Origin of the sequence: Nocardia amikacinitolerans NBRC 108937, from assembly GCF_001612615.1 — a bacterium.
GTDB classification, from domain to species: Bacteria; Actinomycetota; Actinomycetes; order Mycobacteriales; family Mycobacteriaceae; genus Nocardia; species Nocardia amikacinitolerans.
This window is the reverse complement of the sequence record NZ_BDAU01000011.1, coordinates 1-230,686: the sequence shown is the minus strand read 5'-3', so window position 1 is coordinate 230,686 and position 230,686 is coordinate 1. Positions and strand designations below refer to the sequence as shown.

The window sequence follows — 230,686 nt, the reverse complement described above, 5'->3', positions numbered from 1 at the left end:
CCGCGAGACCGGCCTCGCGCAGCGCGTGCATCTTGGCCGGGTTGTTGGTCAGCAGCTGGACGCTGCGCAGGTTCAGCACGTCGAACAGCGCGCGCGCCGCCTGCTCGTAGGAGCGCGCGTCCGGCGGATAGCCCAGTTTCTCGTAGCTGGTGAAGGTGTCCTCGCCGGATCGTTCGCTCTCCAGGTACCCGCGAGCCTTGGCGAGCAGACCGGCTCCGCGGCCTTCCTGTTCGAGATAGACCAATACGCCGGACCCGGCGTCCTGGATCATGTCGAGCGACTTGTCCAGTTCCGGGCCGCAGTCGCAGTCGTCCGACCGCAGCGCCTCACCGTAGAGGCAGCGCGAATGCACCCGGACCAGACAACCATCGGTGATGTCCCCGAAGACGAGAATGTGGCCGCCTCCGTCGCCGAGATCGGGTAACTCGATCACGCGAACGCGAGTGTCACGCCCCTTGCGCGTGAACCGATGACCGGCTTCGGCAAGATCCGACGCAACCGTCGTCAACCGCTCCTCCGACTCAACAGGTGCGGCCGCGGCCGCACATCCGAGATGACCTCGAGAATGTACCCTGCGTTCGACGTAACACGCATGTTTCTACCAGGTCTTTTGGGTAAAGAATCGCCGCATCGCGGCTCTGATCACGAACCGCCGTCCGCCCGACCGGTCACGACTTGCCACCCTGTCGGACGACGTCGTCGATGCGGTCCCTGTCCGGCATCGCGCGCGGCACCGCACCCAGTTGCTGGGTGGGAATCATCGCCGCGGTGGCCCAGACGAAGTCCTTGGCGGTCAGCTCGCCGTCGGTTTCGATCAGACGGCACGCCAACGCGGCCGAGAAGGCGGCGGCGGCGCCCGGTGAATTCTTCAACGCCCCGTGGAACTGGCCGACATCGAGATTCAGGCGCTCGGACAGCAGCGAGCAGCGGAATCCCTCGATCGCGCACACCGCCCGAACCCCGAGCCCGCGCAAGATCTGCGCGCTGTCCGCGGTGGAGGCGGTCGAGACGATCGGCAGCATCGCCTGCAGTTCCGACGGCGAACCCACCAGGAAGTCCACCACGTCCAGATACTGGTAAAGATCTTGTGGCACAGCGGGACTCGGCGAGGGACAGACGATCACCTTCGGCCGGGGCCGCATGCCGCGCACCATCGCGAGCACCTGTTCGGCGATGCCCCTTGGGTGCTCGAGCGTCAGCAGCACCACCTCCGAACTCGCCAGCGCCGCGTGCACGGTCCCGGTGAGCAGGTCGGCGACCTCGAGTGCGACCCTGTTGTCCTTGCACCCGATCAGCCTCGTCTCGCCGCTGGAATCCATGATTACGGCCGTGACCGGAGACCGGCCGCCCGCAACGGTTTTCACCAGATCGCAGCGAACGTTCTCCTTGGTCAGGAAGTCCAGGATCTCCGTGCCGTCCTCGTCGTCGCCGACCGCGGAGACCAGTGCGACGTCCAAGCCGAGGCGCGCGGCGGCCACCGCGCGATTGAGGCCCTTGCCTCCGGGGGGCCGGGTGAAGCTGCCATTGGCCGCTCGGTCGGCGGTCGGAAACCCGTCGACGCGATAGAGATGGTCGATGACGGCGTCGCCGACCACCGTCACCGACTTCGGCCGACGCACCGAATCGGGCAGCGAGACAAGGATTTTGCCGCTCGGTATCGCCTTGGGGATGGTGTGGCCCTGATCGGCGGTGAGCAGCTCGGCCAGGGCGGTGAAGGTATCGCCCTCCGAGGAGGTGCGCAGTCGCTTGACCGTCGGCGCTTCGGGGATGCGGTCGACCCCGAGCGCTCGGTGCAGCCGTGGCCAATGCTCGACGAGATACTCGCGGCGCGGTCCGAGGTTGTCGGCGTATAGGCGGGCGAGATCGATTCCGTCAGGGGGGTTGTCACGAAAAAGGCCGAGCGCCAACGCCGAATCGGCGATCAGGCGCTCGGTCGGCGGCAATCGCCGCGCCGTCTCGCGCACCACCGGCAACAGCGACTCGCCCGCCGGCCGCCCGGCGCGTTGCGCGTGCTGGCGCACGACCGGCAGTTCGAGCAGGCTGCTGACGTCGATCTCGGTGTTGCCCAGACGTTCTGGGCGCAGCCCGTAGTAGGTGCACAAGCGGGTGAGGATGTCGCGAATCGCGATCGTGCGGGGATTCTGCGGAGCCATCGGCGAGTCCGCCCTCCATCGCGTCGTTGCCAATTCGTTGTGCTTGTGCGGAGATTGCCCCGATATGGGTGTTTAGCGGGCAATGAGACCGGCAATCCCCAAGATACTCCGGCAATTGACCGGACAAAAGGCAAATGCCACACTGATTTTGGGCGATTGATCGTCTCACCAGCGGACTCGGGAGGGCCATGGTGATGAAAGGCACTGGCGGGGATGGATCTTGCCGAGATCGTCAGCACCCAGACCTACCGGCACGAGCGGCTCGCCCATCCGCGAGCGGTGCACCACGCCGGACAACTTCACATTTCCCTGGAGCAGATCCTGCTCGGGCTGTAGTACCGGAGGCAGCCATGACCATTCACACCACCGAGTGGACCATGATCAGCGACCTGAGCCCCGAATCGGCCTACCGTGACGGCGCCGACCTATGGCGGCTGAGCTGGTTACCGGGTCGCACTCTCTCGCGCGAGCAAGCGTTGGCGGGCATGGAACTCGACGAATTGCTCAGCGACCCGGACATGGTGCACGACCGCATCGCCCACGCCCACGCCGCCGCGCGCGCCGACCGGCTCGGCATCCTGCTCGACCACGCGATCATCCTGCTGCACAAGCGGATCGTGGCCCGGCTGCGCGACCGGCCGGACGAGTCCGCGCCGGGCCCGGTCGGCGCGTGCGATCCGAGCGGTCCGCCCGCACGATGCGTACCGCAGCGCACGAGCGGACCGCCCCGCGTGTACGGATGACCGCGTCGGCGTGGACGCGGCGAAATTCAGGTTCGCGCGACGTTCTCCGCGCCGACCGCCTCGGCGATCGAGGCGTAGCCGTTCTCGCGCAGGCGCGCGGCGAGGCCGCGGTGGATCTTGCGGGTCCAGAACGGGCCGCCGTAGATGAAACCGGTGTAACCCTGCAGCAGGCTGGCGCCGGCGAGGATGCGCTGGAAGGCCTGGTCGGGGGTTTCGATGCCGCCGACGGAGATCAGCACGAGCCGATCGCCGACCCGCCGATACAGGCGGCGCAGCACTTCGAGCGAGCGTTCGGCTACGGGGGCGCCGGACAGACCGCCCGCTCCCATGGCCGCGACCTCGGCGGCGTCGGTGCGCAGACCGTCGCGGCGGATGGTGGTGTTGGTGGCGACGATGCCTGCGAGACCGAGCTCGAGCGCGAGGTCGGCGACGGCGTCGATGTCGTCGTCGGACAGGTCGGGGGCGATCTTCACCAGGACCGGAACGCGCACGGTGTCCAGCACGGCCCGCAGCAGCGGACGCAGCGATTCGACGGCCTGCAGGTCGCGCAGACCTGGGGTGTTGGGCGAGCTGACGTTGACAACGACGAAGTCGGCCAGCGGGCCGAGCAGTGCCGCGCTCGTGGCGTAGTCGGCGGCGGCGTCGGCCGGTTCGACGATCTTGGTCTTGCCGATGTTGGCGCCGATCGGGACGGTGGCGGCCTTGGCGCGCAGCTGCTCGGCGGCGCGGGCGGCGCCGTGGTTGTTGAAGCCCATCCGGTTGATCAGTGCGCGGTCGGCGGGCAGCCGGAACAGTCGCGGCGCGGGGTTGCCCGGCTGCGCCTGCGCGGTGACGGTGCCGATCTCGGCGAAGCCCCAGCCGAACGGACCCCAGATGTCGGCGCCCTCGGCATTCTTGTCGAAGCCCGCGGCCAAGCCGAGCGGCGCACGGAACTGGACGCCGAACACGGTGTTGCGCAGGATCGGATCGTCGACGACGGCGAGCCGCTTCAGCAGCAGCCTGGTCGGCGCGAACCTGGCGGCGACGCGCATGGCGGCGAAGGCCAGGTGGTGGATGCGTTCCGGCGGAACGAAGAACATCAGGCGAAGCAGCAGCGCGTACATCCGGTTCACATCCCCGGCTCGGGCTGGGGTAGTAGCGAGGTCTTGCGACGACGCAGCAGCACCTTGCGGCTGCCGTCGGTGTAGGCGCGCACGCGCGAGAGCTCCCATCCGCCGAATTCGGCCTGAATCGCCAGGCGCATCGAAGCGGTCACCCTGGTCACGTCTTTCGGTAAACGCAGCGGGACGTATTCGTAGTCGTCGCTGCTGGTCTCCCAGTTCGCCGGTAATGCTGCGCGGGAGCTTTTCGGCGCCATCACTGCCCTCTCTTCAGCTGGTCCGCGCGGATCCGCTGAACACCGTCACCGGTGGCGGATCCGACGAACAGATCACCGGTGCGCTCGTCCACGGTCACCGATTCGGGCTGCCGGACGGTCGGATGGCGTCCCACTTCCTTCGGTATACCCGTCGACAGATCGAATCCGACGACTTCGTTGCTCTGGGTGCACGTCACCCACACGGTGTCGGACCGTCGATCGTAGGCGAGCGCGTAAGGCGACGATCCTACCGGGAAACGCTGGCGCAGGACGAGGGGTCCGGTGGTGTAGACGAGCAGTTCCTCGCCCGTGGTGTCGGTGACGATCACCCTGCCGAAGTGGTCGGAGATCATGGTGGTCGCGCCGTCGCCCGCGCGCAGCGCGAGGCCGAGGTGGTCCTCGGCGGGGTCGATCTCGGTGACGGAGGTCTGGCGCCGGTCGAGCACCGCGATGCGATCGGCGGTGAGGGCGACGACATCGGCCGAGACCAGGCCGGAGACGGTGTCGAGGACTTCGCCGCCGGGGCCGAGGGTGCGCACGGCGCCGTCGGCGGTGCCGACGACGAGCGTGCCGTCTTCGCGCTGCCGCACCGAGCGCAGTTCGCCCTCGACGGGTATCTCGGTGACCGCGCCGGTGGCGACGTCGACGCGGAAGATCCAACCGGTCGCGGTGACCAGGATCTCGCCCGGTTTGCCCGCGGACAGGCTGGTTCCGTGCGCGGGCAGCGTGACGGTGCGTCGGCCCGCGGTGGCCGGATCGATCAGGAAGAGCACGGTGGTCGTGTCGCTGCTCTTGTCCAGTACCGCGAGCTGGCCGGTGGCGGAGTCGGCGAGCATGGCTCGGATCGGGGCGTTCATGCCGATCACATCACCCGCCGGCGCGGCTTGCGGCGCGGGAGCGACCGCCGCGGTGGCGGGTTCGCGGGTCGGGACGTCGGGTTCGCCCTTGTCGGAGGAGCATCCGGCCAGCAGTGCGAGCACCGCCACGCCCACCAGCGCTGAGGGGACCGAGCCGCGAGGGCGCACCACCGAACTCCTCCTACCGACGAATCAACCCGACCTCACCATCTGACCATGATGGCGCAACACCACCGCCGACCGGGGTCGCGGCAGCACCGAATTACCCGTGATGGGGGTTACGGTGTAATCAAACAGTGTCCGACTCAGGGAGATCCGGTTGAAAGCCGACCATGCATCGGGTTTTGCCATCGATGACATAACCGTTGGTCCGTTTGCTCACGGGTTCGGCACCACCGCCGACGGCCGGCCGTACGCGTTCCGCACGGTGCGCTCGATCCTGACGCTCGAGATCTATCGCGCCGATCTCGGCAACGAGGTGCCCGGCCCTGAGGATGTGGTCGCGGTCGCCGAGGTGCGCGTCACCGACGTCGATCTGGACGACGAACGCAGCGTGGTCGCGCTGGTGCGCGACATGATTCCCGACGCCGCCCCGGTCGAGTCGGCCGCCGACCGGGACGTCACGACCGTGCGCGCTCTGCTGGGACGGATCAGTTCCGTCATCGATGGTATGTAGGTAGTGATGCACTCCACACGAATCTCCCGAATCGCGCTGACCCTCGCCGCCGGTGTCGCTTTCGCCGCGGCCGCCGCGTGCGATTCGGGGCCGGACGAGGCCTCGGTCGCGGCGGCCCGCTCCAAGGCCGTCGCCGAACTGTCCTCCTCCGCGGCCGCCACCTCCAGCGCGATCGCCAACCGGCCGATACCGACCGCCGCCGAGCTCGACGCCCAGATCAAGCGGGCGCTCGACCCGACGCTGCCCGACACCGAACGCACCGCGCTGATCGAGGACGGCGAAGCCTTCCGCGACGCGATTCCCGACATGTACCGTGCGCTGCAGGACAACCCGCGCGCCGTCTACGGCGTCACCGATCCCGTCTTCGACAACCGCGACGGCACCCTGACCGCCACCATGCGCCTGGACAAGGACGGCACCGGCACCGCGGTGCGCACCACCGTGGTGCACTTCGTCTATCTCGACGGCCGCTGGAAGATCTCGCGCACCGACCTGTGCGGCATCCTGCGCTCGGCCGACTACCGCACCCCGGCGTGCGGGTAGCGGCTCGGCCCATCGATGCTGCATTCGGGTTTCCTGGGGTGGGGCCGATTCGTCCACCGCTTCCGCTATCTCGTGCTGGCGGGGTTCGCGCTGGCCGTGCTGCTGTCGGGCTGGTACGGCCGCGACCTGATCGACCGGCTCAGCCAGGAGGGCTGGTTCGACGAGAGCAGTGAATCGGTGGCGGCGTCGAAACTGGCCGACGCCACCTTCGGCCGCGACACCGACAGCGACCTGATCCTGCTCTACAGCGTGCCCGAGGGCAGCACCGTCGACTCACCGGAGGTCCGCGCCGCGGTCACCGCCCAGCTGCGCGGCCTGCTCGAACGGTATCCGGACCGGATTCTGAAGATCGACAGCTATTGGGACAGCCCGTTCACGGCCAGCGCCAGCGACCCCGCGAAGAAACACGCCTTCGCCAGCGTCGGGCTGCGCGGCGAGGGCACCGAGACCGTCGAGAACTATCTGGCGATCAAGGATTCCCTCGACGCGGGCAGCGCGGGCGGCGGACCGGGCGGCACCACGGTGCAGCTCGCCGGATTGCAGCCGATCCTCGAAGGCATCAACACCGGGATGCAGAACGACATCCACCGCGCGGAACTGATCGCACTGCCGATCGTGGCGATCCTGCTGTATTTCGTGTTCGGCGGGGTGATCGGCGCGCTGCTGCCGGTGATCATCGGCGGGATGACGATCCTTGGCACCCAGGGCATGCTGCGTGCGCTCACCGACCACATCGAGGTCAACGTCTTCGCCAACGCGGTGATGACGCTGGTCAGCCTCGGCTTGGCCATCGACTACGGCCTGTTCACCGTCACCCGTTTCCGCGAGGAGCTGGCCGCAGGGCGCAGCGTGGAGGAGGCGACCGCACGCACCGTGGCCACGGCGGGGCGCACGGTGCTGTTCTCGGCCGCGATCATCGCGATCAGCCTCGCCGCGCTGTTCATCTTCCCCAACGGCGTGCTGCGCTCGGTGCCCTACGGCGGCATCAGCTCGGTGCTGCTCGCGGCGCTGCTCTCGGTGACGGCGCTGCCCGCCGCGCTGAGCATCGTCGGTCGGCGCATCGACTTCCTCGGGTGGAAACGCTTCTCCCGCACCAAGACCGAGGCCCAGATCGACGCCGGATTCTTCTCCCGGCTCGCGCTGTTCGCCATGCGGCGGCCGTGGGCGGTGGCGGTGCCGATCGTGCTCGTACTGCTGGCGCTGAGCATCCCGTTCCGCAATATCGAGTTCGGCGGGATCAGCGAACAATATCTGGCCGAGGACAATCCGGCCCGCGTCGCCCAGGAACGCTTCGACGAGCTGTTTCCCAGCTTCCGCACCGAACCGTTGAAACTCGTTGTGGTCGGGGCGAATCCGCAGGAGCTCGGCGACATTCGCCACGAAGCCAACCAGGTGCCCGGCTTGACGGGGCGCTTCGAACCGGCCGCGCCGACCAAGGACGGCGTCAACGTCCTCAACGCAGGGCTGACCGACAAACGCGAGGCCGACGCCGTGATCGCCGCGCTGCGCGCCATTCCCGAACCACCGGGGGTGGAGGTGATGGTGGCCGGGGTGCCCGCGTTGGAACGCGACAGCATCAACGGGTTGCTCGAGGGGCTGCCCGCGCTCGTCGCGATTCTGGCATGCACGGCGCTGCTGGTCATGTTCGTAGCGTTTCGTTCGATCGTGCTCGCGCTCAAGGCCGTCGCGATGAGCGCGCTGAGCCTTGTCTCCACGCTGGGCATCCTCACCTGGATCTTCGTGGAGGGGCACGGGTCCGAGATCTTCCAGTTCACGCCGGGGCCGTTGATGTTCGCGGTGCTGGCGTTGATCGTGACGGTGGTGTTCGGGTTGTCCACCGACTACGAGGTCTTCCTGCTGTCCAGGGTCGCCGAGGCACGCGAGACCGGAGCCGACGCACCGGAGGCCATCCGCTACGGCATCGCCCACACCGGCGGCGTGATCACCTCGGCCGCCGCCATTCTCATCGTGGTGACCGGCGCGTTCGGCTTCTCCGATCTGGTGCTGATGAAATACATCGCCTACGGCATGATCGCGGCGTTGATCATCGACGCGACCGTCATCCGGATGCTGCTCACGCCCGCGGTGCTGAAACTGATTTGGAGATGAGGGGTATGCGGCGGGCGCTGATCGGGGCGAATCTGTTTCTGATGTTCCTGTTGGAACTGGGAGTGCTCGTCGGCGCGGCGTTCTGGGGTTTCACGCTGTCCGGCGGGCTGGTGACGCGGTTGGCCGCCGGTGTGCTCGCGCCCGCGTTGTTCGTGCTCATGTGGGCGTTGTTCGGCGCGGCGGCCAACGCCAGGTTTCCCCTCGCCGGGTGGTGGCGGGTGGGGCTCGAGGTGATCTGGTTCGGCGGGGGAGCGGTGGCCTGGGCCGTCGCGGTGACGCCGGTGCTCGGGATCGCGTTCTTCGTGCTGTGGGGTGTGAACGCGACGGTCAGGATCGTCGCGCAGGGTGGGTTGCAGGTGCGGGTCGGGAAGTAGGTTGCCGACCAAGAGCACCGAGGGCAAGCGGTCAGCGACGGACGGGCAGGACCAGCTGGGCTCCGGTGACCGGGTGGTCGAGAACTTCCACCGGATGCTGGTAGACGCGGCTCAGTAGTTCGGTGGTGAGGACCTCGCGCGGCGGGCCGTCGGCGGCGACGCGGCCGGACTCCAGCACGGCGACGCGATCGGCGTAGGCGGCGGCGATGCCGAGATCGTGCAGAACGACCACGACCGCCGCGCCCGCCGTCGCCCGCTCGGCCGCCAAACGCAGAACCGCTTCCTGGTGGCCGAGATCCAACGCGGCGGTGGGTTCGTCGAGCAGCAGGGTGGCGGTGTCCTGGGCCAGCACGCGGGCCAGCGCGACGCGCGCGCGTTCGCCACCGGACAGCGTCGGGAACGACCGCGCGGCCAGATGACCGACATCGGCCGAGGCCATCGCGGCGGCGATGACTTCGTCGTCGCGTTCGCCGCGCGCGGTGCGCACCCACGGTGCGCGACCCATGGCGACGACCTCGCGCGCGGTGAACGGGAATCCGACGGTGTGGCTCTGCGGCAGCACCGCGCGTCTGCGCGCCATGTCCAGCGCGGTCCAGTGGTCGAGGCCGCGGCCGTCCAACTCGACGCTGCCCTCGCTCGGCGTGAGCTCACCGGCCAACGCGGCGAGCAGCGTGGACTTACCTGCCCCGTTCGGTCCCACCAGCGCGACGACTTCACCCGCGACGACGTCGAAATCGACGGCTTCGAGCACGCGGCGCGCGTGCCCGCTCGCTCCGCCGCGCCGGTCGACGCTCAATCCGCGCGCCCGCAAGGTCACCGCTCCCCGCTCGGGCCGCACCGGCTCCTCGTAAGTCCGACCGAGCATCGCGCCCAGCCCTTGCCGTATTCCACTCACGCGATCACCACCCGTGGCTCGATCTGTATCGCGCCCACCACTCGTTGCCTTCCGGCACCGCACAGCCTCGGCTTCCGCGAGTTGCTCGTGCTCGGGCGTGCGGCACCTCGCTGACCGGCGGCCTCCGACATCGGCGGGGTGTGCGGCATGGCATCGACCGCACGGTCGAGGCGCCGGTGCATGGGGACCGCTCTCATCCCCACCCTCCGGCGCGGGCGCGGGTGCGGCGCAGCAGCCAGAAGAAGAACGGCCCGCCGATGAGGGAGGTGAGCATGCCGAGCGGCAGATCGGCATTGTCGACGAGCGAGCGCGCGGCGACGTCGGCGCCCAGCAGCACGACCGCGCCGACGATGGCGCTGAGCGGAATCAGCACACGATGCCCAGGCCCGACGATCATCCGCACCAGATGCGGAACGATCAGGCCGACGAACAGGATGATTCCGGTGAACGCGACGCCCGCGGTGGCGAGCACCGCCACGATGACGATCACATTGCGCCGCAGCCGTTCCACGTCGACACCGAGGTGACGGGCCGCGGACTCACCGAGCGCGAGCAGATCCAGGCGCGGCGCCACGACGATCGCCGCGAACACACCGAGCGCGGCGAGCGGCGCAACGACCGCCACCGAGTCCCAGTTCGCGCCGTTGAGGCTGCCCAGCTGCCAGAACACGATCTGATCGCGGGCCGCGGGCGAGGCGACGAACAGCAGGAACGCGATCAAACCACCGGCGAAGGCGTTGATGGCGACGCCGGTGAGCACCAGGGTCACCACTTCGGTGCGGCCGTTGGATCGCGCGAGCAGATACACCAGCAGCGTGGTGAACAGACCGGCGACGAACGCCGCAGCGGCCACCGACCAGGCGGCGACGAAAGCCCCGCCCACCACGATCACGGTGCCCGCACCGACCGCGGCACCCGCCGAGACACCGATCACGCCCGGCTCGGCCAGCGGATTGGCGAACACGCCCTGCAACAACGCACCCGCTGTCGCCAACGCGGCGCCCACCAGCGTGGCCAGCACGACGCGCGGGAAACGCACTTCCCACAGCGTCACGTCGCCGGACGGATGGGCGGGCATCGGTCCCCAATCCAGACCGATCCGGTGCAGGACGCTGCCCGCGACTTCGGCGGGCGTCGTCGGCACCTGTCCGATGGCCGCCGAGGCCAGGGCAAGCACGATCAGCGCGGCGATCGCCACCGCGAAGGTGACGGTGATTCGGGAGACCGAACGCGTGCTCGCGGGTACCGGCGCGCCGCGATCGGCTTCCACTCGCGCGAGCCGCGCGCCGATGTCGGCTTGCTGTTTCGTGCTCCCCGCGCCGTTGGCCGAAGACGACGCCGGCGAGGTGCGAGCCCGTTCGCTCATGCCGGCGCGGAACCGTAGACGGCCTCGTTGAGCGCGGCGACCACGCGTCCGGTGTTCGGGCCGAAGCTGAGCAGCACCGCGTCGGACATGTCGACGACGCGCTTGTTCTTCCCGGCCGGTGTCTGCGCGATGCCGGGCACCTTCAGCAGGCCTTCCACCCCGCCGACCGAACTCAGTCCGTCGGTCATGACGAGCAGAACGTCGGGCGCGGCGCCGATCATCGCCTCACTGGTGATGGCGGTGAACGGTTCGGTGAGTCCGGCGACGGTGCCCGCGTCCTCGCCGCCGATCGCGGCGATCAGCGAGTCGGCACCGGAACCCGGCCCGGCCATCATGGTGATGGCGGTGCTGCGCAAGTACAGGAACGCGATGCGCAACGGCTTGTCCGTCGCGGGGACAGCGGCCGAGGCGGCGGCGATCTCGTCGCGGGTGCGCTGGGCAAGGGCTCGACCGCGGTCGGGAACGCCGAGCGCGGCGGCGACGGCCTCGATCTGCGGCGCGACACCGTCCATAGTCCGCTGCGGATCGAAGTAGACGACGGTCACCCCGGCCGCGCGCAACTGCTCACGCACCGCGGGCGCGGCGCTGGTGGTGTCGGTGAGGAACACGGTGGGCCGCAGCGCCAGAATGGATTCCACGTTCAGCGAGCCGCTGCCCCCGGTCACGTTCGGCAGGTCCTGCACGGCGGGGAACGCCGCCGACGTGCTGCGCCCGACGAGGTTGGGCCCGAGGCCGAGCGCCCAGACGGTCTGGGCGAGCGTGCCGTAGCGATCGGCGGCGATGATGCGGTCGGCCGAGGTGACTGTCACCTCCGTGCCGTCGAAGGAGCGCACCGTCACCGGCAGCACCGGCGTCGGCGCGGGACCGATCGGCACCGGATCCAGATTCCCCACGGTGGCGGTGCTCGGCCCGCGCTGTCCGGAACCGGTCGCTTCGCTGTCACTGCCGCACGCCGCGGTTCCGGCGATCAGTGTCAGAGCGAGGGCGGCGAGGAGGGAGCGAACCACCCCGGGACGAGCACGGTCGACGAGCCTCATGAAGGCAAGCCTAATGGGCACCGCCGGACGGAGTCCGTCCCGCGTCATTCCGTGCGCGCGCTGACGTCGTCCAGTGCGGCCGCGATCGCGCGCGGCAATTCGAGTGTCTCGGCGGCCATCACGCCGGTGAGCTGTCCGATGTCGCGGGCGCCGACGATCATGCTCGCGATACCCGGCCGGTCCCGGATCCAGGCCAGCGCGACCGCGAGCGGCGAGGTGCCTAGCCCGTCGGCGGCGGTGACCAGCGCGTCGACCACCCGGGTCGCGCGGTCGTCGAGGCGATGGCGGATCTCGGCGGCGGTCGCCTCGTCCGCGCCGCGCGAGTCCGCGGGAACGCCGTCGCGGTACTTGCCGGTCAGAATGCCGCCCGCCAGCGGCGCGGACGCGATCACACCGACGCCGTGATGCTGTGCGGCGGGGACGAATTCGCTTTCGGCATGGCGCGCGAGCAGCGAATAGGGCGTGTGCGCGACGGAGATCGGCGCGATGGCGGCCAGACTGGCCAGCTGCCACGGATTGAACCCGCGCACGCCCGCGTAGCGGACCTTGCCGGACCGCACCGCGTGTTCGAGGGTAGCGGCGATCTCGTCGAGCGGGGTGCCGGGATCCCAGGCCGCGACGTGCCAGATGTCGAGGTAGTCGGTGCCCAGTTCGAGCAGGGTGCGGTCGAGCTGGCGCAGCAGGCCCCGCCGTGACGCGTCGATCTCGGTGCGCGGCGCCGGACCAGGCACGGTGGTCTGGGCCGGTTCGGTGCGCGGCAGCACGCCCGCGCAGCCGCTCAGCACCAGTTCGTCGCGTGAGACCAGGTCGCCGAGCAGATCGGCCAGGATTCGCTGCGCCGCGCCGCCCGCGTACGCGGGGGAGGTGTCGACCAGGGTGCCGCCCGCCTCGGCGAAGGCCACCAGCTGCGACGCCGCGTCGTCGGCGTCCGTCTGCGAGCCCCACGTGTGGGTCGCCAGTCCTATCCGGGACACCCGTAGGCCGCTGCGTCCGACCGTCCGCTGTTCCATCACCGGATCCGCGCTTTCATCACGGCGCCAAGCGTAAATGGTGGGGGCCGCTCGCGGTGCCCGCCGCGCGGCGCGGGGCAGCGGCCGGAATCACCTCCTCACCGGGCGACATGTACTGTCGCTGCGGTATCGCGGCGCCGCTTTTCCGGCGAACGGTGTCGTCGCTGGACCAATTGCCCAGTCGGAACGGCGGTTTCGGGCAACGGAAGAGGAGGTTGCGTGGGCGAGTCGATGACCTGGTTACAGGCGCTGGTACTCGGACTGGTGCAGGGTCTGACGGAATTCCTGCCGGTTTCCTCCTCTGCGCACTTGCGCATCGTGTCCTCGGTGTTCTTCGGCGAAGACGCGGGCGCCTCGTTCACGGCGGTCACCCAGCTGGGCACCGAGGCGGCGGTGCTGGTGTATTTCGCCAAGGACATCTGGCGCATCGTCGTCGCCTGGTTCACCACCCTTGCCGAGAAGGTCAGCGCCAGGTCCAAGGAGACGGTGCCGATCACCGACCAGGTCACCACGAGACTTCCGGTCATCACCGGCGATCGCATCCCCTACGGTCTTGCCGAGGACCGGCAGCGCGAACTCGACTATCGGATCGGCTGGTATGTGATCATCGCCACCATCCCGATCGGCGTCATCGGCTACCTGCTCAAGGACGAGATCCGCACCGGCGCCCGCAACCTCTGGCTTGTCTCGTTCATGCTGATCGCCTTCGCGCTGGTGATCGCCGCCGCCGAGTACTACGGCGCCAAGCGGCGCCCGATCGAGGAGCTCACCACCCGCGACGGACTGGTGATGGGTTTCGCCCAGTGCCTGGCGCTCATTCCGGGGGTGTCGCGCTCGGGTGCCACGTCATCGGCGGGACTGTTCCTCGGATTGGAGCGCGAGGCCGCGGTGCGGTTCTCCTTCCTGCTCGCCATTCCCGCGGTGACCGCGTCCGGCCTGTTCAGCCTGCCCGACGCCTTCGAGCCCGCGGGTGAGGGACTCAACGCCTCGGGCCCGCAGCTGCTGGTCGCCACACTCTTGTCGTTCGTGGTCGGCTACGCCTCGGTGGCGTGGCTGCTGAAGTTCGTGTCGAAGCACTCGCTGAACTGGTTCGTCGGCTACCGCATCGTGCTCGGCCTGGTGATCATGGGTCTGCTCGCGGGCGGGGTGATTTCGGCGACATGATCGGTGGATTCGTCGACGGACTCGGTCCGGCAGCGCCTACTAGGCGTACCTCCGCCTTCGCTCCGGCCATGCGCGGATTTTCGGACGGACTTCGTCCGGCAGCGCCCACTAGGCTGGCCGCATGACGGTGATCCTGCTGCGGCACGGTGTGTCGACCTCGAACACCGCCCGCACTCTCGCCGGCCGCAGCGCCGGAGTCGACCTCACCGAACACGGCGCCGATCAGGCCCGCGCGGTCGCCGAACGACTGGGCGGGCTGCCGATTCAGCACATCGTGCACTCGCCGCTGCTGCGCTGCCAGCGCACGGTCGGCCCGCTCGCCGACAAGCTCGGGCTGGAACCGGAGTACGACGACCAGCTCATCGAGGTCGACTACGGCGAGTGGACCGGCAGACCGATCGCCGAACTGCTCACCGAACCACTGTGGAAGGTGGTGCAGCGCCACGCCTCCGGCGCGGTGTTCCCCGGCGGCGAAGGTCTCGCGCAGGTGCAGCACCGAGCGGTCGCCGCGATCCGCGAGCACGATCGGGTCTTCGCCGAGCGGCACGGCCAGGATGTGCTGTGGGTGGCGTGCACGCACGGTGACGTGATCAAATCCGTGCTCGCCGACGCGCTCGGCATCCACCTGGACGGCTTCCAGCGGATCGTGGTGGAACCGGCGTCGATCAGCGTCATCCGCTACACCCCGCACGCCCCCTACGTGTGGCGGCTCAACGACACCGGTTCGGACTTGAGCACATTGGAGGCGATCAGACCGCGACCGCGAGACAGCGACGCGGACACGGATCGCCCCGATACGTCCGGACCCGTTCCCGGTGGCGAGCTAGGTGGTACTGCTAGTGCGGATAATGGGAATGCGTAGCCTCGAGATTCCTTGTAAACGAGTAGACGGTGTTTCGGGAGTCCGGGCGCCGCGGGTAGTCGATCAGGGTCACGCATCAGGAGGTGCAGATGGCACGAGCAATCCATGTATTTCGCACCCCCGATCGTTTCGTCGCCGGGACCGTCGGTGAGCCGGGCGATCGCGCCTTCTACCTGCAAGCGGTGCAGCAGCCGCGCGTTGTGAGCGTGCTGCTGGAGAAGCAGCAGGTGAAGGTGCTCGCCGACCGCATGGGACTGCTGCTGGACGAGGTGGCGCGTCGCTTCGGCGCCCAGGTGCCGCCGCAGGCCGACGACGTGACCGACACCGATCCGCTCGTGACACCGATCGACGCCGAATTCCGGGTCGGCACCATGGGTCTGGGCTGGGACGCCGACGCGGGCGCCGTCGTCGTCGAGTTGCTCGCCATCACCGAGACCGAGGTGGACGAGTCCGTCGTGCTCGACGACACCGAGGAGGGCCCCGACGCCGTCCGGGTGTTCCTGACCCCGATCCAGGCCCGCGAGTTCGCGCTGCGTTCGGCGCGGGTGATCGCGGCGGGCCGCCCGCCGTGCCCGCTGTGCGGGGAGCCGCTCTCCTCGCGCGGGCACATGTGTGTGCGAACCAACGGCTACAAGCGCGGGGACATCTTCGGCGCGGCCGAGCTAGAGGAGTGATGTGGCGCGGGTCGACGAAAGGTTCGCCACCGGTGAGCTGAGTGTGATCGGGCGGATACGCACCGCGAGCAACGTGACGCTGGTCTGCGATGTGGTCGACTCGGATGTCGATGGTCATCCGCTGCGCGTGGTGTACAAGCCGGTGCGCGGTGAGCGGCCGCTGTGGGATTTCCCGGACGGCACTCTCGCCGGTCGCGAGGTGGCGTCGTATCTGATCTCCGACGCGCTCGGCTGGGGTGTGATCCCGGAGACGATCTTGCGCGAGGGCCCGTACGGTCCCGGCATGGTGCAGCGTTGGGTGGAGGCGGTCGACAATCACACCGAGCGCGGCAATCGCCTCGATCTGGTCGACCTGTGCCCGCCGGGCGCGGTGCCCGACGGTTTCTGCGAGGTGCTGCGCGCGCTGGACGGGGAGGGCAACGAGGTCTCGCTGATCCACGCCGACGACCCGCGTCTGCGGCGCATGGCGGTGCTCGACGTGCTGCTCAACAACGCCGACCGCAAGGGCGGACACGCGTTGGAGGGCGTCGACGGTCAGGTGTACGGCGTCGACCACGGCATCTGCCTGCACAGCGAACACAAACTGCGCACGGTGCTGTGGGGTTGGGCCGGTCGGCCGATCGGTGACGACCTGGTCGCCGACATCACAGCCTTCGCGGCCGCTCTACCCGGCGAGCTCGCCGACGCTCTCGCCGCGCACATCACCGACGCGGAGATCGATGCGCTCGCGGGCCGGACGAAGGAGTTGCTGGATCAGCCGGTGATGCCGATGCCACGGACGTCACGACCGATTCCGTGGCCCGCGTTCTGAGTGGTTCGCGAGGGTGACCCTCTCAGGGCCTCCCTACCGCGCGGCCACCGCGCGAGACTCGTCCCATGCTTCGCTACCGACTGTTCGGCCGGACCGGCCTCCGCGTTTCCGAAATCGTGCTCGGCACAATGCTTTTCGACGACGTGGGCCGAGCGCGTGACATCGTCGACGCCTATGCCGAGGCGGGCGGCAACGTGCTCGACACGGCCTCCGCCTACGGTGCCGGCGAGGACATCCTCGGCGAGATCCTCGGCAAACGGCGCGACCGCTTCGTCCTCGGCACCAAATACACCCTCAGCCACGACCCCGACGACGTGAACGCCGCGGGCAACCACCGCAAGAACCTGATGACCTCGCTGGAGCGCAGCCTGCGCCGCTTGCGCACCGACTACGTCGACATCTTCTGGGTGCACGTCTGGGACCGGCACACCCCGCTGGAGGAGACCATCCGCGCCCTCGACGACGTGGTGACCGCGGGCAAGGTGCGGTATCTGGGGATCTCGGACGCGCCGGCCTGGGTCGTCGCTCGCGCCAACACCCTGGCGCAGTGGCGCGACAGGACCCCGTTCGTGGGGTTGCAGGTGCCCTACAACCTGCTCAGCCGAGACATCGAACGCGAATTGTTGCCGATGGCCGAGGCGTTCGGGATGAGCGTCACCGCGTGGCGGCCGCTGGCCGCCGGGAAGCTGGCGGGCACGACCGGCAGGCGGGCCGATCCCGCCACGTTCACCGATCGGGAACGCGCCGCCGCCGACGCGGTCGCCGAGGTTGCCGCCGAACTCGGCGCGCGGCCCGGGCAGGTCGCGCTGGCGTGGACCCGGCACAAGTCGCCTTCGATACTGCCGCTGGTCGGCGTGAGCAGTGTCGAGCAACTCACCGAGAATCTGGGGGCCACCCAGCTGACCCTGCCCGAGGACGCGGCGCGCCGCTTGGAGGCCGCCGCACCGTTCGAACGCGGATTCCCCGAAGACTTCCTCGCCGAATCCGAACCGCATCCGTTCGTCTTCGGCTCCGCCGCGACGCGAGTGGACGGACGCGGCAGCGCACTGCTCTAGCCCACCCCTGGCCGCCGGTTCGGTCCCACAAACCCACCGCACGGCTCACATAGGCAGTGGCTGTGTGGGGCGTGCGGACGGTGTGTGGGATCGGTCCGGCGATCCGAACGATTCGTCGGATGTTATTTTCCGCGAGAGCGAAACCATTGACATTCGGTAGCCGTCTCGTTTTGGCTGGTCCCGATAGGGTCACGGGGCGCTCGGAGCGCCCGCGCAGCCGGGGCGAGCGGCGATGAACTCGGCCACACCTTTACCCTCGAATCATGCAGTCCTGGTCCGATACCGCCCTACCGACCGTCCCCGGAGCAGGGCCACCGTTGCGGTTGTACGACACCGCCGACGCGCGGGTGCGGCCGGTCACCCCCGGCGCCACCGCCACCATGTACGTCTGCGGGATCACCCCCTACGACGCCACCCACCTCGGACACGCCGCCACCTATCTGACCTTCGACCTGGTCAACCGACTGTGGCGCGACGCGGGCCACGACGTGCACTACGTGCAGAACGTCACCGACGTCGACGACCCGCTGTTCGAGCGCGCCGCCCGCGACGGCGTGGACTGGCGCGATCTCGGCACCCGCGAGATCGACCTGTTCCGCTCGGACATGCGGGCGCTGCGCATCGTGCCGCCGCGCGAGTACGTCGGCGCCATCGAGTCGGTGGACGAGGTCGTCGAGTTCGTCCAGAAACTGCTCGCCTCGGGCGCCGCGTATGTCGTCGACGACGCGGAGTACCCCGACATCTACTTCCGCGCGGACGCCAACGACCAGTTCGGCTACGAGTCCGGCTACGACCGCGCGACCATGGAGCGGCTGTTCGCCGAACGCGGCGGCGACCCGGACCGCCCCGGCAAACGCGACACCATCGACGCGCTGGTGTGGCGTGCCGCCCGTCCCGACGAGCCGTCCTGGCCCGCCCCGTTCGGTGCGGGTCGGCCGGGCTGGCACATCGAGTGTTCGGCGATCGCGCTCAACCGCCTCGGCCCGGAGTTCGACATCCAAGGCGGCGGCAGTGATCTGATCTACCCGCACCACGAGTACTCCGCCGCGCACGCCGAGTCCTTGGTCGCGGGCCGCCGTTTCGCCCGCCACTACGTGCACGCCGGGCTGATAGGCCTGGACGGCGAGAAGATGTCGAAGTCCAAGGGCAATTTGGTGCTTGTCTCCAAGCTGCGCAACTCCGGTGTCGACCCGGCCGCCATCCGCCTCGGCCTGCTCGCGGGCCACTACCGCCAGGACCGCATGTGGACCGACGAGGTCCTCACCGACGCCCAGGCGCGCTTGGCCCGCTGGCGCAGCGCCACCGCCTTGACCTCCGGCCCCGTCGCCGAGGACACGGTCGCCCGCCTGCGCCAGCATCTGGCCGACGACCTCGACACCCCCAAAGCCCTTGCCGCCGTGGACAACTGGGTCACCCACGCGCTCGAATACGGCGGCCCCGACACCGCGGCCCCCGGCTTGGTGAAGACGGCCGTCGACGCATTGCTCGGCGTCGAGCTGTAGGACTGCACGCGGCCGCTGCCCGGCCTGGCCGGATGGATCAGGCCGCGAATTCCACCCGAGCCAGCACCGCCTGCTCGCCTGGCGAGGCGAAACTACCCGAGGCGCCGGTGTCGAAGCGCGCCAGAGTGGCCTCATGCTACGCGGGCTCGGAGGGGTTGCCAGATGCCGGGTTTCCGTGATCTGGTGCACGGATGTGCAATCTGCATCCTGGTTCGCTGATCGCTGGGTTCCGTGGCGCGTGGGGTCGGCCGATGCGATTGGAACCGGTGGGCGAGGCGGGGCACGCGCGGACGGTGACGGCGCGGCAGCGGTTCTTCGGCGCGGCGGCCGATCCCGAGACGGGTGCGGTGCGAAGCGATCGCGTGGTGCTGTCGTGGGTCGGTTGCACGACTTACGCGCTGGCGCTCGGCGGTTCGGTGTTCCTGCTCGACGCGTGGGTACCTCGGGTGACCAGTTCCGGTTACGTGCCCGCGACGCCGCAGGAGTTGGCGGACCTGCGTCCGGCGGCGATCTTCATCGGGCACGGCCATTTCGACCATGCCGGTGACGCGGGCGCGATCGCCGAGGCCAGCGGCGCGACGGTCTACGGCACGGCCGAGCACTGCGCCGCCATCCGCGCCCAAGTGCCCGAGGCTACGTTCCCGACGGAGGCGCTCGGCGACGCGCACACGCCCATCGGACAGCGCCACGAGGTCACCGCGGGCGGGGTCGCGGTCACCGCGGTCCGGCACTTGCATTCGGCGCGGACCCCCGAGGATCCGGCCGACGAGGCGCGGCGCTTCTTTCCGCGTCCGGAACTGGGGCCGATCCTGCGTCACCATCCGACGCTCACCGATCTGCGCCAGACGTTGCCGCGCCTGCTGGATCCGGAGGGCGGTGTGCTGCTCTACCAATTCCGCGTCCCCGGTTTCACGCTCACGTGGCACGATTCCGCGGGCCCGCTCACCGAGAAAGCGCCCGAGGTGTTCGACGTGCTCGCGGGCTTGCCGTCCACGGATGTGCACATCGGCGCGGTGCAGGGCTACAACCAGATCACCAACGGTCTGCGCGATCCCCGCAAATACGTCGAGGCGCTGGGCCCGTCGCTGTTCGTCCCGTCCCATCACGACAATTGGCTGCCGGGCCTGACCGCCAGCGCCGCCACCTACGACGCCCCGCTGCGCACCGAACTCGCCCGCCTGGCCGCCGACCGCCGTCCCGAACTGCGCACGATGCACGACCCCACCGACTACCTCAGCCCGGACCGCCTCACCTTCGCACTCTGATCCGGCAAGAGCCGCTGTCGCCACCGACGGCCAGCCCGATCGGCGCCATCCCGGCCGCGACCGAACGCCGACCCACCGAACAGCCCCGCACAGTTCGCGCCGCCGATCACGCCAACACCAGCAACCCCGTCGCGTACATCGCCGCCACTCCCACCGCCACGCCGAGGACCGCGGTCGTGTCCATCGCCGCCACCGTCCCCGCCTTCGGCTCCGCCCCACCGCGCAACGCAGGCGCGATCTGCACGACGACCTGTCCGATCGCGCCCACCCCGAGTCCCAGCAGGAACAGCGACAATTCGGCGTTGTCGACCCCCGCGCCGAGCACGGCCCCCACGATCGCCGGTGCGCCCGCGATGAGCCCGAGTCCGAGCAGCCGCAACACCCCCGGCCGCGCCGTCGCGGTCAGCGGGCTGACGATCGCCAACCCCTCGGTGGTGTTGTGCACCGCGAACCCGATGACCAGCGCCGCGCCGAGCGCGAGTTCGCCAAGCGCGTAGGCGGATCCGATGGCCAGGCCCTCGCCGAGGTTGTGCAGTCCGATGCCGATGGCGATCATCAGCGCAAGTCGCATGCCGCCGCGTGCGCGGTCGGCGCGGCGGTTGAGCCAGCGGTCGACGAAGGTGAGCGCGAGGAAGGCGAGGATCGCGCCGAGGGCGAGCAGGCTGATCCCGCCGAACGCGCCGCCGGAACGCTCGCCGAGTTCGAACCCCTCGAAGACGGCGTCGACGGCGAGGAACAGCAGCAGCCCGACGGTCACGGCGAGCAGGAAACGGATGCCGCCCTTGCCGATTCGCCGCAGCGCGGGCAGCAGGAGCATGCCGAGGACGACCGGGATGATGCCCACGTAGGCGCCGAGCAGCGCCATCACCGCGAACAGGTCGCGTCCGCCGGTGGGTGTCTCGACGGCCGCGGCGATCTCGTGTTCGACGACGAGTCCGGTGGAGGTCATCATGGAGACCAGATACGGCTGGCCTTCCTGCCACGGATAGTCCAGGGTGAGCCTGGTACTGCGGCGCGGTTCGATCGGCTCCTCGCCGCCGCGGACGTCGACGAACGCGTCGTTGACGAACACCTGCGCCACTCGCACCGGATCGGGTCCGGCGTTGCGCACGGTGAGGTCGATGCGACCGGGCGACATCCGAACCTGTTCGACCGCGATCTCTTCCACGGGCGGGCCGATCCGCTCGGGCAGCGTACGCCCGCCGAGCACGGCCAGCGCCGCCAGCGCCAGCCCGAGCAGCAGAACCACCGCCACGGTGGAAGCCCACCCGCGACGGTCCTCGGATTCTCGGGGTGTTTCGGTGCGCTCGCCCATCAGGTCACCTCGAAGAATCCCATCCATCCCAGTTCGGCGAACTCGGATTTGTGGGCGTGGAACATGAACTTCCCCTGGTACGGGAACCGCAGTTCACAGATGCCGCGCTGACCTTGGCCCTGGACGATGGTGTCGGTGTAGTCGGCGGGTTGCAGGCGGGTGCCGGTGGGGTAGTAGTCGAAGAAGTTGCCGTGGATGTGGAAGCTGTTGATCGGGTCGTATTCGAGCACGTTGACCAGGTAGATCCGCACGAGTTCACCGTGTTTCACGCGCACCGGTTCGTGCATGTAGTGGAACGGGATGCCGTTGACGGCGTAGAGCTGGTTGCCTTCGGCGTCGAAGGTGGTGTTGTAGCCGTGCTGCACCATGACCAGCTCGTCGGCGGGCGGACGCGGCTGGGGCGGGTCGACGATGAACGTTCCGTACATGCCGCGGGCGATGTGCTCGGCAAGCGGCCCGACGTGGCAGTGGTAGAGGTGCACGCCGAAGGGGATGGCGTCGAATTCGTAGACCGCGGTCTGTCCGGGTGCGATGAGTCCGGCGCCGAGACCGGGGGTGCCGTCCATCTCCGCGGGATGGATGCCGTGGAAGTGCATGGTGTGCGGGTGTTGTGAGCCGTTGGTGAAGGCGATGCGCAGCAGGTCGCCTTCGGTGCAGCGCAGGGTCGGTCCCGGGATGCGGCCGTTGAACACCCACGCCGGGAATTTCACACCCGGCGCGACCTCGAGTTCCTTGTCGGTGGAGGCGATTTCCCATTCCCGGACGGTGCGACCGTCGCGGGACTCGGTGACCGTGCCGTAGTCGAAGTCGCGCAGGATGTCGGTCGGGTCGAATCCGTTGGCGTGGTGGTCGACCACCGAGCCGATGCGGAAGGTGGGTCCGCTGGCCCCGCCGCCGTGGGCGACCGCACCCTGCATGTCGTGGCCGGTTTGTTCGGTGCGCGGTCGCGCCTCGGACAGTCCCGCGCGTGCCGCGACCGCCGCGCCACCCAAGCCGAGTAGCGCGCTGCCGCCGGCCAGGAAGCCGCGGCGCGAAGGCTCCCTCATCGGGTCATGCCGCACCAACGCACGCCTTCCCACAGAGTTTTCGTATTACCTAAATTAGATCTGTGGGACTGCTAATACAACAGTGCGGGTGACCGTCCCCAGCGGTCGGTGCTAGCTCACCGCGGTATCCAGGGCCTCGATCGGCTCGTGCACCGAACCATCCAGACGGTCGGCGTAGAGCGCTTCGATCTCGGCCGCGTACTTCTCGGCGATCGGCTTGCGGCGCAGTTTCATCGTCAGGGTGATCTCGTCGCCGCCGGGCTCCCAGAAGACCGGCAGGATCGTGAACCGCTTGACCTGCTCGACCCGCGACAGCGCCGCGTTGCCCGCCGCCACACCGCGCGCGATCGCCGCGATCACACCGGGGTCGGCGGCGAGTGCGGCGGCCGAGGAATCCGGCAGACCGTGCTGGGCGGCGTAGGGTGCGGCGGATTCGGCGTCGAGCACGATGAGCGCGGTGGTGAACGGCCGTCGATCCCCGATCACCGCCAGCGAGCCGACCAGCGGCGTAGCCGCCTTGATGGCGTTCTCGATATTGGCAGGCGACATGTTCTTGCCCGCCGAGTTGATGATCAATTCCTTCTTGCGGTCGACCACTCGCAGGTAGCCGTCCTCGTCGACGGTGATGATGTCGCCGGTGTGCAGCCAGCCGTCGTCGTCGAGGGCGGCGGTGGTCTTGTCGGGTTCCTTGCGATAGCCGCGCATCACCAGCGGTCCGCGCACCAGGAACTCACCGTCCTCGGCGACGGACCCCTCCAGTCCGGGCAGCAGCTTGCCGACGGTGCCCAATCGCGCCTGCTCCGGCGGGCTCACGCTGGCCACGCAGGTCAGTTCCGACATTCCCCACACCTCGGAGATCGGGATGCCGAGCCCGAAGAAGAACCCGAGCGTCTCCGGCGGCACCGGCGCGGCGCCCGACATCGCCCACTTGACTTGATCCAGACCGAGTTTCGCGCGCAGCTTCGACAGCACCGCGGCATCGGCGCGCGCCCACTCCTCGGCGAGGGCGGGATCGAGCGGCTCCTCGCGCAGCCGGGCCTCGGCCTTGCGGCGCGCGGTGTCCAGAGCCCACTGCAAGGCGGCCTTGGTGGTGGGATCGGACTCGTTGGCGACGGAGAACTCGATCGCCGCCTTGAATTTCTCCCACACCCGCGGGACCGCGCCCCAGATGGTCGGGCGCACGTCGAGCAGTGCCGCGGGCAGCTGCGCGCGATCGGGGACGGCGGTGATCTGGGTGCCGAACACCTCCTGCAGGTACAGCGCGGTGAACCGGTCGGCCATGTGCGCGGTCGGCAGGTAGGAGGTCTGGCGGTCGCCGAATTCGACGGGCAGCACCGAGGCGAACGCGCGAGCTTCGAACAGCAGACTCTCGTGCGTGATCTCCACACCCTTGGGATTGCCTGTGGTGCCGGAGGTGTAGCAGAGGGTGACGATGTCGTAGGGGCGCACGGCACGCCAGGTCGCCTCGAAGTCGAAATCCTCGGCGGCCGAGGCCATGAGCTCGTCGACGCCGATGGTTCCCTCGGGCGCGCCGTCGACGCACACGATGGTCTCGATCGGCGCGCCGCAGTCGCGGACTCGCTCGACGTACTGTTCCTCGCAGATCACCACCCGGTTGCCCGCGTTGGTGAACACGTACCGCAACTGGTCCGGCGCGAGGGTGTTGTACACCGAGAACGATGTCGCGCCGGTGTGCTGCGCGCCGACTTCGAGCGGATAGAACTCGACGCGATTGCCCATCATCAGGGCGACGGTGTCACCGCGTCCCACGCCGAGCGCGCTCAGCCCGCCCGCGACTGCGCGAACCCGCTCGGCGTACTCGCGCCAGGTCAGACTCTGCTCCCCGCCGATCGAGCGGACGGCGACGGCGTCCGGATCGATCGCGGCGACGCGCTGGAATGCGGCACAGGAGGTGTTCGGTTCGGTCATTTCGGTCTCACTCACGACGCCCGGCACTGTGCTCTGACGGTAGGTCGGACGATGCGCTGCGCGCTGGCATTCTTCGAAACCTGTTCGCGGACAGGCGCATACCCGCTGGCACGGCCAGCCGTTTCCGCCGACCGGTCGCGGTGATCTTGCAGGGCACGACCGCCGCCGACGGCCGGTCCGCGCCTATCACCGCCTCGGTAGGCTGGACGACATGACCGAGCGCAAACCGCCGGATCAGACCTTCGAATCGTGGATCGACAAGCAGGTCCGCGAGGCCACCGAGCGCGGGGAATTCGACAATTTGCGCGGGGCGGGTCAGCCGATTCCCGGGGTCGGCACGCAGGTGGACGAGAACTGGTGGTTGCGCAGTTATCTGCGGCGCGAGGGGGTTCGGGCCGACGGCATGTTGCCGGAATCGCTCGTTCTGCGCCGCGATGTGGAGCGAATTCAGGAGACGGTCGCCGAACTGGACACCGAGCGTGAGGTGCGCGCCGAGGTCGCCGAGCTGAATCAGCGTGTGGTCCGCTATGTGCGGGCGCCGACGCCGCCGCATGTGCCGGTGGGGCCGGTCGATGCCGACACGGTGGTGCGGCGCTGGCGGGACGAGCGTGCGTCCGCGTCGGGTGCGGCAGTGTCGCGGGGCGTAGCGGCGGACTCGGCGCGGCGCGCCTGCTCGGCACATGCGGAGAGACCTTCCGAGCAGGCGCAACAAGCGGCGGAGCCGTCGGCGCGCCATGTCGCGGAATCGTCCGTCGGCCCCAAACGCCATTGGTGGCAGCGTTTTCGCCGCTGACGCCGAACCGCAACCTGCCCGCTATGCCCGATTTGTCCACTTCTCTTGTACTACGTGACGTAGTAAGCAAGAATGGGCTTGTGACACGGAAGGCATTGCCTTCCACCGTCATTCATCGCTGAGGGAGGGCACATGACGGTCAATGGCGACCGCGGCCCGATCATCGCCTCTGCCGCGGTGGGGATCACGGTTCTCGCCGCCGCCGGGATGCACGATCGGCTGCTGTTGGGTGTATTCATCTGCGCCGGAATCGGTTTGGGATTGTTCAATGCGTGGCTCACCCGCCTTGGCGTCGCCGCGATCGCAAGTGGGAACGCCTCCGGCAAAGGGCATTTGGCGGCCATCACCGGGATGCGGCTGTTCGGCGTCACCGCGCTCGCGCTGGTCGCCGGTGTGCTGACCAGACCGGACGGGTTGGGCATCCTCTACGGCTTGGTGACATTCCACCTCGGCGCCGCACTCTGGGCGACCGTACCGGCCCTGCGGAGCGCTCGATGACGAAAGTGGAAGTGGGACACCACGAAACCGCGCACCTGTTCGGTATGGACTTTCATGTCGACACGATCGTCGCGACCCTCATCGCGGCCGCCGTCGTGCTGGGTCTGGCGTTCTCTCTGCGCGTCAGGCTGACATCCGGAGTCCCCGGCGGGGTGCAGTTGTTCTTCGAAACGGTCACCGTACAGATGCGCGCACAGGTGGAAAGCGCTGTGGGACTTCGGATCGCGCCGTTCGTCCTGCCGCTGGCGGTGACGCTGTTCGTGTTCGTGCTGCTGTCGAACTGGTTGTCGGTGCTGCCGGTGCAGTACGGGGCGGGTGAGCTGATCAAACCGCCCGCAGCCGATGTCAATTTCACCTACGCGCTCGCCCTGTTCGTCTTCCTCTGCTATCAGACCGCGGGCATGGCGCGCCGCGGCCCGATCGGACATGTGAAGCAGCTGTTGAAGGGCCATATGGGGTGGGGACCGATGGTTGTCGTCAACGTCATCGAAGAGCTCGCCAAACCGTTGTCGTTGGCGCTGCGGTTGTTCGGCAACATGTTCGCGGGCGGGGTGATGATCTCGGTGATCGCGCTGCTGCCGGCCTGGCTGAGCTGGGGTCCGAACGCGGCATGGAAGCTGTTCGACCTGTTCGTCGGACTCATCCAGGCCTTCATCTTCGCCCTGTTGACCGTCCTCTACTTCGGCCAAGCCACCACCGTCGAACACGAAAAGCACTGAGCGACAAGCCCCCGCATACAACTGTTCGATCCTTCGAGGAAAGGAAACACCCATGGCCGACATAACCCACGAGACGGTCGTCCAGGCGGCGGCATTGGTCGCCGGTGGATTGATGATGGTCGGCGGCGCGATCGGCGCCGGCTACGGCAACGGCATGGCGGGCTCGGCGCTGATCAACGGCATATCCCGGCAGCCGGAGGCCGAGGGCAAACTGCGCGGCAACTACCTGATGGCGGTCAGCCTCGTCGACGCCGTGTACTTCATCAACCTGACGTTCATGGCGCTGTTCGCCTTCGCGGCGCCGGGCAAGTAGCGCTATGAACACCGAAAGCTTCGCGACCGAGAACTTCTTGATTCCCAACGGCACCTTCTTCGTCGAGCTGGCGATCTTCCTCCTCGTGTTCGCGGTCATCCGGTTGTTCGTGGTGCCGCCGATCCGAGAGGTGCTGGATCAACGGGAGGCCCGCGTCACCGAAGCCGCCGCGCACCGGCGACAGGCGCGGGAGGCGTTCGCCGCGGCCGAAGACCGCTACCGGTCCTCGCTCACGCAAGCCCACGCCGACGCGGCGCGGCTGCGCGAACAGGCAAGGAACGAAGGCCGGGTCATCCTGACCGCGGCGCGCGAACGGGCACAGGAGCAGACCGACGAACAGGTGGCGACGGCCACCGCGCGACTGCGAACCCAGGCCGCGACGGCGGTGACACGATTCGACGCGTATCTCGATCCCATGGCGCGCGACCTGGCGGATCGGGTGATCGGAGGTGGACGACGATGAACACCAACGACGGCATCTACGACATCACTTGGGACTGGCCGGTATTCGTCAGCCAGCTGTTCGGTTTCGCCGTCATCCTCGGCGCACTCTCGAAATGGGCCGCGCCACCGCTACGGACGGCGATGCGCAAAGCCCAGCACACGATCCACCAACAGATGGAGGAAAGTACCGACGCCGCAACCGAATTGGCCGCCGCACAGCGAGCCTTCGCCGAGGCCACCGCAGCCGCCCGCGCCGAGGTCTCCCGGATCGACCGGGAGGCACGAGAAGACGCCGATCGGATCGTCTCCACCCTGCGGGAAACCGCGGCTGCCGAGGTCGAACGGGTACGCAGTCAGGGCCTGCGCCACCTCGCGCAGGTGCACCGGCAACTCGAGGACGAACTGGCCAACAATCTCACCGTCGCGGTGATCGACCGCGCCGAGTCCATAGCCCGTGACCTACTCGAATCACCGCTCGCCAGATCGCACAGCATCGATCGTTTCCTGGACGAGCTGACAGCGCGAGCCAGAGCCGCCGAGGAACCCACCGGCCTGACCTGACCTCGGCTCGCTCGCCACCCCGCGCCCGGATCCGTCGATCCGGGCGCACTCGGTCTGTGTCACCGGGGCCTGGCCCGAGGCGAGCCTGGCGGCGTAGGGGACGAAGGCAGCTTGGCCTGCTCGTAGCGCGCGCCGCGCTTCTCGATCTCCGCTTCGGCGTTGTAGGGCACGGGCTTGTCGACTCGGGCCAGGACTTCTTCCCGCCGGGCGAAGCCGGTGAGTTCGCGTCCGGCGACGAGGTTGGTGTCGTCGGAGAGTGTGGTATCGCTGGAGCACTTCAGGGCACCGTGATCTCGGCGGGGCTTTTGTCGATGCGGATACCCCGCCAGCTGGGATGACGCAATCCCTCGGGGGTGGCTTCCCGGTATTCGATATCGGCGACGAGCTCGGGCTCGACCCAGTGCGCCGGTACGGCGATCGCGCGCGGCGGCGGCACGTCGAAAGGGGTGTCGGGGCGGGCGAGTCGGTCCAGGCGAGTGCGTAGGCTGCGCCGTTCCGCGGCTTTCCATCCGGTGCCGACATTGCCGATATGGACCAGGCGTCCCGCCGAATCGTGTGCGCCGAGAATCAAGGATCCGAACGACTCGGCGAACGGGCCGTTTCCTGGCAACCATCCGGCGATGACGGCTTCGGTGGTTTTGCGGAACGGCATCTTGATCCAGTTGCGCGACCGTTCACCCGGTTGATACGTGGAGTCGAGGCGTTTGGCGACCAGTCCCTCGAGCCCGTTCTGCGCCGCGGCGGCCGAGAGCGTCTCGGGCTCGATGTCGGTCCAGTAGGGCGACAACTGGATCGGCGGGCGGGCGATGTCGAGCTGGGCGAGCAACTCGCGCCGCTGCCGGTAGGGCAGGGCGGTGGTGGCGTGGCCGTCGAGGGCGAGCAGGTCGAAGATCATGTACAGCACCGGAACGTCCCTGATCAGTTGCGCGGTCGGCGCGCGGACGTGCATGCGGCGTTGGAGCCGGGAGAACGACGGCGCGCCGCTCGCCCCTTCCGGCGCCACGATCTCCCCGTCGATGGTGGCTCGGTGCTCGCCGACCGCCGCGGCGACGGCGGCGGCGATGTCGGGGAACGAGCCGGTGACGTGTTTGCGGTTGCGGCTGTAGAGCTGACAGTCGCCTTCGGCCACCGCGGCGACGACGCGCATGCCGTCCCATTTCATCTCGAAGGCCCAACCGTCCGGATTTCCGGGCGGTCGTCCGGACAGGGCCAGCATCGGTGACGGCGCGGACACCACCGATACAGCATATCTCCAGCGTCCATCGCGCTTTCTCGCATCTACTCGCCATTTTCCTGGCGTTTTGGAGTGTTTTACGCGACGGATGATCGATATCACCGGCCATTTCGCGATCAACTAGCTATCCGAGAAGTTCACCGCGCGGGCCGTGAAGCGCCACCACCAGGGGAGTGATCCGGATCACGTTCTGTCATGTTCGGCGGCTCCGCGTTGTCTCGAGGGCATGACCGATCAACACACGCCACAAGGTTGCCGTCCTCGGTGGCCGATACGCAGGAACCGGCGCGGCGGATCGACCGCGGAGGCACGCCGATGTCGATGACCGGTGATCATCTCCCCATGACGACCGACGGGCACGCCCAGCGGTTCACGCTGCTGCGGCCACTGCTGTTCACCATCGCCTACGAGATCCTCGGCTCGGCGACCGAGTCCGACGACGTTCTCCAGGACAGCTATCTGCGGTGGGCCGAGGTGGACCTGGCGTCCGTGCGCGACACGAAATCGTATCTGGCGCAACTGGTCACCCGGCAGGCGCTCAATTCGCGGCGGGCGAGCGCGCGCCGGCGCGAGGAGTACGTCGGCCCGTGGCTGCCCGAGCCGCTGCTGCTCGCCGAGGGTGACGCCTCGACCGATGTCGTTCTGGCCGAGGCGGTGTCGATGGGGATGCTCGTGCTGCTGGAAACGCTGCTTCCGGAGGAGCGCGCGGTGTTCGTGCTGCGCGAGGTGTTCGGCTTCGACTACGACGAGATCGCCACGGCGGTCGGCAAGTCCGTGGCCGCGGTGCGTCAGGTGGCACACCGCGCCCGCGAACACGTCCAGGCGCGGCGGCAACGGTTCGGGCCTGCCGATTCCGCGCGTACCGCCGAGCTGACCGAACGGTTCATGACCGCGGCCACCACCGGCGACATGGCGGGCCTGCTGTCGATGCTCACACCGAACGTCACCTGGACCACCGACAGCGGCGGCAAGGTTTCCGCGATCGCGGCGCGGGCGCAGGGCGCGCGGCGGGTGGCCGAGATCTTGGTCGGCCTCTTCCCCGTCATGCGGGCGATCCCCGGCGTCCGGATCGAGACCATGACCTACAACCACGACCCGGCGATCGCCATCTCCTTCGACGACCGGCTCGAAGCGATCCTCGTGCTCGAGATCGCCGACGGCGCGATCACCGACCTCTACGTCCTGCGCAATCCCGACAAACTCGCCGCCCTGACCATTCCACGCAATATCACCCGAGGAGAATCCGATGTCGACTGAGACGAACACGCCAACCATCACACCGCCGCGGGACGCGACCGACGACAAGCCGGATTCGGCCGCACGAAGCACACGCAGCAGGATTCGGCCGATCGCCTTCTGGGTGACCACGCTTGCCGTCGTCTTCGAATTGGTCGCCGGATCGGTGTGGAACCTGCTGACGATCGAGTGGGTGAAAATCCAATTGCGGCACCTGGAATTCCCGCGTTCCTTCGCCTACGTGCTGGGGGCGTGGCAGGTCGGTGCGGCCGTCGCGATCATCGTGCCCGGGTTCCGCTTGATCAAGGAATGGGCGTACGCGGGCGCCTTCTTCCTGTGGTCGGGTGCCGTAGTCCTCCACCTCGAGGCAGGCGACGGTGTCGAATCGTGGTCGTCGCCACTGATGTTCGCGATTCTCGCCGTCGCGTCGTGGATGTTGAGGCCTGCCGACCGTCGGCTCCCGCCGACGCGCCGAGACCACACCGCCGACGCCGGACAGGACGAGGCGCGTCTGGCGGTGGCCGGCCCTCGCCAGTGGGCCGTCGCGCTCGGTGTCCTCGTTGTCCTGTATGCGATTTCGTTCCTCACGCTGCCCGCGGTCGAAGACTTCATGCACCAGAACGCGATCAACCTCGGCTGGATCACCGAGTAGAGTCGAGCGACCCGAGGAGGCCTAGTGCGCCGCATCTACGTCGTCACCCACCCGCAGGCGACCCACCACGTCGACCGCTTGGTCGGCGGATGGTACGACTCGCGACTCACCGCGGCGGGCGAGCGCGCCGCGGTGGCCACCGCCGAGTCGCTGCGCACGCGGATACCCGAAGACGCCGAGGTGGCGGTGCACTCCTCGGATCTGCTGCGCACCGCCCGAACGGCCGAGGCGATCGGCAAGGCGCTCGGCGTGACGCCGATCCTCGACGAAAGACTACGCGAGAAGTCCTACGGCGAAGCGGGCGGCAGACCGCAGGAGTGGCTGGACCGGCGATTCGTCCCGCCACCCGCCGTGGGCGAGCGCCTGCGCCACGACGAGGGAATCGCCGGTGCGGAGACGAAATGGCAACTCGCCCAACGTATCTACGCCGCAATGAGGACGATCGTGGACTACCCCTGCGAGAACCAGGTCATCGTGACACACGGCGGCGCAATGACATTCGTGCTCGCGGCGTGGATCGGCATGCCGATCGACTCGGCGGACTACGTCGCCTTTCGCGCCGCACCCGGCAGCATCACGGTGCTCACCGAGGACGACTTCTTCCACAACCGTGAGGTCACCATCCTCGGTGACACCCGGCACCTCGACGCGGCGCCGACCTGACCCCGGCACCCCGCTGGACTGACGCCGCGACCGGCGGCCGTCCCGTCTGCCCCCACACACTTTTCACACGGTCCACATAGGCACCGCCTGTGTGAGGCGTACGGAAATTGTGTGGCAGCGACCTTGCCGGTTGGGTCTGGGCGGGTTGCCGGGGTAGTGCGGCCGTGTTCGGGCAATGCGTGCGGTCCTGGAGCCGCGCGGCGTAGATTTTCGATCATGGACACCGTCGAGCTGAGTGCGCCGGATGGTCCGCTGCCCGCGCTGCTGGCCCGCCCGGCGGGTGCGGGGCCGTGGCCTGGCGTTGTCGTGGTTCACGATGTGCTCGGCCTCGGCACCGACCTCGAGGGACACGTGGCGATGCTGGCCGACCACGGTTACCTCACGGTCGCGCCCGATCTGTTCTCGCGGGGTCGTGCGCGCTGCATGCGGGCGGTGATGCGGGCTTTGTGGTTCACCGGGGGCAAATCCGATGCCGAGGAGGTTCCGGTTCGTGACATCCTCGCCGCCCGCGACCGCCTGGTGTCCGATCCGGCGTGCACCGGGCGCACGGGCGTGATCGGTTTCTGCATGGGCGGCGGGTTCGCCTTGCTCACCGCGCCGCGCGGTTTCGATGCCGCGGCGCCGTTCTATCCGGGCTTGTACGGCGACTACCGCGGCTTGCTCGCCGGCATCTGCCCGGTGGTGGCCAGCTACGCCCGCCTTGATCCGTCGCTGGTGGGCGCGCCCGCCAAGCTCGAGCGCACGCTCACCGAGTTCGGTGTCGCCCACGACATCAAGACCTATCCGGGTGTCACGCATGGCTTCGCCAATACCTTTCCCGGCGACCGGCTGCTGCGCGTCACAGGCCTCGGCCACAACGCCGACGCGGCCGCCGACGCCTGGCGTCGCATCTTCGCGTTCTTCGAGACGCACTTGGCGGATCGCGAGCACACTCCGCCACGCTGACCGACGAAACCGTTCAGGTCTATAGCGTGGTCAGCGCGGTGACGGCCGGTGCGAACATGGTGTTCTTGATCGCGCCGAGGGTGCCGGAGTCCTTGCCGCCCAAGGGCAGCAGCATCTCCAGCGCCGCGGCGGTGACCTGGCCTTCCGGTGCGGTCGCGTCGACGATGTCGACTTCGGCCGCGGCCTCTCCGCCGTAGCGGCGTCCGGTGGTCATGGACGCGACCGCGGTTTTCGGCGTCAGTTTGGCTTGGATGAGGGCGGCCATGCCGGGGGTGAAGGGGATGCGGATGTCGACTTCGGGGAAGCAGAAGTAGCCGCGGTCGGCGCGCATGACGCGGTAGTCGTGGGCGATGGCGAGCATCGCGCCCGCGCCGAAGGCGTGTCCGGGTAGTGCGGCCGCGGTGGGCACGGGCAGGGTGAGCACGCGCGCGAACAACGCTTGCACGCGTCCGACGTACCACTGGGCGCGATCGGCGTTGGCGCCGAGCCAGTCCAGGTCGAGTCCGTTGGAGTAGAACTTGCCGCTCGCGGTGGTGAGCAGGCCTTGGGCGCCTTCGGCGAGGGCGGTGTCGAGGTGGGCGTTCACTTCGTCGAGGAAGTCGGGGGAGAAGCGGTTCTCGTCGCCGCCGAGGTCGAGGACGGCGATCTTGTCGTGGTATTCCAGGGTGGGCATGGTGGTTCCTTCGTCGAGGGCGGTCGGGACTTGCGGATCAGGGCGGGGGTCCGACCGCGAGCACGGCGCGTACGGCGGCCCGAAGTTGTTCGCGGGCAAAGGGTTCGGCGATGCGTTCGCGGCGGATCAGGATGGCGGTGGGCAGGTCGACGAGGCAGGTGGTGAGGACCTCGACCGCGCGACGGTCGCGGCGGCCCCATCGGCGCTGCGCGAGCCGCACCAGCAGGTCGATCAGCGCGCGCTCGGCGGCGCGGACCTCGGCGGCGACGTCCTCGGGCAGGTCCTCGCCGAGCAGCTGCTCGCGCGAGACGGTGAGCAGCAGGCGCGAGGAGTCGGGAAATCGCTCGGCGAAGACGCTTGGCGCTTCGGCGGCGGCCACGATCGCCTCGTCCCGCACGGCATCCGCCGCCGAATCCGGCTGCCGGGCAGCGCTTTTCGATTCGCCGACGCCCGAGGCGCCTTCCGATCCGGCGGCCGCCTCGACCAACTCGTTCTGCACCGCGAGAAACCGCCGCGCGGCCCGCAGCCACGCGCGGCCCAACACCCCGGATCGCGACCCGAAGGTGTGGTAGAGCGCGCCGTTGGACACCCCCGTAGCGGCGGCGACGGCACGGATGGTGACCGCGGCCGGACCGCCGCGGACGGCCAGCGATTCCGCAGCGTCGAGCACGGCGTCGGGGTCGTGGGTGCGGGGTCGCGGCATGCCGCCGACTATAACAGAGCAAGCGCTCTGTTATGCAACCCCGTTTCGGTTCGCCTCGCGCACTGCATATTTCGCGCGGTAACAGCTACCGCGCGTCACCTAGCGGATTCGGTTGTGCCCGCACGCGCGCGCGAACCGATGCGGTACTGTTCGGGCCCTCCCCCCTTGCCCGCACGAGCAGAACGGCATCCGCATGTCACGAGTGGTCACCAAGGAGCAGTACTTCGACACCGCTCTGGAGGTGCTGGCCGAACTCGGGTTCAAGGGCCTCAACATCGGGCTGCTGTGCCGTCGGCTCGGGGTCACCAGCGGCTCGTTCTATCACCACTTCGGCAGCTGGCAGGGTTTCGTCGACGCGCTGCTCGAGCACTGGGAGAACCGGCAGGTGCTGATCCTGCGCACGCTGAAGTTCAATCAGGGCGATCCCGACGACGACGTGCGCGCGATGTCGGATCTCGCGGCGGGTCTGCATCACGCGGCCGAGGCCGCGATCCGGGCGTGGGCCGCCAACGACGAATCGGTGAATCTGGCGCTCAAGCGGGTCGACGAGTCGCGGCGGCGCACCGTGCACAAGGTGATCAACGGCGTGGTCGGCGACGAGGAGACCGCCGCCGTGGTCACCTCGCTCGGTATGGCGATGCTGATCGGCTACCAGCAGATCGCGGCGGGCGGGGAGAACCTGTCGTTGCAGCGGCTGCTCCACGAATACGCCCGCCTGATCTACTCGCACGCGCGCCGTCCGGTGGCGGTGGGTGCTCAGCCGAGCAACTCGTCGACGTAGCACCAGCGCCAGGCTTCGCCGGGTTCGACGCTGCGCATCACCGGGTGCCCGGTGGCGGTGTGGTGTTTGGTGGCGTGGTTGCCCGGTGAGGAGTCGCAGCACGCGATGTGCCCGCACGACAAGCACATTCGCAGGTGCACCCAGTTCTGCCCCTCGGCGACGCATTCGGCGCACCGGTCGGGTTCGGTGGGTTCGCGCAGCAGCGGCGCGGCCCGCAGGTGGTCGCAGTCGCCTGCCGCGGCGGGCGCGGCGAGGGGTTCGCGGCGTTCTTCCTCGGTTTCGTCGAACCGGTCGATCATCGATTCCTCGAGATCGAGCCGGGCCAGCACGTGCTGGAGGATCTCGTAGTCCGCACCGCCCGAATCCCGCACCCGCAGTACCGTTTCGCGTTCGGCGCGCAGCATCTCGAGGCGAAGCCTGCGGTATTCGGCGGTGGGCGTTCGCTGTTCGGATTCGGCGCGGCCCAACCGTTCCCATGCGGCGTTGGTGCGCCAGGTCAGCCGATCGCGCAACGATTGCACGACCTGCCGCGGGGTGTCGGGTCCTGCGGCGGCATCCAGCGCCGCCATGCCGGCCGCGCCCGCTTGGGTGAGCAGGTTGGCTTTCTGTAGCGCGTCTTCCGAGCGGCTGGGGCCGCGCAGATGCAGGCGCCGCACCAGCCACGGCAGCGAGGTGCCTTGCAGCAGCAGCGTTCCCGCCACCACGACCAGCGCCAGCAGCTTCAGCACCGGCAGCTGCGGGGTGTCCTCGGGTAGCAAGAGCACCGCGGCCAAGGTCACCACCCCGCGCATGCCCGCCCACGACACCACCATCGGATAACTCAGCGGCACGGTCGAGCGCCCGAGCCGCTGGAACAGCAGCGACCATGGGAAGATCCACAGCGGCCGCGCCAGCATCACCGCCAGCAGCACCGCGATCGCCGAGACCACCAGGGTGGTGTGGTCGAGCCCGCTGCTCCACGCGTCCTCCACGATCGCGCGCACCTGCAACCCGATGATGAGGAACACCGAGCTCTCCAGAATGAACTGGATGGTGCGCCAGTTGGTGCGCTCGGCGATACGCGAGGCCGCCGACTGCCACACCGGCGCGCCGTGGCCGAGGATCATCCCGCAGGTCACCACCGCGATCACCCCGGAGGCGTGTATCTCTTCGGCGGGCAGATACGCCACGAACGGCGCGAGAAACGACAGCGTGGTGTCGAGCACCGGGTCGCTGATTCGCCGCCGCAACATCGCGAGCAGGTAGGCGACGGCGACACCGACCAGCGCGCCGCCGCCCGCGGCGAGCAGGAAATCACCGCCGGCCTGCCACACCGACACCGTGCCCGCCGAGGCCGCGATCGCGGTCCGCAACGCCACCAGCGCGGTCGCGTCGTTGAACAACGACTCGTCCTCGAGGATGGTGACGATGCGCCGCGGCATCCCGATCCGGCGCGCGACCGCCGTCGCGGCCACCGCGTCGGGCGGGGCGACCACCGCGCCGAGCGCGACCGCCACCGCGAAGGGCACCGGAAGCAGCCACCACACGACCGCGGCGACCGCGAACGTGCTGAACAGCACCAAACCCACCGACAGCGAGGCGATGGTGCCGATGTTGGCGCTGAAATCCACCAGCGAGGTCCGGATCGCGGCGGTGTAGAGCAGCGGCGGCAGCAAACCGAGCAGCACCACCTCCGGTTCCAGATGCACCGCGGGAACGAACGGCAGATAGGAGGCCGCCACCCCGGCCAGGGTCAGCACCAACGGTTCGGAGACACCGAACCGGCGCGCCAGCGCCGCCAGCGCGGCCGCCGACGCCACCAGAACCACCAGCCCGATCGCCACATGCACCGACGCATTCTCCCAAAACGCCACGATCGCCGTTTCCCCGCCGTAGACGACGCGGTCGATGGGCCGATTCCCCGGAATCGCTGCCGCGCGCCCGCGCACCGGCAATGCTTATCGGGTATGGAGGAGTTTTCGAATTGGCGTGCCAACGGCCACCGGTTCACCCACAACGGGCACCAGATCTTCTGGACCGAAGGCGGCGGCGGACCCGAGGGGGTCCTGCTGTGCATTCACGGCTTCCCGACCGCGTCCTGGGACTGGCATGCCGTGTGGCCCGGTCTGTGCGAACGGTTCGCCCGGGTGCTGGCCGCCGACATGATCGGCTTCGGCTGGTCGGCCAAACCGCGCGAATACGACTACAGCATCGCCGACCAAGCCGACCTGCACGAACAACTGCTGCGCGAACAGGGCGTGCACCGTTTCCACGTGCTGGCCCACGACTACGGCGACACCGTCTCCCAGGAGCTGCTGGCCCGCGACGCCGAACGCCGCGCCACCGGTGACGACTCGCTGACCATCGAATCGGTGTGCCTGCTCAACGGGGGACTGTTCCCCGAAACCCACCGCGCGCGCTGGGTGCAGCGGCTGCTTGCCGGGCCGCTGGGACCGATGGTCGGGGTCCTCGGCGGTGAGACCGCTTTCGAGCGCAGTCTGGCGGCGGTCTTCGGACCCGACACCCGCCCCAGCGCGACCGAACTGCACCAGTTCTGGCTGCTGTGGTCGTCCCGGCACGGTAAACGCAACGGGCACAAGATCATTCGCTACATGGCCGAACGGCGCAAGCATCGCGAACGCTGGGTCGGCGCGTTGCAGCACGCCGTGGTGCCGGTGCGGTTGATCGACGGGCTGCGCGACCCGGTCTCGGGTGCGCACATGGTCGAGCGCTACCGCGAACTGATCGAGGATCCCGACGTGGTGGAGTTGCCCGACATCGGCCACTACCCGCAGATCGAGGCGCCGCAACGGACCTTGGACGCGTTCCTGGAGTTCCACCGCACCCGAGTCCACTGACCCACTATGGGCATCCCCATAGAATGGTGACGTGGCACGCCGATCCAGCACCGACGGTTCTTCTCGCACCCGCCTGCCCAACGCGCGGCAGCGGATGATCGAGGGCGCCATCGACTCGCTGCGCGTGCACGGCGCCAGCGCGACGAGCGTGGACCGGGTGCTGGCCAGCACCGGCGCACCGCGCGGCTCGGTGTATCACCATTTCCCCGGCGGCCGCACCCAGCTCGTCAACGACGCCGTCACCACGGCGGGGGAGATCATGTCCGGCTACATCGAGCGCCTCACCCGCGACAGCGACCCGCTCGACGCGCTCGAGAAATTCGCCGAGATGTGGCGGACCACGCTGCGTGAGAGCCAGTTCCGCGCGGGGTGCCCGATCTTCGCGGTCGCCGTCGAAACCAACGACGAGGCACCGGAATTCGCGCGCGCCGCGGCCGCGGTCTTCGGTCGATGGCACACCGCGCTCACCGACGTGCTCATCCGTCACGATGTTTCCGCCGACCGAGCGCGGCGTCTGGCGGTGCTCACCGTCGCCTCCTTCGAGGGCGCCATCGCGCTGTGCCGGGTCCAGCGCAGCACCGAACCCCTCGACGACGCGGTCTACGAGCTGCGCGCGCTCTACCCGGGCACCGCGCACTGACCGGCAAGCCCTACCACGGTCGGAGCCACAGATCCGACCGCGAACGGATGTGTCCGACCCCTCGGCTCGCTACCGTGCTCCCAGAAGTGGGACGGACCCGCGTTCTGCACGCCACGGCGACAGGGGACGGTACAGCTGATGAAGATCGAGGGTTCGCGAGTTCTGATCACGGGCGCCACCGGCGGCATCGGGCACGCCATCGCCCACGCGTTCGCCGAACGCGGCGCCGAGCTGGTGCTCACCGGCCGCCGCGTCGCCGTGCTCGCCCCGCTGGCCGAGCAGACCGGCGCGCGCGCCGTGCCCGCGGATCTGGCCGACCGCGACGGAGTCGCCGCGCTGCTCGCGGCGGCGGGCCCGCTCGACATCGTCGTCGCGAACGCGGCCGTGCCCGCCAGCGGACTGCTCACCGACTACTCCATCGAGCAGATCGACCGCGCCCTCGATGTGAACCTGCGCGCTCCGATCGTCACCGCACGCCTGCTGGCCGAACCCCTCATCGCCAAGGGACACGGGCATCTGGTGTTCATTTCCTCCATCTCGGGCAAGATCGCCTCACCCCGGGTCTCGCTCTACAACGCCACCAAATTCGGGCTGCGCGGCTTCGCCCAGGCACTGCGCCAAGACCTCGCACCGCACGGCGTCGGCGTCTCGACGGTGTTCCCCGGCTTCGTCCGCGACGCGGGCATGTTCGCCGACGCGGGCGTTCCCGCGGCCCCCGGCACCGGCACCTCCTCACCCGCCCAGGTGGCGGCCGCGGTGCGCCGCGCCGTGGAACGCAATGTCGGCGAGATCGACGTGGCCCCGCCCCAGGTGCGCCTCGGGGCGCTGTTGGCGGGCATCGCACCCGGATTGTCCGCGCGGGTGCAGCGGCTCGCGGGCGCCGACAAGATCGCGGCGACGTTGGCCGAAGCGCAGCGCGCCAAACGCTGAGCGCCGATCGATCTCAGCGCAGCCGCAACACCATGGTGACGCTGGTCGTGCCCGCCCGGTTGACGATGCGTGAACCGTCCACATCGACGAAGCCCATGCGCTGATACAGCCGACGCGCCGGATTCTCCTCGCGCACACTCAAACTCACCGCCGCATAGCGTCGCGCGGCGTCGGCGACGAGCCGTTCGAGCATCGCCGTGCCCAGCCCGGTGCCGCGCGCCCGCGGCGCGACGGCGATGGCGAGTTCGGGAGTCGTGTCGTCGACGTAGCCGTAACCGGCGTCCGCGCCGGTGAGCAGGCGCAACCACGCCGCGCCGGAAGGGGATTCGGCCGGGCCGCCGATGACACCGAGATCGCCGTCGAGACCCCACTTCGCCACGTAGCGCGCCAGCGCCGGGATGGTCGCGAGATCGGCGACGGTCAATCCCTGATCGGCGGCATGCGATGCCTCGTAGAGCATTTCCCAGAGGAACGGTTCGTCGGCGGTCACGGCCGGGCGTAGCGGAGCGGAGATCACGAATCCGAACTTAGGAGAACCGTGCGCGCACGGCCACGCCATTTCCGGAGGTGCCTTCGAGGGCCGACACCGCGTCCGGCACCGACCACCGTCGCGCGCGTTCAGCGGCCGCGGATCCGCCACGCAGCCGACCCAGGTCGGAGCGTGCTGTCGCTGTTCGACGTGGCGTTACCGCCCGGCGACGGCAGCGTTTCTGGCATGCTCGGCGACCCAGACACCGACTCCGATCGCCGTGGCCACCGGCCACGACACCAGTCCGGTGGCGGCCGCCGCGCCGAGCCCGCCGTAGTAGAGCATCGACTCCCGATCCGGCACTCGATGCAGCACCGACGAGACACCGTCGGCCGCCGTGCGCGATCCGGGCGGAAGCGGGACTCGCGCCATCCGCACCCCGACCGTCGGAATCGGGACACGCAGTCCGCCGTTCCCGATATTCGATTCGGTCGCCGACGGTTGTCCCGCCGATTCGGGGACCGAAGGTGCGGTCTCGGTCGGCTCGGTACCCGGTTTGCGGGCCTGTTTGGTCTTGCCGGACATAACTGTTCCTTTCTCGACCTTTGGACCTCCGCGCTGAGTATGCGAACAAGTCAACCCCTGTCCGGCCCGCGCCGCCACACCCGCTCGGTCTTGACACCACGATTATGGTGTGTGCCATAGTAGGTGCCGAAGCCGCTCGACCGCACCGGGTCGATGCCGAGCCTCGTCCACCGTCGCGCGCCGTAAGGAGCCGCCGATGTCCCGCGCAGCCGACCTCCGGTTGGAGACGATCGACCTCACCCAGGACGGGCGGGTCCTCACCGCCCGCGCCGTCGCACCGCCGCTGAACTTCGTGACCACCGAGTTCGTCCGCGACCTCGACCGCCTCACCGCCACCGTCGACACCGACGACACGGTCGGCGCGGTCGTGCTCACCGGCGGACTGCCAGGACGGTTCCTCACCCACGCCGACCCCAGCGCGCTGACCGGCATGATCGAACTGCCGCACCCGTTCGTGCCCGCCCGCGTCGCCGCACCGCTGCTGCGCGCCGCGAGCGCCGCGCTGCGCGTCCCTGGCGCGACGGCGGCGGTCGAGCGGTTCGGCGGCGGCCTCGGTGTGGGACTGGTGTGGGGGCACCGCTGGAAACGAACAACGTTGCGCATGAACCGCTCCCACGCGGTGTATCTGGCCGCCATCAACGGCCCGGCGCTGGGCGGCGGCCACGAGATCGCGCTGGCCTGCGACCTGCGCTATGCCGCCGACGCCGAGCACGTCAAGCTCGGCCAGATCGAGACCATGGCCAACCTCATCCCCGGCGGCGGCGGAACCCAACGCCTGACCAGGCTGCTCGGCGCGGCCGCCGCGCTCGAGGTCACCTTGGAGGGCGCGCCGCTGTCGGTCGCCGAGGCCCACCGGCTCGGACTGCTGCACCGCGTCGTCGCCGAAGACCAGCTGCTTGCCGAAGCCCAGGCCACCGCGGCCCGATTGGCGGCCCGCAATCCGGTCGTCGTCGCCGAACTCAAGCGCGCGGTCTACTTCGGCACCGACACCCGCCTGTCCCGCGGCTTGGACCGCGAACAAGCCGGGTTCGTCTCCGTCGGCACCACGGCCGCCGCGGCGCGCACCACCCGCGCGTTCTTCGACGACCTCGCCCGCCTCGGGGACACACCGTTTCTCGCCGACCCGAAACCGTGGCTCGACGGCACCCGTGTGGATCAGGTGAGCCGATGAACGCCCCCACCCGCGACACCGCTGCCGTTCCTGGCACCGCTGCCGTCCGTGACACCGCTTCGGGCCGTGCTACCGCTTCGGCCGATGAAACAGCGACTTGGCACAAGACCGCCTGCATTCTGTGCGAGAACAATTGCGGCCTGCTCATCCAGCTCGACGGCCGTCGCTTCGCCAAGATCCGCGGCGACAAAGACCACGTCGCCTCCGCCGGCTACACCTGCAACAAGGCGCTGCGCCTCGACCACTACCAGAACGGCGGCGCCCGCCTGACCAGCCCGCTGCGCCGCGAACCCGACGGCACCTTCACCGAAATCGACTGGGGCACAGCCATTTCCGAGGTCGCTGCCCGTTTGAAGCAGGTACGCGACGAGCACGGCGGCGACAAGATCTTCTATTACGGCGGCGGCGGTCAAGGCAACCACCTCGGCGGCGCCTACAGCGGAGCCCTGCGCCGCGCCCTCGGCAGCCGCTACCGCTCCACCGCGCTCGCCCAGGAGAAGACCGGCGAAGGCTGGGTCGACGCCCACCTGACCGGCGGCCACACCACCGGCGACTTCGAACACGCCGAAGTGTCGGTGTTCCTCGGCAAGAACCCCTGGCAGTCCCACGGCGTGCCGCGCGCCCGCACCATCCTGCAGCAGATCGCCAAGGATCCCGCCCGCGGCATGATCGTCATCGATCCGGTGCGCACCGAAACCGCGGACCTCGCCGACATACACCTCCAGGTCCGCCCCGGAACCGACGCGTGGTGCCTCGCGGCGCTGCTGGCCATCCTGGTCCGCGACGATCTGCTCGATCACGACTTCCTCACCGCCCACACCAGCCAAGCCGAGGACGTCCTCGCCGCACTGCGCGATGTCGACATCGCCGACTACGCCGACCGCTGCGGCGTCCCGGTCGAGCTGCTGCGCACCGCCGCCCACCGCATCGGCACCGCCGCGAGCGTCGCCACCTACGAAGACCTCGGCGTGCAGCAAAGCCCCAACAGCACCCTCATCTCGTATCTGAACAAACTGCTGTGGCTGCTCACCGGCAACTTCGCCGCGCCGGGCGCGATGCAACCGCACTCCTGGCTGGTCCCACTGGCCGGCTACAGCCGCGACATCCGCCGCAGTCCCGTCACCGGCGCACCCGTGCTCGGCGGCATGCTGCCGTGCAACTCCATCGCCGAGGAGATACTCACCGACCATCCCGACCGCTTCCGCGCGATGATCGTCGAATCCGCCAATCCCGCGCACTCCCTTGCCGATTCGACCTCCTTCCGGGCCGCGCTCGACGCACTGGATCTGGCGGTCGTCATCGATGTCGCACTCACCGAAACCGCGCGCCACGCCGACTACGTGCTCCCCGCGGCCAGCCAGTTCGAGAAGTGGGAAGCCACCTTCTTCACCCTGGAATTCCCGCACAACACCTTCCATCTGCGCGCGCCGCTGCTCGACCCGCTGCCTGGCACGCTGCCCGAACCCGAGATCTACGCGCGGTTGCTTCGTGAACTCGGCGCGGTCTCCCGTACCAAGCTCGCGCTGCTGCGCGCCGCCGCCCGCCTCGGCCGCCGCCCCTACGCGCTGGCCTTCGCCGCACTGTTGGCCGTCGACAAGAACACCGCGGGCTTGGCGCCGCATCTGCTCTACGAAACCCTCGGCCCCACCCTTCCCGACGGCGCCCGTTCGGCCGCGGTGCTGTGGGCGTTGGCCCAGCGCGTGGCCCGCACCCATCCCGCCGCCATGCGCCGCGCCGGACACCGCGACGCCGACGCCCTCTTCGACGCCATCCTCGCCGGACGCTCCGGTGTCACCTTCACCGTCGACGACTACGCCGACGCCTGGGACTACGTCCCGCACCCCGGCAAACGCATCCCCCTCGCCATCCCTGAACTGCTGCACGCCCTGCGCGCACTCGACACCACGCCCGCCACCCACACCAGCGCCGACTACCCGTTCGTGCTGGCCGCGGGGGAGCGGCGCTCCTTCACCGCCAACACCATCTTCCGCGACGACACCTGGCGTCGCCGCGACCCCGACGGCGCACTGCGCATGAACCCCGACGACGCCACCCGCCTCGGCCTCGGCGCAGGCGACCGCGCTCGCGTCACCACCCGCCGCGGCAGCGCCGTCACCACCGTCGAACTCACCGACCGCATGCAGCCCGGCCACGTCTCCCTGCCCAACGGTTTCGGCCTCGACCTGCCCGACGGCACCCGCACCGGCGTCGCGCTCAACGAACTCACCGACGCCACCTTGCGCGACGCCATCGCGGGCACACCGTGGCACAAACACGTACCCGCCCGCATCGAACCCGCTTGAGCGGCACCGGGTTTCACCGCACTCGCGCTGGCGCTGCGGCACAGGCGCATTCCTCGAGTCGACCGGTCCGGCGAACACCCGCCGCGGCCACGCGGTCGGCCGTGTGAGCCAAAGCGCCGCCGCAGTCGTTCAACGTCTGCATTGCGGCGTTGCGCGCGGCGTGCAGGTACTGGAGTGAACAGCAGTGGCTGGCCGGGGATCCGCCGGTGCGGCTGGTGGCCCGCTCGATGCCGCGCCTTGACCCGTGCCCAGGTCGAAGCGGTGCTCGGCCTCGACAGTGGCTCCGTGGCAGCCTGTCTCGGCGCCTCCGCAAAAACCTGTTGGCCGACCACGGCGACCACTGCTACTTTTCCGGAGGCCGTGCGAGAGGACGAGGAGGTGGTACCCGTGAACGCAGTATCGACATGGGTGCTCCTCTCTGGGGTCACGGTCGGGCGATAGGTCGTCCGGGAGCGCCGTTCGACAGCACTCCCGAAAGGCACGACCGTGCAATTCATTACCGAACAGCGCCTCGGCGACGACATCCTCGAGCGCGAATTCATCCTCGGCGAGATCCCCGGCATCCTGTGGACGCCCGGATCCGCATCCGGGCCGGTACCGCTGATCCTGGTCGGCCCCCCGCCCCTCGGGCTGCGCAACGCGTACCCGCGACTGCTCGCCAGGGCCCGCTACGCCGTGGCGGAGGGCTTCGCCGCGGCCACCATCGAACTGCCCTGGAGCGGTGAGCGGCCCAGTTCGGCCGCCGCCGATCAGGCCCTCACCGACATGCGCCGAGCGCTGGCCGCCGGCGAACGGGTCACCGACGAGATCATCGACCGGCTCATCCTCCCACTGGTCGACAAGGCGGTCCCGGAATGGCGGGCCACCCTGGACGCCCTCCTCGCACTGCCCGAGATCGGCGGCCCGGTCGGGTATTCGGGCGGGGTGATCTCCATCGGTACCCGGCTGGCGGCGGTCGAGCCACGCGTTTCGGCCGCCGTTCTGTACGCGGGAAGTTTCGTGCCCCGCGCCATCATCGAGGAGGCCCGGCAGGTCACCATTCCGCTGCATGTCCTGCTGCAGTGGGACGACGAAGGAAACGACCGGCAGAGAGCCTTGGACCTGTTCGACGCATTCGGCTCCAAGGAGAAGACGCTGCACGCCAACATGGGCGGGCACACCGGCGTCCCGCACTACGCCGGGGAGGAAGCGAACCGGTTCTTCGCCCGGCACCTGAAGTGAGGCCGGGCCGCCGGAGACGATAGAGCCGTCGGCCAGGAGCCGCTATCGAGGACAGGTCCCGGCCTTCCTCGATAGCGGTGGCCGACAGACGTGCAATCGCCCCGGCCATCGGCGGAACCGGCCGGTCGGGGCGGCACTCGGCCCCGTCAACAGGGCTCACGCCGTGGTTCCTCGGCGCCGGCATCAAGGCCACAATGTGTTGCAGTCACCGTCGGAAGACGTTGGCAGCAGGCGGGTTTCGATTCTCAGCCGGTCGGCGCGGGCTTCGCCAGCGTCTCGGATTCCGGGGCATCAGAGGGCTCGACCGGCGCGGGTGTCACGCGGACCCACGTGTTGTTCACCGCCGACGCACCAGAGAACGGGTCGATCGACGAAGGGTCGTGCAGCAGATTGACGTTCGCACCAGGCAGTGACGCCGCGACCGTCCAGCCGACGCCGGGCTCGCGGTGTCCCCATCCGTGCGGGATCGCGATCGCGCCGGGCCGGATGTCGTCGCTCACCTCCAGCGAGACGACGATCGAACCGGTCGCCGAGGTCACCGTCACCGGCGCACCGTCGACGAGCCCGCGTTCGGCCGCGTCGCCGGGGTGCATCAGCGCCGTGCAGCGGTCTTTGCCCTTGACCATCGACGGCACGTTGTGCAGCCAGGAGTTGTTGCTGCGCAGATGCCTTCGGCCGATCAGCTTCAGATCGAAACCGTCCGACGGCGCCGTCAGCGACCGGCCGCGCGCGGCGTCCTCGACCAGCTCACGCGCGGCCGCCACGAAGTCCGGCGGCGCCAACCGCACCTTCTTGTCCCGCGTCCCGATCAATGTCCGCAGCCGCGGCCGCAGCGGGCCCAGATCGATACCGCCCGCCGACTCACGCACCTTCCCGACGGTCAACCCGGTGCGCCCATTCCGCAGCACACCGTAGGGACCCGCCGCCATCGCGGCCGACGCCAACCGCACTGGACTCAGCTGCTCGAACACCGCGTTGACCACGCGCCCACTCAGCCCGCGCGCCGGCAACGGCAGCAGTTCGGTGACCAGCCTGGCCATGATCTGCCAGTCCTCCAACCCGCCTGCGGGCGGCTCGAACACCCGCGCGTCGTAGCGCACGTTGTTGCGGACGCTGAACACCGGGAACAGGATGTTGAGGTCCTCACGCTCCAGCGGGGAGATCGGCGGCAGGATGATGTCGGCGTGGCGGGTGGTCTCGGTGTTCTAGAGACCGGGTTGGAGCGAACTCGCAGCATTTGCGTGTTCATAGCCTTAGAGATTACCGCCATCGGCATCGAAAGCACCTCTGCGACGAGCCCGCGGCCTTGAGTGAGATTCGTTGCGTAGTCATGTATTCCGGGTGCTTGAGTGTCGAATGGTCCGGCAGGCGGCCGTGGATCGTCGATTGTGACTGTGGGGGAATCGGTTTGCGCGGTCGGTGTTGGCTTGACACCTGGAAAGGAATGGATCGTCGAGTCGTCGCCGGGATGTGCTGTCCAGCAGCGCACTTGGCTGGGGGCAGGGTGGCGCGGCATCGCTGGGTATGCGCGCGGATCAGCGGTAACGGCGCGCATCGCGGCGGTGTGGTTGCCGAGCTCTCTGACCCATGAAGCGAATCTAAAGCGAATTCTGATTGGATGTCAACGATTGGGTGGAGTGATCGGTGGGCGTTCATCCACGAGTTGGTGTCGAATCGACGGCGGCGGTGTCCCGTTAGGGTTCGCCACCCATCTTGTCTTAGCCAGGCTGGTTAGTGCATCGAGTTTACCCGGACCGGTCATGCCACGGGGCCAGCGGATGGTGTGAAGTCGGTGCCAGTGGGTGTGGCTGTGCGGTCAACGTCGAAAGTGCTTCGGCCACTTCGACGATGCCTGCTTTGGTGTAGGTAGGTGTTGATCCCTGGTATCCAGCGTTGTCGGTATGTCCGGCGTAGGCGCGTGCGACGGAGATGCCGAACTCGCGTTCGACGTAGGTGAGTGTGGTGTGGCGGATCCAGTGTGAGCTGACCTGGAGTCGTGCTGCCCACGGCAGATGCTGATGGATTCGTGCGGTCAGGTAGGTGTAGCGGCTCGGGCCGACCGGGCGCCCGGTCCGATACCGGAGTACTCGGGTTGTCGTGGATGTGCCGTGGCGTGCGGCAGCATGCTCGATGAGTTTGGTCATCAGGATGGGGGAGATCGGCTGCCAGCGCAGCGTGCCACCCTTGTCCCGCAAGCGGATCAGGCAGTGGTCGGGCTCGAGGTCGGTCAGTTCCAGGCGCAGGACGCTTCCTTGCCGGCACGCCGCTTCGATGTGGAGTCGGATGATGAGTGCGTCGAGTTCGGTGTCGTTGCCAGTGGTGGAAGCGACGTGGCCGATCGCGATGATCTGCTCGCGGGTCAGCGCGTGGCGGGGGCTGGGTAGTTGACGGGGTTTGGTGACTCGGCTGGCCGGATTGCGGGTTGGGGCGATGAGGTTGTCGAGTTCGGCGTGGCGGTAGATGCAGCGGATCGCTGAGATCATCTGTGTGACTGCGCCACGGCCATCGCGGGAGTTGGCTCGAATCTGGGCCTGGCAACGGTGCGTTTCGACCAGTGCCTCGATTTCCAGTGGCGTCGGCTCATCCAGGCACCTGTTGCCCCAGGCGTTTTCGACGATGCGCCAGTAGGGGTCATAGGTGTGCACGGTTGTCGCCGACACCGATGCGCGTAATGCCGCAATGTATTCGGTGAAGGTCGGCATCACGGGGATGGCTCCCCGGGCTCCTGCGAGCGCTAAGTGTGAGGCGATGAGTTGCAGTGCTGCGTCGACGTCGCTGCTCATGCGGGCTTCAGCCAGACCTCGGGTCGGTAGGCCCACAAAACGGCGGCAACGACAGCTGCCGGCATGACTAGGAGTAGGTCGTGTGCCGGTGCGGCCGCGATCATGACCCGATCGCCGGGGTTGATGTTGCAGCGGTGCCGGAACGCAGCAGGGATGAACAGATACCCCGTGCGTCCGATCGACCATCGTGCGTGTCGTGCGGGCTGGGCGACGATGAACTGATGGTCGCCCTGAAACGAAATCCGCTGTCCGGCGAGCCAGCCCAGGTGCTTGAGTGCCGAACGATCCGAGAGCCGACCGTGATCGTCGATTGTTCCGGCTGCGCAGTGCAATTGACCGATCGGTGTGTCGGAGACCATGCCCGGGAAAGCAAACGGAATCCCGGGAAACCGGTGTGGCACGGTACGTTGCGGTGTTGCGGCGAACAATTCGTCGAAGCCCAGCGGTGTGGGATCTATCGGCTGCGCGCGACGCGCGAGTACCGGTCGCGACCGCGGATTCGGTGAGTTGGCATCGCGTCCCTGCTCCCGCGGCGTCGGACTCACCGGGCGGCGGGCCTATCTCCGGCAGTTCGTGTTCGAACCGATGTCGCGCATCTGTGGTCAGGTGCCCCATCTTCTTCCCCTCGCTGATAGTCGTTGCCGGCGTGTCGGCTGATCCTGCACGACGGGTTCGACGATCCGGGTGACCTGTTCGATCGCGCCCTCGGATGCGCGTGTCGCAGAGACCAACCGGCGAATCGCCAGCTGTGAGGCATCCAGTGGGGTGTTCTCAGATGACTCGTTCTCGGCGTGTCCCGGCTGGAGTCAACGGCTTTCGCGCCCATGGTTCATGGACGTACAACTCATGGGGAACGGCCTGGAAGATCGACCGCCGAGAACACGAACGTCGGTGACCACCGGCAGCCGTCGTTCGTCGAGGCGGCACGGTAAACCATCAGCGAAATCCGAAAAGCGGATCGTCACAAGAAGGTCGAAGGTGGCTATCTACGGGCCGCTCCTCATCGGCGTGGGCGTCGACGCCTAGGAGGCAGAGCTTCGGCTTGTACTGGCGGGTTTCAGCCCGCCAGCCATCACAAGCCGGAGAGACCGGCGATGATCATGAAGACGCACACCGAAGGGGAACGGAGTCTCGATGACCAATTCGGTATCAGTACCCGCCTGGACTGCAATCGCATTGCCACTGATCAGTGGGCTGATCGGTTTTCTGGGTAGCTACCTGTCAGCGCGATTGCTGAGGAAGACAGGCGTTGAGACGGTCGCTGCGATGAAGGAGAATGCCCAGGTCACCAGGACCGCCGCAAGCGCATCGGAGCGGTCCGCTGGCGCCGCTGAACGCGCCGCCCAGACGGCTGACAGCGCCGAACGGCAGCTGAACAAGTTCAGGCTGCACGACGACACGATGCGAAGCCTGTATTGGGCGGCCGACCACGCAATCGCTACCGAGAGCAGCAGGGCTCTACTCGGCCTTGAAGTCCTTGGAACACTTGCGAACCAAGCACGAGACGACACAGATCACCGTGCCCGGCGGATCGTCTCGGCCACAGACGAGGCTGTACGGAAAGTGGCAGTCCCTACCTTCCTCGCGGTTCTCACGACGGCAGCAAATGATGGCGGCTCCGGTGGCGGTCAGATCCGAGCCTCTGCTGTCGAAATCAACGCTGCTCGCCTGCTGCTGATGCACGCTCCAGATTTGAGTCCGGGCCTGCGAGCCGAGATCGAGCTCATCGCCGAGGCCGTCCCCGGGCATGCGCTTGCAGTAGTGCACCTGTACACCGGTCGACATCTCGAACAAGAGCAATCGCTCGCCCAGGAACGCGAACAAGAGCACACGTTCGAGATGGAAGGGCCAGGCCTAAGCCTGTAGAGCTCTTCGGCCTTCTGAGGCTCAGGGCCTGACTCACTAACAGCAGTCGCTATATTCAGGTCTACGAAAAGAGTTGTCTACGAGTGACTTCCGTCTCGTGTTAGGTTAAACATCGATAAGGCGCTGTGGCAAAGGGCTGAGGCCGTCGCTAGTTTCCGGCCACTCGCCATTTGGCGTCCACTCCGATCCAGCCGCCGGCGCGGTCGGCGGCGAGGACCTTGGGTGCGGAGGAGGGTATTGTCGATGCCGCGGGCCGCCCCCCTCCAACGGGCGGACAGCCTAGAGTGGTGACCGGCGAGGCGTACGTTGACCTCGGATCACCCCTACGATCGAGCTGGGGCGGGATGGTTTCTGTCATTGACATTCTGTTCGACCCGCACAGCGAGCCGCCCTGGAAGTTCCCAGAACCCGGCATCCAGTACACGGGAACCATCGTGACCACCCCCTACGTGGCCCGGCGGCTGGACAGGAACGGAAACCCGCAGTGCACGCCCGACGGCACCCCGCGGTGGTCCTTGTGGACGAGTGTCGACACCACAGACGGAACACACGGGTTCTGCATCGACAACAATCAGGTCGCGAAAGCATTCAACGGCCGCGCCGGCGAGCGGAACCTACGTCGCTGGGCAGCAGAGTGGCAGATCGGCGGGCAACTACACCTGTCGTGGACGCCGGACGGGCATGGCCGCCGGATCTACCGCGGCCGATACACACCGCCCGAAATCGATAGTGGACCGCTCGCTGGCGCAGGGTAGAGTTGAAGCTCAGCGCGTCGATCGTCTGACGCGGAGCGTGGGTGGAGCACCGGTTCGCCAGGACCGCCCGTAGTCGCTCAGGAGCACCAGGGAAGATTGGCCCGCGGCCGAGACCGCGGCAGTAAGCGGCAGCAGAGTCGATCGGGACAGGCGATCGAGCGACCCAGGCGGCCGAGGATCCTCCCTGGGAGAACTCATGTCCTCACCTCGCCACCCCGCAGCGCCGCGCCGTTCGCAGATCTGCTGGATTCTCGACGATGATGATCGAACTCGTCGCGCCCAGAGGCTGATACTAACGATCGGCCTCGTCGCCGCTGCGGCGCTGGCCTTGATTGTCGCCCTTGTTGGCCTCGCCCTGTCCTGTGTGCCCATCGTCGGTATCGGCCTCGGTGCCCTGGGTGTCGGCGCATGCATGCTCGCGGGGCGCGCCGTCGTTGGGGCCCTATCGCAGCGGTTGGGAATCCGTCTCGGCAGGTCACTGGCCCGATGACGAGGACGGCCTGCGTCGCCCGATCTCGCAGATCCTCGCGTACGGGCAACAGGCCGTCCATTCGGTCGTACAGTGTGGCTGGTCCGGGCAACTACGTTGGGGCGATCAACTCCAACGCGATGTTGTCCGGGGTCGCGAAACTCCAGGATGTAGCTGAAGCTGATGTCTTTGATGTCCTCGCGCACCACACCACAAGCATCGAGATGCGCGGCGGCAGCTTCCAGGTCGGCAAGCGAGAACGCGAGATGGTCGAGACCGGCACGGTTCTCGTCGAAGCGACCGGTCCCCGCGGCCGCAGTCGATTAATCCGTGCTCCATACGGTAGATCACCCCGCGGTCGAGGAAACTGAGCCGCCGCCGTGTTTCGTCATCCGCGTCGGCCGAAACCTATGGTCATCGACCGGATCGAGTCGTTCACCGGGACCGGCCTGCGGCCCGGGTCGAGTACGGACCTCCTGGCCGACATCGTCGTGACCGCAACGGGTTTGGCGCTGCGGGTGTCGGCGGCATCGACCTCACGGTGGACAGTGAACCGCTCCGGGGGCGCCAAGCGCCTCGCCTGCAAGACGGCGATGCTGTCCGGCGTGCCAAACTTCGCTTTCATCATCGGCTGTCTGCGCGCGGACACTGAACGCAGATCTGGTGTGCGAGTATGTGGTTCGACTGCTGCAACTCCACGATCCAGGGATGATGCGGGACAACGCATTTTCCAAGCTCTACCTCGCCACGACCTACGTGCAGTCCGACGAACCTGAGCAAGCGGTCGGCGCCCTCATGGTCGCGGTCAGCTGGGCACAGCAGAACCGGTCCGTGCAACTGGCGGAGCGGATACAGACCGTCCGGGCTTCCATGACCCGGTGGCAGGGGGCTACGGCGATGGTCGAGTTGGATGGGGATCTGCGCGAGCAGCCGTGGACGTGAGGGCCGGAGAGTAGCGCCGATTCGAGTTGATGTCGTCATTGGGTCACGCATACGGATCTCTACAGCCCGACATCTCCCAGCCGTCGTTGACCTACGGCACCAAGATTTATCGAAAACAGTCTCGGCCGTTATATGCTCAAGGCATGCCGCGATATTACATCCAATACAAAGTGAAGACTCTCGTCGAGAATGCAGTGGGGGCTACTAGCGGCGAGCCATCTTTCACTGTCGGAAGCATGACCTTCACGCACTGGGATTTCACGAACGGCCACGGATGGAACGGAGACGCATGGCTCGCCGAGTGCGAGGTCGAGTCCGATACTGTCGATCAAGCCCTCGCTGAGTTTGAAGAGAACTTGAGTAAGGTTGTCTCGCGTGTGTCGCTAATCGGGCAGGCGTTCATCCAGTATCGATTGCAGCCATTCTTGGTTACGCGAGAAGATCGCGACGTTGCCTACTTCTCCTGTCCAGTTGACCTCGGCTCGGTCGGCCTGATGTTCGAGAAGAACGAGAAGAAGGCTCTCGACCTTCTCTTGGGTAGCAGTCGGGTGCGTGAGGAGTTCTTCTTGTATTGGAATGATGCGGTCAACGCGACGGGCTACTCGTCGAAACTGCTGCTCATGTTTGCGGCAGTGGATGCCCTGATAAAGCGTCCCGATGGCACCAGGGATACTGCACTTCGGCCGACCATTCTCGGTCAGAATCTGAAAGGCAAGATTTACGATCGGACTACCGGCCTTCGCAATCGACTTGTCCATGGCGAGTACTTGTCGCCGACTGATGCCGACAACTACGTCGAATTGATCCACAAGAAGATAATCGAGTACTTCAATAACGTGATTTTCCAGGACAAGCTCATTGAGGAAGGTGTGGTGCAACCGCAGCGGCACTTCCTACACAACTACGGGATTGTTGGCCGCTGGATTAGGCGGAGTGATGACGCCTGGCCACTCACGCTGAAGAAGGCGCTCGAAGACTACGAGGCAGCCGGAGCCGATCGCCTCCCGCAGAACTATAAGTCGGTTGATGACGCGGAAGCTCGCAAAGATTTCTGATCCTACCGGTAATGCACGCTGCGAAGTTCACTAGGCGAGATGACGTAAATACTACTTAGAGCTCCTATCTTGTTCGGTTGCTAAGTCGTCGCCAGCAGATCAGTGCTGCGGCGAGGTCGAGGAATCCGTGGTGGATGTCGGTGCGTCGTTCCCATCGGATGGCCAGCCGCCGGTACTGGTGCAGCAGGGCAAAGGTCTGCTCGACGATCCAGCGGCCGGCGGTGACCTTGTCGCGGGTGCCGCGGCGGGCGATGTAGCCGGTGATATGTCGTTGCCGCAGTGCGGAATACACGCTGGGATAGTCGTATCCCTTGTCCGCGATCAGGGTGGTGATCCGGCGGCGGGGTTGCCCCGGCCGCCCGCGCAGGGGTCGGACTCGGTGATATCGGCCGCGGACAGCGCGACCGCGAGCGGGAATCCGTTCGCGCAGGTCAGGATGTGGTGCTTGGACCCGGTCTTGGCGCGGTCGACCGGGCTTGGTCCTGTCGCGGCGCCCCTAATGAGATGTAGCGGGTGCGCCGACGCGGCAGACTCGCTGCCGGTAGCGGCTGGCGGGTGAGCACCTGCTTGGGCCCCCAGGACCTCGAGTCCTGAAAAAGATCGTGCCCCCGCCGGTCGACCGGGAGGATGGATCGCTGATGGGATGTCGTGCCCGCCGAGGTCGGCGTGAGCACTGTTTCATTAGGGTGCCGAGAGTTCTCCCGAACGCTACCTGTGTCACGACATTGGTTGAGGGAAAGGAGAATTGACGTCGATGTTCGTCGGAGACAACTGGGCTCAGGATCACCACGACATCGAGTTGATGAACCCTGCGGGTGAGCGCTTGGCCAGAGCTCGACTGCCAGAAGGCGTGGACGGGATCGCCCGGTTTCATGCCATGGTGGCCGAGCATCTCGGCACCGATTCCGACATCGCCGAGGTGATGATCGGGATCGAAACCGACCGCGGCCCGTGGGTGGTGGCGCTGATCGCCGCCGGCTATTCGGTGATCGCGGTCAATCCGTTGCAGGCGGCCCGCTATCGAGAGCGGCATTCGGTCTCCGGCGCGAAGAGTGACCCGGCCGACGCGCACGTGCTGGCCGATATGGTGCGCATCGACTCCCACCAGCTGCGGCCGGTCGCGCCCGACAAGCGCCCAGGTCGAGGCATTGAAAGTGGTTGCACGAGCACATAAGACACTGATATGGGAACGTACTCGCCATGTCCAGCGGCTGCGGCACGCGCTGCTCGAGTACTTCCCCGCCGCCTTGGAGGCCTTCGACGATCTCACCGCGTCCGACGCCCTGGAACTGCTCGGCAAGGCACCGGATCCCGTGTTTGCGGCGCGGTTGTCGCTCAACCAGATCCGCGCCGCTCTCAAACGTGCTCGCCGTCGCGATGTCGAGGTCAAAGCCGCTCGGATCCAGACCGTACTGCGCAGCGAACATCTGCGTCGTGACTCGGTGATCGACACCGCCTACGCGGCCACCACACGAGCGTCGGTCAGTGTGCTGATCACCCTGCGTGAACAGATCAGCGCACTGAAAGGTCAGGTGGAGGTGCATTTTGATCGGCACCCGGACGCTGAGATTGTCTTATCCCAACCCGGGCTGGGCGTGGTCCTCGGCGCCCGGGGGCTCGCCGAATTCGGAGACGCCCCCAACCGCTATGCCTCGGCAAAGGCCCGCAAGAACTACGCTGGCACCAGCCCGATCACCCGGGCCTCGGGTAAGAAGAAAGTCGTCGCGGCCCGGTTCGTGCACAACGACCGGCTCATAGATGCCCTGCTCCGGCAGGCGTTCAGCGCCTTGACCGTCTCACCCGGCGCCCGCGCCTACTACGACAAACATCGAGCCCGCGGTCTCGAACACCAAGCCGCGCTGCGCCAGCTCGCCAACCGCCTCGTCGGCATCCTCCACGGCTGCCTCCAGACCCGAGCCGTCTACGACGAGGCTGTGGCGTGGTCCCTGCGAGACGAGAACGCCACTGCCGCTTGACCTTCTAGCCCCTGGGATGTCTTTTTTGGCTCGTACCGAGGCTGCGTCGATCACCGCTCGCGACCAGTCGATCAAGCCGCGGCTGCCCAGCTCATCCAGCACAGTCTGGTGTAGTCGGCGCCACAGACCCGCCTCGGTCCACGCAGTGAATCGGCGATGCGCGGTCGGCACGGTGACCCTGAACGATGGCGGCAGCATCCGCCACGCGCAGCCGCTGGTCAGCACGAAAACCACCGCAGTGAACACCGCCCGCTCGTCGGTTGGGGCGGTGCCGCGCCCTGTGGACGCGGAGTGAACCTTGGTAGCAACGGCTCGATTAGCTCCCACAGTTCGTCCGGCACAAGGCGCTTCGACAACTCATCGGTCACGAGTCGAACATCATGCGGCACAACGGATCACGACACGCCGCAAAGAGTCAGAACCACGTAAGACATCGTCTTAGGTTCTTTGAGCCCGGAGCAAATCTATCGAAAATGACGGCGGGCGGACTCCTGAGCTGAGTGCGAAATGCGATGGTACGATCCGGTATTCAAGAATCCGCCGATTATCTTGGCCTACTAAAATCTGCCGTCGATAAACGGAATGCAGTTGCGCACGAGATCGAGTTCATCGAGCGGTGCATCCCCGACCCTGGTGCGGGCGTAAGAGCTGCGCCGTACCAGCTGAGTGCCGAGGGCGACGGCGAGATGTCGTCGTAGACTTTGGACGCCGTCGATCCCGCGGAGGCACACGACATCCACAGCGGGGTCGACGAAGAGTCCCGAGCGGCACTGCCACGGACTACGGGAGCGCGAATCGCGGGTCGTCGCGCCGACGAAACAGGGTTCGGGATTTGGATTTCGTCGATCCGACGTCTGCGTTGTACCCTGGAGCCCTTGCCTTCAGACGGTGAGGTCACGGAAGCAGACCCGCCCATGTCGTTGAACCCCGGTCAGCCTGCCGCGACGGACCCCGGCTTGTTCTCCATTCCGATGGGGCCGGAGCGTCGAAAGGTCGTTCAGAAGTACCGCGCGTTGGCCGAAGCGATCGGCCGCACGTGGGAGGCGACGGTCAGAAGTAACGTCGCTCTGCACCCAGGAAGCCGGTTCGAAATCGATTGCGAGCAGGTCGTGATCGACGCGGCCAGCGCGCTGGTCATCGCCCGCACCATCGACCAGCAATTCGAGAGTCTCCTGGCTCCGAACGATCAAGACGCCTACAAGAAGTTCCGCGACGACGACACGGATGGTCGAATCGTGCGAGGGCTGACGCTGATTCGCAATGCCGACACCCACGCGGATTCGGTGATCGAGATGGATTCGAATCGTGTGGTCGGTGGCAGGGGCGGTTGGCGGGTCTTCCCGGTCTGGAAGGAGCATGCCGATCTGCCCGCCGAGATCCAGAATCTGTCCGGTACTGCGCGCGGCGTGCATAGACGTTACCGAGACTGGGTCGGGGGACGACTGGTGGTGGAGACATTGCTGGACGTCATGCGCTTCTTCGATCGCTGCGATCCGTCATTGACGCGCCGTTCCGAATCGGGAGACCTCCAGGGCTTTCCGCTCGTCGACTTGGGAGCGCGGGGCTATGACTGTCTCCACCCGTACTGGCTGCGGGAAAACGAGCTCAGCGAGCAGTTGTTGGATCGCTTCATGAGCAGGGCGCCGACCGGGCTCGGCCGTCGGATCCACCGGGCGGTACCCCACGCCGATACAACCTTGTTCATGGGCGTTACGGAGCTGGGCCGCCACGGGATGTCGTTCATCGAATCGGCCGAGCAGGTGGCGCGCGATATCGCGGGCGGGTACGTCTACACCGCAACGACGAAGGACGGCGACATTGTTGTGACGCACCGCGACGGCGTGCTGATGCTGGAGGCCAACGCACTTGCCGAGGTCGAGCTGACCGCGAGCGGCGACAAAGAGGCACTCGCACAAGATGGCACCGACGATCACATCCGCGCCTCCTGGGAGGCGCAGATGTCTGACGCTTTCTGGTACCGCGAGCATCGACGCCCGGTTGCCTGAGCAGCATCGGTGCCAGTCGATCGGGCCAGATATCCCTTCGCAGGCACTAGCCGACGGGATTCTTCGTAGCTCTACGATCGGTGGCACGTGGTAATCGGAGAAAGGTGGGTTGCGGCAGCGGATTTGGAAACGCTGATCGCACAGGCCTGGAGTCCGGAAGTGCCCGCTGGCCGAGGAGGCGTGGCGTTGCCACAACGCCGGCGCGATTCGCGCGAGCATCGCGGCGACCTGGTGAGCGGTTGGCGCGAACATCATCGTGAAGCTGATTCGGCTCGCCGATGAGGGCGATAAGAGCGCCGAAGTGTTCCGCCAGGAAGTCACCGCAGCGCAGGACATGGGTCTGACCCCCGACGGGGTACGCGCCATGCAGAAGATCGAAGCCAAGCTGGTCGACAAAGCTGTGGAGTTCGAACTGGTCGACACCATCGGCAAACGGGAACTCGACCGAATTCGAGAGGACCGTCACCTCTGCGCCCACCTCTCGCTGCGCGCCGAAGGCGAGGTCTACGACCCGCGGCCCGAAGTTGCTCGCGGCCACTTGGCGATCGCGTTGTCCTTTCTGCTGATTCATCCGCCGCCCACACAGGGCCGCAATATGTTCGCGTTCTCATAGATCCCTGAGAGGGTTCCATGTCCAGCCGGGTACGCTCTTCAAACGTTCCTGGCGAGTGGGCGATAAATTACCCTTCGAGTGTGCACGGCGTTGCACGCCGACCCATTGACCGAGCCTGAAGCCGTCGGCCGATCTGAATGCGTCCGGTACGCGTGCGTGCCCGTGGTGCTGAGCGAATTCGACGAGGTGCGCGAAGCCTTCCTCCCACTGATCAGCGAGCAGGCTCCAGCTCCAGCCCGGCAGGGCTTGCAAGCGATGTTGCCTCTCCTGAGACAGGGTGCCGTGGACTTGGTTGCGGCGTTGGACCTTGCACCATTGCCCGAGTCGGTAGTCGTGCTGGTCTACGACGTAGGCGACCGGCACTCGAGCGTGGCCATGTTCCTCGACGTACGCGGTCAGCCGTTCGAAGCCTTGCTCCCACTGATCGGCCATCGGATCCCAATTCCAACCGGGCAGAGCTTCCAGCCGGGTCCGCTGTTCATCATTCAGGGTTCCCTTCGTCTTGCGGCCCCGTTGAGTAGTGACCCACACGCCGAGCCGGTGACCGGACTGATCGACATACGACTGCGGAACACGAGCGTGCCCGTGCGCCTGAACGAACGCGGCCAGGTGAGCGAAGCTCTCCTCCCATTGATCTGCAGCTGGATCCCAGGTCCAAGCCGGGAGCGTTTCGAGCTGTTGAACTCGGTTCTGCGGCAGCAGGCTCTTCGCGTATTGGGCGCGCTGCTGCCCGACCCACTGTCCCAGCTTGTGTCCGTCGACAACTTGCGATCTCGGAACTCGGGTGTGGCCATGCTCCTGGGCGAAGGCTTCGAGCAAGCGGAACTTCATATCCCACTGCTCGGCATAGGGGTCCCATGACCAGCCCGGAAGAGCAGCCAGCCGTTCGCTCTGGCTCACGGAGAGATTGCCGGAGGCACATTTGTCACGTTGCTTGGCGACCCAACTGCCGAGTTCGCGGCCTTTGAACCGGAACCTTGCGGGTACACGAGAGTGGCTGTGATCGGCAACGAACACGGTCAGCAGATCGAACCACTCCTCCCATGGGTCGGCGCTGGCCCAGCCGGGCAGGGCTTGGAGTCGTTCGGCTCGGCTGGCGGCGAGCTTGCCTGTGCGGAGGTAGTGGCGCTGGTTGTTGAGCCAGCTTCCGAGCTTGTGCTTGTCGATGGTGTAGGTCTGCGGGACTCGTGCGTGACCGTGAGTTTCGACGTAAGTCGTGAGCAATGTAAAGAACTTCTCCCACTGGTCGTTGTCGGGATTCCACGACCACTGCGGTAGTTCCTGCAGCCGGGCCGCCCGGTCGGCGGAGAGCAGGCCCGCGGCGTACTTGCTGCGCTGGCCTTGGGCCCAGGTCCCCAAGTTGAGGCCGCCAATGATGTCGTTTCGCGTAACTCGGGCATGCCCGTGCTCTTCGACGAAGGTGACCATGCGGAGAAAGTTCTTCTCCCATTGATCATCGCGGGGGGCCCAACTCCAGCCTGGCAGGTCACGAAGGCGTGACTCTCGATCGGGTGCACCGCTGCCGTCGAGGTAGTTGCGTCGTTGAATCGTGACCCATCTACCAAGCGGGTACCCGTCGTCGGTGACGTAGGACTGTGGTACCAGGGCGTCACCGAAGTTCTCGATGTAAGCGCCCAGTTTGGCGAAGCCTTCTTCCCATTGAGCGGTGAGCGCGTCCCAGATCCAGCCTGGGACCTCGTCGAGACGTTCTCGTCGGGCGGGGGGCAAGACGTCTTTTGGCGTGCTTGTGTCGTTGACCAGCGACCCAGGCGCCGAGAGCGAATCCGTTGATCTTGTGGGCCGCGGGCACGAGCGCGTGGCCCTCCTGCTCGATGAACTGTTCGAGGAGCCCGAGCCAGAACTCCCACGTGGTCGTCGTCTTCTCGACGAGCCGGACGTTGAAGGCATCTGCGAAGTCCTGGGTGACAGCGGCGGGCAGATCGACAACGATCTTGTCGGGAAGCTGCACATGTCCCGCGCCGCCTCGCCGACCGAGCTGATAGCGGATCTGGTCGAGGGATTCAGCCAGGAGGTCGTCGTGAGCGCGTAGTGCTTGAATGACAGCCCACACCGGTTGGAAGCTCGAGTCGGCGAGCGCTGCTTCGGGATCCTGTCCGGTATCGACGAAGACAGGGATCACGATGGTGCCGATGCTCTTGTCATCACTACGTCGGATCGCTCGCCCGACTGCCTGCACAATGTCGACTTCGGACTGGCGGGGGTCGATGAACGCGACTCCGTCGAGCGCGGGCACGTCTACACCCTCGTTGAGGCATCGCGCGTTCGTCAGCAGTCCGCGATCACATCCGTCGAGATTGGCAAGATTCTGGAGCAACACGCGCCGTTTGCCAGCCGACATCTCGCCTGAGGTGTGTTGTGCCCACAGGGTTCCGTCGGGGCGCTGGTCTCGAGGCATCCAGTCGATCACTGCGGGGAGTTCCGTGGCGAACTGCCTGGCGCGATTAACTCTTGAGTGGAAGCTGATGGTCCGGCGCAAGTTGTAGCGGCGCATCGCTCTTGCCAAACCGACCTGGCCGGCGAGGGTGCGCGCATCGGTGATCTTGACGCCATCGGTGGTCACGAGCCTGCCGTGTCGGGCCCACTCGCCGTAGGTTTGATCGTCGACACCGACAACGACCACTCGATAGTCGGTGAGCAGTCCACCCGTGATGGCCTCGTCGAACCGGAGCTCGTGGAATACCGGCCCGAATTTCGTCGGATCGTCCATCGAGGCGGTCTCGAAGTCCGCATGTTGTACGTCTTTGATCAGTTCGCCGGTGAAGTAGCGGGGTGTCGCGGTCATGAACAAGCGACGACGCGCCTCGATGAATTCGGGGTTGAGAACAGCGCTGAACTCGCTGGTGGTTCTTCCGGCGCAGCGGTGCGCCTCATCTGCGATCACCAGGTCGAACGCTGGAACTCTTCCGAGTCTGAACGCGGCTGAGACCTGTGGCGAGGACTGATAGGTGGCGATCACGACCCGATGACCCGGCTTCCGCAGAAATTCCGCGATCTGCGCGGGATCGGTGGTGACCGGAAAACCGAGGTCGCTGGTGGTTGCCGCCACAGAATCCCGGTCCGCGACAGTCTGGTCCGAGCAGACCGGAAGGAATTCGAACCCGGTCGTGGTGTTGGCCGTCCACTCGCGCAGAGTTTGAGACAGCAATGCCAGCGATGGAACCAATACCAGGGTCCGCTCGGCTGCGAGCGCTTCCCGGATGAACAATGCGGTGAGTGTCTTGCCAGTCCCACACGGAATGATCAGCTGGCCACGGTCTGTTCCAGAGGCGAACCTCTCGACCACCTCATCGATTGCGGTCTGCTGGTGCGAGCGCGGCTTCTTCGGCCTCACCGGCCGAGCGACCAGCTGCGAGGGCGACTCGGGCCAATCGACGGGGGAGGCCTCGAGGTCGCCGCGGAGCAGGACCGCCGAGGGCTTGTCCTGAGCCTCGATCGTGCGTTTGGCCGTGGCCCCGATCCGGTCAGTCGTAGCGATGAGGAGGCGGAAAGCGAACTCCGGACGCGCGGACTCCGAGAGGAAGCTGTCGACATCGCGTTTGGTGATCGTCGTGCTCTCCGCGTAAGCCTTGGCCTGGACCGCCCACAGTCTGTCCTGTCTGTCCAGCACCACCAGGTCGATGCCTGCGTCTGCGCCCCACCGGCCTGGCCAGTCGTTCCACAGCCACACCTGGCGGACCTCACTGGCGTAGACCGGGTCGTGAGCAAGGAACCATCGACAGATGAGCTCGAACTGCCGACCACGACGAACAGTGTCCTCCGTGTCCAGGCGGCTCATCAGCTCGGACAATGTTGCCACGCAGCAGATCCTTCTCTCCGAGAGCACGAGTGCCCCTTACGCTCTCGGCAGGTTAGCGTCAAGGTCCGACACACGCCTATCTCACCGCCGTGGCTCCGGCAACGAGTGAAGAAGGCGACGTGGTGGCACAGGGAGCGCGACCCAAGGGGGAGGCCGCCCAGCACGCGATGGAGGGCGCCGGCCGCATAGCACTGGTTGCCGCGCTCAGGCGTCAAGACGACCCGGTCTGGGCGTGCTGTGGCGACAAAGCGCGTATTCCGAAATCCTGGCATGGCGACGATCGTGTCGACTGACGCCGTCGTCTGAGCCTCAGCGGGGCATATCTTGGAATTACGCGACCCGGTCACGCGGATCGGCGCCGGTCCGGCGCCTGCGAGGCGGCGCTTCCCCGGTGACCGGCTCGTAGTGGTCCATCGTCGAAATGAGGACGCCCTCGCCCTCGGTGATGTTCGGCAGTACCTGGAGCAGGCTCGATAGACAACTCGACGGGAGTGGCTACGCTGGTGAATCCTGACGCCGGTTATCGGTGAATTCTGGCGTTGGTCGGCGAGCCCGAGATCCGTTGGTATTGGTGAAATCTGACGCCATCGGCGAGCGTGTCCGGCTGTCTGGATGTGTCTGGTGAACGCACCATAATCAGCGTAAGGCGTTTTGTGTCAAGCACTTCGGTCGGTGCCGCGTGGCCTGTCGTCGTCCCGGCATAGCGGTAGTGGGGTTGGTGCCCGGCAGCGTGTAATCGGGTTGTATGACGACAGGTCGGGGCTGCCCCGTGATTATCGGCGAGATCACCGGGGGTGTCTCGATGCCGCGTGGGGCTCGCCCCGACCGTTGGCTCGATCGGACGCCGTTAGGCGGCGTTCGAGATCATGGCGGATTCCGTTGTGGTGGTGCCGTGGGTGGCGATGTGCGGGTTCCAGGGTTGGCGGGTGGTGACGACGGCGTGGAGTTGGCGCAGGATCGCCGCGGCGATCACGGCCTGAGCTTGGGTGGGAGTGAGCGGGTTGGTTTCTCGGGTGGTCAGATGCTGGTAGCGGGCGGCATAAACGGGGTTGGCGCGTTGGGTGCCCCAGACTCCGCGCCAGGCAGCCAACCGCAGTCCGGGGCGCCCGGCTCCGGTGAGCCGGGCGCGGCCGGTGAAGGCACCGGATTTCTTCTCCCTGGGCGCAAGACCGGCGTGTTTGACTACCGCCCGGGCGGTGAGGAACCGTGCAGGGTCGCCGGTTTCGGCCAGGATCGCTGCGGCCCCCACCGCGGACAGCCCAACGATCGAGGTGACCAGCTCGATGAGCCGGAGCTCGTCGAGCACGCCAACCAGGCGGGATTCGGTGTCGGCTAAGCGTCGCTTGGCCTCGGCCCAGTCTTCGAGCAGCAGGTGCACCCGTTCCAGCGCGCCGCGCCGGTGGGCGAGTACTCCGGACGGATCATCCAGTGCTGCAAAGAGTTTCCTGGTGATCCGAAAGCACGGTCGCTTCGCACCGCAGCGGGTGACCTCGCGGACGAGACGCTCGAGCCGGTCTCGGCCCAACCGGCGAGTGCGGGCGAAGTCGCCGCCGTCGCGGCCGCAGATCACCCGCAACGCTGCCATCCAAGTCCGGGATTTGAACGGCTGCTGGGCGGCCTCGAGCGCGGCCGGCCACACGCACTCGAGCAGGGCTCGGATCTGCTGGACCTGGGCGACCAGCACGACCAGCAGTCGTTCGCGGCGGGCACCCAGATGCCGCAGCCGACCCCAGGTTTCATCGACCGGCTCGGGCGCATAGCAGCGCAATTGCGCGGTCAATCGCGCGATCAGCACCGCGTCTTTCTCGTCGGTTTTGTCCGTGGTGAGGTCCTCGGCACGGCGTGACCAGGCGGTCATCACTGGCTACACGCACACGAACAACATGTTCCGGTCGGCGGCCAACTCCTCCGAGCACCCACCACCGATGCCCGGTCGGCTCGCACGCCACCCTCGCCCCGGTGAATCCCGCTGCCCCAGCACGGGCTGCGGCCCAGTCCAAAGCGATCCCCACATCCCAGGCACGGCAGCGGAATGTCTTGCGGGCAAGCACTTTCGAGTCGTGGTCGCAGACCACGACCATCTGTTTGCGGTCGGCCAGATCGATCCCGACGATCGCATTGCCGGGCGGCACCAACGCCCGCAGCCTGCTCAGACGCATGTTGCGGTTGCGATCACCCCGGGACACACCGCTACCGTTACTCATGGAACGTCCTCCTGCTCTTTGCGATAGGACATCAAGCCCGACAAGCGCATCAGGAGGACGTTCCCCACGTCCAGGAAACCGACGCACTAAACGTCTTTCTATGCCGATTTCAGGTTGTGTCAGCTGCACTCACGCCAAGACGTCAGTCAGGCGGGCGACACGCCGGATACGACGGAAGAAGGAGATCCCAGGTCTGGGGCAGCGCAGATTCGAGGTTGCTCTCTCGCCAAGCGGAACCCGGGTAGAGCAGATACCGTGTCGCGCTTCGGCCAGCCACCACACCGAGGCGAGCACCACACCCGTCGGTGGCGGCAGTAGCCCCGGTGATGCCCGGTCTGCGGGTCGCGCAGAGAATTAAGCGGTGCATTCACACAGACAGACCCGGTCGTCGGGGATCGATGTCGGGCGGGGCGGGCGATGAGCAAGGCAAGCGAGGCAGTAGCAGCCGCTGGCGGCTGGAGGGCATGGTTCGGTGCTGCCCACACGCTTCCGTCGAGCGCGACGAAGGAAGAGAAGGCAAACCGGGGCCGAGAGTTCGAAGCAGCGCTCATCGAGATGTTCACCGAAGCTGATCTAGCTCCGCGATCGAGCTATCGACCGCTAGGAGAGGAGATCGACGGTTCGATTTGGTTAGACGGGCGGACATATCTGTTCGAAGCGAAATGGACCACCGCAGTCCATCCGGCCTCAAGCCTCTACCAGTTCAAAGGCAAGGTCGAAGGCAAACTCACCGGCACGATCGGCCTGTTCTTCAGCATGAGCGGTTACAGCACCGACGCCGTCGAGGCCTTGGTCGCGGGTAAAGAGCTGAACATAGTGCTTTTCGACGGCGCTGACGTGGGACTCGTGGTCGAAGGCCAGATCGATATCGCGAAGGCGATTCGCTGGAAGCTTCGCGCCGCAGCGGAATCCGGCACCCCATACCTGCCACTGAACGATCTCTTGAGGAGTGCGCGCCTCGGGACGACGGTCGGGCTCCCGCCGCGCACAGTCTTCGTCGAAGGGCGATTCGACGAGTTGGTTTTCGAGTATTGGCGCGACGTCCGGAACGCCGTGCAGCCAGTTCAACTTATGGCTACTGCTGGGCCCGGGAACATGGCACGCATGATCGACGCGGTACTCCAGATAGCCGGGGAAGACATGCCGTTTACCGCCATCCTCGAGGAAGACCCGGCCGGACGCCGATCAGGTCGGGAGGTTCAAGAGCTCGTCGATCAGACCAACGCCGCGGGTGGTCGCGCCCAGCTGCTGTGGATCCCAGGATCGTTGGAAGAGTGCATGGGACTCAATGATTCCGGCGGCCGCCCGAGCTGGCGGTTGCGTCGTGATCGACTTGTCCAACGCCTGGAACAGGTCGACCTCGACGAGCGAGTCAGGCTTCATCCCGAACTGGCGCCCGTACTCGACGCCGTGGGGATTCCGGTGCCGAGGCCCTAGTCCTCCAAGTTGAAGCCCTGCTCGGGCGCCGCGGCGCGGTCATCCTGCTGCTGGACTCGGGCAGTCAGTCCTGGCGCGCCAGATCGCGGGCCTGTGTGCCCGCGCGAAGTCGCCGTCACCTCCAGCGAGGTTCGCATCGGCGCCCAACCGCTGCTTCGTCTGCCTGCCAACGGAAACCCGCAAACATGTGCTGTCGCGGTGTTCGAGCGCTGGCAGCTGGTCCTGGCCCACGCTCCCGACCCGTTCAGGCACCTGCGCCTGGAAACCCTGCTCGCCGACCCGACAGCACCGAACTCGATGATGCTGGACCACAGCGCGCACCGGCCGCCCTCTGCTCGACGACCTGCTCGACCGCTTCGACCACATCGCGGCGGACTTGGGAATTCGGTAGCTAGGTCGCGACCGCCCCGTGCCCGCTGGCGTCGCCGTCGATCGATGCGGGTTATGTCGGAGGTGTCTGCCATGCTGGTCACCATGGCGGATGCAGATCTGCTTCGAGACCTCCGTGCGCGAGTCCTCGATGAAAACGAGCCCCTCGCGGGGTTGCTGCGCACATGCCTGGCGCTGGGCGCGATCACGAGGTCCACGGAGCTACGATATTGGGCGACTCAGGAATTGAAGGGCTACGGCCCCGACGAGAAGGTTCCGGACTACCGCGAATTGTCCCTTCCGCTGTTCGTCGATTCGACCAGCGGCAATACATTCTTACAGGGGCAGAACATCGCGAGATTGGCCGCACCGCCGGATGCGCAGGAGTTCATCCCGGAAACCATCGCGTTCCGGCAACCGGTCGAAGACCTCGCGGCCATGAACGGCAGCCATCGAATCGGGTTTGCCGGACTGAGCTTCGCGGCCTCCGTCTGGAACAAGAGGCTGCCGTTCGCACAGGAGATCGTCCAGCTCTACTATATGACCTCCGACTCGACCGTGCCCGGCCTGCTCGGCACAATCCGCACGACCCTGCTGGAGATGGTGCTCGACATGACCCAAGACCTCCCTCTCGATCAGCTGCCGACACGCAACCAGGTCGACGCGGCGGTACAGGTCCACGTCCACGGGGGAACCCATGAGCAGTACAACGTCGAGGTCGGCACCAACCACGGTGTGATCGGGCAAGGCACCGGGTCGACACAAGCTCAGCACAACGGCACCGACTCGACTCCGGAGGCGGCCCTTGCGGCGATCCGGGCGGCGCTGGCAGAAATCGACGATCCCGACGATCGCGCCGTCCTCGCCCAATCGGTCGACGACTTCGAAGAAGCTGTCGCTCACGGTGATCCGGAGACGACGCGTCGCCGGGGCGGGATGCTGAGCCGGTTGGCCGCCGGCATCGGGAACGTGGCGCTCACCGCCACCGTAAGCGAAGGCGTTCAAGCAGCGCTAGGAGCGCTCACCTAGCGATGTCTACCAGTTACGTGATGGAGAATCTCCGGCGGCGTGTGATCGACGAGTCCGAACCCTTGGCCGGGCTCTTGCGCACGTGCCTGCTACTCGGCGCCGAAACCGGCTCGGATGCCCTGCGCGCCTGGGCAAGTGCCGAACTGCACGGTTACGACGCGCAGGACGAGGTGCCGAAATATCGGCGGCTCCAGATGTCGTTGACGGTCGACGGCTGGATCGGCGCCATGCCCAGGCACGGATACTCCGTCGCGGTGTGGCACCTCCACCAGGAAGACCGCGAGAGGCTCCAGGCGATGAAGGTCCTACAGTCCGTCGAGGAACTGGAGAGCTTGGCAACGTCGACCAAGCCTCTCCAGCACCGCCATGATGGCTTGTTGGTGGCGGCCAGAAGAGCTGAAGGCATTCCCTTCACACGAGTCGAGCAAGCGTATTGTCTGACCTCGCCTGCGGCAATGGCGGGGATTGTCGGAAAGATCCGGACGACACTGGTGGAGATGGTGGCTGACATGACGAGAGACGTTCCCTTCGACGGGCTGCCCCCTCGCAACCAGGTCGATTCCGCGGTTCAAGTAAACCTGCACGGCTCCCAGGATCAGTACCACATCAAGGTCGGTACTAACTCCGGCGTCATCGGCCAGGGCCCCGGTTCTTCGCAGACGCAGCACGTGACGAACACCGGCCAGGAGCTGGCCGATCTGCTCGAGCAACTGCGAACCGCGGTCGCCGAGATCGGTGATGACGACGATCGTGCCGACGCCGCACGGACCGTCGACGACTTCGAAGAAGCAGTGCGCCAGGATAATCCGGAGCCCGAAGCGGTCCGCAGCCGCTGGCGAGCCCTCCAACGTATGGGCGCTGTGTTCGGTGGTGCGCTCGGTGGCGCCGTAGCTTCCGAGACGGCCTCCGCGGTGGTCGGCGCGATCGCCTCGGCGATGTGACGCGTCGCCGAAGAGGGTGGGGTGACCTGGGATGGTGGCCGATGCCGAACTGCTCCGCAATCTTCGAGAGCGAGTTCTCGACGAGAGCGAATCCTTAGCGGGACTTCTGCGCACGTGCCTGGCGCTCGGAGCGGTCACCAGGTCCGAGGTGCTACGTTCGTGGGCATCGAGCGAGCTCAAGGGATACGAGGGCCGTGCCGAGGTCCCGGACTACCGGAAACTCCGGCTACCGCTCTACCTCGATTCCATGTCCATCTCCCAGGTCTACGTGCCGGGGCAGTCAGTCTCCCGGTACATGGCCCCGGCCGACGCCCAGGATCTCATCCCCGAATTGGTGTCGTTCAGGGCACCGATCGAGGATCTCGCTGGCATGGCAGACAGCAAGGAAACGCACCAGATTCGGTTGGAGAGCCTCAAGTTCGCTGCGTCGCGGTGGAACGGCGCGCGGAAGGATGGCGACCCCTGGATCGCCGATCTCTACTACAAGGTTTCGTCGGCATCCCTGGCAGGCGTGCTCAGCGTTGTCCGGACCACCCTCGTCGAGATGGTGATGGACATGGCCAAGGACGTGCCGCTCGACCAGCTACCCACTCGGCGACAAGCCGACGCGGCCGTTCACGTGTATGTGAACGGCTCACGCGATGAGTACCACGTGAACGTCGAGAACAATACTGGTGTCATCGGTCAAGGCCCAGCCGGCACGCAGGCCCAACACGCGCTCTCCCACTCAGGCGAACCATGGCAGCAACGATGGCGGAGCTGGTTCAGGCGACCGTGACGCGCACACGTACAACGTCGACGCCTTTAAAAGTGTTGTGCTAGAGCAAGATAGGGTGCCGCACCGCCGATCAGGCTGCCGAAAGCAACCAGAAGTCTCAACCGGTGCGCCGCAGACCCTGATGGCCGGCGACCCGCCTTGACCGAACCACCCTGCCCCCTAGCGCAAGGCCAGCCTACCTCGGTTCCACGCATTGTGGCTTGGTCCGCCGCAAGCTTCGTGATCTGCGAATTCGGTTGTGCTGCATTGTATATCGGCAGTCACACGGAAGGAACGGAGAAGGCGATGATTTGGTCGGAACGCGACAAGACGGTAGGCAAAGCCATGAAGAGCTGGGGAGCGAAGCTGCGCATGACCGTGTGCGCGCCCGTCTTCACCGCTGGCAGCGGTCGCGATCATCTTGGTCGCGCTGATCTATCGGCTTGCTGGGTGCAATCCGCACCATTATCGAGTGTGCGGTCGGTGACGTACATGTCCACGGCCACATAGAAATCCAGCGAGTCCAGCGCCGCGTCCAACCGTCCGCGCTGCGGGGTCGACAGCACCGGGTTGCCCGCGTAGGTGATCATCGCCCGAATGCGCCCGCGGCCCTCGGTCAGGATCTCGTCCGCCAATGCCGCCACCGGCAACTCCGAACGAAACGACTTGTAGGCCCCCGACCGATCCGTCCACGCCCCGTATGCCATCGGCAGGTATTTCGCGTACCGTGCGGCATCGATCGGCGGGGTCGCGAACATCTGCCCGCCGGGCCGGTCCAGATTCCCGGTGACGGCGTTGATCGTGTTGACAAGCCAATGCGTGAGCGTGCCCGTCACCTGCTGACACACCCCGATCCGCGCGTACAACACCGCCGACGGCGCCGCCGCGTGCTCACGCGCCAACCGGCGAATCGTCTCGGCGTCCACCCCGGCGTGCGGCGCCATCGCCTCCGGCGTCACCCCGGCCACCAGGGCATGCAATTCCGGCCACCCCGAGCACTGCGCGCGGACCGAGACCTGATCGCACAAACCCTCGGTGACCAGCACGTGCAGCATGCCGAGCAGCAGATACACATCACCGCCGGGCGCCACGGCCACGTGCTCGTCGGCCAGCCGCGCGGTCTCGGTGCGCCGCGGGTCGATCACCACGACCGTGCCGCCGCGTTTGCGCACCTCCCTGATGCGCAGCTTCGCCCCGGGCATGGTGGTGATCGACCCGTTGGACACCGCCGGGTTCGCGCCGAGGATCACCAGCCGGTCGGTGCGGTCGATGTCGGTGACCGGCATCAGCACGTTCGACCCGAACATCCGCCACGCGGCGAATTCCTGCGGAAACTGATCGATCGAGGACGCGGTGTAGAAGTTGCGGGTCAACAGCACCGCGCGCAGCAGTGCGCCGTAGAGCACGGACGAGCTGTGCGCCGCCGGATTGCCCAGATACATGCCGATCGCGCTGGGCCCGTGTTCGGCGCGCACCGCTCGCAACCGCCGCCCGATCTCGGCGAACGCCTCGTCCCAGCCGATCGGCTCGAACGACTCACCCACCCGGCGCACCGGGGCGCGCAGACGGTCCGGGTCGTGGTGCAATCCGCCCATCGCCGTCGCCTTCGGGCAGATGTAGCCCTTCGACAGCACGTCTTCGGGATTTCCCTCGATCCGCGTGACCCGCTCGTTCTCGACGGTCACCAGGATTCCGCAGTGGGCTTCGCACAACGTGCACTGCCGGGCAATGGTGGTAGCGCTCATGGGTTTTCGACACCTTCCGCCGGTCGCTGGACCCAGGCTACCGCGCAACCCCGCCGCCGTAGATCCACTTACGGTCGGAATTCGGTCTCCCGCTCGAGTCGGATCGATGGTTCGCGGACCGGCACACAAGGCGAGACCTGGCTACCCGCGCAGCCAGGTCTCGGGTTTCCCGTCGCGGCGGGACTCAGATGCAGAAGCTCAGGGACACCGATCCCAAGGGGATGTTCAGGCAGATCACCACCGGACCCAGCGCCGGGGTGGTCTCTGGTCGCGGCGCGGCCGACGCGGTCGGAGCGGCGAGGGCACAGACGGACAGGGGGATCACAATCGCCGCGAGCGCCGCGGCGGCCTTCTTGGCGAGCATTTCGACGGTCCTTTGCTGAGAGACGACAACGAACAACAACCCCGACTCCCTATCGATCGTGCGCCGCGACAGCGGCGGGGGACAAGGCCTACCCGCACATCGCCCGGTCACCGGGGGATTGTTATCCGAGAAAGATACTCACGGTTGCGTGTGTCGGATTTTCGCAAGCCCCGGCCTTGTTGCAGAGCGTGTTTCAGACCGGAAGCCGTGAATTACGCTTCGGCGCGAGCTCCGAACCGAATCGCCCAGCGGGAATCCCCGACTCAGTCCTCCCGCGCCGCGCCCGGCGGGGGACCGATCGGCTCGAGCACGCGCTGCACCAATGCGGTGTTGCAGTACTCGACGACCTCGACGAGCCGCCCCTCGGCCACACGAAAGATCATGCAGTACGTCTGCTCATACGCCGCACCGCGGTTGGTGACACCATGGCCGCGAGCCTGCACCACGACACGATCACCGTCGCCGACAATACTGTCCGCCTCCAGCCGATAGCTGCTGAACTGCGCCATCAACGGCCGCAACATCTCCCGCAACACAACCGATTTCGGCGCCCACCTGCCCGCCCACGACCAGTCACCGGGAAAGATCCACGCGAAATCATCGGCCATCGCCTCACCCAGCGCACGCATATCGCCGCGAGCCATCCGATCGAAGATGCCCCGCACCAGTTCCTTGTTCGCGTTCTCCACCGTCGTCATGATCGTCACCGTACGCCTGGCACAGCGTGAGGAACACCGATCCGCCTACGCCACAAGCATTTCCGAACCACGGATCGCGAGTGAGACCCACAGACGTTCAGCACCGAATCACGATCACCGGCCGACGACGTCGAAAAGGAATCCCTCGATCGTGACGCCCGGCGCGAACGAGAACGCCACACCCGTGGAGATCGACTTGCCCGCCACTGCCGCACCGGCGATCCGTTCGAGCACGAAGATCAACGAGACGCTCGACATGTTTCCGTATTCGGCGAGCACTTCCCAGCTCGTCGACGCGGCTTCCGGCGCAAGGCCGAGCGATCGCGCGGATTCGAGCAAGATCTTCGGCCCGCCAGGATGGATCGCCCACACATCGATGTCCGACTGCCGTAGTCCATTGCGACGCAGCACATCTCCGATGACGGGAGCGACACCGTCGTAGATGTACCGAGGCACGTTCTCGGACAACTCGCAGCTGATCCCGTCGTGGTTGACGCCCACCGCGATGCCGTCCTCGGTCCCCTCGAACAGGTGAGTGAACTGGTCCCGAACAACGATAGTCCCGGCTTCCGCCCGCTCCGCCCCTCGCCGCGCCCCGATGACCACCGCGCCGCACCCGTCACCGAACAGACTGTGGGCCACCGCGTCACCGACGTCTTCGACGGGAACAGCATGCACCGAATTGAGCTCGATGCACACGACCATCGCCTTCCTGCCCGGATTGGCCCGCACGAAGTCCGAGGCGGTGCGAATTCCATTCATCGCTGCCGCGCAGCCCATGAAGTTGACAACCAAACGAGCGATCGACCGAGGCAGTCCGAGGTTTTCGACGACCGCCACATCGACTCCGGGCGCGATGACGCCGGTGCTCGTGGCGAACACGAGAAGTCCGAGATCGGAGGGGTCGACACCGGCGAGCGCGCGCCGCGCCACATCGGTCACCAGTGGAACGGCGTGGCGGTAGAACAGCCGCATGCGATCCTCAATCGTCACCGCGTCGGCGCCGGGCGCGTGCAGTTCAGGATCCAGCGGGTCGACCGCGAACCGGCGGGTGTCGATCATGGTCTTGCCGAAGATGCGCCTGACCCTGGTTTGCTGCTCGAGATCGGTGAATTGCCCAGCCATCCAGTCCGCCGCGACGGATTGGTCGAGGACCAGACTTGGCGCACCAGTCGCTATCGCTTCGATAACGGGCACCGTCGTCGGCGGCGCCGACAGCGTCATGTGCCTGCGCGTGTGCGCAGCCGTGCGGGTGAGCTGGTCGAGAACTATGGACATAGAGGCGGTTCTTCCTTGCTCGAGCGGTGGGGGATACGTACTCCCATCGTCAGTGAGCAAATGTCCGGCAAATAGGCACCCAAGGGGTGTGCGGACCCCCACCCCGGTGTTGCCCAGAGCCCGTCGGCGCGGTCAAGCCTCGCTTGTGCCGCGCGCCGCGGCGATGAAGTCACGGACCTTCCGCGGATCCTTCACGCCCGGGCTCGCCTCCACACCGCTCGACACATCGACGCCCCACGGCCGAACAGCGCGAATCGCCTCGACGACGTTGTCGGGACTCAGCCCACCCGCGAGCATCCACTTGCCCTCGGGTCTACGTGCCTCGAGCTCCGAGAGATCCCACCGCTCACCGGACCCCGGCTTCGGCGCGTCGAGCAGAAGCGCCTCCTCGCCGAATGCGCCGATCGTGAGGTCGGGGTCGGCCTTCAGCGATGTCGCCCGCCACACTCGCGGCACAGTCGCCAACGCGTCGGTGAAGTCGTCGCGCGTGTACGCACCGTGCAACTGCAACACCGCCACACCGAGCTTCGCGGCGGTCTCCGCAGCCTCCACCGCGGACATGTCGTTGACCACGAGAACCGTGTCCACCCGGCCACCGGCCGCCGCGACGATCTCGGCAGCGGCACCGAACTCCAGCCGCCGAGGGCTGGTCCGGTTCATCACCACACCGATCGCGTCGGCGCCGGCCGCGATCGCGGCTGCCGCCGCGGCAACTGAGGTCAGTCCGCAGATCTTCACATACACGGGAACGAACCTACCGCGCGCCGCGAAACGATGCCGCCGCTCGTTGCGGAACACGGCCGAGATCGCCGCTCCCAGACCTGGCAGTGCTGATGTGGGATGACACCGAGTGCGGTGCGGCCGATTCTCGTCGCAGCAGCAGGCCATCAGGGGTAAGGCACCGAGGTAACGCCGAAACCGTCCACATCGCCACTGAAGGAGCGCCATTTTGGGCACCGGTGCCGACAGAAAGGTCCAACTCCACCCTCGTGCTCGTGGTTGCCATCACCAACGTGTAGAGGGTGATGGCGGTCTGGATTCCGGTGATCGGGTGCCGATGTCCTGGGCGACGGTGGCCATCGATACGTTCATGACGGAGCTGTCGAGCGTCATCAAGAACTGGCCCGAGGCCAGCAACCACCGAGCAGGTCGCCAGCAGGCTCGGCTCGAGACCTGTTCGGCGAGTTGGGTCTTCAGCGCGGCCAGGCGACTCCGAGGTCCACACCGTGGCGGCGGCTCGGGGCGGCTGGGTGGGCACCATTCTCGGCCGACGCCGGACTTTCGGGTTCGGCCTCGTGATCTACGGCGCGGGCTCGTTCATCACCGGGCTGGCACCGAACCTCCCGACCCTCCTCCTGGGGTGGTCGCTGCTGGAAGGCATCGGCGCCGCCCTGATCATGCCCGCGATCGTCGCCCTCGTCGCCGGGAATTTCCCTCACTCAGTTGGCGGAAGCTCTCGACAGCGCCGGAGTCGGCGACACCACAGGCGACGCCATCCTCGCGGCCAACTCCGCCGCCCGTCTCGAGGCTCTACAGGTGGCATTCGCCGTGACCGCCCTGCTCGCGATCGCCACACTCTTCGGCACCGGCCTGCTACCTCGCCGACCCGTTGGCCCACCGGACACGAAGGTCCCTGGAACGTCAGGTCGGGGATGAATAAGGTTGTCCAGCAAAGCCTTTCGTCACAGTGACGTTTTGAGGGTTGGCCCGCGTAACCCGGCAACCACAATGCGGGGAAGTGGACCGAGCTCGAATCTTGGCCGAACACTAGCGATTCGGACAGAAACCGCCGATCGCCGGAAAATTTCCGACCATGAAGTGTGCAGCCAAGGGGACAGCGCTTCGACGTTCCGTACACAGCGCCCGAACCATCTGGTTCGAGCGTCGTCGAAGCATTCCTGGCCAGCCGATACGGCGCTACAACATGCAAACAAGCGCTGGCACAGCCAGATTCAACCCCTTCCAGCCACGCGGTTCCTGCGCCGATAATCGACATTATGTCAAGTAGAGGCGAGCTCACCCTCCTCCGCGAGACGGCGCGCGGCACGTCGGGAACCGACCAGCGATAGACCGGCGGCGACCAACAGGACCACCAAGGGCGATGGGCCGCCGACTGCGACGGTAACCAACGTCCATCCGGCCACGATCCACGCGACGAACGCCGGTGGCGTGATGCCCCGGCGGACCAGCCACAGCACCAGCAAGCCGATTACCAAAAATGGCACGCCGAAGCTGAACACGGTGTACCACAGCGCGGCCTCGGCGTAGTTCATCGCGGTGGCGTCCGCCTTCCATCCCTCGCCGTCGGACCACGCCTCGGCGTGATCCGGGGCCGCCTCGACGAGAGCACCCGCCGTGTGCCCGATTCCCGGAAACAACACGATGAGCCAGCCGGCCCACTTGATCATGCGAACTCCCTCTCTCGCGCGCGGTGCCGTGCGGCTCCGCCTCGCCTTCTCCGGCGACTGCGGTCGCGCGACAGGGCTTTCAGTTCGCCGCGCCGACCGCATCCCCTTACTTATATACGGCTGCGTATAGCGATGAGGCTAGCCGCGATATACGGTGCCGTATAGATGGAACGGCATGAGAGGAGTCACACCGGTAGGCGGCCGAACGGTCATGCCAGGACGAGGGTGCCGAACGGTACTTCGAGCCAGAGATCGTCTCCCCCAGGATGATTCGTGAGCCACGCCCCACGGTTGACATAATCCGCCAGGCTGGGATTATGTCGAATGGTCGGCTGTTCAACTAATCTCGAAGTAGTGCTTGGACATTCACATGCGACCAGCGGCGCGTTCGCTTGGTCGGTGGCGGCGGCGACGCTGCCTCTCGCGGCGTTGACCTATCCGGTACTGCAGAGCGGTGAGGCTCGATTGGGGCCGGTGGACGTCGTTCTCGGCGTCTTTCTCACCGCGGGCGCGGCGCTGCTCCCCGATGCCGATCACCCCAAGGGAACGATCGCGCATGTGCTCGGACCGCTCTCCTATTTCCTCTGCAAGGTCATATCGACGATTGCCGGCGGACACCGGCAAGCCACGCATTCCTTCGCGTTCGTGATCGCGGCCGCGTACGGCACATGGGCCGGAATGCATTGGATCGGCCGGGGATTCACGCTCGCGCTGGTGTTCTTCCTGCTGGCGTTGGCGGTGCGCGCCCTGCACCTGTACCCGCCGGGCGACGGAATCCGCTCTTGGGGCACCATCGTCGTTCTCGCCACGGCGGGCACCTTCGCAATGGACCATTGGATCAGCGATCGACCCGCCTGGCTGCCGTTCTGCGTCGGCCTCGGCGCCTTCGCCCATCTCATCGGCGACTGCCTCACCGACCGCGGCTGCCGCCTCTTCTGGCCCTTCAAGCTGCGCACCTGCCTGCCGATCATCGAACGGACCGGCAACAAGGTCGAAACCTGGATCCTCACACCACTTTTCGCCGTCGCCACCCTCGGCGTGCTGTGGCACGTCTTCACCACGACTCCGTAGCGGACAGGGGTGGGCTGCTCAAAACGACCCACCCCTCCCCCGTCTGTGCGTCTTTGATCGTTAGGTCGTGAGCCGTAGCGCGGCACCAAATGGATTGGCAGATAGTTGAATACGCATATCTGAATAGCAGAATTCCCAACTGATCCTCGAGGGTGAAGTACGTCGCTCGAGCCCGCTCGACAACTGGGCCGAAGCGCTCCGGCGACCCGCCCGAAGGCAGCTGCGCGACGCCACCGCTCCCCCCAGCGCCCTCGGCACCGAACTTTCGCCGCGCGCTTCCCCGCGAAAGGTTGTACCACTCCCCGCCCCACCAACTCCAGCAGTGCCGCGGACGAGGCGGAAAACAGCTGAGCCGATTGCGGACTCGCACGGGCGATCGCCCAGCACTCCCCGCCACATCTCGCGCCTGCCCCGTCCTTGCTTCGCCCGGCTTGCCGGGCGTTGGGTTTAGGCCGACGGTGAGAAACATGGTTAGATGCGCATATCTACATAGCGGGATGTTCTATCGCATCGCCTCGGTTTCCGCCGAGAGCGACCCGCCCACGGATACGCTGACCGCATGCTCGCAGGCTGGACCATGCAACCGCACCGCTGGACACCCCCACCCGCCCCGGATCGGGCCCGCGCGAAGCGCAGTTCTCCCCCACTGCCGCCGGTCACCCGCATCGAACTCCCCGGCGAGGCACCCGAGGACGTGGTGCGCACGCCGGACGGGAAGGTGATCGCGGGGCTGGCGAACGGTGCGATCGTGAGCGTCGACCCCGTCGACAGGTCGGTGCGGGAACTGGCGAACACCGGCGGCCGCCCGCTCGGGCTGCACGCCGACGCCGACGGCTCCCTGCTGATCTGCGATTTCGCGCGCGGCCTGCTGCGCTTGGACCCGGACGGCACGTTGGAGGTGCTTGTCGACGAGGTGGACGGCGAGCGACTCGCCTTCGCCAGCAACGTTGTTCGCGATATCGACGGCACCATCTACTTCTCCGCGTCCTCGGCCCGTTACCCGCTGGACCAGTGGATGGGCGACCTGCTCGAGCATTCGGGCACCGGTCGCCTGTTCCGGCGCGACCCTTCCGGCAAGGTCGAAACCCTCGTCGACGGACTGCAATTCGCCAACGGCGTGGTGCTCGCCCCCGATCGTTCCTGCGTGCTGGTGGCCGAGACCGGCGCGTATCGGGTGACCCGCTACTGGCTGACCGGGCCGCGAGCAGGCACGCACGATCGGCTGATCGAGAATCTGCCCGGCTTCCCGGACAATATGGCGCTGGGCAGTGACGGCCTGGTCTGGATCACGCTGCCAGCGCCGCGGGATGCGTTGCTCGACCGTCTACTCCCCCTCCCCGGCGTGCTGCGCCGTGTGGTGTGGTCGCTGCCCGACTGGGCGCGTCCGAAGCCGCCGAGGACGGTGTGGGTGCTCGCGGTCGATTTCGAGGGCACGGTCGTGCACGATTTGCAGACCGAGGGCACGGACTACTCGATGGTCACCGGGATGGTCGAGCACGAAGGCACGCTGTATCTGGGCAGTTTGACCGAGTCGGCGATCGCCATAACGAGCCTGCCCCGCTGACCCTTCCACGGACGAAGTTCAGTGCACGGTTGTACACTGAATTTCATGTCGGAGAGTGTCCCGCAGCGCCAGGCAGAGGTCCGCGCCCTGGCCCGCCTCGCGGGTGACGAGCTGGGCGGTGCGGTGGACGGCATCGCGACGATCCACCGCGCGGTGTCGGATCGCGTGTTCGCCGCGGTGCGCTGGGGCGTCGGTCCGGCCGCCGAGCCGGTGAAGGTGGTGCACGATGCGATCACCGACGGCGTGTACCGGATCGTCGGCACCGCGGCCGTCACCGCGGGAGCGGTGGGCGGACGGGCGGCGGATCTGCCCGGCGCTCCCCCCTCGCGCACGGTGTGGGGTTCGGGCTTCCTCGCGGCGCTGCAAGGTCTGATCGGCGACCGCCTCGAGGACGGCATGCCGATTCTCGCGGGTCCGATGACGCTGCGGGTGGATGGGAATCCCGTTGCGCCGGAGTCGATTACCGAGCACGTGCCGCCGAGTGGGCATCTGGTGGTGTTCCTGCACGGTCTGGTCGAGACGGAGCACGCATGGCGGTTGGGTGGGCGCGCGACGTACGCCGAACGCTTGACGGCGGATCTGGGGTGCGCGTGCGTTCAGGTGCGCTACAACAGCGGGCTGCACATCTCCGAGAACGCGCGGGAGCTGTCCGATCTGATAGAGCGGCTCGTCGCGAAGTGGCCGGTGCCGGTGCGCCGGATCTCGCTGGTGGGGCATTCGATGGGCGGGTTGGTGGCGCGGGCGGCGTGTTTCGGTGCGGCGCAAGAGGATCAGGTGTGGGTGCATTCGGTGCGCCAGGTGGTGTGTCTCGGCTCGCCGCATCTGGGGGCGCCGCTGGAGCAGGTGGTGCATCGGTTGTCGGCGGCGCTGGTGCGGTTACCGGAGACCCGGCCGGTGGGCCGGATGTTGCGGCGGCGCAGTGCGGGGATCCGGGATCTGCGGCACGGTTCGCTGGTCGACGAGGATTGGCGCGGGGTGGACGCGGACGCGTTGGAGCGGCGTGCGGTGCGGGAGGTTCCGCTGTTGGAGGGTGCGGACCACTATTTCGTGACCGCGACGTTCACCAGGAGTGCGCGTCATCCGCTCGGCCGTGTCCTCGGTGACGGTCTGGTGTTGACGCCGAGCGGTTCGGGCCGTGGGCGGGCACGGCGGCTCGGTTTTCTGGAGGAGAACGGTCTGCATTTGCCTGGCGCGAATCATTTCACGCTGCTGAATCACGAGGCGGTGTACGCGGCGTTGCGCGGGTGGTTGGGTGGTGAGCCCGCCGCGGCCCTCGGTGCGGGCCGGGCGGGTTGAGGTTCGTCCTCAGAAGAGTCGTTCGGAGTGGTTGTCGGCGGCGTAGCGGACGTCGGCGGCGAAACGGTCCTCGATGTCGGTGTCGTCGTCGTGGTGCGCGGCGTAGAGCAGCAGGCAGCCGCGGATGCCGTCGAGGAGGTCTTCCAGTAGGTCGAGTGCGGGGCGGGCGGGGTCGAGCCTGCTGACTCGGAATTCGGCGAGCAGCGCGGCGCGGGTGGCTTTGTCGACGTCGTAGCGGTGGGCGTGTTCTTCGAGTTCGGCGACGCGTGCGACGACGGCCCACGGGGCGGGCAGGTGGCCTTCGGAGACGGCGACGGCTTCGGCGATGAGGTCGGTGACGATGTCGGTGGCGGTTTCGCCGCTGTCGAGTCGTTCCAGGACGAGGGTGGGTGTTTCGACCGGGATGGCTTCGATGTCGTCGGCTTCGGCGATGACGTCGGTGATGGGGAGGTCGGCGAGTTCGCCCGCGACCTCGGCGGCGGCGTGCAGCCAGTGGGCGGCGGCGACGGAGGCGGAGGCGGGGTCGAGGTCGGTGAACAGTTCGGGTGCGCCGAGGGGGTCGGTGCGCAGCAGGGTGTCGGCGGCGTGGACCTGGGCGGGTGAGACGTCGGGGCGGGAGAGTTCGACGGCTTGGCGGGCGCGGCCGGAGAGGTCGCCGAGTTCGGCGGCTTCGATGGCGGCTTGTTCGCGGTGGATTTCGGCGACGATGGTCTCGGTGAGTTCGTCGGTGCGGATGCCGTGCAGGCAGCGGCCGACGCGGTGGGCGGATTCGACGACACCGCTGTAGGAGACGAGCAGTCCGGCTTCGGTGGGCAGGTTGGGGTTGCGCAGGCCATTCTCGACTTCGGTGAAGTTGCGGCGTTCTTCGGCGCGGCGCCAGGCTTCGCTGTCGGGGATGTCGGGGTCGCCGGCGGCGGCCGCGGGGTGGGTGTAGGTGCGCCAGTGGAAGCGCGACAGCGTGGTCAGATTCGACGCCAGATCCGTTGCCAGTTCGGGTGTTGTCGATGGCAGCAGCGCCACCGTCTCGGCCAGGTCGCCGCGTCCGGTCGCCCAGATGGCGACGAGTGCGTTGCGGTCGGCGTCGAATGCGTATCGGGTCACCTGGCACATCCTCACGTATCGGGTGGCGGCGCGTGGGCATTGGGTTGCTTTGGTTGGGGCTCCGGCGGCGTTTCGGCGTGGCACGCTGGTGGTCATGACTCTCGATCACGGTGATCCCGGTGACGCGCCGTCGGTGCCGGGGCCGCTCGGTGCGGTGGTGAACGCGGCGCGGCCTTCGGCAGCGGAGGAGGCGAGAACGGTTGCGGCGTCGACGAATATCGCGACGTTGGCGAGCCTGAGCGCGGACGGTTCGCCGTGGGCGTCGTTCGTGACGTACGGGTTGTTGGACGGTGCGCCGGTGTTGTGTGTGTCGCGGTTGGCCGAGCACGGCCGGAATCTGGCGGGCGATGCGCGGGCGAGCCTGTCGATCGTGGCGCCGGAGGGCCCTGCTGATCCGTTGGCGGGTTCGCGGATCACGCTGGCTGGAGTGGTGGAGCGTCCGGTGGGTGCGGAGTTGGCGGCGGCGCGGGAGGCGCATGTCGCGGCGGTGCCCGCGGCGCGGATGTATGTCGAGTACAGCGATTTCTCGCTGTGGGTGTTGCGGGTCGGCCGGGTGCGGTGGGTCGGCGGGTACGGGCGGATGGATTCGGCGTCGGCCGAGGAGTATCTGGCGGCGGAGCCGGATCCGGTGGCGCCGGTGGCGGGGCGGGCGGTCGCGCATCTGAACGACGATCACGCCGATTCGCTGTTGTCGATGGCGCGGGTGCTTGGTGGTTATCCGGATGCGACGGCGGCGCTGTGTGAGCGGGCGGATCGGTACGGGCTGGATTTGCGGGTGGAGACGCCGCGCGGGGTGGCGCGGACGCGGGTGGGTTATGCGGAGCGGCTGGACGGGGTCGATGGATTGCGGGCGGCGACAGTGGAATTGGCGCGGCGTTCGCGGGAGGGGTGAACGACGGGCGGCTGAGTAGTCCTACGCTTCCGGCCGCGTGTGGGAGCGGTGATGCTGGCTGTCATGGAGCGGTATCGGGGGCGGGCGGCATGTCCGCGGGTCGCGATGCGTCCGGCGCCGCTGAATTCGGTGTCCGCACTGTCGCGACCGGGGCGGCGTGAACCGCGCATGACCTGCTGAGCGACGAAGACTACCGCCGGTGATCGTGCGCGCCGACAGCGACATGGAGACGCGGAGCGACTACCACCCGCACCCGTCCTACGCGGGGCACTGGGGCGCGCCGAACTCGCCGACCATGGACGACCGCAGCGGGTCGTGGAGGCGGGTGAGCAGCTGGATCGATCGGCACGGAGCCGGTCGGACGAGGTGCGCGGCGGTCACGCTCGGTGCGTGTTCAGGCCCGGGTCGCGCGCGGGCACGGTGAGCATCGCGACGAGCATGTCGGCGATTTCGGCGGTGTCGGTGTCGAGGTGCTGGGTGCGGCTGCCGTCTTGGAGTGCGCGTTCGTAGTCGGCGACGAGTGCGAACAGGACGGTGGTCATGGTTTCGAGGCGTCGGCGGCGGTGGCGTGGCGACAGCTGTGGGATGGCGGCGTCGAGGCGGGTCGCGATGATGCGGACGGCGGCGCGGTCGGCGCCGGCGAGGCGGCGGGCGTCGGCGATGACGGGGTGGGTGCGGACGACTTCGAGGAAGCGGCCGTAGTGGCTGGTGCGGTCTTGGCCGACGAGTTCGAGCATGGGTCCGACGAGCATGCCGACGAGTGCGTGCGGGTCGGCGCCGGTGCCGTCGGCTTCGTGGGCGGCGAGCAGTTCCATGCGGCGTTGTTCGAGCCGGTTCATGCGGCGCTCGACGATGGCTTCGACGAGTCCGTTGCGTGAGTCGAAGTAGTAGTGCACCGCGGAGTTGTTGCGTTGGCCCGCGGCGGCGGCGATGTCGCGCAGCGGGACGTCGACGCCGCGTTCGGCGATGAGTCGCTCCCCCGCGTCGAGCAGGGCGGCGCGCGAGTCGTCGGCTTGCATAGGCACCCACTGTACTGAACCCGAGTCTTGACCAAGTTAAGCACCAGTGATTAATTGGCTGGGAGATGTTCGCCATGGCGATGCCGTGGGCATACCGTCCACCGACGAGCCGTTGCCCGGCGACGACCGAGCAGGAAGGCTGATTCCATGCGGTTCACGTACGCGGAGACGATGACCGACCCGTCCTACTACGTGCCTTTGGCGCAGGCCGCCGAGGCGGCCGGGTACACGTCGATGGCGGTGGCCGACAGCGTCGCCTATCCGCGCGACTCCGACGCCACCTACCCCTACACCCCCGACGGCAGCCGGGAGTTCCTGGAGGACAAGCCGTTCATCGAGGCGTTCGTGCTCTCGGCGGCGATGGCGGCCGCGACGACGAAGCTGCGGTTCACCCCGTTCGTGCTGAAGCTGCCCATCCGTCCGCCGGTGCTTGTGGCCAAGCAGGCGGCGTCGGTGGCGGCGTTGAGCGGCAATCGGTTCGGTCTCGGTGTCGGGATCAGCCCGTGGCCGGACGATTTCGAGATCATGGACGTGCCGTTCGAGAAGCGCGGCGCGCGCATGGACGAGTGCGTCGACATCGTGCGCGGGCTCACCGCGGGCGGCTATTTCGAGTACCACGGCGAGTTCTACGACCTGCCGCCGATCAAGATCAATCCGGTGCCCACCGAGCCAATCCCGATCCTCATCGGCGGGCACAGCGGTCCGGCGCTGCGGCGCGCCGCCCAGCGCGGCGACGGCTGGATGCACGCGGGCGGCGATCCCGCCGAGCTCGATCGGCTGCTGGCGAAGCTGGACAAGCTGCGGGCCGAGTACGGGACGCGCAAGGACTTCGAGGTGCACGTCATCTCGCTGGACGGCTTCACCGTCGACGGCGTGAAGCGGCTGGAGGACAAGGGCGTCACCGATGTCATCGTCGGCTTCCGCAATCCGTACACCCGCGACCAGGACACCGAGAGCCTGGAGACCAAGATCGCGAACCTGTCCCGGTTCGCCGAGCACGTCATCGCGCGCACCGCGTCTTGAGATCGCGCGAGGCGGCCTACGGTGGTGCGGTGAGCATCGCCGATCGGCTGGGTGAATCGCTGGGTGTCGCCGTCCACGCGGTGACCGATCTCGGGTCCAGTCACGACTGGACGCTGCACCGGGCGGAGCTGGCCGACGGTCGCGTCGTCTTCGTCAAGGCCGCCGCGGACCGGGACGGGGTGTTCGCGGCGGAGGCGGCGGGTCTGCGCTGGCTCGGGGCGGGCAATTCCGCGCTGGTCCCGCCGGTGCTGGCCGCCGAGGACGGGATGCTGGTGCTGCCGTGGTTGCCCGACGCAGCTCCCTCCCCCGCCGCCGCGGACCGCTTCGGCCGGGATCTCGCTGTGCTGCACGCGGATTCGCCGGGGGTCTTCGGTGCGCCGTGGCCGGGCTGGATCGCCGAACTCCCGCTGGACAACACCCCGAGCGAGGGGCCGTGGGCGCGCTGGTACGCCGAGCGCAGGTTGCGGCCGTTCGTGTCGCGCACCGCGGACGTGCTCGGCGCGGACGGGGTGCGCCTGCTGGAGCGGGTGATGGAGTCCGTCGAGGAGCTGGCCGGTCCGCCAGAGCCGCCCGCCCGCATCCACGGTGATCTGTGGTCGGGCAATCTGCGCTGGACCGAGGCGGGCGTGGTGCTCATCGATCCGGCGGCGCACGGCGGGCACCGGGAGACCGATCTGGCGATGCTCGCGTTGTTCGGCGCACCGCACCTGGATCGGGTGATCGCCGCCTACGAGCGGACCCGCCCGCTGGCGGCGGGGTGGCGCTCGCGTGTTGCGCTGCATCAGCTGCATCCGCTGCTGGTGCACGTCGCGCTGTTCGGCGCCGGATACCGCGCGCAGACTCTCGCCGCCGCCCGCGCCGCGCTCGCGGCGTGATTCAGGAACTCAGCGCGTTCAAGTACTTTCGTGTCTCGGCGTCGGCGGGGAAGAACGATTCGATGGCGAGCTCGGCGACGGTGACGTTCATCGGCGTGCCGAACACGGTGGTGACCGAAAGGAACGACAGTTCCTCGCCGTCGTGGCGCAGCCGCAGCGGGACGGTGGCCTGGTCCGGCTCCGGTAGCGCGACCTCGGTTTCGCCGCCCGGGTAGCCGCGCAGTTCCGAACGCAGCGCGATCAGTTCCGGTGCGCCGGTGATCTCGATCTGGCGCGACAGCCGGGCGAACAGGTGCCCGCGCCATTCGGGGAGGTTGGCGATCCGCGGCGCGAGGCCGCCGGGGTGCAGGCTCAGCCGCAGCGCGTTGACCGGTGCGGTGAGCAGCCGCGAGTCGATGCCGGTGAGCATCAGGGCCACTCCGGCGTTGGCTTCCACCATGTTCCAGTTCCGGTCGATGGCCAGCGCCGGGTAGGGCTCGTGGCCGACGAGGATCTGGCGCATGGCCTGCCGCACCGCGTCCATCTCGGGGGTGTCGATGCTCGGTTCGGCGTAGGCGGGTGCGTAGCCCGCCGCCAGCAGCAGGCGGTTGCGTTCGCGCAGCGGGATGTCGAGGTGATCGCACAGGTGCGCGAGCATCGCGCGGCTCGGGGTGGCGCGGCCGGTCTCGATGAAACTGAGGTGGCGGGCGGAGGTTTCGGCGCGGCCTGCCAGCTCGAGCTGACTCAGCCTGCGCTCCAGCCGCCAATGCCGCAGCAGATCGCCCGCTGTTCGCGTAGTCACCCCGCCGATCCTACGAATCCGGCGGGCGCCAGACGATTACCCGCGAGGTAATGACCTCAGAGCGCGGTGCCCCGCACGGTGCGGTCGGCCGCCACGTACGCGCGCGACACCGCGGAGGTCATGACGTCGAGCAGATCCACGACGAGCACGCAGTCGAGTACCGGCCCCGCGTCGTCGCGCAGCTGGGCGAGTCCGGATCGGACGCCGTCGTGGACCGCGTGCTGAATCTCGTCGATGGGTACGCCGTCCAGCGCCCACCGGGTGGTGTGGCGTTCGAGGGTGCGCAGCATGCCCTCCAGTGAGGTGTCGGTGGCCTCCACCAACGCCAGCGCGAGGTCGAGGCCCATGCGGATCGCCGTGCCGAAGTCGCGCACCGGAGCAGGCATACCGTCGTTCTCGGCGTCGTTGGGGCCCATGTGAATTCCGCTTCCTCCCGATGTGCCCCCACGGTATCGACCGGCAACCTCGGAAGCGATTCGGTGGCGCGAATTCGGCAAACTCCCTCGCCCGGAGATCTGGTCGTTGTGACCAACCCCAAACCGGAGGGCTCGAGTTGAGATTCGAGCATCACTTGACTAGTAGAGGAAACACGGAATCCATTGGGCCCTGGTTAAATCGGCACGACACCGTGCGCTGGCCGGAAAGGATTCGCGATTCACTTGGTGGATCGTCGATCCGACCGGCGCGAGCCTCCCGCGAAACGCCCGGCAATCGCCGACCTTCGGCAAGGCACGAGCACTCGCCGAGCTTTCGCGGAAGGCGCCCGATCAGATCGGCCAGAAACCGGCGCCCACGAGGCCGCGCGCGTCCAGATCGGCGGCCACGGCATGGATATCGGTACCCACTTCCGGCCCGAAGCAACCCACCCCGAGGTAGGCGTTCACCATGCCGACGAGCGTCGTACCGACCACCACGGGCGCGCCGGAGTCGCCTTCGAGCACGCACAGCTGGGTCCAGGTCTCGGCGGCCGGACCCACACCGCCCCAGGCGACGCCGCAGGTGGTTCCGGTGGTGCGGCCCTTCTTGCAGACGACCGCCGGGAACCGCGCCGGAGCGCCGAGGCCGGTGATCGCCATGTCGCCGAGCTGGCGCACCGGCGTGACCCGCTCGGGGTCGAATTCGATGACCGCGTAATCGAGGACACGGTCGGTATGGGCGAACCTGCCGACCACGCCGTAGTTGGGATCGGATTCGGCGAGCACCGTCGCCCCCGCCACCCCGCAGTGCCCCGCGGTGAGGCCGACCAGACGCCCGGCGCGGTCGTGGCCGATCGAGGTGAGCGTGCACTCGGCCTGGTTGGCGATGACGATGCCCGATCCGCCGCCCAGTACCGGCGGATCGGCGGCGGACGCGGTGCCGGTGACCGGAGCGAGAAATGCCGTGGCCGCGATCGCCATGGCGGATGCGCCGCGCACCGCGACGGTGTGCCGTCGGGTGACGCCGCGGCCTTTCGGCAGCTGACTCATCGAAGCTCCTCTCCGCGGGTCGGCGATCGGAGGCGTCCGCCGACGGTCAGTGGTTCGGGGTGAGGACTACCGCGAATCCCGTGGGGCAAACACCGCCGCCGTCGGCGACGCCTTTCGCCGCAAGATCGGTTGATCTACGCTCGAGGAGGGTTTGTGTCGACAACGAGCCCCGGGAGTGGCCGTGCGCGGAGATCGGCGGAGAATTCCGGGTCTCGCGGCGCTGTTGGCCGCGGGACTGCTCGTCGGTGGCTGCGTCGACGCGCCGGCTCCGCAGTCTCCCCCCACCAGTACCTCTGTCGAGTCGCCGAACCAGGTCGCCGGAGTGACGATCCCCGACGGACAGGTCGGCCAGGCGGTGGATCGGCTCGACGAGCTCGCCCAGAGCCTGCTGGCGACCTCGCGCGTCCCCGGCCTCGCCGTCGCCGTCGTGCACGACGGAAAAGTGGTGTACCGCAAGGGTTTCGGCGTGCGCGCGGTGGGTTCGGACGCCAAGGTCGGTCCGGAGACGGTGTTCCAACTGGCGTCGGTGTCGAAATCGCTCGCGGCGACGGTCGTCGCACGGCAGGTCGCCACGGGCGCGGTGCAGTGGGATACGCCGGTGCGCACGCTGTTGCCCTCGTTCGCGTTGAACGACCCGTACGTCACCGACAAGGTCACCGTCGGTGATCTGTTCGCGCATCGGTCCGGGCTCCCCGATCACGCCGGTGATCTGCTCGAGGACCTCGGCTACGACCGCGACCAAGTGCTGGAGCGGTTGCGCGAGCTGCCGCTCGGCGCCTTCCGCGATTCCTACGCCTACACCAATTTCGGACTCACCGCCGCCGCCGTCGCGGTCGCCACCGCGGCGGGCACCGACTGGGAGACGTTGTCGGACAAGGAGATCTACCAGCCGCTCGGCATGACCTCGACGAGCTCGCGGTACAGCGACTTCCGCGCGCGCACCGACCGCGCCGACGGTCACGTGCTCGTCGACGGCACCTATCGGGTCGCGGACCCGCCGCGCGACCCCGACGCCCAGTCCCCCGCGGGCGGGGTCAGTTCGTCGGTGGACGATCTCACCAAATGGATGACGATGGTGCTGGCCGACGGCGCGTTCGAGGGTCGGCCGTTCCTCGCGTCCGACGCGCTGCAACCCGCGCTGTCGCCGCAAGCGGTGTCGTCTCCGCCGACGACCCTCGACGCGCGCGCCGGGTTCTACGGCTACGGCTTCAACATCGGCATCTCCCCGGCGGGAAGGGTGGTCCTCGGGCATTCGGGAGCCTTCGACCTCGGCGCCGCCACCGCGTTCACCATGATCCCCTCGGTGAACGTCGGCATCGTGACGCTCACCAACGCCGCGCCGATCGGGCTGCCCGAGACGCTCAACGCCGAGTTCGCCGACCTCGTCCAGTTCGGCACCGTCCGCGAGGACTGGCGCACGCTCTACCGGGAGGCGTTCGCACCGTTCAGCGCGCCGAGCGGCAGCCTGGCGGGCGCCACGCCACCCGCGCGACCCACCCCCGCGCAACCGCTGCCGTCCTACGCCGGCCGCTACGACAACGACTACTACGGTCCGGCCACCGTCGCCGTCGAGGGCGACGATCTCGTCCTCACCCTCGGCCCGCAGAACATGCGCTTCCCGCTGCGCCACTGGGACGGCGACACCTTCGTGTTCACCCCGACCGGCGAGAACGCCGCCGCGGGGTCGGTTTCCCGCGCCACCTTCGCCGGAAACACGCTGACCCTCGAATACTTCGACGCCAACGGTCTCGGCGTCTTCACCCGGCCCTGACGCCGTTCACCTCGTGCGGTCGAACACCCCGCGCACATACGCCGCCTGGCCCGCGTGCTGGAGATCGTCGGCGATCACGCTCACCAGCCGCACGGCGAGGGTGACCGGCGGATCCCAGCGGGTGTCGACCACCTCCGCCAGATCCGCGTCGGTCAGCTCGCGCACGAAGTCCAGCGTCCGCTCGTGGACGGCGTCGTAGTAGCCCGACAGCGATTCGGCGGACGCGCGCACCAGCGCGACCTCGTCGGGGCCGTCGCCGTAGCCGGTCGCTCGTTCGTCCAGCGGCAGGCCGAAACGGCCGTACCAATCCTGGGCGGTCCAGACCTGCTCGGTGCCCGCGACGTCGGCGATGTGATCGTCCTGCACCCGGGTCAGATGCCAGATCAGCCAGGCGATGGTGTTGGCGCCCGGATCGATCCGGAAGGTCAGCGCGTCCTCGTCCAGGCCGTCGACGGCCTCGTACACCGCCTCCCTGACCCGCTCGTACCCGTCGGTGAGCAGCTGCGCGCTCGTCATCGCCATCGCCTCCTCGCGTCGTCGATGTGCTCCGTGCTCGGGACCTACCCACTGCCGGGCGATCCACGCGAGAGTGTCACGGCGCTGGGTACATCGGCGATATGCCTCGCACACAGGCACCCGACAGGAACCACTCGTCGCCACCACGCACCCGGTGAGGACATCGTGACGTCACCCGAAGCCGCCCATTTCGGCGCCCGCCTCGGTGACATCGAGGCACTGCGCACTCAGGCGCGGCTGTCGGTCCGCCGCCGCGACCCCGCGGGCGCGGTACGCGATCTGCACCGGGCCGGGGCGATCGCCGAGGAATTGGTTCGCGACGCGCAGACGCGGACGCCGCGCGATGCGGAGGTGCTGCGCGTCCTGGTGCGGGTGATCGAGCTGGAAGGCGAGATCGCCCGTGCGATCGACGCTCGGAACCTCGCCATCGATGACCTCGGCGCGTTGAGCGCGGCGTTGGCCGAGTTCTCGGCGAAGCCGTGCGGGCACGGTGTGCTCGCAGTCGGCGGCGACTGCGGCCCGGGGTGCGGAAGATGAGAAGGCCCGAGCCGACCCTGCATTCGGCTCGGACGACGCGCCTCAGGCGCCGTGCCGCCTGCGCTGCGCGTCCTCGGCGATCAGACGCAGGCACGTGTCGTGCTCGTTCTCGCCGGGATACCGCTCGTTGCGCAGCCGCAGCATCGCCTGCGCCACATCGATGCCCAGCACGCTCGACAGCCGCACGGCATCGACCTTCGACATGTGATTCCTCCGATTGAACTCAGTTGAAAAGCGAATGATCCGACCATGACGTACCCGAACGACGGGCCGTCGAACCCTCGGAGATCCTGCCGCGCCCCGTTTTACGGCTTTCACCCACCCCCGCCTGCCACCATGGAATTCATGGGCGACATCCGGATCGGCACCTCGGGATGGTTGTACCGAGGCTGGCGCGGCGTGTTCTACCCGGTGGGACTGACCCAGCGGCTCGAGCTGGGCTACCTGTCCGAGCGCATGAACAGCGTGGAGATCAACGGATCGTTCTACTCGTTGCAGCGACCGTCGAGCTACCTGCGCTGGGCCGAACAGACGCCCGAGGATTTCGTCTTCGCCGTGAAGGGCAGCCGGTTCATCACCCACATGAAAAGGCTGCGCGACGGCGACACGCTGCTGGCCAATTTCCTCGCCTCCGGCGTCTTGGCCCTCGGCCCCAAGCTCGGGCCGATCCTGTGGCAGCTGCCACCGACGATGCGGTTCGATCCGGATCTGCTCACCGGCTTCTTCGCCCACCTGCCGCGCGGCACCGCCCAAGCCGCCGAGATCGCGAGCAGACACGATCACCGCGTCGACCCCGCCCACACCACCACCGACGCGGACCGGCCGCTGCGCCACGCGCTGGAGGTCCGCCATCCCAGCTTCGTGACTCCGGAGTTCCCGGAGTTGTTGCGCGAGCACGGGATCGCGCTGGTGGTCGCGGACGCGGCGGGCAAGTATCCGCTGCTCGAGGACGTCACCGCGGATTTCGTGTACGTCCGGTTGCACGGGCACGACGAGCTCCACGTCAGCGGCTACACCGACGACGGGTTGGACATGTGGGCCGAGAAGATCCGGACCTGGGCGCGCGGCGGCGACGTGTACGTCTACTTCGACAACGACGCCAAGGTGATGGCACCGCGCGACGCGCTGGCGTTGCGGGCCCGCGTCACCGACGCCATCGAGGCGGGATGACCTCGGCGATGGCATCGAATGCAGTGTCGCAGCAAGCGCATCGGTGCGGACTCCGCCGGAAGCGGACAGTAGCGAGCCGGTAACCGAGCTCACCATCCGCCGCCCACGGCGCGTGCTAGCGTCGGAGACAAGGCCCGCGGCGGGCCTCCGGACGAGGGCTCAGTACCCGGACAGCGACAAGACTGACCATGGAGGTCGGTCGTGGCTTGGGTCGTTCTTCTCGTCGCCGGGGTGTTGGAGGCCGTATGGGCCACGGCGCTCGCCGAATCCCGCGGTTTCCGGCGTCTCGTTCCCACCCTCGTGTTCGCGGCGGCGCTCGTCGTCAGCATGCTCGGTCTGGCGTACGCCATGCGCACCCTGCCCACCGGCACCGCCTACGCGGTGTGGGTCGGTGTCGGCGCGGTGCTCACCGCGGTGTGGGCGGTGCTCACCGGTAAGGAGCGGGCGAGCTCGGCGCGGACGCTGCTGCTGTGCGGGCTGGTCGCCTGTGTGGCCGGGCTGAAGGCGGTGAGTTGAGATGGCGTGGGTGCTCCTGATCGTCAGCGCGCTGTTCGAGGCCGTGTGGGCGACCGCGCTCGGCATGTCGGACGGGTTGTCGCGGCCCGCGCCCACGGCGGTCTTCGGTATAGCGTTGGCGGCGAGCATGATCGGGTTGGCGCTGGCCACCCGGCGCATACCGATCGGGGTGGCCTACGCCGTCTGGATCGGCATCGGCGCGGCACTCACCGTGGGGTACGCCATGGTCACCGGCGCCGAGACCGTCTCGGCGGGCAAGATCGCCTTCCTCGGCGGCATCATCGCCTGCGTCATCGGGCTGAAGTTCGTGAAATCGGCTCCCGCGCAGGCCGAAGCATCGGGCCGCGACGATTAGGCGTCGACAGTCCGGCAGCGCCCGTTAGTGTGCGAAGACACCGGCGTGGCGTGCACGGCGGTGCGCTGACACGGAGGTGACCGATGAGTGCAGAGCTCGTCCTGTGTTCGATCGACGGCGCGATCGCCACGCTGACGCTGAACCGGCCCGAGAAGCTCAACGCCCTCACCGCGGACACCTTCGACCGCTTGCGCACCCACCTGGAAGCGCTGGCCGGTGACGACGCCGTGCGCGTCGTGGTGCTAGCCGGAGCGGGCCGATCCTTCTGCGCCGGACACGATCTGGCCGCACTCGCCGAGGGCGACGCGCTCGCGCACCGGTTCCGCGAGGCCGAGACCATCGGACTGCTCGAGGACTTGCCGAAGCCCACCATCGCCAAGATCCACGGGCACTGTTTCACCGGCGGCCTGGAACTGGCCCTCGGTTGCGACCTGCTGGTGGCCGGGGAATCCGCCCAACTCGGAGACACCCACAGCCAGTGGGGACTGGTTCCGCTGTGGGGCATGTCGGTGCGGCTGCCCGAACGGGTCGGCATGTCAAGGGCCAAGGAACTCAGCTTCACCGCCCGCAGGCTGCCCGCCGCCGAAGCCGCGGGCATCGGGCTGGTCGACCACTGCGTGCCCGACGCCGAACTCGACAGGTACGTCGCCGACCTCGCCGACCGCATCGCCGCGAATTCGCCCGGCTCGCACCGCATCTACAAGGCGCTCTACGCCAACGCCCGGTCGATGGACCGGACCGCCGCGATGCGCGCCGAGACCGAGATGACCTTCGGCTTCCCCGACGACGCCGCCGCGCGACTCGCCGGAGGAACCCGCGGCTGACCGTCCGACCCGGCACACTGTCGATATGGCAGCGCTGACGACCCGACGCACCTACGCCAAGCAGGTCGCCGTGTGCGGGCCCACCGCATGCACCCGCGCCGACGCCGCGAACGCCACCGAGGTCGGACGACTGCTCGCCGCCGCGGGCGTCACCGTGCTGTGCGGCGGCGGTTTCGGCGTGATGGCCGCCGTCGCCGAAGGCGCGTCGCGGGCGGGCGGGCTGGTGATCGGAGTGCGGCCCGACATCGACCGCGACGCCGCCTGCCAGGGACTTTCCGCCGTACTGTTCACGAACATGGGTGAGGCGCGCAACGCGATCCTGGTGCGCTCCGCCGACGCCGTCATCGTCATCGGCGGGTCTTGGGGGACGCTGTCCGAACTGGCGCTGGCGCGGCACCGCGGCGACATCCCGGTCGTCTCGCTCGGCGGTTGGCAGATCCTCGACGCCGCGGGTGAGCCGTTGCAGGCCACGCTCACCGCCGCCGATCCCGCCGAGGCGGTGCGGCTCGCGATCGGGTCGCGGCGGGGGTAACCGACCGAAGGCCACCGCCATCGCGCCAGACCCACTGGACGTGACCTTCATTCACCCGACCTACGTACCGACCGAGGGTGACCTTCAGCACGGTGGGCCGATGAATGGTGACCTTCGGTCGGGGTTGCTTGGCCGACTTTTGTGGACGGGCACTAGTAGGCGCCGAGACCGAAGTCGCTGGGGTGCGGACTCGGTCGGCGATGTCGGGCGCTGGGTTCAGCGGGCGGAGGCGCGGGAGAGGTTCCAGCTCTGCCAGGTGTCCTCGGGCAGGTCGTCCCGGATCGGTTCGAGGATCTCGGCGCGCAACGGTTCCGGAAGTCGGTCGAGTGCGGGGACGACGTCGGGCGAGAGGGTGCTCAGGTAGTCCGTGTCGAGCGTCTTCCCGTTCGTCCAGCGGTCGATGTTGCGGTCGGCGACCAGGCGCTCCGGGTTCAGGAGCGCGAGCACCAGCAGCGTCGCGAACGCCGTGCCGAGCGCGGCGCGCGGCAGCCAGGCACGGCGCAACCGGAGCACCGCCGCGAGCACGAGCACGTACATCAGACCGAGCCACAGCTCGAACGCCTCCACCAGCACGCGCAGCACCGTGAAACCGTAGGCCTGCTGATAGGTCCACATCCGACCAAGCGCGGAGGCGACGAGCACGAGCGACAGCGCGGTCACCGAGCCGAGCAGCGCGCGCAGCCACGTCCGGTCGCGCGCCGAATCCTGATCGGCGAACCGCAGCACCGTGAGGATCACCGCCAGCGCCAGCATGGTGACGATGGACAGCTGCCAGAACCCGCTGCGCGCGTACTGCGCGTAGGTGAGGCCCGCGGTCTTCTGCACGTAGTCGTCGCCACCGAACAGCGCCGCGAACTGAGCCGCGACGAACGCGGCGAACAGCGCCGTCAACGCACCCACCGGCAACGCCCACTCCCACCGGCTCACCGTGCGACCCGAAACCTTCTCGCGCGGCATCGCATCCGCCGACATCGGCGGACCGGCCAGCAGGTACATCGCGCCGAAGCAGCCCAGCGCCACCAGGCCGGACACCAGCGTCCACCGCACGAGCGACGCCGGCTCGACGGTCGGCACCAACCGGTTCAACATCGAGCCGAAGGTGGCGTCGGCACTGCCGAGCAGCGGGGCGAAGACCGCGAGCAGCGCGACAGTCGCGCCCACCGACAGACCGGCCCGCCAGGTGCGCACCGTCCGCGCGTCACGCGCCCGCCGCGCACCCTCGGACACCCACAGCACCGCCGCGGTCGCCTCCAGCGGCACGGCGATCGCGTCGTACCAGATGCCGTGCACCGAGCGGCGCGGAACCACGGCCAGCGAACCAGCGAAGACCGCAGCCAGGACGCACAGCACGAACAACCACCCCGCCGCCCGCACCGCGCCCACCGCCAGCAGCGCCAACGCGAGCCCGGTCCACCACAGCCGCACCGGATTGCGCCGCAGCAGCGCGCGAATCGAGCGATCGGTGGACTCGACGGCCCCGCGCGCCCGTCGATCGACGACGAACACCGCGCCCGCGGCGACCACAGCGGCGAGCACCCAGCCGATGCCGGGGCGATCCCACGGAATCAGCACCGCCGCCGAGACTCCGGCGATCGCGGCGGCGGGCACTACCGCGGGCGGATAGCTGACCCTGCGCCACTTAGGTATCGGCGGGGCACCCGGCGGACCGGATCGATCGGCTACCGGAGTCATCGGCGGGAGTGCGCCTGTGGTCGAATTCGGCTGGCTGTCGGATTCTTTCACGGTGGTGTCCGCGGTCTTCACGAGCTTCGTCGCGGAGTCGGCGGCAGATGCGGCGTTCTGTTCGGAGGCCTTGCCGGCGGAAGTCGGCGTCTTGCCGGTAGCGGGAGCGTCCGACGATGTCGTTGCCTTGACGCTGCCGGTCGGCGCGTCCGACTGTGCCGCCGCTTTCACATCTGCTGTGGCATCCGACGTGGCCGTCGCCTCGCCCTCTGCCGGGGTCGCCGGCGATGCCGCTGGCTTGCTGTCTGCCGGAACATCCGAGGGATCGGCGTCGGACTCCGTCCCCGCGGTCCGCTCGGCCGCACCAGACGAGACCGTGCCGAGATCCGACGAGACATGGACGGGCTCCGAGGACTTCGCGGATTCGTCGGCACCCGGCGATTCGGGACTCCGTTTCGCGGAGGCCTCACTCGATGACGAACCCGTCGTCGCGGCGTCCACTGTCTTGCCGCTTCCGTCGGCGGACGCGAGGGTCGTCGTGTTGGTATGGAGGGCGGCGGCCGACCCGTGGGCTCCCCCATCGGAGTCTTCCCGATTCCCGGAAGCCGCCTGGCTCGCCACCGTATCGAGCCCGGTCGACGGCGCGGCACCGTCGGTGGCGCTTTCGGTGGCGTCCGGCGGTTCGGACATCGAATCGTTCCGTCCGGTCGGTTCTTTACTCATGATCCCCTCCGATTTCGGGTGTGCGTGATCGCCCCGGGACGCTGTGGTAGTCCGGGTTGCGGTGTGTGGGTTGTCGATCGGGTCCGGCCCGTCAGGGGGCGGGCAGGACCACGCGGATGCGGGAGCCGGGGTCGGCCACGGCGATGGTGCCGCCATGCAGGTCGACCAGCCAGCGGGAGATGGCGAGGCCGAGTCCGGTGCCGCCGCCGTTGGTGCGTCCGCCGCGGGTGAAGCGATCGAAGACGGTCGCGCGTTCGGCGGCGGGAATGCCGGGACCCTCGTCCTGGACGTCGATGACGAGCTCGCCGTGCTGGGCGCGGGCGGTGATCCGCACCTCGCCGCCCGCCGGGCCGTGCCGCGCGGCGTTGTCGAGCAGGTTGATCAGCACTTGGTGCAGACGTGCACGGTCGGCGTCGACGCACGCGGTGTCGGGCCGGACGTCGGTGCTGAATCGCACGCCGCGGCCCAGCGCCGCCGCCATCACCTCGGCCTCGGCGACCACCTCGGCGAGCAACGGCGCGACCGGCACGTTCTCGCGATCCAGCGCCAAGGCGCCCGCCTCGATGCTGGACAGGTCGAGCAGTTCGGAGACCAGCAGTCCGAGCCGTTCGGTCTGGGCCAGCGCGGTGCGCAGCGTGCTCGGATCGGGTTCGGAGACACCGTCGACCAGGTTCTCCAGCACGGCGTGCAGCGCGGTGATCGGGGTGCGCAGTTCGTGCGAGACGTTGGCGATGAGGTCGCGGCGCTGCCGGTCGGCGGCGGCGAGGTCGGCGGCCATCCGGTTGAACGCCTCGGCGAGCTGTCCCACCTCGTCGCGCGAACTCGCCCGCACCCGGCGGGTGTAGTCGCCCTGGGCCATGCGCTGGGCGGCCGCGGTCATATCCCGCAGCGGCCTGGTGATGCCGTGCGCCAGGATCTGGGAGGTGATCAGAGCGATCAGCACAGCGGTCAGGGTGGTTCGCGGTGGTAGCCAGCCGATCTGGAAACGGAAGAACCCGAACGCGAGACCACCGGAGACCACCATCAGGATCGCCAGCTTGAGTTTCACCGACCGCACCGGATCCAACGGCCTGGGCAGCGCCTCGGCCACCGCGTCGGCCAGCACGCGGCATCGGCGCGTGAGCTCCGAGCCAGAGGATGTGGCGTCCTTGGTGCGCGCGTCGGTGGTCATCGCGCCTCCAACGCGTAGCCAACGCCGTGCACCGTGCGAATCAGATCCGCGCCGAGCTTGCGCCGCAACGCCTTCACGTGACTGTCGACCGCACGGGTGCCCGCGGCGTCGGCCCAATCCCAGACCTCCTCGAGCAGACGCTCCCTGGCCAGCACCACCCGCGGCCGCCGTGCCAGCCGGGCGAGCAGCTCGAATTCCAGCGGCGTCAGTTTGGCTTCGGTGTCGCCGCGCCAGACCCTATGCTGTTCCAGATCGATGCGCAGATCGCCGACGATGATCGCGGCGCCCTCCCGGTCGGCGGCACGCTCGACCCGGCGCAGCAGCGCGTGCACCCGGGCCGCGAGCACGCGCAGCGAGAACGGCTTGGTCAGGTAGTCGTCCGCGCCGACGCCGAGCCCGACGAGCTGATCGGTCTCGTCGGTGCGCGCGGTGAGCATGAGCACCGGCACCCCGCGCCCGGCCTGGATGCGCCTGCACACCTCGAGTCCGTCGAAACCGGGCAGCATCACGTCCAGCACCACCAGGTCGGGCTCGTTCGCCTCGACGGCGGCCACCGCGCCGGGCCCGTCGTGCGCAAGCTCGACGGCGAACCCCTCCGCCCGCAACCGCGCGGCAACGGATTCGGCGATGGTGACCTCGTCGTCGACCACCAGAATCCGCCGCGCCGCCTGCCCGTTGGCCGCCCCGCCGCGCTCCCCATTCCGAAGCTCCATGCACGGAACCCTAACCACCCGCTGTGGAGAGCAGCGTCGGCAATTGTGGAGATTCCGTGTGCACGGTGGTCGTCGTGTCGGGCTAACTCCGCACCGGCCGCGCCTCGTGGACGATGCCCTCGTGTTCCGCGCCGCGACGGAAACGCAGCAGCCGCAAGGCATTCGCCACCACGAGCAAGGTGGAGCCCTCGTGGACGAACACCGCGGGGCCGATGGGCAGGCCGATCAGCGTGGCGGGCACCAGGACCGCGACGATCAGCAGCGCGAAGGTCAGGTTCTGCCGGATGATCCGGGCGGTGCGCCTGCTCAGCGCCACGGCGAACGGCAGGCGGCCGATGTCGTCGACCATCAACGCGACATCGGCGGTCTCCAGCGCGACCGCGGACCCGCCCGCGCCCATGGCGATGCCGACCGAGGAGTTCACCATCGCGGGCGCGTCGTTGACGCCGTCGCCGACCATGGCGGTGCCGTCGCGACCGCCGAGCCGCCCGATCATGGTGACCTTGTCCTCCGGCAGCAGCCCGCCGTGCGCGGCGTCCAAGCCCATGTCGGCGGCCACGGCGTCGGCGACGCGCTGATGGTCGCCGGAGATCAGCACCACGTCCTCGATGCCGAGCGCGCGCAGCCGCGCGATGACGGGCGCGGCCTCGCCGCGCGGGGTGTCCATCACGCCAACGACACCGAGGTAGGCGCCCGCGTGCCGGACGATCATCGTGGTGCGTCCGCGCGCGTGCAGGTCGTCGACGATGTCCGCGATCGAGGCGGGAACGCCGTCGGTCTCCAGCTCGCCGAACATGGTGAGGTTGCCGACCTCGGTGGGATGTCCGTCCACCAAGGCGGTGACGCCGCGCCCGGTCACCGAGTTGACCTCGGTCGCATGACGAGCCGACCCTTCCGGCACAAGCGGTGCGAGGTCGCGGGTGATGGCGGTGGCCAGCGGGTGGTCGCTGTAGGACTCGACCGCGTGCAGCGTCGCGATCAGCTCCGCGCGCGATTCCGGACGGACCGCGACGATGTCGGTGACGCGAGGCAGGCCCCAGGTGAGCGTGCCGGTCTTGTCGAAGGCGATGGAACGAACCCGGCCCAGCGTCTCCAGCGGCCCGCCGCCCTTGGCGAGCACACCCGCCTGCGCGGCTCGCGCCACTCCCGCGAGCACGGCGCTCGGCGTCGCGATCGCCAGCGCGCACGGGCTGGCCGCGACGAGCACGACCATCGCGCGGTAGAAGCTGTCGGCGAACGGTTCGGCGAGCGCGACCACGCCGAAGGCGAGCACACCGACGACCGCCGCCAGCACGGCGGGCACGTAGAACAGCTGGAAGCGGTCGATGAAGCGCTGGGTGGGCGACTTGTGCGTGTCGGCCTCGCGAACCATGGTGATGACGCGCGCCAGCATGCTGTCCGCGGCGCGGCTGGTCACCAGGACATCCATCGCGCCCGAGCCGTTCACCGTGCCCGCGAACACCCGGTGCGCTTCCGGCACCGGCGTGCGGTCCAGGGTCGCCCCGGTCAGGGCGCTCTTCTCCACCGGGATGCTCTCGCCGGTCACCGAGGATTCGTCGACGCTGCTCGCTCCGTCGACCACGATGCCGTCGGCCGCAAGCCGCGAATTGGGCAGCACCACGACGACATCGCCGATCGCGAGGTCCTCGACATCGACCTCACGCACCGCGCCGTCGTCGCCGCGAACCAGCGCGGTGCCCGGCGCGAGTTCCGCGAGCGCCTCGATGGAGCGCTTGGCGCGGCCCATCGCGTACTCCTCGAGCGCGTGCCCGAGGCTGAACAGGAACAGCAGCACCGACCCCTCGGCCCACTTGCCGACCGCGGCCGCGCCGAGAGCCGCGACCAGCATCAGGAAGTCGACCTCGAATCGGCCGCGCCGCACCGTCGCGACGGCCGTGCGGATCGTGAAGAAGCCGCCGAAGAAGTAGGTCGCGGCGAACAGCGCGATCGCCACCCACGGCGGCGCGGAGAACAGATACTCCGCCGCCATGCCCGCGGCATAGGTGACACCGGCGGCGAGGGCGAAGATCAGCTCGCCGCGCTCGCCCAGAATCGAGTGCCCGTGTTCGTGTGTGTTCGCTGTCGACTTCATACGCGAGATCATATGCATACATCGCTATGTTTGCATAGCATCAGCGTAACCTCCGGCGCACCCCGAGCGAGCCGTCGATGTGTTCGACGCTCAAGGCCGAATGACCATCGAGCGCGGGCCGAGGCCACGCGACCACGTCGTCACCGAACCGTGTCTCCGCCGCGACGAACGCCCGTATCGAGTCTCGACATCGCCACACCCGCACCGGATAACTCCGAGACGCGATGTCGACGCCGCCCCGGACGCCAAACCTGTTGGTAGATCGACATTTACCGTGCTCCGCACACTGCGGAACAGCCAGCCCGACCTCACTGGCAAACTTCTCGCACAGCCACGGCGACCGCGCCGAACACCACCGCGACGACGGGATTGCATCTCGGCATCGCTCTCGGCAACCGCGCCAACCCGCACATCCGCGCGCGTAGCGTGGCTGGGCGGTTGAAAGTTTGCCGACACGATGCCGACAGCGGTCCCACGGAGGCGGTATGACCACTCACTCCCCCTACGCTGCCGCGGACGACCTGCGGCCCCAGTTCGCTGGGTCGGTGCTGACGCCCGAGGACCCCGGCTACGACGCGGCGCGGGCGATCTTCAACGCGATGGTCGACCGCAGGCCCGCGGTGATCGCCCAGTGCACCGGCGCCGAGGACGTGCGCGCGGCACTGGCCTTCGCCGACCGCAGGGGTCTCGAGGTGGCCGTGCGCGGCGGCGGCCACAGCGTCGCGGGCGCGAGCCTCACCGAAGGCGGACTGGTCGTCGACCTGCGCCGCATGCGCTCGGTCACCGTCGACGCCCAAGCGCGCACCGCCGTCGTCGAGGGCGGCGCCACCTGGGCGGATTTCGATCGCGCCTGCCAGCCGCACGGGCTCGGCACCACCGGAGGGCGGGTGTCCAGCACCGGCGTGGCGGGGCTGACCCTCGGCGGCGGCTCCGGATGGTTCGAGCGCAAATTCGGACTGGCTTGCGACAGCCTGCTTTCGGTCGAGCTCGTCACCGCCGACGGAGTCGAGATCCGAGCCGCCGAGGACGAGCATCCCGACCTGTTCTGGGCGCTGCACGGCGGCGGCGGGAACTTCGGGGTGGCCACCCGGCTGACCTTCCGGCTGCATCCGCTGCCGGTCACCGCGCTCGCGCTGCTGCTGTGGGAGGCCGGGCGTGGGCTCGAGGTCGCCACCGCCTACCGCGACCTCGTCGAGGGTGGTGTCACCGAGGATCTCGGCGGAGCCGTCGCCTATCTGACCGGACCGCCCGAGGACTTCGTGCCCGCCGAACTCCACGGCAAGCGGGTGGCGGTCTGCATCGCCGTCTACGCGGGCACCGCGGCCGAGCTGCGCGACGTGCTCGCGCCGATGTTCGCGCTGCGGCCGGACGGCGTGCTGCTCACCGAGATGCCCTACTGCGACATCCAGTGCGCGCTCGACGATCCGCCGGGTGTGCGCAACTACTGGTCCGGCGAACACCTCGCGGGCCTGCCGGACGAAGCGGTGCGACGGTTCGCCGAACAGGGCATGACCATGCCCTGCCCCACGCCGTCGCAGAGCCTGCTCCTGCCGTGGGGCGGCGCCGTCGCGGCGGGCGCGCGGGACTGGCCGCAACCCCACCGCGACGCCGCGTGGGTGGTGCACCCGTTCGGACTGTGGGAAGACCCGGCCGACGACGCCTACGGCATCTCCTGGGTCAAGGACACCATCGCCGCGATGCGGCCCTACGGCATCGGAGCGGTGTACCTGAACTTCATCGGCAACGAGGGAACGGACCGGGTGATCGCGGGCTACGGCAAGGAGAACTACGCGAGACTGGCGGCGGTCAAGCTGGAATACGATCCGCGCAACGTCTTCCACCTGCATCACAACATCCATCCCGCGGCCGCCGCAGGGCCACGCTCATGAATCCCGCGACGGCGCGACGTCGCCGGCCCGCCACGACGGCCGGACCCGCTCTCGTGCGGGTGGTGCTGACCGCGATCGCCGCGCTGGTCATGGGCATGGTGTCGCCAGGCCACGCGTCCGCCGCCCCTGCGGTGCTCGGCGGCGGCTCGGGCATCGTGATCGGGCAGCGCGCGGCGTGCACGCTGACCACGATCGGCTACGACAACGCCGGGCGACTCGTCGGGTTGACGGCGGGCCACTGCACCATGCGCGGCATGCCCGTGCACGCCGAACACGCGCTGACCGCGGGACCGGTCGGTGTTGTCGTCCTGGTAGACCCGGTCGACGACTACGCCGTCATCGTGTTCGATCCCGAACGGGTCACACCGCTGCGCAGCGTGGGACCGCTGGCGATCGCCGGCGTTGGCGCACCGCCGCAGCCGGGCACGATCGTCTGCAAGAACGGGCGCACCTCCGGTTACGGGTGCGGTGTGGTGTGGGACCAGAACGAGTCGTGGTTCCGCAACCAGGTCTGTTCGAAGCCGGGCGATTCCGGTGGACCGGTCACGGTCGGCGATCGCCTGGTCGGCATGAACGTCGGCCACGTGGGCGTCACGGCGTTCGGGGTGACGGTCTTCGATGTGGCCTGTCAGCATCCGCAGATCGCGGTGCACGATCCGGCGGTGGCCACCCAGATCGGCACAGTGTTCGCCGATATCGACCGGGTGGGCGGGCCCGGCGCCGGCTTCCGGCCGTTCTGATCCGGAACCGGCGGCGGCTCGATCGAATGGCTCGATCACCCCGGCGCTCGTAGGATGTTGCTGCGCCGGAGGTGCCCGGTGCGCGCGCGTCGCCGCCAACCCGCAGGAGCCGAACGTGGACACCGGATCCGTCCCCTCCTACCTCCGCTACGTCGCCATCGGCGACAGCCAGACCGAGGGCATCGGCGACCCCGACGGCAACGGCGGACACCGCGGCTGGGCAGACCGATTCGCAGCACTTCTCGGCGCGGGCACACCGGCCCTGCGCTACGCCAATCTCGCGATACGCGGCCGTCGCGCCGCCCAGATCCGCGCCGAACAGCTCGCCCCCGCCGTGGCGTTGCGGCCCGATCTGGTCACCGTGATGGCGGGCATGAACGACATCATCCGTCCGCGCCTCGACCGCGCCGCCCTGCTCGCCGACCTGCACGCCATGTTCGAAGCGCTCACCGCCACCGGCGCCCGGGTGATCACCTTCACCTATCCCGACATCGGCGGCATCGCGCCCTTCGTGCGACCGCTGTCGCCGCGGGTGCGCGAGCTCAACGCCGAAATGCGCCGCCTCGCAAGTTGTTACGGCCTCACCCTGGTCGATTTCGAACCCGTCGCCGCCACCACCCACCCGCTGGTGTGGTCGGCCGACCGCCTGCATCTGAGCCCGCTCGGCCACGACCTCGTCGCCCGCGCCGTCGCCGACGTCCTCACCCTTCCCGGCGCGGACGCGAGCTGGCGCGATCCGCTACCACCGGTGCGGCACAGCGTGGCCGAGATCGTAGCGACCGAGTTCAGCTGGACGGCGCGGCACATGCTCCCGTGGGTCGCCCGCCGGGTGCGCGGCCGGTCGTCCGGAACCGGCGTTCAGCCGAAACGACCCGAGTTACTGCCGGTGCTCGTCCGCCGCCCGGACGGCGCCAACGCCTGAGAAGAGCGCCACAACTCCCTGCGGGGCGCGTGAATCCGCCTACGAGGGCCGTCTGGCCGGGAACTACGACCGGCGGTAGTATGGCCCGGTGCGAAAACCGGCGGAGGGAGCGGCGCGACTGCGCGGTGCTTTCGTCGGATCGGCGTCGGGGGCGGTCGGTATCGCCGCGCACGCGCTCGGCGGTGGTGTCGTCTCGCCGGAACGGCCTTCGCTCGCCCTGCTGATCGGGGCATGCGCGGCCGTTGGCGTGCTCGTCGGCTCGCTACGGCGGCGCACCGGGTTCGTCGAACTCATGGGGTTGCTGGCGATCGGCCAAGCCGTCGGGCATACCGCGCTCACCATGTCTCCGGGCCACCACCATGGATCTCATGCGACCTCGGTGATGCTGGCGGCCCATCTCGCGGCGATTCCGGTTGGGGCGTTGCTGATTCGCAGCGCCGAGGCGGCGCTGGCGAAGGCAGCGTCCAGTGTGCGGGATGTCGTGCGCGTGCTGGGGCCCGTGCCCGCACCCGCGTCGGCGCCGATCATCCGGATCGCACCACGCGCTGCCGCAGGCCCTCGAAGGCTGCTGCTCAGTTCCGGCATCGGGACGCGGGGACCACCGGCTTTCCGGTAGCGACCCATACCGCCACCGAGAGTCACCGGTTTGCCGCACCCGCCGTGGTGCCCGCCCCCGGGCGATTCGCCGTCGCGCCTGCCGAATATCCGACATCGCGTCACCGCGGACTTTCTGAGAGACGACGGTGAATCTCGTACGCGCGACACGCTATTCGTGCAATCGCGGTCGTTCGGCCTGCGAGCAGTGCGCTGCGCCTCGGCGCACATGTTGTTCGCACTTCGTCTGCAATCCTCTGCGCGGCAAGGCGAAGCCTCAGCGGGACACAGACGGCACCGTTCCGCGTGTGAACGCGCCCACGGATCGTGGCGGTCCCCCATACATATCCCGAAATCCGAACGGAGCTTCTCCATGTTCCCCGTCACCCGACCTTCTCGCGTCATACGCGGAGCCGTCGCACTCGCCGCCACGCCTCTGCTGCTTGTCGCCTGCTCGTCCAACGACAGCACGCCCGCCTCGGCGCGCGCCGCCGACGCGATCACCATCCAGGACCAGTGGATCAAGGCCGCCGACAGCGGCATGTCCGCCGCGTTCGGCGAGCTGACCAACACCGGCGACAAGGCGCTCACCGTCGTCTCCGCGACCAGTCCCGCCTCCGAACGCGTCGAGCTGCACGAGGTGGTTGCCGACGCGACCGGCACCAAAACGATGCGCCCGAAGAAGGGCGGTTTCGTCGTTCCCGCCGGCGGCTCCCTCGCGCTCGCACCGGGCGCCGACCACATCATGTTCATGGGATTGAACGGTCCGCTGCGCACCGGCTCCGAAACCCCGGTCACGCTGTCCTTCGACGACGGTTCGACCATGACCTTCACCGCCCAGGTGCGTGACTTCCCCGGCAACCAGGAGAACTACGTGCCCGACGGCGACCATCACGCGGGCGCGCCCGCCCCGACCCCCGCACCCGGTGCCTGAGCCGATCAGAACCCGGGGCTTCACCCGCAGGCGCCTCCTCGGTGGAGGCGCCGCCGCGGCGGGCGCCGTCGGGCTCGGGGCGGGGGCGCTCGCACTGACCGATTACGACACCGGCGCGCACACCGCACCGGTGATCGAACCGTTCTACGGCCCGCACCAGGCCGGAATCGCGACCGTGCCGCAAACGCACGCCGCGTTCGTCGGATTCGATCTGCGCCCCGGGCTGGACCGCGACGACATCGCGGGCATCATGAAGATCTGGACCGGCGACGCCGCCCGCCTCACCCGGGGCGCCGCGGCGCTGGCCGACACCGAACCCGAGCTGGCGGCCCGCCCGGCGCGGCTCACGGTGACGGCCGGATTGGGGCCCGCGGTGTTCACCGCCGCGGGTCTCGAGCACCGCAAGCCGGCCTGGCTGCGACCGCTGCCGCCGTTCGTGATCGACCGGCTGGAACCGGCTTGGAGCGACGGGGATCTGCTGCTGCAGATCTGTGCCGACGAGGCCACCACCGTCGCGCACGCGGTGCGGGTGTTGTGCCGCAGCGTGACCTCGCTGCTCACCGTGCGCTGGGTGCAACGCGGGTTCCGCGACGCGGCGCCCGGCCAGACACCGCGCAACCTGATGGGCCAGGTCGACGGCACGGTCAACATCCCCGCCGGGACACCCGACTTCGACCGGCTGGTCTGGGACGACGGCGCCGCCCAGCCGTGGCTCGCAGGCGGCACTTCACTGGTGCTGCGCCGGATCGCCATGACGCTGGACACCTGGGACGAAATCGACCCGGAGGGAAGGGAACTCACCGTCGGGCGCAGAATCGGCAACGGCGCGCCACTCACCGGAAGCCACGAGTTCGACGAACCGGATTTCGCGGCCGTCGACGCGCACGGCATTCCGGTGATCCCGCCGTCGGCGCACATCGCGCGCGCCCGCCACACCCACGACGGCGAACGGTTCCTGCGCCGCGGCTACAACTACGACGACGCCCCCGCGCCGGGCCAGACCTCCAACTCGGGGCTGCTGTTCGCCGCGTACCAGCGCGACGTCGACGCCCAGTACCTGCCGGTGCAGCAGCGGCTGGCGGATTTCGACGCGCTGAACGTCTGGACGACGCCGATCGGATCGTCGGTGTTCGTGATCCCGCCCGGCGTGCCGGAACCCGGCGGCTATCTCGGGCAGACCCTGTTCGAGTCGTGAGACGGTCCGGGGCCACCGCGGCCCCGGACCTTCGCCTGCCCGCTCAGCTCCAGAGCACGGCCACGAAGACGTTCACGATGCCCAGGCCACCGGCCGCGTGCGTCATCCACGGCACATCCTTGCCCCGCTTGGCATCGGCGCGCGCCACCTCGGCGAACCCGGCGACCAACACGGAGATGACCAGCTTGACGCCGATCTTCACCATGTCGAGGTCTTTGTCCAGCGAACCGATCGACTCGGCCATCCCGACCAGCACGATCCCGGTGACGATCTGCGCCCGCGCACCCCACACCATCACTTCGTTCACCTTGGGCTGTCCGGCCGCGTACCCGCCGATCACCGCGGCCATACCGAGCAGGTGCGTGACGACCACAACGTTGTAGACCAGTTCCATAGCGCCACACGCTAGTTCATCCCGCCCCGGTCTACTACACGGTGTCGTGAATTCGTCCGCCGTATCGCCGGACATACCGCCCCCACATCCAGCCACCGGCGGTGCTCCGGTGCCCGCCAGTTCGGAGCGCCTGCGCGGAAGGACATGTCCGAAACCTTATTGCCTCTCAGGCGGTTTGCTCGTGGTATCCGCCCTGTCCTCGAACAGAGTCGGAGCCCGGCGGGGCAGGTCGTTGCCGACACCTGCGATCTGCTCGGCATACGCCGCGGTGGAAGACTGTGGGCCGTGAGACCGAATCGGACGTAGGCCTTGTCGTTGCCACCGGGCCCGTCGGCGTTGCGGCGGGGCGTGATTTGCGACGATGGTGGTGTGTCGCAATCGGTGAACACCAGGGGTGGTAAGCAAGCGCCGGCGTTGACGCCGCGGGGTGAACGAACTCGGGCCAGATTGGTCGAGGTCGCCGAGCTCGTCTTCGCACGACTCGGGTATGTGGAGACCCGGGTCGCCGACATCGTCGCGGAGGCCGGGGTCGCGCACGGGACCTTCTACGTCTATTTCGAGTCGAAGGAAGCGATATTCCACGCGGTGGTGCTGAATCTCATCACCGATATGCGCGCCAAGGTGCGCTCGCGGCTCGGCACTCAGCCCCGGACCGCCGCCGAGGCGATCGAATCGGCGGTGCGCGCCTACGTCCTCGCCTTCCGTGATCACCAACGCCTGATGCTCATGTGGGGCGAGGTCGCCGGCCTCAACCCCGACATCGAGGAGCTTCGTCAAGCCGAGATCGATCTGTTCATCGACCGGGCCGAAAAGATGATCATCCGGCTGCAGGACAACCGCCTGGCCGCTCTCGACATCGACGCCAACTATGCGGCGACGGCGCTGTGCGGCATGGTGCGTGAATTCTGTTATCAGTGGGCCAAGGCCGATGTCGATATCGACGCCGACGCGGCCGCGGCGACCCTGTCCACCCTGTGGGTGCGTGGCATCGGTGTCGTCCACCGTGCGCCGCCGGTGTGATCGCGGCAAGTAGTTCTACCGCGTCGATTCGACCAATGATTCCCGACCGATGACAGAAAGAGCGAGCCGGTTGGCCGATGAGTGGTCCACGGTCGCCGACCGTGGACCACTCGGAAACGCCGCGCGGGCCGGATCGCTACTTCACCGGGAACGGTTCGTTGATCGTGGTGAAGTACTGGATCACCGCTGCTGTCGCGACCGGGGCGCCGACGAAGAGGGCGCCGGTGAGGGCGCCGACGGGCGCCAGCGCACCCGCGCCGATGAGGCAGCCTACGACCGGACCCGCGCCGAACATCATCGCGAGCGGGCTGGTCGCCGCGGCCAGCGTGACCCCGCCGACGAGGCAGCCGATCACTCCGGCGCCGACCGCGCCGACCAGACCACCCACCACACCGGCGACCGTGATCGTTGCCGCCATTCGGGAGAACGCGGCGACCTCGCGATCGTACGGCGTCTTCCACGGGGCCTGGTCCTGGAACGGCAGCGCCACCGGTTTCGCCTCGGCGCGAGCGGGATCGAGGGACGGCGTCAGGCGGGCGGTCTGCTTGTCGATCTGCACGTCGATGGGAAAGGCGACGTTGTTGACGTTGAATTCGAGTGGCACGCCGGCGAGTACCGTGCCGTCGTCGGCGCGAATCTGGAACCTGCCCTTGTCGACGATCAACTGGCCGGCGTCGACGGTGATCACCGCGGTGTTCCCGTCCTGGTAGGCGGTGTAGTTGACGCCGGGTGCGACGTCCACGCTCAGGGGCTCGGCGTGGACAGTGCCTGCGCACACTGTCAGAGCGGCGACACCGATCGCGGCGGACGCGACGGACTTGCGAACTTTCATGAATCTCTACTCTCGGATCGTTATCTCGATGGGTTGGCGGTCGCTATTCGATGACGCGGGCGCCGGATTCGGCGACAGCTGTCGGCTTGTCGCTGCCCTCGCACCCGAACTGGTTCAGGCGTAGAGCTGTTCGCCGGGGACGGCGTCAGGATCCGCGCGGACCTCGGCGGGATTGGTTTCCCGCAGTAGCCAGGCGCTGAAGACGGTGACCAAGCCCATCAGCGCCAAATACGCGGAGACGAGCGTGGTTCCACCCGTATTGGCGATCAGCGCCGTCATGATGAACGGCGTGCCGCCGCTGACGGTGATCGCGGCCAGTTGATAGGCCAGGGACGCGCCCGAGTAGCGCAGTCGAGGTTCGAACAACTCGCCGAGGAAAGCCGCCAGCGGACCATAGGTCAACGATTGCAAGATCGTGCCGACGGCGATGGCGATGAAGAACATCGGCAGTTTCCCGGTGTCGACCAGCAAGAAATACGGGAAGGCCCAGGCCGCGAGACCGATTCCGCCGACGAGGATGAGCGGTCTGCGCCCCACTCGGTCGGACCGATGGCCCGACCAGAGAATCACCGCGCAGCCGAACAGGGAGGCGACCAGCGAGACGGTCAAGATGTCGTTTCGCTTCATGCCGAGCTCGTGTGTGCCGTAGCTGAGCACGCCGGCGATGCTGATGTAGAAGGCGGTATTGGTGGCGGCGAGCAGGCCGCAGCCGAGCAAGATCTTGCGCCAGTGCAGCCGGACCGCCTCCGACAGCGGGGCTTGGGCGACCCGGGCGGGGCGCTTCTCGGCCACTTCCTGTTGAAGTTCGAGGAACTCGGGGGAGTCCTCGACTTTGGTCTGGATGTAGAGCACAACCGGGAAAAGCAGTGCGCTGCACCAGAACGGCACCCGCCAGCCCCAGCTCAGGAACGCCTCAGCGGAGAGGGCTGAGGTCGCGACCAGGAAAACCAGATTGCCGAGGACTACGCCGAGTGGAACACCCATCTGTCCGAAAGTCCCAGCGAATCCTCGTCTTTTCGGGCTCGCGGATTCGGTGAGCAGCAACACGATGCCGCCCCACTGTCCACCGCAGGCGATGCCCTGCACGAATCGCAAGGCGACCAACAGAATCGGCGCCGCGATCCCGATCGCGCTCGTGCTCGGCAGACAGCCGATGAGAAAGGTCGCCAAGCCCATGCCGAGCAGGCAGGTGACGACGGCCGGCTTGCGTCCGTACTTGTCGCCGAAGTGCCCGGCGAGCACGCCGCCGAGCGGACGGGCCACGAAACCCGCCCAGAACGTGCTGAACGACAGCAGCGTGCCCATCAGCGCGGAGCTGTCCGGGAAGAACACGTGCGGAAACACCAGCGCAGCCGCAGTCCCGTAGAGGAAGAAGTCGTACCACTCGATGGAGCTGCCGATCAGACCGGCGGCGAGGAGTTTGCGATGCGCTCGCCCGCGTTCCGCGGCTGGCGCGAGGGGGGTTTGGCCGGGGCCGGCTGGTTCCAGTGGTGGTGCGGTCATGCGCGTACTCCTGGTCGAGATGTGTCCCACTGATCGAGATCGAGTGGAATAGAACTTGACACCAAGTTCAGTTTGGTGGGAACAGTGTGGAGTAGCTGCGAAGTAATGTCAATCACACTTTTAGCGAGCGACGCATCGGTCGGTTTCGAGCGCCGAGCGCCTGTCTACACCGGAGCCTGGCACATACATCCAGTTCAGAGGCATGAATGTCCTCACATACGATGGCGCGCTGCGGCATCGAACACGTCCACTCGGGTCAAGCCCTCGGGTCATCCCGGCGGCCGATTCCGCCTGAACGCCCTGCGAATCAGCAGGAGATTCGCCCGCAAAATTGGACTCGATGTCAGTTGCATCCGAGTGTGGCAGGATCGGGAACGCTCACCCGGCCGCAGTTGTCGGCACCAGCTACGCGACATCGGGTGCTCGGGCCGTTGGCCGCGGCCTGAACCGCGCCCGGAGCTACTCGCATCCGGCGCGGCACGAGCGCGATCGCCATCCGTCCCAGGTTCGCGACGACAAGTACATGGTTCACTCCGAAACACGCTCTCCGCCGATAACTCCCACCGATCCCGCAGACCCAAGGGCATCGCCACGACCGCACGGAGCCATCCGCCGTACCAGGCCAAGTGCGCTGGGCATGCCATCGAGACCGCGTTCCGAACGCGGAACCGCGCTCGAACTCCGGGTAGCCCCGGCTCAGGAAACCCCCTGATGGGCCCGGTCCGCGAACCAGGCCGCGATCTGGGCGCGGGAGGTGAAACCGAGCTTGGTCAGGATGTGTTCGACATGGCCTTCTGCGGTGCGCCTGGAGATCACCAAGGTGGTGGCGATCTGTTTATTGGTGAGTCCTCGGGCGACCAGTTCCGCGACCTGCCGTTCGCGTTTGGTCAACTCCCCGGCATCGCCCGTCGTGGGCGTCCCCTCGCGTTGCTGCTCGCCGAGTGCGTAGGCGACCGCGACATTCATCGTCATGGCCCGCCCACGCCGGAAGGCCACGTCGAATCTTCGCTCGCCGAGCGCGCGACGCACCACGCTGTCGCACTCGTCGTGCGACAGGGACAGTTGTGGGAAGAGGATCGAAGACCCTGAGCTCGACCGTGACAGACTTTCCGCGGCACCCATCAGAACCGCCGCCCGCTCAGCGTTCTCCTCGGCGATGATCCAGGCCATTCCCTCGAGATCGAGGACCGCGACGACCGGGCTGCGGACAGACCGGTTCACCCGCAGCGATTGATGCAGTAGGTCCTGCGCGCGAGACCTTTCGCCCTGCTGCCATGCGCAGATTCCCAATCCCCACAGCGTGGTCGACCGGAACAACGATTCGCCGCTCGACTCGGTGATGGACAGGACCTGCTCGAGGTTCTCGATCGCTTTCCGGGTATCTCCGCGAGCCGCGTGCGCCCAGCCGAGCGTCATCAACGTCGCGACATGGAGATGTCCGCTGGGGTCCGAACCGAACACCTCGACCGCACCTTCGAAACAGGAGACCGCGCGAGCGGGCTCGCCTCGATACAGCGATAGGACGCCATCGGCGGAGGCGACGAGAGCCCGATGCAGTGGAGCAGGGTCGCGTTCGGCGAGCGCGCGAGCCTGCTCCAGCAATGCCTCCGCCGTCTGAAAGTCCTGTTGCTCCGCGGCCATCACGGTGCCGACATTCACCACCCGGATCCGGTCGGGGAGCGAGCGCGCGCCGGGGTGGGCGAGGACGCGCTCGATCCACCGTCGACCTTCTCCGTACAGACCTCGAAAGCTCCAGAACAGCCACAAAGCGGTGACCGTGCGCAGACCGGCCTCGCCCGACTCGGGGCTGTCGTCGGACAGGCAGAATTCGAGTGCTTCGCGCAGGTTCAGTTGCTCGCGTTCGAGCCGAGCCAGCCAGTCGGGTTGCCGTTCGCTGATCCACCCGGCTTCGGCGTCCAGCGCCAGCCGCTGGTACCAGTCGCGGTGCCGCCGACGCAGATCCCGGTCTTCGCCGACCTCGCGCAGCTGCTCACGCCCGTAGTCGCGCACCGTCTCCAACAGTCGGAACCGCACGGCACCGTCGAGCTCCTGGCGGAGCACAATCGACTTGTCGACCAGCGAAGACAGTGCGTCCAGGACACTCTCCTCGCCCAACTCCGCGCCGCAGACCGGCTCGACCGCGTCGATGTCGAAGCCGCCGGCGAACACGGACAACCGAGCCCACAGTCGTTGCTCGACCGGCGTGCACAACTGGTAACTCCAGTCGATGCACCACCGCAGCGTCTGCTGCCGCTGCGGCGCACTGCGGCTGCCACGGGTCAGCAGCGCGTAGCGGTCGGTCAGCCGCGCCATGATCTGCTCGGGCGACATCGTGCGTATCCGCGCCGCGGCGAGCTCGATCGCCAGCGGCAACCCATCCAGCCGGGCGCAGATCCCGGCCACCGCGGCCATGTTCTTCTCGGTGATCTCGAAACCGGGCACCACCGCCGCGGCACGCTCGGCGAACAACGTCACCGCGTCGTATCGAGGCAGTCCCCGCAGCGTCGGCGCACCGTCGTGGCTCGGAACGGTCAGCGGCGGCACCCGCAGCACCGCTTCCCCTGCGATGTCCAGCGGCTCCCGCGTGGTTACCAGGACTCGCAGGCTCGCGCACGTCTGCAACAGGCTTTCGACCAAATCCGCCAAGGCGTCCACGACCTGCTCGCCGTTGTCCAGAACCAGGAGCGCTTCCCGCGAACACAGGAATTCGACAAGAACTTCCCGCATCGGCCGCGCCGCGTCGTCCCGCAAGCCGAGACCGCCCGCCACCACATCGATCAGCAACACCGGATCGGTCACGTCGGCGAGCTCGATCAGAAAGACACCGTCGGCGAACTCGCGTCGTACGGTCGACGCTGCTCGCAACGCCAGCCGTGTCTTACCGACGCCACCGATCCCCGCCAGCGTCACCAGCCGCGACACCGACAATAGGCTCTCGAGCTCGGCCATCTCGGTGCGGCGGTCGATGAAGCTGGTCAGCTCGAGCGGCAGCTCGCCGGTGCTGCCGCGGCCCCGAACCCGTTGCGGTGGGGCCGATTCCAGCTTCGGCGACGTCTCGGCGCGTGGCTCGTGCGCGGCGATCGGTTGCCCACGCAGGGCCATCTCGCCGACCCGGTATCCGTGGTCGCGCTGCACCTGCCGCAGCGCCTCGCCCAACCCCTGCGCCGACGGTCGCGCCTGCGGATCCCGGCTCATCGCCAACTCCACCACCGCCGCCACATCCTCCGGAATGCCACCCTCCCGCAGGTCCGGTACCGGTTGGCTGGTGATCCGCAAGAACTGCGCCACCACCTGCTCACCACTGCGCCGCTCGAACGCCGCGTGCCCCGTCAACGCCGAGAACAGCGTCGCGCCGAGCCCATACACATCCGCGGCAGGTGTCGCGGCCTCCCCCGCCAGAACCTCGGGCGCGGTGAACGCGGGCGATGCGGTCACCACTCCCGTGGCGGTGTGGAACCCCCCGGCAATGCGGGCGATGCCGAAGTCGGTCAACGCCGGCTCCCCGTACTCGGTCAGCAGAATATTGCCCGGCTTCACATCCCGATGCAGGATCCCCAACCGATGCGCGCTCTCCAGCGCACCCGCGATCTTGACACCCAGCGCCAACGCCTGCTCGATCGACAACGGTCCTTCCCGACGAATCCACGCGTCCAGCGAATCCAACGGGTGATACGGCATCACCAGATACGGCCGCCCACTCGCGGTCTCCCCCACCTGCAACACCGTCACGATGTTCGGATGCCCGGTCAACCGGCCCATCGCCTTCTGCTCACGGAAGAACCGCGCCCGATTCTCGGCGTCCAGCTCCCCGGTCAGCACCTTCACCGCCACCGTGCGATCCAGCTCCGCCTGCGTGCACCGAAACACGACACCGAAACCGCCGTGCCCGATCTCCTCGGCATCCTCGAAACCGGACGCGCTCAATTCCACCGCGACGGGCATATTCACATCGCGACTGGTCCGCAGCGGATCCTCGTCGACCATCAGTCGTCCGCGAACCACCGGGCACGGTCACCGGGCACCATGCGCTCACCTTCCGACACCGCCAGCGTATCGCCGGCCAGCGGCGAGGCGCAGACACCGCGGAATCGAGCACGTTCGCGTCGGCGGTGATGGCGACCCGACCCGCGGCGTCATGGTGAGCGCCCGTCAATCATCAGGGGTCCTGGGGTCGGCGAGTGCTTGGCCGAGGTCGACGAGGAAGTTCGTCAGGACGTAGATCGCGCCGAGTGTCAGGGTGATCCCGGCGATGGTGGTGTAGTCGCCGGCTTTGATGGCTTGCGCGGTGTAGAGGCCGATGCCGGGCCAGGCGAAGATCAGTTCCAGCAGAATATCGGCGCCGAACATGGCGGCAACCTGCATACCCGCGATCGACAGAGTCGAGTTCACCGAATTCCGCAGCGCGTGTTTGACGACGACCCGTAGCTCGGTCATGCCTTTGACGCGGGCAGTGCGAACGAAATCCGAGCGAAGCGTGTGCTGCAGGCTGCTACGGAGCGCACGGCCGATGGCGACCGCGGGCACCATGGACAAGCACACGACGGGAAGAATCAAGTGCTCGACGGCATCAATGAATACGCTTGGTCGCCCCGCGAGCAGCGAGTCGACGAGCAAGAACCCGGTCGGTCCGTTGGGCGCGTCACCGTAGGAGCTGCGTCCGCGAGCGGGCAGAACCCCGAGTTCTTTGTAGAACAACAGGATTCCGAGCAATGCCGCGAGGAATATCGGCATCGATGATCCGCCGATCAGCACGAATCGCAGGGCGCCCGAGCCCGGCCACCGCAGTGCTGTCGCCGCTCCGAGCAGCAAGCCGAGCAGTACGGCCAGCACGAATCCACAGATGACCAGTTCCGCTGTAGCGGGCAGGAAGTCGGCGATATCGGAGCTGACCGGGCGGCGAGTCACCGCGGACTGTCCGAAGTCGCCGGTGGCCGCCTTCTCGACGTAGTCGACATACTGCACCGGCAGCGGCCGATCGAGGCCGAGGTCGTGCCGTGCTCGCTCGACGACCTCGGCGGACGCCCTGTCGCCGACGAACGCTCGAGCCGGATCGACTGGAGAGACTTGCCGCAGCACGAACACCACCGCAACGAGCGCGAGCAGCACGAGGACGGCCGCACCGCAGCGCCGGGCTATGACTTTGAGCATCGAAGTCTCCCTCGCGGTGGAAGAAGGGGGCAATGGCGGAGTGCGGTCAGCGATCGGTGAGGCGGTCGCGGAGTACGTCACCAGCGAGGTTCGCGATCGTGGCGAGCACGAAGAGCCCGATCGCGGGCATGATCGGCACCCACCAGGAATCGAGGAGGTAGGGCAAGCCCCTCGAACACATCGCACCCAACTCGGGAGCCGGCGCGGGAGCGCCGAGCCCGACGAAGGAAAGGCCGGACAGCATCAGGATCAAGGCGCCGACATCGAGACTGGCCGCGATAATGGTCGGCGGCCACGCGCCGGGCAGCAGGTGCAGCCAGCCGAGCCTCAATCGGCCGGCACCCGACAGTCGCGCGGCGTCGATGTGCGGCAGCGATCGGAGCCTGGTCACCTCGCCCCGCACGACTCGTGCGTACAGCGGCCACCAGACGAGTGCCACCGCCGACAACGTATGCACATACGACGGCCCGATCGCGGCTACGACGGCGATCGCGAGCAAGGCTGCAGGCAGGGCGATGAAGATATCGGTGACGCGCATGAGGATCCGGTCGACGAATCCGCCGAGGGCGCCTGCGACGAGCCCAACGGCGCCGCCCAGGACGACTCCGGACGCGATCACGCCGAGAGCGCCCCACCAGCTGGAGCGCATGCCGATCAGGACGCGGCTCAGGATGTCGCGCCCGACCTCGTCGGTACCGAGCCAATGCGCCGCGTTCGGTGGGGATGTCGGAGGCCCGACCGGTAGATCGGGGTCGTAGGGGGCAATCCACGGCGCGCCGAGCATGACGACGATCAGCGTCGCCAGCACACACAGGGTGATCACATCACCCGGTTTCGCGCGTCGGCGTGGCGTTACTGACGCGGCCGCCGATTCGCTGCCCGCGCCACTGGTCGTGGCGGTCGCCGTCGACGGAACGTTCGTCGCGCCCGTCGGCTTGCTGTGCTGCTGTACCGGTGCGCTCCTGGGATTCGGCACCGCAGCCAGCAACGCCTTGCTGTAGGGGTGCGACGGTGCGAATGCCACCTCCTCGGCGGCACCGATCTCCACGATCTCGCCGCGATACATCACCGCGACGCGGTCGGCGATGAAACGCGCCGCGGCCAGATCGTGGGTGACGAAGACGACCGTCAGCCCGAACTCGCGCCGCAGTGTCTGAATCAAGTTCAACGTCGACGCCGCCAGCGGCGCGTCCAACGCCGAGGTCGGCTCGTCGCACAGCAACACCGCGGGAACAACGATCGTCGCCCGCGCGAACGCGACGCGTTGGCGTTGCCCTGTCGACAAGCTGTCGGCACGTAGGTCGGCGACGGCTGCCGGAAGCCCGACGCGTTCGAGCGCTGCGATGACCTGAGCGCGGCGACTGGCCTGGTCGAGCGTCCGCGGCAGCCGTTCGCCGACCTGTCGGCCGACGGTCAGCCACGGTGTCAGCGACGCGCTGACGTCTTGGAAGATCATCTGCGTCGATGATCCGGACACCTCGACGACACCGCTGTCGGGTTTCTCCAGTCCCGCCATCATCCGCAGCAGTGTCGATTTGCCCGACCCGGACTCCCCCACCACCGCGACGGCCTCGCCCGCTTCCACCCGCAGGTCGAGGTTGCGCAGCACCGGCAACATCTCGCGCCCGCCCAGACGGTTGCGAATTCGGAAGCCCTTGCCGACTTCGACGCAACGCACGGCAGGTCGGGAACGGGCCGGGATGACCAGCGGCGGGAAAGCGGGAGTCGGCCCGCGCGCGTGGGTCCGGTCGACCTCCGCCGGGAGGATGCACGCCGCGCGACCGGAGTGTGTGGCAGCCGGTGTCAGGGGGATCAGCGACCGATCGCATTCGTCGGTGCGAAGCGAGCAACGCGGAGCGAACGGACAACCCGGCGGGGGGTCACGGGGATCCGGTGGCATACCGGTCAGCACCGGTATGCGATGGCCCAACGGCAGACCGAGATCGAGTCGCGAACCCAAGAGGCCGACCGTGTAGGGGTGAGAGGGGGCGGCGAGGACGTCGGTCGTGGCGCCGATCTCGACGAGACGCCCCCCGTACATGACCGCGACACGGTCGGCGACCTCCGCGGCGACGCCGATGTCGTGAGTGATCAGCAGCACCGAGCAACCGAGCTCCGCCCGCAGGTCGGAAAGCAACGCCAGAATCTGCGCCTGCACCGTGACGTCCAGCGCCGACGTCGGTTCGTCGGCAATGATCAGGTCCGGCTCCGCCGCGATCGCGATCGCGATCATGACCCGTTGCCGCAATCCCGCGGAAAGCTCGTGCGGGTACGCTCGCAGCCTGCTGCCGGCCTGCGGGACGCCGACCAGGTCGAGCAGCCGGACTGCCGCCGCGGTCGAGCCGGCGACTTCCCGCACCTGGTCGCCGATTCGCATCGTCGGATTCAACGACGTCATCGGATTTTGAAACACCGCACCCAGGTGGGCGCGACGGATCTTGCGTCGCTCGGCACGCGGGGCGGTAACCATGTCGACACCACACACCTCGGCCCGTCCGGTTACGACGGCAGGCGGATCGCCGACCGGGAGTCCGAGCAGGCTCAACCCCAAGACACTTTTGCCGGAGCCGGACTCCCCCACGAGCGCGAGGATCTCTCCGGCGGCGATCTCGATGCTGACGCCCCGGACCGCATGTAACGCGACGCTTCGGCGGCGAAACACCACATGGAGGTCGCTCACACGTGCGCGGGGCGTGCGTGTGGCGGCCGACTCGCCGCCTTCGTCCGCGCGAGCCGCGCCGTTCAGGGAGCGCTTCACCTCGCTTTCACCTTCCGGAGCAGGTTGATGGGCACCATCCCCAAGCCGAGCAGAGTATGCACGATCTGGCCGATGCCGGAGTTGGTCACAATGACATCTCTGATGTCGTAGAGGTTGACAACCCACGCCTGATCCATCACGATCTCAGCGCCCTTGACCCACTGCACTTGTGCGTCCGCTTTGCCGCGGGAGCGCTGCCCGGCGTCCATGACGGCGTCGAGAGCGGTGTTCGAATAGTTGAACCAGTTGATCGGCGATACGCCCGTGCGGAAGAAGATCCGCAGTGTGGTGTCGGCATTGAGCGCGTCACCGCCGGACCCGTGGACCAGCATGTGCGGTTGCTGTCCGACAGGCGTCGAATGCAGTGCGAACACCTGCGAGGTGGGCATGGCCCGCACCGTGGCAGTGAATCCCAGCGCTGCCAACTGTGTCTGTAGTAGCTCGGTGACGCGGGCATCGGTCGCTCCGCCCGCCTCGTCGTAGGCGAGGTCGATCTGTTTGTCACTGTCCCGCAGTTTCGCGATCAGCGCCTTCAGAGGGGCGACATCATGGTCGGGCGCGTCCGGGGCAGCGCCCTCGGGCAACACTCCGGCCGGGTAGAACTGGGTGGATCGCGAGGCCGTCGAGCCGTACGCCGGCTCGATGAGCGCGGGAACGTCCACCGCCGAGCGCATCGCCTGGCGGAACTCGCGATCGGAGAACACGCCTTTCTTCCAGTTCAGGAAGATCGACGACTTGAACGCCGTCGGATGTTCCACCACGGTCAACGCCGAGTTCGTCTTCATCGCCTCGATCGCGGCGATCGGCAGCCCCTTGGTGACGATGTCCAGCTGCCCCTGCTCGAGCAAAAGGCGTTGTGTCGTGATGTCGGGGATGATCTCTACGCGCAGCGAGGTGAATTCCGGTTTCGTTCCCCAGTACCCGTCGTAAGCGGTCAGCGTGTAGTGACTGCTCGGCACGAACTCCGTGATCTGGTAGGGCCCTGTCCCCGCATCGTGCGTACTCAACCAGCCCTGCGCGAGATCTCCGTTCACGCCGTGGGTCCGCACCGCGGTCGGGCTGACCGCCTTGAGTCCCCACGGGCAGGCGAGGTAGTCCAGGAACGGCTCCACAGGATGCGGGAGCTCGACAACGAGCGTGGAGTCGTCGGGCGCGGACATCGATGCCACGTCGGCGACCAGGTAGGCCGGCGCTTGGTTGACGGCGGCACGCCGGTGAAAACTCTCGATGATCGTCGCGGCCGTCATGGGCGTGCCGTCGTGGAAGGTGACACCCGGACGTAGCTTGAACGTGTAGACGAGGCCGTCGTCGGTCATCGTCCACGACTCGGCAAGGGCGGGCCCGATTTCGGGCGAATCGGGTTTGTAGGCGACCAGACCTTCGTAGACACTCAGGGTGACCTGGAGACCCTCGCCCTCGTAGAAGATGTCCGGGTCGGGCACTTGCATGTCGGCCAGAAATCCGAACCGGATTGTGTCGCCAACCGGTCGGGCTCCACGGGATCCGCCCGCACATGCCGACAGCAGCGCCGAGGCGCCGAGTGCTCCCGTCGTGGCGACGAGCGCAGTGCCCTTCAGAAATGTCCGACGGTCCGCAGTCATGCTCATATCGCCACGCGCCTTTGCACAGTCGTCGTTGACCCGCGAAGCCAGTGCCGCACCTGACGACCCTCGAGCCTTCGCGGGCGCGGTGCCGAGACTCCCGACACCGCGAGCAATACCTGATTTCGTTCCGAGGTTCCGCCACCGACCGCCGCGGCCACCCACCGACACATGATTCGAATCCCAAGTGTCGCATAGGAATCCGTCCCCGCGTATCGAAATCGCCAGTGGCGCAACCGAACTTCCGGGCCCGAGGTCCATGGGCCTTGACACTCGAGCGGCTTCCTCGGATCGCCGAAAGGCGCACTGTGCACGCGTGGAGAGAATCCCCGATCGCCGACACGAACGCCGCCTTGATCAGCGACCATTGACAGCGCAGCTGTGGTGATGCGATGTTGATTACAACGCAGATCCGCGTCATCAATATCAGGCACCGCTCCGATATTTTCGCTTGGATATCATCGTCCGACAGGGGTCACGACGTGAGCAACAAAGAAGCCGGCGATACGGTATCCAACTTCGGAGGGGTATACGAGGATCTCGGCTATTCCGAGTACACGCTCATCGAGAGCCCCGACGACAATTTCGACGACGATTTCCGGCCACAGGTCTGCGACATGGCGGATCTACAGGGCAGCTCGGCGGCACGAGATCGCTTCGTCAACCTTCTGGGTACCGCCATGGAGGACGTCGGGATCGCGATACTGATCAACCACGGTATCGGCGCCGAAGAGCTTCAGGCCATCGATACACAGGCACTGAACATTTTCACGACGACACCCGATCAGCAGAAAATGAGGTTCGTCTCACCGGACTGCGCCTATGGTGAGCCCTATTATCTGGGGTACGTGCCGCTCCAGGAAAGCATGCCTTCGCTGCCCCATGCGGTAGAAGCGTGGGAATTCGATAGATCTGCCTTCCGAATTCCAGGGGAAGATGCGGACAATGCGCTCGACTACTGGCCGGACGCGAAATTCGAAGCCGAATTCAGAAGGTTCTGGCAGGCGTGCGAGGAACTGACCCCGCGGCTCGGCAGAGCACTGCTCCGATATCTCGATGTCGATCCTTCGCTCTATGACGAGAAGATCTTCCCCACGAACGATGTGCTGAGGATCAATCACTACCCGCCCATCAACACTGCCGCCGGGAGCCTTGCCTCGCCGGCTCGCGTTCTCGCTCACGAGGACTACGGACTCATCAGCCTGATGCTGGGTAGCCCTATCGAAGGGCTGCAGGTGTACAGCCCGCGCAGCAAGGCTTGGAGCAGGGTCCACACTCCAGCCGATTCTCTTGCCGTGATCAGTGGTGAATGGCTGAGGTTCATCAGTGGCGATCGCTTCCGTGCCTGCACCCACCGCGTCAGCGTGCCACGCGACCCTGCCCAGCGGGCCGCGCCGCGGGTCACTGTGCTTTATACGCTTCATCCGTTCGAAGCGTCGGTCGTCGAAGTGCTGCCGGGCCTCCAGGCGAATTATCAGCCGATCAGTGGCCGAGGTTTCATGACACGGGTGGCTGACAGACTATCCGAAAGATGCAGAATGTCGACAGATCAGTTTTGAGATTTCGGAAGGTCGCCACTATGTTCTTTCTTCCCCGGTCCGACATCGCTTCTCTGTTCGGCCAGGCTCGGTATCGCGCCTTTCAATTCGAGAGAGAAGACGAACATATCGTGAGCGACGAGCACGAACCGATGCGTCGCTATCAGGCGGGGCTGGTGCCGCTGGACCCGGACGACTACCCGACCCTATGGAAGGAATGGGAGGACCTGAGTGACGCGACCACCGCTAGAGGAGTCGCCATGCAGCGTGTCCGGGTAGTCACCGAACCCTTGACCGAATACATCCGTTTTCTCCACGCGGTAACCGGGCGCAACCAGGCACACGGTGAGGATATTCGCTGGCTCCCTCGTCATTGGTTGAAGCCCGAGGACTACACCGAGGACGAGTGGTGCCTGATCGACGATGACACGCTTGCCTGGACATTGTTCGACGACGAGGATTTCGTGGGCTACGGCCTGACGCACGATCCGGTCGATGTCGCGCGCGCGATTACCGTGCGCGACGCGCTGTGGGCAAAAGCTGTCCCACACACCGAGTACGTTCCGGGAGCTTGATAGGCCGCTTACTCGATCCGCGAGGCTGCGTCTAAAAGCCGAGATCACCACCTGATCGTCGATGCCACGCCAACCCCCGAGCCAGTTCCAGCACGCCCCTGGCTCGATGCCCGAACGATCGCGGCGGCAGCGACCGGTACACCCGCAGATAGGCCTCGACCATCCGGTCCGGGTGCCCGTCTCCGGCGACCGAGGCCAGCGCGCCCGCGACGATCCTTTCCCGGATCCGCGTATCGCCGAGCTCGCGCAAACAACGGGGAATATCGGAGAATGCCTCGCGCCGACGGTATTTCAGCCCGTTCACCCCGTCGGTGACCATGCCGAAGCCGGGACTGTCGGGCACGATCACCGGACAGCCCGAGGCCATCGCCTCGAGCATCACCATCGGATGCCCCTCGGACCGCGAGGTGGAGATGAGCGCGCCGCCACCGGCGGCCACATCCCGATAGCACTGCACCAGAGCGGCTTTCGAACGCAAGCCGGGCCGGTAGTCCACCCGCCCTGCCAACCAATCGTCGAGCCCCAGTGTCTCCGCATTGTCCTCGGTGTCGATGATCACGACCTCGAAATCCGTCAGCACATCGGCCGCCACCAGATACAACAGCCCGTGGATGCCTTTGGACGGCCAGTCGGTATCCACCGCGCGCCCGACCCACAGCAGCTGCGGACGCGGACCCGCCCGACCGGGCCCCGGCGTGCACACCGCCACGTCCGGAGCATTCGCGATCACCTGAGGCGAAGTCGCTGTGCGCGTGATCAGGGCCGCGGCCGCCTCTGCCGACACCGCTGTGTATTCGTCGAACCGCACCTCGGTCACATCGGTCGGGGTGCTGACGTGCGCGGTCACCACCGTCCCCGCGAACAGCGACGCCCACCGCAGCAGCGACCCCAGACCAGGCCAGGTCGGGCACGCCGATGTCGCGTGCACCACCGTGAATTCCCCCCGCGCGAGCCGTGCCGCCACCGGCGCGGGCGACCCGATCCACGCGCCGAGCGCACACAACGTCCCGACCCGGCCAGGGCTGCCCCGCGGCGCATACACGCCACACCGCACACCACGCTCCTCCAGCCCCCGGATCAGTACCTCCAGCACCGCTTCCACCCCACCGTCGATGACCGTCGCGACGAAGAGAACACGCTCCTCGCCTGCTCGCCGCACATCCGGCCACGCTCCCGACCTCAGTAGGCCTCCGGGCGCACCGGAGGGGGATTCAGTCATGTCCCCAGAGGACTGGGCAAATCTTGGGATCGTTGTAGTCGATGTCCCCGTTCGGCAGCCTGCCACACAACCGATCGTTGACATGTGACTGCAGTTTCCCATTTTCGTCGTAAACCCGTTGGTATCGGTTCGCGGCATCCTGCATGTGCACGATCAGCCCTACTCTCGCAAGGTCACTCAGATTCGAGCCGCTGCCGTGAATCGTCATGCAGCTGTGGAAACTCACCTGTCCTTTGCGTAACAGGAGCGGCACGCGACGAATCGGCATTCCGGTGCTCTCGAGGAGCCTCTCCGCCTTCGCCGGGTCGGGGCCACAAAAGAAGGTGTCGTTGTAGCGAACCGCGCGAATTTGCTCGGTATCCGGCCATCGATGACTCCCATCGATCATCACCACCGGCCCCATGTTCTCATCACAGTCCTGCAGAGCGATCCACGCACTCAGCATCTTGGTGGAGGTACACGTGTGCCAATGAACACGGTCGGCATGCCATTCGAGAGTGACTTCCGTGCGCGGGGGCTTGTAGATCAAGCTGCTCAACCAAAGCCTGATCTGGCTGGTCTGCGCCAGCCGCGCCGCGATCGCACCGATTATCGGCTGCAGCATGAAGCTGCCGAGACTGTCGTTGGTCAGCGCGACGTGGTCGTTGAATCGGATCCGATGGGCCGATCCCACGGTCCAGTCGTCCATTTCGTCGAGCACGATCGGCAACTTCCGGTCGCGCTCACCTCGGTGATGTGCCGCCAAGGCAGCTGACGCGGCGTCCACTTCTTCGTCGGTGAACAATCGTGGGGTGACGAACCACCCGTGCTGCTGGTAGAACTCGACATCGTCGTCGGACGGCAGCAACTCTTGTTCAGCAGTTGACAACTCGAACATGAGACCTCTTCTCGAAACGGTACATCCGTACGGATACGGCGATGGCGCGTCACGCATCCCACAGCACTGGACAAATCGTGGGATCGCTGTAGTCGACATCCCCATTCGGCAGCTTGCGGCACATCCGATCGTTGGCATACGACTGCAATTCACCTGCTTCGTCGTAAACCCGTTGGTAGCGGTTCAGGTGATCCTGCATGTCGACCGCTGCACCGATCCTGGCCCGCTTACTCAGATTGGCGCCGCTGCCGTGCACCGTCAGGCAGTTGTGAAAACTGACTTGCCCCTTGCGCAACAACAAGGGCACGAATCGAAGTGGCATACCGGTACGTTCGAGCCGGTCCTGCAACAGCGCCGGATCGGCGCCGAAAAAAGTTCGACCGAATCTGAGAGCACGAACGGCCTCCGTATCCGGCCAGCGGTGGCTTCCGTCGATCATCACCACGGGTCCCATGTCCTCGTCACAGTCCTGCAAAGCGATCCATGCGGTCAGCATCTTCGTCGAGGTACAGCTACGCCAGTAGGCGCGGTCGGTGTGCCAACCGATCGTCGTATCGCCGTCTCCGGTCTGTGGTTGCTTGTACACAATGCTGCTCTGCCACAATCTGATCTGGCTCGTTTGCGCCAACCGGGCCGCGATCGCCGCGACTATCGGCTGCAGCATGAAATCGCGGAGGCGGCGATTCGTCAGCGCCACATAGTCGTTGAACCGGATCTGGTGAACCGCACCGGGGGCCCAGTCGTAGAGTTCGTCGATCGCACCTGGCAGTACGTAATCACGCTCCCGGCGGTGATGCGCCTCCAACGCGGCCAACGCATCGTCGACCGCTTCGTCGGTGAACAATCGTGGTGCGATGAACCAGCCGTGCTGCTGATAGAACTCGACATCGTCATCGGAAGGCAGCAATTCCTGTTCAGCTGTTGTCAATTCGAACACCGAATACCTCTCTTCACATCGCGACACGACGCCCGAAAGCCGCGACTCGTCTCAGCTTTATCGACCCGCCCGGCGGTCGAGAACACGCAGATGCAGTCCTCCTGGTACCAATGACACGGAGAGTGGCGGGCGAACGCGCGAACCGGCGACGGTCTGCAACCGCCAGCGACTCGCGATAGTCACCAAGGCCAGAACGACCTCGGTCATCCCGAAGGCTTCCCCGATACACTTTCTCGCCCCACCACCGAAGGGCAAAAAGGCTCCGGGGGACGCCGCGGCGCGTTCCGGCAGCCAACGGTCCGGGTCGAAACGATCGGGTCGGTCGTAGAGGTCGGCCCGCCTGTGGATGAGGTACGGGCTCAGGGCGACAGTGCTGCCGACCGGTAGCTCGTACGGCTCGAGTCTGACCCCGGCGGTGACGATGCGTGTGAAAAACCATGCGGGGGGATAGAGACGCAAGGTTTCGGTGACGATCCTCGTCGCCACCCGCAGCCGCTCCATGTCGCTGTAATCGGGCTGCCGTCCCGCGAGCACGCTGTCGATTTCGGCATGTAGCTGCGCCTCGACCTCGGGATGTTTCGCAAGTAGGTAGAGCACCCACGCCAACGCGGAGGAAGTGGTCTCCGTTCCCGCCACGAAGAACGTCACGACGGCATCGCTGACATCGTCGTCGATCGTGCCGCGCGCGTCGCTCTCACGGTCGTGGACCGTCAGGAGCGCCGAGAGCAGATCACCGTTGTCGATGCCGCTCGCTCGGCGTTCGGCAATGATGTCGTTCATCGTCGTCCGTAAGCGACGATTGGCGTGGTTGTACCGTCGGGTGCCGGGAATCGGCACACGGCTGATCGCGTCGGGCAGCAACGTGCGTTGAAACGTACCGTCGAAGGTGGTGGTGAGATCGCTGATCACCTGATGCAGCACGCCTGCCGGAAGGGTACTGGAGAACATGGCGGCGCCGAATACCCGCGAGGTGATGGTGAACATCTCGGGACAGACGTCGAGGACCTGACCAGAACGCCAACCGTCTACGACGGAGGCTATCTGAGAGGTCATCGTGTGCGCGTAGTCCGCGAGACGTTTCGGATGAAAGGCAGGCTGCGCCAGGCGGCGCTTGTGCCGATGCGTGCTGTGCGTACACGTGGCAACACTTTCGCCCAGCCACTCCCGCTCTCGCTCCAGGAAGAGACCCCCCTTGTCGAAGGTCCGATCGTCTACCAGCACTTTGCGAGCCAGCCCTGGATCACATATCACGACAGCCACTTTCGGACCGAGGCGGATCTTCACGAGGTCCCCGTGTTCGGGCAGCTGAGCCAGAAAGGTGAACGGCTGCTTCAAGAACGGCACGAGATGGCCGATCAAAGGCCGGGCGCCCGGCGCAGTCGGTATCTCGCGGGAGAGCTCTGTCATGAGACGCCTTGTTTCCCTTCATAGCTGCCGGGGCCATCGCCGCTGACGGCACCGACCTGGCGAAGCCAACCGAACCAATCCTCGAGGCCCCAGGATCGAACGACGAGGCCGTCGGCGATCTCGTGGAATTCATGGATCCGGATTCGGACCGCTCTTCCGGTCGCTGGCACACCGAGCCACTCTCCGGCGTGTACGCCGCGCATCTCCCCGCGGACCGCGACCATCCCGTTGCCGTCCTCCCCGCGTCCGTCGACGATCGTCCGCACGACGATCGTGAATCGAGAGAAGGCGTGATTGATTGCGGCGACGAGACTTTCGATCTCGTCACGTCCTGATGCCTGCCCGGATGAGTCGTCGCTCCAGTCGGGGGCCATGACGCCGTCCAGTAGACCGACGTCGCCACTCAAACCGCGGTAAAGAGTCTCGATCAAGTCGTCGACCGATAGCGTCACCCGCGACCTCCTTCCGCTTCTACTGCCTATCCTGCGACGCCAAGAGTTTGTTGACGTACTCGAGCGCGAGCCGTGGAGTCCGGAGAATCTCTACGGTCTCGTTCGGTAACAGGATGGGCATGCGGACATGCCATTCCCGTTGTATTCGTTCTGCCAATTCGATCGTGCCGAGCGAGTCCAGGCCGAGGTCGCTGAAGGGCTGGTCGAGTGCCTTCTCGGTGAGTTCCAGGTCGACTCCCTCACATGCCCGGTACAGCCGACTCAGGTCGTCGAGGACGAACTCTCTCATCAGTGCTCCTTGTCGGAAAAGCGGCGCCGCCTGCGCCTGAACCGGATTGGATGACGAAATCAGCCGACAGTTTCATGACAGGTACACGCGGTGCCGCCGTCGAGGCGCGCGAGGTGTGCCAGGTGGCGCGCAGCGACCCGGATCGCGCACATCGCGACGTGTTGGTAGGTGCCGAAGAAGCCGCTCAACAGGATGCTGGCCGAGCGATTGTAGACTTCATGCCACCAATGATCTGGTACGTAAAGCACATCTCCGGCCCCGAGTTCGACTTCGTACAGACTCTCTTCCGAAGTTCGCGTCGCGGCGGCTATCTCGACCAGCGGTAGGGCCGAAAGGCGCGCCCATGGGTCGTACTTCGTCGACAACGCATCGGCCCGTTCGACGAAACCGGGAGGAGCGATGCGGAAACGCTTGTTCCCGCGGATTACCACCGCGATGTTTCCCAGTAGGTCGTAGTGAGCGCCGGTGCGCGCATCAGCGGGACCCACCCAGACTCCGGGAGGTGGCGAGAACACCCGCCGCGGGAAGAGCTCCTTTCGAGCAGATATGTCGGACCGCAGCTGCGGGAACCACCGCAGCAGGTTGAATTCTTTGAGGTACAAGGATTCCTCGCCGGAATCGTCGCTGGCGAGGAGCTCCATGTACGCTCCCAGCGTCGACTCGGTGAAGTGCGTCGCGGCGCTCTCCCGGTCTCCTCGAACCAATTCGATGGACAGCTCCGGCCGTAGCCTTCCGAGGAAGTGAAATTCCCACCGCTGCACGGCAGGCCAGCCGGCGGCCAGCCCCGGAAAGAACGCAGGTTCTCGCTTGGCGATGTACTCGCTCAACGGCGCGGTCGCAGGTCGTAGCTGCGGCATATTTCCCTTCTCCCCTTCCCCTGCGTCTCGTGCAGTGGCCCGCAACTCGATCAAAGACTCCGATGGATGACGGCCCCGTAGTCGAGGGACTGCGGGTGCGGAAAGTAGTTGGGCTTGAGCGCGATGATCGTCCGGAAACCGTTCAAGTGGTAGTAGCGCAGCTGCCGATCCAGGGGCAGCCCATCCTCATTTGTCGCATAGACATACGACGTGGGCGAACCCTCCGGATTGGCCTTGATCCATTCGCGTAGTCCAGGAACGGTCGACCCCCCGTACAGGTTCCGATAACCCAGTAGTGCCAGTTGCGGCAAGAAGGCGCGAAACAGAGCTTCCGCCGCGCCGGCGCTGGTGCTGGTCAGACTCACGCCGAACAGGCAGTCGGTACTGCCGGGCGGGGGCAATGGCGCGTAGGCGCACGCCCGCCAGCTTTCCGACTCGCGAATCGTCGTCATCGTGACGGGTCGAGCGAACATGGATGCGAGGAGCCTGCCCGCACCCCGCTCGAACGCACCTGCGGCGTGCTGGGGTAGCTGATCGATTCTCTCGAACAATTCCTCCGCTGTCGCGCCCTGTTCGTGGTCCCACTTGGCGCGCTCCATATCCACCAATTGATCCAGATCGGATAACCGAAAGTTTCGAACCTCGATATCGTTTCCGTCGACCGTTCGCGCGGAGACGCGCGGCATGTTGTCGCCTGTTGGCATTTGTTTTCCCTTCGAAAGCGATTACCCCATCTACGGGAGGTCGACGAGCCGGGAGCGACGGTCGTGGTCGAGAACCTCGTTGATGTAGACGGCGAGTCGAGTCGGAGTGGGATGGTCCAGGATGACCGCGACCGTGAGCCGGACGCCGGTAGCGCTGCTGAGCCGAGTGCGCAGTTCCACATTGGACAGCGAGTCGAACCCGGCGTCTCGGAAGGTGCGGTCCGCCGCGAGCGCGTCGGGATCCTGGTGTCCCAGCACGAGAGCGGCGTGGGTACGAATCAAGGTGGTCAGCGCTTTGACTCGGTCGCCGGGTGGCAGCTCGATGAGCTCCGGTCGCGGGAGGTCTTCCGCGGAGGAGCCGGACCCGTCGCCGGCAGACGAAGGCGTGAGTTGTCGAGGCAGATCGGCCAATACAGCTGCGAGCGGCGTACTGGGGTCGATGGGCGACAGCGCCGTCGCGGCGAGAAGAGGCTCGTCCAGCTCGAGTGCCATGTCGAAGATGGCCAGAGCGCCCGCGGTGTCGAGTGGGGCAAGACCGTGCCGGGCGAGACGTGCTCGGTCGGTGTCGTCGAGGTGGGCGGTGAGCGCACTGGATTGCTGCCACAGTCCCCACGCGATGGAGGTGGCAGGCAGGCCGACGCTGTGCCGGTGATAGGCAAGCGCATCGAGGAAGGCGTTCGCTGCCGCGTAGTTCGCTTGTCCGGCCGTGCCAACGACGTTGGCGATCGATGAGTACATCACGAAAGCGCGCAGGTTCATTTCCGCGGTGAGCTCGTGGAGATGTCGCGCGGCGATCGCTTTGGACGACAGAACCCCGTGGAGCCGATCGAGAGTCAGGTCGGTGAACAGACAATCGTCCAAGATCCCCGCGGCATGAACGACAGCGCCAAGAGGGTGGCGCGACGGGATGTTCCGGATCACCGCGGACAGAGCGGCGCGGTCTGAAACATCGCACGCCGCCAAGATGATCTCCGCACCCATCTCACTGAGTTCCTCTGCCAGTTTCCGGGCCTCGGCCGCCTGGTCGCCTTGGCGACTGAGAAGGACGAGATGGCGACAACCGTGCGCGGTGACGAGATGGCGCGCGAGCAATCCACCCAGACTTCCCGTGCCGCCGGTTATCAGGACGGTCTCTTCGGGAACGAGCGAAACGGGTTGCGTCAGAACGAGCTTGCCCGTGCTGTGCCCCTGGCTGAGGTATCGCAGTATTTCCCGCGCGTGGCCGATGTTCCAGGCTTGGACGGGCAGCGGGCTCAGAAGACCGTCTGCGAACAGCGATTGGAGGTGGTCAAGGATTACCTCCACCTGGGATATGGGAAGTACCGCGATGTCGATACTCGCGTAGGTGATTTCGGGATACGCGACGGTGACAGTAGCTGGATCTCTGAGGTCGGTCCTACCCATCTCCAGGTAGATCCCGCCGGGCCGTAGGAGCCGTAGCGAAGCATCGACCGCTTCGCCTGCCAGGCTGCCGAGGACGACATCGACGCCGGTGGCACCGGTGACCTCGTTGAACTGATGCTCGAACCCGAGGGTGCGGGAATCGGCGATCCGTTCTCTCGGGATCCCCATCGCCTCGACGACCCCTTGCTTGGGGAGACTCGCGGTCGCGTAGATCTCCGCTCCGAGCATGGCCGCGATCTGGACAGCGGCCATGCCCACTCCGCCCGCCGCCGAGTGAATCAGAACCCGCATGCCCGGTTTGACCTCCGCGAGCTCGACGAGCGCGTGGTAGGCCGTGAGGAAGACGATGGGCGCGCCGGCGGCCTGGGCATGACTCCAGTGCGCGGGCACAGTGAGCAGGGCACGTCGGTCGACGACGACGAAGGGTCCGTAGCCGCCCGGCCTCGATCCCGCGTGCAGCACCACCGCGGCGACACGTGCACCGAGTTCTACGTCGCCGACCTGCTCGCCCACCTCCACGACTTCACCGGCCACTTCGAAACCGAGTGCGGTCTCGTCGAGGATGCCGAGAGCGACGAGGGGATCACGGAAGTTCACGCCGGTGGCCAGCACGCGGATCCGCACTTGGCCCGGCTCGAGCGGCACGGTGAGGTCGGGTGCCGGTGCGGCGATGACACTGTCCAAGGTCTTGTCCCGACCTCGGACCAGCCTCCATGGTTGCTCGATGGCGGGCGGCCGGAGCAGATCATCGACCGCCGGAGCGAGCCGTGGGACGAACGCCCTCGCGCCGCGCAGCGCCATCTGCGGATGGCCCGCGCCGATCGCGGCGATCATCAACCGGTGATCGAGCGGGCCGGTGTCGAGATCGATCAACTGCAGACGGCCCGGATTCTCGCTCAGGACCGAGCGCATCATGCCTGCGCATGCTGCTCCGATCGCGTCCGGCACGCTCTCGGCGATGCTCGCGCTGTGGGCGCGGCGAGTGACGCAGACTATCAGCGATTTGTCGAGCGGACCTTCGGACAGAAGTGTCTGCGCATCGACCATCAGACGCGAAAGGTGTTCACGCAGTGCGGTTTCGCCTGGCAGCTCGTTCACCTGAGTCGAGGAACGAAGATCGAGCAAGACGACTTCCGGTACGCATCGCCCGTTCTGGAGCGCGAGGGACAACGAGCGGGCATCGGGGTGAACATCCGCGCCCGGAAGGTCACGGCGTGCGCCGACAACCGTCCATCGTGAACAATCCTCTTCCCTGTCGCTGCCCAAATCCACCGGCCGCCAGAGCAATCGGAACGCATGGCGAGCGCCAGTGGCGAGCATCCTGCGAAACCCACGCTCCGTCACCGGACGCAGGAGTAGATCTTGGAAATCCGCGACAGGGTTTCCCTCGGGATCGGTCACCCGAACGTGGTAGCGGTCCTGTCCGGCCGGGCTTATCGTGGCGCGCAGATCGGTGGCCCTCCGCGGCAGTATCCGCGCGGATCCGATCGAGTACGGCAAAACGGTGCCCCGCTCGGATCCGGTCAGCAGCAGAGCATGCAGGATCGAGTCGAGCAGAGCGGGATGAACAGGGAAGCCCTCGGTGTGCGCGCGCTGTTGGTGCCCCGGATGGACTTCGACGTACAGCGTGGTGTCTTTGCTCCACACAGACGTCAGGTTCTGGAAGGCGAAACCGTAGTCGTAGCCCCTGTCTCGTAGCGCGCGATAACCTCCGTCCACCGATACGCGACGACTTCCTCGCGGGGGCCACACTTGCTCCTGTGGGGCGTCCTCGGCATTGCCCGGGGTTTCCGCGGTGACTGTTGTCGCGGCCTCACCATGGCAGCGCCATGGCCCTTTGTCCCCGTGTTCGCGGGAGTGCAGGGTTAACCGTCGGCGGCCGTCCTTTCCCACCGGGCTGCACATCACCTGGATATCGACTGCTGTGTCGGTAAGAAGCAAAGGAGAACTCAGGACCAGGTCCTGCACCCCGCTTCCGCCGGCCCTCGAAGCGCACCAGGCAAGAATTTCGACCGTCGCGGTAGCCGGCACGACGACCCGGTCGAAGACCTTGTGGTCCGCCAGCCACGACTGTTCTTTCACATCGAGGTGGCCGATACACACCGTGCCGCCGTCGAAAAGGTCGGTGGTGGCGGTGAGCAACGGGTGATCCGCAACGTCGAAAGATCCCGCTCGCATAGTCCGTGCGGTACTCGTCGTGGGTAGCCAGTAGGACCGACGTTGAAGCGAATACGTGGGCAGGTCGATCTCGCGGGCACCGGGATACAGTGCCTCCCAATCGACATCGGCACCCTGTGCGTGCGCGGCGGCGATGGCGGCGAGAAAGTCCGCACCTCCTCCTCGCCCGCGCTGAAGCGTGCCAGTGACCCCGGCGTCGATGTCGACCGCGGAGGCGATTTCGGCGATGGCGCCGGTCAGTACGGGATGCGGCGACACCTCGATGAATTGCCGATATCCCGCGGTCAGCGCACGACGTATCGCGTCGTCGAAATGCACAGTCCGGTGGAGGTTTTCGAACCAGTACGAAGCATCCAGACTGGTCGAATCGACGATCTCGCCGGTGGTCGAGGAGATGATGGGCAGCCGGGCTTCACGCGGTGTGATCCCCGCGAGATCGGCGAGTATACGATCGCGCAGCGTCTCCATATGCCGGCTGTGGGAAGCGTAATCCACGGGTAGTAGCCGACTCTCGACACCGTCGTGTTCGCACTGCTGCAGAAACCGCGTCATCGCTTCGGCATCGCCGGCAACCACGGTGGCCGACGGTCCATTGACCACCGCAACCTCGAGCCGGTCGTTCCACCGAGACAGCAATTCCCGCGCGCGATCGGCGGGCGCCACCAGGGACGCCATGGCCCCTCGCCTGTCGACGGCCCGCAGAGCGGCGCTGCGCAGCGCAACCACGCGGGCGGCCCCATCGAGTGTGAGGGCGCCGGCTACATGAGCTGCGGCGATCTCACCTTGACTGTGCCCGATGACGGCGGCGGGAGTAACACCGAGGCTCTGCCACAATTCGGCCAGCGACACGTACATGGCGAACAGGAGCGGCTGGATCACCTCGGCACGCTCGACCGGCGCATTCCGTTCTCCGCGCAACACTTCCATGACGTCGAAGTTCGCGTAAGGTCGCAGAGCCTCGGCGCAGCGGGCCATCGATCGAGCGAAAACGGGCGAGTCGGTAAGCAGCCGGGCTCCCATCCCGACCCATTGCGACCCTTGGCCGGGGAAGACGAAAACCGGACCCGGACCGTGCCTCACTTGCCCCACGGCAACGCCGAGCGGGGCCGGTACCGCTGCCACGGCGAAGGCATCCAGCCTCGCGATCAGTTCCTCTTTCCCGCCTCCGGTGACAACAGCTCGATGCGTCAGAGCGCTGCGCGTGGTGCCCAGCGACCAGCTGAGATCCACCTCGGAGAGGTCCCGCCGGCTCCGCGCGTGCTGAGCGAGCGCCGTGGCTTGTGCGACGAGAGCGGACGGCGACGCCGCATACAGCGGCAACATCGGTATTTGCTGCCGCAACGGAGAAGGCTCGCGCCGGCGCCGGGTCTGACGCCTGACACCGGCGGGCGCGGGAGCTTCTTCGAGGATCACGTGGGCGTTGGTGCCGGTGATCCCGTACGACAGGACGCCGGCGCGACGCGGTCCGGTCGTTCGCGGCCAGGGACGAGGCTGACGCAGCAGCCGCATCCCCCCTGCCGACCAGTCCACCCCCGCGATGGGGTTCTCCACATGCAGCGTGGCGGGCAACCGTTCGTGCTGTAGCGCCAGCACCATCTTGATGAGACCCGCGAGACCGGCTGCGGCCAGTGTGTGGCCGATGTTCGATTTGACCGAACCTACCCACAACGGGTCGTCCGCGGAGTGGTGCCGTGCGTAACTGGTCTGCAGAGTCGCGGCCTCGGTGGCGTCGCCGAGCGGAGTTCCTGGACCGTGCGCTTCGATCGCGCCGATGTGCTGGGGAAGCAAACCGGCGTCGTCGAGTGCGGCATCGATCACCGCCTGCTGCGCACGCCCGTTCGGCGCCTGCAGAGTGGCACTGGCCCCGTCCTCGTTGACCGCGCTGCCTCGGATCACCGCAAGCACCGGCTTCCCGAGGAGTTCGGCCCGCTCCAACGGCATCAAGACCAACGACGCAACACCCTCCGCCGGAGCGAATCCGTTGCCGTCCGCGGAGAACCCGCGCGAGTACCCATCCACCGAGAGGACCCTGTGCCGCGAATATCGTGCCAGCATCGAAGGATCGGAAATCGCGGTGGCACTGCCGACGATCGTTACGTCACACTCACCTGACCGGAGTGCTCGAATCGCCAAGTGCACGGCCACCAGAGCGGACGAGCAGGCTGTATCCACTGTGATGGCAGGGCCGTTCAGGCCAAGGGCATAGGCGATCCTTCCCGAGGTCGCACTCAGCATCGTGCCCATCAGCAGATGCCGTTCCAGGCCAGGGATTCTCGAGCCCGCAAGGCCGTAATAGCTGTCGGTCGCCCCGACATAAACGCCGGAGCGGAGACTGCTCAACGACCGTGGGCTCAAGCGCGCACGTTCCAGCGCCAGCCAAGAACTTTCCAGCAGCATCCGTTGTTGCGGATCCATCGAAGCGGCCTCGCGCGGGCCGATCCCGAACAAGGTGGCATCGAAGTCGCCGATATTCCGTAGGAAGCCACCCCGTTGGATATACGTGGATCCCTCGACGGACGGGTCCTCGTTGTACACGCGACGAAGATCCCATCCGCGTTCCGTGGGAAGGTCGAAGGAGACGTGTCGTCCTTCGGAAAGAATCTTCCAATACTCATCCGGATCATCGGCGCCGGGGAAACGACAGTCCATGCCTACGATCGCAATCAATCCGCCCAGCCCGGAGTCTCTGTGGTCAATCATGGCACCATTCATTCATCGCGATTACGCACAAGCTCGAACCGAATGTCAGGAAGAGATCTCGCCCGGAACGCGTCTATGCGTCGTAGTCCACATATTTGCCGGCCAGCTTCGCCATGAAGTCCTTGGCGCCGATGGGGCTGTACTTCGGGCTGCAGCCCGGCCAGACCTCGAGAACCGAAGCTTCGCGGGGCAGAACGAGATAAGGAACAGAGATCCGGGACACCGCCCGGTGCCCGGGCTCCCGGGGCGCGCACACACGATGCGAACACGACCGAAAACGATCGTTGCTGACCATTTGGAGCCAATCGCCGCTGTTCAAGATCATGGACCCCTCGGGGGCGGTGACCCTGCTCCAGGTTTTGCGCTGAGGGTGAAAAACCTGTAATCCCTCGATCGGATTGGTCGGCAGCAAGGTGATCAGGCCGTAGTCTTCGTGGGTCATGAAACGACCAGGGTTCTCGGCACCACTGTCTCGGCCTTCGAAGGCCGGGTAGTGGTTGATCCTCAGCACGCCATTCGGTGGTGAGAGTTCCTCGTCGTAGATCGACGGATCGATGTTCAGATACCGGAGCAAGGCCCGCACGAGCGGGAGAGTCAATTCCTCGCACGCCTGCCAATACGGCCGCAACCCAGCTTCGAACTTCTCATCCGGCCAGAAGGTCAAGGCCTTGTCGTAGTCCTCGCCGGGCAGACGGAAGGAATCGCGAAAGAACTCCCACGCTTCCACGGCGTTCGGCCGCGTCGGTGTCCACTGTTGGACCGCGAAGTACCCACGACGGAACGCTCCGCCGTACACGTAGTCCGTCGCGGCGAATTTCAGCTTCTGCTCCTCGGGCACCGAGGTGAACAGTTCCAATGCACAGGCATCGGTGGCCCGAAGCGAGTCGGTATCGATTCCATGGTTGATCAATATCGCGAGCCCGGTATCCTCCATGGCTCGACCGAGCATATCGACGAAGCGCCTCTGGGCGGTCGCATCGCCTTTCAGGTCGGACATATCACAGACCGGCGCGGCGAAACTGTCGTCGAACACGTCGTCGGGGCTTTCCTCGAGCGTGTAGTCGAGGTCTTTGTCCACCACCCCGAACTTGCGGAGTTCCTTGTTGACATTGTCGATATCCACGTTGTCCCCTCCAGAAGAATTAGCGCCGTCAACGGGCGATGATTTTGCTCGCTGCGTCGAGTGGGCAAGACAGTCCGGGACCTTTCACCACCGAGCTGCCGGTACGTCGATCCGAGCGCCGAAGATCTCAGCGGTCCAGATACCTGGCTGCCAGCCTCATCATGAAATCCCGGCCACTGATGGGCTGATATTTCGGCTGGAAGCCCGGCAATACTTCCACGATCGACGCTTCGTGTGGATGAACGACATACGGAATGGTGAGGCGCGGCACGGCCCGCTGGGCGCGGTCGCGAGGCACGCTGACGCGATGGGTGCAGGAATGGAAATGGTCGTTGCTGATCATTTTCAGCCAGTCGCCGCTGTTCAATACAAAAGACCCGGCCGGCGCACGGAGCCTGCTCCACGTCTTGTTCCGAGGGTGGTAGAGCTGAAGTCCCTCGACCGGGGTGGCCGGCAGCAGCGTGATCAAACCATAGTCCTCGTGGGCGATCACACGGCCCGTCTTTCCGGAATCTGCCTCGGCATCGTCGATCGGCGGGTAGTGATTGAACCTCAGCACGCTGTTCGGTGGAGAAAGTTCATCGTCGTACAACGAAGGGTCGACGCCCAAATATCGGAACATCGCGTGCACGAGCGGAAGCACCAGCCGCTCACAAGCCTGCCAATAGGGCCGCAGCGCGACTTCGAATCGCTCGTCCGGCCAAAAGGTGAGAGCCTTTTCCGCATCTTCCCCCGGAATACGGAAAGCCGCTTTGTCGAGTTCCCACGCTTCTACCGAATTCGGCAGCGAAGGCGTACTTTCCTGGAGCGGAATGTACCCCATCTGTAACGGCTCTCCGAAAGTGCAGTCCGACGCGACGAACCTCAGCTTTTGTTCGAGGGGCGTCGTCGTGAACATCTGCAGTGCCGCGTCTGCGGCTCTCGGAAGAACCGCTTCGGCTCCGTGGTTGATCAAGATAGCGAGTCCGACGTCCGCCATTGCCGAGCCGAGTCGATCGATGAATCGAGCTTGTGCCGCCGCATCGCCGTCGAGGTCCGAGATGTCGCAGACTTGCGGCTCGAAACTGTCGTCGAATACATCGTCGGGGCTTTCGACAAGCGAATACTCGAGATTGTCGAGATCGTTCTCCACGACGGCGAATTCTGTGTCTTTTGTATCGGATTTATTTGCACCCACGCGAGCCCCCTACAAGATGTTCGATCAGGCGTCCGGGCAGTGATCCACTCGGTGGCTGGATAAGCTCGAGAAAGATCATTTAAGGTGGAACTACTGCGTAGATCAAGGTTGCCTGACCACAGATACGCTGTCAATAGCCACCGTACAAGTGACAAGGTGCGAAGAATTTGCTGTGCCAAAGGCTATATTTCAGCAATCGAACTATCAAGTCGGACAGGTCGTCCGGTCGGTAAGCATTTCTCGATGCACAAGGATTCGCAATCGGGCGAACGCAACCAGCGTGCCGAGTATCGTCGCCGGCTGCTGGCGCGCAAACGTCCACCGACCCGGGCATACATGGCAACGGCTGTCGCGTCACCGATCCGTTGCCATTTCTCTGTTCAGGCCAGCAGTAGCCGAGTCCAGGCGTTGGTTTCCGAGACTGGACAATCGTCGAGAAGTTCGACGGCTCGTGTGGGCGCAGGAAAACAATAGCGATTCGTCCCTCCATACCCTGCTGAGCAGAAGGTGCCCGGCTATCAGCGCTGGGGCGAGGAATGCCGTTGTTATCGTGCGATAGGTGAACTCCTGCTTCGTCGTAGTTATCGTTGGTATTGATGTGCGACTTCGCCAGGAGGCGCGGTCGGAATGCCATCCGATGGTGACCTCGCCGCCCGACGTGTTGGCGAGACAGGCAACTCGGCGTCACCTTCACCTCGGTGGTGGGCATCGACGACTGCCCTAGCGCTCGCTCGCCATGGACCATTCTACGGCGATAGGCCTTGCGGCAGTGGACATTCGGCCATACGCAAGCCGAACCCGGTTTCGCCAACGTCCACAGGTTGGCCCGAAAGTTGCTGCCGGAGAGTGGTTTTCGCGCCGGAAGGGTGCGGTGGCCGGAGACTATCCGCGATCGGGTGCGATCGCCGCCGGGTCCTCGCTCCGCGGCTGATTGCAAGCCCTCCGCCCGTGTGCCCCTGCCGGACAGCCAGACTCGCGAGGTCTGCAGGAGCGACTGGACCGAGATCGGCGTCGACGGCGACCCGGCATGGCGCCGCTCAGGACGCGGCGATCTCGTCGCCCCGCGGACCCGCCACTACGGCACGGTGAACTTCTTCGCCTGCCCGGAGATCACGATGCCGTCGCGGTCGACGAGCGCCACCCGCACCTGTGCTTCGGAACCCGAGGTCGGCTGGGGCTGGCTGGGATCCGCCGTCAGCGGGACGGTGGTGCTCTGCGGGGAACCGTCGCAGTCGACGGAGCTCTGGATGCCCTGGGCGGCGGGACGGTCGGCGTTCGGGTCGCCCATCATCGCCTGAATGCTCACCACCCCGGCGGAGTCGTCGCAGCTGTAGTCGACCTGGATCATGTTCGATCCGGCGCCGATGATGTCGAGAGTCGTGGCGGCGAGCGCGGGAGCGGCAGCCACCACCGAGGCCGCGGCCATAGCGGTGAAGACAACAGCGATGCCGACGGGGCGACGAGAGTTCGGGGTAGTCATTTCGTTCCTCCTGTGTGGCGGACATAGATCGCGGAACACAACGGAAGAGACGCAGTGCGCACATCGCACCGCCCGCATCCATGGTCCAGCCCATTCCCCGCCCGCGGTCGGTAAACCGCTCGAATCGGCCGTCGCGGCGGTGTCCCCGCAGGCCGCCGCCGAGGCAGGCCTGACCGACATGGACCCGGTGCCCAAGGCATCGAGCTAATGCAGCCGCCCCGGCCGGACCGGGGCGGCTGCACGCATCAGCGATGGGCTCAATTATTGACAGGTCCACGGTAGCCGGGGCCGCCGCCGATCCTGACGCCGTTGTAGTACGTTGCCATCCAGCTGAGGCAGCTCCGCTGGTCCCATGAGGATTGGCAGGAGTGCCACATGTCGCCGAGGAACCAGTCGTCGCACTGCTTGCGGCTGACCCAGTGCGTCGGCTTGCCGTTGGGCGGAAAACCCTCGTAGCAGCCGTCGTGGTGCTTGCATGCGTGATTGAAGTCGTAGATCAAGAACACCGACGAGACACTGATCCCCGGGGTGGAGCACGCGCTCGATTCGGAGGGATGCACCGCCCACGGGTGCGGGCCGTCGTTCGACGGTGTCGCGGGTGTCTGCGTCGTATGCGCATGGGCCGGACCCGCGACCAGGACAGCCCAGACGGCCGCCGCCGCAATGACGACCACCGAGATGAATTTCATCGTTCTTCCTTTTCTGTTACAAGAAACGACCGAGCAGTTTTCCGATCGCGAAGCCGGCCGCGTCGCCCAGCGCGTAAAAGACCTCGCTGACGAATCGCCGCAGACTGCTGTCGGTACGTGCGCGGAATTGCGCGTCCGATCTGCTCGTCTCGTCGATGAAGGTGAGCAAGCGCCGACAGGTGTCCATGAGACCGTCTATCGCCTCGGCTACTTCCGAGGCCGAGAAACTATGACCGCACGAACAATAGAACACCGAGGCCATGATGTTCCAGGCGCCGCGGCATGCCTGGCACCGCACCGAACGCGTCACCGGTTCGACTTCGATTTCACCACCGCAATTTCGATGTGCACAGGTCGCCCAAGAAAGAGCACACGACGGGCATGCGGGGAACGGGAGCGGAAGATATATCGACGACATCATGACTGCCGCAGCCTATTTTTCCGAGCTCGTTCCACTCCCCCTTGAAAACCCTTCCTCGCGGCCCAGCTCATGTCGCGAACGAATTCGTCGATATTCGCGATGGCGTAACCGAGTTTTGCGGAAATCTGCTCCAAGGCGTAGGCGCAGAACCTACGGAAGGAAATCTCGTCCGCTTGCAGACGCCTGGCGTGACTCCTGTCCATCTCCCCCATGAAGTCGTAGAGCCGAGCGGCGACCTCCTCCCATTCCGGGTCGTCAGGGCCGATCATCTGCGCCACGAGATCACCGCCTGCCCTTGGACTGGCTCAGGTGATCCCGGTTCGCCTCGATCCACCCGAGCAGTCGCGGGTCGACGAATTCCCGGAAGTCGGCCACGTCGGCCACCCTGCCCAGCAGCCACGCTCGATCGTCGGGCGCGTGCTTGCCCACCTTCTCCAGCAGCAGCTCGAGGTTGTATCGGCGCTTCGCCGAGTAGCAGACGATGCTGTCCTTCGCCCTGCTGATCTCGTTCTTCAGCGCATCGCGCAAGAACTTCTCGTACAGCTCGATCGTTCGCTGCTGCTGCTTGCTCGGGACGTTCGCCTGACGTATCCAGGCCTCTTCGCCCGGATCTATCCGGTCGATCTTGTTCGCCGCGAATACTATCTTGTCGACCAGCGCGTTGCCATTTTCTTCACGCAATCTCCGCAGCGCTACTTGGATCGGCGATATCACCCGGCTCGGCGCATCGATGACCCAGATCGCCACGTCCACGTTCGGCAACACCGTCGAATAAGTCGCGTAGTGCGTCTCGTCGGCCAGGAGATTCTCGCCGAGTCCCGGCATATCGTAGACGATGATGCTTCCTTTGCGGCCGGTGTACTCGTACAGGTCGCCTTCGATGGGCTGCGCGACCCGGGTGCACGGCCGGTGATGACTGACTTCCACGCCGGCGTTGAACAATGCGTTGATGGTCGACGACTTGCCTACACCGGAAAGTCCGATGAGCGCGATCGTCGGCGGCGAGACGTTCTTTATACGCTCGGCCAGACGTGCCTCCGTCTCAGCCCATTGCGCTTCGCTGATGTGCGGATTCTGCAGTTTCAATGTGCTCATGATCTTCTGCAGCTGAATCTTTTCGAACATACGTTTCCTCCATACGCCGAACTTCCCTCCGAATGAGCCCCGCACAAGGAATATCGGCAGCGAACGAATTTCTGGCCAGAAGCAGTCACGCCCCGGTGGAATCACCGTACGTCTTTTCGGCGAAGCCAAAAATCCGCGACTTCTCAGCCCGCAAGTTCGGGGTCTCGGTTCGCTTCGCTAAAGATCTTCGCGTCGAGGTCCGACCGAACTGTGCCCGCAGGCTCCACCTCGACCCGGAGTTCGGTCGCCCCACGCAGCAGCACCGACGCCACCAGGCCACGTCCCGGAGGCAGGATTCGCGCGATCACTTCGCCGGAATCGGCGTGGTCAAGCGCTCGGCGCACCACCGAGCGGACCACGCTCTCCAGCTCCACGTCGGCCTCGTCGAGACCGCCGCCATCGTCGAGCACCACTGTCACGCCGCGTCCGCGGGCCTTCCTGGCCGCCGCGACGACGTCGCGGTCGACCATGCGGCCACCGAGGATCTCATCGCGTAGTTCGGCTTCGAGCAGCTGGCATTGCTCCTGTTCGCCGAGTGTGAGCGGCCTTCCGCTCGCGATGATTTCCAGCAGGGGCCGGGCGGCGTTGTCGAGGTGGGTCAAGCGCGAGTCGCGTTCTCGCTGACCCGCTTCGGCAGCGGCTTCCGCCGCCGACCGCTCGGCCGCCTGCCTTCGCAAGCTCAGGATCGACTGCGCCATCGGCCGTACGACGCGGGAGAAGAAGGTGGCCATCAACAAAGGCGCGGCGTTGATGAACGAGAATCCGACCCCCGTCATGAACCCCTGGCCGGTGCGCGCCGCCCACAGCCCGCAGACGACGATCTGCACGGTGAGCGCCGCCCAAGCCCACACCGAAGCGGCCCGAATGCACATGAAGTTGAGATAGGCGGATGCTGCGCCGAGGAACCACATTTGGGTTGCGCTCGCGATCGGCACAGGTAGCTGAGAGAGCCCAAGGGCAGCTGCGATCGGCGCTGCCGCCGCCATCGGCGCCGCATAGCGCCGCAGCAGCGGATCGCCCGGCGCGACGATGACACCGAGGCCCGCCACCGCCAGGACAGCGGCCGTCACCGCCATGACCCAGACGTGCCGTACAGCCCCCATGCCGCCGGTGTCCGCATGCCGAGAACATCGCGGACATCTTGGGGGTCGGCCTGGTGCTGCGGGGTCACGTCGTCGCCCATCCGACGCAGACACGACAGCCCCGGCCCGGCAGGGAATCGATCCTGGACCAGCCGCCTGGTAGGTCGGCGAATCCCTCGATGATATTGGCGCGCAAGCCGATCCGAACGGAAGGCACAGCGGTGGTGTCGAAGCCGACACCGTCGTCTGTCACATCGACCGTCACCGCTGTCCGCTCGACGGTGACGGCCACCTCACACGCGGCCCGTCGTGCGGGCGTGCTCGCATGCCGCTGCCAATTGCGTAAAGCTTCCCCTGTCGCACTCATCAGCATCGTCGCCACCACGCCCGGTAGCGTGTCGAGGCGATCCGGGGATTCGTTCACCCGCACCGGCACCGTGTCATCGATGTCGGCGACAACGGCGCGGAGGTTCGCCACCCATCGATCGGTGTCCACGTGCTCGGTCGGCTCGCCGGCGGAACGCAAGCCGTCCAGACTCTCCAGCGTGGACCGCGCGTAGCCGGCCAGCAGCGGGGTATTGGCCGCGCGCGAGGCCTGGAGCAGCGTCGCGATCACGCCGTCGTGAGTGAGGCCGTCGAAGCGACGCCGCTCGAAGCGACGCGCCTCGGCGGCGGCGTTGTCGGCGGCCGCTGCCGTCAAGGCATGGGCTGTCTCGTCGAGCATGCGGCCGGTCCTGATCAGGCCGACACAGGCCGCGGCGGGCAACGCCGAGTAGGAGACCGCGAACAGGATGTCGCTGACCAGCAAGCTGCGGTCGTAGTCGGTGCGGACCAGCATCGTCGCGAGCTGACTGAACGCGCAGACGATCGCCAAGTACACGAACGGCACTCGGCGCCAGAACAGGCACATCGCGACGGCGGGAAGCCCGGGCATCCAGACGATCCAGAGTGTCGTTTCATTACCGACCGTGTGACCGGTGCGAACCAGAAACCAGGACACGATCGCGACGCCGTACCCGCCCGCGAATGCCGTTACCGCGGATCGCAGCCAGCTCAGTCGCCACAGCCATGCCGTAAGCACCATCAGGGCGGGCGGTAGGTAGATCACCGCCAAAGCCGTTGGCGTCCACCATGTCGCGGCGAGGTGCGTCTGCGACAGCGCCGGTTGTACCGTGAGTGCGGCGTAGAACAGTCCACCCGTCCCAACGAACAAGCCTGCGCCGCGGACGAGCCGATCCTCAGCGCTGCGCTCGGGACCGTGGACCGGTCTGGGCGTCGCTGTCTTACTCGGAGGCGGGGCGGTCACCTTTGATGAAGCCATCTTTGGCCGCCTCCCTGTACAGGTCGATGCGAGAACGAACCGGCCGACCGGCTTCCGCGTATCGCCGACGGATTCGGGCCAGATAGTCGTTGACCGTGTGGTCGGACAGACCGAGTTTGCGGGCCACCGCCCCGGCTGTCTCGCCGTTCGCATACAGCTCGAGCACCTGTCGTTGCCGCGGTGGAAGATCGATCTTCGGCAACGCCGGATCGGTATCGATGGCGGCCGCCCACGCCATCGTGGCGACTTGCCTGCCCGAGGCCGCGGCGCGGATCATCGCGATCGTCAGATCTATCGGCTCGTTCTTCAGAGCGACGCCCAAAACGCCTGCCCGAGCGGCCGACCGGACCAGGTCACGCCAATCCCCCGTTGTGCCAGTGGTGTAGACAAGGCAGTCGATGCCGTGCTGCCGGAGCGCTTCGACGTTGGCGTGCGGGCTCGAGCCGTCCGGCAGCCGCAAGTCGAGGATCGCCAGATCCATTTCCGTTGTCTGAGCAAGCAATTTCGGAACGGTCGGCGCCAAGGCCACAACGGTCAGGTCCGGCTGCTGGGACAGAATAGCCGCCAAGCCCACGGCCATGGCCTGATGATCCTCGACGAATCCGATGCGGCGGACCTTGCCCGGCCTCGCGTACTCGCCGGGCAGGTCGGTCACCGCGACACCCGCCATCTCGAGTAGCCTGCGAATTCTCACCACAGAATTGAAGCACCGAACGATCGACCACGGCTCGGCATTGAAAACCTTGTCGCACAGCGGATGCGGTCGATCGTGAATGCTGACACCAGCTGATCGGTTCGTCGGTGTTCTCGGTGCCGTGCCGGTTGCTCGCTGCCGACCACAGCGAGCAACCGGTCCGAAGGATCACCCAGGCAGACCCGCCTCGATGGCGGCGATGATGCGTGGGCGCATGTCGGAGGCGCTGATGATGGCGTCCACCGAACCGACCTCGACGGCGCGCTGGATATCGTGCACGCGATCGAATTCCGCCGCGACGTCACCGAGCTTCTCGGCGCGCACCGACGAGCGGATCTCGTCGAGCTCCGCGGTCAGGGTCATGCGGTCGGCGCCGGTCGCGTCCGCTGCCCGCGCCTCCAGTTCCCGCACTCGGGGATCCGCCGCGGTGCGAGCGTCGACCTCACCGGAGAACACCACCGCCGCCGCCGGTGCGCCGCCGAGCACCGAGGCGAACGAACCTTCCAGCGCGAGCACGGTCATGTTCGGGTTCAGCGCCTTCGAGAACACCACGAACGCGCCGCCGTGGTAGCGGGAGATCACGCAGAACACGATGGGGCCTTGGAAGTTGACGATCGCGCGACCGATCTCGGCGCCGTACTCGAGCTGCAACTTCCGCATCGATTCCGGTGAGCCGTCGAAGCCCGACAGGTTCGCCAATACCACAAGGGGCCGATTGCCGCTGGCCGCGTTGATGGCTCGCGCCGCCTTCTTCGACGACCGCGGGAACAGCGTGCCCGCCGTGTAGGTGTCCGGGCCGTCGGTGGACGGGAAGCCGCGCCTCGGCACGCCTCGGGATTCGATGCCGAGCAGACACACCGGGATGCCGCCGAGCCGCGCGTCCTGCACCACCGCGGTCTCGGCGTCGGCCATGCCCGCCCAGCGTTCCAGCACCGGGTGGTCCTGGTCGGAGAGCGCCCGCATCACGGTGCGGATGTCGAAGGGCTTCTTGCGGTCCGGGTTGGCGGTGGCGGAGAAGATCTCGCCGACGGTCGTGAAGTCGCTGTCCGCCATGACATGCGGGAAGTCGCAGACGTCGCGATCGAGCGGGTCGGCGGTCGCCGACCGCCGCGGCGACTGCTCACCGGGAGCCACATAGGTGTGGTCGTAGTGCGACATCAGCACATCGCGTGCGGCGAGCAGATTCGGCGCCCAGTACTGGGCCTGGCCGTTGGGGCCCATCACCCGGTCGTAACCGCCGATGCCGAAGTTGTCCTCGGCGGACACACCGCCGGAGAAGTCCAGCGACTGCTTGCCGGTGAGCACCATCGCGGAGTCCGGCGTCATCACCAGGATGCCCTTGGTGTGCATGAGCATCGTCGCCTCGGCGTTCCAGTACGGCTGGGCGCCGACATTGATACCCGCGACCACGATGTTGATCTCGCCGCCGTCCTGGGTGAACTCGACGATCCGCTTGAGCGCCGCCGCCACCCAGTCCATGTTCTCGGTGCCCGACTCCATCGAGATCCGGGCGCCCGAGGACAGCGCGTACCACTCCAGCGGAACCCGCATCCGTTCGGCGAGGTCCAGCGCGGCGATCACTCGGCGGCATTCCGGTTCGGACAGCGCGCCGAGCGATTTCGTGGGATCACCGAGCAACACCACCCTGGTGACGCCGTCGGGATGCTGCTCGGTCGGCGTGGTGACCACACCGGCGACGAGCGCGGCTGTGTTGCGTCCCTTGGGTCGGTCGACCGGGACGAGCGTGTGGGTGTCGTCGAGGTCGTATTCGGCGAATTCGCCGAGCAGCCCGGTCAGTTCGTACGGGTACACGGTGTTGCGGCTGCTTGCGCGCAGCACCTTCTGCCGGTACGCGTCGAGCGGCTCGACTACCTCGTCGGTCCGTTCCCCGATGGTCACCGTGGTGCCGCCGGTGACGTCGAAGGCGACCCGCACGACGATCTTGACCAACTCGCCGGTCTCCGGATCGGGCTGGCGCGCGATGAGCAGCAACTCCTCCAGACCGGCGCCCACGGTCGTGGCTTCCACTCGCTCGATGATCGACTCCAACTCCGCGCGGGTGAGGTCGAGCGGCGGCCAGACGTACATCACGATCCGATTGGTGTTCAGGCGTTTGCCCGACGGCCGCCGGGACTGCGCGCGCCGAATCGCGTCGACGCAGGCGGTGATGGTGCTCTCGGCCGTCGGCAGCGCGAGCAGCCTGCCATCCTGCTCGCGCAGTGCGGCCAGGTCACGGACCTGCGTGAACGCGACGAGTCGCTCGTCCGACGGGTTCTCCTTCGCGACGCAGCGGAACAGGTAGACCTCTTCGTCCGAGGACGGCAGGCGGGTGAGGTCGAACTTGCGCAGCCGCTTCAACTGCATCCGCTCCGCGATGTACGGGTGCAAGCCGCGGATCAGTCGCTCCTCGGCCAATCCGGTGGCCGACGGGCGGAAGGTGAAGTGGTGGTGCATCACCGCGCCGCCGCTACCGGCGACCGTCGCGGTGATGCGGGACACCTGATTCGGCAGCGGCTGTGCGCTGAGCACCTCCTGCAAAGCCTCGGCCATCGCGTCGAAGTCTTCCGGCTGCTTCTCCCAGCCGAGGTAGATGTCGGCCTCGATGGACGCGGCGCCGCTCGCCAGTTCGGCGAGCCCACGCAGGACGGTGGCGAGGGCGTCGAAGCGCACGGCGGCCGAGACAAGGGACAGGCCACGACGCTCGGCGATCACGAACGTGCAGCCGCCGACCTCGCGGGTCCGCACGTCGGCGAGGCCCTTGTTGCCGTAGTACCGCCGGGTCAGCACCTCGAGCATGACCGAGTTGTCCGCGCTTCCGCGCGCCAGCCGCTGGCCGAGCAGCCGCACCAGCGGCTCGGTGCTGCGCACCATCTCGGCGAGGCGCTCACCGCGATCGGGGGCGTCCGGGTGCGCGTCCAGGTGGTTCAGGTGCTTGCGCACGTCGGCGTACACGCGGGCGCGATTGCGCCGCAGCAGCGGCTGGCCGAACCAGGCGTACACCACCCCGCGGGTGAGGTCCGCGATCACGGGGAAGCGCACCTGCGTCGCGGCCACCAGCCGCTCCAGCGTCAGACCGACGGGCTCGCGCAGCGCGCGGTCCGGCACCGGCTCCCGCAGCCACTCGCGCAGCAATGTCGTCATGATCGTGACGGTGTCGGCCGGACGTTGCTGGGCGAGGAAGATCCGGAAGACCGCGGCCTCGAGCTCGGGGGTGCGCTCCAGATCGGTCACGCCGTAGTGCGCGAGCGCCTTGGAAAGTTTGGCCTGGTACGACGCGGGCAGTCCGGCCCGCTCGACGTCGAGGCTCTGCAGGTAGGTGTGGAAGTACTCGCGGGCACTGTGGACGTGGCTCTGGCCGCCGTCCTCGTCCCAGGACCGGTTGTGGCTCAGTTCGGCGAGGTCGGCGAACACCTGCACGAGCTCGAGTTCCTCGGCGAGCGGCCTGCGATTGTCGGCGATGGCGGCCCGGCGCGCGACGAGGTAGTCGTCGACCACCCGGCGGTCGTCGTGCGGGTCGACATCGAAGCCGAGCAGCAGGCTACGCAGATCCTGCTGGCCGCGGGTCAGGCGCACATGCGGTTGAACCGAGGCGGGCTCGCCGGGCAGATCCAGCTCGACCGATCCGGCCGCCGCGGCGCCCGAGTCCTCGTCGTCTTCGGCGAGCGGTTCCAGCCGCAGCAGGGGCGCGCCGGTCTCGACCTGCGTGCCGACGGAAACAGCGCACTCCTTCAACCGGGCACGGAACGGCGCGCGCAGCACGGTTTCCATCTTCATGCTTTCCAGCACCAGGACCGGCGCGCCCGCCTCGACCTCGTCGCCGATCTCCAGCGGCGCGGCCACGACGAGTGCGGGGGCCGGGGAGCGGACGACGCCGCCCTCGTCGCGGCTGATCCGATGCGCGACACCGTCGACGTCGACCATGTGGATGGGGCCGTGCGTGCCGGTGATCAAGCGGTACCTGGCGCCGTTGACGACGATCTGCCCGGAGTGCCGATCGAAGCGTTCGAGATCCACGTCGGCGGTGCGGATATCGCCAGCCGCCTCGACACCCACACGGAACCGATGGGCGCCGATGCGTGCGACGCGCACGCGGTAGCCGACTCCGCGCAACTTGAGGTCGCGTGGCCTGCCGCTCTCGTGCTGCACCTGGGGCCGCCCGCCGGACGCCGTGGACAGCAGACGATGCCGCTCCACCCGCTCGTCCTCCTCGTAGGCGTCGATGGCGGCAGCGGCCAGCGCGACGGTGGAGTGGCGGTGCGAGACGAGACGGCCTTCGGCGCGAACACGGTCGATCCAGCCGGTGTCGGCGCTGGCATCGAGTACCTCGGGCTGGGTCAGCAGGTCGAGCACGAAGCTCTTGTTGGTCACGCCGCCCTCGATGACGACCCTGGTCTGCGTCAGCGCCCTGCGCAGCCTGGCAAGGGCCTCGTCACGATCGCGGCCGTAGGCGATGATCTTCGCGATCATCGAGTCGAAGTCGGCGGGAATCGTGTCGCCTTCGCTGACTCCGGTGTCGACGCGGATGCCCGGTCCGGCAGGCAGATCCAGCCGCGCGATGCGACCGGGGGCGGGCGCGAAATCGCGGTCGGGGTCCTCGGCGTTGAGCCGGGCCTCGATGGCGTGCCCGCGCTCCGCGGGAGGTTCGCCCTCGAGCCTGCCGCCGGACGCGACGACCAGTTGGGCCCTGACCAGGTCGAAACCGGTGGTGGACTCGGTGATCGGATGCTCGACCTGCAGGCGGGTGTTGACCTCGAGGAAGGCGAACTGCTTGTCACCGGGGTGGTACAGGAACTCCACGGTCGCGGCGCCGCGGTAGCCGACGGCGATGGCCAGCCGCTCGGCCGAGGCCTTGAGCTCGGCCGCCTGCTCGGGGAGCAGCACCGGCGACGCCGACTCCTCGATGATCTTCTGGTTGCGCCGCTGCACGGAGCAGTCGCGGACGCCGAGCGCCCACGCGGTGCCCTGGCCGTCCGCGATCACCTGCACCTCGACGTGCCGGGCGCCGGTGACCAGCCGCTCCAGGAAGACCACGCCGCTGCCGAAGGCGCGGGCGGCTTCCTGCCGGGTGCGCTCGTATGCGTCGACGAGTTCGGCTTCGTTCGTGATCACGCGGATACCGCGGCCGCCGCCGCCCGCGGTCGCCTTCAGCATCAGCGGGTAGCCGATCTCGGCCGCGGACGCCAGGGCGGCGTCCACGTTCTCGACCGCACCGCGGCTCCACGGCGCGACCGGCACGCCGACCTCCTCGGCGATCAGCTTCGCGCCGATCTTGTCGCCGAGCTTGCGCATCGCCTCCGGGCTCGGGCCGATGAAGGTGACGCCGATCTGCTCGCACAGCTCCGCGAACGCCGGGTCCTCCGCGACGAAACCCCAACCGACCCAGGCGGAGTCGGCCTCGGTCGCCACCAGCGCGCGCTCGAGCGCCTTGAGATCCAGGTACGGGCGCGCGGACGCCGCACCGAGGTCGTAGGCGATGTCGGCCTCCCGCACGAACGTCGCGTTCCGGTCCACGTCGGTGTACAGAGCGACGGTTTCGATCGGTAGCCCGGTTTCCGCTGCCAGATCTCGAGCTGCGTGGATGAGGCGCATGGCGGCCTCTCCCCTGTTCACGATGGCGATGCGGTTGAACACTCGCCGGCTCCTTTCCCAGAACTGGCCCGGTCGGGCGGGTTGCGACTACCGGTCAGGCGTAGTGTGCACCTCCGTTTCCGCTGGTGCACGGCGTGTGGCTGTTACCCACGCGTAGCGTGGGAAATGTCTCCGCTGAGGTTATGACACAGTCGAGGAATTCCGTTGGCGGGCGGGCCGAGGGAACTGTTCGAACGCGTCGGAGTACCACACGGATATCGCAACTGGATGGAGTAGCGTTCCGGGTCTTCGAATGGAGAGGATCGGCGCGAGGCTGGAACAGCGCAGCTCGGCCCGTCAACCGACCGAAAGCAGGGAGTCCACCTCCCACGCCTCCGTCAACGACTCCAGCAAACGACCTTTCAGCTCGCGCACCGCGATGCTGTCGCTGCCCCGCGGGCACAGCGCCTCGTCCACCATCAGCAGGAACCGGCGGCGTGTCACGCCGAAAGTCACCAGCAACTCCCCCGCGGTCGCGCCACCGAACGGAGCCCAGCGGATCGCGAAACCGATCAACGACTTCGCGGCCGCGTCCAGACAACCCGCACCCGCGAGTCGATCGCACTGATCCAACGCCGCCCGCATCCACGACCCGTCATAACTGTGGCCGGTGTCCCGAGAAGGCGTTGAGATGACATCGTCCGGCGCACTCCGCGACGGTTCGGGCAGCTCATCGCTCGCCGAATCGCGCGTGTCGGCACAGACGACGAACACCGGAAACCGATCCACCCGGGGACGCGGCTGGAACCGGACCCGCACCGACTCGTCCATCGGCAGCGGACCATCGCCCTCGATCGTCGTGAACACCCACGGCCCCTCGTCGAGCTCGACCACAGCGGTCGTCAACGGCTCCACTTCCGCGTGCGGACCGCCGACACTGCGGTGCACCAGCCGCCAGGACACGATGGACCCGTAACCGGCCGAGGGCACCCACTCGAGCTCCGAGGACTGACACGTCGCGCACGCGGCGGTCAGCGGGGCGAACAACTTGTCGCACCGGCCGCAGCGCCGGATCATCAAGGTCCCGGTCCGCGCCACGGAAGTGGTCTTCGATTCGTGTGTGTGCTGATACATGGAAAACCTCGGGGTGATGGCTGTATCCCGTCCTCACCGAGCGTCATCCTCCGAGGGAGTTGCCGCGACCGTAGAAATACGGTGATGGATACCTATTTCTGCCCGAACCCGAACATCGGCTGCGACAGGTAGCCGAGTCGCTGGGATCGCCAACCGTGGCGGCCCTGGGAACACCACCGCCCGGCCGCGCTCCAGACGGTAGTGTCCCGCCTCCCCGTGCGAAGAAACCCTCCAGGAACGCGACATCGTCCGGCAGCACGTCGCCGTCGGTGTCGACCTCCCCGACGACGCGATCCCGACGGACACCCATGCTCCGCTCACGCGCTCGACCAAGGCGCGAACCTCCGGCTCGGTGCCGGAGTACGCGCCGTTGGGTCGGCTACCAGGCGGATACGGCGTAGGGCTGCGACCACAGGGCGATTTGCAAGGTGACGGCTTTGAACCAGGCTTGGTACATCGCCTCGACCTGGTCGTCGTCGTGGCCGCCCGCGGCGAGGAAGGGCCGGATCGTCGCGGTGATCGGGTAGATGAAGGCGATGAGGTAGCGCAGCGGGATGTGCGGCACCGAATCGGCGTGATCGGTCTGGTTCTTCTCCGGGACGAGCCGCTGCTGTCGGCACTGGCCGGGTTGTCGGTCGCGGACCGAGCGACGACGCTCAACAGCCTGCTGCATCTGATCGGCGAGCTGCAACGCCGCGGCGTGGTGAGCGTCGCGAGGATGTGCAGCACCTGCCGCTTCTTCGATCCCTACGTCCACCCCGATCCGGCCGAGCCGCACCACTGCCACCTCCTGCAACGGCCACTGCCGCTGACGGATTTGCGGACCGACTGCCCCGAGCACGAACTCGCCACCGCCCGTTGACACGGGCGGAGGGCTTCGCCGATCTCCACCGACACGACGACAAGGCTGGTCGGCAACCACGCGCCAGGAGCTAGGGGCTTGAACTGTGCCGCCCTGTCGCACGCGGCGGAACCGGGACGGCGCGAAGGCCGAACGGCCGCGCTTCGCCGAATCGACGCCGACCAGCGTGTAGCGTCGCTTCTCCTGGTAAAGACGCAGATCGAGACCATCACCGGCGGGAGCATCGGATGGATGGATCCTGGCAGCGCCCTTTTGGCGAAGCGGCGCACACACTTTCACGGCGCGGTTTCGTGCTCGGCGCGCTTGGTGCGCTCGGCGTGGCAGCAGGCGGACCGGCCGCCGCGGAGATCTTCCCGCTACCGCCCGCTCCGCTGCCGCTGCCGCCGCTGCCCCCACTGCCGATCACACCGTTCAACTACCATTCGCCGCCACTCGAACCGTTCGCCGATCCGCTGCCCATCCCCGAGACCCGCCCCGCCGCAGGCGAACTGGTGGCCACGTCGGGCGTGCACCGCTATCACCGCGACCTCCCCGAGACCCGTTCGTGGGGATACTCCCGCCCGGTCCTCGGCCCGACCCTCGAGGCGCACCGGGGCCGCCCCGCACACATCACCTTCCGCAACGAACTCGGTCCGCACGTGCTCGCCGCACACGTCGACACCGGCATGCACGCCACCACCGACCTCGACCGCACCGATCCCCGCATGACCGTGCACCTGCACGGTGCGCACAACCACCCGGATTTCGACGGCCATCCGCTGATCACCTGGCGCAACGGCGGCCGCATCCGCAACTGGTACGGCAACCGGCAGCAGGCGACCACCCTCTGGTACCACGATCACGCGATGGGCATCACCCGGCTCAACCTCCAGGCCGGGCTCGCCGGAATGTACTACCTGCGCGACGAATTCGACACCGGCGCACCGGACAACCCGCTCGGGCTGCCCACCGGCGAATACGAGATACCGCTGATCGTGCAGGACCGCACGTTCAACCCCGACGGCAGTCTGCAACCGATGGTCGGGACCTATATCGCCGAGGGCTACAACCAGTCCGGCCAGTTCGGTGACGTCGCGTGCGTCAACGGCGTCGCATGGCCGTCGTTGCCGGTTCGGCGCACCCTGTACCGATTCCGGCTGCTGCAAGCATCCAATTCGCGGACCTACACCTTCGAGTTCGACAACCGGATGCCGTTCTGGGTCATCGGCAACGATCTCGGTCTACTGGACGCACCGGTGCCGACCACCGCGGTCCGGTTGAGTTCGGGCGAACGCGCCGACCTGCTCGTCGATTTCAGCCGGCTGCGCGACGGCGAGAGCGTGGAGCTCACCAACACCGAGCTCAACGATTTCGGCAACACGGTCTTCATGGTTCCCGCGCTGCCCCGCATCATGCGGTTCACCGTCGCAGGAGACGGTCCGGCCGCGACCGTGCCCGCCCGGCTGCGCGGCGGCGACGGGCAGCCCGCACCGCTGGAGCCGCTCGACGCCCCGCAACTGACCAGGACCATGACGATGATGGGCCTGACCGACACCCTGCGACCCCCCTTCGCCTCCACCCTGCTCGCGCTGAACAACCTGCCGTTCCGCACCACCGATGTCGACGTCGCGAAAGCGGGCACCGTCGACCAATGGGACCTGATCAACGCCACCCCCTTCGACCACCCGATCCACCTGCACCTGGCCCGGATGCGCATCCTCGGCAGGCAACCCATCCTGACCTCGGCCTACTGGCTGTCCAACAGCCCCGGACCGGCCTGGGGCACACGATGGAATCCGCCCGCCGACGCCTTCGTCCGGGGCCCCCAGCAGCCACCCCAACCGTGGGAAACCGGATGGAAGGACACCGTCCTGTGCCCGACGGACGCCATCACCCGAGTCCTGGTGTACTGGCCCTCCATCGACGAACTCGGCTTCGACCCCGACACCCCACTGCGCGTCCGCGACGGCGCCGAAGCCATCGCGCCCTACGGCGACCCCGCACCCCAGCACCACGCGAACCACACCGATGCGACCACCATCCGCGGCTACGTCTGGCACTGCCACAACCTGGACCACGAGGATCACGACATGATGCAACAGATCCGCATCACCGCTTGATCAGGATTCGGGGCCATCCATCGCGCTGTCCGGAATCAATCGCGGAATGGTGTCGGTTCTGCGACGGATCGATGGAGTTACCGCTCGTTGGCGCCTCGCGCGGTGGGTAGCTGACACATGCTGGCGGACAGAGGTCGGCCCTGCTACACCCGGCGAAGGGAGATGCGCGGTGGCTTTGGGACGTCGTCGGCTGTTGATCGGCTTCGCCGCCGGTGCGGGAGGCCTCGCCCTGACCGGATGCGGGCAGCGGGAACCCGCACCGCCCAAACCCGCCACGATCCGATTCGACCCGCCACCCGGCGCCCACGATGTCGATGCGCGCAGCCCCGGCACGGTCACGGTCACCGACGGGACACTGCGCTCGGTCGAGTGGATCGATGAGACAGGCAGATCACTACCCGGCGCACCCGCACCCGATCATCGGACCTGGACAAGCACCGAACCACTCGGCTACGCACACACCTACACCGCCAAAGCCGTGGCGCACGGCGAAGCCGGCGACATCACCGCGACGACGACCTGCACCACGGTGCGACCGCACGAGCTCGTCGACGTCTCCCTGCGCTCGGCCAATCTCGTCGAGCTAGCCGAAAACGACACCTACGGAGTGGGTTTCGTACTCGCCGCCCGTTTCGACCACCCCGTCGACCGGGCCGCCGCCGAACGCCACATCGCCGTCACCACCCAGCCCGCCGTCACCGGCGCCTGGTACTGGCTCGACGATCGGAACGCGCACTGGCGACCGGAGCACTACCACGCCCCCGGTACTCGAATCACGGTCGAGGCCAACCTGTTCGGGCGCGCGCTCGGCGAGGGCCGCTACGGCCTGCGCGACCAACGGGTCTCGGTGAACATCGGACCCGCGCACGTCGCGATCGCCGACGACAACACCAAACAGATCGAAGTCTTCGACAACGGAAACCTGGTGCGCACCATGCCCACATCGATGGGCAAGGGCGGCACCACCGTCGTCGGCGGCCGATACCTGTCGTTCTGGACCCGCCCCGGCATCTACACCGTGCTCGACCGAAACAACCCGGTGATCATGGACTCCACCACCTACGGCCTGCCCGCCAGCGCAGGCGGCTACCGCACCAGCATCGACCACGCGGTCCGCATCAGCCACGACGGAATCTTCGTCCACGCACTGGCCGCGAGCATGTGGGCCCAAGGCAACACCAACGTCTCACACGGCTGCCTGAACCTCTCCCCCGCCGACGCCGCCTGGTTCTACGACTTCGTCATCCCCGGCGACGTCGTCGAGGTCCGCAACACCGGCGGCGATCCCCTCGACATCTGGCAGAACGGCGATTGGAGCATCCCCTGGTCCGAGTGGCTTCGCGGCGGCATCCCCGCATGAGCCGCGAAGCCGAGGACGATGAATTTCGTTGCGCCGGGCAAGGTATCGGCACCGGGGCGTATTCAGGCGGCGAGGAGGGCGCCGGCGAGAGCGATCGAGGTGATCCAGACCGTCGAAGCGGTAGCCAGCAGCAGGGGGCGGATGCCGATCCGCTTCAGGATGTGTAGCCGGACCCCGGTGCCGAGCGCGAACATAGCGGCGGTGGGCAGAGCCGTCTGGGCGAGACGCGCCGCGTCCAGGAAGGTGGCAGGTAGGACGCCGGTGGTTCGCAGTCCCGCGCACCCGGCTCACCGAGCACAACGGCATCGCCGCCATCCGCCTGAGTCTCAATCTCGGCAGCCCGGGCGAAACCCGGCAAGCCATCGAACTCGCTGTCGGCGTACTGCACGGACTCCTGCGCGGATTCCTCGGAACCACTTGGCAGCCGGCGGAAGTCCGCTTCACCCACCCCGCGCCGCGTGACCGCCGCACGCACCACCGCGTCCTCGGATCACAGGTCGCCTTCGAGCAGGACTTCAACGGAATCATCACCTACACAACCGATCTCGACGCGCCGAACGCCATGTCGGACCCGCAGCTGCGCGCCTACGCCCAGCAGTTGTTCGACTCACCCCGCGACACTCGCGCGGCGACAACGCTGGAACGCGGCCGGGAGCTCATCGAACTGCTCTTGCCCACCGGACGCTGCTCGGTCGACCAGATCGCCAGGTGCCTCGGTGTCGACCGTCGCACCGTCCACCGCCACCTGGCCGCCGAAGGCGAGACCTTCACCACCCTGCTCGACGCGACTCGCGCCGAACTCGCCCGGCACATGGTCACCAACGGCCGCCACACGCTCACCGAGATCGCCGAGCTGCTCGCGTTCTCGTCACCCGGCAACTTCTCCCGCTGGTTCCGTCGACGTCACGGCCGCAGCCCGAGCCAATGGCGCGCCGCCGCGCACACCTCGGCGGACGGACCCTATTCCCGTAGCTGAGCGAGCACGCAACCGACACGGGGCACGGCAGTTCTCCCAGGTCCTGCCGCGCCGACCGCTTAAGCTGTCTGCGCCGCAACGTGCGACAACACTCGAGGTCCATAAGCGCTAAGAGGTAGACGTCCAGGAGGTGCGGAATGCCGGAAGCCGGTCGTCGGCGGTCACGTGCGATGGTGATCGCGAGCATGTTGCCGCTCGCGGTCCTACTCGGAACCGGAGTGGCCAACGCATCCCCGGATGCCACCGCCCAGACACCCGCCACGCCACCGACGCACCACGAGCCAGGGCGCGAACCCCTTCCGTCGCAGAGCTTGATCGTTCTGCTGACCCAGCCGCCCGCGGACACCGACCCGGCGACGGACACGCGCCGCGGCGATATCGGCACAGCGAATCCCCTCGCCGACAGCCGGACTCGAATCGAGACGATCGACGCACCGGACGCGCCTCCGGCCGTGAAAGAGGAGCAGCTCCAGGCGTTCTGCGCGCAAATCCCCGTCGATCCCCAACGGTGCACCGTCACCACCGTGGACGCCGGCGTCGGCGCGGCGATCGGAGCAGGCATCGCCGCGGGACTGTCCGCGCCCGTCGCGGTGGCCGCCGCGATGGCAGGCGCGGCCGCCGGGTTCATCGTCGGTATCCCGTTCCTGCCGACCGGCTTGGTCGTCGGCCCGCTCCTCGGCGCGGCCGTCGGCGCCACCGTCGTCGCCGTCCCCGCCGCCGTGCTCGGCGGGGCGCTCGGAGCGTCGATCGGGGCGCTGGTGGGAATCACCAAGCCCCTACCGCACGAGGGCAACCGAACCGAGGAATCCGACGCACCCACGAACGCGGACCTCACGCCAGTCGCGCGTTGAGGATCCGGGCGATCTGAGCCATCGCATCCGGTTCGGTCATCCCGAGGTGGGTCGCATCGATGTCGAACGCCGAGATCTGTCCCCGGACCACCCGCGTCCATCCCTCGTGACCCGCGGCGTCGGATCGCCTTTCCCGCGTCGCGGTGAAATAGAGCATGTCACTGTCCAAGACCGCGGGCCGCCACGCACTCACCGCTCGAATCGCCAGGTTGTAGGCATCGGTGAGGCGCTCGATCCGTGCGGCGTCGACACCGAGACCGCGCCCCAGGTGCCGTTCGATCAGATCGGCGGCCTCTTCGGCGGTCGCCTCGGCGCTCACGAAATCGACGCCGAGGACCGGACCTAGATTGCTGATCAGTTCGCCCGCGGTGACCGCGGGCAACGTCGGCTCCTCGACGCTATCCACCTCGGCGTCCAACAGGGCAAGCAGTGCGACATCTTCACCGGCGGCGCGCATCTCGACCGCGACGGCGTGGGCGATCACACCGCCCAGCGACCAGCCGAGAACGTGATAGGGGCCGTGCGGCTGCACCGCGCGAATCTCGTCGAAGTAGCGCCGGGCCATGTCCTCGATCGAGGTCGGGCCGGGGACCTCGCCGCCGATCTGCGGCGCCTGCAGGCCGTAGATCGGTCGGCCGTCCGCGAGATACCGGTCGAGTGTGCGGTAGCACCACGACAGGCCGGCCGCCGGGTGGATGCAGAACAGTGGCGGTCGCGCACCGTCGGTCCGGATCGGCAGCAGCACGTCGAATCCGTGATCGGTCCGCTCGACGGCGGGACCCGAGCGCATGCCGGATTCGATCCGCTTCGCCAGGTCGGCCGGGCAGGGATCCGACAACATCCAGGCGATCGGAACCTCGTAGTCGAGTTCTTTCCGCAACTCGTTCACCACCTGCACCGACTTCAGCGAGTTACCACCCAACGCGTAGAAGTCGTCGTCGGCACCCACCCGATCCGCGCCGAGTACCGCCGCGAAGGCACGGGCGACCGCCCCTTCCAGCGGCGACGAAGGCTCCCTGAACTCCCCTACCGCGAGCACCGGCTCCGCTAGCCGGGTGTGGTCGAGCTTGCCCGACGCGGTCAGTGGCACCGCGTCGATCACCATCATCGCGGTGGGCATCATGTAGTCCGGCAGTCTGGTCGCCGCGTGCGCCGAGACGGCCGCGGTGTCGACCGTGGCGCCCGCGACCGGAACCAGGTAGCCGACGAGGTGCTCCCCCACGCCCGCGGAGCGCACCGCGGCGATCGCACGGGCGATGCCGGGGTACTCGGCGAGTACCGCCTCGATCTCGCCGAGTTCGATGCGCAGCCCGCGCAGCTTCACCTGGAAATCGGTGCGGCCCAAGTATTCCAACTCGCCGGTGTGGCGGCGGCGCACCAAATCACCTGTGCGGTAGAGGCGACCGCCGTCACCGTACGGGTCGGCCACGAACCGTTCCGCGGTGAGGCCCGGTCGCGACCGATAACCGCGGGCGAGCTGCACGCCCGCCACATACAACTCCCCTGCGACACCGGGCGGTACCGGATGCAACCGGTGGTCGAGGACGTATGCCCGCGAGTTCCATACCGGTGTGCCGATCGGCATGTTCCCGCTGTCGGCTTCGGTCACCCGATGCGCGGTCGCGCACACGGCGAACTCGGTCGGACCGTACAGATTGTGCAGCGCGATCCCGGGCACCGTTCGCCGCACCGCGGCCACCACCTCGGCGCCGAATGCCTCACCGCCCACCATCAGCGTCCGCAGCGACTCCAGCGACCGCGCGGGCGCCGCGTCCGCGAATACCGCCAGCATCGACGGCACGAAGGCGGTGACCGTGACCCGCTGGGTGGCAATGGTTTCGGCGAGATAGTTGGGGTCGGCATGCCCGTCCGCTCGCGCGATCACCATGCGCGCTCCCACGGCCAACGGCGCGAACAGTTCCCACACCGACATGTCGAACGTGGCAGGGGACTTCTGCAACACCACGTCTTCCGGCGTCAGCGCACAGCGTCCGCTGAACCAGCGCACCTGGTTGACCACCGAACAATGCGATATGGCAACACCTTTCGGCCGCCCGGTCGACCCGGACGTGAACAGTACGTAGGCGACGTTGTCCGGTCGCAGCGGTGCGGGCCGATCCGCATCGGTGACCGGCGTATCCGCGAATTCGGACAGCTCCAGCCCATCGAGGGACGACAGCTCCAGCACCGGTGCCGCAATCGACAGCATGTACGCGATGCGGTCGGCGGGAAGATCCGGATCGACCGGCACGTACCCACCGCCCGCGGCGTGCACCGCGTACATGGCGGTGACCTGATCCAGGCAACGCCGCATCCGCAGCGCAACCAACGACTCCGGCCCCACGCCCCGGGAGATCAACCACCGCGCCAATCGGTATACGCGCGAGGCGAATTCCGCATAGGTCAGCGTCTCCTCGCCGAATACCACCGCGGGCCGATCCGCGTGCGCCCGCACGGAGCGGGCGAAAATCGAAGCCAGCGTCTCGCCGGGCGGCAGCGGATGTTCCGTCGAGTTCCACTGCGTCAGAACCTCTTCCCGTTCCTCGGCGCCGAGCAGATCCACCTCGTGCACCGGCTGCGCCGGATCGGTCGCCAGTGCGCCGAGCAATCGCAGCAGGCGATCCACGATCATGGTCACCGTCGTCGCGTCGAAGAGGTCGCTCGCGTAGGTCACCGCGCCGGTGACGCCCGCCGGGGCTCCGGTGGGGTCGTAGGAATCCGAGACCGCGATCTGCAGATCGAACAATGCGGTGTCGTTGTCGGCGGTCATGGCCGACGCGGACAGCCCCGGCAGTTCGAACTCGGCCCCACCGATGTTCTGGAACGCCAGCATCACTTGGAACAGCGGATGGTGGGCGTGTGACCGCACCGGGTTCAGCTCCTGCACCAGCCGCTCGAACGGAACATCGGCGTGCCCGAACGCGGCCAGATCGGTTCCGCGCACCTGCTCGAGCAGCTGGGTGAAGGTCATCCCCTCGGTCAACCGGGTCCGCAGCACCAGTGTGTTGACGAACATGCCGACCAGATCGTCGAGTTCCGGCTCGCCACGTCCCGCGTACGGTGTGCCGATGGCGATGTCGTCCGTATCGGCCAGCCGGGCCAACGTGGCCGCCAGGGCGGCGTGGAAGACCATGAACAGCGTCGTGTTGTGCGCCCGCGCGACCCGCTGCAATCCCGCGTGCAGATCGGCGCCGACGGCGATCGGTACGCTCGCGCCCGCATGGGTCTGCACGGGCGGACGCGGCCGGTCGGTCGGCAGCTCCAACAGAACCGGTAGGTCCGCCAATTCGACGGTCCAGTAGTCGATCTGGGCGCGCAGCAGCGAGTCGGGATCGTCTTCGGTCCCCAGCACGGCTCGCTGCCAGATCGCGTAGTCGGCGTATTGCACCGGAAGCGGCGGCAGGCTCGGCGTCTCCCCGGCCAGGCGGGACGCGTACGCGGTCATGGTGTCTCGGGCCAGCGGGGCGAGCGACGACCCGTCGCAGGAGATGTGGTGCACCACCACGGCCAGGACCCATTCGTTCGGCCCGAGCTCGAACAACCGGATCCGCACCGGCGTCTCGACCGTCAGATCGAACGCCGTCGAGACGAACGCCGACAAGGTTTCGGCCAGTTCATGTTCCGCGATCGGGATCGCGGTCACCGGTGCGATCGCCTCGACGGCGGGCAGGACGACCTGCGTCGGCTCGCCCTCGCCGTACGGGTACACGGTCCGCAGCACCTCGTGCCGGTTCAGCACATCCTCGACGGCCGCGCGCAGCGCGTCGAGATTCAGCTGACCGGACAGCCGCATCGCGATCGGAATGCTGTAGGCCGCCGAGCCGGGCTCGAGCTGGTTCAGGAACCACATGCGCTGCTGCGCGTAGGACAGCGGAATGGCCTGCGGCCGTTGCTGTGCGGTCAGCGCCACCCGACCCGTGTCGGCCCGCGATTCGGCGCACGCGGCCAACCGCGCGACCGTCGGCGCCTCGAAGATCATCGACGCCGGGATGGTCGCGTCGAGCGCGGCGCCGATCCGCGCGGCGACCCGGATGGCCACCAGGCTGTTGCCACCGAGTTCGAAGAAGTCGTCGTCGGCGCCCACCGGACCGTCGATGCCGAGAACGTCTGCGAAGACGCCCGCCACGATTTCCTGCACCGGTGTCGCCGGCGCCCGGAAGCGCTTGGCCTGGAGGACGGGCGCGGGCAGCGCCGCGCGGTCGAGTTTTCCATTCGGCGACAAGGGGATCGCGTCCAGGATCATCACCGCGGCGGGCACCAGGTACGACGGCAGCACCTCGGCCAGCGACGCCCGCAGCTGTTCACCCGACAGGCTCGCCCCGGCTTCGGGCACCGCGTAGGACGCCAGCAGCACCGGACCGTTGTCGTCCCGCCGCGCCACGGTGACCGCGTACGCCACCTCCGGCCGCGCGCTCAACACCGCGTCGATCTCGCCCAGCTCGACCCGATACCCGCGGATCTTCACCTGGGAATCGTTGCGCCCCAAGAACTCCAGCGCGCCGCCGGTATTCCAGCGCACCACATCGCCCGTGCGGTACATGCGACGTCCCGGTTCCCCGAACGGATGCGCGACGAACCGTGCCGAGCTCGCCGCCGCCCTGTTCAGGTATCCGCGCGCCAGCGCGGGGCCCGCCAGATACAGCTCTCCGGCCACCCCCACCGGCACCGGCTGCAACCGGGAATCCAGGACCAGCGCCTGTATTCCCGGCAGCGGCGTACCGATCGTCGGCCGGTCATCCGGTCCCAGCGCACCCGTCGCCGTGGCTGCGATCGTGGCCTCGGTCGGACCGTAGAGCACCTGGAACTTCCGCGCGCCCGCGAGATCGGTGCCCGCCCAACGGCTCACCAGTTCCGCGGGCACCTCCTCACCGCCGGACATCACCAGCCGCAAGTCGTCCAGCCCGGCCGGATCCACCGACGCGAGCGCGGCGGGGGTCAGGAACGCGTGGGTGACCCGCCGCACGCGCAGGAATTCGGCCAGCTCGCCGCCGCCGTAGATCCCGTTCGGCGCAACGACCAGTGCGGCGGCCCGGCTGACCGCGATCAGGATCTCCATCAGTGCGGCGTCGAACGACGGCGACGCGAAATGCAACACCCTGGACGTGTGTCGAAGCTCGCGGTCGGCGCGCCACACCGAGACCAAGTCGGCGATGCCGGAATGGGTCACGGCGACACCTTTGGGCACCCCGGTCGATCCGGAGGTGAAGATCACGTAGGCGACGTCGGCGGCCCGCAGCGGCCGCGCTCGCTCGCCATCGCCGATCGGACCGCTCGCCGACGCGTCGATCCACGCGGCGAGGGCCGGGTCGTCGAGCACGAGCCAGTCCACCGAATCGGGCACTTGGTTACGCGACGACGACACCGTAATGCCCAGCGTCGCACCGGAATCCGAGACCATCTGCTCGATCCGGCTCGCGGGATAGCCGGTGTCCACCGGTACGTACGCGGCACCCGTCTTGACCACGGCCCACCACGCGACGACGGATTCCATCGACCGCGCTGCCGCGACAAGCACCGGATGCTCGGGTCCTGCGCCACAGCCGATCAGGACCCTGGCCAGCCGACTGGACCGCTCGTCCAGCTCCGCGTACGACAACGTGGCATCCCCCGCGACAACGGCGATGCCGTCGCCGTTGTCGCGGACGGCCGAGGCGAGCACGTCCGGCAGCAATCCGGAGGACTCCGGCGCCGTCATGGTCCGTGTCCCCACCCGCGACGTGAGCGCCGCGCGCTCGTCGGCTTCCAGCCAGTCGATATCCCCGATCACCACGGCCGGATCGTCGGCGACGGCTTCCAGCACCCGCACCAACCGTCGGACGGTCGCCGCCGCGGTCGCCTCGTCGAACAGATCCCGCGCGTAGCTCAACGTTCCCGAGATGCCTTGCGCCACACCGGCACTACCGAACGAGTCGGACAACACCAGTTGCAGGTCGAACTGGGTCGCCCCGGTGTCCACATCCGTTCGCACGACCCGGACGCCGGGCAGCGCCAAATCGACCGTCGACACGTTCTGGAACGCCAGGACCACCTGGAACAACGGATGCCGCGCCGTCGATCGCTCCGGGCTCAACGCCTCCACGACCCGCTCGAACGGCACATCCGAGTGCTCGAACGCGAGCAGATCCGTCTCGCGAGCACGCATCAGCAAGTCGGTGAACGGCTCGCGCGTGTCCACCCGGGTCCGCAGTGCGAGGGTGTTCACGAACATCCCCACCAGATCGTCCAGCGCGGGCTCGCCGCGCCCCGCGACCGGGGTGCCGATGACGACATCGTCGCTGCCACCGAGCCGCCCCAATACCGTTGCCAGCGCGGCGTGCATGACCATGAACAGCGACGATCCCCGCGACCGTGCCAGCCCGAGCAGCCGCTCGTGCAGCCTCGCATCGATCCGCACCGGCACCCGGCCGCCCGCCAGCGACGCGACGGCCGGACGTGGTCGGTCCGTTGGGAGTTCCAACCGGTCCGGTGCGCCCGCGAGCGTGGAGCGCCAGAACTCCAGCTGCGCGGACATCAGCGACGCCGGATCGTCCTCGGCGCCGAGCAGCTGCCGTTGCCACCACGCGAAATCCGCGTACTGGACGGCGAGCGGCTGCCATTCCGGGGCGTGCCCGGCCAGTCGCGCGGCATACGCCGTCATCACATCACGCGCCAGCGGACCCATCGACTGACCGTCGCCCGCGATGTGATGGACGACCAGGACCAGCAGGAATTCCGTTGTGTCGCTGTCGAGCTCGAACAATGCCACGCGCATCGGCACGCGGGCGGTCACATCGAATCCGCGCCGGACGAATTCGCCGACCACCACCTGGACCGAATCCGCGGGCACCCGCATCGGCTCCATCGGCACCGCGGGCTCGTCGAGAACGACTTGCCTCGGCTCACCGGAGACTTCCGGATATATCGTCCGCAGGACCTCGTGACGCGCCATCACATCCGCGAGCGCGGCCGCGAGCGCCGCGGTGTCGAGCTGTCCCGACAGCCGCAGCATCACCGGAATGTTGTATGCGGCGGAGTCCGGCTCGAACCGGTTCAGGAACCACATCCGCTGCTGCGCCAGCGACAGCGGCACGGGGTCGGGACGTAAGCCGGGCAGCAGGGGCAACCGGCCCGCACCGCTGAGTGTCCCTGCGAGCGCGGCCAATTCGCCGACCGTCGGCGCCTCGAACACCGACCGCACCGGCACGCGCACGTCCAAGGCCGCACCGATGCGGGCCACCACCAGCGAGGCGCTGAGCGAATCGCCGCCGAGCGCGAAGAAGTCGTCGTCGGCTCCGACCCGGTCCACGTCGAGCACCTGCTCGAATGTTCGCGCGACCAACTCTTCCAACCCCGGCGACGGCGCCCGGTACTCGCGCGCGACGGCAGCCGGTTCGGGCAACCGGTCGCGATCCAGCTTCCCGTTGGCGGTCAGCGGCACCTCGTCCAGCACCACCACCGCGGACGGCACCATGTACCGGGGCAACGCCTCGGCCAGCGCCGCCCGCAACTGCTCGCCCGATACTGCCGCGCCGGTCGCGAGCACGACATAGGACACGAGCAGCGTCGGTCGCCTGTCGTCGCGGCGCGGCACGGTGACGGCGTACGCCATGTCCGCGCGCGCACCCAGCACCGCGTCGATCTCCCCCAGCTCGATCCTGGTGCCGCGCACCTTCACCTGAAAATCGTTGCGCCCCAGATATTCCAGCTCCCCCTCGGCGGTGCGGCGCACGATGTCACCGGTGGCGTACATGCGTTGCCCCGGTTCGCCGAACGGGCATGCGACGAATCGCGTCGCGGTCAATGCCATCCTGGCGACGTATCCGTCGGCGACGCCGGGGCCGAACAGGTACAGTTCGCCCGCGACACCGGGCGGCACGGGCCGCAACCAGGTATCCAGGACTATGGCCGCGACCGTGCCGACCGGCCTGCCGATCGTGATCGCGGCACCCGGTACCAATGCGTCGCCGGAGGTCGCCCAAATAGTGCATTCCGTCGGCCCGTAGACATTGACCATGGCGCGCTTCGGCGCCCACCGCTCGACCAGTTCCGGCCCGACCGGCTCACCGGCCGCCGCCAGCACGCGCAGCCCGTCGAGACCATCGGACGGGACTGTCGCCAGCGCGGACGGGGTCACTATCGCATGCGAAATGCCTTCGCGCCGCATCAGATTCGCCAGCTCGGGCCCGGCGTAGATATCGGCGGGCGAGATGACGAGCCGACCGCCCGATCCGTGCGCCATCAACAATTCGAAGATCGAGGCGTCGAAGCTGGGCGAGGCGACCTGCAGCACCACCGACGTCGGGTCGACGCCGAGCATTCGCCGCTGCGCCGCGACGATCTCGGTCAAGCCGCGATGGCTGACGAGAACGCCCTTGGGCGTTCCGGTCGACCCGGAGGTGTAGCTGACGTAGGCGGTCTGATCCCGCCGGATCGGCCCGCCGCGTTCGGCATCGGTGATCGGCGTGGCGGGGACCGAGTCCCAGGGGTCGTGCGTCTGCTCCGTGTCGAGGACCAGCCAGTCGACACCCTCGGGAAGACCGTTGCCGGTTGACGTATCGGTCAGTCCGACAACTGCTTTCGAGTCCGAGAGCAGAAACTCGATACGCTCCGCCGGCAGGATCGGATCGATCGGCAGGACGGCAGCGCCGGTCTTGGCGACGGCCCACAGGGCGACCGTCGCCGCGAGCGACCGCGGAAGCACCGAGGCGACGATCCGCCCCCGCCGGGCGCCGTGCTCCAGCAGGATCCGAGCCAGACGTGTGGATCGCTCGTCGAGCTGCCGGTAGGTCATGGCCGCCGCACCGCACCGCACGGCGATGGCGTCGGGTTCGGCGGCGGTGGACGCGGCGAGCATGCGGTCCAACGTCTCCGGAATCGCCTCTTCCGCAACGGAAACCGGCCACAACGGTGCCGATTCCTCGGCGAGCGGCAGCTCGCCGAGGCGAAGGTCCGGGTTCGCGGCGATCCGGCACAGCAGCTCGACGAAACGATCGAGGATGCGGCGCGCCGAGGCGGTGTCGAAGGCGCGCTCGTGGAATCGGAGGACGATCCGCAGACCCTGCGCCTCGCCGTCCTCGGACTGCTTCGGTTCCACGGCCAGGCTCAGCGGGTACGGTGTCGCGTCCACACCGCTGAGTTCGTCCACCCGCAGGCCCGCCGAATCGACGAGTTCCTGCAGCGCTGCCCGATCGATGGGGAACGACTGGAAGGTGATGACGGTGTCGAAGAGTTCGGGCAGGCTGACGCTGCGGTGAATCTCGGGCAGGCCGATATGGTGATGCTCCAGCATGCGGGCGTGCCGCGCCTGAATCCCGCTCAGCAATTCGCGCACCGTCACGCCGGGTTCGAGCGGGACTCGCACCGGAATCGTGGTCAGGAACATGCCGAGCGTCTGATCGACCAGCGGCAACTCGGGGGGCCGCCCGGACACCGCGGCGCCGAAGATCACATCGGTCTCACCGGTCGAGACGCGCAGATTCAGCGCCCATGCCGCGGCCACCGCCGTATTGATGGTGACGGCCGTCTCCGCCGCCACCCGACGAAGATCCGCGAAACGATCCGCCGTGAGTTCGGCCGTGACCTCGGCGGCGGAAACGGAACCCGCCGCGGCGGTTTCGCGGGACACCCGAGTGGGTCCCGTGACATCCGAAAACTCCTGCGCCCATACCGCTTTGGAGGCGGGGCTGTCCTGCCGAGCCAGCCAGGACAGATAGTCGCGGTAGGAGGGCGCGCGGTCGGCGGAGTCGATGTGTTCGGGAGATCCGTAGTAGTCGAGCAGTTCTCGCATCAGCAACGGCATCGACCAGCCGTCCAGGATCGCGTGGTGATTCGTGACGAGCAGGCGGAAGGAGCGTGCGTCGAGCCGGATCAGTGTCAAGCGTAGGAGCGGAGGAGCCGACAGGTCGAAGCCCGCCGCCGCGTCCGCCGCGGCGATCGCTTCCGGCGATCCGGCATCGCCACTATCGGTGAGATCGATTTCCCGGAACGGGATTTCGGCATGGTCCAGCACGATCTGGCACGGCCCGCTTGCCGTCTCCACGAAGGCGGCCCGAAGGATGTCGTGCCGGTCGACCACGGCCTGGGCGGCACGTCGCAGGCGCTCGCCGTCGACCGCGCCGGACAATCCGATCATCGTGTGGACGGTGTAGTTGTCCCCGGCCTCTGGGTCGAATGTCGAGTCGAAGTGCATCCCGTATTGCATGGGTGACAGCGGCCACACGTCGGACAGGCCGCGGTAGCGGCGTGCGAGCCGATCGAGGTCCTGTTCGGTCAGCGTGACCATCGGGTGCTCCGGCGTGCGATCCGCCGTCGCGCGTCGCGGTGGTTCCTCGATTGTCACCGGAGCCGCGACGTCGTCCGCCAGTGCGGCGAGGGCGGCAACCGTCTTGGCTTCGAACACCTCTCGCGGTGTGAGCGTGATCCCGGCCGACCTCGCCAGCGCCACCAGCCGCATCGACACGATGCTGTCACCGCCGAGCGCGAAGAAGTTGCTGTCGGCGGACACCGTGTCGAGGTGGAGCGCATCGGCGAACAGTTGCGCCACGACCTGCTCCGTGGGCGTCGACGGGGGCCTACCGCCCGCCACTTCGGCGGTGAAGGGGCGCTGCCGCAATGCTTTCCGATCGACCTTGCCGGTGGGCGTGCGCGGCATCTCGTCGAGCCGCACGATCGCCGCGGGATTCATGTAGCGGGGCAGCCTGGCCGCGAGATCGTCGGCGATCGCCGCCACATCCACCACGGAGCCCGGCGCTGCGACGACATAGGACACCAGAACCGGTTCGCCCGCGGGTCCTCGCACCGGGACGGTGGCGACGCTCGCCACGTCCGGGTGTCCGGCGATGTGGGCATCGATTTCCTCCGGCTCGATCCGCAGGCCGTGGATCTTGACCTGCTGATCGCAGCGGCCCAGGTATTCCAGTGCCAACCCGGCGGGTCCGCGCACCCAGCGCACGGAATCACCGGTGCGGTAGATCCGTTCGCCGCGGGTGGATCTCGGATCCGCGACGAAGCGCGACGCGGTCACGCCAGGTCGATCGATGTACCCGCGGGCGAGTCCTGCCCCGCCGATATAGAGTTCGCCCGCGACGCCGACGGGCACCGGTCGCAGCCACTCGTCGAGCACCATCGCGGACGCGCCGCGGATCGGTGCACCGATCGTCACCGCTTCGCCGGGTACGAGCGCGTCCGACCCCGTTGCCCAGATCGTGCACTCGGTCGGTCCGTAGTGATTCATCAGCCGTCGCCCAGCGGCCCACCGGTGCACGGTGTCCGGACCGCTCGCTTCGCCGACGACCGCGAGCGTTGTCAACGAAGGGGTCCGGGAAGGATCCATCGTGTTCAGCACGGACGGGGTGAGGATCGCGTGCGAAACCCGCTGGGACCGAATGAGTTCCGTGAGGTCGGTGCCGCCGTACACCTCCGGCGGCGCCACCACCAGACAGGCGCCACTGCCGTGCGCCAACAGCAATTCCGACAGGCAGGCGTCGAATCCCGGCGACGCGACCTGCAACACCCGCGAATCCTTGTCCACACCGAAGGCTTCGGCGTGCGCCGCGACCAGATCGGCGAGACCTCGATGGCCGATTTGGACCGCTTTCGGTGTGCCGGTCGATCCGGACGTATAGATCACGTATGCCGCGTTGTCGGCGGACAACCGGTCGGTCCAGGCCGGATGGGGTAGATCGTCGTGAGCGTCCGAAGCCGAAGCGTCCAGCAGCAACCAGTCGACAGCATCCGGAAGCCGCTGTGCCACAACGCTGGTGGTAACACCGAGACGTGCACGCGAATCGGACAACAACTCCCCGATCCGCGCGGCGGGATTGTCGGGATCCAACGGCAGGAAGGCCGCGCCGGTCTTCGCCACCGCCCAGATCGCGACGACCAGTTCGGCCGAACGGGGCACGGCCACCGCGACGATCGACTCGGCGCGCGCACCGTGGCCCGCAAGCAGACGAGCGAACGCGTCGGCGCGACGCTCCAGCTCGCGATAGGTCCACGCGGTGTCACCGCACCGGACAGCCACGGCATCCGGGTGCCTCCGCGCGGTCCCCCACAGAATGTCGCGCAGCACGTGCGGCGCGGCCGAATCCTCGCCGCGTACCGTAAGCAGCTCCGCGCGTTCGGATTCCCGGCAGGGGGAGATCGCGATGACCTTCCGGCCGGGATCCGTGACGACCTGCCTGAGCAGCAGCTCGAACCGTTCGAGCAGAGTGCGGGCGTCGTCCGCATCGAATCGATCGGTGGCGAATTTCAGTGTCACCGTGTAAGTGCCGGGCTCGTCGGCGACCGATCGTCCGTCGCGGCCAGAACGCGGCGGGGTCACCTGCAAACTCAGCGGATACGGCGTCGCGTCGTGCGCGTCGATCTCGACCAGCCGCAATCCGGCGGCGGAAAGATTGCGTGCCAGCAGTTCTCGGCCGAGTGGATAGGACTCGAGTACGGTCGCGGTGTCGAACATGTCGGTGATACCGACGGCCCGTTGCAGCTCCGCCAGACCGATGTGCTGATGATCCAACATCGCGGCCTGCTCGGATTGCACCCGGACGAGCAGGTCACCAACGGTTTCGCCGGGCACAAGCCGGACCCGGACGGGCAGCGTGTTGACCAGGAGACCGACCATCCGCTCGATGTCCGGAAGCTGCGGCGGGCGCTGCGACATCGTATTGCCGAACACCACGTCCGACCGCCCGGTCATGGCGGCCACCAGCCATGCCCACGCCACCTGCAGGGCCGTGTTGGCGGTGACGCCGTGCGAGCGGCCCAGCTCGAGAAGCGCGGCGGTGGTCGCGGCGTCCAGGTTCAGGCCGACTTCACCCGCGTCCGCGGTGGCGGTCCGATCCGGCCCGCCCGCGACCCGCGTCGGACCATCGATTCCAGCGAGCGTCTCCCGCCATGCGGCGATCGCGGCGGCGCGATCCCGAGTTTGCAACCACCGCAGATACTCTCGGTACGAACGCGGGGGCGCGAGTTCGGCGGTATCGCCATCGGTGGCGTACAACGCGAGCAACTCGTGGATCAGCAGGGGCATCGACCAGCCGTCCAGAACCAGATGATGGTTGGTGACCAGCAACTGGAACATCTCGGCGCCGGTACGCACGAGATGGAAACGCACCAGCGGCGGGCGGGCCGGGTCGAACGGACCCGCAGCCGCCGTCGCTAGTCGCCGAAGTGCCTCCGTCTGCTCGGCGGTATCGCTGATGTTCGACTCGCTCCACTCGACGCGGGTGTCGCGCAACACGATCTGCCGTGGCCCCTCGGCACTCTCGACGAACGCGGTCCGCAGGCTGTCGTGGCGGTCGATGAGCAGCTGCGCGGCTCGCCGCATCCGCTCCCCATCCACCGGCCCGGCGAAGGTGAGCGCCGCCTGGACGATGTAGCCGTCGTCGCCGTGCCGGTCGTAGATCGTGTGGAAAAGCAATCCGGACTGCAGGGCGGTGAGCGGCCACACTTCGGTCATCGACGGGTATTCCCGTAGCCAGCAGTCGATTTCGTGCTGCGACACGGTGGTGAGCGGGAAGTCGGAGGGTGTGAATCCGGGTGTGGTGTCGGACCGGACGTGCTCGGCCAGCGCCGCCAGTGCTCGCGCCCACAGCCCGGCGAGTTCGTCGACCTCGTCGCCACTCAACACCTGGGAGGCGAACTGCCAGGTCGCGTCGAGGTCGAGTCCGTCGCTGCCTTCCTCGGCGATGGCGTTGATGTCGAGCACGGCGGCCATCGCCATCGCCGGATCGCTCGTCGCGGTCAGCGCGGTGAATTCGGTGGTGGGCGCCCACGGCCCCGAGTGTTCACCGGCGCCCACCCGCCCGAGATAGTTGAAGCTGATCTGGGGTTCGGGCAGCTCTCCGAGCTCGGCACTCCCCTGGGAATCCAGACAGCGCAGCATCTGATAGCCGATGCCGTTGTCGGGCACCGCACGCAGCTGCTCCTTCACCTGCTTGATCGCGCGTCCCGCGCTCGGCCCGCCGGCCAGCGCATCATCGAGATCGATGTTGTCCCAGTGGATCCGGACGGGGAAACGGGTGGTGAACCAGCCCACGGTGGCGCTGAGATCCGCGCCGGGCACGGCTCGCTCCTCCCGGCCGTGCCCCTCGAGCGAGATCAACTCTCCGGCGGCCGCCGCCGAACCGCGCCTGCGCCGCCACTCACCCAGTGCCAGTACCAGGGCAGCGAGCAGCGGTTCGTTGGCACTGCAGTGGAAGCGGTCCGGAATGGTGGTGAGCACCGCCTCGGCGATCGCCGCCGGGATGCGCTGACGGACCCGGCCCGCCGTGGCCCCGACGTCACGATCCGGAAGCAGACCGCGCGATCCGAGGAGCGGATCGCCGCCCGCGAGTATGTCTTTCCACAGTTGGAGCTCCGACCGCCTTCCGGGCGCCTGCACGACAAGGCCGTGCACCCAGCGCCGGAACGACGTGGCAGCCGGGCCGAAATGCGATGCGCTGCTAGAGATTTGCGTCCAGGCCTGAGCGAGGTCGGCGAGGATGATGCGCCAGGACACCGCGTCGACGGCGAGATGGTGGATCACCAGCCACATCAGGTCCGGTCCGGTCCGATTGCGATCCTGAATCCAGACGGCCTGCACGAGAACACCGCTGCCCGGGTCCAAGCGATCCGCGGCCTTCTGCAGGTGGCGGTCGACCTCGGCGGCGTCGCGTCGATCCAGCCGAACGTCGATGAGCGCGGCGTCCGGGTCGACGGCCTCCCGATCGAGCACCTCGAGGTACCGGTCGACCGAATCGCCGCCGCGCAGCACCGCGCGCAACATGTCGTGGCGGTCCAGCAGAGATCCCACTACGCGCACGAGACCGGCTCGATCGACCCCCTCGGGCAGCTGGACGAGCACGGCCTGCGCGAACCGGTCGTAGTGACCACGATCGAGCATGGCGCGCATGATCGGCGACAGCGGCATCGGTCCCACGCCCGCACCGGGCAACTCGGCCAACTCGCGGGTGTCGACGGCTTCCGTCGCCGTGGCAGCCAGGCCGGCAACGGTCTTGTGCACGAACACATCTTGGGTGGAGAAACTCAGGCCCTCGGCCTTGGCCCGCGCCACCAGACGGATCGACAGAATGCTGTCGCCGCCGAGCGCGAAGAAGCTGTCGTCCGCCCCGACCCGCGGCACGCCGAGCACCTCGGCGAACAGCCTCGCGACGGTTTTCTCCCGAGCCGTGGCCGGCGCCCGGCCGACCGGCGCGGTCCCGAATTCGGGCTGCGGCAACGCGCGGCGATCGACCTTGCCGAAAGCGTTCGTCGGGAGAGCGTCCAACGCGAGGATCACGGCCGGGACCATATGCGGCGGTAGCGAATCGCGGGCGAAGCGCTGAAGTTCGAGCGGATCGAGGCGACGGCCGCCGACCGGAACGACATAGGAAGCCAGCACGGTCGTGCCGACGTTGTTCGACACCGGCACCGTGACGGCGAGATCCACGTCCTCGTGTGTGGTGAGCGCGGCGTCGATCTCACTCGGCTCGATCCGGTATCCACGAATCTTGATCTGAAAGTCGCTGCGCCCCAGCAATTCCAGCGTCATCTCGGCGTCGTCGCCGATCCAGCGGGCGATATCGCCGGTGCGGTACATCCGTTCGCCCGCATCGCCGGACGGATCGGCGACGAACCGGGCGGCCGTTTCGACGGGCAGCCTGCTGTATCCGCGCGCCAATCCCGGTCCGGCGAGGTACAACTCGCCCGCGGTGCCCTTGGGTACCGGCTGCAGCGTTCGATCAAGCACCGCCGCCGAAACACCACGAATGGGGCGACCGACCGTGTGGGCGCGGCCGGGTCCGAGTACGGCGCCGACGGCCGTCACGGTGGTTTCGGTGGGACCGTATTCGTTGTACATGGACACCGAAGGGGTCCACCGCTCGATGACGTGCGGCGGACATACATCGCCACCGACCACCACCACTCGCAAGTCGGTCAACGGCTGGGGGTCCACGGTCGCCAGCATCGTCGGGGTCAGCGTCAGGTGGGTCACCCGCTCGTCGGCGAGCAGCCGCGTGAGCGGCGCACCGCCGGTCACCTCGGGCGGCACGATCACCAACGTGGATCCGCTCGCGAAGCAGATCAGAAACTGCTCCAGCGACGCGTCGAAACTGGGCGAGAGTGCGTAGGACACACGGGATGTCGGGTCGATGCCATACGTGGCGGCGCGGTCGGTGACGAGATTCGCGAGGCCGGTGTGGGTGACCTGGACGCCCTTCGGCTGTCCGGTGGATCCCGAGGTATAGGTGATATAGGCGACGTTGGACGGCCGTAGTGGGCGGAGACGGTCGTCGTCGGAGATCGGCTTGTCCGCAGCGTCGCATGCCCTCGGCGTCGCGGGGTCGTCGAGAACCACACGATGTATCTCGCGCGGGAGCCGCCCGCGCAGGGCATCGACCGTGATCGCCACTCTCGCACCGCTGTCGGCGATGATGTGGTCTGTCCGCTTCGGCGGATACTCGGGGTCCAATTGGACGAACGCCGCACCGCATTTCGCGATCGCCCACGTCGCCACGACCGATTCGACCGAGCGGGGCAACATGATCGCCACCGCCGTCTCCGGTCCACAACCCAGAGTCGTCAGATGCCGGGCCAATCGGGAGGATCTGCTGTCCAGCTCGCCATATGTCATGGTCTGCCCGCCCGAGGCGATCGCGCAGGCATCGCGATTCCGGCTCGCGCTCTCGCTCAGAATCTCTGGAAGCAGCCGTGTTTCGACCCCGCCGGGACCCCGCACCGGTAGCAGCGCGGACCGTTCCTGCGCTTCCAGCAGCGGCAGACTACTGATCGGACATCCCGCTCCCCCGGCCAGGAACTCGTGCAGAAACATGAGGAACCGGCGATGGTGACCCGAGAGTTCCTCGAGGCTATAGGCATTCGGATTGCCCTGGAAGTCGATATGCGTACTGTCTTTACCCGCGCCCGGATAGATATTGACGAAAAGGTCGGCGGTCGGGCCCGAAGTCAGAACATGCAGGCGGCCGGTCGTGTCGCCGAGCACGACCTCGTTCTCGACCATCATGAGGTTCACGGCGGGCCCGAAGGATGCCGCTTCGTCGCGCGCGATCCCCATATCGCGGAATATGTCCTCTTGGCGATAACGTTGCCGCCGAAGCGCACTCGTCAACTCGCTCAGCACAGCGGCGATCAGCTCACCCACGCTGCGGCCCGCGACCCGCACGCGCAGCGGGACGACATTCGCCACCATTCCCCCGGAACGGCGCAGCACGGCGGAGTGCCTACCCGAAACCGGAAGGCTCAGTAAGACTTCGTCGCTCCCGGTCATCCGCGCGAGATAAGCGGCGAACGCCGCGACAATGGTCGGTGTCACACTCGGTCCGTGCCCGTGCACGACGCTTTCCAGCAGATGCGCTGTGGCCTCCGGTAATTCGGTGCTCACCAGCGTCGGATGAATCGTGGCCTTGCCCGTGCGACTGGACAGGCCGACGACGGGAGGAGCGCCCGCCAAATGCTCCGACCAGTATCTGCGGTCGTTCTCGAAACGCTCCGAGCCCCGATACGCCAGGTCCTGCTCTACGACGACCGCCAAGTCCTGCGCCGCGCACGGCGGTGCTTCCTCGGACCTCACCCACGCGTTGTACAGCTCGGTGATCCGGTGCAGCATGGATACCGCGGCGAATCCGTCCAGCGCGATATGGTGCGCCCGCTGATACCAGAGGAAATGATTCGCGCCGACCTGGAAGACAATGCACACCATCAGGTCGTCATGCAGCAGGTCCAGCGGTGCGGAATAGTCCTGAACCATGATTTCGTGCGCGGTCGCAACCGGATCCGCGTGCCGGCGCAAGTCCACGACCGACACCCGACCGCCGCGTTCCTCGTCGATGAACTGACGCGGCTCTCCATCGACCTCGATCAGGCGCATATGCCCGGAGCCGAACTCACGACCGGCGGTTCGGCACGCCTCGGCGAGCAATTCCGCGTCCAGCTCGCCTGCGATCTCGACGTATTGGGCCACGGATATCGGCGACGATTCCGCTAGGTGCTGGGCGAACCAGATTCCCCGCTGGGCCGCGGTCAGTGGAAGGATGTCGGGCGACGGATGCCGCGCGGGTCCATTGCCGTTGGCGTGCGCCCCGGAATCCTCCCCCGAATCCGGGTCCTCGGAAGAACGGAATGAGCTGATATCCGACCGTTTCGAACTGTCCCGACTGTCATCGATGCCACGCTTTCGGCCCATTTCGACCTCCGACGATATCGTTCATTTCAGGAGCTCAGTTGTATTGCCGTAAGGTTGCCTATATCGGATTGTTAGAAGTTTGCAACATGGTTACGACAACCGGAATGCATGCTCAGGAAAATCATGGCGATCGGCACCCGATCGCCGACAGCGTCTCACCGGCCGGACGTCTCCGTCATCCGCCCCATTGTCAGGTCACCTGCGGCCAGCGGCCCAGGACTGAGGTCACAGTTTTGGATACGATACAGCGTCTCGCAGCAAATATAGCGCAGGATCTTGCCACAAGGTCAATACGACCGTAACCTGGCACGAAGTGTCCCCCGACCCACCGATGAACGGCCGGTCGGAGAAGATAGCAATAGGCTGGCTAACGCCTGTCATGATCGGACATGGCTACGCTGAGCCCCGCGCTCTCCCCTGCGCGGCGCCGATACATCTCGCGGTGAATTCGCAACCGCCCACCACTTCGTTCGCCACAGTCCGACGCCGGTACTCGCGGCGGCAGATGATGGGTCCTCGTGCGGCACGGCCGTATACATCGACCCCCGTTCCGAACACCGAGAGGTACTCCTTTGGTTCGCGTAGCGGTTACAAGTGATGCTCCTTAATAGCCAATCACTTACGACTGCCTCGCGAGGTTCCCGCCTGCCAGAATTCGGCTGGGCGTGATCACATGCGCCCAGCACATCTCGGTAACAAGACCGAGGATCGTCGGAAGGGCAGGGCCGGTGGGGCACTACAAGAGCAATATCAGGGACCTGGAGTTCAACCTCTTCGAGGTATTCGGCCTCGCCGAGATTCTGCGCACCGGAGCCTTCGGCGACCTGGACGGCGAGACCGCGCGGACGATGCTGACCGAAGCCGCGCGGCTCGCCGAAGGGCCGGTCGCCGATTCCTTCGCCGAGACCGACCGCAATCCGCCGGTCTTCGATCCGGCGACCCATTCGGTGCGATTGCCCGACGCGTTCAAGCGGTCGGTGCGCGCCTGGTACGACGGCGAGTGGTGGCGCGTCGGCAAAGCCGAGGAGCTCGGCGGCGTTCCCGCCCCGCGCATGTTGAGTTGGGCCATCAGCGAATTCGTGCTCGGCGCGCAGCCTGCCGCGTTCATGTACGCGGCCGGACCCAACATGGCCGACATCATCGACGGCATCGGCACCGAAGAACAACGCCGTTGGGCCGCGCTTGCGGTACAACGAAATTGGGGCGCCACCATGGTGCTGACCGAACCCGACGCCGGATCCGACGTCGGCGCGGGCCGCACCAAAGCGATCCGGCAAGAGGACGGCTCCTGGCACATCGAGGGCGTCAAGCGCTTCATCACCTCCGCCGACTCCGACGACCTGTTCGAGAACATCGTCCATCAGGTGCTGGCACGCCCCGAGGGCGCCGATCCCGGTACCAGGGGGTTGAGCCTGTTCCTCGTGCCGAAGTACCTCTTCGATTTCCAGACAGGGCAACCCGGGGAACGCAACGGTGTGTTCGTCACCAACGTCGAGCACAAGATGGGCCTCAAAGCTTCCGCCACTTGCGAATTGACCTTCGGCGGTCACGGCATCCCGGCGAAAGGCTGGCTGGTCGGCGAGGTGCACAACGGCATCGCGCAGATGTTCGAGGTCATCGAGCAGGCACGGATGATGGTGGGCACCAAGGCCATCGCGACCCTGTCGACGGGGTATCTCAATGCGCTGGAATACGCCAAGCAGCGCGTGCAGGGCAGCGATCTCACCGAGATGGCGAACAAGACCGCGCCGAGGGTGACCATCGCCCACCATCCCGACGTGCGCCGCTCCCTGATGACGCAGAAGGCCTATGCCGAGGGACTGCGCTCGATCTATCTGTTCACCGCGGCTCACCAGGATCCCGTTGTCGCCCAGCATGTCTCCGGCGCGGATGCCGAGCTCGCCGCACGGGTCAACGATCTACTGCTGCCGATCGTCAAAGGCGTCGGCTCCGAGCGCGCCTACCAATGCCTCACCGAATCGCTGCAGACCTTCGGCGGCTCCGGCTTCCTCCAGGACTACCCGATCGAGCAGTACATCCGCGACGCCAAGATCGACTCGCTCTACGAGGGCACCACCGCCATCCAGGCGCAGGACTTCTTCTTCCGCAAGATCGCCCGCGACCGCGGCGTCGCACTGGCCCATATCGCCGGAAAGGTCAGGGAGACAGCGGAATCCACCGTCGACCACGACCGCATGAAGGCCGAGAAGATTTTGCTCGCCACCGCCCTGGGTGACGTGCAGGCCATGGCGGGCCGACTCACCCAGCACCTGCTCGACGCGCAGGAGAACCCGACCGAGCTGTACAAGATCGGCCTGGAATCCGTGCGCTTCCTCCTCGCCGTCGGCGACCTGCTGGTCGGATGGCGGCTGCTCGTCGGTGCCGAGATCGCCGTCACGGTGCTGGATTCCGGCAACGGCGGCGCCGACCGCGCCTTCTACGAAGGCAAGATGGCGGTCGCGTCCTTCTTCGCGAAGACAGTACTGCCGCGACTGAGCGCTGATCGAGCTGTCCTGTCGGAGATCGATACCGCGATCATGGAACTCGACGAAGCCGCCTTCTGAGGTGTCGCACTCCAAACCCGAAGCCCCGGTGGAACATTGCGGACGTTCTCACTGCCGGGAAAAGCAGAGCCCCGCATCCCGAAGGATGCGGGGCTCGTCTTCACGTCGCTCAGATCGCGCGAACGTCCTGCGCCTGCGGGCCCTTCTGGCCCTGACCGATCTCGAATTCCACGCGCTGTCCTTCTTCCAGGGACTTGAATCCCGAGCCGGACACGGCGGAGTAATGAACGAAGACGTCGGCGCCGCCACCGTCTTGTGCGATGAAGCCGAAGCCCTTCTCGCTGTTAAACCACTTCACACTGCCTTGAGCCATCTGCTTACTTCATCTTTTCTGTAGATGAGCCGAGCGAATCACGACGATAAGCCCGATCTCACTCGTCTACCCTCTCATGGATCTGTGGTTTTCCCGCCATGAATACCACGACGTGTGAGCTAACCGACAACGATGGCCCGGCCGCTCTCCGTTCGGCTCAGGCGAACGGCCACTGGATCAAGCGGTCTGCGGCGCGTGATTCGTAGGGCCGCGCGCCGAGCAGGCGCGCCCGGTGCCGCGCGGCGACGACCTCCTCGCGCGCGCCGGGAAGTCCGAGGATTCCGCGGGCGGTGCCGCGGTAGAGCCCGGACGGCCCGAGGCACACCAGCCCCGGCCACTGCACGAGCAATGTCTCGCCCCACCCCTGGGTGAACGGTTCGAGTTCGGCGGTGAGCTCGACCACCCGGTCGCGCTGTCGCGGCGCCCGCCGACCGACGGTGAGCAGCGCTTCGACCAGCAATGGCACCCGCACGACCAGGCGCGGGCCGTGCAGTCTCCCTGGCAGGGCGATGATCGACTCGATCGTCGCCAGCGCGCGCTCGTGGTCATCGATCTCCGCCGCCGCCATCGCGACCACGAGCGCGAAATCCTCGTCGAAATCCTGCGCCATACGGTCCACTTCGGCGAGTACCTCGCCGAGCCGTCCGCGATGCCACAGCTCGATCGAATTGCTGGTCAGCACCGAGACTTCGGCGAGCAGCCGGGCATGATCGTCGACCGCGCCGAGATCGTCGGCGAAGCGTGTCATCAGCGCCTGCGACTCCAGGTAGTCGCCACGCAGCACGGCCAGCATCACCTGCCACCACAGCTGGGTGGCCGCGAGGTCGATGTCGTCGGCGGAGGCGAGCCGGGCGAACTCGGCCGACAGTCGGCGGACCAGCCGCATATCGCCCGCTTCCAGGGCGCAGACGCGGCGTAGGTGGACCGCCGTCGCCCGCGCCGTTCGGTCGTGGCCTGCGAGTTCCTCCAGTTCCTCGGCGATCTTGCGCCGCTCGGCGACGGTTGTGGGACCCCAGGTGCACAGGAACTCGGCAAGCAGTACCTGGGGCCAGGATCCGCCTCCGGGTGCGCTGCGCGCCCGTGCCTCGGACAGTGCGTCGAAATCCCCTGGCAGACCGTGGATCGCGCGGTCCGCGGCCTCGATCGCTTCCGCCTCGGCGACCAACTCGGCGTCGAGCTCGAGGCGATGCGCGAGTGCCTGTGCCCGCAGCGCCGACGAACCCGCGTGCACCACACCGTATCCGGAGAAGTAGCCTGCTACGCCACGCGGTGCGGCCAGGAGCGCGGTCCGCGCCAGACCGGACCAGTCGCCGCGTTCGGCGCAGCGTCGACCGGCGCGGTCGAAGGATTCGGCGGCCGCGTCGTAGTGGCCGAGGCGGTGATGCGCCTGTCCCGCGAGCCGATCCAATTCGATCAGCAGCTCCGCGTCACCGGGATCGGCGTGCCGGAGCCCGCGCGCGGCGAGTTCGGCGCACTCGGTGGGCGCGTCCCGCCGCAGCGCGTCTTGCGCCGCGACCGAACAGGCCTGCGCGGCAGCGGAATCCAGCGAATCGAGAGCCGCCGCACTGCGATGCCGTGCCTGCGCAGTGAGCGCTCCCGGTCGTAGCTCGGCCAGCGCGTCCGCGATTCGCTTGTGCAACAGGGCCATCCGCACTTCACCGATGGTGGCGAGCACCGCATCGCGCGTGAGTTCGTGTTCGAAGGCGACTGCGCCGTCTTCGAGCGAGACGACCCGCGCGGCGACGAGTTCACCGATCCGATCGTCGAACCGTGGTGCGCCGTCGGCGGCGGCGACCAGTCCGATCGACGCGCGCGTACCGATCACGGCCAGCACCTCGGCGAGCGCTCGCGCCGACGGGGAAACAGCGGACAGCTTCGCCGTCGTGATCTCGGTGGCCGAGCCCCTGACGTCCAGGGAGCCGCCCGCACGGACGAGATCGCACAGTTGCGCCGCGACGAACGGGCTCCCGGCGCTCGACTCGATGATCCGGGCGCCCACCTCCGGATCGATCGAACCGAGCTCGGCGCGCACCAACTCCTCCACGGCCGCGGCGGACAGCGGCGGCAGGTCCACCACGACATAGGCGCCCGCGGACTGGAGCAGGCCCACCTCCGCCGGAAGCGGCTCCGGACGAACCGTGAGAAACAGCAGGACGGGATGGGCACGCAGCACCCGCATGGCCGCCGCGATCATCCGAAGCGAATCAGGATCGGCCCACTGCACGTCATCGATGACCGCGACCACATGTCCGGTCTCCCGCGCGACGTCGGCGAACAACGCGGCGAGCGCACGCGGTGTCGGGATGTCCGGCACGGCGCGTCCGGACAGCGCGGCCTGATCCAGCCACGGCATCAGTGTCGCCAACGCCGAGGCGCCGGTCCCACTGATTCCCGCGGTGAAGAAGGCCGCGTCGCCGTGGCGGCGCACGGCGTCCTCGACGACGGCCGTCTTGCCGATGCCGGGTGCGCCGCGCACCGTCACGACGGTCAGTCCCTGCCGGGACCGGTTCCGCGCACGATGCAAGACAGCGGCGACGTCGTCGCGTCCCACGAGCGCAGGGCGTTCCGCCGGGGGCTTTGCCGGATTGCGGATCTCGTTCTCGACCCGGACGGTGTCGGGCGCGGGATCGAGCCCGAAATCCTCCCGCAGCGAGCGCCGCAATCGAACGAGAACGTCGAGGGCCTCCGAGACACGTCCGCAGTCGCGCAGCGCCAGCGCCAGCAGTCGTGCCGTGCCTTCCCGCTCCGGATGCCGCTCGCATTCGTCGGTGAGCAGAGTGACCGCGTGCCGGGCACGGCCGAGCACGATCAGTCCCTCGGCGCACATCTCGACGAGTTCCGATCGCAGCTCGGCAAGACGCGCCCGTTCGGGAGCGAGTTCGGCGATGTCGTCGACATCGCAGAGTGCCTCGCCGCGCCACAGGCGCAAGGCACGTTCGAGTAGATCGACGGTCCGGCCGACATCACCGTCGGCGTGTGCCGCGCGGGCGTCCCTGGACAGCACGTCGAGCAGGTCGAGGTCGGTGCCGGATCCGCCGCACCGCAGCACGTAACCGTTCGGGCCGGTCTCGATCCGGAAGTCCGGAAGCGGCCGCAGCGTTCTGCGCAATCGTGAGACGTAGCCCTGCAGCGTGACGAGGGCGCTCTCCGGAGGCCTGCCCCGCCAGAGCAATTCGCAAAGGTACGGCGCGCTGCGGGCGGTCCGCTCGGCCGCGAGGATGACCAAGAGCTCGGCGTGTTTGCGCGCCGGGATGGTGAGGCGGGCGCCGTCCGAGGTGCGCACTTCCAGGGGCCCGAGCACCGAGATGGCCGGGCGGTCGTCGTCGGACCCGCCGCGCACCAGCGTCACACCAGCGCCCTCGTCGACCCTTGGCTCATGACACACACGCAAGCACTCCTACCAACCCCGACCACCGGTGACACCCGGACCATCGGCCCTTCTCGCGAGACTGTACTGCGGATGTGCGGCGCCGCACTGGCCATCGCGGGCACCCTGTGCATCGCGGGCGGCACGCTACATCCGATCGTCGCGGGCAAGAGCCATTCGGTCGAGGCGCTCACCAGCCCCGGCGCACCGCTCGCGCAGATCCTGCTCGGCATCGGAACCGTCCTGCTGATCCTCGGACTGCCCGGGATGTACGCGTGGATGCGGCCGCGACTCGGCACGGCCGGATTCGTCGGCCTGATCTGCTACCTGCTCGCCAACGTCGTCACCGCGGGCGGTCATCTCGTCGTCGAACTGTTCGTCGCCTACCCGTTCGCCAACGACCCCGCCACCGCGCAGCTGATCGCGGGCAACGACAACATGATCGACACCACCGCGTTCCAATTGTTCAACATCATCGGCGCCCTCGCCCTGCTCGCCGGGCTGGGGTTGATGGGTGCGAGCATGCTGCGCAACAACACCGTGCCCCGCTGGATCGCGGTGCTCACCCTGGTCGCCGGTCTCGGCTTCTTCCTCCCCGTTCCGCCCACCCAAGGCCTGACCGGATTCCTCTACGAGGCGCCGCGCGGCATCGTCGTCGCCGCCATCGGCGTGCTGATGCTGCGTTGGCCGGGCGGGTTGCGGCGGTGGATTTAGTGCTACCGCGCCGCCGTCGTGGCCTTCTCGACCGGGAGTCCGGCCAACGTCCATTCCAGCATTCCCTCGTCGAAACGTTTGACCTCCCGCCCGGACTGCTGGGCGATGCGGATCGCGTCGGGCGCCATCACGCAGTACGCGCCGCGGCAGTAGGCGACGATGTCCCGGTCGGCGGGCAGCTCGGCGAGCCGGGTGGCGAGTTCGGCGAGCGGAATGCTGATGGCGCCGGGGATGTGCCCGGCGTCGTACTCCTCGCGGGGGCGGACGTCGACGAGGACGATCTCCCCGGCGTCGCGGCGGCGGACGAGTTCGTCGCGGGTGATCGCGTCCTCGGGAGAGCCGAGAGCGGTGGCCGCCGCGACGGCGACGTCGGCCAGGTGCGCTTCGGCGACGCTCTGCACGAGCGCGAACAAGCGAGCGACGTCGGTTCCGGCGAGCCGGTAGTGCTGGCGGGTTCCGTCGCGTCGCGCCTCGACCAGGCCGCCGGCTTTGAGCGTCTGCAGGTTCGCCGAAGCGGTGGTCAGGTTCATGCCGGTCGCTGTGGCGATCGCCTCGACCGTGCGCTCGCCTTGGGCGAGCAGATCGAGGATCTGTAGCCTGCGACCGTTGCCAAGGGCCTTGCCGACACGGGCGACCTGGTCGAACAGGGCGGCCTTGGGGCCGGAGGACTCGCTCACGCTTGCTTCTCCAATATTCTTTGGAATATCTTATTCCACAGTTCCTTGGAACAGCAAGGAACATGGCGATTGTATTCGCCACCGCTTGCTGACCAGGAAGACCTTCTCGTGGCCACCGGCACCACCCGCAGCACCTCCGACATCCGGCTCCCCGATACCGCACGAGCACAACGCCGCGTCCTGCTCGTCCTGGTGTCCGCGCAAGTCCTCAGCGGTGCGGGGCTGGCCGCCGGGATCACCGTCGGCGCGCTACTGGCCCAAGACATGCTCGGCTCCACCAGCCTGGCCGGACTGCCCAGCGCCCTGTTCACCGCCGGTTCCGCGCTCGCCGCCGTCGCCGTCGGTCGTCTTTCCCACGCTCGCGGGCGCCGTCCCGGCCTTGCCGCGGGGTATCTCACCGGCGCGATCGGCAGCCTCGGCGTGATCGCGGCCGCCGTCCTGGACAATCTGGCGCTGCTGTTCATCGCGTTGTTCGTCTACGGCGCGGGCACCGCCACCAACCTGCAAGCCCGATACGCGGGCGCCGATCTGGCCACCGCTTCGCACCGGGGCCGTGCCGTGTCCACCGTGCTGGTCGCGACCACCCTCGGCGGTGTCATCGGCCCGAATCTCGCCGCACCTACCGGCGGATTGGCCAGAACCTTGGGCATTCCCTACCTGGCCGGGCCGTTCCTGCTCGCCGCGGCGGCCTACGCACTGGCCGCGCTCGTGCTCGCGGTGTCGCTGCGGCCGGACCCGCTGCTGCTGGCGCGTGAGCTGGGCGCGACGGATGCGGCCGGGACGCAGACCACCACTCAGCCGACGCCTGTCGACGACGCCGGCAAGGGCATCGCCGCGGGCGGCTTGGTGATGGCGCTGACGCAGCTGGTCATGGTGGCGATCATGACCATGACTCCGGTCCACATGCTCGATCACGGCCACAGCACTGCCGCCGCCGGACTGGTGATCGCCATCCACGTCGGCGCCATGTACCTGCCCTCGCCACTGACCGGCTGGCTCGTCGACCGCTACGGCCGCCTGCCCGTCGCCGCAGCGTCGGGGGTGACGCTGCTCGCCGCGGGAGTCCTCGCGGCCGCCGCGCCCGGCGACTCCGTGGTGCTGCTCGCACTCGCGCTGGCGCTGCTGGGATTGGGCTGGAATCTCGGGCTGGTGGCGGGCACGGCCATCATCACCGACACGGTGCCGCTGGCCACCCGCGCCAAAACGCAAGGCGCGGTGGATGTCTCGATCGCGGTCGCCGGAGCCACCGGCGGGATGGGGTCCGGGTTGATGGTCGCCGCGACCAGTTATCCGGCTCTTGCCCTCCTCGGTGGCGTGCTGGCGGTGGCGGTCGTACCGATCGCGGCGTTCACCGGGCGCGGACGAACCGCGTGACCGACGTACATAGGGTCGTGAGTCGAGCGGATACACAGGGAAGGGACACGCCATCATGACGAGCCGTGATCGGGACCTGGCCGAGGCACAGCACGGACATTGGCAGTCGACCTACGCCGCACATCCCGGTATGTACGGCGACCAGCCCTCGGCGCCCGCCGAGCATGCCGCCCGGCTGTTTCGCGCCGTCGGCGTCGCGGAAGTACTCGAACTCGGCGCCGGTCATGGCCGTGACACCCTGCACTTCGCTCGCGAAGGGTTCTCCGTCGTGGCGACCGACTTCAGCTCCGTCGGCCTGGATCAGCTTCGGCACCGAGCACGCGAGCAGAACATCTCCGGTCGAATCACGACCATTGTTCACGACGTGCGCGATGCGCTGCCGCTGCCCGACGGCTCGATGGACGGGGTCTTCGCGCACATGCTGTTGTGTATGGCCCTGTCCACCAAGGAAATTCGGGCTCTCGTCGCCGAGGTGCGGCGCGTTCTGCGACCCGGAGGAACCTTCGTCTACACTGTTCGCCACACCGGCGACGCCCACTACGGCGCCGGAACCGCCCGCGGCGACGGCATCTACGAACACGGCGGCTTCGCCGTCCACTTCTTCGACCGAGCCATGGTCGACGACCTAGCCGACGGCTGGAACCTGACCGACATCGACGACTTCGAAGAGGGTGACCTGCCGCGCCGGTTGTGGCGCGTCACCCTCACTCGACCCGCTTGACCGTACCGAGCCTCCCGGCCTCGTTCAGCTCTGCGCTTCGGCGGTCTTGGCGAACAGCTCCAGCAGCGTGCTCCAGCCACCGCCGCGCTCGACGATGGTCTCCGCGATGGCCTTGCCGTCGACCAGGCGGTCGAGGTGGCGGTGGTGCCGTCGACGCCTCGTTCGAACCAGCGCCCACCCTCGCCTGGCTCGAGAATCGCATCGGCCATCTCGGCCGCACCGATGTGATAAGCCGCGGGCCACCAACTGCCGAACGACTCGGTGAAGAACGCGAACGCCCGCTCCAGCGGCAGCGCGACGCCAGCCTTGCCTTGCAGGACAGGAAGTTCCGGGGTGATGCTCATGGTCGATTCTCCTGTTCGGGATCACTCGCCGCCGCATCGGCGGCCTTCTGAAAAGCAGTCAACGCGTCGTCCCAGATCTGCTGGAAATACGCTCGAATCGCGGCCAAGCCCTCCGGATTGATCCGGTAGATCCGCCGCGTGCCCTCGGGTGTGGCCACCACCAGACCGCCCTCTTTGAGAACCCGCAGATGCTGCGACACCGCCTGCCGGGTGATCGGCAGCGATTCGGCAAGCTCACCGACCGACGAAGGCCGCCGCGCCAGCCGCTCGAAAATCGCCTTGCGCGTCGGATCACCCAGGATCGCCAAATCCACATCTCTGAAAGCAGCCACTTTCGTAAGTGTAGGCTTTCACAGATTGGCGGGCAAGGGGTGCGCGAGGACGTCGCGATCCCCCATCGCCAGCGATCGATGCCGATCTCATTGCGGCCATCGACAGCTCCGACACCAGCCGAAGACGGAACGCTCTGCGCGATGGATCACAGGAAGTTGCGCATACCCCCTGGGGGTATTAACTTTGTTCCATATCGGAGCGACAAGATCGAAAGGCCGAAGCGATGACCACGCAGACTCACACCACTCACGGCGGGGCGCACGGAGCGCACACGGGGCACGGAGCGCACGCCGCGCATGCCGGCCACGGTGACCACGCGGCGCACGGAACCCACGCCACCGCCGACTTCCCCGGTGGGCTCCAAATCACCCAGGACGGTTACACATTGGCGCTCGCGGAGCCGATCGTCGGCACGGGCGAGGTCGACTTGCGGTTCCGGATCCTCGGTCCCGATGGCGAGCCCGTCACCCGCTACGACGCCATCCACGATCGCGAGCTGCACTTGATCGTGGTGCGGCGTGAGCTGACCGGTTTCTGGCACGTACATCCCGAACTCACCGCCGACGGCACCTGGACCGTGACGCTGAATCTTCCGGAGGCGGGGGCGTACCGGGTCTTCACCGATATCGCCCCGCACGCGTTGGGCAAAACCATCACCCTCGGTGCGGATCTCGCTGTCGCGGGCGCGTACGAACCGCGGCCGACGCCACCCGCCACGCGCACCGCGCTCGTGGACGGATACGAGGTGACCCTCGACGGCGATCTGGTGCCGGGCGCCGGACGACTGCTCACCCTGACCGTTCGCAAGAACGGTCGGCCGGTCACCGACCTGCAGCCGTACTTGGCCGCGTACGGACACCTGGTGATCCTGCGAGCTGGAGATCTGGCCTACGTCCACGTCCACCCCAACGGCGAGCCCGGCGACGGGGCGACCGCGCCCGGACCGGACATCACCTTCCACACCGTCGTGCCCGGCCCTGGAACCTACCGGCTCTTCTTGGATTTCCAGCACGGCGATGTCGTCCGCACCGCCGCCTTCACCCTGCCCACCACCAGCTGAGCATCGAAAGTCGATGAGCGGGCGAAAGTCTCGCCTGTTTACGAGAGGAGTCCGACGTGTGCGAGTGCCGCTGTCGACGAACCCGTGATCCACCCCGAATTCGATCCCTAGGAAGTGTTTTCGATGCGTTCCACGATGACCTCGCTGTTCGGCAACCACGACTATCTGCGGCTGTTCACCGCTCAGGTGTCGGCCCTGTTCGGTACCGGACTGACCACGGTCGCTCTCGGCCTGCTCGCCTACGAGCTCGCGGCGGGCGACGCGGCCGCCGTTCTCGGCACGGCGCTGACGATCAAGATGGTGGTCTACGTAACGGTCGCGCCCCTGGTGGCCGCCTACGCCGACCGGTTCCCCCGTCGCTCGTTTCTGGTCGGGCTCAACGTCATTCGTGCCGCTGTCGTGCTGGCACTGCCCTTCATCGACCAGATCTGGCACATCTACGCGCTGATCGCGCTACTGCAAACCGCCTCGGCGGCGTTCACCCCGACCTACCAGGCGGTCATCCCCGACATCCTGCCCGACGAACGCGAATACACCCGGGCGCTCTCGGCCGCCCAACTGGCCGCCACCATGGAGACCCTGCTCAGCCCGATGCTGGCCGCGGCCGCGCTGGCTCTGATCAGCTTCCACTGGCTGTTCGTCGGTACCGCAATCGGATTCGTCGTCTCGGCGGTGCTGGTGATCACGACCAGGATCCCGAACGCGACCGCCGCCACCGAAGGCTCGTTCCGGGAACGAATCACGCTGGGCATACGGATCTTCGCCGCGACACCGCGGCTGCGCGGGCTGCTCGGGCTGAATCTCGTGGTCGCCGCCGCCGGATCGGTGATCATGGTCAATACCGTCAACTACGTTCGCGACACCCTGGGTGGCACCCAGTCCGGCGTGGCACTGTTGTTGGCGGCCAACGGGTTCGGCACCATGCTCGTCGCACTGTCGCTCCCCCGCGTTCTCGATCGCCTCGGCGCGCGGCCGGTCATGCTGGCGGGTGCGGCCACGCTGATCGCCGGACTCGGTGCGGCCATCACCCTGTCGCTGGCGACCGCGGGTGACTGGCGGTGGGGAGCCGCGATCGCGGTGTGGGCCACCGTGGGCGCGGGCACCGCGGCGGTGCTCACCCCGACCGGTCAGGTGCTGCGGCGCTCGTCGAGCCCTGCCGATCGGCCCGCGCTGTTCGCCGCTCAGTTCTCGCTGTCGCACCTCGCCTGGTTGATCACCTATCCGATCGCCGGCTGGCTGACGACCGCCGCCGGTTTCACGACCACCTGGATCACGTTGGCCGCGCTCGCCGGTGCGGGAATCACTGCGGCGCTGCGCATGTGGCCGCGCCACGACCCGGAGGAGTTGACTCACCTGCACGAAGTCGGCACCATCGCCCCGGACCGGCTGGCCGATGCCGTGCGCGTGGACGACCGCTTCTACCGGCACACCCACGCCTACGTCATCGACGCCGAACACCGCCGCTGGCCGACCCCTTCGGAGCGTCAGCTCGTATCAGCCACCGCGGCCTAGCGACGGTATGCGCCAGCGGTTGCCGAGGGGATCGACCTCGGCAACCGCCGGTTCAGCCAGTCGGCATTCAGATCGCGAACGACTCGGGTGGCGTGGCTGCCCCTTCGACGGCCTCGCGCGACGTAGCTTGACCTCATGGAGGAGCAGCCGTCTACGCCGGAGCGGCACCGAGAGCCTGCCGAGCCTGCCGCACCTTCGGCCTCGGCGTCATCGACCGATTTGGCGGCATTGCACCGCGATCTGCGAACGGCGACACGAAACGGGCGGTACGCCCTCGTCACCGCGGTCGCGGCGGCGGTGATCTCGGCCGGCATCTCCGCGTGGGCATCGACCCACGTGAGCAGCACGGAAATGAATCGACAGGAGCGCCTCACCGCGGAGCAAGCGATTCGGAAGGATCGCCGCGAAGCGTACGTGGCCTATGTCGCGTCCGTTATGGACGTCGCGGCCCAGCTGAATCGGATCCGGACCGTCCTTGCCACCGATCCGCCGGACCGGACCGCGATCGCGTCGGAACTGAGCAAACTCCAGGAACCACTGCAATCGCACATGCGCGCGGAAGCCGCGGTACGGATCGTGGGCAGCGAGCTGGGCCCGATCCTCGCCCGCCGAGACCGCGCGCTGCGAGAACTCGTGACCGAACCCCGCCCCTCCTCGCTGTCGGCCGTCGGCGACCACCTCAACCGATCCCCCGATGCACTCACGGACGACGAGTGGCGCCGGGTGGCCACCGCGGGCATCTCGGCGATCGACAAGTTCCTGAACGACACCAGCGTCGACGAGATCGCCGAACGCGCACGCCAAGATCTGGGATCGGATCATCCCCGCTGAGCCAGTGCACCACCCACTTCCCACTGATCCGAACCAACCGAAAGATCAAGTCTGTTAACTCATTTGTTGCCGGTCTGTGGGATTGCGCTAGTGCGAGCGGAACAGACTGAACCGTCGGATCTGTGGCGGTGAAAGCGTTGGTGTTGACGATGATTGATCACGACGTGGCGGCGAGCGGTGTCCGGCACGAGATGTTTCCCGACGAGCGCGGACGATTCGGTGCGTTCGGCGGCCGGTTCGTGCCCGAAGGATTGATGGCCGCGCTGCTGGATCTCGAGGCCGCCTACGTTCTGGCGCAGGCCGATTCGAGCTTCGAGGCGGAGTACCGGGAACTGTTGCGCGACCGCGTCGGCCGGCCGACCCTGCTGCATGGGGTGCGGCGGTTCGCAGAGTTGCTGAGTGTGCCGGGCGTGCGGGTCTACCTCAAGCGCGAAGACATGGCCCACACCGGCGCTCACAAGATCAACAATGCGCTTGGGCAGGCGATGCTGGCGCGGCGAATGGGCAAGCGACGGATCGTCGCCGAGACCGGTGCGGGTCAGCACGGCGTTGCCGTGGCCACGGTGTGCGCGATGCTCGGCCTGACCTGCGTGGTCTACATGGGGGCCGACGACGTGCGGCGCCAGGAGTCGAACGTGACGCGGATGCATCTGCTCGGCGCCGAGGTGCGGCCGGTCGACAGCGGATCGCGCAGGCTGAAGGAGGCCATCAGCGAGTCGGTCCGCGATTGGGTGGCGAATCTGGACACCACGCACTACTTGTTCGGCACCGCGGCCGGTCCCGCGCCGTACCCGCGAATCGTGCGGGACTTCCAGACGGTGATCGGAGCCGAGACCAGGGACCAGATCCTGCGCGCGGAAGGCCGACTGCCCGATTGTGTTCTCGCCTGTGTGGGCGGCGGCAGCAACGCCATCGGCCTCTTCCACCCGTTCACCGACGATCCGCGGGTGCGGCTGATCGGCGTCGAGGCGGCCGGACTCGGTGTCGACACCGGCGCGCACGCGGCGACACTGAGCATGGGCAGCCCCGGTGAGATCGACGGCTCCTACAGCTATCTGCTGCAGGACGAGGACGGCCAGATCGCGCGGACCCACAGCATCGCGGCCGGACTCGACTATCCGGGCGTCGGCCCCGAACTCAGCCATCTGAAAGACACTGGCCGCGTGAGCTATCGCGCGGCCACCGACGCTGTCGCACTGCGCGGTATGCGGGCGCTCAGTCGTACCGAAGGCATCCTCGCAGCGCTCGAATCGGCGCATGCCGTCGGGCATCTGCTGGAAATGGCCGACGGTGGGGAGATTGTCGAGGATTCCGTCGTCGTACTGTGCCTATCGGGTCGCGGTGACAAAGATCTCGCCGTCGCCGCCGAGCGCCTCGGCGTGTAACTCCCGCTGCTATCGTCGGAAGTGTTCATGGCGCCGGGAGAGGGACCGCGCGCTCCAACCGCGCGCGAGGACGAACCCTCTTGAAGTATGTACCCCGCCTGGTCCTGTTCCTGGCTGTTCCTGCCCTGCTGATCTCGCTGCCGTGGTGGACTTTGGTCGCCGCACCGACCCAGGGAGCCGGCTCGCTGTTCTGGCTCGGCTCGGCGCTGTTCGCGCTGGCGTTCTGCTGTCTGCCCGCGGCGATGTATCTCGGCCACGGACCCGCGCAGTCGGATGCCGCCTCGATCGTCGGCGACACGCTGCTCGGCGTGCTGTGGGTGGTGTTCAGCTGGTCGGTCCTCGGCAACCTCGCGCGCCTCGGGCTCGCCGTTGCCGGTGTCGACGATCCGGCTCGCTCCCGGATCGTGGCCGCGGGCGTGCTCGCGGCCTCCACCGTGCTCACGGTGTGGGGCGTGGTCGAAGCGCGGCGGGTGCCGCGGGTTCGCACCCTGGAGGTAACCATCCCGGGACTCGGTTCGGCACTGGACGGCCTGCGTCTGGTGGTCGTCACCGACACCCATTTCGCCGCGCTCGATCGACTGCGCTGGTCGGAGCGCGTCGTCGAAGTGGTCAACGCGCAACGTCCCGATATCGCTTGCCACGCGGGCGATCTCGCGGACGGCTCGGTGGCGAAGCGGCACGCGCAAGTCGATCCGCTCGGCAAGGTCGAGGCCGAGCTCGGCCGGTTCTACATCACCGGCAACCACGAGTACTTCGGCGACGCGCCAGGCTGGATCGACCACATGAGCTCACTGGGTTGGCAACCGCTGCGCAACCAGCATGTGACGGTGCGCCGCGGCGACGATCATTTGGTCATCGCAGGCATCGACGACCCGACCGGCGTCGGCTTGACCGGCCACGGCCCGGACCTTCCCACCGCGCTCGCCGGTGCGGCCCCCGACGCGCCGGTCGTCCTACTCGCCCACCAACCCAAGCAGATCACCGACGCGGTGGCCGCCGGTGTCGCACTCCAGATCTCCGGCCACACCCACGGCGGCCAGATCTGGCCCTTCCACTATCTCGTCCGGCTCGAGCAGCCCGTCGTCGCCGGACTGAGCCGCCACGGCGACACCCAGCTCTACACCAGCCGCGGAACCGGCTTCTGGGGACCGCAACTGCGGGTCTTCGCACCGAGCGAAATCACCGTGCTGGTCCTGCGTCCGCAGTAGGGAGCGACAGGCTCGCCCCAGCGTTCACCCACGCCGTCGGCGATGGCTGCTTCGACGTGTCCCACGACCGTTCCGGCCAATGGCATCGGGGGCAGCCGGGAAGACCTCGCCCTCCGCCGATCTTCCGATGCGTCTCTGCCAGGCGTACGCTGAACGATGCGATTTCGATGCAACACTAGCTTGCTGCGAGCGAGGCACTCGACGCACAAGCGGTGCACTCCGGCGACGCGAGGTGCGGACATGCGATGCGTGATATTCGGCGCGACCGGCTACATCGGCGGCCGCCTTGTTCCCGAGCTTCTTCGAGCGGGTCATTCCGTCCGGGTGGTCGCGCGCAGCCCGGGCAAGCTCGCCGACGCGCCCTGGCGCGATCGGGTCGAGATCCTCCGCGGCGACGTGCTCGACGACGAGGACGTTCACCGCTGCGTCGCCGACCAGCAGGTGCTCTACTACCTGGTCCACTCGCTCGACCGAGCGGATTTCGGCGAGATCGACCGCGCGGCCGCCACTCGCGTCGCCACGGCGGCCGCGGCGGCGCGGGTGAGTCGCATCATCTACCTCGGCGGCATCACCCCGACGGGACAAGCCCTTTCACGCCATCTCGCCTCCCGCGCCGAAGTCGGCAGGATCTTCCTGGCCTCGCCCGTCCCCACACTGGTGCTGCGGGCCGGTGTGATCATTGGATCCGGCTCCGCGAGCTTCGAAATCCTCCGCTACCTCAGCGAGCGGCTGCCCGTCATGGTCACTCCGCGGTGGGTGCGGAACAGGGTGCAACCGATCGCCGTCCGCGACGTCCTCCACTACCTGGTGCGTGGTGCGGAACTGGCGCCGGACCAGACCGGCGCCTTCGACATCGGAGGCCCGGACGTCGTCACCTACGAAGAAATGATGCGGACCTATGCCGAGGTCACGCAGCTGCCTCGCCGGATCATCATCCCGGTGCCGCTCCTGACTCCCTGGCTTTCGAGCCAGTGGGTCAACCTGGTGACACCGGTGCCGCGCGCGATCGCCGTTCCCCTGATGGAATCGCTGATCAACGACGTCGCCTGCACCGACCACTCGATAGCGCGGCTCATCCCGGACCCACCGGCGGGACCGATACCGTTCCGGGAGGCGGTCTCGTTGGCGCTCACCAGAATTCGCGACCTCGACGTTCCGACCAGATGGTCGGATGCCAGTCCCCCTCGGACGCCGTCGGATCCGCTGCCGTCGGACCCCGATTGGTCGGGCGGCTCCCTGTACCGCGATGTCCGCGAACTCTCGACTTCCGCGGATCCCGAGGTCCTGTGGTCGGTGATCGAGTCGGTCGGCGGCGAACACGGCTGGTACTCGTTTCCGCTGGCGTGGGCGCTTCGCGGATGGCTGGATCGACTCGCGGGCGGTGTCGGTCTCCGTCGGGGACGGCGGGATCCACACAAACTCCACCAGGGTGAGGCCCTCGATTGGTGGCGGGTGGAGACGCTGGAACGCCCTCGGCTGCTCCGGCTGCGGGCGGAGATGCTGCTTCCCGGACAGGCATGGCTCGAACTGTCCGTCACGCCGACACCCGACGGCGGCGCGCGCTACCGGCAGTGCGCGGTGTTCGAGCCGCGGGGGCTGGCCGGACATGCGTACTGGCACTCGATCTCGCCCTTCCATGCCGTCGTGTTCGGCGGTATGGCCCGCAATATCACCGCGAAAGCCGAAGCGGCATAAGGCTTATGGTCGGTCACGAGGACCGGCTATCCGATCGGCGGCGTCGGCCAGCGTGGTCACCGGAGTCGCCTCGGCCGGAAGGACGACCGAGTCCCAGCCCGGTCCGCCGACGAACACTCGGGCGCCCGCCGCCGCGCAGGCGCGTACCGCCGATGTCAGCGCCGTGGACTCGTGCTGCGACCAGAGCACCACGTCGGGGCGGCACTCGGTGCGCGCGAGGGCGTCGGAGAGGGCCGCGGTGGGCACATCGGCGCCGAGCATCCAGGCGCGGACGCCGCGCTCGGCGAGCGCGGCGCGCAGGGTCTCCAGCGGGAGTACATGGGTCTCACCGCCCGTGCATGCCAGCACCGCGGCCTGGGCCTTCGTCGGCGCGGTGGGTGGGACATAGCTGTGCAGGACCGCGGTGATCGACCACGACAGCAGGTGTTCGACGTCGACGCAGCCCTCGCCCGCGAGCTGCCGAGCGACGATCGCAGCGAAGACGGGGCGGCACAACAGGTTCCAGGTGTCGACCACACCGTACGCGAGCAGATGCGCGGTGAGCAGCGTCGACACCGCCTCGGTGTCGAGCGCGAACGCTGCGGTCGACAGCGGCTGCCAATCCCCGCGCACGGCCGTGATTCGCCGCCGCCCGGCCACCACGGCCGCCGCGCCTGCCGGACTCACGCCCGCGCGGACCAGCGCGAGCATCCGCTGCAGTGCAGCGATATCGGATTCGCTGTAGCGCCGATGTTTTCCGGGCTCGTGGCCGCCGGGGCCGATGTCGTAGCGGCGGTTCCAGCTACGCAGCGTCGCGGTCGGGATGCCGAGGCGGTCGGCTACCGCGCGGACCGAGTACCCGTGCACCTCGGGAGCGGGGCCCGCGGGCACGAGCTCGTGCCGTCCACCCTGCGTTCGGGCTCGGAACCCGCGGCCGGTCGGGGACGACGCGGACGCGGCCGGGTCGAATCCGGGCATCGCACCGTTGGGAGTCACCAACCCTCCTCGCTGACAGGAACCGCCTTCTTCATTATGCATCGTTAGTGCATCGTTTAGTGGTACGGTTGGTCTGAAAGAAAAGCGATGGACACGAGGGGAACGAATCGACGGCGATCGCGGCGACCAGCCGCCCGAGACAAGTGGTGAACGACATGAACAACACGAAAGCCGTATTGGCGACAATCCTGCTGACCTTCGCTGCCGCGGCGGCCTGCACCGATGACGACACGGACTCGGCGCCGACCGCGCAGCAGACCACCACCGCCATGCAGACGACGGCACCACCGGGAACAACGGCGCCCAGCGGCGACCCGGCCGCCGGATTGGTCGGGCCGGGGTGTGCGGCGTACGCCGAGCAAGTCCCGACCGGGCCCGGATCCATCGAGGGCATGGCGCAAGAACCGGCCGCGGTGGCGGCGTCGAACAATCCGTTGCTGACCACGCTGACGGCCGCCGTATCCGGGCAGTTGAACCCGCAGGTCAATTTGGTCGACACCCTCAACTCCGGCGAGTTCACCCTCTTCGCCCCCGTCGACGACGCGTTCGCCGCGGTGGATCCGGCGGCGATCGAATCGTTGAAGACCGACGCGCAGGCGCTGACGACCGTGCTGACCTACCACGCTGTGCCCGGTCGGCTCGCCGCGGACCAGGTCGCGGGAACCCACAAGACGGTGCAGGGCGCCGAAGTCACCGTGACACGATCCGGCGACGACATCCAGGTCGCCGACGCCGAGGTGCTCTGCGGCGGGGTTCAGACCTCGAACGCGACGGTGTACCTGATCGACAAGGTGCTGATGCCGCCGACGAACTGACCACCAGCCGTCGCACAGCGTCGACTCGGTGCGCAGGCACACGCGATCGAGCGAAAGGCAGACCGATGAGTGAGCGCGAATTCCGCAAGGGCGAGAAGGTCGAATGGAACAGCCACGGCAGCACCGCCGAGGGCACGGTGGAGGAAAAGATCACTTCCGACACCGAGGCGGCGGGGCGCACGGTCCGGGCGTCCGAGGACGATCCGCAGTACCGGGTGCGCAGCGAGAAGTCCGACCGCGACGCGGTACACAAGCCCGACGCCCTACGTCCCCGCGACAGCTGAACTTCGAGGACAAGTTTCAACCGATTGTTCAACGATAGCGTTGCGGGAATGACCGGCGAGAACCTGACGATCGAACTCACCACGGCCGAACTGCGCGAGGTCACGGGCTATGCCGTGGTCTGCGCGGAGCCCGTTGTCGCGATCTTCGAGCGTGACTGCCCGGATGATCCGCGTCCACGGGCCGCGCTCGAGGAGGCGCGCAGGTTCGCCGCCGGGGGCAAGCGGACGAAGGCGCTACGGGTGACCGCGTTGGCCGCGCACGCGGCGGCGAAGGCGGCCGGCGAGAGCGGACGGGCGGCGGCGGTCCACGCGGCCCGCGCCGCCGGACACGCGGCGGCAGCCGCGTATCTGCACCCACTGGCCAAGGCGACACAGGTCGAGCACATCCTTGGATCGGCCGCCGACGCCGCCCGGGCGTTCGAGCTCGACGCCGATGAGAACCAGAGCGTGGCCGCCGAATACATCGAGAAGACAGCGGGTTTGGCGAATCACGTCGTGGTGGCCGTGCTCGCGCGTTACCCGAATGCCCCCGGTGGCGGCGGGCGCGCGGGCGAGCTCATGCGAGAACTCGACGCGTCGCTGCGGCGGGCAACCACGCGCTGAGCGGATCACCGGTGTCGAATCGGCTGCCGTAGTGGTTGATTCGCGCACAGTTCCAGGATCTGTGCGAGGGCCTGAGGCGTCGTTACGGCACGACCTCGATGATGTCACCGGGTGAGAGGTAGTCGAAGAATTCGCGCGCGCCGTCGGGTGTCATGCGGATGCACCCGTGCGACTCCTCTTCGATCGGGCCGATGTGGGTGGCGATGTCGCCGTCGAAGAACACCGCGTACTTCATCCAGACGTGGTGCATGGTGCTCCAATGGTCCTCGCGCTTGAAGTCGACGTCGAAGACGCCGACGCGGGTCCGGAAGCCGGGTCTGCCGTGCGAGATCGGGGTCGGGCCGTAGACGACCCTGCCGTTGTCCATCAGCCACGCCTCGTTCGTCGACAACCGCATACACCCGCGCGCCGCCTCGGCCGTGCACGGCGCCACCACCGGCGCGGGCGGAACCAGCGGGGGCAGGACCAACGGGGGCACGCCCGGGATGTCGGGTCCACCGGGCCACAGCGGTTCACCCTGCGCCGGGGCGGCGACGGCGAGTCCGGTGACCGCCGCGCCGATCAGCAGCGCGATCCGCGCCACGGGCCGAAGTCGTCTCTGGGACTTCATGAATCAGACCTGCCTTTCCCTCACCCGGTAGTTGGGACGTGCCGTCCGCGGGGCGAGGGGGCGCGCATGGGCGACACGAAAGTCCGAGCTGACCCGAAGGTGTTTTTGATCATTCTGAAGCGGCTCTCTCCCCCAACGTGGCAAATCGGGCACGACCGGTAGGCAACCGAGTCGATCTCGATAGCGTCGTGTGATTGCCATTTTCGGATTGTTGTGATCGGCCCGGTACCGCGATCAGGCGGGCGACACGGCGCGGCGCCCGTAAATCCAGCAATCCGACAGCTACGCTGACGGGCTAGCTATCCGACAGCTACAGTGACGGATCATCGGCACGACCGAGTAGTTCCGGACGGGGACAGGAGCTCCATGCGAACACGGAAGTGCGGATACGCCCTCGTCACCCTCGCCATGATCGCGACCGCGGTGCTCGCGCCGGGGGCGACTCCCTCGGCGCACGCGACCGTCGCGCCGTTCGGCGACGAGTTCCTCTGGGGAGTCGCGTCATCCGGCTTCCAGTCCGAAGGACATGCGCCGGACAGCAATTGGACCCGATACATCGACTCGGGCGAGGCCGGAGACGAGTACCAGAATTCGGTCGACTTCCTGAACCGCCATCCCTCCGATATAGATCTGGCCGCCCGGCTCGGCGTTCAGGTGTACCGGATCGGCATCGAATGGGCCCGGCTCCAGCCGGAGCCGGGAGTGTGGGACGCGTCGGCATTCCGGTTCTACGACGATGTGATCGACCGGATCGTCGCGGCCGGTATGCGACCGATGCTGACTTTGGACCACTGGGTCTACCCGGGCTGGGTGAGCGATCGCGGCGGCTGGCGCAATCCAGGGATCGTCGAGGACTGGCTGGCCAATATGCGAAAGGTGGTGGACCGCTACGCCTCTCGCAACCCGCTGTGGGTCACGTTCAACGAGCCCGCCGCCTATGTCGGCACCGAACTGCGGATCGGCGCCATCACCGTCGACGAAGCGCCCGCGATGCTGGACCGAATGGCGCAGGCCCACAACACGATCTACGACATCATCCACCACGCCGCGCCCGACGCGCAGGTCACCAGCAACCTCGGCTACGTGGCGGGCGCCGAGACCGAGGTCAACCAGCCGATGGTCGACCGCATCGCCGACAAGCTCGACTTCATCGGCGTCGACTACTATTTCGCGGTGCTGCCGGAGTCCGGTCAGTCGGTACAGGGTGGATCGAACCAGGGTCCGGCCATCTGGGAGTTGCCGATTCGCACCGAGGGCATCTACTACGCGCTGCGGCACTACGCGCGCCTGTTCCCGGACCGCCCGCTGTACGTCGTGGAGAACGGCATGCCCACCGAGAACGGCGGCCCGCGCGCCGACGGTTACACCCGCTCCGAACACCTCCGCGATACCGTCTACTGGTTGCAGCGCGCCAAGGCCGACGGTATCGACCTGATCGGCTACAACTACTGGAGCCTCACCGACAACTACGAATGGGGTTCCTACACACCGCGTTTCGGCCTCTACACCGTCGACGTTCGCACCGATCCCACGCTCGCCCGCCGACCGACGGACGCCGTCGACACCTACCGCACGATCATCCGATCCGGCGGCGTCCCGACCGGCTACCGGCCCACTCGTCCCCCTGCCGAATGCGAACTGGTCGACCCGCCGGAAAGCTGCGATCAAACGGTCGGCCTACCCGACTAGACCGCGCACTCGACCTGCCCGCGAGAGCACCGCCGCCCACGGCGAACGGCGCGCCGGTCACACCCACAGCGATCAGTCGAAGGGCGACTCGTCGACGGCGCAGACGGTGCCTTCCGGTGGGAGTTCGCCGGTGAACAGGTACTCCCGCTTGGTTCGCTCGGCACAGGTGCTCGCCACGAACATGCTGCTGTGCCCGGCGCCTTCGATCACCACCACCCGGGCCTCGGCGAGTTGGGCGGCGCCCGCGTAAGCGCCGGACAACGACGTCGCGGGGTCGAATCTGCTGTTGAGCACCAGGATCGGCGCGGCGGTGCGGCGGTTCCACGGTCCGGTGTACCGGTCGGCGTCGTGGCCTTGCCAGAACGCGCACGTGGTGTTGCCGAAGACGGCGATCCGACCGAAGTGCGGCACCCGCAGATCTTCCGATATCGCCGCGCGACTGTAGACGCCGGTGTCGGTCGGCACGACGCTGTCGGCGCACTGGATCGCGTGGTACGCCTCGGTGCGGTTGCCCAGGTAGGACTCGCCGCGCGCGACCGGAAGCACGCCAGGGACGGTGGTGCCCGCGTCGAACAACTTCTGCAACAGCGCGGCGAGGTCCGGATAGGTGGACGGCTGCGAAAGACCGGCCGCGGCATTGAGGACCGCCGCGTATGTCCAGGTCTGGCCGTCGAGCCTGATGGGCGCAAGGCGAGCCCGCTCCGCGAGCACCGTCCATTTGAGTCTCGGATCGCCGGAGGAGAACGCGCACCGCGGACCGGCCGCCGAACACTGCCGCAGGAAGGCGTCGAAGGTGGCGGCGATCGCGTCGGCCACGCCCTGCCGAGTGTCCAGCGGAACCGTCGTGCCTTGCCCGCCATGACCGTTGACGTTGCCCTCGAAGTCCATCGATCCGTCGAAGACCATCGCCCGCACCCGGCTGGGATACATGTTCGCGTAGATCGCGCCGAGCTGGGTGCCGTAGGAGATGCCGTGGTAGGTCAGCTTCGGATCGCCGACGGCGCGGCGCAACAGGTCCAGATCCCGCGCGGTGTTGGCGGTCGAGGCGTGGTTCAGTATCGGGCCCGCGTGCCGCTCGCAGCGGTCGGCGAACTCCTTGGACCAGTCGTAGAACGGCGCCTCTTCGCCAGGGACCGTTGGCATCTCGGGCATGGCGCCGAGGAAGGCCGTTTGTTCGTCCACCGTCGGGAAACAGCGGGCCGCCGCACTGCGGGCCACCGCTCGGCTGTCCCAGGAGACCACCTCGAACCGCGCGCGCAGCTCATCGGAGAACAACCACGGCCACCGCGCCCGTTCCCGCAGGCGGTTCACCCCGGACGGGCCGGGGCCGCCGAAGTTGACGAACAGGGTGCCGATGCGCCGACTCGGATCGGCGGCGGGCAGCTTGATCACCGCCAACTCGATCTGCTCTCCGTGCGGCTGGTTGTAGTCCAGCGGCACCTTCGCGGACGCGCACTGGAAGCCGTCCTGGCAGTCGGACCACCTCAGCGCCGGGGTGTCCGCCGCCTCGGACAGGCGGTCGACGTAGGAGTCGGCGACGTCCTCCGCGGACGCCGACACGGGCACACCGAGCACTCCGACCCCGACCCCGACCCCGACCGCGAGCGCGAGCACGGCACGCCGGATCCGATGAGATCTGTTGGGTCCCAAGCGTAGATCCAAGCGAAAGCCTCCTGCGCACAGCTCGACGAACCGGGCGATCTTGTCACACGCGCGGCGACGACTGCCACCGACAGAGAGCAGGGGCCCAACGGGTTCGACGAATTTCGACCCGCGCGGTGTCGATGCACGCCGATTCCGAGGTCGGCGGCTAGGGTCGAGTCGGCCCGCGAACGTGGCGGCGTTTCGCGGCCGTCGGGGAAGCGGTCCGTCCTCCGCACGGCGACGTCGGGGGACGGACCTCCCGCCAGACAAATGCTTGACTCGTTCCAGAAAAGGGACAAGACTTTCGTCCGTGCACACTGCCGAGGAATTCCAGCAGATGCTGCAGGGAGCTTCGCTCCGCGTGACCGCTCCGCGAGTCGCGGTGCTGGGCGCGGTGCACGATCACCCGCACGCCGACACGGATTCGATCATCCGCGCCGTGCGGTCGCGCCTGTCGGCGGTGTCGCACCAGGCGGTGTACGACTCGCTGCGCACGCTCACCGCGGCGGGCCTCATCCGATGCATCCAGCCGTCCGGCTCCGTGGCTCGTTACGAGTCGCGGGTCGGCGACAACCACCACCACGTCGTGTGCCGGGCGTGCGGGTCGATCGCCGATGTCGACTGCGCGATCGGCCATGCCCCTTGTCTGACCGCATCCGAGGATCACGGCTTCGCCATCGACGAGGCCGAGGTCATCTACTGGGGTCTGTGTCCCGACTGCGCCGCATCTCAACGTCCCTGATCGCAGCCCGCACCTCATTCAGGAAGGAATGTCGTGACATCAGATAGTCGTCCACCCGCTCCGGACACCGGAACTCGAAGCACGAGCGAGACCGAGAACCCGGCGATCCCCTCCCCCACGCAGAAGACCGAACATCGCCCACGCTCCAACAAAGACTGGTGGCCGGAGCAGATCGATGTCTCGGTGCTGCACGCCCACTCGTCCAAGTCCAACCCGCTCGGCGAGGACTTCGACTACGCGGAAGAGTTCAAGAAACTCGACGTCGACGCCCTCAAGGCCGATGTCGCCGCGGTCCTGACCGATTCGCAGGACTGGTGGCCCGCCGATTACGGCAACTACGGTGGCCTGTTCATCCGGATGAGCTGGCACGCGGCGGGCACCTACCGCATCGCCGACGGACGCGGCGGCGGCGGGCAGGGCGCCCAGCGCTTCGCGCCGCTCAACAGCTGGCCGGACAACGCCAACCTCGACAAGGCTCGCCGGCTGCTGTGGCCGGTGAAACAGAAGTACGGCAACAAGATCTCGTGGGCCGACCTGCTGGTGTTCGCAGGCAACGTGGCGCTCGAGTCGATGGGTTTCCAGACCTTCGGCTTCGGCTTCGGCCGTCCCGACATCTGGGAGCCGGAAGAGGTCTTCTGGGGCCCGGAGGACACCTGGCTCGGTGACGAGCGCTACAGCGGCGACCGCGAGCTGGCGAGCCCGTTCGGCGCGGTCCAGATGGGCCTGATCTACGTGAACCCGGAAGGCCCCAACGGCAGGCCCGACCCGGTGGCCGCCGCGCGCGACATCCGCGAGACGTTCGGCCGCATGGCGATGAACGACGAGGAGACCGCCGCGCTGATCGTCGGCGGGCACAGCTTCGGCAAGACCCACGGCGCGGGCGACGCGGGCCTGGTCGGCGCCGAACCCGAAGCCGCTCCGATCGAGCAGCAGGGCCTCGGCTGGAAGAGCGCCTACGGCACCGGCAAGGGCAAGGACGCCATCACCAGCGGCTTGGAGGTCGTCTGGACCGCCACCCCGACCAAGTGGGGCAACGGCTTCCTGCAGAACCTGTACGGCTACGAGTGGGAGCTCACCAAGAGCCCCGCCGGTGCGTGGCAGTGGAAGCCGAAGGACGGCGCGGGCGAAGGCGCGATCCCGGATCCGTTCGGCGGCCCCGCGCGGACCCCGACCATGCTGACCACGGACCTGTCGCTGCGCGAAGACCCGATCTACCGCGAGATCACCAGTCGCTGGTTGGAGCACCCCGAGGAACTCGCCGAGGCGTTCGCCAAGGCCTGGTACAAGCTGCTGCACCGCGACATGGGACCGATCAGCCGCTACCTCGGTCCGTGGGTCGCCGAACCGCAGCTGTGGCAGGACCCGGTGCCCGACGTCGACCACGAGCTGATCGACGAGCAGGACATCGCGGCCCTCAAGAGCGAGGTGCTCGAGTCCGGCCTTTCGGTCTCCCAGCTGGTCAAGACCGCGTGGGCGTCGGCCGCGAGCTTCCGCAGCACCGACAAGCGCGGCGGCGCCAACGGCGCCCGGATTCGGTTGGAGCCCCAGAAGAACTGGGAGGTCAACGAACCGGCCGAGCTGGCAAAGGTGCTGCCCGTGCTCGAGCAGATCCAGCAGCGCTTCAACAGCTCGGCCTCCGGCGGCAAGAAGGTCTCGCTGGCCGACTTGATCATCCTCGCCGGGTCCGCGGCGGTGGAGAAGGCGGCCAAGGACGCGGGCCACGAGGTCACGGTGCCCTTCTCACCGGGACGCACCGACGCGACGCAGGAGAACACCGACGTGGAGTCGTTCGCGGTGCTCGAACCGCGGGCCGACGGATTCCGCAACTATGTGCGGACCGGTGAGAAGGCTCCGCTGGAGCGCCTGCTGGTCGACCGGGCGTACATGCTCGATCTGACGGCTCCGGAGCTGACCGTGCTGATCGGCGGCATGCGCGCCCTCGGCGCCAACTACAACGGCACCGAGCACGGCGTCTTCACCGACCGGCCCGGCACGTTGACGAACGACTTCTTCGTCAACCTCCTCGACCAGGGCACGGAGTGGAAGGCGTCCGAGTCGGCGGAGAACGTGTACGAAGGCTCCGACCGGCGCACCGGTGAGTCCAAGTGGACCGCGACCGCCAACGACCTGATCTTCGGGTCGCATTCGGTGCTGCGTGCGATCGCCGAGGTGTACGCGCAGCAGGACTCCCAGGCGAAGTTCGTGAACGACTTCGTCGCGGCGTGGGTCAAGGTGGTCGAGAACGATCGCTTCGACCTCCGCTGAGTTGTCGTGGTGAATCCCAGGCCGACCTTTCGGGGTCGGCCTGGGATTCCTGTTTGCTCGAGCCGAAGGGACCTACTTGTCCACACCGTCGACCCAGTCGCGATCCGGTCGCGCACTCGGTGTGCTCGGCGCTCTCGCCGTGCTCCTCGCGGCCGGGTTCGTCGTCGCTCCGCGCATGCTGGCGGGGAGTTTCGAAGACGAGCGCGCTGTCCGCGATGCCTTCCGCGTGGCGTTCGTCGAGTACTGGCGTTCCGGCGATCGGGAGTTTTCCCCGGCCTTGGAAAGCGTTGTGGATTACTGGTTTCGGTACCACGTGGTCAAGGGAGTGCTCGCCGCGCTTTTGCTGATCGTGCTCGTCTGGCTCGGCGTTCTGCTGTGGCGGGTGTTCCTCCGGGCCCGCGGTTCGGGTGCGGGGAATACCGCCTTCGCGTCGGCCGCGGTGATCGTCACGGCGCTCGCGGTGTTCTCGTTGCTGGCGGTGATGGCCAATGTGCAGGGCGCGCTCGCGCCCTATGCCTCGCTGTTGCCGATGTTGACGGGCGGCGACACGGACGGTGAACTCGCCGAGACGCTCGATCAGGTCCGGCAGCGACTGGCCGAATCCTCGAGTGCGGGTGGCGAAACTCCCCCTCTGGCAATGATGATCAGCGACTTCGCGCACTATCACGTGGCGATGGTCGTGATCGCCGCGGTCGTGGCGATCGTTCTGCTCGGCCTGAATGTGGTGGCATGGAAGCGATTCGCGAGAACGACGGACGCGCGAGCGAGGCGTGTGCACGGGTCGTTCGGTGTCCTCGCGACGTTGTCGTCGCTGGCCGCGATCCTTGTCGTCGTCGCGAATACGACCACCGCGGCGGATCCGGGACCGGCGCTCGCGGCGTTGTTCGACGGCGGATGGTGAGGGCCCGGCGCCGCCGTCATGCGCCGGGGCGCGCCGCCTGATGCCGCGTCGCGTCGTACGGCTCGAAATACGTCTCGCCGACGGCGAACATGCCGCGTTGCGGCAACCAGAAATCACCCAGCTTCGCCTGCTCCGCCAGCGGCCCCGGCGGGCCGATATCGATTCCGACGATGCGCGCGCGGCCGTTCTCGACCGGCCACAGCATCCGCGGATCGGCCCGGAACCACTGCCCGTTCGGCGAAGTGCCGCTGAGCCGCACCCGCCCGACCCCTAGCGCGGGACCGGCGACGCGCGACATGAGCGCGAGAACGGCGGGCCGCTGCCGCCAGCTCGCGGGCATCATCCGGCCGAGACTCGTCATCGCCGCCGTCGCCGCGGACCGGCCGAGCTCGAGATCCCACACGATGTCGTCCCCCACCTCGACCGTGAACGCCGACGGACCCGTCCAGGTCACCGAGATGTCCACGACCCGCGCGTCTACGAGTGCCGCGCTGAAATAGCGGGCGCAGCTGGCCTCCGGGGCGACACTGCTGTAGATCACCCATTCCCCGGCCGGGTTTCGATACCAGACCGCGTCGTATCCCGCGCCGACCGAGCTGGCGGGGAAGTGCCGCAGCGCCAAATAGTGGCCGCTGGCGAAGGGCATCCCCATCACCCCGTAGCCGGAGAATCGCTCCCGGTCCGCACCCGGCGGGAGCGTGATGTCGCTTTCGGCGATCGATCGTGGGCTCTCGGTCATCGCCGCCTCCTCGTGGAGTGGGCTGGTAACGGTCATCTTACGTCCGACATTCGGCCCGATCGGCGCGCGTCCTCGACCGCGGTCCTGAGGAAAGCCCCCTGCGTTTCGGGCACCCCGAGAGATCTCCGCCCCAGTTTGGGAACAAACGTTCTTGACTGGATGTTCCCAAACTGGATAGGGTGGCGACATGGCGCGACCGAGAACATTCGATGAGGTAGCCGTCGTCGAGTCGGCGGCGAAGCTTTTCGCTCGGCGAGGGTTCGACGCCGTGTCGATCGACGACCTCGTCGGCCACCTCGGCGTGCACCGCCACAGCCTGTATCGCACCTTCGGCAGCAAGCGAGGGTTGTATCTGCGGGCGCTGCGAGCGGCGCGCAAGCAGAACCTGGTCGAGATCGCGGCTGCCGACGATCCCCTGCGAATCCTCTGTGCCGCAGTGGTTTCCGAAGGCATCGGCAGTTTGGACCTGTTGCTGATGGCGGCTATCGAGCAGGGCGCGGCGGATCAGGAAGTCGCCGCCGAGGTGACGGGCGCCTTCGCGGAACTCGATGCGGTCACCGCCGCACTTGGCGACGGAACATTGTCGACCGCGACCTTGCTGGGACTTCGGCTACGCGCCCGCGCCGGTGACGATGTGGCCCGCATCGCCGACGAGTTCACCGGACGAACACAGACCGATCGATGAATACGAACGAAGGAGAACGACATGGCAGTGATCAGCATCGACGGCGGGGATCTGGTGGTCCGCATCGAAGGCCTCGACAAGCTGTGGGCATTGAAGAGCAGCCTGGTGATCCCGCTGGCGAACGTCCGCGGCGCGACCCTCGACCCCGGAATCATCAAGGAGCGCAAAGGTATCCGCGCGCCAGGCACGCATGTTCCCGGCGTGGTCACGGCGGGAACCTTCCACATCGACGGCGAACGAGTGTTCTGGGACGTTCGCGATCCCGACAAGGCCGTGGTCATCGAACTGGCCGACGAGCGCTACGCACGGCTTGTTGTCCAGGTGGACAACCCCGCCGAGGTGGTCCGTCTGATCGAAAAGGCCTGCGCGCGTTGAGGTTTTCCCGAACCTGACGCTGCGGCTTGCGACGCCGGACGGGCTCGCCGAGGTGGTCTCCGAGCGGTTGAGGCACACGCGGAGATGACCACCTCAGCGAGGAACGCCGCCCGTCCGTAGCAAGCCCGGACTACACCGACGCCTGCATATCGGCCACGATCTTCGCGACCCGATCGCTGGCCTGTGTCGCCCAGTCCGGATGGGTGGTGACGTAGAGACGGTCGGCCTCGACCGCCGACAGGATGATCTCCGCGGCACGCGCGGCGGGCATGGCCTCGTTCGCCAGCTGGGTGATGGCCCCGAATCCCGGTGCGAGACGCTCCCATTGCTCCGGGGTGAGCGTGCCCAACCAACCTTCGGTGGGCTGCGTGGGGACGTCGCCGTCGCCGAGCAACGCTCCGATGCCGTCGGTGAGACCGCGCAGCATCTGCGTGTCGACCGGTCCCGGGCACACCACCGTGGCACCGATCCCGGGCGCGAGTACGGCCAACTCACCGTGCAGCGCCTCGGTCAGCGAGACGACAGCGTGCTTGCTCGCGGTGTAGGGGGCGTTGAGCACACCGATCGTGACGCCCGCCAGGGACGAGGTGTTGACGACGTGACCGCGCCCCGCCGCGATGAAATGCGGGACGAAGGCACGCATCCCGTTGACGACACCCTGCACGTTGACCGCCCACACGCGCTGCCAGTCGTCGGGCTCGACCTCCCAGATCGGTCCACCGGCGCCCATTCCGGCGTTGTTGAACACCAGGTCGACCCGACCGAAGCGCTCCACGGTGACGTCGGCCAGGCGCTGAACTTGTCGCGGATCGGCGACATCCGTCGGCACCGCGAGGTGGTCCGGCCCGAGCTCGTCGGCGACCTTCGCGACGGCGTCGCCATCGATGTCGGCGAGCACCACGCGAATCCCGCGGTCGCACAGCGCCTGTGCCACGGCTCGTCCGATGCCATTGGCGGCGCCGGTCACCACCGCGACCTGTCCTGGTTCCAGTTTCATCGACTCCCTTTCGGTTCTACGATCATGGACGTTCCGATGTCACTCGGTATCGCGTGCGGGTTCCGGAGCGGTCGCCCGATCGAACAACGTAACGAGTTGCGCCGCATAGAAATCGACATCGCTCACCTGCCCCTCGGCATATCGGATCGCGATGGTGTCGATGGCCGCGCGCAGCGTCACCGCCATCACATGGGCGTCGAAATCGCCGAATTCGCCCGCTGCTCGGCCCGCACGGAGGCCTTCCTCCAGCGGCGGCAACGGCGAGTCGACGCCCGCGTCGTCGAGGAACGGCTCGCCGATCGCCGCGCGGGCATTGCCGTTCAGCTCGATCAGTGCCCGCAGCACGGTCGTTCGATCTCGCATGAACTCCATGTTGGCGGTGATGTACGCCGCCAGCCGCGCCCGATGACCGGACGCGGCCGAAATCCGCGGCTGAATGTATTCCACCGCAGCCTCTTTCGCCGCGACGACGACAGCGCGCATCAGGTCTTCCTTGCCGCTGAAGTGATAGGAGATCAGCCTGGTGCTGCTCAGACCGGCATGCTTCGCGATCTTCGCGAACGACGTCTGCGCGTAACCGAACTCGGCGAGCACCTCCATCGTCGCGGCCACGATCTGCCTGCGCCGCTCCGCTGCCGCCGGGGACAGCTGTTCGGTATTGCTCGTTACTCGCACAAGTAAGAAGTTACTCATCCAAGTAACACCACGCAAGAGGGCTGGGCGCTCGAGGCCGCAGTTCGTCGCCACCTTCCGGGCCGACGTGCCACGCGCCGACATACCAGCAGCCGGTGTACGAGACGGCTCGTCGGGTATCTGAGCTCGACTTCGCGCGCCCCCACTTCGGGCACTCAGGCGTCGAGCGTATCGCCGGGATTGGGTTGGGTCGCGAAGCGCGACAGGGCCACGAGGCCGGGCTGATAGCCGTGGGTGGTGTCCACGGTCAGGGTGGGTAGCTCGTCGATCGCCGGGTCGAAAGCCTCTTCGGAGGCCGTGTCGGGATCGATCCCGTCCATGAGCTCGTCGCTTCGGGCGCGACGGTGGGGGTTGGTCGCGATGCGCTGGGTGATGCGCCCGTGGACGATCGAGGTCGGCGCGGTGCAGCGCAGAATGCGGATCTCGGCGAACTCGGTGAGTGCCTCGAGGTGCGGATGCCACAGCTTGCCCGGCAGCGCGGCTTCGGCGACGAGGGTGACTCCCGCCCGGGCCAGTGCGGCGATGACGTCGAAGAACGCGTCGAGGGCGGGGCGCTCGAAGGCTTCGCCGACGCCCGCCGTCCTGGTCGGCGAGTTGGTCAGGACCATGCCCTGGGTGATCTCGTCGTGGACGATCGCCGGGCAGCCGATCTCGCGTGCGAGGCTGTGGGCAAGGGTCGTTTTCCCGGTGCCTGGACGACCGGTCACCACGGTCAGGGCTGGCGAGGCCATACCCCATTGTCCCCTACTCGCCGGAGTCAGCACACGGCCAGCAACCAGCGTCGAAGGGAGCTATCTCGACGCGCCGGCACCCGGGGTGCTCACCGGGCATCCTGGGCCAGGTCGATCGGTCGGGCGTGGTTCGCGCAGCACGGACGCGAGGATCGCGCAGCCGACGGTGACGGTCAGCGGGAGCAGGGTGATCGGTGGAGCGGCGAGCAGGGAGAGCCCGGTGAGCAGGGCGACGGTGCCGCATCGGCACTCGAGGGATTCGGTGTCGGCGTCAGGCGAGGCGATAGTCGTCGTCATCGGGTAGCGGGGTGATGAAGGCTTGTTCGATTCGGTCGGTGGTGTCGGCGGCGTCGAAGGCGGCGCGGACGCGTTCGGCCAACGGGTGCAGCGCGCGGGTGTCCAGGCCGGTGTGGCGGTCGGCGTCGTGGACGAGGGTGCGTTGCTCGGCGTAGTCGGCGTCGTCGCGGGCGGGGATCGTGGTCATGGCCAACCTCCTTACGTCGTGCACTGGTCACTCGGATGCAGATGGGGCGGGCCCTGGGTAATCGCTCCGGACCCGCCCCGGTGAAGGAAGACGTGACTTGCGAGAGGTTGATCCGCGGCGCGGCGGTGTCGTGCGTTCCGGCGTTGCCACAATGGCGATGCGCGAATGTTCGCGTGCTACGCGGTATTCGAACGCGCCTGGTTGCCGGACGGTCGACGGCATCGCCGCCGCGGGCCGCATCATGTCTATGACATCACCTCACTTCCACCTGTTCACCAACCCGTGTGTTCGGTCCGGTGCGGAGGGCCGCGTTGGGTCGCGCGCACCCTCGGCGGCGCCCGTCCTGTCAATCTCGGTGTCCGCCAACCCGAATCGACGTCGGCCGGTGGGCGGGGTGCTCGGGTGCGAAGCCGCACCCACTCCGAAACCAGCTCGGGGGCAAGGGCTTCGCACAGGATCTCATCGACCTCGGCGAACAACGGCTCGAGGTCGGGATCCAGCGCCAGCAGCCGCGCATCGATCCGGTCGCGAACACCGAAACCATCGGTGCCGATCATGACCAATACACCTCCGACACAACCCAGTCGAAGCCGGTGGGGTCAGGCGTCGATCACCTTGTGGCCGTCGCCGTGGGCGATCTCGATCCGGCGCGGCTTGGCCGCCTCGGCGACCGGGATCGTCAACCGCAGCACCCCATCGGTGTAATCGGCGCGGATGCGATCGACATCGAGGGTCTCACCCAGGAACAACTGACGGCTGAACACACCACGCGAGCGTTCCGCGGCGATCATCTCCCGATCCCCCGCCAACTCCGGACGCACCGCCCGCACCGTGACCACGTTGCGTTCGACGTCCAGATCCAGCGAATCGGGATCCATCCCCGGCAGATCGAACTCGACAACGAACCGATCGCCCTCACGCCAGGCGTCCATCGGCATCGCCGCGGGATGAGCCGCTGTGCCGAACACCTGCTGCGCGAGACGGTCCAGATCCCGGAACGGATCGGTACGCATCAGCATGATCGTCACCTCCAACCAACCGTCAACTCGATAGTCGAACACCGGATAATCTATGCCATCCAGTACAGATTTCTTATAGCACTATAAACAGCCACACGCAAGGGGATACCATAGAAAACCTAGAGCAACAGCAGTACCGAGGAGCAGAGTTGGATCGCCAACAACACCAACAGCCGGACCCGGCACGCGCGGTATACGCGATATCGGTAGCCGCCGACCTGGCCGGCATCGGCATACAAACCCTGCGCCTCTACGAACGACACGGCCTGATCACCCCCGCCCGCAGCGACGGCGGCACCCGCCGCTACAGCGGCAACGACCTCACCCGCCTACACCGCATCACCACACTCGCCGCCCAAGGCATCAACCTCGCAGGCATCGCCCGCATCCTCGACCTCGAAGACGCCAACGCCCAACTCCACGCCGACAACCACCGCCTACGAACAGGCAACCAACGCCAACGCTGACCCAGGGGATCGATCCCAGAGGGGCGTGCCGCGGCGGCTGCTGACGACCTCGGCCACGACGGTGTGGATCCGCACGATGCGGGGCTCGAACAGTCGCTGCACGAAACGGAATCACCGACGACGATCACGCCGAGCGCTGGTGATGCCCACCGACGCCGACAACGCCCCTCGCAAATCGGTTGCGTACGAGGAGGAGTGCGAGAACTAGTAGATCTGCGTCACTATGTGGATCCCTTGTCTCACATGGTGACTCGCTTGCCGGGCTCCAGATACATGCGGTCGGCGGGCTGGACATCGAACGCGATGTAGAACTCCGGCATGTTGCGCGCCACCTGGTTGACGCGGAATTCGGCGGGTGAGTGCGGGTCGAGGCCGAGCATCATGGCCTGGTATTCCGGGCTCGCGCAGTACCGCCACATGCGCGCGTAGGCCTGGAAGAGCGGGCGGTAGTCCGGATTCGTCACGCCACGACGCTGTTCGGCCAATCGGTAGGCCGCCAATGCCGTTGTCAGTCCGCGCAGGTCGGCGAGGTTCTCGGTGACGGTGAGTGCGCCGTCGACGTGCTGGTCGGGGCTCATGCCTTCCGGTACCAGCGGGTCGTACTGGTCAACGACCAGTTGGGCCTTGGCCTCGAAGGCGGCCTTGTCCTCCGGTGTCCACCAGTCCCGTAGAACGCCGTTCGCGTCGTATTTGGAGCCGCCGGTGTCGAAACCGTGGCCCATCTCGTGGGCGATCACCATGCCGATACCGCCGTAGTTGACCGCCGCGTCGGCATCCGGGTCGAAGAACGGCGGTTGCAGAATGGCCGCGGGCAGGCAGATGTGGTTGAGCTCCCAGCTGTAGCTGGCGTTCACGTCGGCGGGCGTCATGAAATCCCACTCGCCGCGATCCACGGGTCGCTCCAATTTTCGTAACTGCCACTGGAATTCGAAGCGGTCGGCGGCGCGCAACGCGGCGACGAAGTCGCCTCCCGGAATGGCCAGCCCCGTATAGTCGCGGCCGCGTGATGGCGCGCCGACCATCGCAACCACCTTGTCCACCTTGGCCACCGCGGTCTGCCGAGTCGCCTCGGACATCCACGAAGCCTCACCCAGCGCAGTCCGGTAGGCGCGCAAGAGATCTGAGACCAGCTCGTCGGCAAGCTTCTTGGACTCGGCCGGGAAATGGCGCGCGGCATAGGCGCGACCGAGCGCGTCCCCGAGTCGCTCCCGGACCACCCGCACCGCCGTGCGCCACCGCTCAGGCGGCTGCTGGGTTCCCTGCAACGTCCGGTCGTTCCAATCGAAGTGGGCCTCGGCGAACGCGGTAGACAGCGCCGGTGCGTAACGGGAGATCACTCTCAGCCGCAGATAGTCCCGCCACACGGCGATGTCCGTCTCGGCCCACAGCCGGGCGGCAACGGGCAGGTATCCGGGCTGGTCGACCACCACCGTCTCGAATCGCTCGGGCCGGTCGGTCACACCCGCGAGCCACGAGTCCCAGTCGAATCCCGGTGCCAGCTCACGCAATCCACTCCACGGGTACGGGTTGTACGACGACATGGCTTCGATGACGAGCGTGAGATCCACATGCCCACCGGCGATTCCGTTCTCCAGCTCGTAGATCCGCGTGGCGAGCCCGGTCGGCTCCGGTAGGCCCGCGGCACGCCCGATGCGCTCGAGGTAGGTGCGGTATGCGGCCTGCTGATCGGCGTATCGCGTGTCGCGATAGAAGGAACCGTCCGGCATTCCGAGGCCCGATTGTGACAGGTAGACCCGGTGCCGGGTCGGGTCCTTGCGATCGGGCTGCACCCGCACTCCGATCAGCCCCGGCACGCCGAGCGCGGTGAGGCGACCCATCACCCTCGCGAGCTCGGGTTTACCGGCGGCGGTGTCGATCTCGGCGAGCACATCCGCCAGTGGGGTGATCCCCGCCCGCTCCCGCGCGGCGGTATCGAGACAGGCGGTGTAGACAGCGTGCAGACGCTGTTCATCGGTGTCCGCGGCGGCTCCCGACATGCCCTCGAGCATCTCGCGGAGCCGCTCCTCGGTGCGATCGGTGAGCTCGTCGAACACCCCGTAGCTGGGCTTGTCCGCCGGTAGCCGGAATTCCCGCAGCCACGCCCCGTTGACATGGCGGTACAGGTCGTCCTGTGGCCGGACCGCAGCGTCCACCCCGGACAGATCCGGTCCGGACGACCGCTTCGGGACGCCGGCCGAGGAACAGGAGGCGATCGACACCAGCACCGGCACCGCCGCGGCGACAGCGAGGAACCGCCGCCGATCCAACCGATGTCGCCGAGATGACCCCGAATTATTCTCGTGCCCAATCATATTCGTGATGCTAGGCGCCGATCGACGCTTCCGGATCGGGCTGCCGGATGACCGTCGCTAAACCTCGCGGTGGACTCCACCCTGACCCCACCCCGAGGCGAGGCTGCTTCGAAGTGTCGGGCGGCGGCATTCACACGGCACCTGCCAAGGCCAGCACCGCGATCGGAGCCAACAGCATCCACTGCGGAAGGCGCAGCAATCGCCGAGGTCCCGGCAGCGCGGTCGCGACGACCACGAAAACCACCGTGTAAGCGGCGAAATGGAGAGCGGTCAGCAGCGCGACCAGCTCGGTGCCCGTCGGCTCGGCAACCGCCAGCGCGACGAGGGTGAGCGCGCTGAGCACGAGATCGACACTGACCCAATGCCATACGACGTGCAGTGTCCGCTTCGGGACGTCCGGTAGCGCGCTGTCGAGCAACGGCCGCACCGGATCTATGTGTCCGGCGACCACATGCACCCCCGCCACGGCGGCCGCGGCGACGCCCGCGCTCAGCAACCAACCGTTCATCTCGCACCGATCCCGGCGGTCACGATGCGACCGAGCCGGTCGACCAACGTCTCGGTCACCGGCTCGCCCAGCAGACCGAGGTGAAAGAACACCGCACCGGCCAACGTGTCGAGCACCAACTCCACATCGACCTCGCCATCGAGTTCCCCACGGCCCCTGGCGCGGTCGAAGATCTCCACCATGCGCGCCTTGGCAGGAGCCAGGAACGCGGTGCGTACCCGCGAACGCAGCTGTGGGTCGGCGGCGAAATCGGCCAGCAGCCCCGGCAGGGCCGCGACCGCGGCCGGTGTGCTGAACTCCGCGATCAACGCCGCGGTCACGGCCGTGACATCGCCGCCCAACGTCCCGGTGTCGGGCACCGGACCCGTGTCCACGGTGGTGAACAGCGCCTCGTAGACCAGTTCCGGTTTGCCAGACCAGCGGCGGTAGATCGCGTCCTTACCGACTCCGGCGCGCGAGGCGATCGCGGTGACCGAGGCCGCCGCGTAACCGGCTTCGATCACCAGCCCTTCGGCGGCATCGAGGATGGCCCGGTGGGTGCGCTGGTCGCGGGGCCGCCCGGCGGGTGTCTGCGTGCTCATACAGATACCTTACGGGTCTACCCGTTTGGTAATCAATGGCAGGACCGAGCCGGTGGTTTCGTAAGCTGGGACTACGGAAAGGGGTCGAGACGATGGTTCGGGTTTTTCTGGTCGACGACCACGCGATCGTGCGCCGCGGTGTGAGTGATCTGATCGAGGCCGAGACTGATCTGGAGGTGGTCGGCGAGGCGGGCAGCGTCGAGCAGGCGATGGCGCGCATCCCGGCGGCGCGTCCGGAGGTCGTGGTGCTGGATGTGCGCCTGCCCGACGGGAACGGCATCGAGTTGTGCCGGGAATTGTTGTCCCGGCATGCCGATCTGCGGTGTTTGATCCTGACCTCGTTCACCGACGAGCAGGCCATGCTGGACGCGATCCTGGCCGGCGCCAGCGGTTACGTCGTCAAGGACATCGGCACCACCGATCTCGTCGACGCCATCCGCGCCATCGGGGCGGGCAAATCGCTGTTGGACAACCGGGCCGCGGCGGCGTTGATGGCCAAGCTCCGCGCCGAAGCCGAAGCCGAGTCCGGACCGATGGCCACCCTGACCGAGCAGGAACGCACGCTGCTCGCGCTGCTGGGTGAGGGGCTGACCAATCGGCAGATCGCCGCGCGCATGTATCTGGCCGAGAAGACGGTCAAGAACTACGTGTCCAGGCTGCTGACCAAACTCGGCGTCGAACGCAGAACCCAAGCGGCGGTCCTGGCCTCGAAACTGAACCCGCAGCCCAAAACCGGCTTCTAGACCGCCGAAGCCCGCTCGAGACCAGGTCCATCTCGGGAGTGCCACAATGACCGGTATGCACGGTCGATCGCCCGACTCCGACCCCGGTGACCCTCCCCCGGTCATCGGCACCCTTGCGCAGTCTCGGCTGCGGGAACTGCTGGGCGAGGTCCAGGACCGCATCGCGGAGATCGTCGGTGTGCGCGACCAGATGGACCGGCTCATCGAGGCGATGCTCGTCGTCACCGCGGGCCTGGACCTGGACAACACGCTGCGCTCGATCGTGCACACCGCCATCGAGTTGGTCGACGCCCGCTACGGCGCCCTCGGCGTCCGCGAGACCGACACCAACTCCCACCGGCTCTCGGAGTTCGTCTACGAAGGTATCGATGACCGCACCCGCGTACTGATCGGTGATCTGCCGCGCGGCCACGGCGTGCTGGGGTTGTTGTTCGAACAGCCCAAGCCGATTCGGTTGGCGGACATGTCCACTCACCCGTCCTCGGTGGGTTTTCCCGCTCACCATCCGCCGATGAGAACCTTCCTCGGCGTCCCGGTCCAGGTCCGCGACGAGATCTTCGGCAACCTGTATCTCACCGAAAAAGCCGGGGGCCAAGAGTTCACGGAGGACGACGAGGTCGTCGTCCAAGCATTGGCCGCCGCGGCGGGCATCGCGATCGCCAATGCCCGCCTCTACGAACAGTCCCGCACCCGCCAGCAGTGGCTGCAAGCCACCCAGGATGTCGCCACCATCGTGCTGGCCGGTGGGGAACCCGCCGAAGTCCTCGAATTGATCACCGCACGCGCCCTGACGCTGACCCAGTCGGCCTGCGCTTTCCTCGCCCTGCCCGAGGACCCGGACACACCCGCCGCCGAAGTCGACGAACTCGTTGTGGTCTCCGCGGCGGGCGCCGATGCCGAACAGATCGTCCACACGCGAATACCAGTGCACGGTTCCCGCGTCGGAGCCGTCTTCCGCGACGAACCGACAATCACCGCCGAACCGAGTTCGGCGCCGGGGCTGGATCCGGCGAAATACGGTGCGCCCGTTGTCGCTCCGCTGCGAGCGGGTCAGTCGGTCATCGGCGTGCTGACCACGGTGCGGCCTGCCGAGATGCCCGCACTCGACGCGGCCGGACATTCGATGATGAGCGGCTTCGCCGACCAAGCGGCGCTGGCGTTGGAGCTGGCCAACACCCAACGCCGGATGCGTGAACTCGACGTGGTCTCCGAACGCGACCGCATCGCCCGCGACCTGCACGATCACGTCATTCAGCGGCTCTTCGCCGTCGGACTTTCCTTGCAAGGCACCGTGGCTCGCGCCCGCACCCCCGAGGTCAAAGCTCGCCTCACCGACACCATCAACGACGTCCAGACCATCGTCCAAGACATCCGCCACTCCATCTTCGACCTGCACTCCAGCACCGCCGCCGAAGCACCGGTTCTGCGCAAACGCCTGCACGCCGTGGTCGCGGAAATGACCGCAGACACCGACCTGCGCACCTCCATCCGCCTCGCCGGACCGGTATCCGTCCTCAGTCCCGCCATGTTCGACGACCTCGAAGCAGTGCTGCGCGAAGCACTCAGCAACGTGGTCCGCCACGCGGGTGCCACCACCGTCTCGGTCAAACTCACCATCGCCGACGACGTCACCCTCGAAATCACCGACAACGGCATCGGCCTACCCGAACAACCCACCCGCCGTAGCGGACTGGCCAACATGGCCGCACGCACCCGCGAAGGCGGCAGCTTCACCGCCGAAAAGGATTCCGCCGGAGGAACTGTCATTCGCTGGTCGGTGCCGCTGCCTGCCGTGTCGACCAACTGAGCCGTACGCTCTCCGGTATCTCTTCCGAAAGGGCGGGCGGATCGGCGCGGGTTTGCTACGAATATGGGTGCGGCGCTTCCGCTCACCGTTCAGCCAGCGGTCAGCGGGTGGGCGCCGCTCGGATACGGCGGCATCGCCGGGGGCGGTCAAACAGTCGGCCCCGCCCGACGATGCCGCGCCGGAAACATCCGTGTCAGGGACGTTCGTGCACGGTGAGCAGCAAGTGATCGAACCGGGTGCGGGTGCTCACCGAACCGCCGCCGAAATCGCGCAGCGCGCTCACCAGTTTCTCGGCGATCGTGCGCAGCTTGGTGTTGGTCTCCTGTGAGCGCCAGGCCAGCACGTTGAACGCCTGCTCGGCGCTGATCCCATACACCAGCATCAGCGCGCCCTTGGCCTGTTCGATCACCGCCCTGGCCTCCACCAGCTCCGGCAGCGCCTCGTTGAGGACCGCGCGCCGGGTCTGGTCCACGCTGTCGGTGACGTCGACGTAGAAGCCCGCGGTGCCGACCAGCGCGCCGGTGTGATCACGCAACTGGTCGCCGACCACCAGGACGTGGTGCTCGATCCCGGTGGTGTCGATGATCCGGTGACGACTACAGAACGGCTGACCGGTCTGCACCACCGTGACGAGGGTGTCGGCGACCTCGGCCCGGTCGTCGGGATGCTTGTGCGCCAACAGCAACTCGGTGGTCGGGACGACGCTGCCCGGTGCGTACCCGTGCAGGGCGGCGACCTCGTCGGACCATTCCCAGCGTTGGTCGGCGAACCAGAAGCGGAAGCTCCCGGCTAGGGGCGGCTGATCGGGGCTGGTGTCCAGCGCGCGCAGCCCGGCTGTTTCTGTCACCCAGAAAGTATCGCTGTCGCCTGCCGCGAGCGGGTGGATCGGGCCGAACGTGGTGGTTCGAGATGATTCCTCGCCGGCTTCCGCTCCCCCGACCACCCGGACGAGGCCTACATCAATTCGTCGGCGTGGCCCCGCACCTGCGCGGCGGCGGACTGGCTGTGCGCGGGGCCGCCAACGCGCGCGGTCCCAATCGGCTTGACTGTCACTATGACGGACAAGTGGAAGCGATCGACGGGTTCGACCGTGCGCGCCACCACCCTGCTCGGATTCCTGTGCGGGCTCGTGGCGGTGGCGGTGTTCGCCTTGTGGTGGCAGGTCGGGCCGAACTCGGTCAGCTGCTACTACGCGAGCTACGAACCGGGTGACGACTCGAGGTACGGCGAGATGGCCGCGAAGATGTGGCCGACCCGCTGGCTGTGGATCGGCCTGCTCGCGGCCCCGACCGTCGCCGGTGGTCTGTTCGGCTTCCTCGGCACGCGACTCGGTCTGCGCCTGGAACGGCGGGCGCGGTAGTCGGCGACGCTCCGCCGGTCCAGGGCGCGGAACCGGGTGCGGGCTAGGCTGGGGTGGCCGCCCAGCTGTCGGGGCCGAAGACCTCGTAGTGAATGTGGTCGGCCGCTACGCCCTTGCCCAGCAGTGCCTCTCGCATGCCGAGCATGAAAGGCAGTGGCCCGCAAAGGTATACGTGGGTTCCTTCGGCGATGGTGATCTCGCCGAGGTCGGCGCGGCCTTCGCGGAGTCCGTTCTCGGGGCGGCGGGCACCGAGATCCTCATACCAGCGGTGCATGACCGCGAACGGCAGGCGGTCGACCAGTTCAGCCAACTCGGCGCGATGAGCATGGCTGGCGGGTGCGCGATCGGCGTGGATGACCGAGATCGAACGCGAGTCGGCGGTGTCGGCGAGGTGGCTGAGCATGCCCATCATCGGGGTGCATCCGATGCCGGCGGAGATCAGCAGCAGCGGCGCGTCGTCGTCTTGCAGGACCAGATCACCGAACGGGGTGGTCACGTCGAGAACGTCGCCCTCGAAGACGTTGCGGTACAAGAAATTCGACACCTCTCCGGCCGGGGCGACCGAACCGTCGGGCAAGGTGTGGGCATCGACCCGCTTGACGGTGATGCGCCAATCCCCGCTCGACGGCGCCGAGGACAGGCTGTACTGGCGGATCTGGCGGGCGCCGTCGGCCAGGTGCACACCCACCGACAGGTACTGCCCCGGCGCGAACGACGGCAACGCAGCACCGTCGAGAGAGGTCAGCACGAACGAGACCGCATCCGCCGATTCCTGGCGACGCTCCCGCACCCGCACCTGCCGCCACACATCACCGTCGCCCACACCCGCGGCCCGATAGAGCCCGGCCTCCATCGCGATCAACGTCTCGGCCATCAGCCAATACAGCTCGTCCCACGCCGCGGCGACCTCGGCGGTCACCGCGTCACCGAGAACCTCCACGATGGCCTCGAACAGGTAGGTGTGCACGATCTGATACTGGGCGGGCTGAATCCCCAAGGAGGCGTGCTTGTTCGCGATCCGCGACAGGATCAGATCCACCCGCGCCTGATCGGGTTCCAGCTGCAACGCGGCGAACGCGGCGATGGCACCGGCGAGCGCCTTCTGCTGACCGCCCTGCTTCTGGTTGCCGCGGTTGAACAGATCACGCTCGAGTTCGGGATGGGCGGCGAACATCTTGCGATAGAACAACGTCGTGATGTCGCCGATCGCGGCACCCACCGCGGGCAGGGTCGCGCGGATGGTCTCCTTCGCGGCAGCCGAGAGCATGTCATTCTCCATTCGTCGTTGAAAGGGGGAAGTCGGTGCCCGCCCTGGGCAGGGCGAGAAGTACTGTGCGCGTGGGCGTTCGGGTCAGATCCTCGATGGTGATCGTGTCCAGAGACTCGAAGAAGGCCTCCTGGGCGCGACGCAACGCCGAACGCAGCAGACACCCCGACCGCAGCGGACACGGAGTGGCCCCGTCGCATTCGACCACCTCGGCCTCGCCCTCGAGGCGCCGCACCAACCAGCCGACCGAGGCCGTGCGGCCGAGTTCGGTGATCGCCAGACCGCCGCTGCGCCCGCGGCGCGCGTCGACGACGCCGAGTTCGCCGAGCCGGGTGATCACTTTCGCCACGTGGGCGTAGGACACCGCCAGCTCGTCGGCGATCTCTCGGCTACCGGGACGATCACCGTCGCCGACCACGGCGAGCCGCATGACGACTCGAAGTCCGAGGTCGGTGAACCGGGTGAGTTGCATGCCCCGAACCTACGATAATTCTCATCCCGGATACCAATTTTGTGAGCGGGATAACCTGCCGGTCAGGCAGCGAATCGTCGCCGCGGGGCCGGCAGCGCTATGGCATTCGCCGGGCTCGCGCGTGCGGGCGGCGAATCGAGCGACCGCCCGCGGCTCCGATCACCGAGGATCAGGTGCGTACCACCAGCATCTGCTCCGACTCCGCCGGTCGCAGCCCGTCGGTGTGGTCGGCGAAGTAGCGGCGAATCAGTTCCTCGTGCGAAATGTGTTCGGCAACAGCGAAACCCGACTCCTCCGCCAGCGCAACGACTTCGTCGGGACGGAAGAAGCTGACGAACGGAGTACCCGAGGCGCGGGCGCCCCGCTCGGCGAACCGGCGCATCTGCTGCTCCTCGGCGCCGATGGCTTCGAGTGGCAGCATGAACGTCATGGCCAGCGTTGATCCCGGCGCTAGTGTCGAGAGCTGTTGCAGGGTAGCGATATTCGTCTCGTGTGCGTCTCCAGGAACACGGCTTCGATGCCTTCGGTCTTCATGTCAATCTTTTCCCGGCGGTGTCTTCGAGTGGGAGTCATCGAGGTATACGGAGGTCGGGACCGCCGAGCGCTGCGGCGCGGGCACCAGCAGGGCGTCGCAGTCGAGGGTGAGGGTTCCAAGTTCGGGGTGTGCGATGGTTTTGCTGAGGCTGCGCAACCGTCCGGAGCGCCCCGCTCGCCACAGCTCGTCGAATCGTGCGCTGCCGGAACGAAGTTCGTCGTCAGATGGGCGAGACCCGGGTCTTTCGGGTACCTGGCCTGCACCGTGCGCAGACAGCCGACGCAGTCGACGGCATTCGCAGCTTCCTCTTCCGGCGTCATACCACTGGGCCGAGACCAGTGCCGAGAAAGCGCTGCCACATGATGTTGCGCTGGGCGGGCGGACGCGTGGAGAAGTCGCCGAAGAGCGCTGCTGCCAGCGAATTCCAAGCCAAGACATCGGATTTGGCGGACAATACGAGGGCTGGCAGGTCCGCCATGCGGTCCAGTAGACGCAGGACGCTGGGCCGGATCAGCATGGGAATGCGCCCGGCCTGCGGTGGTTCGGATCCGGCGAGCCGGAAGATCAGATCGCGGTCGGGCTCGCTCAATCGCAGCGCCCGAGACAGTGCGCCGAGCACCTGATCGGACGGTTTGGGGCCACGCCCCTGCTCGAGCCTGACGATGTAGTCGACGCTGAGGCCGGCCAGCTGAGCGACTTCCTCGCGCCGCAACCCCGGAACCTGCCTGGAGCGTCTCGTGAACGTCGTCACCGAGATCGCCCCGGGGATCCGATTCTGTTTCAACACCTCCCCAGAGACCACCGTCGACGCTCTGCGCCGCTGGGTCGAGCCAGCCGATCGCTGACGACTGCTCCGCGACAACGCCGATTCGCCGAACCGGGTTGGATCGCGCCGAGCGGGTACGCAAGGCGTGAACCACGAGAGACCAGATCGAGATGGGATGATCGGATGAGTGAGCTCGGTCCGTTGGATTCGGGATTCATGGAACTCGAAGACATCGATCAACACGTCAACCTCGGCATCGGCGCGGTGGCGATCCTGCGCGGAAGTCCCGGCCCGCGTGCGGAATTCACCGACCGGATGACCGAGCGGATCGACGTGAACCCGCGACTGCGCCAGCGACTGCAACGGGCGCCCTTGGACCTGCGCGCCCCACAGTGGGTCGACGACCCGCACTTCGATATCGGCCACCACCTGCGCTGGGCGGCGCTGCCGCAGCCATGCGACGAGGCGGCGCTGTGGGAGATGGTGGCCACCGTCATGGAACAGCGCCTCGACCGCGATCACCCGCTGTGGCGCGCCACCGTTGTCGAGCACCTCGACGGGGACCGGTGGGCGTTGATCGTCACCGCCCACCACAGCATGCTCGACGGCGTCTCGGGCATCTCGCTGTTCCAACGCTTCTGCGACCCGACCTCCGCTACCCCGACGCCGAACCGCGAGAAGACAGACGGCAACGGTGGCCGCGACTGGCGGGCGATGCTCGCCGACGGCCTGCGGCTGCCAGTTCAGGCGCCGGCCGCGCTGCTGCGCACGGTGCGCGCGGCGGCTCCGCTGGCGTGGAACGCGATCGTGCCCGAAAGCGGGTCCTCACTGACCGGACCGATCGGCCGCCAACGCCGCTACAGCGTCGCGCGGGTATCGCTCGCCCAGGTCAAACAGATCGGCGCCGCGTTCGATGTGACCGTCAACGACGTCGCGCTCGCCGCGGTGACCGCCGCGTTCCGGGCGATGCTGCTCGCACGCGACGAGGAACCCGACACCGAGACCGTCCGGATCCTGGCACCGGTGTCGGTGCGCACCACCGCCGCCGACGGCGTGCTCGACAACCGGGTCTCGGCGATGCTGCCGCAACTGCCGATCGAACTCGACGACCCCCTCGACCAACTGCGCACCGTGCACCAGCGCCTGAAAAGGCATAAGGCCAGCGGCGAAGCGGGCGCGGCGAATTCGATTCTGTCGCTTGCCAAATGGGTGCCCTTCGCACCCCTGGCCTGGGCGGTGCGCACCGCCCTGCGCTTTCCGCAACACAGCATCGCCGGACTGGCCACCAACGTCCCCGGCCCCACCCGCCCCCTGCGGCTCCACGGCCACGAAGTCCTGGAAATGTTTCCCTACGCACCCATCGCGATGCGGCTGCGCACCGCCATCGCGATCCTGAGCTACCGCGACCACCTCGGCTTCGGCATCACCGGCGACTACGACACCACCCCCGACCTCGACCTCCTCGCCCACACCATCACCACCACCATCGACCACCTCCACCAAAGCTGCCCCACCAACTGACACCACTCCACGCAAAGACGCGGCGGTCAAGCGGGGTTGAAAAGTCTTGCGACGCCATACTTTGCGATGCAAAGTGGAGGCATGAACTCTGCATCACAAAGTAATTCGGCTGCAGGGGCCGCTCGGCTCCTCGGCGACATGGAGACGCTGACCAGGCGGGGTTGGGCGTTGGCCGCTCCCATGTGGTTTCCGCTGCTGTGGGTGACGGTGAGCGTGCTCGCCTCGGTGCCCGCGGCACTACTGCTCGATCGGCACAACGGCGCCCAGTGGTACTGGATCGTGGTCACACCGATAGGCGTGGTGGTCTGTGCGTGGTACTTCCTGCGCAGGCCGGTGCAAGTGCCGGACGGGCGCGGTATGGCCGTCGCGCTGACCTCGGTCGCGATGGCGGTGACCGCCACGGGGATCGGCTGGGTGTACCGCGGCGAATGGGCGATCATCGCGCCATGGCTGGCGGTCGGGGTCGGGCTGGCCGTGTTCGCGGTGGCGTTGCGATCGGCGACGACGGCGGCGGTCGCGGCCGTCACGATGGCGGTATCGCTCGCGGTCGGGCTGATCGACCCCGCGAACGGTTACGCCTGGCTCGCGCTGGTCGTCGGGCTCGCGGCCGCGCTGGCGGCCGGGGTGGAGCTGCTGCGCGCGGAGGCGGGGCCGCGCGCATGAGCGAGCCGCATCCCGTGCTCGGCCTGGATGACACCGTGCACCAACGCATCCGGCTCGGCATCCTCGCGCTGCTGCGCTCGGGTGTTGCCATGGAATTCGGGGTGCTGCGCGAGCAATTGCGGCTCACCGACGGCAACCTGAACCGGCACCTCAAGGTCCTCGAGGACGCCGCACTGATCAGCGCACGCCGCAGCACGGGCGGCGGGCGCCCGAAAACCTGGGTCACCATCACCGAATCCGGCCGCAGCGCCTTCGACGCCGAGCTCGCGGCATTGCGCGCACTCATCGCGACCGCGGAGCAACCCTGAGCCCAGATCAGGTGGCGTGTCGGCCGCCCGACTCCCTTCAAACCACCATGCGCGCCGGAGCCGCGGCGCCGAACATGCGGGAGATCCCCCGGCCTGCCGCATGGAGAGCCGGAACCGCGGTCCTGGCCGACGCATCGTTGGGGACGACGACCGACAGCGCCGCGACGATCCGCCCGCCCGCCGCGCGGACCGGCACCGCGATACCCGTAGCACATTCGTCGACGAACCCGGGGCAATAGGCAAGGCCGGTGCGCCGAATCTCGCCGAGGGTCGCGCGCAGCAGATCGGGGCTGGTGATGGTGTGTGGCGTCAGCGCCCGCAGCGGGCTCGCCAGCACCGATTCCTGGAGCTCACGAGGTCCGTGCGCGAGCAAAACCAACCCGCTCGAGGTCGCGTGCAGCGGGAGCCGCCCGGCGACGCGGACCCGGTTGCGGACGGCACGCGGCGCGGAGAGCCGTTCGATGTAGAGCACCTCGCGGTCCTGCAGCACGCCCAGTTGAACGCTGTGCCCGACCACGGCATGCAGATCGGCCATGATCGGATAGGCAACGTCGCGCAGGCCGAGGGTCGGCGCTGCGCGGGAGGCGAGTTCCCACATCCGCACCCCGACGCACACCCGCCGCTGCGCATCCCGGCGCAGCCAGCCGTAGTCGATCAGCTCGTTGACCAGACGCGAGGCGGTCGCCAGCGGCAGATCACTGCGTTCGGCCAGTTCGGAAAGGGTCACGGCCCGGTGATCGGGGCCGAACGCCTCGTAGATGCGCACCACACGCGACAGCAAGGACTCGCCGCTCGAGGATCGGGCCACGCTGCCGCCTCCGTTCGTTAAATCATCAGCTTTACTGATATAGATGAGATGTGTACCACTCCGAGACGACCGAGGTCAATGCTGTGACCACCGCCATCGACCTCGACGCGATCACCGCCATCGATGTCCACACGCACATCCACGCCGACGACTGCGGCAACCTGGCCCTCGACACCGAACTGATGACCGCGGCCGAGGCGTACTTCAAGACCGACACCCCGCCGCGACCGACGGTCGACGAACTCGCCGCCCGCTACCGCGCCGCGCGCATGGCCGCCGTCGTCTTCACCGTCGACGCCGAGGCCGCGACCGGGCACCCGGCGCTGCCGAACGAGGAACTCGCCGCGGCCGCCGCCGCCCACCGAGACGTGCTGATCCCGTTCGCCTCGATCGACCCCGCGCGCGGGATCGCCGGGGTGCGCGCGGCCCGCAGGCTGGTCACCGAATTCGGGGTGCGCGGATTCAAATTCCATCCGAGCCTGCAAGGCTTCGCGCCCAACGACCGCAGCGCCTATCCACTGTTCGCCGAAATCGAAAGTCTCGGCGTCCCAGCCCTTTTCCATACCGGCCAGACCGGTATCGGCGCTGGATTACCTGGCGGGCGCGGGATCAAACTGCGCTATTCCGACCCGATGCTGCTGGACGACGTCGCCGCCGATTTCCCCGGCCTCACCGTCATCATGGCCCACCCGTCGGTGCCGTGGCAGGACGCGGCCATCTCGGTCGCGACCCACAAGGCCAATGTCTACATCGACCTGTCCGGCTGGTCGCCGAAGTACTTCCCGGCGCAACTGGTGCGCGCGATCCGCGGTCAGCTCGCACGCAAGGTGCTGTTCGGTTCCGACTTCCCGATGATCACCCCCGAGCGCTGGATCCGCGACTTCGCCCAGCTCGAGATCGATCCGGCGTTGCTACCGAACATCATGAAAGACAACGCGATCCGCGCGCTTCGCCTGCGTTGACCGCGGTTTCACAGCCACCGAGGTGGACTGTGACCCAGTTCTCATTGAATGAAAAGATCCGTTGAGCGTGCTCCCGCTGTCGCCTTTCCTGATCGGCATTCAGTCACCTTTTCGAACAGGAGCGGGTTGATGCCCAACCAGCCCACAGAAATCAGCAAGCCGATCACTCCGGCCGCGGCCAAGCAGGCCGCCACCGCGAGTTTCATCGGCACCGCGATCGAGTGGTACGACTTCTTTCTCTACGGAGCCGCGGCGGCGCTGATTTTCGGGCCGCAATTCTTCCCGTCGAGCAATCCGGCGATCAGCCAGCTCGGCGCGTTCGCCAGTTTCGCGGTCGGTTTCCTGACGCGCCCGCTCGGCGGTGTCATCGCGGGCCATTTCGGTGACCGGATCGGTCGCAAGCGGGTGCTGTTGATGTCGCTGCTGCTGATGGGCGGCTCGACGGTGTTGGTCGGTATGCTGCCCAATTACGCCCAGATCGGTGTGGCCGCACCGATCCTGCTGTTCATCCTGCGCCTGCTGCAGGGGCTGGCGGTCGGCGCGGAATGGGGTGGGGCCGCGCTGATGTCGGTCGAGAACGCGCCCGCCGGACGCAAGACGTTCTACGGCGCGGCGACCCAGCTGGGCGTGCCCGCGGGCGCGATCATCGCCTACTCGACGATGCTGCTGCTCTCGGCGGTCACCGGTGACGCCTTCGACGACTGGGGCTGGCGGATCGCCTTCGTGGCCAGCATCGTGCTCGTCTTCTATGGCTTGCGGCTGCGTCGTCAGCTGTCCGAAAGCCCGCTGTTCGCCCAGGAATCCGCGCACGGCAAGACCGCGCGCGCACCGATCGTCGAGGTGCTGCGCCGCTATCCGCTCGGCGTGCTCGTCGCGCTCTTCGCCTCCGCCGCGAGTCCCGCCGTCGGCTACATCGTGCTGACGTTCATCCTGTCCTACGGCACGAAAGAGATCGGCTACTCCCGCAATTCGCTGCTGATCGTGGTGATCGTGGTCAGCGTCGTGCAGTTCGTCGCGATGCTGGTGCTGTCGGCCATGGCCGATCGCTGGGGGCGGAACAGGCTGATGGTCGTCGGTTCGGTCTTCCAGGCCATCGCGGCGCTGATCTTCTTCCCGATCTTCGATTCGGGCGTCGTCGCGCTCGCGATTCTGGCCTGTTCCATCGCGTTGATCGCCCAGACGACGCAGTACGCGCCGCTGCCCGCGCTGATCGCCGACCTGTTCCCGACCCGAGTGCGCTACAGCGGTTCCTCGATCGGCTACCAGTTCGGCGCCATCCTCGGCGGCTCGCTCTCGCCGATCATCGCCACCGCCATCTTCACCGGTACGGGCAGTTCGCTGCTGATCGGCGTCTATCTGGCGGTTCTGACGGTGGTGTCGGGCATCGCGATCGCGATCGCACACCTGCCCGCGCTGCAGGTACCCGAGCCCGAAGCCGCGACCGAAGTCGCTTCGGCACCGGCCAATTCGTGAGATCGCGCCGCGCGAAGCGGCCGAGACAGGCGCCACGGGAACAGCCCCCGGCGCCTCGATATCCCATCGGAACAGGAAGTTCGAGAACTGTGATTCGTAGTAAAGCTGTGCTCACCGGCGGCAGTGTCGCCGCCGCGGTCGCCGCCGGGCTGCTCGCCACCGGCCCTGCCGCCGCCGACACCCTCGTGCCGTTGCCGGATGGTTCGAAACAGGGGCCGGGCGTCACGGTGACGCGCACCGGGGAGCGTGCGGTGATCTCACCGTCGATGGCCGCCAACGGCGCGGGCCGGGTGGTCTGGGTGTCGGGCAATGCCACCGCGGAGGTCTCGGTGACGCCCGAGGGCGAAGTCGGCCCGAACAACGGGCCCGCCAATATCCCCGGGTCGAACAATTCGTCCACCCACGGCGCGTCGCAGCTGAACACCGGATACCTCGTCGGATGCCAGGTGAGCATCGCCGACGACGCGATCGGTGCGGGCGTATCGGGTGGGATCAGCACCGGCGGAGTCAGCGCGGGCGGGTCCATCGGGGTCGACCTCGGTCCGGGTGAGGTGAAGTTCGTCCAGATCGACTACAAGGACATCCCGAAGCCGGGGGTGTACTCGGTGGAATACCAGGACGCCGAGATCGAGATCCAGGGCTGTGCGGGTTTCGCGCAGGCCCGCGCGTACACGGTGGTCGAGATCATCGGCGACCACTACTCCAAGACCACGCTGTACGGCGCGCCGTTCAGCATCGGCTGAGATGTCGCCGCTCCGTCCTGAATTCCCCTCTCGCATCAGCGAATTCGACATCGATCGAAGGTAATTGTGATGTCCAACCGTAAGAATCTCTTTCGCCTGAACATCGCCGCGGCGACGACGGTCGCGCTCGGCCTGCTCGCAACCGGTACGGCCGATGCCGACACGTTCGTTCCGCTCCCCGGCGGGGAATTGGTGAAGACCCTCTCCGACGGCACCGTCGTCACGGTGCGCCTGACCGGTGAGTCGGCGACCATCAGCCCCTCGCTCGGTTCCACGCCGCTACACCGCAATGCCTGGGTATCTGGGAGCGCGCAGGTCGAGGTGGCCGGTGCGGGCGCCGACGGTGGGCTCATCCTGCCCGGGTATGTGGTCGGTTGCCAGGTGAATATCGCCGGCGGCGGCGTATCCGGTGGCGTCGACGGTTCGGTGAGCGGCGAAGGCCAAGGGGCCGCCGGCGCGAATTCCGGTGGCGAACTGTCGCTCGGCCCGGGCCAGGCCACCTCGTTCTACATTCTCGATCGGGAGAAGGCGGACGATTTCGGCGCCGAATCCCACAAGCCCTACAACATCTTCGGCGGCACCAGCGGGTCGGTCACCTGGGCGGACCAGACGATCGGACTGTCCGGTTGTGGCGGGTACGCGCAGGCGCGGGCCTTCGTCAGCGTCGAGATCATCACCGAGCGCGTCACCAGCTGGGTGACCCTGTGGGGGCAGCCCTTCAGCCTCGGCTGAGCTCGATACCCACTCCCCCGACCGCCCCGGATGCCCTTGCAGCCGGGGCGGTTTCGTCGCGCCTGCCCCAGTGCCAGTGCCAGTGCGTTTATCCCGGTGCTAGTGCCCCGTACACAAAGGTTGGACAAGCAACGCGCCACCGAAGGTCACCATTGGTCGCCCCACCGCACCGAAGGCCACCATCGGTCGGTTCACCGGGGCACGCAGGTCGGGTGAATGAAGGTCACGCCCAGTCGGTCTTGCGGGATGAAGGCGGCCTTCGGTCGGCTACCGCGCCGACAATTCTGGACCCTGCACCAGCCCCGGCGTGTCCGCCCCAGGCGCCCGCGCGCCCATCCCGGGTGCCAGCCCCGGCGCGCCCATCCAGTGCCAGCCTCGGCACGCCCATCCCCAGCAGCACCAGCGCCAGCGCGTCCGTCCCAGCGCCAGCCCCGGCGCGTCCGTCCCAATGCCAGCGCCGGTGCGCCCATTCTGGTGCCGGTGCGTCCTTCCCGGTGCCGCGCCGGGCGCAGCCGGTTCCGTGCCGGGGGCAGCCGGTTCCGTGCCGGGCGCAGCCGGTACCGATGCCGGACACAGCACACGGCCCCTCCATCCCGGGTACGGATCGAGGGGCCGTGGGGTGCGGCAGCGAGCGGGTGGCTCAGCCGTACTGCTTCTTGACTTCCGTCTTGCGGATCTTGCCCGACCCGGTGGTCGGCAACTCGTCCACGAAGACGACCGAGCGGGGAATCTTGAACCCCGCCAAGCGTTCCCGCAGGAAGGCGAGCAGTTCGTCGGCGTCGGGCTGTGTCCCTTCCCGCGCGACGACGACCGCTCGGCCCACCTCGCCCCACTTCTCGTCCGGGACACCGATCACCGCGCAGGCCGCGACCTGCGGGTGATGGGCGATCTCGTTCTCCACCTCGGCGGGATAGATGTTCTCCCCGCCGGAGATGATCACGTCCTTGACCCGGTCGACGATGTACGCGTAGCCATCGGCATCGACGGTGGCCACATCGCCCGAGTGGAACCAGCCGTCGCGCAACGCCTCCGCGGTGGCATCGGGCCGGTTCCAGTAGCCGCGCATCACGTTGGGCCCGCTGACGAGGACCTCGCCGCGCTCCCCCGGCGCCACCTGCGCGCCGTCGGCGTCGACGATGCGTACATCGGTGAAGAACGACGGCAAACCCGCCGAGCCGAGCTTCGCTTCGGCGTGCGCCCGATCCAGGACGAGCACGCCCGGCGCGGCCTCGGTCATCCCGTAGCCCTGGACGAAGCCGAGGCCGCGTTCGACGTAGCGGGCGATGGTGGCATGCGGCACCGGGGCGCCACCGCACAACAGGATTCGCAGACTGGACAGATCGGCCTCGGCCCAGCCCGGCTGCGCGGCGAGCGCGTCGAACATCGTCGGCACGCCGAACATCCAGGTGACCCGCTCCCGCTCGATCAGCTCGAGCACCCGCGCCGGATCGAACTTGGCCAGCAGCACCACTCGCCCGCCCTTGAGCAGGGTCGGCAGGCAGATCATGCCGAGCGCGGCCGCGTGGAACAGCGGCGCGGCCACCAGCGACACCTCGGCACCGGTGACATCGCTCTCGACGAGCACGTTGAGCGCGTTCCAGGTGAGGTTGCCGTGGGTGAGCACGGCGCCCTTGGGCCGCCCGGTGCTGCCGGAGGTGTACATGATCAGGCAGTCGTCGTCGAGGCCGACCTCGACCTCGATCGGTTCGGCCGATGCGGCGGCCAGTAGGTCGTCGTAGCCGCCTGCGCCACCGACGCGCACGATGCCGAGCCCCTCGGCGCCGGGCAGGGCCGCGACCGCGGCATCGTGCTCGCCGTGGTGCACGAGCACGCGCGCACCCGAATCGGTGAGCGCGTACTCGATCTCCGCCACGGCCGACCGGTTGTTCAGCGGCACGAAGACCGCGCCGAGCCGACCGGCGGCGAAGAGTATCTCCAGGTAGACGGGATGATTCGGGCCGAGGTACGCGACACGGTCCCCGGCGCCGACGCCGAGCGCACGCAGGGCTTGCGCGGCGCGGTCGACCCGCTCACGCAGCTGCGCGTAGGTGATCTGCCGATCGTCCGCGGTGACGGCGACGGCCGTCGGTGTCATCCGGGCGCGGCGCGCGGGCCACGACCCGAGTCCCCGATTCCGCACGTTCATCCCTCTCCTCGCGGCTATTTGGACGGGTCGAAGGCGCCGAGGCCGGGACGGTAGGTCTTGTCGTCGAGGAACTGACTCAGACCCTTCTCCCGGCCGCCTTCGACATCGAGTGTCCGCGACTGGTCCAGCTTGGCGTACAGGTAGTCCTCGGACTGCGCCCAGGTCATCTCGGCGGCGAACTTGTAGCCGACCTTGGCGGTGTGCAGCACCACCTGGTTGAGGCCGGCCAGCTTCAGCGCCAGCTCGCGGGTCCGGCCGCGCAGCCGATCGGCGGGCACCGCCTCGTTGACCAGCCGCATCTCGGCGGCGCGCGCACCGTCGAAGGGCTCGCCGGTCATGATGTAGTACAGCGAGTCGCGCTGGTTCACGGTGGCGGCCATGGCCTTGGTGACCACCGACCCCGGCGGAATACCCCAGTTCACCTCCGACAGGCCGAACTGTGCCTTCTCGTCGGCGATGGCGAGGTCGCAGGCGACCAGCGGGCTGAAGGCGCCGCCGAAGCACCAGCCGTTGACCATCGCGATGGTGGGCTTGGCGAAGTAGGACAGCCGCCGCCACTGCCATTCGGTGCTGGCCCGGCGCGCGCGGTGCTGCGCCGCGACCGTGCCCGCGGCCTCGATCTGGCGGAAGTACTCCTTCAGATCCATTCCGGCGGAGAAGGATTCACCCGCACCGGTGAGGACGAGCACGCGGCAGCGGTCGTCGTACTCGAGCACGTCGAGGGTCGCGCACATCTCGTCGTTGAGGGTCGGGTTCATCGCATTGCGCTTCTCGGGCCGGTTGAGCGTCACCCACGCGATGCCCTCGTCGAACTGCACGTCGACGGTGTTGCCCCACGGTTCGGTGCTGGTGTCCATCGCACATCCTTTATCAGTATTGCTGATGATTGCGGGACAGGTCTACCCCACCGGATCCGGTCCGTCAATACCTGTTTCCACTCCCGGTATCGACGCCGGAATCGTTCAGGCGGTGGGCATTTCACCCAGATCGCGAGCGCCCGCCTCGGCGGCGAGGGTGGCGGTGCCGTGCGCGAGCACCGCGCGGAATTCCGCGCGACGGCGCGGGCTCAGACCGTCGAGCAGCTTGCCTTCGATCGCGCCGACCAGCGGTCCGGCTTCGCGCAGGACCTCGCGCCCGTGGTCGGTCAGGGTGGCCACTAGGACCCGCCGATTGGCCGGGTCGCGGTGGCGCAGGATCAGGCCACGTTCCTCCATCGTCTGCACCATGACGTTCATGGTCTGCGGACGCAGGAACGACCGGCGCGCCAGTTGCGCCGAGGACAGGCCGCTGCGGCGCTCCAGCACGGTCAGCGCGGTGTATTGCAAGGTGGTCAGCCCCAGCGGGCGCAGCGCGTCGTCCATCAGCGCGCGCACCGCCAGTTCCAGTTGCTTGATCAGGTAGAGCGTCGATGGTGCTTCGGATTCCGGCCGATCGGTCACCGGGCCATCTTTACACCGCGCGACCGTCCGGCAGCGCGTCCGCGCCCTTGGCTTCCATTCAATGAAAGTGCCGTAGTGGCCCCGGCCACAGAAGGCCGATCGTGGCGCCATGCCCATTTCTCGTGCTCTTCTGATCGGCGGCAAGGAGGTTCCGGCCACGTCGGCGCGGACCACGACCGTGACCGATCCCTGGTCGGCCACCGTCTACGCGACGGTCGCGGCCGCCGCGCCCGCCGATGTCACCGCCGCCGTCGACGCCGCCGACGCGGCGTTCACCGCGTGGGCCGCCATGCCGGCGTTCGAGCGCCGCGCGATCTTCCTGCGCGCCGCCGATCTGCTGGACGCGCGCGCCGAACAGGCCATCGCGCATATGGCGGGCGAGGTCGGCGGCGCGGCGCCGTGGGCAGGCTTCAATGTCATGCTCGCCGCCAACGTCTTTCGCGAGGCCGCCGCGGCGCTCACCGCGCCGCGCGGCGACGTACTGACCTCGGGCGCGCCGGGTGTGCTGAGCATGGCGGTGCGCGAACCGCTGGGTGTCGTCGCGGCGTTCGCGCCGTGGAACGCGCCGATCATCCTGTCGGCGCGAGCCGTCGCCGCGCCGCTGGCCGCGGGCAACACCGTGGTGCTGCGGCCCAGCGAGGCCGCGCCGATCTCGAGCGGGTTGCTCGTCGCCGACGTGCTGCACGAGGCGGGGCTGCCCGCCGGTGTGCTCAATGTGGTCACCAACGATCCCGCGGACGCACCCGAGATCGCGCGCACGCTGATCGGCGACGAGCGGGTGCGCGCGGTGAACTTCACCGGCTCGACCGGGGTCGGCCGGATCATCGGCACCCTCGCGGCCGAACACCTCAAGCCCGCCGTGCTGGAGCTGGGCGGCAAGAACTCGATCATCGTGCTCGACGACGCCGACGTGGACTACGCGGTCGGCGCCGCGGTGTTCGGCGCGTTCGCCAACTCGGGCCAGATCTGCATGTCGGCCGACCGGGTGCTGGTGCACGAGTCGCTGGCCGCGGAGTTCACCGCGAAGTTCGCCGACGCGGTGGCCGGACTGCCGACCGGCGATCCGTCCGATCCGCGGACCGTCATCGGCCCGCTGGTGAATCCCGCTGCCGCCCAGCGCATCGCGGGACTGGTGGCCGACGCGGTCGCCAAGGGCGCGATGGTACTGGCCGGTGGCGGCGAGCCGGAGGGGGCGCTGCACCGCGCGACCGTGCTGACCGGTGTCACCCCCGCGGCGAACCTGCACCACGACGAGGCCTTCGGCCCGCTGTGCGTCGTCGACACCTTCGCCACCGACGCCGAGGCGGTCGCCATGGCCAACGACACCGAGCACGGCCTGTCGGCGGGCATCATCACCGAGAACGCCACCCACGGCCTGCGTGTGGCGGCCGGCCTGCGCACCGGCATCGTGCACATCAACGACCAGTCCGTCGGCGACGAGCCGCAGGCGCCGTTCGGCGGTGTCCGCAACTCCGGTTACGGCCGCTTCGGCGGCCGCTGGGGCATCGACGCGTTCTCCAACACCCGCTGGGTCACGGTAGCCACCGAACAGCTGCCGTTCCCCGGCTGAATCGGCCGGGCCGGATCACCCGTGTGCCAAAGTGGTCCGGCCTTGCCG

General features: G+C 67.5%; 200 protein-coding genes, 7 pseudogenes and 1 riboswitch (1 of these 208 cut by a window edge). Of the genes and pseudogenes, 103 read left to right on the top strand and 104 right to left on the bottom strand.

Going from position 1 to position 230,686, the window contains the following annotated elements:
- Together NAM01S_RS11245 and NAM01S_RS11240 are read right to left on the bottom strand one after the other, a co-directional pair.
- A protein-coding gene (locus tag NAM01S_RS11245; RefSeq protein ID WP_253798770.1) for a GTP cyclohydrolase II crosses the window boundary here: on the bottom strand, positions 1–433 show its 5' portion. Its footprint begins 188 nt before the window's first position; only the first 433 of its 621 coding nucleotides appear in the window; its start codon is at positions 431–433; its stop codon lies off the left edge, out of view.
- Between the two features lie 235 nt (positions 434–668).
- Positions 669–2,153, bottom strand: coding sequence for a PfkB family carbohydrate kinase (locus NAM01S_RS11240; protein WP_067783453.1), 1,485 nt, complete (start codon positions 2,151–2,153; stop codon positions 669–671).
- A 213-nt stretch (positions 2,154–2,366) separates the two neighbouring features.
- Between NAM01S_RS11240 and NAM01S_RS36505 the strand changes: the two genes are divergently transcribed.
- On the top strand, positions 2,367–2,489 hold the full coding sequence (locus tag NAM01S_RS36505) for a hypothetical protein (protein WP_255284300.1): 123 nt from the start codon (positions 2,367–2,369) through the stop codon (positions 2,487–2,489).
- A 14-nt stretch (positions 2,490–2,503) separates the two neighbouring features.
- Complete coding sequence (locus NAM01S_RS11235; protein WP_067783449.1) at positions 2,504–2,896, top strand: hypothetical protein; 393 nt, start codon at positions 2,504–2,506, stop codon at positions 2,894–2,896.
- A 26-nt stretch (positions 2,897–2,922) separates the two neighbouring features.
- Here NAM01S_RS11235 and NAM01S_RS11230 read toward each other — a convergent pair whose 3' ends face one another.
- Genes NAM01S_RS11230 through NAM01S_RS11220 form a run of 3 tightly spaced genes read right to left on the bottom strand, consistent with a single transcriptional unit; the run spans position 2,923 to position 5,281 of the window.
- Positions 2,923–3,999, bottom strand: coding sequence for a quinone-dependent dihydroorotate dehydrogenase (locus tag NAM01S_RS11230; RefSeq protein ID WP_067783957.1), 1,077 nt, complete (start codon positions 3,997–3,999; stop codon positions 2,923–2,925).
- A 5-nt stretch (positions 4,000–4,004) separates the two neighbouring features.
- Positions 4,005–4,253: a DUF5703 family protein gene (locus tag NAM01S_RS11225; RefSeq protein ID WP_067783446.1), complete on the bottom strand. Its 249-nt coding sequence runs from the start codon at positions 4,251–4,253 to the stop codon at positions 4,005–4,007.
- Positions 4,253–5,281 (bottom strand): YncE family protein, encoded by a 1,029-nt coding sequence (locus tag NAM01S_RS11220; protein WP_307188670.1) that lies wholly within the window; start codon positions 5,279–5,281, stop codon positions 4,253–4,255. The genes NAM01S_RS11225 and NAM01S_RS11220 overlap by 1 nt, the downstream gene beginning before the upstream one ends.
- Before the next feature lie 148 nt (positions 5,282–5,429).
- Between NAM01S_RS11220 and NAM01S_RS11215 the strand changes: the two genes are divergently transcribed.
- From NAM01S_RS11215 to NAM01S_RS11200, 4 genes are read left to right on the top strand one after another with little or no spacing between them, the layout of a single operon-like run.
- Positions 5,430–5,786, top strand: coding sequence for a hypothetical protein (locus tag NAM01S_RS11215; RefSeq protein ID WP_067783440.1), 357 nt, complete (start codon positions 5,430–5,432; stop codon positions 5,784–5,786).
- Between the two features lie 6 nt (positions 5,787–5,792).
- On the top strand, positions 5,793–6,329 hold the full coding sequence (locus NAM01S_RS11210; RefSeq protein ID WP_067783438.1) for a WKL family lipoprotein: 537 nt from the start codon (positions 5,793–5,795) through the stop codon (positions 6,327–6,329).
- A 15-nt stretch (positions 6,330–6,344) separates the two neighbouring features.
- Entirely contained in the window at positions 6,345–8,438 is a 2,094-nt protein-coding gene (locus NAM01S_RS11205) for an MMPL family transporter (RefSeq protein WP_067783435.1), read from the top strand.
- On the top strand, positions 8,435–8,812 hold the full coding sequence (locus NAM01S_RS11200) for a YrdB family protein (protein WP_218018381.1): 378 nt from the start codon (positions 8,435–8,437) through the stop codon (positions 8,810–8,812). The genes NAM01S_RS11205 and NAM01S_RS11200 overlap by 4 nt, the downstream gene beginning before the upstream one ends.
- A 31-nt stretch (positions 8,813–8,843) precedes the next feature.
- On the opposite strand, the gene NAM01S_RS11195 is transcribed toward NAM01S_RS11200, so the two are convergent.
- The 4 genes from NAM01S_RS11195 to NAM01S_RS11175 form a co-directional block, all read right to left on the bottom strand.
- The gene (locus NAM01S_RS11195) at positions 8,844–9,677 is read right to left on the bottom strand and encodes a heme ABC transporter ATP-binding protein (RefSeq protein ID WP_067783430.1); all 834 of its coding nucleotides are present in this window, start codon (positions 9,675–9,677) and stop codon (positions 8,844–8,846) included.
- A gap of 223 nt (positions 9,678–9,900) precedes the next feature.
- Positions 9,901–11,073, bottom strand: coding sequence for a FecCD family ABC transporter permease (locus NAM01S_RS11185; protein WP_253798773.1), 1,173 nt, complete (start codon positions 11,071–11,073; stop codon positions 9,901–9,903).
- Positions 11,070–12,110 carry a heme/hemin ABC transporter substrate-binding protein gene (locus NAM01S_RS11180; RefSeq protein ID WP_067783425.1) on the bottom strand — a complete coding sequence of 347 codons (1,041 nt, stop codon included), beginning with the start codon at positions 12,108–12,110 and terminating at the stop codon, positions 11,070–11,072. Before NAM01S_RS11180 ends, NAM01S_RS11185 begins: the two co-directional genes overlap by 4 nt.
- A gap of 44 nt (positions 12,111–12,154) precedes the next feature.
- A complete protein-coding gene (locus NAM01S_RS11175) occupies positions 12,155–13,120 on the bottom strand; it encodes an aldo/keto reductase (RefSeq protein ID WP_067783422.1) in 966 nt (321 codons plus the stop codon).
- Positions 13,121–13,351: 231 nt separating this feature from the next.
- On the opposite strand from NAM01S_RS11175, the gene NAM01S_RS11170 reads away from it, so the two are divergent.
- The 7 genes from NAM01S_RS11170 (at position 13,352) to NAM01S_RS11140 (ending at position 20,453) form a co-directional block, all read left to right on the top strand.
- Positions 13,352–14,284 (top strand): undecaprenyl-diphosphate phosphatase, encoded by a 933-nt coding sequence (locus NAM01S_RS11170; protein WP_067783951.1) that lies wholly within the window; start codon positions 13,352–13,354, stop codon positions 14,282–14,284.
- Between the two features lie 121 nt (positions 14,285–14,405).
- A complete protein-coding gene (locus NAM01S_RS11165; RefSeq protein WP_067783419.1) occupies positions 14,406–15,146 on the top strand; it encodes a histidine phosphatase family protein in 741 nt (246 codons plus the stop codon).
- 89 nt (positions 15,147–15,235) lie between these two features.
- Complete coding sequence (locus tag NAM01S_RS11160) at positions 15,236–15,820, top strand: DUF3090 domain-containing protein (RefSeq protein WP_067783416.1); 585 nt, start codon at positions 15,236–15,238, stop codon at positions 15,818–15,820.
- Position 15,821: 1 nt separating this feature from the next.
- Positions 15,822–16,631 carry an SCO1664 family protein gene (locus tag NAM01S_RS11155; protein WP_067783413.1) on the top strand — a complete coding sequence of 270 codons (810 nt, stop codon included), beginning with the start codon at positions 15,822–15,824 and terminating at the stop codon, positions 16,629–16,631.
- 65 nt (positions 16,632–16,696) lie between these two features.
- A complete protein-coding gene (locus NAM01S_RS11150; protein ID WP_067783410.1) occupies positions 16,697–17,686 on the top strand; it encodes an aldo/keto reductase in 990 nt (329 codons plus the stop codon).
- 263 nt (positions 17,687–17,949) lie between these two features.
- Positions 17,950–19,188, top strand: coding sequence for a cysteine--1-D-myo-inosityl 2-amino-2-deoxy-alpha-D-glucopyranoside ligase (mshC, locus tag NAM01S_RS11145; protein WP_067783407.1), 1,239 nt, complete (start codon positions 17,950–17,952; stop codon positions 19,186–19,188).
- Positions 19,189–19,439: 251 nt separating this feature from the next.
- Complete coding sequence (locus tag NAM01S_RS11140; protein ID WP_253798775.1) at positions 19,440–20,453, top strand: MBL fold metallo-hydrolase; 1,014 nt, start codon at positions 19,440–19,442, stop codon at positions 20,451–20,453.
- Positions 20,454–20,559: 106 nt separating this feature from the next.
- On the opposite strand, the gene NAM01S_RS11135 is transcribed toward NAM01S_RS11140, so the two are convergent.
- The 3 genes from NAM01S_RS11135 to fadD11 all read right to left on the bottom strand — a co-directional run bounded on the left by NAM01S_RS11135 (position 20,560) and on the right by fadD11 (position 24,743).
- Positions 20,560–21,768 (bottom strand): ZIP family metal transporter, encoded by a 1,209-nt coding sequence (locus NAM01S_RS11135; protein ID WP_067783402.1) that lies wholly within the window; start codon positions 21,766–21,768, stop codon positions 20,560–20,562.
- A complete protein-coding gene (locus NAM01S_RS11130) occupies positions 21,768–22,814 on the bottom strand; it encodes a multicopper oxidase domain-containing protein (protein WP_067783949.1) in 1,047 nt (348 codons plus the stop codon). The genes NAM01S_RS11135 and NAM01S_RS11130 overlap by 1 nt, the downstream gene beginning before the upstream one ends.
- A gap of 111 nt (positions 22,815–22,925) precedes the next feature.
- Positions 22,926–24,743 (bottom strand): fatty acid--CoA ligase FadD11, encoded by a 1,818-nt coding sequence (gene fadD11, locus NAM01S_RS11125; RefSeq protein WP_067783399.1) that lies wholly within the window; start codon positions 24,741–24,743, stop codon positions 22,926–22,928.
- Between the two features lie 211 nt (positions 24,744–24,954).
- On the opposite strand from fadD11, the gene NAM01S_RS11120 reads away from it, so the two are divergent.
- From NAM01S_RS11120 to NAM01S_RS11095, 6 genes are all read left to right on the top strand, one after another.
- A complete protein-coding gene (locus tag NAM01S_RS11120) occupies positions 24,955–25,536 on the top strand; it encodes a DnaJ family domain-containing protein (RefSeq protein ID WP_084482835.1) in 582 nt (193 codons plus the stop codon).
- 132 nt (positions 25,537–25,668) lie between these two features.
- Positions 25,669–26,034: a hypothetical protein gene (locus NAM01S_RS11115; protein WP_084482833.1), complete on the top strand. Its 366-nt coding sequence runs from the start codon at positions 25,669–25,671 to the stop codon at positions 26,032–26,034.
- The gene (atpB, locus tag NAM01S_RS11110) at positions 26,031–26,753 is read left to right on the top strand and encodes a F0F1 ATP synthase subunit A (protein WP_067783393.1); all 723 of its coding nucleotides are present in this window, start codon (positions 26,031–26,033) and stop codon (positions 26,751–26,753) included. Before NAM01S_RS11115 ends, atpB begins: the two co-directional genes overlap by 4 nt.
- A 52-nt stretch (positions 26,754–26,805) precedes the next feature.
- A complete protein-coding gene (gene atpE / locus NAM01S_RS11105) occupies positions 26,806–27,066 on the top strand; it encodes an ATP synthase F0 subunit C (RefSeq protein WP_067783390.1) in 261 nt (86 codons plus the stop codon).
- A 4-nt stretch (positions 27,067–27,070) separates the two neighbouring features.
- Entirely contained in the window at positions 27,071–27,529 is a 459-nt protein-coding gene (locus NAM01S_RS11100) for a F0F1 ATP synthase subunit B family protein (protein WP_067783387.1), read from the top strand.
- Positions 27,526–28,071 carry a F0F1 ATP synthase subunit B family protein gene (locus NAM01S_RS11095; protein ID WP_067783384.1) on the top strand — a complete coding sequence of 182 codons (546 nt, stop codon included), beginning with the start codon at positions 27,526–27,528 and terminating at the stop codon, positions 28,069–28,071. Before NAM01S_RS11100 ends, NAM01S_RS11095 begins: the two co-directional genes overlap by 4 nt.
- A gap of 104 nt (positions 28,072–28,175) precedes the next feature.
- Here NAM01S_RS11095 and NAM01S_RS36500 read toward each other — a convergent pair.
- Positions 28,176–28,337, bottom strand: a pseudogene (locus tag NAM01S_RS36500) (type 1 glutamine amidotransferase domain-containing protein); the annotation flags it as partial.
- A gap of 11 nt (positions 28,338–28,348) precedes the next feature.
- A complete protein-coding gene (gene ligD / locus NAM01S_RS11090; protein WP_253798778.1) occupies positions 28,349–29,308 on the bottom strand; it encodes a non-homologous end-joining DNA ligase in 960 nt (319 codons plus the stop codon).
- A gap of 339 nt (positions 29,309–29,647) precedes the next feature.
- On the opposite strand from ligD, the gene sigJ reads away from it, so the two are divergent.
- From sigJ to NAM01S_RS11070, 4 genes are all read left to right on the top strand, one after another.
- The gene (sigJ, locus tag NAM01S_RS11085; protein ID WP_067783947.1) at positions 29,648–30,562 is read left to right on the top strand and encodes an RNA polymerase sigma factor SigJ; all 915 of its coding nucleotides are present in this window, start codon (positions 29,648–29,650) and stop codon (positions 30,560–30,562) included.
- On the top strand, positions 30,552–31,193 hold the full coding sequence (locus NAM01S_RS11080) for a DoxX family protein (protein ID WP_067783373.1): 642 nt from the start codon (positions 30,552–30,554) through the stop codon (positions 31,191–31,193). The genes sigJ and NAM01S_RS11080 overlap by 11 nt, the downstream gene beginning before the upstream one ends.
- A gap of 24 nt (positions 31,194–31,217) precedes the next feature.
- Positions 31,218–31,856 (top strand): histidine phosphatase family protein, encoded by a 639-nt coding sequence (locus NAM01S_RS11075; protein WP_067783370.1) that lies wholly within the window; start codon positions 31,218–31,220, stop codon positions 31,854–31,856.
- Positions 31,857–32,072: 216 nt separating this feature from the next.
- Positions 32,073–32,801, top strand: coding sequence for a dienelactone hydrolase family protein (locus tag NAM01S_RS11070; RefSeq protein ID WP_067783367.1), 729 nt, complete (start codon positions 32,073–32,075; stop codon positions 32,799–32,801).
- A gap of 19 nt (positions 32,802–32,820) precedes the next feature.
- Here the strand turns inward: NAM01S_RS11070 and NAM01S_RS11065 are convergent, their stop codons facing one another.
- The gene (locus NAM01S_RS11065; protein WP_067783364.1) at positions 32,821–33,474 is read right to left on the bottom strand and encodes an enoyl-CoA hydratase-related protein; all 654 of its coding nucleotides are present in this window, start codon (positions 33,472–33,474) and stop codon (positions 32,821–32,823) included.
- 37 nt (positions 33,475–33,511) lie between these two features.
- Positions 33,512–34,177, bottom strand: coding sequence for a TetR/AcrR family transcriptional regulator (locus tag NAM01S_RS11060; RefSeq protein ID WP_067783361.1), 666 nt, complete (start codon positions 34,175–34,177; stop codon positions 33,512–33,514).
- 193 nt (positions 34,178–34,370) lie between these two features.
- Here NAM01S_RS11060 and NAM01S_RS11055 point away from each other — a divergent pair, with 193 nt between their 5' ends.
- The gene (locus NAM01S_RS11055; RefSeq protein ID WP_067783359.1) at positions 34,371–34,958 is read left to right on the top strand and encodes a TetR/AcrR family transcriptional regulator; all 588 of its coding nucleotides are present in this window, start codon (positions 34,371–34,373) and stop codon (positions 34,956–34,958) included.
- Here NAM01S_RS11055 and NAM01S_RS11050 read toward each other — a convergent pair.
- Positions 34,934–36,787 carry a Na+/H+ antiporter gene (locus tag NAM01S_RS11050; protein WP_067783943.1) on the bottom strand — a complete coding sequence of 618 codons (1,854 nt, stop codon included), beginning with the start codon at positions 36,785–36,787 and terminating at the stop codon, positions 34,934–34,936. The genes NAM01S_RS11055 and NAM01S_RS11050 overlap by 25 nt on opposite strands.
- A gap of 117 nt (positions 36,788–36,904) precedes the next feature.
- Between NAM01S_RS11050 and NAM01S_RS11045 the strand changes: the two genes are divergently transcribed.
- The 3 genes from NAM01S_RS11045 (at position 36,905) to NAM01S_RS11035 (ending at position 39,365) form a co-directional block, all read left to right on the top strand.
- A complete protein-coding gene (locus NAM01S_RS11045) occupies positions 36,905–37,795 on the top strand; it encodes an alpha/beta fold hydrolase (protein WP_067783357.1) in 891 nt (296 codons plus the stop codon).
- Between the two features lie 31 nt (positions 37,796–37,826).
- Positions 37,827–38,435 carry a TetR/AcrR family transcriptional regulator gene (locus tag NAM01S_RS11040; RefSeq protein ID WP_253798780.1) on the top strand — a complete coding sequence of 203 codons (609 nt, stop codon included), beginning with the start codon at positions 37,827–37,829 and terminating at the stop codon, positions 38,433–38,435.
- A 138-nt stretch (positions 38,436–38,573) separates the two neighbouring features.
- Positions 38,574–39,365, top strand: coding sequence for an SDR family NAD(P)-dependent oxidoreductase (locus NAM01S_RS11035; RefSeq protein ID WP_067783351.1), 792 nt, complete (start codon positions 38,574–38,576; stop codon positions 39,363–39,365).
- 13 nt (positions 39,366–39,378) lie between these two features.
- Here the strand turns inward: NAM01S_RS11035 and NAM01S_RS11030 are convergent, their stop codons facing one another.
- Complete coding sequence (locus NAM01S_RS11030; RefSeq protein WP_218018380.1) at positions 39,379–39,882, bottom strand: GNAT family N-acetyltransferase; 504 nt, start codon at positions 39,880–39,882, stop codon at positions 39,379–39,381.
- Between the two features lie 168 nt (positions 39,883–40,050).
- On the bottom strand, positions 40,051–40,419 hold the full coding sequence (locus tag NAM01S_RS11025; protein WP_067783345.1) for a hypothetical protein: 369 nt from the start codon (positions 40,417–40,419) through the stop codon (positions 40,051–40,053).
- Between the two features lie 196 nt (positions 40,420–40,615).
- On the opposite strand from NAM01S_RS11025, the gene NAM01S_RS11020 reads away from it, so the two are divergent.
- The 3 genes from NAM01S_RS11020 to NAM01S_RS11010 all read left to right on the top strand — a co-directional run bounded on the left by NAM01S_RS11020 (position 40,616) and on the right by NAM01S_RS11010 (position 45,114).
- The gene (locus NAM01S_RS11020; protein WP_067783342.1) at positions 40,616–41,590 is read left to right on the top strand and encodes an enoyl-CoA hydratase/isomerase family protein; all 975 of its coding nucleotides are present in this window, start codon (positions 40,616–40,618) and stop codon (positions 41,588–41,590) included.
- Positions 41,587–43,893, top strand: coding sequence for a molybdopterin-dependent oxidoreductase (locus NAM01S_RS11015; protein ID WP_084482831.1), 2,307 nt, complete (start codon positions 41,587–41,589; stop codon positions 43,891–43,893). The genes NAM01S_RS11020 and NAM01S_RS11015 overlap by 4 nt, the downstream gene beginning before the upstream one ends.
- Before the next feature lie 486 nt (positions 43,894–44,379).
- A complete protein-coding gene (locus tag NAM01S_RS11010; protein ID WP_067783339.1) occupies positions 44,380–45,114 on the top strand; it encodes a dienelactone hydrolase family protein in 735 nt (244 codons plus the stop codon).
- A gap of 245 nt (positions 45,115–45,359) precedes the next feature.
- Here NAM01S_RS11010 and NAM01S_RS11005 read toward each other — a convergent pair whose 3' ends face one another.
- The 3 genes from NAM01S_RS11005 to NAM01S_RS10995 form a co-directional block, all read right to left on the bottom strand.
- The gene (locus NAM01S_RS11005; RefSeq protein WP_307188669.1) at positions 45,360–46,235 is read right to left on the bottom strand and encodes a molybdopterin dinucleotide binding domain-containing protein; all 876 of its coding nucleotides are present in this window, start codon (positions 46,233–46,235) and stop codon (positions 45,360–45,362) included.
- A gap of 624 nt (positions 46,236–46,859) precedes the next feature.
- The gene (locus tag NAM01S_RS11000; protein WP_218018379.1) at positions 46,860–47,816 is read right to left on the bottom strand and encodes a tyrosine-type recombinase/integrase; all 957 of its coding nucleotides are present in this window, start codon (positions 47,814–47,816) and stop codon (positions 46,860–46,862) included.
- A gap of 77 nt (positions 47,817–47,893) precedes the next feature.
- Positions 47,894–48,256, bottom strand: coding sequence for an AbrB/MazE/SpoVT family DNA-binding domain-containing protein (locus NAM01S_RS10995; protein ID WP_157107698.1), 363 nt, complete (start codon positions 48,254–48,256; stop codon positions 47,894–47,896).
- A 775-nt stretch (positions 48,257–49,031) separates the two neighbouring features.
- On the opposite strand from NAM01S_RS10995, the gene NAM01S_RS34955 reads away from it, so the two are divergent.
- The 5 genes from NAM01S_RS34955 to NAM01S_RS10970 all read left to right on the top strand — a co-directional run bounded on the left by NAM01S_RS34955 (position 49,032) and on the right by NAM01S_RS10970 (position 52,984).
- On the top strand, positions 49,032–49,763 hold the full coding sequence (locus NAM01S_RS34955; protein ID WP_157107697.1) for a hypothetical protein: 732 nt from the start codon (positions 49,032–49,034) through the stop codon (positions 49,761–49,763).
- Positions 49,764–50,050: 287 nt separating this feature from the next.
- Positions 50,051–50,518, top strand: a complete 468-nt coding sequence (locus tag NAM01S_RS10985) for a hypothetical protein (protein ID WP_157107696.1) — start codon at positions 50,051–50,053, stop codon at positions 50,516–50,518.
- Between the two features lie 196 nt (positions 50,519–50,714).
- Positions 50,715–51,008, top strand: a complete 294-nt coding sequence (locus NAM01S_RS34950) for a hypothetical protein (RefSeq protein WP_157107695.1) — start codon at positions 50,715–50,717, stop codon at positions 51,006–51,008.
- 687 nt (positions 51,009–51,695) lie between these two features.
- Positions 51,696–51,929, top strand: a complete 234-nt coding sequence (locus NAM01S_RS10975) for a hypothetical protein (protein WP_067783323.1) — start codon at positions 51,696–51,698, stop codon at positions 51,927–51,929.
- Positions 51,930–52,165: 236 nt separating this feature from the next.
- Complete coding sequence (locus NAM01S_RS10970; RefSeq protein WP_157107694.1) at positions 52,166–52,984, top strand: hypothetical protein; 819 nt, start codon at positions 52,166–52,168, stop codon at positions 52,982–52,984.
- A gap of 64 nt (positions 52,985–53,048) precedes the next feature.
- Here NAM01S_RS10970 and NAM01S_RS35695 read toward each other — a convergent pair whose 3' ends face one another.
- Positions 53,049–53,318 (bottom strand): transposase, encoded by a 270-nt coding sequence (locus tag NAM01S_RS35695; protein ID WP_373862661.1) that lies wholly within the window; start codon positions 53,316–53,318, stop codon positions 53,049–53,051.
- Positions 53,319–53,738: 420 nt separating this feature from the next.
- Between NAM01S_RS35695 and NAM01S_RS10960 the strand changes: the two are divergent.
- Positions 53,739–54,960 (top strand): annotated as a pseudogene (locus tag NAM01S_RS10960) (IS110 family RNA-guided transposase).
- 21 nt (positions 54,961–54,981) lie between these two features.
- Here the strand turns inward: NAM01S_RS10960 and NAM01S_RS33925 are convergent.
- Positions 54,982–55,328, bottom strand: a pseudogene (locus NAM01S_RS33925) (transposase); the annotation flags it as partial.
- Positions 55,329–55,874: 546 nt separating this feature from the next.
- Here NAM01S_RS33925 and NAM01S_RS10955 point away from each other — a divergent pair.
- Together NAM01S_RS10955 and NAM01S_RS10950 are read left to right on the top strand one after the other, a co-directional pair.
- The gene (locus NAM01S_RS10955; protein WP_067783317.1) at positions 55,875–56,966 is read left to right on the top strand and encodes a hypothetical protein; all 1,092 of its coding nucleotides are present in this window, start codon (positions 55,875–55,877) and stop codon (positions 56,964–56,966) included.
- Between the two features lie 256 nt (positions 56,967–57,222).
- Positions 57,223–57,579 carry a hypothetical protein gene (locus tag NAM01S_RS10950; protein ID WP_067783314.1) on the top strand — a complete coding sequence of 119 codons (357 nt, stop codon included), beginning with the start codon at positions 57,223–57,225 and terminating at the stop codon, positions 57,577–57,579.
- Here NAM01S_RS10950 and NAM01S_RS10945 read toward each other — a convergent pair.
- From NAM01S_RS10945 to NAM01S_RS10935, 4 genes and pseudogenes are all read right to left on the bottom strand, one after another.
- Positions 57,574–59,007 carry a helicase associated domain-containing protein gene (locus NAM01S_RS10945; protein WP_067783311.1) on the bottom strand — a complete coding sequence of 478 codons (1,434 nt, stop codon included), beginning with the start codon at positions 59,005–59,007 and terminating at the stop codon, positions 57,574–57,576. The two genes, NAM01S_RS10950 and NAM01S_RS10945, sit on opposite strands and share 6 nt — an antisense overlap.
- Before the next feature lie 99 nt (positions 59,008–59,106).
- Positions 59,107–59,184, bottom strand: a pseudogene (locus tag NAM01S_RS36490) (helicase associated domain-containing protein); the annotation flags it as partial.
- Positions 59,185–59,188: 4 nt separating this feature from the next.
- On the bottom strand, positions 59,189–61,396 hold the full coding sequence (locus NAM01S_RS10940; RefSeq protein WP_157107693.1) for a DEAD/DEAH box helicase: 2,208 nt from the start codon (positions 61,394–61,396) through the stop codon (positions 59,189–59,191).
- 847 nt (positions 61,397–62,243) lie between these two features.
- Positions 62,244–63,254, bottom strand: coding sequence for a transposase (locus NAM01S_RS10935; protein WP_067783304.1), 1,011 nt, complete (start codon positions 63,252–63,254; stop codon positions 62,244–62,246).
- 763 nt (positions 63,255–64,017) lie between these two features.
- Here NAM01S_RS10935 and NAM01S_RS10930 point away from each other — a divergent pair.
- The 4 genes from NAM01S_RS10930 (at position 64,018) to NAM01S_RS10915 (ending at position 68,154) form a co-directional block, all read left to right on the top strand.
- Positions 64,018–65,037 (top strand): restriction endonuclease, encoded by a 1,020-nt coding sequence (locus NAM01S_RS10930; RefSeq protein WP_067783301.1) that lies wholly within the window; start codon positions 64,018–64,020, stop codon positions 65,035–65,037.
- Between the two features lie 462 nt (positions 65,038–65,499).
- On the top strand, positions 65,500–66,435 hold the full coding sequence (locus NAM01S_RS10925) for an AbiTii domain-containing protein (RefSeq protein WP_067783299.1): 936 nt from the start codon (positions 65,500–65,502) through the stop codon (positions 66,433–66,435).
- Between the two features lie 2 nt (positions 66,436–66,437).
- Positions 66,438–67,376: an AbiTii domain-containing protein gene (locus NAM01S_RS10920; protein ID WP_067783296.1), complete on the top strand. Its 939-nt coding sequence runs from the start codon at positions 66,438–66,440 to the stop codon at positions 67,374–67,376.
- A 31-nt stretch (positions 67,377–67,407) separates the two neighbouring features.
- Positions 67,408–68,154: an AbiTii domain-containing protein gene (locus NAM01S_RS10915; RefSeq protein WP_067783293.1), complete on the top strand. Its 747-nt coding sequence runs from the start codon at positions 67,408–67,410 to the stop codon at positions 68,152–68,154.
- Positions 68,155–68,606: 452 nt separating this feature from the next.
- Here NAM01S_RS10915 and NAM01S_RS10910 read toward each other — a convergent pair.
- From NAM01S_RS10910 to NAM01S_RS10890, 5 genes and pseudogenes are all read right to left on the bottom strand, one after another.
- Positions 68,607–69,878, bottom strand: a pseudogene (locus NAM01S_RS10910) (molybdopterin-dependent oxidoreductase); the annotation flags it as partial.
- Positions 69,879–70,062: 184 nt separating this feature from the next.
- Positions 70,063–70,242, bottom strand: coding sequence for a hypothetical protein (locus NAM01S_RS10905; RefSeq protein ID WP_067783290.1), 180 nt, complete (start codon positions 70,240–70,242; stop codon positions 70,063–70,065).
- Between the two features lie 263 nt (positions 70,243–70,505).
- Positions 70,506–70,940 (bottom strand): nuclear transport factor 2 family protein, encoded by a 435-nt coding sequence (locus NAM01S_RS10900; protein WP_067783938.1) that lies wholly within the window; start codon positions 70,938–70,940, stop codon positions 70,506–70,508.
- A gap of 114 nt (positions 70,941–71,054) precedes the next feature.
- Positions 71,055–72,164, bottom strand: a complete 1,110-nt coding sequence (locus NAM01S_RS10895) for a type III polyketide synthase (protein ID WP_253798829.1) — start codon at positions 72,162–72,164, stop codon at positions 71,055–71,057.
- Positions 72,165–72,350: 186 nt separating this feature from the next.
- Positions 72,351–72,962 carry a phosphoribosylanthranilate isomerase gene (locus tag NAM01S_RS10890; protein WP_067783936.1) on the bottom strand — a complete coding sequence of 204 codons (612 nt, stop codon included), beginning with the start codon at positions 72,960–72,962 and terminating at the stop codon, positions 72,351–72,353.
- Between the two features lie 497 nt (positions 72,963–73,459).
- Here NAM01S_RS10890 and NAM01S_RS33915 point away from each other — a divergent pair.
- Positions 73,460–73,654, top strand: a pseudogene (locus NAM01S_RS33915) (MFS transporter); the annotation flags it as partial.
- 564 nt (positions 73,655–74,218) lie between these two features.
- Here NAM01S_RS33915 and NAM01S_RS10885 read toward each other — a convergent pair.
- Positions 74,219–74,626 carry a DUF6463 family protein gene (locus NAM01S_RS10885; protein ID WP_067783285.1) on the bottom strand — a complete coding sequence of 136 codons (408 nt, stop codon included), beginning with the start codon at positions 74,624–74,626 and terminating at the stop codon, positions 74,219–74,221.
- A 324-nt stretch (positions 74,627–74,950) separates the two neighbouring features.
- On the opposite strand from NAM01S_RS10885, the gene NAM01S_RS10880 reads away from it, so the two are divergent.
- The 3 genes from NAM01S_RS10880 to NAM01S_RS10870 all read left to right on the top strand — a co-directional run bounded on the left by NAM01S_RS10880 (position 74,951) and on the right by NAM01S_RS10870 (position 78,557).
- Positions 74,951–75,697, top strand: a complete 747-nt coding sequence (locus NAM01S_RS10880; protein ID WP_253798782.1) for a metal-dependent hydrolase — start codon at positions 74,951–74,953, stop codon at positions 75,695–75,697.
- 559 nt (positions 75,698–76,256) lie between these two features.
- Positions 76,257–77,261, top strand: coding sequence for an SMP-30/gluconolactonase/LRE family protein (locus NAM01S_RS10875; RefSeq protein WP_253798784.1), 1,005 nt, complete (start codon positions 76,257–76,259; stop codon positions 77,259–77,261).
- A gap of 45 nt (positions 77,262–77,306) precedes the next feature.
- Positions 77,307–78,557 carry a lipase family alpha/beta hydrolase gene (locus NAM01S_RS10870; RefSeq protein WP_067783279.1) on the top strand — a complete coding sequence of 417 codons (1,251 nt, stop codon included), beginning with the start codon at positions 77,307–77,309 and terminating at the stop codon, positions 78,555–78,557.
- Between the two features lie 9 nt (positions 78,558–78,566).
- On the opposite strand, the gene NAM01S_RS10865 is transcribed toward NAM01S_RS10870, so the two are convergent.
- The gene (locus tag NAM01S_RS10865) at positions 78,567–79,658 is read right to left on the bottom strand and encodes a hypothetical protein (RefSeq protein WP_084482819.1); all 1,092 of its coding nucleotides are present in this window, start codon (positions 79,656–79,658) and stop codon (positions 78,567–78,569) included.
- A gap of 94 nt (positions 79,659–79,752) precedes the next feature.
- Here NAM01S_RS10865 and NAM01S_RS10860 point away from each other — a divergent pair, with 94 nt between their 5' ends.
- Positions 79,753–80,550, top strand: a complete 798-nt coding sequence (locus tag NAM01S_RS10860) for a HugZ family pyridoxamine 5'-phosphate oxidase (RefSeq protein ID WP_067783276.1) — start codon at positions 79,753–79,755, stop codon at positions 80,548–80,550.
- A 377-nt stretch (positions 80,551–80,927) separates the two neighbouring features.
- On the opposite strand, the gene NAM01S_RS10855 is transcribed toward NAM01S_RS10860, so the two are convergent.
- Complete coding sequence (locus NAM01S_RS10855; RefSeq protein ID WP_067783274.1) at positions 80,928–81,569, bottom strand: TetR/AcrR family transcriptional regulator; 642 nt, start codon at positions 81,567–81,569, stop codon at positions 80,928–80,930.
- Between the two features lie 147 nt (positions 81,570–81,716).
- Between NAM01S_RS10855 and NAM01S_RS10850 the strand changes: the two genes are divergently transcribed.
- Both NAM01S_RS10850 and NAM01S_RS10845 read left to right on the top strand, forming a co-directional pair.
- The gene (locus tag NAM01S_RS10850; RefSeq protein ID WP_067783268.1) at positions 81,717–82,592 is read left to right on the top strand and encodes a TIGR03619 family F420-dependent LLM class oxidoreductase; all 876 of its coding nucleotides are present in this window, start codon (positions 81,717–81,719) and stop codon (positions 82,590–82,592) included.
- Positions 82,593–82,621: 29 nt separating this feature from the next.
- Positions 82,622–83,467 carry a fructosamine kinase family protein gene (locus NAM01S_RS10845; RefSeq protein WP_067783928.1) on the top strand — a complete coding sequence of 282 codons (846 nt, stop codon included), beginning with the start codon at positions 82,622–82,624 and terminating at the stop codon, positions 83,465–83,467.
- 1 nt (position 83,468) lies between these two features.
- Here the strand turns inward: NAM01S_RS10845 and NAM01S_RS10840 are convergent, their stop codons facing one another.
- From NAM01S_RS10840 to NAM01S_RS10830, 3 genes are all read right to left on the bottom strand, one after another.
- A complete protein-coding gene (locus NAM01S_RS10840; protein WP_067783265.1) occupies positions 83,469–84,248 on the bottom strand; it encodes a helix-turn-helix domain-containing protein in 780 nt (259 codons plus the stop codon).
- Positions 84,249–84,304: 56 nt separating this feature from the next.
- The gene (locus NAM01S_RS10835; RefSeq protein WP_067783262.1) at positions 84,305–84,664 is read right to left on the bottom strand and encodes an RsbRD N-terminal domain-containing protein; all 360 of its coding nucleotides are present in this window, start codon (positions 84,662–84,664) and stop codon (positions 84,305–84,307) included.
- A 351-nt stretch (positions 84,665–85,015) separates the two neighbouring features.
- Entirely contained in the window at positions 85,016–85,645 is a 630-nt protein-coding gene (locus NAM01S_RS10830; RefSeq protein WP_067783926.1) for a chymotrypsin family serine protease, read from the bottom strand.
- A 250-nt stretch (positions 85,646–85,895) separates the two neighbouring features.
- On the opposite strand from NAM01S_RS10830, the gene NAM01S_RS10825 reads away from it, so the two are divergent.
- A complete protein-coding gene (locus NAM01S_RS10825) occupies positions 85,896–87,485 on the top strand; it encodes a serine hydrolase (RefSeq protein WP_067783924.1) in 1,590 nt (529 codons plus the stop codon).
- Positions 87,486–87,491: 6 nt separating this feature from the next.
- Here the strand turns inward: NAM01S_RS10825 and NAM01S_RS10820 are convergent, their stop codons facing one another.
- Positions 87,492–88,001 (bottom strand): mycothiol transferase, encoded by a 510-nt coding sequence (locus tag NAM01S_RS10820; RefSeq protein WP_067783922.1) that lies wholly within the window; start codon positions 87,999–88,001, stop codon positions 87,492–87,494.
- Between the two features lie 165 nt (positions 88,002–88,166).
- On the opposite strand from NAM01S_RS10820, the gene NAM01S_RS10815 reads away from it, so the two are divergent.
- Entirely contained in the window at positions 88,167–88,538 is a 372-nt protein-coding gene (locus NAM01S_RS10815; protein ID WP_067783260.1) for a hypothetical protein, read from the top strand.
- A gap of 42 nt (positions 88,539–88,580) precedes the next feature.
- Here the strand turns inward: NAM01S_RS10815 and NAM01S_RS34945 are convergent, their stop codons facing one another.
- Positions 88,581–88,742 carry a hypothetical protein gene (locus NAM01S_RS34945; protein ID WP_157107692.1) on the bottom strand — a complete coding sequence of 54 codons (162 nt, stop codon included), beginning with the start codon at positions 88,740–88,742 and terminating at the stop codon, positions 88,581–88,583.
- A 141-nt stretch (positions 88,743–88,883) separates the two neighbouring features.
- Between NAM01S_RS34945 and NAM01S_RS10810 the strand changes: the two genes are divergently transcribed.
- From NAM01S_RS10810 to NAM01S_RS10790, 5 genes are all read left to right on the top strand, one after another.
- Positions 88,884–89,708 carry a DUF72 domain-containing protein gene (locus NAM01S_RS10810; RefSeq protein WP_218018378.1) on the top strand — a complete coding sequence of 275 codons (825 nt, stop codon included), beginning with the start codon at positions 88,884–88,886 and terminating at the stop codon, positions 89,706–89,708.
- Positions 89,709–89,835: 127 nt separating this feature from the next.
- Positions 89,836–89,899: riboswitch (guanidine-III (ykkC-III) riboswitch) on the top strand.
- A gap of 10 nt (positions 89,900–89,909) precedes the next feature.
- Entirely contained in the window at positions 89,910–90,224 is a 315-nt protein-coding gene (locus tag NAM01S_RS10805; RefSeq protein WP_067783255.1) for a DMT family transporter, read from the top strand.
- 1 nt (position 90,225) lies between these two features.
- Positions 90,226–90,579: a DMT family transporter gene (locus NAM01S_RS10800; protein ID WP_067783252.1), complete on the top strand. Its 354-nt coding sequence runs from the start codon at positions 90,226–90,228 to the stop codon at positions 90,577–90,579.
- 83 nt (positions 90,580–90,662) lie between these two features.
- Positions 90,663–91,403: an enoyl-CoA hydratase/isomerase family protein gene (locus tag NAM01S_RS10795; RefSeq protein WP_067783249.1), complete on the top strand. Its 741-nt coding sequence runs from the start codon at positions 90,663–90,665 to the stop codon at positions 91,401–91,403.
- Positions 91,404–91,428: 25 nt separating this feature from the next.
- Positions 91,429–91,935 carry an SLOG cluster 4 domain-containing protein gene (locus NAM01S_RS10790; protein WP_084482817.1) on the top strand — a complete coding sequence of 169 codons (507 nt, stop codon included), beginning with the start codon at positions 91,429–91,431 and terminating at the stop codon, positions 91,933–91,935.
- Positions 91,936–92,151: 216 nt separating this feature from the next.
- On the opposite strand, the gene NAM01S_RS10785 is transcribed toward NAM01S_RS10790, so the two are convergent.
- Positions 92,152–93,627, bottom strand: coding sequence for a DUF4153 domain-containing protein (locus NAM01S_RS10785; protein WP_084482815.1), 1,476 nt, complete (start codon positions 93,625–93,627; stop codon positions 92,152–92,154).
- Between the two features lie 16 nt (positions 93,628–93,643).
- Between NAM01S_RS10785 and NAM01S_RS10780 the strand changes: the two genes are divergently transcribed.
- Entirely contained in the window at positions 93,644–94,369 is a 726-nt protein-coding gene (locus NAM01S_RS10780; RefSeq protein WP_084482813.1) for a hypothetical protein, read from the top strand.
- A gap of 63 nt (positions 94,370–94,432) precedes the next feature.
- Here the strand turns inward: NAM01S_RS10780 and NAM01S_RS10775 are convergent, their stop codons facing one another.
- From NAM01S_RS10775 to NAM01S_RS10765, 3 genes are all read right to left on the bottom strand, one after another.
- Positions 94,433–95,365 carry a HAMP domain-containing sensor histidine kinase gene (locus NAM01S_RS10775; RefSeq protein WP_372508117.1) on the bottom strand — a complete coding sequence of 311 codons (933 nt, stop codon included), beginning with the start codon at positions 95,363–95,365 and terminating at the stop codon, positions 94,433–94,435.
- 143 nt (positions 95,366–95,508) lie between these two features.
- Positions 95,509–96,225 carry a response regulator gene (locus NAM01S_RS10770; RefSeq protein ID WP_097244074.1) on the bottom strand — a complete coding sequence of 239 codons (717 nt, stop codon included), beginning with the start codon at positions 96,223–96,225 and terminating at the stop codon, positions 95,509–95,511.
- 82 nt (positions 96,226–96,307) lie between these two features.
- Positions 96,308–98,317, bottom strand: a complete 2,010-nt coding sequence (locus tag NAM01S_RS10765; RefSeq protein ID WP_253798789.1) for a heavy metal translocating P-type ATPase — start codon at positions 98,315–98,317, stop codon at positions 96,308–96,310.
- Between the two features lie 485 nt (positions 98,318–98,802).
- Here NAM01S_RS10765 and NAM01S_RS10760 point away from each other — a divergent pair, with 485 nt between their 5' ends.
- The 6 genes from NAM01S_RS10760 to NAM01S_RS10735 all read left to right on the top strand — a co-directional run bounded on the left by NAM01S_RS10760 (position 98,803) and on the right by NAM01S_RS10735 (position 104,591).
- The gene (locus tag NAM01S_RS10760) at positions 98,803–100,206 is read left to right on the top strand and encodes an FAD-binding oxidoreductase (RefSeq protein ID WP_067783241.1); all 1,404 of its coding nucleotides are present in this window, start codon (positions 98,803–98,805) and stop codon (positions 100,204–100,206) included.
- A complete protein-coding gene (locus NAM01S_RS10755) occupies positions 100,203–100,946 on the top strand; it encodes a S1 family peptidase (RefSeq protein ID WP_084482809.1) in 744 nt (247 codons plus the stop codon). The genes NAM01S_RS10760 and NAM01S_RS10755 overlap by 4 nt, the downstream gene beginning before the upstream one ends.
- A 115-nt stretch (positions 100,947–101,061) precedes the next feature.
- Positions 101,062–101,868 carry an SGNH/GDSL hydrolase family protein gene (locus NAM01S_RS10750; protein WP_067783239.1) on the top strand — a complete coding sequence of 269 codons (807 nt, stop codon included), beginning with the start codon at positions 101,062–101,064 and terminating at the stop codon, positions 101,866–101,868.
- 88 nt (positions 101,869–101,956) lie between these two features.
- Positions 101,957–102,484 (top strand): hypothetical protein, encoded by a 528-nt coding sequence (locus NAM01S_RS10745; RefSeq protein WP_253798791.1) that lies wholly within the window; start codon positions 101,957–101,959, stop codon positions 102,482–102,484.
- Positions 102,485–102,835: 351 nt separating this feature from the next.
- Complete coding sequence (locus NAM01S_RS10740; protein WP_067783235.1) at positions 102,836–103,396, top strand: copper chaperone PCu(A)C; 561 nt, start codon at positions 102,836–102,838, stop codon at positions 103,394–103,396.
- Positions 103,389–104,591: a Dyp-type peroxidase gene (locus NAM01S_RS10735; protein WP_084482807.1), complete on the top strand. Its 1,203-nt coding sequence runs from the start codon at positions 103,389–103,391 to the stop codon at positions 104,589–104,591. Before NAM01S_RS10740 ends, NAM01S_RS10735 begins: the two co-directional genes overlap by 8 nt.
- A gap of 43 nt (positions 104,592–104,634) precedes the next feature.
- Here the strand turns inward: NAM01S_RS10735 and NAM01S_RS10730 are convergent, their stop codons facing one another.
- Positions 104,635–104,985, bottom strand: coding sequence for a hypothetical protein (locus NAM01S_RS10730; protein ID WP_067783232.1), 351 nt, complete (start codon positions 104,983–104,985; stop codon positions 104,635–104,637).
- Between the two features lie 369 nt (positions 104,986–105,354).
- Here NAM01S_RS10730 and NAM01S_RS10725 point away from each other — a divergent pair, with 369 nt between their 5' ends.
- Entirely contained in the window at positions 105,355–106,005 is a 651-nt protein-coding gene (locus NAM01S_RS10725) for a TetR/AcrR family transcriptional regulator (protein ID WP_218018377.1), read from the top strand.
- 136 nt (positions 106,006–106,141) lie between these two features.
- Here NAM01S_RS10725 and NAM01S_RS10720 read toward each other — a convergent pair whose 3' ends face one another.
- The 6 genes from NAM01S_RS10720 to NAM01S_RS10695 all read right to left on the bottom strand — a co-directional run bounded on the left by NAM01S_RS10720 (position 106,142) and on the right by NAM01S_RS10695 (position 117,694).
- The gene (locus tag NAM01S_RS10720) at positions 106,142–106,837 is read right to left on the bottom strand and encodes a DUF8020 domain-containing protein (RefSeq protein WP_067783230.1); all 696 of its coding nucleotides are present in this window, start codon (positions 106,835–106,837) and stop codon (positions 106,142–106,144) included.
- 114 nt (positions 106,838–106,951) lie between these two features.
- Positions 106,952–108,340 (bottom strand): MFS transporter, encoded by a 1,389-nt coding sequence (locus NAM01S_RS10715; protein WP_067783227.1) that lies wholly within the window; start codon positions 108,338–108,340, stop codon positions 106,952–106,954.
- A 696-nt stretch (positions 108,341–109,036) separates the two neighbouring features.
- Positions 109,037–112,324: a protein kinase domain-containing protein gene (locus NAM01S_RS10710; protein WP_067783903.1), complete on the bottom strand. Its 3,288-nt coding sequence runs from the start codon at positions 112,322–112,324 to the stop codon at positions 109,037–109,039.
- Between the two features lie 165 nt (positions 112,325–112,489).
- Positions 112,490–113,488, bottom strand: a complete 999-nt coding sequence (locus NAM01S_RS10705; RefSeq protein ID WP_067783224.1) for an ABC transporter permease — start codon at positions 113,486–113,488, stop codon at positions 112,490–112,492.
- A 46-nt stretch (positions 113,489–113,534) separates the two neighbouring features.
- Positions 113,535–116,069, bottom strand: coding sequence for an oligopeptide/dipeptide ABC transporter ATP-binding protein (locus NAM01S_RS35930; RefSeq protein WP_253798795.1), 2,535 nt, complete (start codon positions 116,067–116,069; stop codon positions 113,535–113,537).
- A gap of 173 nt (positions 116,070–116,242) precedes the next feature.
- On the bottom strand, positions 116,243–117,694 hold the full coding sequence (locus tag NAM01S_RS10695; RefSeq protein WP_067783219.1) for an ABC transporter substrate-binding protein: 1,452 nt from the start codon (positions 117,692–117,694) through the stop codon (positions 116,243–116,245).
- 635 nt (positions 117,695–118,329) lie between these two features.
- Here NAM01S_RS10695 and NAM01S_RS10690 point away from each other — a divergent pair.
- Positions 118,330–119,406, top strand: a complete 1,077-nt coding sequence (locus NAM01S_RS10690; RefSeq protein ID WP_084482876.1) for a 2OG-Fe(II) oxygenase family protein — start codon at positions 118,330–118,332, stop codon at positions 119,404–119,406.
- A gap of 20 nt (positions 119,407–119,426) precedes the next feature.
- The gene (locus NAM01S_RS10685; RefSeq protein ID WP_067783213.1) at positions 119,427–119,960 is read left to right on the top strand and encodes a DUF6879 family protein; all 534 of its coding nucleotides are present in this window, start codon (positions 119,427–119,429) and stop codon (positions 119,958–119,960) included.
- A 31-nt stretch (positions 119,961–119,991) separates the two neighbouring features.
- Here the strand turns inward: NAM01S_RS10685 and NAM01S_RS10680 are convergent, their stop codons facing one another.
- From NAM01S_RS10680 to NAM01S_RS36125, 22 genes are all read right to left on the bottom strand, one after another.
- On the bottom strand, positions 119,992–121,179 hold the full coding sequence (locus NAM01S_RS10680) for a glycosyltransferase family 4 protein (protein ID WP_084482801.1): 1,188 nt from the start codon (positions 121,177–121,179) through the stop codon (positions 119,992–119,994).
- Complete coding sequence (locus tag NAM01S_RS10675; protein WP_067783207.1) at positions 121,172–122,056, bottom strand: phytanoyl-CoA dioxygenase family protein; 885 nt, start codon at positions 122,054–122,056, stop codon at positions 121,172–121,174. The genes NAM01S_RS10680 and NAM01S_RS10675 overlap by 8 nt, the downstream gene beginning before the upstream one ends.
- A gap of 49 nt (positions 122,057–122,105) precedes the next feature.
- A complete protein-coding gene (locus NAM01S_RS10670; RefSeq protein ID WP_084482799.1) occupies positions 122,106–122,993 on the bottom strand; it encodes a phytanoyl-CoA dioxygenase family protein in 888 nt (295 codons plus the stop codon).
- Positions 122,994–123,050: 57 nt separating this feature from the next.
- Positions 123,051–124,400 (bottom strand): cytochrome P450, encoded by a 1,350-nt coding sequence (locus NAM01S_RS10665; protein ID WP_067783202.1) that lies wholly within the window; start codon positions 124,398–124,400, stop codon positions 123,051–123,053.
- Complete coding sequence (locus tag NAM01S_RS33910) at positions 124,397–124,852, bottom strand: ester cyclase (RefSeq protein ID WP_084482797.1); 456 nt, start codon at positions 124,850–124,852, stop codon at positions 124,397–124,399. The genes NAM01S_RS10665 and NAM01S_RS33910 overlap by 4 nt, the downstream gene beginning before the upstream one ends.
- A gap of 19 nt (positions 124,853–124,871) precedes the next feature.
- Complete coding sequence (locus NAM01S_RS10655) at positions 124,872–125,141, bottom strand: acyl carrier protein (RefSeq protein ID WP_067783197.1); 270 nt, start codon at positions 125,139–125,141, stop codon at positions 124,872–124,874.
- A 59-nt stretch (positions 125,142–125,200) separates the two neighbouring features.
- Positions 125,201–125,998: a cupin-like domain-containing protein gene (locus NAM01S_RS10650; RefSeq protein ID WP_084482795.1), complete on the bottom strand. Its 798-nt coding sequence runs from the start codon at positions 125,996–125,998 to the stop codon at positions 125,201–125,203.
- A 50-nt stretch (positions 125,999–126,048) separates the two neighbouring features.
- Positions 126,049–126,702 carry a hypothetical protein gene (locus tag NAM01S_RS10645; RefSeq protein ID WP_157107688.1) on the bottom strand — a complete coding sequence of 218 codons (654 nt, stop codon included), beginning with the start codon at positions 126,700–126,702 and terminating at the stop codon, positions 126,049–126,051.
- A 30-nt stretch (positions 126,703–126,732) separates the two neighbouring features.
- Positions 126,733–132,984 (bottom strand): type I polyketide synthase, encoded by a 6,252-nt coding sequence (locus NAM01S_RS10640; RefSeq protein ID WP_169810835.1) that lies wholly within the window; start codon positions 132,982–132,984, stop codon positions 126,733–126,735.
- 73 nt (positions 132,985–133,057) lie between these two features.
- The gene (locus tag NAM01S_RS10635) at positions 133,058–134,107 is read right to left on the bottom strand and encodes a 2OG-Fe(II) oxygenase family protein (protein WP_067783184.1); all 1,050 of its coding nucleotides are present in this window, start codon (positions 134,105–134,107) and stop codon (positions 133,058–133,060) included.
- Positions 134,108–134,234: 127 nt separating this feature from the next.
- Positions 134,235–135,239 (bottom strand): 2OG-Fe(II) oxygenase family protein, encoded by a 1,005-nt coding sequence (locus NAM01S_RS10630; protein ID WP_067783181.1) that lies wholly within the window; start codon positions 135,237–135,239, stop codon positions 134,235–134,237.
- A 1,120-nt stretch (positions 135,240–136,359) separates the two neighbouring features.
- Positions 136,360–136,764 (bottom strand): hypothetical protein, encoded by a 405-nt coding sequence (locus tag NAM01S_RS10625; RefSeq protein WP_157107687.1) that lies wholly within the window; start codon positions 136,762–136,764, stop codon positions 136,360–136,362.
- Between the two features lie 257 nt (positions 136,765–137,021).
- Complete coding sequence (locus NAM01S_RS10620; RefSeq protein WP_067783175.1) at positions 137,022–137,453, bottom strand: phospholipase A2; 432 nt, start codon at positions 137,451–137,453, stop codon at positions 137,022–137,024.
- A 16-nt stretch (positions 137,454–137,469) separates the two neighbouring features.
- Complete coding sequence (locus NAM01S_RS34940) at positions 137,470–137,763, bottom strand: hypothetical protein (RefSeq protein ID WP_157107686.1); 294 nt, start codon at positions 137,761–137,763, stop codon at positions 137,470–137,472.
- Positions 137,764–137,870: 107 nt separating this feature from the next.
- The gene (locus NAM01S_RS10615; RefSeq protein WP_067783171.1) at positions 137,871–138,152 is read right to left on the bottom strand and encodes a hypothetical protein; all 282 of its coding nucleotides are present in this window, start codon (positions 138,150–138,152) and stop codon (positions 137,871–137,873) included.
- A 4-nt stretch (positions 138,153–138,156) separates the two neighbouring features.
- The gene (locus NAM01S_RS10610; RefSeq protein WP_067783168.1) at positions 138,157–138,999 is read right to left on the bottom strand and encodes a GTPase family protein; all 843 of its coding nucleotides are present in this window, start codon (positions 138,997–138,999) and stop codon (positions 138,157–138,159) included.
- Between the two features lie 143 nt (positions 139,000–139,142).
- Entirely contained in the window at positions 139,143–140,102 is a 960-nt protein-coding gene (locus tag NAM01S_RS10605) for a DUF8320 family protein (RefSeq protein ID WP_253798797.1), read from the bottom strand.
- Between the two features lie 64 nt (positions 140,103–140,166).
- Entirely contained in the window at positions 140,167–141,294 is a 1,128-nt protein-coding gene (locus NAM01S_RS10600; protein WP_253798799.1) for a sensor histidine kinase, read from the bottom strand.
- A 70-nt stretch (positions 141,295–141,364) separates the two neighbouring features.
- Entirely contained in the window at positions 141,365–142,072 is a 708-nt protein-coding gene (locus tag NAM01S_RS10595; protein WP_067783159.1) for a response regulator transcription factor, read from the bottom strand.
- 192 nt (positions 142,073–142,264) lie between these two features.
- Positions 142,265–147,727 (bottom strand): ATP-binding protein, encoded by a 5,463-nt coding sequence (locus NAM01S_RS10590; RefSeq protein WP_067783156.1) that lies wholly within the window; start codon positions 147,725–147,727, stop codon positions 142,265–142,267.
- 294 nt (positions 147,728–148,021) lie between these two features.
- Positions 148,022–148,798: a Zn-ribbon domain-containing OB-fold protein gene (locus NAM01S_RS36480; protein WP_084482789.1), complete on the bottom strand. Its 777-nt coding sequence runs from the start codon at positions 148,796–148,798 to the stop codon at positions 148,022–148,024.
- Positions 148,799–149,177: 379 nt separating this feature from the next.
- The gene (locus NAM01S_RS36125; RefSeq protein WP_218018376.1) at positions 149,178–149,363 is read right to left on the bottom strand and encodes a protoglobin domain-containing protein; all 186 of its coding nucleotides are present in this window, start codon (positions 149,361–149,363) and stop codon (positions 149,178–149,180) included.
- Positions 149,364–149,372: 9 nt separating this feature from the next.
- Between NAM01S_RS36125 and NAM01S_RS35675 the strand changes: the two genes are divergently transcribed.
- The 3 genes from NAM01S_RS35675 (at position 149,373) to NAM01S_RS10570 (ending at position 153,119) form a co-directional block, all read left to right on the top strand.
- Positions 149,373–149,660: a hypothetical protein gene (locus NAM01S_RS35675; protein ID WP_169810831.1), complete on the top strand. Its 288-nt coding sequence runs from the start codon at positions 149,373–149,375 to the stop codon at positions 149,658–149,660.
- A 290-nt stretch (positions 149,661–149,950) separates the two neighbouring features.
- Positions 149,951–151,759 (top strand): multicopper oxidase family protein, encoded by a 1,809-nt coding sequence (locus NAM01S_RS10575; protein WP_218018375.1) that lies wholly within the window; start codon positions 149,951–149,953, stop codon positions 151,757–151,759.
- A gap of 169 nt (positions 151,760–151,928) precedes the next feature.
- The gene (locus tag NAM01S_RS10570; protein ID WP_253798801.1) at positions 151,929–153,119 is read left to right on the top strand and encodes a L,D-transpeptidase; all 1,191 of its coding nucleotides are present in this window, start codon (positions 151,929–151,931) and stop codon (positions 153,117–153,119) included.
- Positions 153,120–153,181: 62 nt separating this feature from the next.
- Here NAM01S_RS10570 and NAM01S_RS36475 read toward each other — a convergent pair whose 3' ends face one another.
- Positions 153,182–153,313: a hypothetical protein gene (locus NAM01S_RS36475; RefSeq protein WP_255284299.1), complete on the bottom strand. Its 132-nt coding sequence runs from the start codon at positions 153,311–153,313 to the stop codon at positions 153,182–153,184.
- A gap of 110 nt (positions 153,314–153,423) precedes the next feature.
- On the opposite strand from NAM01S_RS36475, the pseudogene NAM01S_RS37250 reads away from it, so the two are divergent.
- The 3 genes and pseudogenes from NAM01S_RS37250 to NAM01S_RS10560 form a co-directional block, all read left to right on the top strand.
- A pseudogene (locus NAM01S_RS37250) lies at positions 153,424–153,615 on the top strand (AraC family transcriptional regulator ligand-binding domain-containing protein); the annotation flags it as partial.
- Positions 153,616–153,681: 66 nt separating this feature from the next.
- Positions 153,682–154,095, top strand: coding sequence for a helix-turn-helix domain-containing protein (locus tag NAM01S_RS37245; protein WP_067783149.1), 414 nt, complete (start codon positions 153,682–153,684; stop codon positions 154,093–154,095).
- Positions 154,096–154,313: 218 nt separating this feature from the next.
- The gene (locus NAM01S_RS10560; protein ID WP_157107685.1) at positions 154,314–154,946 is read left to right on the top strand and encodes a hypothetical protein; all 633 of its coding nucleotides are present in this window, start codon (positions 154,314–154,316) and stop codon (positions 154,944–154,946) included.
- Here NAM01S_RS10560 and NAM01S_RS10555 read toward each other — a convergent pair.
- On the bottom strand, positions 154,927–173,106 hold the full coding sequence (locus NAM01S_RS10555; RefSeq protein WP_067783141.1) for a non-ribosomal peptide synthetase: 18,180 nt from the start codon (positions 173,104–173,106) through the stop codon (positions 154,927–154,929). The two genes, NAM01S_RS10560 and NAM01S_RS10555, sit on opposite strands and share 20 nt — an antisense overlap.
- A gap of 728 nt (positions 173,107–173,834) precedes the next feature.
- Here NAM01S_RS10555 and NAM01S_RS10550 point away from each other — a divergent pair.
- Positions 173,835–175,670, top strand: coding sequence for an acyl-CoA dehydrogenase (locus tag NAM01S_RS10550; protein WP_067783138.1), 1,836 nt, complete (start codon positions 173,835–173,837; stop codon positions 175,668–175,670).
- A 109-nt stretch (positions 175,671–175,779) separates the two neighbouring features.
- On the opposite strand, the gene NAM01S_RS10545 is transcribed toward NAM01S_RS10550, so the two are convergent.
- Both NAM01S_RS10545 and NAM01S_RS10540 read right to left on the bottom strand, forming a co-directional pair.
- Positions 175,780–175,983, bottom strand: coding sequence for a cold-shock protein (locus NAM01S_RS10545; protein ID WP_040741190.1), 204 nt, complete (start codon positions 175,981–175,983; stop codon positions 175,780–175,782).
- A gap of 157 nt (positions 175,984–176,140) precedes the next feature.
- On the bottom strand, positions 176,141–179,332 hold the full coding sequence (locus tag NAM01S_RS10540; RefSeq protein ID WP_169810834.1) for an ATP-binding protein: 3,192 nt from the start codon (positions 179,330–179,332) through the stop codon (positions 176,141–176,143).
- A gap of 27 nt (positions 179,333–179,359) precedes the next feature.
- On the opposite strand from NAM01S_RS10540, the gene NAM01S_RS10535 reads away from it, so the two are divergent.
- Positions 179,360–180,064, top strand: coding sequence for a hypothetical protein (locus NAM01S_RS10535; RefSeq protein WP_067783135.1), 705 nt, complete (start codon positions 179,360–179,362; stop codon positions 180,062–180,064).
- 2 nt (positions 180,065–180,066) lie between these two features.
- Here NAM01S_RS10535 and NAM01S_RS10530 read toward each other — a convergent pair whose 3' ends face one another.
- On the bottom strand, positions 180,067–180,741 hold the full coding sequence (locus NAM01S_RS10530; protein ID WP_067783134.1) for an ArsR/SmtB family transcription factor: 675 nt from the start codon (positions 180,739–180,741) through the stop codon (positions 180,067–180,069).
- Between the two features lie 108 nt (positions 180,742–180,849).
- Between NAM01S_RS10530 and NAM01S_RS10525 the strand changes: the two genes are divergently transcribed.
- Positions 180,850–182,115, top strand: coding sequence for an MFS transporter (locus tag NAM01S_RS10525; protein WP_067783133.1), 1,266 nt, complete (start codon positions 180,850–180,852; stop codon positions 182,113–182,115).
- A 55-nt stretch (positions 182,116–182,170) separates the two neighbouring features.
- Positions 182,171–182,836: a class I SAM-dependent methyltransferase gene (locus NAM01S_RS10520; protein WP_067783132.1), complete on the top strand. Its 666-nt coding sequence runs from the start codon at positions 182,171–182,173 to the stop codon at positions 182,834–182,836.
- A 340-nt stretch (positions 182,837–183,176) separates the two neighbouring features.
- On the opposite strand, the gene NAM01S_RS10515 is transcribed toward NAM01S_RS10520, so the two are convergent.
- On the bottom strand, positions 183,177–183,494 hold the full coding sequence (locus tag NAM01S_RS10515; RefSeq protein ID WP_253790905.1) for an ArsR/SmtB family transcription factor: 318 nt from the start codon (positions 183,492–183,494) through the stop codon (positions 183,177–183,179).
- Between the two features lie 242 nt (positions 183,495–183,736).
- Between NAM01S_RS10515 and NAM01S_RS10510 the strand changes: the two genes are divergently transcribed.
- The 6 genes from NAM01S_RS10510 (at position 183,737) to NAM01S_RS10485 (ending at position 191,204) form a co-directional block, all read left to right on the top strand.
- A complete protein-coding gene (locus NAM01S_RS10510) occupies positions 183,737–184,573 on the top strand; it encodes a DUF8832 domain-containing protein (RefSeq protein ID WP_067783127.1) in 837 nt (278 codons plus the stop codon).
- Positions 184,574–184,696: 123 nt separating this feature from the next.
- Positions 184,697–186,085 (top strand): MFS transporter, encoded by a 1,389-nt coding sequence (locus NAM01S_RS10505; protein WP_372511664.1) that lies wholly within the window; start codon positions 184,697–184,699, stop codon positions 186,083–186,085.
- 351 nt (positions 186,086–186,436) lie between these two features.
- On the top strand, positions 186,437–186,916 hold the full coding sequence (locus NAM01S_RS10500) for a hypothetical protein (RefSeq protein ID WP_157107684.1): 480 nt from the start codon (positions 186,437–186,439) through the stop codon (positions 186,914–186,916).
- A gap of 149 nt (positions 186,917–187,065) precedes the next feature.
- Positions 187,066–188,301 (top strand): tryptophan synthase subunit beta, encoded by a 1,236-nt coding sequence (gene trpB / locus NAM01S_RS10495; RefSeq protein WP_067783893.1) that lies wholly within the window; start codon positions 187,066–187,068, stop codon positions 188,299–188,301.
- Positions 188,302–188,381: 80 nt separating this feature from the next.
- Entirely contained in the window at positions 188,382–189,509 is a 1,128-nt protein-coding gene (locus NAM01S_RS10490; RefSeq protein ID WP_067783123.1) for a metallophosphoesterase, read from the top strand.
- Positions 189,510–189,749: 240 nt separating this feature from the next.
- Complete coding sequence (locus NAM01S_RS10485) at positions 189,750–191,204, top strand: SDR family oxidoreductase (protein WP_067783121.1); 1,455 nt, start codon at positions 189,750–189,752, stop codon at positions 191,202–191,204.
- 3 nt (positions 191,205–191,207) lie between these two features.
- Here the strand turns inward: NAM01S_RS10485 and NAM01S_RS10480 are convergent, their stop codons facing one another.
- Positions 191,208–192,179 (bottom strand): MerR family transcriptional regulator, encoded by a 972-nt coding sequence (locus NAM01S_RS10480; protein ID WP_253798805.1) that lies wholly within the window; start codon positions 192,177–192,179, stop codon positions 191,208–191,210.
- A gap of 155 nt (positions 192,180–192,334) precedes the next feature.
- Between NAM01S_RS10480 and NAM01S_RS10475 the strand changes: the two genes are divergently transcribed.
- The 3 genes from NAM01S_RS10475 to NAM01S_RS10465 all read left to right on the top strand — a co-directional run bounded on the left by NAM01S_RS10475 (position 192,335) and on the right by NAM01S_RS10465 (position 193,881).
- Positions 192,335–192,994 (top strand): fasciclin domain-containing protein, encoded by a 660-nt coding sequence (locus NAM01S_RS10475; protein ID WP_067783889.1) that lies wholly within the window; start codon positions 192,335–192,337, stop codon positions 192,992–192,994.
- A 65-nt stretch (positions 192,995–193,059) separates the two neighbouring features.
- Entirely contained in the window at positions 193,060–193,278 is a 219-nt protein-coding gene (locus tag NAM01S_RS10470; RefSeq protein ID WP_067783118.1) for a hypervirulence associated TUDOR domain-containing protein, read from the top strand.
- 48 nt (positions 193,279–193,326) lie between these two features.
- The gene (locus NAM01S_RS10465; RefSeq protein WP_067783112.1) at positions 193,327–193,881 is read left to right on the top strand and encodes a putative immunity protein; all 555 of its coding nucleotides are present in this window, start codon (positions 193,327–193,329) and stop codon (positions 193,879–193,881) included.
- Between the two features lie 82 nt (positions 193,882–193,963).
- Here NAM01S_RS10465 and NAM01S_RS10460 read toward each other — a convergent pair whose 3' ends face one another.
- Entirely contained in the window at positions 193,964–194,491 is a 528-nt protein-coding gene (locus NAM01S_RS10460) for a L,D-transpeptidase (protein WP_084482780.1), read from the bottom strand.
- A gap of 366 nt (positions 194,492–194,857) precedes the next feature.
- On the opposite strand from NAM01S_RS10460, the gene NAM01S_RS10455 reads away from it, so the two are divergent.
- Positions 194,858–196,180 (top strand): family 1 glycosylhydrolase, encoded by a 1,323-nt coding sequence (locus NAM01S_RS10455; protein WP_067783110.1) that lies wholly within the window; start codon positions 194,858–194,860, stop codon positions 196,178–196,180.
- A gap of 72 nt (positions 196,181–196,252) precedes the next feature.
- On the opposite strand, the gene NAM01S_RS10450 is transcribed toward NAM01S_RS10455, so the two are convergent.
- Complete coding sequence (locus NAM01S_RS10450) at positions 196,253–197,740, bottom strand: alpha/beta hydrolase (RefSeq protein WP_253798807.1); 1,488 nt, start codon at positions 197,738–197,740, stop codon at positions 196,253–196,255.
- Between the two features lie 421 nt (positions 197,741–198,161).
- On the opposite strand from NAM01S_RS10450, the gene NAM01S_RS10445 reads away from it, so the two are divergent.
- The 3 genes from NAM01S_RS10445 to NAM01S_RS10435 all read left to right on the top strand — a co-directional run bounded on the left by NAM01S_RS10445 (position 198,162) and on the right by NAM01S_RS10435 (position 201,732).
- The gene (locus NAM01S_RS10445; protein WP_174554798.1) at positions 198,162–198,566 is read left to right on the top strand and encodes a Fur family transcriptional regulator; all 405 of its coding nucleotides are present in this window, start codon (positions 198,162–198,164) and stop codon (positions 198,564–198,566) included.
- A 33-nt stretch (positions 198,567–198,599) separates the two neighbouring features.
- Positions 198,600–200,831, top strand: a complete 2,232-nt coding sequence (gene katG, locus NAM01S_RS10440; protein ID WP_067783107.1) for a catalase/peroxidase HPI — start codon at positions 198,600–198,602, stop codon at positions 200,829–200,831.
- A gap of 76 nt (positions 200,832–200,907) precedes the next feature.
- Positions 200,908–201,732, top strand: a complete 825-nt coding sequence (locus tag NAM01S_RS10435) for a hypothetical protein (RefSeq protein ID WP_067783105.1) — start codon at positions 200,908–200,910, stop codon at positions 201,730–201,732.
- Between the two features lie 16 nt (positions 201,733–201,748).
- Here the strand turns inward: NAM01S_RS10435 and NAM01S_RS10430 are convergent, their stop codons facing one another.
- On the bottom strand, positions 201,749–202,471 hold the full coding sequence (locus tag NAM01S_RS10430; protein ID WP_067783882.1) for a hypothetical protein: 723 nt from the start codon (positions 202,469–202,471) through the stop codon (positions 201,749–201,751).
- Between the two features lie 187 nt (positions 202,472–202,658).
- Between NAM01S_RS10430 and NAM01S_RS10425 the strand changes: the two genes are divergently transcribed.
- Together NAM01S_RS10425 and NAM01S_RS10420 are read left to right on the top strand one after the other, a co-directional pair.
- The gene (locus tag NAM01S_RS10425; protein ID WP_067783102.1) at positions 202,659–203,156 is read left to right on the top strand and encodes a TetR/AcrR family transcriptional regulator; all 498 of its coding nucleotides are present in this window, start codon (positions 202,659–202,661) and stop codon (positions 203,154–203,156) included.
- A gap of 21 nt (positions 203,157–203,177) precedes the next feature.
- Positions 203,178–203,531 (top strand): hypothetical protein, encoded by a 354-nt coding sequence (locus NAM01S_RS10420; RefSeq protein WP_067783099.1) that lies wholly within the window; start codon positions 203,178–203,180, stop codon positions 203,529–203,531.
- Positions 203,532–203,661: 130 nt separating this feature from the next.
- Here the strand turns inward: NAM01S_RS10420 and NAM01S_RS10415 are convergent, their stop codons facing one another.
- From NAM01S_RS10415 to NAM01S_RS10385, 7 genes are all read right to left on the bottom strand, one after another.
- Positions 203,662–204,528, bottom strand: a complete 867-nt coding sequence (locus tag NAM01S_RS10415) for an SDR family oxidoreductase (RefSeq protein ID WP_067783096.1) — start codon at positions 204,526–204,528, stop codon at positions 203,662–203,664.
- A 39-nt stretch (positions 204,529–204,567) separates the two neighbouring features.
- Positions 204,568–205,221, bottom strand: coding sequence for a TetR/AcrR family transcriptional regulator (locus NAM01S_RS10410; protein WP_067783095.1), 654 nt, complete (start codon positions 205,219–205,221; stop codon positions 204,568–204,570).
- 155 nt (positions 205,222–205,376) lie between these two features.
- Positions 205,377–205,952, bottom strand: a complete 576-nt coding sequence (locus NAM01S_RS10405) for a P-loop nucleotide/nucleoside kinase family protein (protein WP_067783093.1) — start codon at positions 205,950–205,952, stop codon at positions 205,377–205,379.
- Between the two features lie 60 nt (positions 205,953–206,012).
- Positions 206,013–206,249, bottom strand: coding sequence for a hypothetical protein (locus tag NAM01S_RS10400; RefSeq protein ID WP_067783092.1), 237 nt, complete (start codon positions 206,247–206,249; stop codon positions 206,013–206,015).
- On the bottom strand, positions 206,224–206,436 hold the full coding sequence (locus NAM01S_RS10395; RefSeq protein ID WP_067783091.1) for an Rv3202a family protein: 213 nt from the start codon (positions 206,434–206,436) through the stop codon (positions 206,224–206,226). The genes NAM01S_RS10400 and NAM01S_RS10395 overlap by 26 nt, the downstream gene beginning before the upstream one ends.
- A 272-nt stretch (positions 206,437–206,708) precedes the next feature.
- Positions 206,709–206,993 (bottom strand): hypothetical protein, encoded by a 285-nt coding sequence (locus tag NAM01S_RS10390; RefSeq protein WP_067783088.1) that lies wholly within the window; start codon positions 206,991–206,993, stop codon positions 206,709–206,711.
- Positions 206,994–207,035: 42 nt separating this feature from the next.
- Positions 207,036–207,455 carry an Hsp20/alpha crystallin family protein gene (locus NAM01S_RS10385; RefSeq protein ID WP_067783880.1) on the bottom strand — a complete coding sequence of 140 codons (420 nt, stop codon included), beginning with the start codon at positions 207,453–207,455 and terminating at the stop codon, positions 207,036–207,038.
- A gap of 149 nt (positions 207,456–207,604) precedes the next feature.
- Between NAM01S_RS10385 and NAM01S_RS10380 the strand changes: the two genes are divergently transcribed.
- Positions 207,605–207,922, top strand: coding sequence for a MerR family transcriptional regulator (locus NAM01S_RS10380; RefSeq protein WP_067783085.1), 318 nt, complete (start codon positions 207,605–207,607; stop codon positions 207,920–207,922).
- A 239-nt stretch (positions 207,923–208,161) separates the two neighbouring features.
- On the opposite strand, the gene NAM01S_RS10370 is transcribed toward NAM01S_RS10380, so the two are convergent.
- The 3 genes from NAM01S_RS10370 to NAM01S_RS10360 form a co-directional block, all read right to left on the bottom strand.
- The gene (locus NAM01S_RS10370) at positions 208,162–210,189 is read right to left on the bottom strand and encodes a M13 family metallopeptidase (protein ID WP_169810833.1); all 2,028 of its coding nucleotides are present in this window, start codon (positions 210,187–210,189) and stop codon (positions 208,162–208,164) included.
- A 175-nt stretch (positions 210,190–210,364) separates the two neighbouring features.
- Complete coding sequence (locus NAM01S_RS10365; protein ID WP_067783079.1) at positions 210,365–210,742, bottom strand: hypothetical protein; 378 nt, start codon at positions 210,740–210,742, stop codon at positions 210,365–210,367.
- Positions 210,739–211,323 carry a TetR/AcrR family transcriptional regulator gene (locus NAM01S_RS10360; protein ID WP_067783075.1) on the bottom strand — a complete coding sequence of 195 codons (585 nt, stop codon included), beginning with the start codon at positions 211,321–211,323 and terminating at the stop codon, positions 210,739–210,741. The genes NAM01S_RS10365 and NAM01S_RS10360 overlap by 4 nt, the downstream gene beginning before the upstream one ends.
- 92 nt (positions 211,324–211,415) lie before the next feature.
- Here NAM01S_RS10360 and NAM01S_RS10355 point away from each other — a divergent pair, with 92 nt between their 5' ends.
- Both NAM01S_RS10355 and NAM01S_RS10350 read left to right on the top strand, forming a co-directional pair.
- Positions 211,416–212,066 (top strand): response regulator, encoded by a 651-nt coding sequence (locus NAM01S_RS10355; protein ID WP_067783070.1) that lies wholly within the window; start codon positions 211,416–211,418, stop codon positions 212,064–212,066.
- 55 nt (positions 212,067–212,121) lie between these two features.
- Positions 212,122–213,873, top strand: a complete 1,752-nt coding sequence (locus tag NAM01S_RS10350; RefSeq protein WP_067783877.1) for a sensor histidine kinase — start codon at positions 212,122–212,124, stop codon at positions 213,871–213,873.
- A 193-nt stretch (positions 213,874–214,066) separates the two neighbouring features.
- On the opposite strand, the gene NAM01S_RS10345 is transcribed toward NAM01S_RS10350, so the two are convergent.
- Complete coding sequence (locus tag NAM01S_RS10345) at positions 214,067–214,720, bottom strand: PAS and ANTAR domain-containing protein (RefSeq protein ID WP_067783875.1); 654 nt, start codon at positions 214,718–214,720, stop codon at positions 214,067–214,069.
- A 207-nt stretch (positions 214,721–214,927) separates the two neighbouring features.
- Between NAM01S_RS10345 and NAM01S_RS10340 the strand changes: the two genes are divergently transcribed.
- A complete protein-coding gene (locus NAM01S_RS10340) occupies positions 214,928–215,233 on the top strand; it encodes a hypothetical protein (protein WP_067783066.1) in 306 nt (101 codons plus the stop codon).
- Positions 215,234–215,276: 43 nt separating this feature from the next.
- Here the strand turns inward: NAM01S_RS10340 and NAM01S_RS10335 are convergent, their stop codons facing one another.
- The 5 genes from NAM01S_RS10335 to NAM01S_RS36470 all read right to left on the bottom strand — a co-directional run bounded on the left by NAM01S_RS10335 (position 215,277) and on the right by NAM01S_RS36470 (position 218,258).
- Positions 215,277–216,500: a globin domain-containing protein gene (locus NAM01S_RS10335; RefSeq protein ID WP_067783063.1), complete on the bottom strand. Its 1,224-nt coding sequence runs from the start codon at positions 216,498–216,500 to the stop codon at positions 215,277–215,279.
- Position 216,501: 1 nt separating this feature from the next.
- On the bottom strand, positions 216,502–216,972 hold the full coding sequence (locus NAM01S_RS10330) for an RrF2 family transcriptional regulator (protein WP_067783061.1): 471 nt from the start codon (positions 216,970–216,972) through the stop codon (positions 216,502–216,504).
- 169 nt (positions 216,973–217,141) lie between these two features.
- Positions 217,142–217,402 (bottom strand): hypothetical protein, encoded by a 261-nt coding sequence (locus tag NAM01S_RS10325; RefSeq protein WP_067783060.1) that lies wholly within the window; start codon positions 217,400–217,402, stop codon positions 217,142–217,144.
- Positions 217,403–217,507: 105 nt separating this feature from the next.
- Positions 217,508–217,783 (bottom strand): MmyB family transcriptional regulator, encoded by a 276-nt coding sequence (locus NAM01S_RS37240; protein ID WP_373862660.1) that lies wholly within the window; start codon positions 217,781–217,783, stop codon positions 217,508–217,510.
- 40 nt (positions 217,784–217,823) lie between these two features.
- Positions 217,824–218,258, bottom strand: a complete 435-nt coding sequence (locus NAM01S_RS36470; RefSeq protein ID WP_253798810.1) for a helix-turn-helix transcriptional regulator — start codon at positions 218,256–218,258, stop codon at positions 217,824–217,826.
- Between the two features lie 198 nt (positions 218,259–218,456).
- On the opposite strand from NAM01S_RS36470, the gene NAM01S_RS10315 reads away from it, so the two are divergent.
- From NAM01S_RS10315 to NAM01S_RS10305, 3 genes are all read left to right on the top strand, one after another.
- Positions 218,457–219,794 (top strand): wax ester/triacylglycerol synthase family O-acyltransferase, encoded by a 1,338-nt coding sequence (locus NAM01S_RS10315; RefSeq protein ID WP_067783054.1) that lies wholly within the window; start codon positions 218,457–218,459, stop codon positions 219,792–219,794.
- Between the two features lie 81 nt (positions 219,795–219,875).
- The gene (locus NAM01S_RS10310; protein ID WP_157107683.1) at positions 219,876–220,457 is read left to right on the top strand and encodes a hypothetical protein; all 582 of its coding nucleotides are present in this window, start codon (positions 219,876–219,878) and stop codon (positions 220,455–220,457) included.
- Positions 220,454–220,765: a transcriptional regulator gene (locus NAM01S_RS10305; RefSeq protein WP_067783048.1), complete on the top strand. Its 312-nt coding sequence runs from the start codon at positions 220,454–220,456 to the stop codon at positions 220,763–220,765. The genes NAM01S_RS10310 and NAM01S_RS10305 overlap by 4 nt, the downstream gene beginning before the upstream one ends.
- Positions 220,766–220,802: 37 nt before the next feature.
- On the opposite strand, the gene NAM01S_RS10300 is transcribed toward NAM01S_RS10305, so the two are convergent.
- Positions 220,803–221,573, bottom strand: a complete 771-nt coding sequence (locus tag NAM01S_RS10300; protein WP_067783042.1) for an IclR family transcriptional regulator — start codon at positions 221,571–221,573, stop codon at positions 220,803–220,805.
- 83 nt (positions 221,574–221,656) lie between these two features.
- Here NAM01S_RS10300 and NAM01S_RS10295 point away from each other — a divergent pair, with 83 nt between their 5' ends.
- The 4 genes from NAM01S_RS10295 (at position 221,657) to NAM01S_RS10280 (ending at position 225,483) form a co-directional block, all read left to right on the top strand.
- Positions 221,657–222,535 (top strand): amidohydrolase family protein, encoded by an 879-nt coding sequence (locus NAM01S_RS10295; RefSeq protein WP_303755333.1) that lies wholly within the window; start codon positions 221,657–221,659, stop codon positions 222,533–222,535.
- A 129-nt stretch (positions 222,536–222,664) separates the two neighbouring features.
- Positions 222,665–224,008 carry an MFS transporter gene (locus NAM01S_RS10290; RefSeq protein ID WP_067783040.1) on the top strand — a complete coding sequence of 448 codons (1,344 nt, stop codon included), beginning with the start codon at positions 222,665–222,667 and terminating at the stop codon, positions 224,006–224,008.
- 89 nt (positions 224,009–224,097) lie between these two features.
- Entirely contained in the window at positions 224,098–224,751 is a 654-nt protein-coding gene (locus tag NAM01S_RS10285) for an MspA family porin (protein WP_067783038.1), read from the top strand.
- 69 nt (positions 224,752–224,820) lie between these two features.
- Entirely contained in the window at positions 224,821–225,483 is a 663-nt protein-coding gene (locus NAM01S_RS10280) for an MspA family porin (RefSeq protein ID WP_067783035.1), read from the top strand.
- Positions 225,484–226,123: 640 nt separating this feature from the next.
- Here the strand turns inward: NAM01S_RS10280 and NAM01S_RS10275 are convergent.
- The 3 genes from NAM01S_RS10275 to NAM01S_RS10265 form a co-directional block, all read right to left on the bottom strand.
- A complete protein-coding gene (locus tag NAM01S_RS10275) occupies positions 226,124–227,629 on the bottom strand; it encodes an acyl-CoA synthetase (protein ID WP_253798812.1) in 1,506 nt (501 codons plus the stop codon).
- Positions 227,630–227,643: 14 nt separating this feature from the next.
- A complete protein-coding gene (locus NAM01S_RS10270; RefSeq protein ID WP_067783033.1) occupies positions 227,644–228,486 on the bottom strand; it encodes a p-hydroxycinnamoyl CoA hydratase/lyase in 843 nt (280 codons plus the stop codon).
- Positions 228,487–228,591: 105 nt separating this feature from the next.
- Entirely contained in the window at positions 228,592–229,068 is a 477-nt protein-coding gene (locus NAM01S_RS10265) for a MarR family winged helix-turn-helix transcriptional regulator (RefSeq protein ID WP_067783030.1), read from the bottom strand.
- Positions 229,069–229,177: 109 nt separating this feature from the next.
- Here NAM01S_RS10265 and NAM01S_RS10260 point away from each other — a divergent pair, with 109 nt between their 5' ends.
- A complete protein-coding gene (locus NAM01S_RS10260; RefSeq protein ID WP_067783027.1) occupies positions 229,178–230,638 on the top strand; it encodes an aldehyde dehydrogenase family protein in 1,461 nt (486 codons plus the stop codon).
- Positions 230,639–230,686 lie beyond the last annotated feature (48 nt).

Excerpts from the sequence above, each read along its gene's own strand:
- fadD11 (WP_067783399.1), bottom strand. The coding sequence starts at position 24,743 with ATGACCGAACCGAACACCTCCTGTGCCGCATTCCAGCGCGTCGCCGCG.
- NAM01S_RS10775 (WP_372508117.1), bottom strand. The coding sequence starts at position 95,365 with ATGGTGGTCTCCGGTGGTCTCGCGTTCGGGTTCTTCCGTTTCCAGATC.
- NAM01S_RS10410 (WP_067783095.1), bottom strand. The coding sequence starts at position 205,221 with ATGAGTAACTTCTTACTTGTGCGAGTAACGAGCAATACCGAACAGCTG.
- NAM01S_RS10270 (WP_067783033.1), bottom strand. The coding sequence starts at position 228,486 with ATGGACACCAGCACCGAACCGTGGGGCAACACCGTCGACGTGCAGTTC.
- NAM01S_RS11180 (WP_067783425.1), bottom strand. The coding sequence starts at position 12,110 with ATGAGGCTCGTCGACCGTGCTCGTCCCGGGGTGGTTCGCTCCCTCCTC.
- NAM01S_RS10395 (WP_067783091.1), bottom strand. The coding sequence starts at position 206,436 with ATGACCACGATCCCCGCCCGCGACGACGCCGACTACGCCGAGCAACGC.
- NAM01S_RS11235 (WP_067783449.1), top strand. The coding sequence starts at position 2,504 with ATGACCATTCACACCACCGAGTGGACCATGATCAGCGACCTGAGCCCC.
- NAM01S_RS10555 (WP_067783141.1), bottom strand. The coding sequence starts at position 173,106 with ATGGGCCGAAAGCGTGGCATCGATGACAGTCGGGACAGTTCGAAACGG.
- NAM01S_RS10620 (WP_067783175.1), bottom strand. The coding sequence starts at position 137,453 with ATGAAATTCATCTCGGTGGTCGTCATTGCGGCGGCGGCCGTCTGGGCT.
- NAM01S_RS10500 (WP_157107684.1), top strand. The coding sequence starts at position 186,437 with ATGAATCGACAGGAGCGCCTCACCGCGGAGCAAGCGATTCGGAAGGAT.
- NAM01S_RS10850 (WP_067783268.1), top strand. The coding sequence starts at position 81,717 with ATGCGGTTCACGTACGCGGAGACGATGACCGACCCGTCCTACTACGTG.
- NAM01S_RS10640 (WP_169810835.1), bottom strand. The coding sequence starts at position 132,984 with ATGATTGACCACAGAGACTCCGGGCTGGGCGGATTGATTGCGATCGTA.
- NAM01S_RS10425 (WP_067783102.1), top strand. The coding sequence starts at position 202,659 with ATGGCGCGACCGAGAACATTCGATGAGGTAGCCGTCGTCGAGTCGGCG.
- NAM01S_RS10330 (WP_067783061.1), bottom strand. The coding sequence starts at position 216,972 with ATGCAACTCACCCGGTTCACCGACCTCGGACTTCGAGTCGTCATGCGG.
- NAM01S_RS10650 (WP_084482795.1), bottom strand. The coding sequence starts at position 125,998 with ATGCCGCAGCTACGACCTGCGACCGCGCCGTTGAGCGAGTACATCGCC.
- NAM01S_RS10925 (WP_067783299.1), top strand. The coding sequence starts at position 65,500 with ATGCTGGTCACCATGGCGGATGCAGATCTGCTTCGAGACCTCCGTGCG.
- NAM01S_RS10810 (WP_218018378.1), top strand. The coding sequence starts at position 88,884 with ATGGGCGACATCCGGATCGGCACCTCGGGATGGTTGTACCGAGGCTGG.
- NAM01S_RS10995 (WP_157107698.1), bottom strand. The coding sequence starts at position 48,256 with ATGGTCTCCGACACACCGATCGGTCAATTGCACTGCGCAGCCGGAACA.
- NAM01S_RS10900 (WP_067783938.1), bottom strand. The coding sequence starts at position 70,940 with ATGACGACGGTGGAGAACGCGAACAAGGAACTGGTGCGGGGCATCTTC.
- NAM01S_RS11080 (WP_067783373.1), top strand. The coding sequence starts at position 30,552 with ATGTCGACTGAGACGAACACGCCAACCATCACACCGCCGCGGGACGCG.
- NAM01S_RS10275 (WP_253798812.1), bottom strand. The coding sequence starts at position 227,629 with ATGAACGTGCGGAATCGGGGACTCGGGTCGTGGCCCGCGCGCCGCGCC.
- NAM01S_RS10835 (WP_067783262.1), bottom strand. The coding sequence starts at position 84,664 with ATGGGCCCCAACGACGCCGAGAACGACGGTATGCCTGCTCCGGTGCGC.
- NAM01S_RS11015 (WP_084482831.1), top strand. The coding sequence starts at position 41,587 with ATGAACGCCCCCACCCGCGACACCGCTGCCGTTCCTGGCACCGCTGCC.
- NAM01S_RS10975 (WP_067783323.1), top strand. The coding sequence starts at position 51,696 with ATGATGCGGGACAACGCATTTTCCAAGCTCTACCTCGCCACGACCTAC.
- NAM01S_RS11100 (WP_067783387.1), top strand. The coding sequence starts at position 27,071 with ATGAACACCGAAAGCTTCGCGACCGAGAACTTCTTGATTCCCAACGGC.
- NAM01S_RS10930 (WP_067783301.1), top strand. The coding sequence starts at position 64,018 with ATGAGCAAGGCAAGCGAGGCAGTAGCAGCCGCTGGCGGCTGGAGGGCA.
- NAM01S_RS10820 (WP_067783922.1), bottom strand. The coding sequence starts at position 88,001 with ATGACGAGCGCGCAGCTGCTCACCGACGGGTACGAGCGGGTCAGGGAG.
- NAM01S_RS11065 (WP_067783364.1), bottom strand. The coding sequence starts at position 33,474 with ATGCCCACCCTGGAATACCACGACAAGATCGCCGTCCTCGACCTCGGC.
- NAM01S_RS10545 (WP_040741190.1), bottom strand. The coding sequence starts at position 175,983 with ATGGCTCAAGGCAGTGTGAAGTGGTTTAACAGCGAGAAGGGCTTCGGC.
- NAM01S_RS10770 (WP_097244074.1), bottom strand. The coding sequence starts at position 96,225 with ATGGAGCTTCGGAATGGGGAGCGCGGCGGGGCGGCCAACGGGCAGGCG.
- NAM01S_RS10785 (WP_084482815.1), bottom strand. The coding sequence starts at position 93,627 with ATGACTCCGGTAGCCGATCGATCCGGTCCGCCGGGTGCCCCGCCGATA.
- NAM01S_RS11225 (WP_067783446.1), bottom strand. The coding sequence starts at position 4,253 with ATGGCGCCGAAAAGCTCCCGCGCAGCATTACCGGCGAACTGGGAGACC.
- NAM01S_RS34950 (WP_157107695.1), top strand. The coding sequence starts at position 50,715 with ATGTCCTCACCTCGCCACCCCGCAGCGCCGCGCCGTTCGCAGATCTGC.
- NAM01S_RS10520 (WP_067783132.1), top strand. The coding sequence starts at position 182,171 with ATGACGAGCCGTGATCGGGACCTGGCCGAGGCACAGCACGGACATTGG.
- trpB (WP_067783893.1), top strand. The coding sequence starts at position 187,066 with ATGATTGATCACGACGTGGCGGCGAGCGGTGTCCGGCACGAGATGTTT.
- NAM01S_RS10870 (WP_067783279.1), top strand. The coding sequence starts at position 77,307 with ATGTCGGAGAGTGTCCCGCAGCGCCAGGCAGAGGTCCGCGCCCTGGCC.
- NAM01S_RS11095 (WP_067783384.1), top strand. The coding sequence starts at position 27,526 with ATGAACACCAACGACGGCATCTACGACATCACTTGGGACTGGCCGGTA.
- NAM01S_RS11195 (WP_067783430.1), bottom strand. The coding sequence starts at position 9,677 with ATGCTCGGTCGGACTTACGAGGAGCCGGTGCGGCCCGAGCGGGGAGCG.
- NAM01S_RS10390 (WP_067783088.1), bottom strand. The coding sequence starts at position 206,993 with ATGATCGGCACCGATGGTTTCGGTGTTCGCGACCGGATCGATGCGCGG.
- NAM01S_RS10895 (WP_253798829.1), bottom strand. The coding sequence starts at position 72,164 with ATGACGCTGTCGGCGCCGCCGACGACGGTGCCCGTTATCGAAGCGATA.
- NAM01S_RS10720 (WP_067783230.1), bottom strand. The coding sequence starts at position 106,837 with ATGAAAGTTCGCAAGTCCGTCGCGTCCGCCGCGATCGGTGTCGCCGCT.
- NAM01S_RS36475 (WP_255284299.1), bottom strand. The coding sequence starts at position 153,313 with ATGTTCGCGCTCGGCACCGGGGTCCGGCTACACATCCTGAAGCGGATC.
- NAM01S_RS34955 (WP_157107697.1), top strand. The coding sequence starts at position 49,032 with ATGACCAATTCGGTATCAGTACCCGCCTGGACTGCAATCGCATTGCCA.
- NAM01S_RS10970 (WP_157107694.1), top strand. The coding sequence starts at position 52,166 with ATGACCTTCACGCACTGGGATTTCACGAACGGCCACGGATGGAACGGA.
- NAM01S_RS10505 (WP_372511664.1), top strand. The coding sequence starts at position 184,697 with ATGCGTTCCACGATGACCTCGCTGTTCGGCAACCACGACTATCTGCGG.
- NAM01S_RS10915 (WP_067783293.1), top strand. The coding sequence starts at position 67,408 with ATGGTGGCCGATGCCGAACTGCTCCGCAATCTTCGAGAGCGAGTTCTC.
- NAM01S_RS11240 (WP_067783453.1), bottom strand. The coding sequence starts at position 2,153 with ATGGCTCCGCAGAATCCCCGCACGATCGCGATTCGCGACATCCTCACC.
- NAM01S_RS10830 (WP_067783926.1), bottom strand. The coding sequence starts at position 85,645 with ATGGCGATCGCGGCCACGGCATTTCTCGCTCCGGTCACCGGCACCGCG.
- NAM01S_RS10475 (WP_067783889.1), top strand. The coding sequence starts at position 192,335 with ATGAACAACACGAAAGCCGTATTGGCGACAATCCTGCTGACCTTCGCT.
- NAM01S_RS10675 (WP_067783207.1), bottom strand. The coding sequence starts at position 122,056 with ATGTTCGAGTTGTCAACTGCTGAACAAGAGTTGCTGCCGTCCGACGAC.
- NAM01S_RS11175 (WP_067783422.1), bottom strand. The coding sequence starts at position 13,120 with ATGGAACAGCGGACGGTCGGACGCAGCGGCCTACGGGTGTCCCGGATA.
- NAM01S_RS10710 (WP_067783903.1), bottom strand. The coding sequence starts at position 112,324 with ATGGTCGACGAGGATCCGCTGCGGACCAGTCGCGATGTGAATATGCCC.
- NAM01S_RS11160 (WP_067783416.1), top strand. The coding sequence starts at position 15,236 with ATGGCACGAGCAATCCATGTATTTCGCACCCCCGATCGTTTCGTCGCC.
- NAM01S_RS11025 (WP_067783345.1), bottom strand. The coding sequence starts at position 40,419 with ATGTCCGGCAAGACCAAACAGGCCCGCAAACCGGGTACCGAGCCGACC.
- NAM01S_RS10460 (WP_084482780.1), bottom strand. The coding sequence starts at position 194,491 with ATGAAGTCCCAGAGACGACTTCGGCCCGTGGCGCGGATCGCGCTGCTG.
- NAM01S_RS34945 (WP_157107692.1), bottom strand. The coding sequence starts at position 88,742 with ATGTCGAAGGTCGATGCCGTGCGGCTGTCGAGCGTGCTGGGCATCGAT.
- atpE (WP_067783390.1), top strand. The coding sequence starts at position 26,806 with ATGGCCGACATAACCCACGAGACGGTCGTCCAGGCGGCGGCATTGGTC.
- NAM01S_RS11045 (WP_067783357.1), top strand. The coding sequence starts at position 36,905 with ATGGAGGAGTTTTCGAATTGGCGTGCCAACGGCCACCGGTTCACCCAC.
- NAM01S_RS11055 (WP_067783359.1), top strand. The coding sequence starts at position 34,371 with ATGTCACGAGTGGTCACCAAGGAGCAGTACTTCGACACCGCTCTGGAG.
- NAM01S_RS10355 (WP_067783070.1), top strand. The coding sequence starts at position 211,416 with ATGGTTCGGGTTTTTCTGGTCGACGACCACGCGATCGTGCGCCGCGGT.
- NAM01S_RS36505 (WP_255284300.1), top strand. The coding sequence starts at position 2,367 with ATGGATCTTGCCGAGATCGTCAGCACCCAGACCTACCGGCACGAGCGG.
- sigJ (WP_067783947.1), top strand. The coding sequence starts at position 29,648 with ATGACGACCGACGGGCACGCCCAGCGGTTCACGCTGCTGCGGCCACTG.
- NAM01S_RS10855 (WP_067783274.1), bottom strand. The coding sequence starts at position 81,569 with ATGCAAGCCGACGACTCGCGCGCCGCCCTGCTCGACGCGGGGGAGCGA.
- NAM01S_RS10420 (WP_067783099.1), top strand. The coding sequence starts at position 203,178 with ATGGCAGTGATCAGCATCGACGGCGGGGATCTGGTGGTCCGCATCGAA.
- NAM01S_RS36480 (WP_084482789.1), bottom strand. The coding sequence starts at position 148,798 with ATGTATCAGCACACACACGAATCGAAGACCACTTCCGTGGCGCGGACC.
- NAM01S_RS11165 (WP_067783419.1), top strand. The coding sequence starts at position 14,406 with ATGACGGTGATCCTGCTGCGGCACGGTGTGTCGACCTCGAACACCGCC.
- NAM01S_RS10715 (WP_067783227.1), bottom strand. The coding sequence starts at position 108,340 with ATGACCGCACCACCACTGGAACCAGCCGGCCCCGGCCAAACCCCCCTC.
- NAM01S_RS10880 (WP_253798782.1), top strand. The coding sequence starts at position 74,951 with ATGGTCGGCTGTTCAACTAATCTCGAAGTAGTGCTTGGACATTCACAT.
- NAM01S_RS10935 (WP_067783304.1), bottom strand. The coding sequence starts at position 63,254 with ATGACCGCCTGGTCACGCCGTGCCGAGGACCTCACCACGGACAAAACC.
- NAM01S_RS10325 (WP_067783060.1), bottom strand. The coding sequence starts at position 217,402 with ATGACGTTCATGCTGCCACTCGAAGCCATCGGCGCCGAGGAGCAGCAG.
- NAM01S_RS37245 (WP_067783149.1), top strand. The coding sequence starts at position 153,682 with ATGTCGGACCCGCAGCTGCGCGCCTACGCCCAGCAGTTGTTCGACTCA.
- NAM01S_RS10415 (WP_067783096.1), bottom strand. The coding sequence starts at position 204,528 with ATGAAACTGGAACCAGGACAGGTCGCGGTGGTGACCGGCGCCGCCAAT.
- NAM01S_RS10680 (WP_084482801.1), bottom strand. The coding sequence starts at position 121,179 with ATGACTGAATCCCCCTCCGGTGCGCCCGGAGGCCTACTGAGGTCGGGA.
- NAM01S_RS10945 (WP_067783311.1), bottom strand. The coding sequence starts at position 59,007 with ATGGTCACCTTCGTCGAAGAGCACGGGCATGCCCGAGTTACGCGAAAC.
- NAM01S_RS11200 (WP_218018381.1), top strand. The coding sequence starts at position 8,435 with ATGAGGGGTATGCGGCGGGCGCTGATCGGGGCGAATCTGTTTCTGATG.
- NAM01S_RS10695 (WP_067783219.1), bottom strand. The coding sequence starts at position 117,694 with ATGCAAGTGCCCGACCCGGACATCTTCTACGAGGGCGAGGGTCTCCAG.
- NAM01S_RS10335 (WP_067783063.1), bottom strand. The coding sequence starts at position 216,500 with ATGCTCTCGGCTGCCGCGAAGGAGACCATCCGCGCGACCCTGCCCGCG.
- NAM01S_RS10485 (WP_067783121.1), top strand. The coding sequence starts at position 189,750 with ATGCGATGCGTGATATTCGGCGCGACCGGCTACATCGGCGGCCGCCTT.
- NAM01S_RS11185 (WP_253798773.1), bottom strand. The coding sequence starts at position 11,073 with ATGAGCGAACGGGCTCGCACCTCGCCGGCGTCGTCTTCGGCCAACGGC.
- NAM01S_RS10305 (WP_067783048.1), top strand. The coding sequence starts at position 220,454 with ATGAGCGAGCCGCATCCCGTGCTCGGCCTGGATGACACCGTGCACCAA.
- NAM01S_RS11140 (WP_253798775.1), top strand. The coding sequence starts at position 19,440 with ATGCGATTGGAACCGGTGGGCGAGGCGGGGCACGCGCGGACGGTGACG.
- NAM01S_RS11230 (WP_067783957.1), bottom strand. The coding sequence starts at position 3,999 with ATGTACGCGCTGCTGCTTCGCCTGATGTTCTTCGTTCCGCCGGAACGC.
- NAM01S_RS10685 (WP_067783213.1), top strand. The coding sequence starts at position 119,427 with ATGTTCTTTCTTCCCCGGTCCGACATCGCTTCTCTGTTCGGCCAGGCT.
- NAM01S_RS11060 (WP_067783361.1), bottom strand. The coding sequence starts at position 34,177 with ATGCCGCGACCCCGCACCCACGACCCCGACGCCGTGCTCGACGCTGCG.
- NAM01S_RS11020 (WP_067783342.1), top strand. The coding sequence starts at position 40,616 with ATGTCCCGCGCAGCCGACCTCCGGTTGGAGACGATCGACCTCACCCAG.
- NAM01S_RS10730 (WP_067783232.1), bottom strand. The coding sequence starts at position 104,985 with ATGGAACTGGTCTACAACGTTGTGGTCGTCACGCACCTGCTCGGTATG.
- NAM01S_RS11205 (WP_067783435.1), top strand. The coding sequence starts at position 6,345 with ATGCTGCATTCGGGTTTCCTGGGGTGGGGCCGATTCGTCCACCGCTTC.
- NAM01S_RS10455 (WP_067783110.1), top strand. The coding sequence starts at position 194,858 with ATGCGAACACGGAAGTGCGGATACGCCCTCGTCACCCTCGCCATGATC.
- NAM01S_RS10665 (WP_067783202.1), bottom strand. The coding sequence starts at position 124,400 with ATGACAGAGCTCTCCCGCGAGATACCGACTGCGCCGGGCGCCCGGCCT.
- NAM01S_RS10465 (WP_067783112.1), top strand. The coding sequence starts at position 193,327 with ATGACCGGCGAGAACCTGACGATCGAACTCACCACGGCCGAACTGCGC.
- NAM01S_RS10340 (WP_067783066.1), top strand. The coding sequence starts at position 214,928 with ATGACGGACAAGTGGAAGCGATCGACGGGTTCGACCGTGCGCGCCACC.
- NAM01S_RS10610 (WP_067783168.1), bottom strand. The coding sequence starts at position 138,999 with ATGTTCGAAAAGATTCAGCTGCAGAAGATCATGAGCACATTGAAACTG.
- NAM01S_RS10790 (WP_084482817.1), top strand. The coding sequence starts at position 91,429 with ATGGCAGCGCTGACGACCCGACGCACCTACGCCAAGCAGGTCGCCGTG.
- atpB (WP_067783393.1), top strand. The coding sequence starts at position 26,031 with ATGACGAAAGTGGAAGTGGGACACCACGAAACCGCGCACCTGTTCGGT.
- NAM01S_RS10920 (WP_067783296.1), top strand. The coding sequence starts at position 66,438 with ATGTCTACCAGTTACGTGATGGAGAATCTCCGGCGGCGTGTGATCGAC.
- NAM01S_RS11130 (WP_067783949.1), bottom strand. The coding sequence starts at position 22,814 with ATGAGGGAGCCTTCGCGCCGCGGCTTCCTGGCCGGCGGCAGCGCGCTA.
- NAM01S_RS10740 (WP_067783235.1), top strand. The coding sequence starts at position 102,836 with ATGTTCCCCGTCACCCGACCTTCTCGCGTCATACGCGGAGCCGTCGCA.
- mshC (WP_067783407.1), top strand. The coding sequence starts at position 17,950 with ATGCAGTCCTGGTCCGATACCGCCCTACCGACCGTCCCCGGAGCAGGG.
- NAM01S_RS10470 (WP_067783118.1), top strand. The coding sequence starts at position 193,060 with ATGAGTGAGCGCGAATTCCGCAAGGGCGAGAAGGTCGAATGGAACAGC.
- NAM01S_RS10860 (WP_067783276.1), top strand. The coding sequence starts at position 79,753 with ATGACTCTCGATCACGGTGATCCCGGTGACGCGCCGTCGGTGCCGGGG.
- NAM01S_RS11170 (WP_067783951.1), top strand. The coding sequence starts at position 13,352 with ATGACCTGGTTACAGGCGCTGGTACTCGGACTGGTGCAGGGTCTGACG.
- NAM01S_RS10795 (WP_067783249.1), top strand. The coding sequence starts at position 90,663 with ATGAGTGCAGAGCTCGTCCTGTGTTCGATCGACGGCGCGATCGCCACG.
- NAM01S_RS10445 (WP_174554798.1), top strand. The coding sequence starts at position 198,162 with ATGCTGCAGGGAGCTTCGCTCCGCGTGACCGCTCCGCGAGTCGCGGTG.
- NAM01S_RS10755 (WP_084482809.1), top strand. The coding sequence starts at position 100,203 with ATGAATCCCGCGACGGCGCGACGTCGCCGGCCCGCCACGACGGCCGGA.
- NAM01S_RS11210 (WP_067783438.1), top strand. The coding sequence starts at position 5,793 with ATGCACTCCACACGAATCTCCCGAATCGCGCTGACCCTCGCCGCCGGT.
- NAM01S_RS10955 (WP_067783317.1), top strand. The coding sequence starts at position 55,875 with ATGTCGTTGAACCCCGGTCAGCCTGCCGCGACGGACCCCGGCTTGTTC.
- NAM01S_RS10385 (WP_067783880.1), bottom strand. The coding sequence starts at position 207,455 with ATGCTGATGCGTACCGATCCGTTCCGGGATCTGGACCGTCTCGCGCAG.
- NAM01S_RS11000 (WP_218018379.1), bottom strand. The coding sequence starts at position 47,816 with ATGCCGACCTTCACCGAATACATTGCGGCATTACGCGCATCGGTGTCG.
- NAM01S_RS10800 (WP_067783252.1), top strand. The coding sequence starts at position 90,226 with ATGGCGTGGGTGCTCCTGATCGTCAGCGCGCTGTTCGAGGCCGTGTGG.
- NAM01S_RS11135 (WP_067783402.1), bottom strand. The coding sequence starts at position 21,768 with ATGGGCGAGCGCACCGAAACACCCCGAGAATCCGAGGACCGTCGCGGG.
- NAM01S_RS11150 (WP_067783410.1), top strand. The coding sequence starts at position 16,697 with ATGCTTCGCTACCGACTGTTCGGCCGGACCGGCCTCCGCGTTTCCGAA.
- NAM01S_RS10905 (WP_067783290.1), bottom strand. The coding sequence starts at position 70,242 with ATGCTCGCCAAGAAGGCCGCCGCGGCGCTCGCGGCGATTGTGATCCCC.
- NAM01S_RS10885 (WP_067783285.1), bottom strand. The coding sequence starts at position 74,626 with ATGATCAAGTGGGCCGGCTGGCTCATCGTGTTGTTTCCGGGAATCGGG.
- NAM01S_RS10430 (WP_067783882.1), bottom strand. The coding sequence starts at position 202,471 with ATGACCGAGAGCCCACGATCGATCGCCGAAAGCGACATCACGCTCCCG.
- NAM01S_RS10360 (WP_067783075.1), bottom strand. The coding sequence starts at position 211,323 with ATGAGCACGCAGACACCCGCCGGGCGGCCCCGCGACCAGCGCACCCAC.
- NAM01S_RS11035 (WP_067783351.1), top strand. The coding sequence starts at position 38,574 with ATGAAGATCGAGGGTTCGCGAGTTCTGATCACGGGCGCCACCGGCGGC.
- NAM01S_RS10405 (WP_067783093.1), bottom strand. The coding sequence starts at position 205,952 with ATGGCCTCGCCAGCCCTGACCGTGGTGACCGGTCGTCCAGGCACCGGG.
- NAM01S_RS10625 (WP_157107687.1), bottom strand. The coding sequence starts at position 136,764 with ATGACTACCCCGAACTCTCGTCGCCCCGTCGGCATCGCTGTTGTCTTC.
- NAM01S_RS10310 (WP_157107683.1), top strand. The coding sequence starts at position 219,876 with ATGAACTCTGCATCACAAAGTAATTCGGCTGCAGGGGCCGCTCGGCTC.
- NAM01S_RS10875 (WP_253798784.1), top strand. The coding sequence starts at position 76,257 with ATGCTCGCAGGCTGGACCATGCAACCGCACCGCTGGACACCCCCACCC.
- NAM01S_RS10280 (WP_067783035.1), top strand. The coding sequence starts at position 224,821 with ATGTCCAACCGTAAGAATCTCTTTCGCCTGAACATCGCCGCGGCGACG.
- NAM01S_RS10760 (WP_067783241.1), top strand. The coding sequence starts at position 98,803 with ATGACCACTCACTCCCCCTACGCTGCCGCGGACGACCTGCGGCCCCAG.
- NAM01S_RS11120 (WP_084482835.1), top strand. The coding sequence starts at position 24,955 with ATGACCGAGCGCAAACCGCCGGATCAGACCTTCGAATCGTGGATCGAC.
- NAM01S_RS10595 (WP_067783159.1), bottom strand. The coding sequence starts at position 142,072 with ATGGCGGGTGTCGCGGTGACCGACCTGCCCGGCGAGTACGCGAGGCCG.
- NAM01S_RS10535 (WP_067783135.1), top strand. The coding sequence starts at position 179,360 with ATGACACACACGCAAGCACTCCTACCAACCCCGACCACCGGTGACACC.
- NAM01S_RS10510 (WP_067783127.1), top strand. The coding sequence starts at position 183,737 with ATGACCACGCAGACTCACACCACTCACGGCGGGGCGCACGGAGCGCAC.
- NAM01S_RS10315 (WP_067783054.1), top strand. The coding sequence starts at position 218,457 with ATGAGTGAGCTCGGTCCGTTGGATTCGGGATTCATGGAACTCGAAGAC.
- NAM01S_RS10605 (WP_253798797.1), bottom strand. The coding sequence starts at position 140,102 with ATGGGGGCTGTACGGCACGTCTGGGTCATGGCGGTGACGGCCGCTGTC.
- NAM01S_RS11115 (WP_084482833.1), top strand. The coding sequence starts at position 25,669 with ATGACGGTCAATGGCGACCGCGGCCCGATCATCGCCTCTGCCGCGGTG.
- NAM01S_RS10705 (WP_067783224.1), bottom strand. The coding sequence starts at position 113,488 with ATGCTCAAAGTCATAGCCCGGCGCTGCGGTGCGGCCGTCCTCGTGCTG.
- NAM01S_RS10290 (WP_067783040.1), top strand. The coding sequence starts at position 222,665 with ATGCCCAACCAGCCCACAGAAATCAGCAAGCCGATCACTCCGGCCGCG.
- NAM01S_RS10260 (WP_067783027.1), top strand. The coding sequence starts at position 229,178 with ATGCCCATTTCTCGTGCTCTTCTGATCGGCGGCAAGGAGGTTCCGGCC.
- NAM01S_RS10765 (WP_253798789.1), bottom strand. The coding sequence starts at position 98,317 with ATGAAGTCGACAGCGAACACACACGAACACGGGCACTCGATTCTGGGC.
- NAM01S_RS11070 (WP_067783367.1), top strand. The coding sequence starts at position 32,073 with ATGGACACCGTCGAGCTGAGTGCGCCGGATGGTCCGCTGCCCGCGCTG.
- NAM01S_RS10365 (WP_067783079.1), bottom strand. The coding sequence starts at position 210,742 with ATGAACGGTTGGTTGCTGAGCGCGGGCGTCGCCGCGGCCGCCGTGGCG.
- NAM01S_RS10655 (WP_067783197.1), bottom strand. The coding sequence starts at position 125,141 with ATGAGAGAGTTCGTCCTCGACGACCTGAGTCGGCTGTACCGGGCATGT.
- NAM01S_RS10645 (WP_157107688.1), bottom strand. The coding sequence starts at position 126,702 with ATGCCAACAGGCGACAACATGCCGCGCGTCTCCGCGCGAACGGTCGAC.
- NAM01S_RS10400 (WP_067783092.1), bottom strand. The coding sequence starts at position 206,249 with ATGACGACGACTATCGCCTCGCCTGACGCCGACACCGAATCCCTCGAG.
- NAM01S_RS10350 (WP_067783877.1), top strand. The coding sequence starts at position 212,122 with ATGCACGGTCGATCGCCCGACTCCGACCCCGGTGACCCTCCCCCGGTC.